The sequence below is a fragment of the Magnetococcus marinus MC-1 genome, from assembly GCF_000014865.1.
Classification (GTDB): Bacteria; Pseudomonadota; Magnetococcia; order Magnetococcales; family Magnetococcaceae; genus Magnetococcus; species Magnetococcus marinus.
Genome location: NC_008576.1, coordinates 1315589 through 1546274, shown reverse-complemented (window position 1 = coordinate 1546274; position 230686 = coordinate 1315589). Strand labels below are relative to the sequence as shown.

Sequence of the window (230686 nt, the reverse complement as noted above, 5' to 3'; positions counted from 1 at the left end):
CGTCCAACTCGGCAAACAGACGGTCCAGTTCCTCGCTGTCAAAGCCTGTAATCTGAAGGTCAAAATCCTCTTCCTTCAGCGCAGCCAACTCAACCCGTAGCATCTCCTCATCCCAGCCAGCATTGAGGGCCAGTTGGTTATCACTAATGACGAGGGCACGTCGCTGGGTTTCGTTCAGATGAGAGAGCACAATCACGGGGACCGCTTCCAGCCCCAGTTTGCGGGCTGCCATCACACGACCATGCCCGGCTACCATCACCCCATCATCACCCACAAGAACCGGGTTTACAAACCCAAACTCAACAATGGAGGCTGCGATCTGGGCAACCTGTGCATCCGAGTGCGTCCTGGCATTGCGGGCATAGGGGATCAACCGGTCGACGGGCCAATCCGCCACCTGAAGGTTCAAGTTCATACACTATGTATCCTTGGGGATGTCAACCGGTTTACAGGTTGACAAAAGAGGTTGGTTGACCACATCAGGTTAACGCTCAAAACGTGTCGCTATGTGAGTTTGGGCCGTTCTGTCAACCTGTGTGTCAACCTAGATTTCAGCCCTGTCGCTAGGCAACTCTTGCGCTCTCGCGGAACCCATTGATTTTACAGCGTTCCAGGTCCCGTGCGATTTTGTCAACCATTTACTTTTCAAACACTTACAAACCATGAAAAAGTTCGTTCCCAGGTCCTTTCGCCTACCAAAATAATTCAGCAAACCGCTTTCAATTGCGGCTTTGAACCAACAAGAGTAATCTGAAACCGTACCCTGCGGTGCTCGTGAGACACTGTTCCCTTGGCCCACTCTTTTGGTTCTTGGAACTGGGACTTGTTGGATGCTCTCACGCCCAGGCTGGGGAGTCTTCCCCACTAAGGGTGTGTGACCTCCACACCGGATCCACCTTGTATTCAGGGTGCCATGTGGTTCCATGTCCACGGCATACGCGGGGGAGTTATGAATCCATCTCCTGCCCGGAGCTATGTATGTCAGTTGATCAAAAACGTCGCCAGAAAAAATTAGCTCGAAAAAAAGACAAAAGAAAAAAAATCGGTAGTAACAGTAATCTTTCGGGAATGTTCTCAGTTGCTCAACGTTTAGCCGCTTCTACCGAGTTGCCCGTTTTCGATAGTTTTGTAGCTGATACACTTTTTGACAGAGGGATAGGAAATTTAATCCTGAGTCGAAAAGTTGCTACAGGAGAATTCGCTTTTGGGTGCTATTTAATTGATATCTGGTGTCTTGGTGTAAAGAACTGTTTTTGCAATATTATTCCAGCTTTTCAATATGATGAATTCATTAAACAGGCCCGTGACCGTGAAAACATCATTCCCATCCACCCGACATGTCTTAGCAAGATTGTTAACTCATCTGTCGAATACGCCCATTCTCTTGGTTTTAAACCGCATCCAGACTTTAAGCTTGCAAAAATAGTATTAAACGGTATCGATCCACTGCTCTGTCCTTCGGAGTATGAGCTTGGTAGAGATGGCAAACCATTTTATATGTCAGGCCCGAATGATTCTGAGGCTTTCTCAAAAAAGGTTGTGAAGCAACTTGATAAGGTGTGTGGTGAAGGAAATTACGATTTTATGGTGGATCTAAATTTCTTTAAAAGTAATTGATGTCAGAGGGTTGAAGTAGAGAAGGCCTCTTCCATTGCCCTCCCAAAGTTCTCTTGAAAGCGCGCTTCTACCACTGCCTTTACCGTATCCATGAACCCAAAGCGCGGCTTGATCTCTACCCGGTCGGCAAAGAGGTACATCATCTTCAGTTTGCGCCCCTTACGACCACTACGACGCCACACAGCGTAGGTAGAAGGATCATCATGCAAGGGCGCGATGAAGTGATTGGGCTTCTTCAGCAGAGCACCGGGAAACTTCCCTGGCCGGGTCACCGACTTGGGGTTGGGGCGGGCTCCCACAGGAACGCCCAAGGCATCCCCGGTTTGGGAGCGCTTGGACCCACCGGTCTCCTGCATAGCCATGAATGGGTCTAGAACCCGAACAGAAGCCTGCAGATCACTCTTCTTGGCCGGTTTGATCCGGATACCTTTGGCTACCCACCCTGTGCGGATGGTGAAGCGCTCTGGAAGGCGACGACGCACCTCAGCTTGAGCATCTTGCGCTGTGCGGGTCAAAGCGACTGCGGTGGCGTATCTGACCTGCTTGGCAAGGTTGTCTGCAGCTTGTGCAATCTGTCGTCTGTTGGCCTCGACACGGATCATTTTTGGCAGGCCTCTTCAACCAGGTCCACCCGCCCCTCCAGCGCCTTGATAGCTTGGTCACGCAGAGCAAAGTCGCGGTGAGCATCAGTGGCCCGATAGCGCTCATAGGACGCCTCGTCCACCCGAGCAGCCAGGGCATCCACCCGACCACTGAGGATGGCGAGTTCAACACGCATCTGCTCTATGGTCGTGAGTTGCCACGCCATCAACGCTGCGACCCCCATGGTCAACACGGTCTGGACATGCCGTTCCAGGCCACGACGGCGTTCAACCATCACTTCTTGTGGGCTCACGAACGATCCCCTTTTTCCGCGATGAATACCGAAGCCAGAGCCGCCCCAGCCGCCAGTAACTCGGTAATGGCTCCCGTTTGCTCATGGCTCAGTCCAAACATGGCCAGGAGGACCGCCACGCCGCTCCAGGACGAGGGCTCTTTCACTCGACCAAGAACGGTTTTTACCAGCAGGGAAATGGGCATCTCTTCTACCTCCAACACAGAAATTATTGCAAACCAACGGATGCTTCGATATACATCTGAAGACACTGTATTCGTTAATCAATCCAATAAACTGGATCAATCATGACTAAATCTGAACTCATTCTCACTATTGCCGCGCAAAAAGGCTTAACCAAGCAATACGCAGCTATGGTCGTCGACCTCGTTTTTAGTGAACTCGGCAAGGCTTTAGCCAAAGGGGAAAGAGTTGAGCTTCGAGGCTTTGGCGTATTTGAGCCGAGAGCCAGGAAGCCGCGTGCTGCGCGCAATCCCAAAACTGGTGAAAAAGTAGCTGTTGAGTCCAAAACGGCTGTGCACTTCAAGCCTGGGCTGGATATGCGCAAGCGCGTAGACTACTGAGGTCAGTACGACCAAATCGTTGGCCGAGGCTGACCAAGTGCTGCATCCAAGGTGTCCAGGTGGATGAAACGGGACTTGTGCTGGCCTCGCTGGCTAACCCCGATGCCGGTGAACCCATGGTGCATGGCCAACGCCATCAGGGCATGGGCATCTTCACCGGAGACCTGTACGTCTACAGCCCTGCCGGTGGTGTGAGGTCCATTGGATCCGGTTGTGGATACGGATGCGTTGTGGTTGGGGCAGCGGTATGCGCTGTTGACGATAATGGGTTTGCCATAGGCCATGCGGAGTTCTTCAAGCCGAGCCATGAAACGCTCGTCCATCACCGACCGGCCACAGCCACAATGGCATTGCAGTTCAGCATGGGAGAAATGTGGCCAATGCTGTTCAGACATGCTCTTCACCCCCTCCGAGCAGGATGCGTAACAGCACGCCCATCATGGCCACGGCAAAAAGCCCGATGATCAGCGACCCAGCCACCGTAGCCACCATCAGCAGTGAAGTTCCCATCTCTACCCCCATAAACGGCGAAACCCACCGCCAGGTTGCACTGGGGTGGGTTTCTCGTGTTTCGTGCGATGCGGGTCTTCTGCCCGACTATAGCGCTAATACTACCAAAATCTGCCGATCGTGTCCGGAACTAAAACGTCCGGACACGTTTTCCTTGGTTAAGCACAGCCACGACTTGGAAAATGGCAGACTTCCAATGTGCCGCAAGCGTTGATCTGGCTCGACCAAATCGCCGCATGAGCAATTTCCAAGGCACCCTTTCGGCACGGTACCAAACCAAGCGCCGATGATCCGGCTCAAGCCATTCCAACCACCCCATCACCTCATCAAGGCGGTCGATGGCAGCTGGGGAAGGTGGTCCCAGCCTAGCCTCTGCCGTACCCCAGCCGTAGGCATCGTAAAATTCATGGATCACCTCCGGCCAAGCAGAACGAACCTCCTCAGGCTTGAGTCCCTTCACAGGCAACCGCTTCATCGTGAACGCTGCCTCTTCTAGCCGTTTTGCTACAGCTGGAGCATCCCATTTCTGCTCACGCATGACACACCCCCTTGCGGCGTTTTTGGCCATAAAGCCGATCCCCCAGTTGCTTGACCAACTCCCGCTCTGGCCAGCTGAGGCGATTGTCATCGTGCGACACCACCAGGATGCCGTGGCGATTCCAACCATATCGCTTCTGCTCATCCACATCCACCTGGCTGCTCTGAAACCGGGCCAAGGGGCTGCGGGGCATATTGGGGCCGCCGTTCATCGCGCACCTCCCTGGTCGATCTGCCAATGCAGCAGGGCCAAAGCGTCGGCCTCGTTGTCATCCTCCGGGGTGTATCCCAGGCGCTTCATGGCGTGAGTCACCTGCTCCTTGCTGGCGTTGCCTTTGCCCGTAGCTGATTTTTTGATGCTGCCCACGGGCACCCCCATGTAGGGCACCTCATGGTGCTCTGCCCAGGCTGTGAGGTGGGCCAGGAATCCGCCATACACATGGGCCGCTGTCGTTCCGATATGCCTGCGCACCTCCTCAAACAGGATCTGTCCTACATCGCTGGTGAAGTGCATCTCATCCAGCCAGGCCTTGAACCTGACCCACTGCATACCGCCCCCTTCAAACCTGCCCAGCTTGAACGACACCGTGCCGCTGGTGATGGTCCCATCGGGGTGGTGCAGCGCCCACCCCAACTGGGTACCAAGATCCAGGGCCAACACTGTCCTGTTTTCATCTGTGCCCCGATGGGGCAAACTCTGAGTAGCCATATCTTCCTCCATTGGCTGATGTGGTCAGGACGGTGGTGCAGGTCTTGGCGGAGCTCACCACCGTCCGATTTGAATCCGCTCCCTTTGCCGGGCTGCGGAATTGTTGAACAGTCATTCATGATGGGGGGTGGGTTTCCATACCACCCCCATCTATATATTTATATATAGGGAAAGCCGGGAACCGGGAACGAGCTGATTTCTCCTTAAGTAATCAATAAGTTAAACATCTTCCCGGAATGGCCGGGAACGTTCCCGGCGGGAACGGTGCACCCTATACAATTCAATATGTTAACGTTCCCGGTTCCCGGATTTTTCCGGGAATGGGTAGGTTCCGGGAACGCATTTTTCCTCATCATTCAGCTCCAGATCCCAGCTGAAATTCACCGACGCCAAGTGCAAACTCACCCCCCGGAACATCGAGCCATTTTTTGATATGACTACCCGGTGCTACGCACTGCACTAGCCGTCCTGTTCGCAATAAGGAGTCAATCAACTCTGCTATCTTATGCTTGGAAAACGCCTGTAAGTCGCCTGGAAGCTCTGATCTACGTTCAAAGACACCATTACCGCCAGTTTTCGTGAATGGTTGGCCATTGGATGCTGCTTTACCCAGAGCCATGACAAGACTTTTACTTAAATCTTCATTGCCACTGATGCGCATAGCGAGGTCAACTGAACGATCTTGTAGTAACCCTGTCGATGACTCGCGAACATAGACCCTAACTGCTTTATCAACTGGCCAGTTGCTTTTGACCACCGCACCATTGAACACAGAGTCACGTTCATAACTGCGTTGCAGTTGGGTACAGATTTTGATGGATTCATCCTGTGAGGCTTCCCATAGGGCGTAAGACCAGCGCCCACCGTCAACTAGGGCAGTGGTGCCACGGATGGCTTCTCTGGCTTCACTGGCGCTGTGAATGGGTTTGCTACCCACTTTCTTGAAATGGTGCGCTACTAATGTGGTTGCCCCTGTTTCAGCAGCAATGCGGCCCAACCCAGCAAAGAACATGGACCCTGCGGCGGGGTCACTATTGACATCTCCACCTGCAAAGCTTTGGAGTGGATCGATGACCACTAATCGCAGGTCTGGGATTTCCAATAGCTCCTGACGCATCTCCTCGTAGGCATCAGTGAGTACAGGGCCTTCACGACCCATGGCGACAAGGGGCATAGCACCACCTGCATTGGGCAGTGGAATCACAATCAGCCTTCTGGGATCTGGAAGATCTCCAACAAGCAGATTGAGTCGTCTGTGGATCTCATCTTGATCGTCCTCAGCGGTGAGCATGACCGCTGTACCTTCAATAGGGACCAAAGGACCTCCCAGCGCCTCTGTGGGAATGGGATTCCCTGTATGTATCTGAGCCACCTTGATGCAAAGGTCCAACAACAGCATGCTTTTTCCTGCTCCACCGATGGCGGCGACCATGCCGGGCACTCCGAGGGGAAGAACACCCTCAACCAACCACTCCCGTGGCGGGGGTGGGCCGTCATAACGGTCGAAGGTCCAATCCATCAGTCGGATGCGGCGTTTCCGGGTCTGTGGTTCCTGACGTGGTGTTCCATGGATGAAAGCACGCACATCCATCCCTTCAGCCATGGCATCAGCGGCATCCCATTTTTCAGGTTTCTCCTCCGGTGGAGTGAGAATGGATACTTCCCGAACACCCGCGTTTCTGGCGGCCTGTGAAGCCAATTGGGCGTACTCCCATCCTGCCTTGTCCCGGTCGGGCCAGATGATTACCCGCTTTCCCTGGAGAACACTCCAATCGGCACGGTTGATCTGTCCCTTGGAGCCCATGGAGGTGGTGGCCGGGATTCCCGCATCGATGAGCGCCTGGGCGCTCTTTTCCCCTTCGACCAGCACCACCTCAGCGGCGTGAATGATGCCGGGGAGGTTGTAGAGGGGCGTCACCGCTGGCGACTGCCACTTGCCGGTGCGCACATCCAGAGGGCGGAACTGCTTTCGGCGGCCCGGAGGATCGTAACGGTAGACACAGACCAGTAGTTGGCCATTGGTATCGAAATAGTCCCACTTACCGGTATGGGGCCCCAGCTCATCCATGGGGGGTTCACGCCGTTGAGTTGGTTGCATCGAAACAGGTGGTAATCTCACGGACTCTCCCAGCCAGCCGCGCACATCATCCATGACGTCACGGAACTGGGTGCGGGTGTCCATGCCTCGTGACCGGGCCCACAGGTCCAGGATGTCGCCACCCGAACCTGCGGCATGGTCGTACCAGACCCCAGCCTTTTCGCCGGTCAGTTCTACCTTCATACTTTCACCGGGGTTGCCCTCCACATCGCCGATGAAGAACTGCCCATGACGAACCTTCCCGGCAGGCAGAAGGTGATACAGCACCGACTCAATCTGGCTCTGCAGACGTGCCTTGATCTCCTCCTTTTCATGATGCTGTTCTGCAACAGAGGAAAACTCCTGCTGCCCACCGGCATCATTGAAATCGAGATATGGAGCCCCATTATTCATGCTGATAGACTCCAGCAGCGATCTGCCCAGCTACACATACGGCACTGGAAGTGTGTCGACTCCCGGCTGATCCGGGGTAGTAGCTCATGGGCCTCTGTGGCTTTGATGATGCGCACAGCGCGATCGGACATCTTCTGCGCAAGTGGGGCATCAAAAGGCACCAGTTCGTGATGGATTTCGGACGTATCCTTGTTGATGGCGGTGAACAGCGCCGGGTTGGCCGAGATGCCCCCTACCTGGGGCTCCATATATGCCTGATAGATGGCGACCTGGGCTGCGTATACCGGCTTGGAGAGGGCCACCCCGCGCTTTACAGTGTCATTCCAGGATTTATTGTTGAGGGACTTGCACTCCCATAGACAGGGGTAACCCATGCTGATGCTGTTTGGGCCAGACACGATGATCCCGTCTACGTGGCCCTGAATCCGACCGCCAGCGGCTTCGAAGCCGAACTGCTCGCCATTAGGGCGATTACCCTTGGTGGTGAAGAGCTCGAATCCAGCCATGCGCAGCCAGCGAATCGCCATATCCTCAAACAGGTGTCCAGCGGCGAAAATGCGCAGGAGCTGCCCATCAAAATCCTTCCCCGTATCCTTGGGAGCATGGGCGTACTCAAACTGCAGCGCCCGTTCACAAGCCACTCCTAAACGGGATGCGCCCAGATAGGTGCGAGGGGTCTGTTGGCGGTTTTCCACCTCCAAAGCCTCATCAATCAGATGATTGATGGCGGGGGCGATGCCCCCACCGTTGTGATTATAATCCAACATGGTCATGCCCCTTTCATATCCTGGTGGCATTCACGGAGGATCTCTATGGGATAACTATTGACCGACCCCCAGCGCTCATCAGGGACCTGTCCCATACGAATGGCGAGGTTCCGACACATCTCAGATGCCTTTATGCCCAGTTGCTTGGCATAAGCGAGGGGTGCAGGGATACCCTCTTTGCGGCAATACGCCAGGGCAGTCATGTATCCGGTGTTGCCATCCATGTCTGATTGGCGTTGGGCAATGGCATCCAACTGCTGTTGTTGGTTGTGCTGCAGTTCCGCAATCTGGCTCAGTCTCTGCTCCTGTTCCCAGTTGGCCTTGGCCATCAGATAGAGCTGGTGGGCCGTGGAGGTGGGTGCGGTTCGGAAGTAGCGATTGACCAGCTCTCTCTGAACCTTCCAGGCCAGATCGTCGGTGAAGGATTTCACCAACATGAGATAGCCAGACTCGGTCAAGAGGGTCAGCCCTCTTGTGGGGATCTCAATATCAAAGGAACGAAATTCGTCTTTTTTAGAGAAATCAATAAGGTAGAAGTCTTCTCTGTCCAGGAAGCGTTCTCGATTTGCGCCGAAGTTTCTAGACGCGGTCCCCACTGGGCGCTGGTGAATCTGATCTACCATAGCTAGGGTGATGACCCGCCTTCCTTGATACTCAACGATGGGAAACTCACTATTTCCGATGCTGATCATCGCGTTGTGGTTATGCGTGTTCATTAGGGCTCTCCTAAAACGGAATCTCATCCGGCTTGGCGCTGGCCATGTACTCCTGATAGGCAGTGATAACCACCTCCACCATCGTGAGCACTTCCTCTTTGCTGTACTCCGCCAAAGGGCGTTGCATACCAATGCTGGCCACATACTCCCCAAGAGAGGGGAGTGCGGCGGCCATGGCTGCTTTTTCCAACTCAGTGGCATCCACCATGTTGTGAACCTCCAAAATCAGATCCTCCGGCACAGCTCTAACCTTGCGTAACAGCCAGATCAGAACGTGTGAGGAGTGACGTTTTAAATGACGCTGAAAGAGTGACCGCTCCTTACGGTTCAAGGCTGCCAGCCCAACCCGGCGGGTGCGCAAACCAGGCGGCAACTTGATCCACCCCCAATCCGGGTCGTGCCAGGTGCTCTTTCGGCGTGTCCATGCCATGGCCATCACGCCACCTCCGCCAGTGCCTGTCGGTCCGCTTCAAAGATCAAACTGCGAATGGCAGCCTTATTGAAGCGGAAGGTCAGCAGCGCTGATGCGTGGTAACGGGTCAGCCCCATATCCATGCGCATGGCTGGTGGCAGATATTGAAGCTGCTTATCCGTTGGGGGTTGGTTGAGCCAGGATTTGGTTTTATGTGCCGACTCATCGGTTTCGCTCTCATTGAGCCAGTCATCGGCTGCAGCAAGACAGATGGTACGTTCACCTATGGAGAGCAGCTTAGTCGGCTGGCCCTTGGCTCCACCCACAGCGTGCCAGTTGCCATTGAGGAAGAAGATCCCACCCCAGGCGTGGAAGCCGTTGGCCACCATAGCGGCATCATCTCCGAACAGGTCAACCCAGCGGAAACTGGAGCGTTTGAGCAGGTCCACCTCGGACATGATGAAGTCGGTGATGGATTCCGGCCCTTCTCCAGTAACTTCCGATTCCCACACATACCCACAAAGGGAGCACTCCCTGACTGCCAAAGGCACGATAGCCTGACATTCGGGACACTCCTTAGTAGGAGCCGCTCCCTGGATCTCCTTTCCATCCAGGTTGACATCCTGCTCCAGAGATCCATGGAGAATGGATGAAGTGCCGAAATCCAGAACAATACAGTCGGTTTTGACCAGTCCTGGGAACAGGGCGGGATCCACGGTGCGCAGCCCGCGTCCCACCATCTGGATCATGGTGGATTTGTACGAACTTGGCCGAAGCAGAACTACGCAGGATGTGGGTGGATGATCGTAGCCTTCTGTGAGAACCGCCACGTTCACAACCACCATGGCCGAGCCCTTTTCAAATCGAGCCAAGGCAGCTTTGCGCTCTGCGGTGGTAAGCTCTCCGTGGACCATCACAGCTTCCACATCCGCATTGTTGAAAGCATCTGTAACGTTCTGGGCATGATCCACGGTGGAGCAGAATACGATGGTCTTTCGGGTGCCGGCTTTTTCCTTCCAATGCTTGATAACGGCCTCGGTAACCGGGGCCTTGTTCATGATTTGGGACACCTCGGCCATATCAAAGTCGTCTGCTGTCTTCCGTACGCTTTTCAACGCATCCTGAGTGCCTACATCGACAACGAATGTACGGGGTTTGACTAGATTGCCTGCAGTGATCAACTCACCCAGGCGAACTTGGTCCGCGACATTGCTGAAGATGGGGCGTAGCGCCTTTTTATCACCACGATTGGGGGTGGCAGTTAGACCGTAAATGCAGCAATCCGGATTACGATCCAGAGCGGTATCAATGATCCGCCGGTAGCTGTTGGCGGCGGCGTGGTGCGCCTCGTCAATGACCAACAAGCCAAGTTCAGGCATGGTATCCAGGTTCTTCTGCCTGGCAAGAGTGGGCACCATGGCAAAGGTGGCGCGACCGCGCCACGATTTGCCACGGGCATCCACCACGGAGGTAGAGAACCCAGGGTTGACCTTGGTGAACTTCATCACATTCTGGCGGGTCAGCTCATCCCGGTGAGCAAGGACGCAAGCTTTACCACCATCATTTCTGAGCATATTGCCAATAACCGCAGAGAGCATTACCGTCTTGCCTGCACCGGTAGGAGCAACCCCCAGAGTGTTCCCATGTTCGTGGAGAGCGGCCACTGACCGCTCCACGAACTGTTTCTGCCTTGGTCGTAAACGCATGGTTTACCCCCTTACTGTGCCCAACTGGGCGTTTGAGCAGGGGGTGTGGAAGTAGCTTGCTGCTGTGGCTGTTGAGGTGCTTGTTGTTGAGCAGGTTGTTGCCACCCCTGGTTAGCTGGGGGTGCTGCTGGTGCTGGAGTACCACCACCACTGTAGCCCTGATACTCCTTTTGGTCCGGGGTGATGGCAAACTTGATGGTATTCTTATCCGAATCGTCCCTCTGATCCTTTTCCACGTCGATTTTGGCCAAGAACTCAATCCCATCTAAATCTGCCAGTCCATTGATACGCCGAGCCTGTTGGGCTTGAGGGGTGTTGTCCTTATCCTTGAGGCCACGGGAAGAGTTGAGGATCCCGCGTATAAAAGAGCGCCCCATGTTGCCCCATTCCGGACCCTTCTGACTGAATAAGCCGATGTTGCTCCACACCTTCCGTTTAGCGTGTTTGCCCTCGGTGATGACAAACTCACACTGTATGTACACAGCACCGGTATCGGGGTTGCGTTTGGCATAACCTCCGGCCCAGCCACGGTTTGGATCATCATAACCACCGGGTTTGATGGTCATGCGCACCGGCGCAATGGTCCCTTTGGGGATGAGATCGAAGCTTTGCTGAGATTCAGCATCGTTGAAGTCATTCCAATTGCCGTTCATGATGGTCATGCTCCTGTGGTCATTTCTGTGGTGACGGGGGTATCGGCGGCGGGGGCGGCTTCGGTCACTTTCTCAGGGCGGGCGAAGCGCAGCCTTTCCGCTGCCGATTTTACTGGTTGGTGAATCTTCTCCATGAGTCGGCCCAGGTGGGGCTCCTCCACCATGGCCAGGCGACCGCTCCGGTCCTTGGCGGGATAGTTCCAAGGGTTGATAGTCTGGCAAACGAAGGCACGATAGGACGGGCCTTCCTCGGGTTTGATCTCCACCATGCTGATGACCTGGTCAACAATGCCGGGCAACTCCAGGCCGGTTTTAGAACCCTCGATCTGAGCGGTGTAGTAGTGCCGGTTGAAGTCGTCGGTCTTCTCATCGAGGATACCGACGAACCAAACGTTCTTGCCCCGGGTGTGCTGGAGATGGGTGATCCAGGCGATCATCTCCTGACCATGTAGACCGTAAGCGCCCCGCAGATCTGGTTTGCCGGTCTTCTCCGAAAAAGCTTGAGGCTGTCCCTTGCACCATTGGAAGCAGAGCCGTCCAGCCACGGTGATGCTGTCCACAAAGATGCTCTGATACTTGGCCATGACCCCGGGGTCGCCATACTTCTGTAAAACAGCGTCGTAGTGCGCTTGGCTGTAGTGCTGATCATCCCTCAGCGCGGGGTTGGGGCCGCCAATGAACACCGCGATGTCGCGGCACTCGTCCCAGGTGCGTGGGCGGATGGTATCCCCGGGCCACCCCTCCACGGCCAGGTCTCCGGCCTCTAGGTCAAAAAACAGGGTGGAACTTGGATCGACGGACCATAGCAGCGAGGTCTTGCCGATGCCGCTGGGGCCCAGAATTACCCCCTTGATGCCCCGTTGCTCCGCCATGCGCTGGTCGGCGCTAATGATGGGGAGCCCGCTCATGCCGCGATCTCCTGCTCATCCTTCACCGACAGTTTGAAGGTGGGCTTGCCAGCCTTGACGGTGCGTGCCCCTTCAAAAGCGCTGCGAATCTGGGAAGGCCAGGCTTTGAACTTGGATTCCGGTACTTTATAATCAACATCCATGTATTCTTGAGGGTCTTCACCCGCCTTGCGGATCCGGTCAAACAAATCTGAAAGGCGCTTCTGATCCCAGTGAGGGCGTTTGGGTAGGTCGGCAACCACCTGCACGTCGCCATCGCTGAAGCGTACGGTGCCGAAATCCTTCCCGGCTTCCGTGCGCATCAGGGCTGCCTTGTCGGCGTATTTGCGGCTGAGCACGCCGTCCAGAAGTTCCTTGACCAACTTGGCCCTGTTCATGGACTCGGCGGCTTCATACTGCAGTCGGGCAAGGGTGGGCGCATCAAGAGCAGCCACATCACCCATGGCCATCTGCCGCAGGTCTTCTAGGTTGATGACGGATTCTGTATTCATGGTCATTTCTCCTCTTCAGTGATGCCGTAATCTGCGTTGAGCATCGCGTTTTCAACCGTTTGAAGGATGCTGCGCAGGCTGGTCTGGATCGGTTTCAGATCGTTAATGTGGAAAACGGAATGTTTAGCTGTCAGGGCTAATTCCATCTCACCCAACAAGGCCATGAGGGTTGCCTTGGGCAGGACCGGGACATGCTCCAGTTGATGGGCCGGCTTCAGCTCCACGTAGATGTCCTCAGGTCCCTTGCGGTCACTTTCTTGTTTCAGTTGTTCCAGGTCGTTGTGCAGGGTGTCCCGCTCTTTACGGGCCGATTGAAGCTCTTTGGTCAACTCGGCATTTCTGGTTGAGCGGTTCTTCAGGTCGAGCTCCAAGGTGGCCACTTGGGTTTTGAAATCCGCTTGTTTTTCCTGGTGCTTCTGTTTGAGTTGGCGAATTTCATCCTTCCAATTCTTCACGTCCTCGGCGGTTACAAGCTCACCGGAATCGGCAGCCTCAACAGCCATGCCTACGACCTCATCTGGGGTGGAGGGGGCAGCGAGTTGGTAGAGGACCGTGGGGTTGAAATCCGACATAATGTCGGATTTGCCATGGAATCGTTCGGCCACTTGAATGAACCGCAGGGCGGTCCTCTCGGTCATTTCAAACTCCGCCTGGATCCAGGGACCAAAGCTCCCGTGAGGAATCGCTCTCTTTACCCGGGCCAGGTCTTGACCTATGGCAATGATGTCTTCGGCAGTGCGGCGCATCCTGAGACGGATCCGCTCAGCTGCAGGTTTGGCCACCTCGATCATGGGTTTGATCAGGGTGTCGTAATTGAATGGGGTGACGGCGTTCATTATTCGGCCTCCTCAGCCAGTCCATGGATCTTGGGGAAGGGTTCTTCGGTCGGGTCCCAATGAATGCGACCGCGTCTACGGTTCTGGGAGAAGAGATTCCATGCCTTGATGGTCATGGCGCGGGTCTGGACCGAATTCAGCTTCTTGCTGGTCTGGTTGAGCAAGAGAGCTTCTCGCAGGCGGTAAACTGGATCCTGCTTGGTGATGTTTTCGCCGCTGGCGAGCTTTTCAAAAAAGTGGTCGGCTGCGAGGGATCTGTCCCCATTCATCACGATCTTGGTCTGGCGAAAGAGAAAGTGCAGAGCTGCTCCATTAGTCACGTTGATGAAGCGGCCGCTCTTTTTCGCGATGGGGACGCTATCTCTGACCGATGGGTGCTGGGTAAGCAGATTCTCCAGGGTCTCCTGGTCGGGCGTGAATTTAGGCCCTTCCTTATGGAACTGGTGGGTTTTCCACATGAACAGCAGCCGAAGGGTGGCTCCGAGGGAGACGTAGTTCTTTTCCCCGTTGATGTTCAGGTGGTCGGCGGTGGTGCGCTTGGAGCCCTGGTCGTAGGTGCGCATGACCTCGTTGTCGACGCCGAAAACCACGATGGCGGCGGCAGCCACACCGCTTTTCGCGATGGCATGAAGGCGGTGCTGGCCGTCGAGCAATTCGCCATGCCTGGAGAAGCAGATGGATTCACCATTGAGCCGCCAGTGACCATTCTCCAGAACGGAGACCAGCTCCTGGATATGGCGTCTTTTGAGGCTGCGATTCTTGATGTTTCTCTCGAGCCACTGGTGGGCCAGAGACGGGGTGATGTTCATGACACAGGCCGAGATATCATCGGGCCAGAAATCGATGCCGGGTGCCTGGTCGAGTTGGTCGGATGCGGGATCGACGCACTCCAGTTTGTAGTAAGCGTTGTAGAACGACTGCTCGTCGTTGCTGGTCAGGGTCGTGCTGCGATTCTCGATGCTCATGGTTCTCTTCCTCCTGATGAAGAGTCCTGGGAAAGACCGCACGTCAGGCCCGCCAGGAATCGGGCTTTTCGGGCCATGCACCCTAGACGTGCGGATCGGTGCCCACTTCAGCTGGCCAGTGCCTCGTAGCGTGAAGTGGTGCGTTGCTGAACCGGCTGAAGATGCCGGAGATAATGCTGTTCAATCTGCTGGGCGGCCTGTTCGTGGTTCATGCCCAGAAGGTCACAGATGAAAATGAAGCTGCCTGGGCCTGTAGCTTTGCTACGGAAGTACCGCGTCATGTGGCGTACGTCGGCCCGGAAGAGCGGGCTTTCCCTCAGGCTAGGCTCTTGCTGGACCTTCTTGATCAGGGCCTTGGCGTCTTTCATCGCCTGGTTCAGGACGGCGGCCCAAAGCCCCATCTCAGGGGCAGCATTTTCTCGGTTGCTGTTCGTATTCAGAGTCATTTCCGTTCCTACTCATGCTGTGTTCTTAATGCCCGAATAGTTTGTGATCGTGTGCCGGGTTTGAAAGCCTATAGCGCAACCGTAATGCCAAACATATTTTATCGTTTAAAAACATGCTTTAGAGATCCTTTTCTCTGCTCTGTTACGGGGGGTGAGAAGAGGCGTTACATGGTTTGTCTTTGGATCGATCAAAACGGAACGCAAAATCGGAGAAGTGAAACGCAAAACGGGGAAATGGAACGCAGATTGAGCAGAATGGAACGCAAAACGTGCAAAATGGAACGATATGGCACGCAAGGTGGAACGCTATGGCCCGCAACTGGGAGACCGGTCAGAGCGCCTATCTGTATGAGAACAAATGATAAATCATGGATTTCATAGGGTGTTTGCGTGCCACGGGAATAGGGTTCCAGTTGGTGGCACGCAACGCCATGGGATGGCACGCAAGGATGTCTGTCTTTGCAACCTTATGTTTCATTTTAGTTTATCTGTCCAGCTATGCGTGCCATCGGCTTTGGATCTGAGAGGAACGGCGTGGCACGCAAGGGCGGATTTGAGCGATTTGGCGCGGATGAGAGCCTGAAATCGTCGCCTGAGGGCCGAAAATCAAGACAACTGCGCTGGCCCGGTTTTTGAGATGTAGGAGGGTGTGATCGTGAGCCACTGATTTCCCTTTAATCAGAGGTCACACCCTATGCTCAATTCCAAGCGACGCAGAAAAACTCCTCGTCCCTTGTCGCCAACTCTGATGAGTGCCGAGGATCGGTTGAGGGAGGTCGCCAGTATCCTGGCCACCGGAATTACCCGTTTCAAAGAAAAGAAAAAATCCGAGAAGATTCCACTGGATAACTCGGCAACCATACGCCTTCATGGTCGGAAAACACCATAGGAGACGACCATGAAACACTTTGAATTGATGAAAAAAGTTGCTGTATTGCCGGAGCTCAGCACGCCGAAGTTGAGGGCAATGTGGATCGAGTACCACGACAGCGAACCACCACCGTTCAACAGATCATTCCTGGTCAAACGACTGGCCTACAGGCTTCAGGAACTGGCGTACGGTGGCATGTCACAGGAGACCAAGAAGCGCCTTGAGGCGTTGGATGCCGAGGCCGAGCAAGAGAGGAAGCCGACCAAGGAGCAGGTATTGCCCGGAACACGCCTCATCAGGGAGTGGAAGGGAGAGGATCACGTCTGCACCGTATTGGAGGATGGATTTGAATACGGCGGTCGCCGATTCAAAAGCCTTACGGCAGTGGCCAACTTCATCACCGGATCCCGATGGAATGGCCATGTGTTTTGGGGGCTCCGCAAGCAGAAACGGGGGACGACGCAATGAGCACTCAGAGGAAGATCACGCCAAAAGTGCGTTGCGCCATCTACACCCGCAAAAGCACCGATGAAGGGCTTGAGATGGATTTCAACAGCCTCGACGCCCAACGTGAAGCTTGTGAATCCTTTATCACCAGCCAAAAGGCGGAAGGCTGGCACTTGGTCCCGGATCGCTACGACGATGGTGGATTTTCGGGTGGCAACCTGGAGCGGCCTGGCCTAAAGCGCCTGCTGACAGATATCGAGGCTGGCAAGATCGACATGGTGGTGATTTATAAAATCGACCGACTGACACGGTCACTTCTGGACTTTTCAAAGCTGGTGGAACGCTTCGACAACTATGAAGTGACCTTCACCAGCGTGACCCAGTCCTTCAACACGGCCACCTCCATGGGAAGATTGACCCTCAATATGTTGCTCTCCTTCGCCCAGTTCGAGCGGGAGGTCACGGCGGAGAGGATCCGGGATAAATTCGCTGCCTCCAAGCGCAAAGGATTATGGATGGGTGGCCGTGTCCCGCTGGGGTACCGGGTCAAGGACCGCAAACTTGTCGTGGTTCAAAAGGATGCCAAGACGGTCCAGTTCATTTTTGAGCGGTACCTTGAGATTGGCTCAGTGACCCAGTTAGTTGATGAATTGGCGCATGCGGGGGCGGTAAGCACCTACGGTAACCCCATGGACAAGGGGTACCTCTACCGCCTACTGAAAAATCGCCACTATCTGGGAGAGATCCCCTCTGGGGACAAAAGCTATCCAGGTGAGCATGATGCAATCATCGAGCGGGAAATTTGGGATAAGGCACAGGCACTGCTGGCCTCCAATAAACGAAAACAGCCCCCACGTCGGCGCAGGCAGAGCGTAGCTCTTCTTTCTGGCCTGATCCGCTGTGCCCATTGTGACCGATCCATGAGTCCCAGTCACTCTCGAAAGAAAGGAAAGCTATACCGTTACTACATCTGCCAAACAGCGACAAAAACGGGTTACAAAAACTGCCCGATCTGCGCAGTTCCGGCTGGAGACATTGAAGTCCTGGTTGTCCAGCAGGTCCGACAGATTCTGCACCGACCAGAAATGGTGGTAAAAATCTGGCGGGAAGGGAAAGAGATTGGCTCCGACCTTCAGGAATCAGAGATCATTAAGGCGTTGCAACGCCTGGATCCTGTTTGGGAGGAGCTGTTCCCGGCAGAACAGCAGCGACTGATCAATCTACTGGTCGATCGGGTCGAGCTCGCGCCGGAGGAGCTTAAGGTACGTCTTCGTGCTGAAGGCCTCGACATCCTGGCAAAAGAGCTGAGCCATATTAGCAACAAAAAGGGGAAAGCGGCATGAATGCGGAATTGAGCCATGACGGGAAATTTATCACCATCACCATTCCTGGGGACTTCCGGAAACGTGGGGGCAGGAAACGTATCGAGGCACCGAGTGAAATGAATACCGCTCCTAAGGTGCTTCAGCGTGATGAGACCCTGGCAAAGTTGGTCGCCAAGGCATATCGATGGATGAGGGAACTGGAGGCGGGAAAGGTCGATTCGATACGGATGCTGGCGGAACGGGAAAAATTGGACAACTCCTATGTCACCAAGGTGCTCCGCCTGACCCTTTTGGCACCGGATATCGTGGAGACCATTCTCAACGGGAAGCAGCCTGATGAGATGACGTGGAAGAGCCTTGCCCGGCCTTTCCCGGTTGAGTGGGAAGGCCAGCGGGAACAATGGAAAATGAAGTAACCTCTTGCGGTTAAAGAGGAGTACTGAATAAGGAAACCTGGAAGCAGTTATTTATTGAATCCAATTCATCTGGGTTGTAGTCTGTTCATTCTGATTAGATATAAACATTTGACCGAAAGACAGTTTTTTTGCCACCTACCGTAACCGTTCAGAGACCCCTCGTTCAGTGAGGATGTTCACCGTCTGAGAAGGAATTAACTGCTGGGGCTGGCACCAATTTTGTTTGATCTTGGCAAAGAATATCCTTGACACGATTTTCGTCGAAAACGTGGAATTTCAAAAGGAGAGTGCGATCCGATCTATTTTGCCTATCAAAGCCTTGAGGGGGAATTGTGGCGGGTTTTCAGCTGTGGGCCCACCCCGGAGACGAGCGTATTTTTACACTGGCTCCAATGGGGCGCAGAAGCTCAATAATCTCTTCCTGGAAACTCGTGTTATCATGTTCATGTTGATTCATTCACCGGCGATGATATGGCGCACGAACTATGAAGCTTTCGGATCACGACCTGCTCCAGATTGATGAGGAATATCTCTCCTCGCTATCGTCTGCAGAATTGCTGGCCGTCAGCCGGAAAATGTTGGAGGATCTTAAGGAATCTCGTGAGCGTTTGAACCGGACACCTGATAACAGCTCCCAGCCGCCCAGCAGTCGTCCGGCGTACCTTGGAATTCCAGTTGAGGAGGATGAAGCGCATCTGGATGAGGATGAAGATGACGCTTCGCCGGATAAAAAGAAGGGGGCCGATGATGAGGGTGGAGATGATTCCCCAGGGCCTTCCGGTAATTCTACTCCCCCTGCTCCAGGAAAGGGCAAGCCGGATTCTTCAAGCGAGAAGCCGAAAGGTAGGGCTGGGAAGCCGATCGGCGCCAAAGGCTTCGGCCGTACCCAAACAATTCCGATTCGGAGTACCGTGGTTCATCGAGCGGAAACGTGTGCTGCCTGCGATGCTGCCCTTCCCTTGGATGCTCGATTTATAGCTCGAATCGGCTATGTGACCATCGATCTGATAAGGGGTGGCCCGGATCAGCCTGGATTGAGGATGGAGGGAACCAAGCACCTTTTTGGGGAAATTGCCTGTAGATGCGGCCATATTTCATGTACCGGTCCCGGCACAGGGGATCGACTTGAGATTGCAGGACGCAAAACCGCAACCAGTTTGAGTGAATGGCGTATTGTCGGCCCCATGTTGGCAGCTTTCATTGTTGCGCTCGCAAAACGGATGCGGTTGTCTCGCTCCAAGGTCCAGGAGTTTTTAATCGATTGGTTCGGCCTGGAGTTGAGTGTCGGGACCATCGACAATTGCATACGTGAAGTCGGGCTGGCTGCCAACCCTGTTCAGGATGAACTGATTGCTGAACTTCGTGCTTCTGCTCTGGCTCATGTAGACGAAACGCCTTGGAAGCAAAAAGGTCAAGCTTTGTGGCTTTGGGTTTTCGCGACGGCCAATACAGTCTTGTTTTGTGTGGGACCTCGGACACGGCAAATGGTCATGGATATCCTGACCGAGGAATTCGCGGGCTGGCTGATGAGCGACGGACTCATGAACTACCGGACTTTTTCAAAGCGGCTGCGTTGCTGGGCACATCTGATCCGGAAGGCCAAAGGGTTGTCGGTAAGCCTGGATAAAGAGACCAAGCGATTCGGCTCCAGGGTATTGGAAGTCCTGGAATACATGGTCGAAGAGGTCAAAGACGGATCGGATCCGCCTGCTGCCGCGTCGATTTTGGAAGATTTCCAGGGATACTGCAAAATGTACAGAGATTATCCCCCGTCCGAAAAGGTTCGCAGCCTTGCCGTTGAGCTTCTCAATGACTGGGATGTCATCTGGCTACCCTTGAGATCTCCGGGGTTGCCACTGACAAACAATGATGCTGAACGTGCGCTGCGCCACTGGGTCATCGCGCGTTTGATCAGCCATGGAACTCGTACGGCAGAAGGGAGCCAAGTATTGGGTGTGCTGGCTAGCGTCATCGAAACTTGCCGATTGCGGAACGTGTCCCCCTGGGACTATCTTGCTAAGGTAATTGCTGAACGGAGAAATGGAAACCCCGTACCACCGTTACCGGCTCCAGTAGCCGCTTGATATCGGGGTCTCTGAACGGTTACCACCTACCCCCCTCTAGAACGATCCCATTAATTGCATCCCTTAAACTTAGCATTCGGATTACAGCTCACGATGGAAAATGACCAACAATATCTTTGCACGCTCAAGTTGGTGTTTGGAGAATAACGATGGATATCCTTGAATCAATTCAGATACAAGACCCTGCCTGGATTGCAGTTGCTTTCTTTTTTGGCCTCATATTTAAAAAACTCCATCTTGCTCCAATGCTGGGATTTTTGGCCGCTGGTTTTGCGCTCAATATCCTGGGGGTATCTAACGACTCTTTTCTGAATGAACTTGCAGATCTCGGTGTGACCTTGCTGCTGTTTACCATTGGGCTGAAGTTGCAGTTAAAATCACTTGCCCGCACTGAAATTTGGGGCACTGCAACAGCCCACATGGGCATCATTGTTATTGCAACCACATTGATTTTGCTTCTTCTCAGCCTAACGGCTATTCAAACATTCGCCGATTTGGGTTGGGAAGAGGCTCTCATTGTTGCCTTTGCTCTCTCATTTTCCAGCACTGTATTTGCCATCAAAACCCTAGAAGGGCGCGGGGCGATGAGCGCTCAGTATGCCCATGTTTCCATTGGAATTTTGGTTATTCAAGATATCGCAGCCGTAATTTTTCTAGCTGCATCATCAGGCAAGGTACCATCCATTTGGGCTGTGCTACTGCTGGCACTCATACCTGGCCGTCATCTGCTGGGCTATATTCTTTCTCAATCGGGTCATCGTGAACTACTGGCTCTTTTTGGATTTGTCACTGCTTTGGGAGGAGCAGCGGTCTTTGAACTTGTGGGTATGAAGGGAGATCTTGGCGCTTTGGTTTTTGGCGTGTTGTTGGCAAACCATCCCCAAGCAGGAGAGCTTTCCAAGAATCTCCTTGGATTCAAAGAGATTTTCTTAGTCGGCTTTTTCCTCACTATAGGTCTTTCAGGCTTGCCCACATGGGAAACTGCCATAGCAGCTCTCATACTCCTGCTTATTATGCCTATCAAAGGGGCTCTATTCTACCTACTCCTCACCCGCTTAAAATTACGAGCAAGATCAGCAACACAGAGTAGCGCAATTTTAACCAATTACTCTGAGTTTGGCTTAATCGTCGCTGCCATTGCTCTGAATGTGGGATGGTTGCCCGCTGAGTGGGTGACCATACTTGCCTTAGCACTCTCTTTTTCGTTTCTTATCGCCTCCCCTTTAAACAGCCATGCAGATGACTTATACGAAAAAATCCGTGGATGGTTGGTGCGTTGGGAAAGAGATGAACGTTTACCAGAGGATAGAGAGATCTTTATCACAGGAAATGATCTCTTGATCTTAGGGATGGGGAAGGTGGGGCAGGCTGCTTATGATGAGATGAGTAAACAAGAGCAGAGTAAGATAATGGGCATCGATGTTGACCATAGCGTGGTGATGCGCAATAAAGCTGCTGGACGAAACGTTGTCGTCGGGGACGCATCCCATCCCGAATTCTGGTCACTTTTCACTGATGGCCACCAAGGTGTGAAAACGGTTTTATTATCCATGCCTAATCAGCAATCAAATATAATCGTAGCGGATAATCTACGCAAACACGGCTATCAGGGCTCTTTGGTTGCTATTGCGCTCTACCCTGATCAGGAAGCAAGATTGAAAGAACATGGCATTACCCAAGTCTATAACGTCTACAATGAAGTTGGCTTAGGTGTTGCCACTCATTTGCTTGAAACGAAGCAATAAGGACACGGATAGATCTTTCCTCTGTCACATGTCAGCTTGGCTATATTCCTCGGACTGGCAGCCAATGATTTGAGCCGTTACAAGAAGAATCCCAATTGGAGTAATCATGGTTTTTCGTCAACTGTTTGAACCTCTTTCGAGTACGTATACCTATATTCTTGGCTGTGAAGAAAGTGGCAAGGCGTTGCTGATCGATGGGGTAATGCCCACATGGCAGCGCGACCTTGGCGTCATCAAGCAGTTGGGGCTGAAGTTGACCCACACTCTGGATACCCACATCCATGCTGATCACATCACTTCGGCAAGAACGCTGAAGCAGGAAGTCGGAAGTCGGATTGCTCATCCACGGATTGATGGATTGAATTGCACGGATGACCCGTTGGAGGAAGGGACTGCATTGGCAGTTGGGTCAATAAAATTGCATCCGCTTTTCACGCCAGGACATACAGAAGGTCATCACGCCTATCATGTGAACGACCGTGTTTTTACCGGTGATGCTTTGCTCATAGATGGTTGCGGGCGAACCGATTTTCAAGGAGGAGATGCGGCGCTGCTATATCGCTCTATCCACAAAAAGCTGTTCAGCTTGCCTGATGAAACACTGGTTTACCCAGGGCATGATTACAACGGCCGATGGTGTTCTTGTGTTGGCCAGGAAAAAGCCAGGAACCCACGGCTTGGGAACGGCAAGTCAGAATCTGATTTTATCAAAATCATGAATGAGTTGAACCTTCCCTATCCAAAATTTATTGATTTTGCAGTCCCTGGAAACCAAGCCTGTGGGGTATGCCCCGAATCACTTCCAGAAGAGCTCAAAGCATACTGTCAGCCGATGAAATAGAGATGCTTTACAGACCTCTTTCTGTGTTGTAATTGCTGGCGGGCAACCAGATATTTAGGCGGAACCGTCTTTTATTAGAAATTTCTTCTAAATATTGATTTAATACGGCTTTTACGGGTCCAGAATTTTTGGACCTCGAAGCCCGAGGTCCAGTTTTGACAGAGAACATGGCCAGAGAGAGAACCATTTTGGGAACCGTTCCGAGAATGCGCCCAGAGGAGAGCAATTCCCCCATTACGGCACGCATAGCGCAAACCATTTGATTTATTGAAGAATTCAGACATGAAAAAACCGCCTCAAAGGGCGGTTTTTCACCAGGGCTATTCCCCCCTGGAGGGATGATTGGTGGAGGTGCGGGGAGTCGAACCCCGGTCCGAAATATGTATTAAGCTAGAAGGAATCACGACCATTTTGCCAACCCTACTGCTTTGTGGCGTCTCAGGCTGGCTGACCACATAGCCCCCGTTACCTCGGAGAACTGGGTGTCCCTGGATTTACACCGGCCTACACAGTTCCGGCTTAACCCCGCTAAAAGCTTCTGTTGCCGGGCCCGGGTTCAGACCCCGCTTTGTACAACTACTTTATGCAGCTGCAAAAGCCGGAGCGTAGTGCTCGTCATTGGCAATTGTAAAGTTTGGTCCTGTACGTAGGTACCATTCCGAGTCGCCTTGCTAACCGTTCCACACCCCGTCGAAGCCAGTTCACCCCCACAAAGGCCTGAAAACACGCTATCAGGATATTTTAGAGTATCACCAACACCCTATACTGACAATCAAAAATTTAACGCCCTCCCCCAACCTCCCCCAAAAATTACAAAATAATCACCCTCCCCCTTTTTTTTAACCCCTCAACCCACACGCGCCCTTGCCCACCAACCCAACTTGCGCCAACATGCGCCACTATGGATAAAATTCTCGTTCGCGGTGGCAACACCCTCAAAGGCACCATCCCCATCAGCGGCGCTAAAAACGCCTGCCTGCCAGAGCTGGCGGCTACCCTGCTGACAGAGGATACCGTTACCCTGCGTAATGTCCCCCATCTGCGCGATGTCACCACCATGCTCGAACTACTCGGGCAACATGGTGCCGCCATCACCATTGATGAAAAACTTGGGGTTTCCATCGACTGCAAATCCATCCAAAACACCATGGCCCCATATGACTTGGTGCGTACCATGCGCGCCTCCGTCCTGGTCATGGGTCCCTTGGTCGCCCGCTGCGGTCATGCCGAAATCTCCCTGCCCGGCGGCTGCGCCATCGGCTCGCGCCCCATCAATCTACACCTACGCGGCCTCGAAATGATGGGTGCCCATGTCACCCTCGAAGATGGCTATGTGCGCATTAAAGCAGGCCGCCTAAAAGGGGCACACATCGTTTTTGATCTGGTCACCGTCACCGGCACCGAAAACCTGCTCATGGCCGCGACCCTGGCCGATGGCATCACCATTCTCGACAACGCCGCCGCCGAACCCGAAGTGGTGGACCTGGCCAACCTGCTCATGGCGATGGGGGCCAAAATAGACGGTGCCGGTACCCGTACCATCACCATCGAAGGGGTCAAAAACCTACACGGAACGTCCCACGATATCCTGCCCGACCGTATCGAAACCGGCACCTTTATGGTCGCCGCAGCGGTCACCGGTGGCGACATCACCATGACCGGCACCTACCCCGCCCTGCTGGAAGCCCATATCGCCAAAATGCGCGAAGCTGGCTGCCAAATTGACGAGATGGATCGAGCCATCCGCGTTCGTGCCGAAGCCGGAACCCTGCGTGCGGTGGATATTACCACCCTGCCCCATCCCGGTTTTCCCACCGATCTGCAAGCGCAAATGATGGTGCTGCTCACCGTTGCTAAAGGGGCCGCACAGATCAAAGAGACCATCTTTGAAAATCGCTTTATGCATGTCTCCGAACTGCAACGCATGGGGGCCGATATCACGGTTCAAGGCAATACCGCCATCGTGCGTGGCGTGCCCCAACTGCGGGGTGCTCCGGTTATGGCAACCGATCTTCGGGCCTCTGCATCGCTGGTTTTGGCGGGCCTCTGTGCCGAGGGCGAAACCCTTATCTCACGGGTCTACCATATTGATCGTGGTTATGAACGCATCGAAGAAAAGCTTAAAGCTTTGGGGGCAGATATTCAGCGCCTGGGTCGGTAACGTTTGCACATAAAAATCGTTCAAACCCCCAAAAGCTAAAGCCCGGATCCAACGATCCGGGCTTCCTCGCCCCACGGCACTACCGCACCCCCAAGCCTGCCATTTTGCACCCTTTAATCATCCTGTTTACAGCGGCTACGCCCCTGCTTTGATGGGGATTACCCATTTTTCTTTTGTGTATCCCCCCGCCCCTCCGTACAATATAAGCCAATCTACGTTCCAACTGTTTGCGACAAAAAGGCTTGCCCCCCATGACTGAGCTCTCCATCACCACCCTGCACACCAGCGATGCCGACTTTGAGCGCCGTTTCATGGATTTGATTACATGGAATGCAGGCGACATGGCCGACATTGAACGCCGCGTCGCCCAGATTATCGCCGATGTGCGCCAGCATGGAGATCGCGCTGTTATTGATTATACCCAGCGTTTTGACCGCATCACCCTCACCCCTGAAGGCATGGCCTTCTCTGAAGCTGAGTTAGAGGATGCCTTAGCCACGGTGCCCCATGACGTTTATCAAGCGTTGGAGTTGGCGGCTCAGCGGATTTACCAATTCCATAGCTGGCAGCTCCCCCAAATGGGTATCCAAGAGTTCATGGATGCCTCGGGCACCCTGCTGGGGCAGCGGGTACAGGCGGTTAAAAAGGCGGGGCTCTATGTGCCAGGTGGTTTGGCCAGCTACCCCTCCTCGGTTTTAATGAATGCCATACCTGCCAAGGTGGCGGGCGTCGAAACGTTAATTATGGTGGTCCCCACCCCGGACAACCAAGTAAACCCGGCGATCTTGGCTGCGGCCCGCTTGGCGGGTGTGGATAAAATCTTTCGCATTGGTGGTGCCCAAGCCGTAGCTGCCATGGCCTATGGCACCCAGCAGGTACCCGCCGTGGATATGATTGTAGGGCCTGGGAACATCTACGTTGCCACCGCCAAGCGACAGGTATATGGACAGGTGGGCATTGATATGATCGCCGGTCCTTCTGAAATTTTGGTCATTGCGGATAACCAAAACGACCCCAAATGGATCGCGGCAGACCTGCTCTCGCAAGCCGAACATGATCGCGATGCCCAGTCGATTTTGGTCACGGATGACGCCACTTTTGCTGAGCAGGTGCGGCTGGCCATTGCAGAGCAGCTTAGCCATCTTTCTCGCAGCCAAATCGCCCGTCAATCCATCATGGAACGCGGTGGAATTATTGTGGTCAAAGATCTTGATGAGGGTGCCAAAATCGCCTCTCGCGTGGCACCAGAGCACCTGGAGCTGGCGGTGGCAGATCCCCGTACTTTGATGCACAAAATTGATCATGCGGGGGCAATTTTTATGGGGCGGCACACCCCAGAGCCTATTGGGGATTATGTAGCAGGTCCCAACCATGTGCTGCCCACCAATGGTACGGCCCGTTTTTCGAGCCCCTTGGGGGTGCATAATTTTATCAAGCGCAGCAGCCTCATTGGCTGTACGGCAAGGTCGTTCGCCAGCATCGGTCCGGCCGCCTCGGCGCTGGCGGGTTCCGAGGGCTTAACCGCCCATAAGTTGAGCGTTGATCTACGCCTAGCAAAAGAGTAGCCCGTCACCAAAAAGAGGGGAAGGCTCTGTGATCAGAGCGGTTGGCCTCTCGCCTTTTTGGCTGGCGCGCTGGGGGATCTTCCCCGTACCACCCGGCTTCAACCAAAAGGAGTGGCCATGTACCCCACAAGCCCCATTGAGGCGATTCTACCCGAGGGCCAGCATGTCATTTGTCGTTGTGGCCGTAGCAAGCTGCAACCCCATTGTGATGGCAGTCATAAAGGCAGCGGCATGATGCCGGTCGTCATTGAGTTAAGCCAAGAGCACCAAGTCTCCGTATGCCGATGCGGTAAAAGCAGAAGTTTCCCCTATTGCGACAGCACCCACAAAGATCTGCTTTAGCGCCTAAAGCCACAGCTCAGCGGTGCTCTCCCCGATTCGGTTGACCCTTAAGTTAAGCCCCCCTCAAAAAGAAGGGGGGGGCCGCCCACACCTAGGCTGAGCAGCCCCCACACCACGGGCCTTTTCCTAATAACACCCATTTGTTTAGCGGAATTTACGAGTCAATCTGACCACTGGGCAACCCTTTACGAAGGGCAAGCAGTTGGGTTCCTTGCCACCCCATACGCTGATAAAAGCCCAAGGCTGCTACGTTGTTGCGATCTGCCAAAAGTTGCAAACGTACCATAGCCCGCGCTTGAGCCTCTTGTTCCAAGGCCATGAGTAAACGGGCACCGATGCCCTTCCCCTGATGGCCCGAGGCCACCACCACATCCTCTACCAAACCAACCAAACCACCCTCAGCAGTGGAGTAGAGACTTTGTAAGCTGCACATCCCGACTACTTGCCCCTGCTGCTCGGCAACCCATAGCGAGGCACCGGGACTCTCCAATAGCAGGGCCAACCCCTGTCGCTGCCGTGCGGGCTCAGCTTGAAAATCTGCCTCAATCGCGAACAGAACCTGTAGCAGTGCCACCATTGCCGGTAAATCCTCAGGGGTGGCTAAACGAATGACAAGGGACATGCCATCATCCTTTCCATGTTCGTGAAGGTGCAGAGATCGTACGGGCTGTTTCGCCGCGTTAGTCTAGGTTTCCATGTGAATTTAGTATCTTAGCATTTCGCTTAGCCCACACCACACACACGAACAAAAAAACCACGGCCAAAGCTGCATTTTGGCCACTACCCCCACTAGCCCGGCCCTGTGCGCCTATCTATTTCCTTGAAAAAAACCCGCCTAACTTCTATGCAGAGGGCGTTCCATTTGCTATGCTATGATCCATATAAATATGATTATTAAGAGAGGTAGTGATCATGCATGAGCCATACAATCGCACCGTGCCCGATCATGGTTTCAGCAGCCTTGTGCAGTACGGCTCCCATGGGTCTCTTACACGATGGGTGCGTCCCGCTTTGTGCAGGCCATCAACCCAACAGGGGCCATCCCAAGGCAACCCTCTATGAGAGCAACGCACCCTAAGCCAAAAATATTAATCGTAGACGACAAACCTGCGAATTTAATGGCGCTGCGCCGATTACTAAAAAACACCCACGCCGAATTGATTGAAGCCGAATCGGGTAATGAAGCCTTGGGGCTTATGCTGGAACATGAGTTGGCGTTGATGCTGTTGGATGTGGATATGCCCGGTATGGATGGTTTTGAGGTCAGCCGCATGGCCAGTGGCTTGGACCGCACCAGCAATGTGCCGATCATTTTGATTACGGCAGCTTATAAGGACTATTCACACCGTATTAAAGGGTATCAAGCGGGGGCTATCGACTATATTGAAAAGCCTATTGATGACCGCATATTAAATGCCAAAGTTGCCATTTTTCTTAATCTTTACAATGCTCACAGAGAATCTGAACAGCTTCGTCAGGATTTAACCCTTAATCAAGAACGTTTGGAGTTGGCTTTAGAAGGTGCCAATGAAGGATTGTGGGATTGGAATATACTCAGCAACCAGGTCTACTATAGCCCCCGTTGGATCACCATGCTCGGCTATGCCACAAATGAGGTCAATCAAGATTTTAGCACATGGAAGACGCTTATTCATCCAGATGATTTTGAATCGGCATTGGCCTGTTTAGAGCGCCATTTTACCACGCCAGAGGAGCCCTATCGAGCCGAGTTTCGCATGCGCACCAAGCAGGGCGGTTGGTGCTGGATTCTGGCACGGGGCAAAGTGGTGGCGCGCACCGCCGATGGTCAACCCCACCGCATGGTGGGCGCCCATCAAGATATTAGCCAGCGCAAACAGTTAGAGGCTGACCTATTGGCCGCTAAAACGGAAGCCGAACAGGCCAACCAAGCCAAAAGCCGTTTTTTGGCCAATATGAGCCATGAGATCCGCACCCCCATGAATACCATTTTAGGTATGGGTGAGATATTGCTCAACGCACCCAATTTAACCCCTAAGCAGCACCGTTATTTGAGTATCTCTCAGCGAGCTGGGGATACTTTATTGGGGTTGATCAATGATATTTTGGATTTATCCAAAATTGAAGCGGGGGAACTTCACCTTGAACATACCCTTTTTGCGCTACATGATGAACTTAAGAGCCTCATTACCATGCTCCGCCCCATGGCACGGGATAAAGGGTTATCCATGCAGTGTGTCATTGATCCGCAACTCCCCACCCATGTGCATGGAGACCCGCAACGATTTCGCCAGATTGTGCTCAACCTATTGAGCAATGCCCTTAAGTTTACGGATCAAGGCAGTATTACCCTGCACGCCAAACCCATAGAGACCGGGCGCCTACAGTTTACGGTAAGCGACACCGGCATCGGCATGCCGGAACAGGTCATCACCAAAATTTTCCGCCCCTTTGTACAAGCCGAGGCCAACACCACCCGCCGCTTTGGTGGCACAGGCTTGGGGCTAAGTATCTGCCGTCAACTGGTCACAATGATGCACGGTGAGATCTATGCCAACAGCCAAGTTGGCGAGGGCAGCCAATTTATTTTTGAAATTGAGCTCCCTGCGGCCAATTCCGAGACGGTTAAACAAGAGCGGCTCTCTCCACCAACAAAACAAAATATCCCTATGCGGTTGCTTTTGGTGGATGATATGGAGGACAACCGGCTATTGGTTAAAGCCTTTTTAGAAGGCACCCCCCACCAAATTGTTGAGGCGGAGGATGGTCTGGACGCATTGGAAAAATCTCAACAAAGCCAATTTGACCTTATCCTCATGGATGGCATGATGCCCAAAATGGATGGTTTGGAAGCCACCCGCCGCATTCGCGCCAGGGAGAGCGAACATAACCTTACTCCTGTTACCATTGTCGCTTTAACCGCTAATGCCATGCCTCAGGATGTCGCCGACAGCCTCGCAGCGGGTAGCGACTACCATATGGCCAAACCCATACGTCGCGCCAAACTGTTGCAGTTACTGGCGAGCATTGCCAACGAACGGCGTCTCTTCTCCCATGAGGAAGTAAAACAGACCACCACCCTCACCTCTGTCGAGACCATTGCTGCGGACATTCTCGATGCATTAGCCAATGATGTCGGTTCAGGCTATCGGCAATCCATTTTGCGTTTCTACAGCACACTACCTGCTCGCGTGGCGCAGCTTACCGCGCACATAGGATCTGAAGCGGATAGCGTGCTTATCGAGGCACAAGGTCTCCAGCAGGATGCCTCCTATTTTGGTGCCCATAAACTTGCCCATTTATGTACGCAGATTGCCCAGATGGCCCGTACCAAGCAGCCAAGAGAGATGATCGCCAGCCTCTGCCCACTGTTGCAGCAGGCTTTGCAAACCATCGAACGCCGATTGACCAACGAGGGCTATTTTTAGGATGCTCACACCTTACCTGGATGGATAGCCCCTTCTATTTAAAATTTTGGTTAGGAAGCCACCGATGCCTGAGTTACCCACACCCCAACAAAGCCCCAGCGATCTTAGCCGCCGACGTTTTCTGCAAGGAACCGCCGCTACAGCGGCCAGCGGGGTGTTGGGTGCCCCCTATGTACAGGCGGCCAAACCTGTATTACGGGTTTTGGGCACCCATGTCACCTTGCGTGAACCCATACGCAAGCAGGCCGAGGCTGACCTGGGCTTTGCCATTGAGTTTCACCCAGGCGGTAGTGCGCGGGTCCAACAGCGTGCGGCATCGCGCCCGGAAAGTTTTGACATCTATGAGCAATGGTCCAACAGCATGAACATTCTTTGGCGGACCCAAGCCATACAGCCTCTTGATATACGACGCATAAATTATTGGCATGAGATCAACGACCTTAGCAAAACGGGACGCCTTACCGCCGAGGCCAATTTGGGGCTTGGGGATGCGCCGTATACCCTGTTATATGTCCAAGCCGATGGTACTTTAGGGGCCAAACCCACCGCTCAAATCAGTTTTCTCCCTTATGTCCACAATGTGGATGCCTTTGGCTATGACACCCGTACCATCCCCAAAGGTCGAGCCTATGAAACCGAAAGCTGGGGTTGGCTGTTGGATGAACGTTGGCGGGGCCGAGTTGCCATTGTCAACGAACCCACCATTGGTCTGTTTGATCTGGCTCTGGCGGTCCAAGCCAAAGGGATGATGCAGTTTGCCGATATAGGCAATATGACCGAGCAGGAGGTGGATCAACTGTTTAATATTTTGATCACCTATAAGCGGAATGGTCACTTTAGTGGTTTTTGGAATTCGGTACCCGAATCAGCCGAGATGATTGCCTCAGGGCAAGCGGTGATTGCCAGTATGTTTTCACCGGCAGTCGCCGACCTCAATGAACAGGGCATTCCCGCAGCCTATGCCGCGCCCAAAGAGGGCTACCGCGCTTGGCATGGTGTGATGTGCCTTTCGTCACAAACCCGTGGGCGTGTTGAGGATATGGCTTACGCTTACATGAATTGGTGGTTGTCGGGCTGGCCGGGTGCGTTTGTGGCCCGCCAGGGTTACTACATCTCCAACCCCCAACGCTCCCGCCCTCTACTTAGCCCCGCTGAGTGGAACTATTGGTATGAGGGCAAACCAGCCTCTGAGGATCTGCTTGGGCCAGAGGGCCATGTTGCGGTTCGCAAGGGTAGCGTTCGCAATGGCGGCTCATACTGGCACCGTTTTAGTCATGTCGCGGTATGGAACACGGTGATGAACACCTATGAATATAGCTTGCCGCGTTGGCATGAGTTTTTATTGTCTTAAAGCGATAACAAGTGACCTACGACGTTGGTTTACACTCTCTTGTGAGCGGAGCACACCCTATGTTCAGCATGCCTCGATCCTTTAGGCGCTCCATTGGCATCCGTATTTTATTGGGCTTTTCCCTGATCCTTGCACTTATTGTGGCCCAATCCATGGTCACCAATCTAAGCCTTGATCGGGCGATCTATCATTTCAAACAGTATGGACAAACCAACAGCCATCTTCGCGAAATCCTCACCCTAGAACGCAATGTACTGGATCTACACCGGGGTGTATTGGCTTACACCTATTCTGGTTATGAAGGTTTAGCCCATCGGGTTAAGGAGATGCAACAGACCATCTCCCGGCAAATGGACGAAGCCCGCAGCCGAGTTAAAGACCCTCAACGCGCCGCCCTATTGGCCCAGATGGATGCCCATTTTAAGCTCTATGCTGAAAATTTTGATACGGCGATTGAAGAGCGCTTATTGCGTGACAAAATGGCTTTTGAGCAGTTAGAGGATGGCGGCGATCAGGTATTACTGCGACTCAATGCCCTACACAGCCAATTGCTCAACAACCAAGATAGGCAAGGGGCCGAACGGGTTGATCATGCCCTTGTGCAACTGGCTTTGGTGCAGCGCAATGCCATGCGTTTTTTAATTAAACCCAATGCCCGTTTGGTGGCGAATACCAATCAACATCTCAAACAACTTAATCAAGAATTACTTGAACTTAGCAACCACAATAGCCCATTGATAGCCTCGACTCAATCTCAAGAACTTACCGAGTTAACCCAATCTTTTCAAAGAAACTTTAATAAAATGGTGCAAGCTTCGCGGGCTTACCTGCACCTGATTTATGTGGTAATGGGGGGCGAGGCTTCTCAGATCGCATATCTGGCCAATCGCTTAAAACAGCTCTCTGAACAGCAACAAGGGGTCGTGGAACAGCAGATGGACATTGCGGTTCACGAAACGCTGCAAATCACCCGTGGGGTATCGCTGTTAGGCATTATGTTAGGCATTTTTTTAGCGTGGCGCATTGGGCGCAACATCTCTCAGCCCATTCACGCCATGACTGTTGCCCTTACGGGGTTGGCCCGTGGCAAGCAAGATATTGAGATCCCTGGACGTGGCCGCAGTGATGAGATCGGTGCCATGGCCATGGCGGCGGACGTCTTTAAGGTCAAAGCCCATGAACTTGCCAATGCCAGCCGCTATAAGTCGGAATTTTTGGCCAACATGTCCCACGAGTTACGCACCCCGCTGAACAGTTTGCTGATCCTCGCTAAAATGCTCAGTAACAATGAAGAGGGCAATTTATCGGAAGACCAAGTGGAATCGGCCCAGGTTATCTATGAAAGTGGGCGCGATTTATTGCACTTAATTAATGATATTCTGGATCTATCCAAGGTGGAAGCCGGGCGCATGGATCTCTATGTCGAGAGCCGTCCTTTACAGGCATTGCCACAGATGCTTGAGCGCACCTTTAAACCCGTTGCCCAGCAAAAATCCCTGGCGTTTCATTGGAGCATCGCCGACGACCTGCCCAAAGAGTTGGCCACCGACTGGCCCAAAGCGGAACAGGTGGTGCGCAACTTTCTGTCTAACGCCTTTAAATTTACCGAGAGTGGTCATGTGACGGTCGCCATCCACAAGCCCCAAGCCCATCGTATCTTTATGAACAGTGATTTAACCCATAAAAACGCGCTTATGATCTCTGTAACCGATAGCGGCATCGGTATCGCAGAAGATAAACGCGAGCTTATTTTTGAAGCCTTTCGCCAAGCGGACGGCACCACCAGCCGCGCCTATGGTGGCACGGGGCTAGGGTTGACCATCTCCCGTAAATTTGCGGCGCTTCTGGGGGGCGAAATCCAGGTAGAGAGCGCTCCTGGCAAAGGCTCTTGTTTTACGCTTATCCTTCCTCTGGAGAGCCCAAACCTGGAACACCAAGCAGGGAGGGGGGAGCAGATGGAACCAGAAAACCCCCTAAGCCCCAGTGAACAGGTGGAGGCCATCACTCACTTTAGATCCCACACCACCACCCTGTTGGTAGTGGATGATGACCGGCGCAATGTGTTTGCGCTTAAAAAAATGTTGGAAGATCGGGTGGGGTTGGTGCTCAGCGCTTATAATGGCAAACAGGCGTTGGATGTACTGAGCCAACACCCCGAAGTCGACCTAGTGTTTATGGATATTATGATGCCGGAGATGGACGGATATGCGGCCATTGAGGCCATTCGCCGGCAGCCCCACCTTCAACACCTGCCCATACTGGCGCTTACCGCACGCGCGATGCCTGGGGACCGGGAGCTCTGCCTTAGCCACGGTGCCAATGGTTATCTCTCCAAACCGGTAGAGAGCGATGCTCTGTTCCAAGCGCTTATCACTTGGCTTGCCCCCAACCCAGAGCAAGCCAAACCTGACACCAAACCCATAAAATCGTTCACTAACACACTCTCACATAGGCAACGCCCTGACGAAAACGAACCTGAAAGTACCGAACAGGTTGCACCGTTAGGTACCCCCCCCATTCAGATTTTGATTGTCGATGATGATATGCGGAATACCTTCTCTTTGGCGCATAGCTTACAAAAGCGGGCCGATAAGGTGTTTATTGCCCGGGATGGGGAGAAGGCGATTGCGGAACTGGAGAAGCACCCTCAAATCAACTGCGTGCTTATGGATATCATGATGCCCCATATGGATGGTTATGAGGCGATGCGGCGCATACGGCAGGATCAACGTTTTGCCCAACTCCCCATCATCGCCCTGACCGCCAAGGCTATGGAGGAAGATCGACAACAATGTCTAGCTGCTGGGGCGAGTGACTATTTATGCAAACCCGTTGCCCTAGATAAGCTTATGGATAGCATGCGCACCCTCATTGCTAACCAGCAGCAAGAATAATGGCGGAAGGAAAGATCACCCCATCGACACGGGCAACATGGGCGACAAGTGCCCCCGTGGTTAGAGGGCTGTTGCCAACACCTGGGCACACTCGGCATAACCATGCTGGTGCAGATGGGCGATTTTTTCGGACATGGGCAGGGCTAAAAAGCCATCCCAATCCATACCCACGGCTTGGCAAAGGTTAAAAGCCTCTTCATAACCAATGATCATCATGGGTACCGTAAAATCCCCCTCAAAGTCCCAATCTTTGGCCAATTCATGCAGGGCCACCAGCTGGGGTGTGGTGGGGTTCAATGCATGCAAAGAGCCATCCAGATTAAACGCCACCACGGGTTCATAGCACCACCCCTGCTGCTGTAAAGTCGCCCGCGCCTCGGCCACCACTGTCGCGGCAGGGGCTTGACCACCCGCGATTATCTTTAGCTCATCGTAGGGCAGATCGACACGTTCCATGACACGCCTCCTAAACAGCCTTGAACAAAAACGGGGGTCCATACAGACCCCCGCTCTTTGAAGAGACCCTTATCTTAGATCGCCCCACCTGCTTCGGCAATTTCACAAATGTGGCTTTTTACTTCGGTAAAGGGCATAAGATTGGCTTTTGGCTTATAATCTTTTGCACCATCGTACATGGTGATCATTTTATCTTCGGCGGAGAGACCTTTAAAATCGCCCTTCTCAAGATAGAACAGGTCCATCAATTCGTTCCACACCATGGCCCGCTCTTGGCCTAACAGCACATATTTTTTGCCTTCCAGCTCGACCATGTACTCGCCACGCAGGTTGAGTACAAAGAAGATGGGGGTGCACTCCGCGCCCAAATCTTTGCCATATTTTTCAACAAAGATCGGTAGCTGCTCCACCATACGCAGACAACCACTGACCAATTTAATTTTGGTGGCATCGGCCAGCATAACCGCTTGACCCAAAACAGCTTTTGCAGCCAATTTTTTACCAGACAGCTCGTGGTACTCACCTTCAATTAGCACCAAGTCCCCGCGAAAGGCCATGTTCTCGCCATCCGCCGTTTTACCATAGACATTGGTGGTCATCAGCAGTTCATTCTTCTCGTACGTTTCCAGCAGCATAGCCGCACCTCCTCGTAATTAAGTTAGTTCTCCTGCCCCCCATAAAGCATGGCCTGTGCCAGCCTGGAAGAATAACATAACATATTGATATTTTTATTATATTACACACATACACAGGATCACACTGTTTGTCGCAAACCCAACAAACAGGGGTTGCATGTCGAAGGCAGAACACGCCATCAACCGCACAGTTGCTCGATCAAGGTTGTCAAATGCGGCCCGATCTGCACAGGATAAGGGGTGCTGGCCTGCGTTAGACCCAACAGCTCATCGGGGAGTTGCCGCAGCTGTTCGGCGCAGCGCTCACGCGCCTCGGCGAGGGGATTGGCAGGGCGGTTGACACGCTTGCCATCCACCATAACCCGCTGTAACAGGGGGGTTCCGCTGGCTTGGGCATCGCGCAACTCAATACAGTCGTGGCTAAAACGTCCATCCTGTTGATGTCGATAGAGCTGTTTAAAGCCGGGCAGAGAACGCTTACCGGTGGCTTTTTTCATAACCGGGCGCCCCCCGTAGACGGCGCATTTATAGACACAGGAGGTTGCCGGAAGATCTTCGGAGACCCACAGTGAGGTACCCACCGCATAGGCATCAATGGGCGCGCCACTGGCCTCTAGTTGAGCCACTGAGTGTTCATCCAACCCACCGGAAACATAGATTTTCATCTGTAACAAACCCGCTTCGTCCAACATCTGGCGGGCGCTTTTGGCCAGAGCCACCAGATCGCCCGAATCCAGTCGGATGGCGCGAATGCGAAACGCTGTCCCCAGCTCCTTCGCTAAGGCGATCACGTGACGCACCCCTTGTAGGGTATCGTAGGTATCCACCAACAAGGCCCCCTCCGGATAGAGCGCGGCATAGGCTCGAAAAGCGCTCAATTCATCCCCATGGGCCTGCACAAAGGCGTGGGCCATGGTGCCAGAGACCGGAATCTGCCAACGCCGCCCCGCTTCCACATTGGAGGTTAAAGAGGCCCCCGCCAAATAGGCGCTGCGGCTGGCCTTTAAGCCGGCATCCATACCGTGGGTGCGGCGCAAGGCGAACTCCATAAAGGGCTTGCCCTGACAGGCTTGGGTCACACGGGCGGCCTTACTGGCCACCAATGTCTGGAAATGCAGCTGGTTCATCACCGCCGTTTCCACCAACTGAGCCTGGGGTAACGGGGCCTCAATCAGCAGCATCGGGGCAGGAGGGAAAAACAGCGTACCCTCGGCCAAGGCGTGTACGGTACCGGTAAAACGAAAATCCTGTAACCAGCTTAGAAAATCATCGCCAAACAGCCCAAGGGTGCTTAAATAGGCCAAATCCTGCGCCGTAAAATGCAGACTTTCCAGCAGCTCCAGCACACTTTCCAACCCGGCCATAACCAGATAGTTACGGCATCCGGGCAGGCTGCGCATGCCAAAATCATAGATGGCGCTCTGCGCCATCCCCTCTTTCCAATAACTCTGTAACATGGTTAGCTGGTAGAGATCGGTCAGCAGGGCCGGGGTCTGTTCCACCGCCGTCGAATGGTTCATGGATTGGCCTCAACCATCAACACCCCAGCCTGTTTTAAGGCATGTAGGGCGCGGTGACCATCCTCAGGGTGCAGATTGACCGCACGGGTAGCCGCGGTAATCAGATTCACCGTGTAACCCGCCGCCACCCCATCCAACGCCGTGGCTTTAACACAATAGTCCAAGGCCAAGCCACACACCCATAACCGCTGAATGCCGCGCTGTTGCAGCAGCTCAGCCAACCCCTCCGCCCCAAAGGCCGAGTAGCTGTCTTGATTCTGCTCCGTGCCTTTGCTTACCACCACCGCCGACTCGGGCAGCCGAAGATCCCCATGCAGCGCCGCCCCTGGCTGCTGCTGCACGCAGTGTACTGGCCACAGCGACGCAAAACTCACATGGTCTGCTGGATGCCAATCCCGGGAGGCAATAATGCTACCCCCCGCCGCCGCTATGGCCTCAATCCACTGGTTGATCACCGGCACCACCTGCTCCCCATCCGGTACCGCCAACGCCCCACCAGGGCAAAAATCGTTTTGTACATCCACGATCAACAGCGCATCGGCCTCGTTAAAGGCAGTCATGGTCAACCCCCCTGGTTTACGGTCACACAGATCATCAGCCTTAGACAACTCACCCATCGCCCCTTACCAGAGCCCTGCCAAGGGGCGCTTAGCACTGCCTTAAGGGCCCCCCTTACGCGACCTTAGCCTGAAGCACCGTGTTGGTCCGGATCAATGCCACAGCCTGCGCCTCACAGGCACGCACCACCTCAGCATCCAACGCCTTAAACCAAGCTTTGGGCAAGCCGGGTAGACCATACAACGCCCCTGCCACCATACCCGCAATGGCACCAGTGGTATCGGCGTCACCCCCACGGTTCACCACATCAATCAGGCAACTTTCAAAGCTATCGGTGCTAAACAGCGAGAAAAAGACGGCCCTCAGTGTATCCACAATAAAACCATCGGGATTACTGGGCTCACGCTTGCGACGGTAGGTGAAGGTTTTATGTTCATTGATCAAGCGCTGCACTGGACCAGTGCTCATATCTGCCAAGCTACCGCCGTGTAGCGCAATATGCAGCATGCGGTTAATACACTCGGTACCGGCATCGGCCAACGGGTGGTTGTGGGTAATGTGCGACTGCATGCGTGATGCCTGCACCATCTCTTCATCGGCCATGCCTAGGGTAGCCAACGCCAAGGGTAGCGTACGCATACAAGTACCATTCCCCCCATCAAACTCACCCTCCGGCACCATGACCTGACCGCTCTGACGATGTTGCCGAAAATGGACAATGCCCCGGCGTACCGTATTGCCACAATCCACCGGCTTGCTCTGCATCCAGCGATCAAAGGCATCGCCAATGGCAATGGGATCAAATTTCCCGGACCGTTCTAAAATCGCTTCACCCAAGGCCAAGGCCATGGTGGTATCATCCGTTACCTGCCCCTTTTTAAGATGCAGCCAACCACCGCCGATTATTTGGTCATGCCTGCCATATTTAGCCTTAATCTCAGCAGGCATCATAAACTCAACCGTTGCGCCGAGGGCATCACCCATCGCCATGCCCCAATAGGCCGCCACGGCGCGGGCCTCAATCTCCGTTGCGGCCAGTCGGGATGTTACATTTCTGGACCAAAGCATAAGGCATAATCTCCACACACCGCGCAGGACGGGGCACGGCAGGTGTAGACCCCCTCTTGCTCGCATAACTGCTTATAGAAAAAGCGTTTCCACTTCATATTCCGGTCATTTTTGGCCGACAACCGTGGAAAATTGGTCAAAATCAACGACGACAGCCGCTGCCGGGACCATAATCCCAAATCTTCCCATAGATGGTTGTGACCCAAACAACCCGCCGCCAAGATGTGCGCCATAGCATCCCCTTGCCCCCCCGGCAAACTGTGGTCGGCATGGCTTCCCAGCAACTCCAACAGCTCGTCAATCTCATCTTGACGGCTACGATCCACCGGCGTCTGCCAACCCAGTGCATCGCACAAATGCCCTTCCAGCCCCGGAAAATGGGCCGCCATCAATGCTTCAAAATCCGCTTGATTCAACCCCAGATAGCGCGGCATCGCACCACTGTTGGCCGAGGCACTGCTGAGCATCTCCAACAAATACCCCCCATTGGGCAGGCCCGCGTGGTGCAATTTAAGGCGGCTTAACAGCGGTGACATCCCCATACCAAAGGGTGCGGTGCCTTCCATGGTTTGCTGCATTGCGATGTAAGCCATCGTTCCCCCCTACAACGCCTCGACACGACATGCTTCGGCGGCATGCCCTTTGGGACAACTTTCCAAATCTAACGGTTTACCCGTGGGTTGCGGCCCCTTTTTTAAACCGATCCAGTGATCCACCTCTTCGGGCTCAAAGCCACTCATATAACCGCCGCCACTCTTCATCAAAGGACGACGAATTAACAGTGGATCGCTCAACATCGCTTGCAAGGCGCTCTTTTCGGTAAAGCTGTAGGGCACCACCTCGCCACTCTTAATTTTAGGGGCGCTACGATTGAACCACTCTTTGACCGGCTTTTTACCAAAATAGGGGCGCAGCGTGGCGGCCTGCCAAGTTTCTGTAAGCAGATTACGCACCTCCAGCGTATGACCAGAGGCCTCTAACATCGCCTTTTGTAGACGACCGTTTAAACAGCCGGGCTTTTCGTAAAAGATGATGTGCGCCATGCTTATCTCCCCACACTCAAAGGTGTAACCCAGCCCCTTGCTCAAACGCCAACCGCACCTCGGCGGGAACACCTGTGAGGCTACCCACCGGGTTAATAGGGGCACCAAAGCTGTTTAAAATCGCCTCTTCCACCGGGCAAATGGCCGCACATTGATAATCGGCATAATGACCGTCACACTCGCTACACGCATCGGCTTTAATCAAAAAGTGGGGGCTTGCCGCCACAATCGCATCGCTGGGGCAAACCGTTTCACACGCCCAGCAGTTGACACACTTCTCGGTAATGCTCAGGGCCATTTTGCCTCTCCTTAACGGACACAAGCCACGCCGCTGGCGCTCGCTTCGGGCTGTTCAGCACAGTAGCTCATCAGCGCATTTTCAATCGCTTCACCCGCAAAACGGTTGATCGGTTGAATCCCCTGCTGCTCCAACGATTGCCAGGGCATAAAACCGATGCGCTCACACAAGATTGCCTCACAATCGGTCAACGTTTTAAGCGCTAATGAGAGTGCGCTCTCTTTATCCCCACAATGATCATCGCCAAAGCAATATTGCTGGGCGTTGCGCTCTTCCACAAAAGTCACCCCATGCGGGCTGGCGTCGTAGACCAAAAAACGCTCGGCATGGCCAAAATGCTGATCCAGATGGGTCCCACTCTTAGAGGTCACCGCCAGACGCCGTGTAACCGCCCCTTTAACCCTGCGTGGCTCATGGGTGGCCTCTTCATTGGCCGCAGGGGTGCGCTCGCTCACCGAACTGCTGGAAAGCTGAATGGGAATGATATTTTTCGCCGCTGGGGCAAAAAAAGGCGCAGATGGTGCAATTTTATCCATGGTGAATTCCGCATTGCGATCTTCACCCAACATACCCACCGCATCGGCCCGGCACTGGCGGCAATGGGTCATGAGCTCCACATCTCCAGCGCAACGCGCCCGCAATGCCTCAAGCTCACCATCTTCAGGATTGCGCTGCCCCATCAAACCAAAGTAGGTGCCATGCTCCGGCGCGGAGATCAACGGCATGATGTTGTGTAAGAAGGCACCCTTCTCACTCACCACTTTATTGACCTCCAGCAGATGATCCTCATTCATGCCGGGGATCATCACCGAATTAACCTTAACCAACACACCACGCTCCACCAGCATCTCCAGCCCTTTGAACTGGTTTCTAATCAGAATCGCGGCTGCTTTTTTACCCCGGATACGCCGGTTATTGTGGAAAATCCAAGGATAAACCTTAGCCCCCACCTCAGGATCCAGCGCATTGATGGTAATGGTAACGTGGTGCACGTTTAACGCTTTAATCCGCTCCACATGCTGTGGCAAGGTCAAGCCGTTGGTAGAGAGACAGAGCTGAAGCTCAGGAAACTCTGCCGCAATCCGCTCACAGGTCTCAAAGGTGCGCGCAGGATTGGCCAAGGGGTCACCAGGACCCGCAATACCCACCACCGTAAGTTGGGGAATTTTGGCTTTAACCGCCCTCACCTTTTCCACCGCCTGTTGCGGAGTGAGCAGCTCAGAAACCACACCAGGGCGTGATTCATTGGCGCAGTCATACTTACGGTTGCAATAGTTGCATTGGATATTGCAGGCGGGGGCCACCGCCAAGTGCATACGCGCATATTTGTGGTGGGCATCCTTGGAGAAACAAGGATGAGTATCCACCGATGGTCCGCTTTGGCCCGATGAGCAGGATGCAGACATATTCAGCCTCCCGGTTGGTGTTCGGTACAATCACTCTACCCCTCTCTATGGCAAGCAACGGACCAACCGGAAAACATTTTTATCTAATTGTATTTATTAATTTTTCTTAATCATTTCCATTGTATCATGCCTGACAATGAAAAAGGCTTTTGTCGCCTCTACGACAAAGTATGTCGCATGGAGAGCAGACAATCCGTACTCTTTTGCTCCTCCCTGCAAGCCCTACCAAGGGGGGCACCTAGCCACCCGTGTTAGATCCCACCCCCCACGAAGGGGGATGGGATCTGCACCTGTGCAAAGTGCCCCTAGGGATTGGCTTACTTCGTTTTAAACTGCTCGGCCCCATTCCAATCCTCGGGCGGAGGATTCTCTTTAAAGTGCTGACAACGGGCCTGGAACAGCGTAACCAATTTATCGTCGTTGCGTTGGGCCGTCATCGCCTCCATGAGCATTAAGGCCTCATCCCAGCGGCGTGCGCGATAGTGGGCGTAGACCTGCTCCCACTGCGCACACCACGCAATTTGCGTCGCGTCCACCATTAGATTGGCGGGGCCCTCTAACATCCCCAACAGTTCATACACGGGAGTGGTCTGGATGGCCCCCTTGGGCACCACCACATCCACAGAGCGGAACAGAAACCCTTGCCCAGCCCCCCGTTTGACATCCTCACTCACCAAAATTTGGGTGCCATAATATTTGTTCAACCCCTCCAAGCGGGCCGCCAGGTTGACCGAGGCCCCAATGGCGGTATAGTTCATCCGGTCCGACGAACCCACATTGCCAACCACCACCGTGCCGGTGTGCATGCCAAAGCGGGTGTACATCTCCACCTGCCCCGCCTCGCGCCACACTTTATTCTGTTGGTTGCTCTTATAGCGCCCTTCCAGCGCGGCCATACAGCCCAGCCGAACATGATCGGGCTGGTCTAGCGGGGCATTCCAAAAGGCCATGACGGCATCACCAATATATTTATCAATGGTGCCTTTATAGTCCAAAATGGTGCTACCAAGGGATTGAAAATAGGCGGTTAGAGCGGTGATCAGCTCTTGTGCTTCAACCTTTTCTGATATGGTTGTAAAGTCTGCAACATCGGTAAACAGTAGTGTGACCTCTTTGCTCTCCCCACCCAATTGAATCTGCTGCTGGGATTGAATCAACTGTTTGACCAAACTCTTGGGTACATATTGACCAAAGATGCGCAAGGCTGTTTTCATGGTCTCCATCGACTCGCCCAAGCGACTCAACTCGGTAATATGGGAGGAGAATTTAAAGGGCAGATCCAATTGAAACTGACGAATATGGTCGGTCTCCTGGGCCAACAACTGAATCGCTTCCGAAAAACGTCGGGAGATCAGAAAGACCAACAGCAAGGCGATGGTGGTACCAAACAGCGAGAGAATCAGGCTATAGGTCCTTACCTCAAGCACCGCCCCCAGCAGCTCATCCACCGGTGCCACATGGGCTAAAAACTCCGTTTCACTATATTTACTGGGTATCCGTGTCACCATGCGCACATAGTCACGCCCACCCAGCGTGAAAAAGGCGTGCCCAAAGGTGCCCCCTTGATGGATGGCCTCCACCACAGCCCCCACCTCGGGAAACGGCAGCTCCTGTACATTGGTAAACCGCACCCTATCTTTACCGCCAACAGGATCTTTTTCTGTTACGGTGCCATAACGATCATCGGGAAACACGGTAATCTGTTTTTTATCGTTAAAGAAGAAAGACTTGCTTGACAAACTGAAGCGGTTCATCCGTAAGAAACGCGCCAGCTCGGCCATGGGCAGATCCAAGCCAATGACACTTTTTTTATCACCCGATAACTGCCGCGAGATGGTTAAACCCGCCACATGGGGATGGGCATATAGGTATAACCCCGAGTTGACCGCACGATCCTGCTGCATCGCCTTACCATACCAAGGGCGCAACCGTGGATCATAGTTGGTTTGGATCGCCTCAGCCTTAGCCACCGGTTCATACTGCTTGTCGAGAAAGAGCCATTGCTCGGTAACGGCAGCCCCAACTTTGTCACGTGCTGGAAGAATCAACAAGCCATACGCCGCATTGTCTGGCGCACCCAGAAATTGGCGAAATTCTGGTTCGTTATAGAGCCGTGTGACTTGGTGAAACGAGCCATCCTCAAACCCCTGATAGGCCAGCAAAAAACGGGGATAGGCATCCAACGTCTTGAGCAAGGTGCGCGTGGCCGGGTGCTCCAGTGTGCGCGGAGCCCCATCCATCAGTTCGGCGCTGCCGGTCATGGCCTCGGCCAACACATAAGCCGGATCCATAATTTGGCGATATTGACCAAAAATAATATCGTTGTTTTTGGTAATGATATTCTCCGCCGTATCCAAGGCTTGCTGAGAACTCCTACTGTAGTTAAACCAGGTTAACCAACCCGATAGTCCCAGCGTAATGGCCAACAACAGGCTCATCATGGTTACGCGAATGGGAAAAGTTAGCGGCTTTTTCTTTTTGGTATCCTGCACGACACCCTCCTCTAGACATGGATGACTGAACGGCACGCGCCCCAGGGGGATTGTAGCATCTCCAATACACCACAAACCCCAATCGCCCAACGCTCCTTTATACGCCCTTTGCTTATAAAGTTGGACAACCCCCCTCAATAAACGCGCCCCAGTATGCCACAGCAACCCAGCCAAAACCTCACCTAAATACGCCCTACAGACGCAAACAGGCGGCCCCGAAGGACCGCCTGTGTTTTAACCCAACCCAATCGCGTGTGAGCGTTATAATGTGCGCATGGGGATGTTCAGTATCTTAATGCGGTAGGCCACCTGACGGGGGGTCATGCCCAAGAGACGGGCCGCTTTTGCCTGCACCCAGCCTGACTGCTCCAAGGCCCCCATCACCCGCTCACGCTCCTCCAAGGTAGGATCGCTTAAATCGGCACTGCTGGGCAGGGCGCAACTGCTGGCATTGTGGATACGGTGGTTGGTCAATGCAGGCATCGGCTCCCGATTGGCCCCGCTAGAGAAGATAATGTGCGAGGCGTCAATGTGCCCCTCATCACTCAGCACGGCGGCACGCTCCAGGCAATTTTCCAGTTCGCGCACATTACCGGCCCACTCATACATCATCAAACGGCGCAGAGCCTCTTTGGTGATGCTCAAGGGGCGGTGCTGCTTGGTGGAGATGCGCTCTAGCAGCGCTTCGGTCAGCAAGGGCAAATCTTCCATACGCTCCCGCAGGGCAGGTATCTCAATGGGCAGCACATGCAGACGGTAGAAGAGGTCCGCGCGGAAGTTACCCTTTTGCACCTCGGCGCTGAGGTCACGGTTGGTGGCCGCTACCACCCGCACATTGACCTTGATGGTGCGCGCACCCCCTACCCGTTCAAACTCACCCTCTTGCAACACCCGCAGCAACTTGGCTTGGAACGAGGGGGAAATTTCACCAATCTCATCCAGAAACAGGGTGCCGCCATCGGCCATTTCAAAACGCCCTTTACGGGTTGCAATGGCACCGGTAAATGCCCCTTTTTCATGGCCAAACAGTTCAGACTCTAGCAAGTTATCCGATAACGAAGCACAGTTGACTTTAACAAAGGGCCGACTGGCCCGAGCACTATTATAGTGTACCGTATTGGCCACCAACTCTTTACCTGTACCCGACTCCCCTAGCACCAACACGGTGCTATCAAATTGAGCCGCTTTAAGGGCCATGTTCACAACCTGTTTCATGGAGGCCGCTTTGCCCAACAACACCGGCTGCATGCCAGAGCGCTCGTTCTCAATACGGATCGCCGTGCTCATTGCGGTGGTTGAGCGCCCCACAGCCTGGCTGCTTAACAGGGCTTGCAACTGCTCATAACGCTGGTTGGAACGCACTTTTTGCGATACCAAATTGGCCACCATCTCCAAAAAGTGCGCCTGTTCCCGCAAAAAGGCACGGTTGCCGAACACAGGCTGGGCCGCCAAAACACCAATGGGTTTGGCGTCCAAAAACAGGGGCACACCAATAAAAGGCAACGTAGGGTCCAGCAATCCCAAACGATGCAGAAAGCGCTGCTCATTGGCAGGCAGTTCGCAAATAAAGGTATTGCCGTTCTGCATGATGGAGCCCATCACCCCTTCGCCGGGACGGTAGACGATATCGTCCCCACCCAGGGGGGCAAACCCCTCATTGCTGTCGTGTACTGCGCGTACCAATAGACGGCCCGTTTCCGGGTCCGACAGGGTGATGATGCTTTTGCTCATCCCACCCATTTTCTCCACGGCCTCCAACACGCCATCCAACACAGCGGTTAGGTTGCCCTCTTCAGCCAAAATACGCCCCACTTGGTAAAGTGCCTCTAACTGAGAAGCAATCAACGCTGAACGCGTCAGTTGCATGATGGCACTGGGGTTGGCACGGAAAGGACTGTAGAGATCTGCACTCATGTTTGTGACTCCCAGCAAGAGCGATGACACACCGCGGTGTGAAGTGACACCTTACCTACATTTGTACGAAAGGTGACATCCGGGCCCTATTGACGCGTGGCCTCTTTTTAGAGCATGTGATCTATGTCAAGAATGCCACAAGCCTCTACATCACAAGATATCAGGAATCATGCCATGTTTTTTGTATCAATATTTCCTACACTTACATGTTTTGTCGTATTTTGTCCAGCTTGCGACATGCTCATTAAAATTGCATGTATTGTCGTGCAGTGATTAAAAAAATGTCACATTGCACGGTTTAAGACAAATCCGACAATCCCGACAACAGCCTACAAACCGACCCTGGGGGAGCAGCCAGCCCCTGTTCTTTAAACCGTACAGATGCGTACATCGTAGAGCCCGCCCACCACCATCACCTCTTCTTCCCCTTTAAGCAGGCCAGGGAACAGAGCGTTGTAGCAAAATACCTTATAGAAAGGGATCTCCATCTCCATAATATAGTCCCCAAACTCATCGGCCCGGTCGCGATCTTCGGTAAACGAGTTTAGGTTATTGAGCAGCACCACATGCCTACCCTTAGGTCCTTTGGCCAAAATTTCATATTGATCTACGGTATTTACACCACGGTAGAGCATCCAGTGTATCTGACCAGGAAAGCGCTTTTTCAACTCGTACTGGCAATAGGCATAGACCATATCTAGCTGCGACTCTAGGGCATTGGTGTTGTAGAGCCCGTTGGCCTGCATCTGTAGATATTTCTGATAGGCCGGGCTGTGACAATCGTCTAACACGCCATCGTGCCAGCGGGGTAACAACCCAAAGCGGGAGAGCACCCAACCCTTGATCACCGCCGCTTCACGTCCATCGGGATTAAACAGCCAGCCCCGCAGAATACGCCGATAGTCGGTCTTAATGCGTTGGTAGCGACTGCCTGGGGTATAACCGGCCTCTTCTGGTGCTTCCAGGGTAAAATGGACCGTCATATAGTCTTGAAAATATTCAGCCCTTAACCGTTTCTTTTTAATGGTATCCAAATGTTTGAACAGCCGATGATGCAGGTCTGCGGTACCCACAATCTGTAAAGGTACCGGGTGTTTTTGGTAGGCTAATGAGCCCAAAATATCAGCCGTCAGGTTGCAACGGTTAAAGCGCTGCTGCACATGACTGGGGAGTTCAATCTCCAATCCCTCCCAATTGTCCAGAACCTTACAATCCAGCTTGGTTTGTCGCATTTGAAACCCTCCTCTGCACCGCATGATCAGGTTATTTTTTATTTATTATTCTTGGCCTTACATAACTTTTTCAAGTTTGGCACGGCGCTTGAGGTATAGAGAGCCAGAAGGCAACGCAGCCAGACAATAAGATCCACCACAACAGGATGTCTGCTGCTGAATCAAACATAGTAATCTATTCCTCTACTAGGAGACTTAATCATGGCACTGCGTCAATGCGCAATTTACGGCAAAGGTGGTATCGGCAAATCCACCACTACCCAGAACCTCGTTGCGGGTCTGGCCGAAGCTGGTAACAAAATCATGATCGTTGGCTGTGACCCCAAAGCGGACTCCACCCGCCTTATTCTGCACGCCAAAGCGCAAAATACCATCATGGAAATGGCTGCTCAAGCGGGTTCTGTGGAAGACCTGGAATTGGAAGATGTGCTGAAGGCTGGTTTTGGCGGCATCAAGTGTGTTGAGTCCGGCGGTCCTGAGCCTGGTGTGGGTTGTGCAGGCCGTGGTGTTATCACCGCCATCAACTTCCTGGAAGAAGAAGGCGCTTACGAAGAAGATCTGGACTTTGTGTTCTATGATGTGTTGGGTGACGTGGTGTGCGGTGGTTTCGCCATGCCCATTCGTCAAAACAAAGCTCAAGAGATCTACATTGTGGTCTCCGGCGAGATGATGGCCATGTACGCCGCCAACAACATCGCCAAAGGTATTGTGAAGTATGCAAGCTCCGGCAACGTGCGTCTGGCTGGTCTGATCTGCAACTCCCGTAACGTGGACCGTGAAGACGAGCTGATCGAAGCGCTGGCCGCTGCCCTTGGCACCCAGATGATCCACTTCGTGCCCCGCGACAACGTGGTGCAACGCGCTGAGATCCGTCGTATGACTGTGATCGAGTATGATCCCAAGTCCAAGCAAGCCGACGAGTATCGCACCCTCTCCAACAAGATCTACAACAACAAAAACTTTGTTGTGCCCACGCCCTTGACCATGGATGAGTTGGAAGATCTGCTCATGAAGTACGGCATGATGGAAGAAGAGGACGAAACCATCGTCGGTAAGACGGCTGAAGAAGAAGCCGCTGCCGCCACTGCCTAAGCACGTTTTGGCCTATTGGCCAAGGGGCGGCACCTTGTTGGTAGCCAGGGGTGCCGCCCACCCTATTCAAAATTCCATGGAGAACGCCCATGTCCGTACTGACTCGCGAAGAGGCACAAAGCCTCATCGAAGAGGTGCTGGAAGTCTACCCTGAGGAGTCTAAAAAAGATCGCCTCAAGCACCTGACAGTAAATGATCCCAGCATCACCCAGTCTAAAAAGTGCATCACCTCCAACCGTAAATCCTTGCCTGGTGTCATGACCATCCGTGGTTGCGCCTATGCGGGTTCCAAGGGTGTGGTATGGGGTCCCATCAAAGATATGATCCACATCTCCCACGGTCCTGTGGGTTGTGGTCAATACTCCCGCGCGGGTCGTCGTAACTACTATGTGGGTTACACCGGCGTCAATGCCTTCGGCACCATGAACTTCACCTCGGACTTCCAAGAGCGTGACGTCGTGTTCGGTGGCGACAAAAAGCTGGAGAAGATCGTTCACGAGTGCGAAGCGCTGTTCCCCCTGATGAAGGGTATGTCCGTCCAGTCCGAGTGCCCCATTGGTCTGATCGGTGACGACATTGAAGCGGTGGCCCGCAAGACCTCGGCGGCCATCAACAAGCCTGTTATCCCTGTACGTTGCGAAGGTTTCCGTGGGGTTTCTCAGTCCTTGGGTCACCACATTGCCAACGACGCAATCCGTGACTGGGTGCTGGAGAACCGTAAAGACAAAATGCGTGAAACCGGGCCTTACGATGTGGCCGTCATCGGCGACTATAACATCGGTGGTGACGCTTGGGCCTCGCGTATTTTGTTGGAAGAGATGGGTCTGAACGTGGTTGCTCAGTGGTCTGGCGACGGCACCCTGGCGGAGATGGAGAACACCCCTGCCGTTAAGCTGAACCTGATCCACTGCTACCGTTCCATGAACTACATCTCCCGTCACATGGAAGCCAAGTATGGTATTCCCTGGATGGAGTATAATTTCTTTGGTCCCACCAAGATTGCTGAGTCCCTACGCAAGATTGCTGAGCAGTTCGACGACAAGATCAAAGAGGGCGCTGAGAAGGTTATTGCCAAATATACCCCCATCATGGAGGGCATCATTGGTAAGTACCGTCCCCGTCTGGAAGGCAAAAAAGTGATGTTGTATGTGGGCGGTCTGCGTCCCCGTCACGTGATCGGTGCTTACGAAGATCTGGGCATGGAAGTGGTTGGTACCGGCTACGAATTTGGCCACAACGACGACTATGACCGCACCATCAAAGAGATGGGTGACTCCACCCTGATCTATGATGACGTCACCGGTTACGAGTTTGAAAAGTTTGTGGAGAAGGTACAGCCCGATCTGGTTGGTTCTGGCATCAAAGAAAAATACATCTTCCAGAAGATGGGTATTCCCTTCCGTCAGATGCACTCCTGGGACTACTCAGGCCCCTACCATGGGTATGACGGTTTTGCCATTTTCGCCCGCGATATGGACATGACCATCAACAACCCTTGCTGGGACTCCTTTAAGGCGCCCTGGAAGTAATAAAGAACCCAGCCAGTCGCAGGTGCGGCGGCTGCTTTTGAACGGTGATTATCCCACGCGTGCCGGGCACCCCACAGCCCCCGCTGGTGATAGACAATCGTAAACCCTGTATCTTACCTGATGTCCACGGATTAGTGGCTCAGGAAGTGAGGTTTGACATGGCTAACAATAGCGTCGACGATATCAAGCCCTGCTTTCCGCTCTTCGGTGAACCGGAATACCGGGAAAACATGAAGAACAAGCAGGATAAATATGAAGAGCGTGAGAGCATGGAGAAACTGGAAGAGACCTTCCAGTGGACCACCAGCGCTGAGTACAAAGAGCTGAACTTCCAACGTGAAGCGGTCACCATTAACCCCGCCAAAGCGTGTCAGCCCCTGGGCGCTGTGCTTTGCTCGCTGGGTTTTAAGGGCACCCTGCCCTACGTGCACGGTTCCCAAGGCTGCGTGGCTTACTTCCGCACCTATTTCAACCGTCACTTCAAAGAGCCAGTCGCCTGTGTCTCCGACTCCATGACGGAAGATGCTGCGGTGTTTGGTGGTCACAAGAATATGGATGCCGGCCTGAAGAACGCCCTGGCCCTCTACAAGCCTGAGATGATTGCGGTCTCCACCACCTGTATGGCCGAAGTCATCGGTGATGACCTGCACTCTTTTATCACCAACGCCAAGGTAAAAGGGCATGTTCCTCAGGATCTGCCTGTTCCTTCCGCCCACACCCCCAGCTTTGTCGGCTCCCACACCACCGGTTGGGATGGCATGTTGGAAGGCATTATCCGCTACTTCACGCTGGATAAGCATGAGAGCGCTGTGGTCGGTTCCAACGGCAAGATTAATCTGGTGCCTGGTTTTGAAACCTACTTGGGTAACTACCGCATTCTCAAGCGCTACATGGAAGAGATGGATGTACCCTACACTCTGCTCTCCGATCCTTCTGAAGTGTTGGATACCCCTGCGGATGGTGAGTACCGCATGTATGTTGGTGGTACCGAGCTTGAGGATGTCAAAGACACCCCCAACGCCATTGATACCCTGTTGCTGCAACCCTGGAGCTTGACCAAGACCAAGAAGTATCTAAAAGATACCTGGCAGCAGCCCATCAGTGAGATCAACCCGCCCATGGGGCTTAAGTGGACCGATGAGTACCTGATGAAGGTCAGTCAGCTCAGCGGCAAGCCAATCCCAGCCTCCATCGAGCTTGAGCGTGGACGTTTGGTTGACATGATGACCGACTCGCACTCCTGGTTGCATGGTAAGCGCTTCAGCCTCTACGGCGATCCTGACTTTGTTATGGGTCTGACCAACTTCTTGTTGGAGCTGGGTGCTGAACCTGTGCACGTCATGAGCAACAACGCCAACAAGCGTTGGGGCAAAGCCATGAGCAAGATTCTCAAGAGCTCCCCTTACGGTCAAGAGACCGAAGTACACGTGGGCACCGACCTGTGGCACTTCCGCTCGTTAGTATTTGATCGTAAGCCTGACTTTATGATTGGTAACAGCTACGGTAAGTTTATCCAGCGCGATACCAAGCACAAAGGGCTGGAGCATGAGGTGAAGCTGATCCGTTTGGGCTTCCCCATCTTCGACCGTCACCACCTGCACCGCATGACCACTTTGGGTTATGAAGGGGCGATGTACATCCTCACTACCCTGGTGAACGCAGTACTGGAGGATCTGGATTCCAAGACCACCGGTTATGGCGAAACCGACTACAACTATGACTTGGTGCGCTAATTTTTTGCACCATGTCCCATGTGCGCCCCGGTCTTTGACCGGGGCCGCATCCCTCCCATGTATACAGTTGACTGGAGCAGCTCCATGCCCAAGGTGATGATGCGTAAGGATGGTGAAGGTGTTTTGACCTGCTACATCCCCAAAAAAGACCTGGAGGCCAAGGTGCTCTCCATTGAGTTTGATACACCGGAAAAGTGGGGTGGTACCTTCACCATTGATGATGGTGAAGATACCGAGCTCTTTATTGAGCCCATGGAACCGGCCCCCACGCTGCCCATTGAGCTCCGCGCCAATAAAGCGTAATGACCTTTTGAGATAATGGGGGGAAGGCAATTTGCCCTCCCCCTTTTCCCCTCCCCCCTTTACCTGGAGGGGTGGCCCCCATCCCCCACAGGAGCTTTCGCCATGGCCAAGAATACCGAACTTGCCCTGCGTATGGGTGTTGCTGCCAAGCAGATTACCGGCTTGGAGCCCAAGGCGCTGGTTGCCATTTTGCAAGAGTTGGTGGAGCTGCCCTTCACCCCCTTAAAATTTTCCCAGCTTCGTTTGGCCGACTTGAGCCAAGCCCTTGGTGATTCTGCGGATCCAGCACAGGTTCAAGCTGCCCACAAAATTTTGGTGGAGGGTTTGGATCCACAGATTGTGGAGACCCTGAGCGCTCAGGACGCCAAGATCCCTCGCGAACCCAACGCGGTACGGGTGGCTTGTGCCAGTTCTACACCGGGGCAGACCGATGGCCACTTTGGCGGATGTAAGGCGTTTGAAATTTACGACGTCTCCCCCGGTGCCGTCACCCTGGTGGAGAGCCGTTCAACCCTACATTTAATCGCCGAAAAGATCACCGATGATCCTGCTTACAAGAGTGACCCACGGGTTGCCTTGATCAATGATTGTGATCTGGTCTTTGTGGTGAGCATTGGGGGTCCTGCCGCCGCCAAGGTGGTCCGGGCGGGCATGCATCCCATGAAATTTGCCGAAGGTGGATCGAGTGAAGCGCTGTTGGCCGATCTGCAACAGACCCTCACCAACAACCCCCCACCTTGGTTGGCGAAGGTGATGGCGGGGAGTGTGACCCAACAACAGGCGTAATGAGCGTATGAATACTCCAGCAGCACGACCTGATCGCTACCAGAGTTTTGCCCATATCCCCTGTGATGCCATGGCGCTCAAGTTGCTGACACACCTTGAGCAGCTTTTGCAAGCAGAGGATACATTGGAGCCGTTTTGGCAACTTTTTTTACAAAAAGCCGCCATTGCCAAGCAGCCTCAGCCGGGGCAGGCCGATGCTTTAAAGCTCATCTGCTCCAACAGTTATTATATTTTTGACCTCTTCGCGGCGCAACAGGACCAAGCAGGAGAGGCGATGATGGACGAGTTGGAGTACCAGTGCTGCTAAGAGGTTTGAATAGGGTCAACCTGGATGGCACTTAGAAAAAAAAGGGGGGGGAATCTTTTCAGATTTCCCCCCCCTTTTTATGTTTCGCGGGCCTTGCCGCGCCCTTTGCGGGCTGGTTGGCTTAGAACGTCACCGCCAAGCGCAAGGTCAGGGAGTCCGCATCGTTGCCGCTACCGCCATCGGCGACGCTATAATCCACATCGCGTTTCCACTCAAGATTAAGATTGGCATTTTCATAGACGCTAATCCCGGCCAGCGCCATGTAGCGGCTACGCATCATATCCACCACCTGGGCACCATCGGAGCCGTTGTAGGCCACCGCCACCATGGCCTCTTGCCCCAAAGCGGGAAAGCTGTAGGCCAGTTCGGTTTGCCAAGCCGAAGCTTTTTTACCGCCGTTGCGGTCGCCAGCGGTGGTCTGCTGAATATGGTCGGTCAGGCCAATATATTCACCGATCAAGGTCAAACCACCCATGCTAAGCTTACCATTAGCCCCCCAGGCCGAGGTGTAACCAGCCATATCGGTTGGGGTGCTTAGATCGTCGTACAGGCCGGTGGCGTTCTCGACACTGTTGACGTAGCGCAAAGCCACAGCAGCGGTTACACCCTCAAACTCGCCCTCGTAACCAATATCCCCACCAAACTGGTCAATGCTATTGTTTTTACCAGTTTTTTGCGAACCCCCGTTAAAGGCGTAAACATCGGCGGTAAACCCTTTCAAAGCATAGCTCACCACCACCGCGCTATCTTTAATCTCCGCCATCTCTTTGGTGATGGGATCGCTGACCATATTGGACTCAAACACCCCAAAGGGCAGTGCCATTGCCCCCACGGTCACACTGACCGGAAATTTTTCACGATTGCCCACCGTAATGGTCGCGGCATCCACATTGAGCGGGTTGGTATCATTTTCATACAGCAGCGTCACATTGGCCGACACCCAGGGGTTGACCTGCCCATCAATGGAAAGCTCCGCCTTTTTCAAATTGATGTCGCTACCGTTGGCCAAGGCCGCCATATTGCCTGCCTTATTTTGGGTTGAGGAGACCGTACCCTCAATCAAACCACTTACGGTCACTTTATCGGACCAGTGGGAACCAGCACCTCGGCTAGATTTAACCTCTTCAGCCACCTTTTCTACTTGGGCAACCTGCTGGTTGGTTTGTCCCAACTGCTGTTGCAGGGCCTGAATCTGTTGTTGTTGCTGTTGAATAATCGCCCACATCTGTTCCGCGCTGGGCATGGGTTGGGCCGCAGCCAGCGACACAGAAAAGCCACCCGCCAAGGCAGCAAGACCAAGCAGAGTTTTCGTTTTTAGCTGTAACACAATGCAATCTCCATCTCTGTTGCATCACGCCACCACACCCAAGGGGCATCGCGGCAAAAAAATTCACCCATTTTACCCGACAAAGCATCTGAATAAGGCATGTTTTGCCGATTAAAGCTCTTTAAATTATGGATTTTTAAGATCTATTCCAAAAATCCATAAGGGGCCTTGCAGTTTTTAAACCAGATGAACTCTGCCATCAAATTGAAGTTGAATAATAGTGATTATCATTTCCATGTCAACCAAAAAAACAGGCAACTTGCCGCATTTGTATACCGCTAACCATCGCCTATTGGCGCTTGCTGCCAGCCTTTTGATGGCTACCACACTGCCCCGCTATCCCTCCTAAGCGGGATTGTCGCAAAGCCTACAAAACCACCCTTTTTGGCACGGATACGACAACATACAAACAGAATGTTATATTTAATTTCAATGCGTTAAAACTGGCACTCCCCTTGATATAGAGCATAGTGAGGGAAGTAACCATGGACACGCCACATAACAGCGTTGGCGTGGAGGAGTGTACATGAAACAGGCAGAGATCGCAGAGCTGCTCAACGAGCCAGCCTGTGAACATAACGATAAATCCAAATCAGGCTGTGCCAAACCCAAACCCGGCGCCACGGCGGGTGGCTGTAGTTTCGACGGCAGCATGATTGCCCTTTTTCCCATCGCCGATGTTGCCCACATTGTGCACGGCTCCATTGCCTGTGCCGGCAGCTCTTGGGATGGTCGGGGCTCTCGCACCACCGGTCCGGCGCTGTTTCGGCTGGGCATGACCACCGATCTTACCGAACAAGACATCATCATGGGGCGTGGCGAAAAGCGCTTGCTGCACGGTATTAAGCAGGCCATTACCCGCTACAACCCTGCGGCGGTGTTTGTCTATCAAACCTGCATCCCTGCCCTGATTGGGGATGATCTGGAAGCGATCTGCGCAGCGGCCCAAAACAAATATGGCGTACCGGTGGTGCCGGTGGATTCTGCGGGTTTTTACGGCACCAAAAACCTGGGCAACCGCATTGCTGGTGAAGCGCTGCTTAAATATGTGATCGGCACCGCCGAACCCACCCCCATCCCGGTCCAAGCCCAGCGTGCAGGCATGACGGTGCACAATGTCAATTTGATTGGCGAGTTCAATATCGCCGGTGAGTTTTGGCATGTTCACCCCCTGCTGGATGAGCTGGGGTTGCGGGTGCTCTCCACCGTTTCTGGGGATACCCGTTTCCGCGAGGTGCAGGTGATGCATCGGGGCGAGGCCAACATGCTGGTCTGTTCCAAAGCCCTGATTAACATGGCGCGTAAGCTGGAAGAGCGTTACCAGATTCCCTGGTTTGAGGGGAGCTTTTACGGCGTGCGGGATATGTCCCACGCCCTACGCAGTTTTGCCCAACTCATCAACGATGACGATCTAAGCCAACGCACCGAGGCCCTGATTGCCCGTGAAGAGGCACGCATTGACATTGCGCTGAAGCCTTGGCGGGAAAAATTAAAGGGCAAACGCGCTCTGCTCTATACCGGCGGGGTTAAATCGTGGTCGGTGGTTTCGGCCTTACAAGATCTCGGCATGCAGGTGGTGGCAACCGGCACCCGCAAATCCACTGAGCAAGATAAAGCACGCATCAAAGAGCTGATGGGGGAAGAGGCCATTATGCTGGACGAGGGCAAGCCCCGCCTCTTGCTGGATACCATGGCCCAGCAAAAGGCCGATGTGCTCATTGCGGGGGGGCGCAACATGTACACCGCGCTCAAGGGTCGGGTGCCCTTTCTGGACATCAACCAGGAGCGTGAATATGCCTATGCGGGTTACGAGGGCATGATTGAACTGGCCCGTCAGCTTACCATTACCATGGAGAGCCCCATCTGGAGCCATGTTAAGAGCAGCGCCCCTTGGGAGGTGACCCATGGCTAAGCTGATTAAGCGCAACAAGGCACTCACCGTAGAGCCCGCCAAAGCCAGCCAGCCGGTTGGGGCGGCCTTGGCCTTTATGGGTATCCGGGATGCCATTCCCATGCTGCATGGCTCCCAGGGTTGCACGGCCTTTGCCAAGGTGTTTTTTGTGCGCCATTTCCGCGAGCCCATCCCCCTACAGACCACCGCCATGGATCAGGTAAGCACGGTGATGGGGGGAGATGAGAGCATCACCGAAGGGCTGGATGTTTTAAGCGGTGGGGCCAAAACCCGGGTGGTGGGATTGATCAGCACCGGCTTGACCGAGTGCCAGGGTGCGGATATTCACCGGGTTGTGCGGCAGTTTCGCGACAGCCACCCCCAGCATGCCAACAAGGAAGTGATTGCGGTTAATGCGGCGGACTTTAAAGGGTGTCTGGAGAGCGGCTATGCCCATGCGGTGGGCAGCTTTATCAAGGCATGGCTGCCCGAGCGGCCCGCCACCAAGGGCGACGCCAAACGGATCAACCTATTGGTGGGGCCGCACCTGACCCCGGGTGATCTGGAACGGCTGCTGGATACGGTGGAGCGCTTTGGTCTTAAAGCGGTTTTGCTCCCCGACCTCTCCCGTTCACTGGATGGGCACTTGGCCCCGGACGATTTTTCACCCATCACCACGGGTGGTGCCACGGTAGAAGATTTTCAAACCATCGGTGATGCCTGCGCCACCCTGGTGGTGGGCGATATTATGAATATCTGTGCCGACCTCATCCAAGAGCGCTGTGGATTGGCAGATTATCGCTTTTCTAGCCTTATGGGCATTGAAGCGTGGGATCGGCTGTTGATGGTATTAATGAACCTTTCGGGTCAACCGGTACCCGAGCGTTTTGGGCATCAACGCCGCCAGTTGCAGGATGCCATGCTGGACACTCACTTTTTCCTAAACCAGCGCAAGCTCGCTTTGGCGGGAGACCCTGACTTTTTGAGCAACTGGTTGCCGCTCTTTCAAGAGAATGGCTTGCAACCGGTGGCGGTGGTGAGCCCGGTGGGCACCGACTACCTGCAGAAGAGCCTCTACGAGACCATTAAGATTGGGGATCTTGAGGATTTGCAGGACTTGGCGCGTGAAGCGGACGCAGAGCTGTTTATTGGCAACAGCCATGTTGCCGCTCTGGCGCAACGTTTGGGGCGTCCCATCTTACGGGCGGGTTATCCCTTATATGACCAGATCGGCAGCCAATCCCGCTGCTGGATTGGCTATACAGGCAGCCGTCAGGCGCTGTTTGATCTGGCTAACCGGATGATGCATCAAGAGGCGCATGGGCTTAAGCCCTACATCTCTCGCTATGCCCCAGCCAACGACCAACCTCAGGAGAAGGACCATCATGGCTGCGCTGCGGACACGTCGGTTGCGGGTGGTTGATACCATGGACCAGCAAAATCATGAAGGGCTAAGTGTCGCCTTTGCCACGGCGGATTTAAACCGGGTCGATCAGCATTTTGGTACCGCCCTGAAGTTGGCCCTCTACCGCATCACGCCAGAGACGGCCAAATTGATGGAGGTGGTGGCCTTTGCTTCGGAAGAGATGGATGGTAACGAAGCCAAGCTGCCCGCCCGCCTTAATGCGTTGAGCGGCATTCAAGCGGTTTACTGCATGGCGGTGGGGGGTTCAGCGGCGCGGCAGTTGATTGCAGGGGGTACCACCCCAATCCGCTTGGATGAGAGCATGCGCATCGAGACGCTGATTAGCGAAATACAGCACAAAATGACCCATGATCCAGCCCCCTGGATGAACTGGGTCAAACGTAAACAGGATAAAGAAGCCTGTGATTTTGAAGAAGTGTTGAACGAGAGCTGGGAAGAGTAATCCCCGCGCCCCTGAATGCCTTTGCCACGAGGAACGAAAACCATGAGTGAAGAAGAGCTGTATCAGTCGGACTTTTTTCTAGAGATGGTTAAGCAAATGCGCGCCCTAGACACCTATGGGGTGCAAGACAAACAGACACCGCAAAAGTTGATGGCTCCTTTTATCATCAGCAAAGAAGCCCGCAAGCTTATTCCTGTGATTGGGGATCCTGATCCTTCCACCATCTCCCGCGTGGCGGCTTTTTATAATGCCATCGCGATGTTGATTGAAAAAGAGTGCGGTTTGATGGCACGTCCCTCCATCAACATCACCCATGAGGGTTTTGGCACAGTCCATATCATTGTAGGCAAATTGGTGGCACTGGAACGGGTGGTGCGGGATATTCACCGCTTTGGCTTTGAGACCCCCTCTAAAATGAAGGATGAAGGGGACAAGTTACTCAGTGTTGCACTAGCCCTAATTGGCAAACACCCAGAGGTAGCGGGGCTGTAAGCCCCCACCCTGTTGCTTAGATTTTGAAAAGAAGGAGCAAATCAATGGCTGTTTTCACCGGCACCACCCGTGGGGGGAGTGAGTGGACCCCGGAGTTTATTGAATCCATCAACCATAAAAACTGCATCGGTTGTGGGCGCTGCTACAAAGTGTGCCCCCGCGATGTGTTTGAACTGGTTGAGCGGGATGAGATTGAAGATCTGGAAGAGGGTGGTGAAGATTGGGAGGAGGATGGCTTTGACGATGATGTGGTCTATGTCATGTCCATCGCCGACAAAGAGGATTGCATCGGTTGCGCCGCCTGTTCGCGGGTCTGCCCCAAGGATTGCCACAGCCATGCTACGTTGGAGATCGCTGCTTAATATGATGTTCCTATAAGGAGAGGTCTAACCTGGGGAGGGAAGACTATGGATCAATCGACCGTCATTTTAGACGACACCACCCTGCGGGATGGTGAACAATCGGCGGGGGTGGCCTTTAGCTTGGAAGAAAAGCTAAAGATCGCCACCCTGCTGGATCGTGCTGGTGTACCCGAGTTGGAGGTGGGTATACCCGCTATGGGCGAAGAGGAGCGGCAGGATATCCGCGCCATCGCGCAACTGGGTTTGCGGGCGCGACTGTTGGTATGGCTGCGCATGCATGATGCCGACATCAGCCACCTACCGGGTTTGGGGGTGGCGATGGCGGATCTCTCCACCTCGGCTTCGGATCAACAGATCCGGCATAAACTGGGTCGCAATCGGCGTTGGGTACTCAACACCATCCAACACCAAGTCACCCGGGTTAGCCAAGAGATGGGGATTGAGGTGTGTGTGGGGTGTGAAGATGCCTCGCGGGCGGAGATCGACTTTTTGCTGCGCATGGGCGAAACCGCACAAAAGGCGGGGGCAAAACGGCTACGCTTTGCCGACACCTTGGGTATTTTGGACCCCTTTACCACCTATGAGCGGTTTAAAACATTGCGGGCTAATTTGGATCTGGAGTTAGAGATCCATGCCCACGATGATCTGGGGCTGGCGACGGCCAACACCCTAGCGGCCATTCGCGGTGGGGCCAGCCACGCCAACACCACGGTCAACGGCCTGGGTGAGCGGGCGGGCAATGCCCCCCTCGAAGAGGTGGCGGTGGCGTTACAGACCCTACACGGCGGTTATACCGGTATTCAGTGTGACCAGCTACAGGTGCTTTCGCAGTTTGTGGAGAGCGCATCGGGCCGGCCACTCTCGTGTCAAAAGAGTGTGGTGGGCAGTGCGGTATTTCGCCATGAGTCAGGCATCCATGTGGATGGCCTGCTTAAAGATCGCCGCAACTACCAGGGGGTCGATCCCGACATTTTGGGTCGGCACCATGAGTTGGTGTTGGGCAAGCATTCGGGACGCCAAGGGGTGATTGACGCCTATGGACGCATGGGGATTGCCATAAGCCAGGAGCTGGCTGGGCAACTCTTGCAGAGCGTCAAAGGCTTTGCCACCCGTTATAAGCGCTCCCCGGAGCAAGCGGAACTGCAAAGTTTTTACCGCTTCTTAACCGAGCCTGCCCCCCTAACCCCCGCCAACCACGGAGGATTGCTCCATGCAACACCAAGAGTATGAAGAGATTGCCGGTAACTACCGGTTTGAAAATGCCAGCGCGGTACGGTTGATTAAGTCCATCCGCAACGATGGCACCTTTCCTGGCAAACGCAGTGGCGAGGTGCTGGTGCGCAAGGGAACCGTGGGTTTTGTGCGTCAGGCTGGGGTTTTTTTGCAGGAGCACAATATCTACGAAATTCACTTTATCGACGATGACTTGATTGTCGGTTGCCGTGAAAAAGAGCTACAAGACGCCGAACTGCCCTGGGTAGAGAGCCTGTTTGAGACCCGTGATCGGGTTATGCTGGCAGTGCCGTTGGAGATCAAAGGGGAGACCCTGGTTGACACCGATCAGGTTGGGGAGGTGGTGGAGGTCAATAGCAGCAACCCCGACAAAATTGTCTGTCAGGTCCACTTTGGCGAGCGCTATTTTAATATCCCAGAGAAGCTGCTGGTCATGGCGCCGGAGTTGGACAACCAACCCGATTATGAGTTTAACCAGACCCAGAAAATGATGATGGGCCTGCTACCAACCGCCCAATCTTGAGCATCTAACGTTTGACAAACGTCAAAATAGAAAAGGAAAACACATGGCTAACATTACCTTCACCTCTCCTTCCATGTCCCGCGACAAGACGGTTTATGCGGTGGCTGGCCATAACGGCACCCTGCTGGCGGTGGCGCAAAAAGAGGGGATTAAAATTCCTTTTGATTGTCAGGATGGTGAGTGTGGATCCTGCGTGTGTGAGGTCAAATTGTTAGAGCCCGGCAAACAGCAAAAGGCCCATCACCTGACGGACAAAGAGAAGGAAATTTTGGTCTCTCTGGGTAAAATCAGCAAAGCCGAGATCGAAGCGGCTGAAGTGGGTGATATTCCCCCCAAATACCGGTTGGCTTGCCAGTTTATCGTGCGCGATGAAGATATTCTGGTAAGCTTTTCCGGAGAATCTGGCGTAACCCTATGAACGGCCTAGGCATTATTCCCATCAAACCGGCCGCGCCGGATCCCCAGCAAGCGGTACGGGCAGATATGCCCGAGCTCTCATTGCACTTGGGGTTTCGCAATGGTCGGTTTGTGGGCTATCTACGCCGGATAGAGACCACGGCACCCGCCAATGCCTACCACCGTTTTACCACCTCCATGTCCGGCTGCCTGGAGTTCACCTATGAGCCTGAAAAGGCGCTGGGGTGGAGTAAAGTTCACCAGGTTGACGACAAGACCCTGGCACGCCTGAGTTGGGTTGGGCAGACCCCCGCCGATGTTGGCTTGCCCGCCTATTTTTGGGTGTTGCGTGTGGATGAAGAGGGCCACTTTGAGGAGATTGGTGGCAAGCCTTGGCCCGGTGCCAACGAAAAGGAGGCCATGGCCTCCTTTGCGTTGCACGATCTGGAGGGGCAAACCTTTACCACGGGGATGGATGCCGACGCCATTTTGGAGCGCTATCGCCTAAAGCTCTATCAGGACTATCTGGATGATCTTATGCCCGGTGAAGTGGCGCTGGATGAAGATCAGTTTGAGATGGGCTTGGCCACCCGCGAGGCCGACCCCACCAGTATGGAAGTTGAGGAGTAGACCCTATGTCTGACGATGAAAAAGCCTTAAAAAAGCAGTTGGCCAAACTCAAGCGTGTTGCCAGTGAAACCGCCGGTGAGATCCACGACATTGTGGAAGATACGCTGTGGAGCCAATACGACCGCCTGCCAGAACTGGGCACCCTCTTGGCCGCCCAGTGTAAAGAGGCCCTTGAATTTGAAAAAGCCAACGGGCTTTGAGTGGGACAGGGATCATGGATCGTCCAGCCATCAACGATTATTACGAGCTACTGAGCCAACACGGCGAAAACCTGCTTACAGAGGGGGCCGATGGGTTGGAGGTAAAGGTACTGTTTGAAGCCGCCGTGCGGCTGCTTACGCAACCCTCGACCTTTAACCGTCAGCTCTCCATGATTTTGCGGGCCTCGGCACGCTCTTATAAAAAGGGTGAAGCTTTGGCGGTGGAGCACTTTGAAAATGCCGAGCATTGCCAAATGTTTCTGCTTGATCTGTTTGCCAATCTAAAAAAGAAGGGGGCGCAAGCCTAGCCTGCGGCCCCCCTTTATGCCGGAAATTTCATACGCGCCAGCTTCCCTCCCTCACTCCGTCCAGGCGCGTATGGAAGGGGGCGGTCTCAGGAGAGACCGCCCCCACTTAAAACCCATGCTATGGTTTATATTTTCCGCTATAATCCGACCTTTTCGCACCGGCTCCGACGCCCCATTTACCCATTCAGCACCCTTAACGGCCGCAGCGGGCGATGGTGGCACCCAATGCCACTTGGTTCTCGTCTGCCTTGCCACCCTCAAGGGTGCTGGGTTGGGCGTTACGGGCTTAAACCTCTGTTGGGAATCATGCCATGTGGGATGCCATCTCACTGACCCTTAAACTGGCTTTTATCACCACCCTCATTTTAATGTTGGTGGGCACCCCTATTGCGTGGTGGCTCTCTCAAAGCAAAGCACGTTGGAAAGAGCTGGTGGGCACAGTGATCGCCCTGCCCCTGGTGCTCCCCCCCACCGTGTTAGGTTTTTACCTGCTGCTATTGATGAGCCCGGATAGTCTGTTGGGGCAACTGGTTAAACATCTGTTTGGCACCACCCTACCCTTTACCTTTGCCGGTCTGGTGGTGGGCTCCACGCTCTACTCGCTGCCCTTTGTGGTCCAACCCATCCGCAATGCCATGGAGGCCATGGGCGAACGCCCGCTGGAGGCCGCCGCCACCCTACGCGCCTCACCCTGGGACTGTTTTATCCATGTGGTATTGCCCTTGGCACGTCCCGGCTTTTTAACCGGGGCTGTCTTGGGCTTTGCCCACACGGTGGGGGAGTTTGGGGTAGTGTTGATGATTGGCGGCAATATTCCCGGCGAGACCAAGGTGCTGTCGGTGGCCATTTATGATTATGTGGAGACCCTGGAGTGGGACAAAGCCCATCTGCTGGCTGGGGGGATGTTGCTGTTTGCCTTTGTGGTGATCTGGAGCATGACCAGCTTTGAAAAACGGTTGGGGAGAAGCCTGCGATGAGGGAGATTCAAGCCCGTTTTCAAGATGATTTGGGTGCATTTAAGCTCAACGTTGCGCTCACTGCACCGGGACGCGGGGTAACGGCGCTGTTTGGTCACTCGGGCAGTGGTAAAACCACCGTGCTGCGCTGTGTGGCGGGGCTGCACCGTAGCCGTGTGGGTGCGTTGCACTTTTTGGGGGAGTGTTGGCAAAACGACAACACCTTTTTACCCACCCACAAGCGGCCCATTGGTTATGTGTTTCAAGAGGCTAGCCTGTTTCCCCATATGACGGTGCGGGGCAACCTGGATTTTGCGGTCAAACGGGCCAAGGGGGCTCATGCGTGGATTGCCTTTGATGAGGTGGTGGCGCTGTTGGGGGTAGAACCTCTGCTGGAACGCGCCCCCATTCGCCTATCGGGGGGCGAGCGGCAGCGGGTGGGCATGGCGCGGGCACTGTTGACCCAGCCGCGTCTGTTGCTGATGGATGAGCCCTTGGCGGCGCTGGACCGCCTGAGCAAACAGGAGATTTTACCCTATCTGGAGTCCCTGCATGACCGCTTGGAGATCCCTACCCTCTATGTCAGTCATGACCTGGACGAGGTGGAGCGGCTGGCCGATCACATGTGTTATCTGGAACATGGCGAGGTTAAGCTGGCAGGCCCCATAGAGAGCCTGTTGACCCACCCCGACCTGCCCTTTGCCAAAGATCCTGTGGCAGGGGTGGTGCTGCGCGGCAAGCCGCTGCACTATGAGGCGCAAGATCACCTAACCCGCATCGAGATTTTTCCGGGGTTTGAGGTCTATGTGCCCGGCGCTCTACAGGATCGCGAGGCGTGTCGTCTGCGTATTTTAGCGGCCCATGTCAGCCTCTCACTGCACCCCTTGCAGGGGTCAAGCATTCTCAACCATTTTCCGGTTCGCATCACCGACGCCCAAGCCATGGATGAGGCCCGTATGAACGTGCGCATTACGTTGGGGCATGACGGGCCGGCAGGCCCCGCCATTTTGGCCCGTATTACCAAAAAATCGTGGCGGGAGATGGCCCTAGCCCCGGGTAAAACCCTCTTTGCCCACGTTAAGAGTGTCTCGCTGGTGGATGACTAAGATGGCGGGCATCCCACTGCCGTTTGTAGCGCCGATCCAGCTCGGAGAGCTCGCTATCCATCTGCTGCAAAGCCTGCCATTGGGGAAAACGCCCCTTGGGACCAGGGCCAGCGTACCACTGCTCCATCGCCTGTTTTAACTGGTCTCGATGCTGATAGCGCTGGGCGATCTCCTCTTTGAGGGTGGCCATAGCGCCCTGCCCCACATCCACCAAGTGGTAACGAGCCCCCTTTTCAAAAATACGCACGCCGCCCCCTTCCGCCGCCGTGTGGCGCACCGATTTATCATCGGCAATGCGCACCCCGGCCAAAAAATCCACCCCGTAGTGGCACCAATCTCGCCACCACGGCAGGGTCGGCCCCATAAGCACCGTCACCGCATGACGGCTAAGGGTCAACAGACGTGGCAACGATTTATTCACCAAGGCCGACGCGGTTAAAAAGACCCAATCGGCCTGGGGTAGCACATATTCACAGGCGGTGTCGGGCAGATCGGCGGCGTTGGGCTCCCGCTCCAACACGTGCCAGTTGTGATTTTCGGTAAAGCGCTCCAAACCGGGATAACGCCCCACCACCACCACCTTTTTATCCACCAGATGGTGGCGAAAGTGGTCAAATACCGCCAGATTGGCCGAACCAGGGGTCATCAACGGGGTTGCCTCCCTGGCCCAATCCATGGGGATACCCAACGCGGCATTGAGGGCTGCCATACCCACCGCAGCTTCATGAAAATTCCAGGATTTCACCCACTCAATCAGCTCAACGATGGGGCGCCCGCGCAGCGTACCCGACCAAGGCAGGGTACGGGTGGCGGTGGCGGGGCTCATGGCCAGCCCCATACCCCCATCATCGGTACGCACCACCGTCCATACCGGCCCCATAATCACCTCGGCCACCAACGCCTCACCCGCCGCCAAACGCGCCTGTTCCAGCAGTTGATCGTACAGCTCCCATGGGTTTACCATGTTTCAAACTCCTGTCGGCCATGCAACAATGGTGGTCGGTTTTCAGACAAAATGTCGGGCCACATTGAGACACTGCCAAATGATTCATAATTTAACAATCACTTAACGCATGGCATGAAATGTGTTTCCCGTTTTCTGTTGCTCTGTTTTGCAAACCCTATTCCCATACCACTGGATCCTACCATGGTTGCCTTGCTGCCCCCCATTTGGTATAGCTGCTTTTCCAACTTTTCCGACCACCCTTTCGAGTTGGACGGTAAATTATGGTTCACCGTGGAGCACTATTTTCAAGCCGCCAAGTTTGCAGATCCCCAGCAGCGGGCGCGTATTTATGCGTGCCCCAGCCCCATGACAGCCGCCCTTATGGGCAAGGATCGCTCCATCCCCATCCGGGCAGATTGGGATGCGATCAAGCTGGATGTCATGCGTCAGGCCCTGAATGCTAAATTTGATACCCACCAACAGATTCATGATTTTTTACAAGCCACCCACCCCTATCCGCTGCTCAACTATACCGCCTTTGACCCATTCTGGGGACAGGATAAACGGGGCCACGGGCAAAACCAACTGGGCAAGCTTTTGATGGAGAGACGGAGCCGTATGTTATGAGCGTCGTACGCAGCATTATGATGGTCGCGGGGGACAAACCCCGCCATTTGGAGAAGATCCCCCAGTTGGTGGCGGATTGGGCCATGGTCAACCTAGAAGATGGGGTGGGCGATAAGCAGGCCGCGCGACAGTTGGTCGCCGAGACCCTCGGGGCGATGGATCCCGCCGTGGTGGCAGAACGGGTGGTGATTCGCATCAACCCCATGGAGCGGGGCGGCATGAAAGATCTCCGTGCCCTTAGCCATCTGCGGCCCCGCGCCTTCCGTCTGCCCAAGGTGGAGGATCAAGAGACCCTGCACATGGCCCTGGGTATGATGGATGAAGCGGTCGAGCTACATTTTACGGTGGAAACCCGCGCAGCGTGGAACATGCTGGAGCGCTTTAAGATCGACAACCGCGTCACCACCGCCTACCTGGGCATTCTGGATCTTATGGCCGACTTGGGCATTCCCCAATCGCTGCTTAAACCCGACAACCCCACCATTGACTATATTCTGGCCCATTTTCTCATTCAGTGCCGCAGCATTGACCTCTTGCCGGTCTCCTTTGTCTATCAGGATCACCGCAATTTGGCCGAGTTGGAGCGCTGGTGCGAAAAGGTTAAAGCCATGGGCTACACCGCCAAGGGGTGCATCGCCCCGGCCCAGGCTGAGGTGATTAACCGCTGTTTTGCCCCAGACCCTGCCGCCTTAGCCCGTGCCCAAGCGATTATCAGCCGCTTTGCCGCCCAGCGTGAGCAAGGCGTTACCGGCTTTGTGGACCCCGACTATGGTTTTATTGATGAACCCATTGTGCGCGACGCCCAACGTCTGCTCCAGATGAGCCCCAGGGAGCCCAGCCATGCGGATGATTGAGCTTGGGGTTGATTTTATGGATGCCCAGCACCAAAGTTTTGTGACCGAGCTTAGCCAACTGGCCCCCCAGCCCGATAGTGCCCTATTGCTTGCCTTTCCCGGCTTGGTGGAGGCTTTGACCGACCACTTTAGCCAGGAGGAGCTCCTTATGCAGCGCTGCGGTTTTGGGGCCAGCCAGGAACACCGGGGCGAGCACCAACGGCTGTTGGGGCAGTGCGCCATGCTGGCCCGCTTTGCCAAACGGGGCGGTGCGCCCGATATTTTGGCCTTTATGCGCAGCGATCTGCCCAAGTGGTTTGAGACCCACCTGCTCACCATGGATGCCGCGCTAGCCCGTCACGCCCTGGATCACCCGGCATGAACGCCCAGCCTGTTACCCGGCTGCTGCCCGATTATGACCCCATGTGGCAATATAAATGGAATGCCGCCCGCGACCAGTACAAAAAGTTGATTGAGACCGAACGCCCCCTCACCCCAGATGAGCGGGAGGCCCTGCTTGATGCCATGCAGGCGATGGAGGTGTGCGCCAAGCGCCGTTTTCGCACCACGGCGGAGTATCGGGATTTTCATTTTGAGATGATTCAAGCCCAGTTGGATGACCATGGGGTGGTGTTTGAACTGCCGGAACTGCCCGACCATGCCACCCTGGCCGAGATTGACCATTGGCTTGACCGCGCCCACCGCGCCATTGAGATCACCATGACAGAAAATTTCTAATCCACCCGCTACTGCCCGTTGGAGAAATCGTGTTATCCTAACCCCAGTGAGAAGCATGAAATCCTGGCATGGGGGGTAGGAGCAGGCAATGGAGGCAGCATCCAACAGCAGAGCCGCCGCCCGCACAACACCGTTGCGGGGGATTGTCCATGCCCACTCCAACCACTCTTTTGATGGCACCCTGAGTTATGCCCAGCTGCGCACCCTGCTGCTGGGTGAAGGGTTACACTTCGCCTGCATGACCGAACATATCGAGGGGTTGGATCAAGCCAAGGTGGAGGCCATTATCCAGCAGTGTCACGACCACTCCGACGCCGCGTTTCTGTTTATTCCCGGCATTGAGATGGACTGTTTTACCATTGCCTTTTTGGGGATCAGCCCCTGCGCCATTGATTTTACCAGCAATGCGCAGATCGCCCAATCGCTGCACCCCCATGCGGCCATGCTCATACTCACCCACCCCATCAAGGCCCGTTTTAACCCTGCCCCACCGTGGCAACAGTGGTGTGATGGGGTGGAGATTCTGAATAGCCGCCACGATGGCCGCCATGGTGTGCGTCCACAAAGTTTGCAGTTATGGCAAACCATCCAGGCCCAGCGCCCCAACGTGGTCCCCCTGGCCGCGTTGGATCTGCACCGGGTGGGGGATCTGCAACCGGTCATCATGCAGCTCCCCCCAGGCCCGTTAACCCCTGCGTGGGTGCTCAGCCAACTTAAACAGGGGGCTGGAGTGCCCATGTTGAACGGGCAAGCGCTGCTCAAGCGCCCGCCTATGGCGCAACATCTCGCCAGGCTCCGCATTGGGGTGATGGATCTGGCCCACCACTGCCACCACTGGTTGACAGAACGGGGCGTGCGGCTGCCCAAGGGGCTAAAACGCATGCTGCGCCGCTGGCTGGAGGGCAAAGCGTGAGCCCCCCGACCACACCCCACCGGGTGCTGCTGTTAGGGGTGGATACCCCCATCGGCTTAACCCTGGTGCGGGAGCTGGCCAAGGCTGGTATCCAGGTCTACGCCATTGCCCGTCAACGTCACGGGGTGGGGCTGCACAGTCGCTATCTGCATTTGGGGGTCTACCATGATAGCCAGCAGATCACGCAACTAGATTTAATCAACCAGCTGGCCCAAACGCACCAAATCCCCTATCTGATGACCGTTTCAGAACCGGATATTCTCTGGTTACAGGCGCATGGTGAGCAATTACAGGGCATTCGCCCCCTCATCCCCGCCCCCCACCCCTTTAGTCAGGTGCTGGATAAGCAGCAAACCCTGCTGGTGGCACGCAAGCTGGGCATACAGACCCCCCAGAGCTGGCAGATCAGCCACCCCCATGAGATTGCCGACTTGGTGGCGCAGGTGCCCGGTTATCCGGTTATTCTTAAATGGGCGGACCCCCAAGCGGCGCTGCCACGGCTACGTGCGCACAAGCTTACTTTAGAAAAATATCGCTATGTTGACACGCCACAGGCACTGGTTGAGCAGTTAGCACGCTACACCCCTACGGGCCATTATCCCCAGGTCTCCTGTTACTGCCCTGGTGTGGGTTTGGGGCAGATGATCTACATGCACCAGGGGCAGGCCACCCTGACTTTTCAACACCAGCGGCTGCATGAGTGGCCGCCGGAGGGGGGTGTTTCCACCCTCTGCGAGAGTCTACCCCAGCAGGCGCACCCGGCCTTACTGGCGCAATCCATCGCCCTATTACAAGCCCTTGAGTGGCAGGGGGCGGCCATGGTGGAGTATCGTTTTGACCCAAAAACCGGCCAAACGTGGTTGATGGAGGTCAATGGCCGTTTTTGGGGCAGTCAGCCGTTGGCTTATTATGCGGGGGCCCATTTTGCGGTTGCCACCTACTGGTGGCAGGGGTTGCGGCAGCCTCCGCCGCCCAGCCGACAGCGGGCGGGGCTGCGTTGTCAATACACCATTCCCGCGCTACACCGGCTGCAACGCATTGTGGGAGATCCAGAGCTTATACAGAACCGCAGCTTGCGTTTTTCGGTATTGGCTGAACTCATGGGCTTTGTGCTGGGGGTGTTGGACCCTCGTTTGCGTTACTATATTTTTGCCTGGGATGATCCCAAGCCCTTTTGGGTGGATACCCGCCAGGCCCTGAATAAATTGTGGAGGCAAATGCGCAAGCGTTTTTGTTGGCGAGGCTGCACATGATTGATCTTAATCTCTCCGTTGATGTGGAGTTTACCATCAATGGCTGTTTTACCCAGCCCCAGCACTACCGCCCTTTGGGGGTGGCGTCGTTGCAGCGTGTGGATGAAGGGGTATCCCACGGGTTGGGTTTTATTCTGGATACCTTGGAGCGTTACCAGCTCAAGGGGACCTTTTTTTGTGAGATGTTCCAGAGCCACTATTTTGGCGATGCCCCCATGCAGGGGGTGATGCAGGAGATTGTGGCGCGGGGTCATGATGTGCAGTTGCATCTACACCCGGCATGGCGGATTTTTCGCCATAGCGATTGGTTGCAACGGCTCACGGCTGGGGGCACCCCCTCGGACGCCATGCATGGTTTGGGCGAGGTTCAGGCCATCCAGTTGCTGGAAGAAGGCATGGCCTGTTTTAAGCGTGTGATGGGTTATGCGCCGCTGGCGTTTCGTGGGGGCAGCCTGCATGTGGATGAGACGCTTTATCGGGTAGTTGCGCAACTGGGCATCCCCATGGCTTCGTGCCAGGGTTATGGTTTTTTTGCCCCTGGGGATGTTGCTTTGCGGCGTCTGCATGGTTTGCATGATATGTTTGGGCTGCGGGAGGTCCCGGTCACCACCTATACGGTGCATGGTTTGGGTGGGCGGCGTTGGTATAAGGCGTTGACGGTAACGGGCACGCCGGCTTTTTTATTTTGGAAGTTGTTGCGGCAGGGGGTGATGCAGCAGAGCGGCCCGTTGGTGGTTTTGACCCATGCCAGCGAGTTTTCCACCATGCAGCGTGATCCTGAGCGACCCCGTTTTGTGCCCCATAGGGGCAACCAGAGCCGTTTTGAGCGGCTGTGTCGCTTTTTGGACCGCAACCGGGCGCATATTCGCACCAGCACCTTTAGCCAGGGGTTAGAGCTATGGTCGGCGCAGCCCTCCCCCCCACTTAGGGTGGGCATGAGCGACCTACTGTTACGCCACCTTTTCAACCATTTTCAGCGCCCTTGAGGCGAGGCCGGCACAGATGCGCCACCCCGGCACCAACACCCGCGCCATAACCTTACCCCTTAATTAGGCACCCGTCCCCGGAACTCCCGCGAGAGGCACAGCAGAGAAAACTATGGAAAAAAACTAAAGCTTAACTTTCACTTACAAACCTAGCACGGTGGAAACAACATCCTTTCAGCGAGACCATAGTTTGAAGCATACTCCATTTTTACCGAATCAAAGTCATCTTTAAGCTCTGGATGCAAAATCCCTCCCCTTACATCAGATGCATAGTCCTTTGTATTTGATGAAATAAACACTATCCTATTACTGTAACCAATACTTCTCAAGTGTTGCGCAAGAAAAAGATATAACTCAATCACAATACAATCTTTCAACTCCTGCTTTCCCTTTTTTGCTGGCGCTTTACAAAATCTACTTCTATCGAAAGCTTTATTCTTTGCAACATCATCTTCTTCTTTATATGTGATAGATTTTCCTATAAAGCTATCATAAATATTTTTTCCATATTGTGAAAAATCATTTTTAGAAAAGGACAAGTTTTGACTTACTGTAGCTCCAATTGAAACATACACTCTCTGGAGAAAAGCTATTTTTTTGTTTAGTTTATCAAGTTTATTCTCTGAATCCTCACAAACAGATGAAAAATTATCATTTAGCTCATGATGAACTTGACTATTTACCACAACATGTAAATAACCTTCCTCACCATCAACCTTCCGTAAAAGTCTTATAGCAGTTTCATACTGGTCACTACTAAAGCACTCTCTGGTCGGGTCTCTAACCAAATCCAATAAGCTACAGGTATCAAAAAACAAAACAGGTGCATTTTTTGACAAGATACATTGAGAAACTGAGGCTGTATCAGTCATCAGATCCACTCTGGTCATATAAGCTTAACAGACCTCGCGCAAATTCATACTCAATAGCTAGAGACGTAGCAGCATCTATTCCCCAGCCTTCCTCTTGCACAAACCACCGTTCTAGAGTTGTACTATCAAGGTTTGACTTCTCACGATGGGCTGCAATAATAAAGCTGTTCCATCTTTGTAAATCTAGTGGATGAGAAGATCCCGTTGATTTATTTGCCGTCTTAGAAAACCTATCTAGCAAGGCAGCTGTGTCTTGACTAAGCCAATGAGTTATCGGTAACTCCCCCTTTGTAACTGTCATTAGGACATCAAAAAATGCGATATTTTCAGAAACAACACTCTTGACAAAATCGTCAATTATTTCATTATACTGAGCTTTAGTCAACTCACCTTCTTCAGGAACTATATTAGTTACTACTAGTCGTTCTTTTAGATAAGTCAGGAACAAAGAAACATCCGGAATGCCTTTATGTGAGGTTCGCTTAAATACAATAAAGCGATCATCATCTGACAAGGCCATGCTTTCTATTCTTTTTTCGCCTTCATACCACCTTTCCCATTTGGCAACTTTCACCGCTGAAATAGAGTCAATAAAGCCATCTAAAACTTTCTTATTACCTGTGAAATCAAGATCTTTAAAAACGCTCAGCATGAACACCACCTAATAGTTAAGATTCTATGGGAAATTCCGGGGACATACACTTTATTCATGATCAACACTCTTTTTGGAATTCCGGGGACATACACTTTATTCATGATCAACACTCTTTTTTGACTTTGGTCCCGGTTTCTGCTTACCAAGCTTCCGTCCCGTCTGCTGTTCTAATCGCTTTGTAAATTCCGGGAACACACACCTCATTTTTGGGTTAGGCGTGCCCCAAAACTTCCCCAGAAACATGACGAGACCATTCTACGGCTGAAATCCCTCTATTTCATGAGGGATTACCCACCCAAAACGGTGACCTTTTGCGGGGCACACAGCCAGCGCATACCTTAAAATCGTGTTGTTTTCTCTCGTACAGATGACCGTTGCGCTCATGCTAGCCTTTTTTATCGCACTATAATAGATATTATTTTCATCTCTATTATTTTTTACCACCAACCACAACCTCAACCAACAGGATAAAGCTTTTCAAGCCACTGGTGCAGAGAGGCGGTTTTCATGGGCTCTCACAGCCCGGCTTGCCCGCGTCCTGCCCTGGGCAGAGGGGCGGGAAAAACAGCAAAAAAACGGCCACCCAAAAAAACAGCAAAAACCTGAAAAAAATCACACCGAGCCTCAGATTTTAACGCCGAATATGCTACACTCTGCGCTTTGGTGACAGCACCCCCCCGCAAAGAGTGGCCCCCACAAGCTCCCCCAACACGGAAGCTTGCGGCGGTATCTGGGCGAACCCGTGCTCCACCCATGCCGAACCCAAAAGGATTATGACGGCTATGGAGCCCGAACCTGTGGAAAAAACTTTACATGCCGCCATGCAACTGATTCTGGATTTTCTACAGGAAAACCAAAACAGTACCCTTCGAATTGTGGATTTTCTCCCACCCCAACAACTGGCCGAGCAGTTCGATCTGACCATCCAGCAGCAGGGTCTGGCCAATCATCAGGCGCTCATCCCCCTGCTGCACGCCTATCTCCAACACAGCGTCAAAACCGGCCACCCCCAGTTTTGTAACCAACTCTTCGCCGGCTTTAACTTTCCGGCCTTTCTGGGCGAGGTCTTTACCGCCCTCACCAACACCTCCATGTACACCTACGAGGTCGCCCCCCTGGCTACCTTGATGGAACGCTTTCTCATCGAAAAAATGGGCAAATTGGCTGGCTTTACTAACCATGATGGCATCTTCTCCTCCGGGGGCAGTAACTCCAACCTAATCGCCATGCTCTGCGCCCGCCAACAGCGCTTCCCCCATATCAAACAGCTGGGCAACAGCAACGCGCCACCCTTGGTCTGTCTGGTCTCGGATCAAGCCCACTACTCCTTTCAACGCGGGGCGATGGTGCTGGGCATGGGCTTGGATAATCTGGTCAAAGTCGCCAGCGACCCCCAAGGCCGCATGCAACCCGCCGCCCTAGAGGCCGCCATTCTCCACGCCAAAGCCGCCGGTAAACAGCCCTTTATGGTGGCCGCCACCGCCGGCACCACCGTGCTGGGTGCCTTTGACCCCCTCCCCCAGCTCCACGCCATTGCCCGTCAACACGGCCTCTGGTTCCATGTGGATGGCGCCTTCGGGGCCTCGGTGCTGCTCAGCCAACGCTGGCGCCACCACCTCGATGGCTGCCACTTGGCCGACTCCTTGACCTGGGATGCCCATAAAATGATGAACATCCCCCTCATCAGCTCGGTCATTCTGGTGCGCGAACCCGGCCTGCTGCGCGAAGCCTGCGGCTCTGAAGGGGGCCACTACCTCTTCCACGAACACGATTATGATGTGGATCAGTTTGAACTGGGACGCAAATCCCTCGCCTGCGGTCGCCGGGTCGATGCCATGAAACTGTGGCTGGCGTGGCGCTACTATGGAGACCTGGGCTATGCCGCCCGCATAGATCACCTGTTCGAACTAACCGCCTACGCCAAAGATTGCATTCTCGCCCACCCCAAATTAACGTTGATGGTCGAACCCCAATCGGTGACACTCTGCTTTCGCTACCAGCCCGACAAAACCGTGGATCTGGACGCCTTTACCGTCCGTTTGCGGGATCGTTTGGTGCGCAGTGGTGATTCGCTGGTCAACTACTCCCTGTTACAGCAGGGGGTGGCCATTCGCATGGTCTTTGTCAATGGTGACATGCAAACTTCAGATTTTGACCACTTTCTGGAACGCCTGCTCATCCATGCCCAGGCACTGGAAGCGGAACTGTAACCACCCACCAACGCGACCTCACAAACCACCCCGGCGCAAGCAAAAAGAGCCCCCACAGTTGAACACCTTGGGGGCTCTTTTAATACAAACAATTATGGAGGCAACCTCTCTGCGGGACATCACCTGGGGGGACAGGGATGTGCACCTCTCAGCAAGGCTGCCCCCATAAGGGGGTTGGCACCGCGAGGGTTAGCGTGCCTTTAACCAGTTTGCTATGGACGGGGGCACTTCACGCTGCGCCCGACCGGATACATAAATACCAATATGCCCCCCCTTAAAAGGGAGCTCGGTGTAGTCCGTCGACCCCACCAGACCCTTTAACACCTTGGAGGCCGCCGGGGGCACCAAATGGTCAAGGGTGGCGTAAATATTAAGGATCGGCATGGTAATGTTTTCCAGCTTAACCTCCTTACCACCAATCTGCGCCGTACCGTTGACCAAGCCGTTCTCCTGATAAAACATCTTGATAAACTGACGGAACGCCTCCCCCGCTTGATCCGGGCTATCAAAGATCCACTTCTCCATGCGCATAAAATTACACAGCTTGGTTTTGTCCTGCATAATCTCAACCAGATCCAGATACTTTTGACCGGTTAAAGAGAATGGCTTCATGGAGAGAAAGGTAAAGTTAAGCAGTTCACCGGGCACATTGCCCATGGTTTCCACCAGCAGATCTACATCCAGATGGCGCGCCCACAGGGACAACATGTTGTCTGGGGTTTGAAAATCCACCGGGGTCACCATCGTGACCAAATTTTTCACCTTCTCCGGGTAGAGCGCCGCAAAGCAGAGGCTAAACGCCCCACCCTGACAAATGCCCAACAGGTTGATGGCATCCAGATCATGGCTGCGGCAGATATGGTTGACCGAACGTTTTATGTACCCATCGACATAATCTTCCAACCCCAGATAGCGGTCAGCCGCATCGGGGTAGCCCCAATCAATCAGGTAGACATCCATGCCCTCTTCCAGCAAACCCCGGATGGTGGAGCGATCCTCTTGCAGATCGGTCATATAGGGGCGGTTCACCAGCGCATAGACAATCAACATGGGCACCGCATGGGGCTTTTTTACCTGGGGGGTAAAGCGGTAAAGCACCATCTTATCTTCGCGGTAGACCACCTCTTTATCGCTGGTACCAACCTCAATGGGGCCTAACTCGGCCAAATTTTTGTAGCCCTCGGCCAAGTTCTTATTAAAATCGGCCAACTCCTGGGCAATGGATTGGGGGGTAAGTTGAAGGGGAAACATGGCTTACGACTCTCCCTGTTGGCTGCTGCTACGCTTGGTCGTCGCTTTTTTTACCACCGCCGCTGGCTTGGGCTTGGCCCCAGGCGCGGCTGTTGCTGCCACAGCCCCAGCGGATGCCGCCTTGAGGGCCGCCAACTCAAGGGCCATGGCGTCCATTTGATCACGCAACGTCGAAAGCTCCGACAGCTGCTGTTGCATACGCTGATTCTCTTTTTGCAGATCAGCCAACTGGTCGGCCAGCTCAAAACTTTTGCGTTTGAGCTGCTGCACCCCCATGTGGGCACGCTCCAGCTCTTGCCGGTCGGGCAGGTTAAGGCTCTTATAAAGCCCTGCACTGACCTGTTGCTGGTGCTGCTTGAGCTGCATCATGGCATTGATAAGCTTGGCATGGATGAGCGCATGTTCTTCACTGGCCGTTACTTCACCATAGGCCTCTTCCGCACACTTAACCCATAGATCATAAAGAGCCTTGAGGGTGCTCACATTTAGCTTTTCAGGCTCATCCAACAGTAGGTTGCGCAACTCATCCAGGGATTTGCTGCCCACCTGAGACATCAACACCAGATAGTCGAAAAACGCCTGCTGATACTCCATCCAATAACGCACGCCCTGTTGCTGCTGCTCTTGGGCTTCGCGATGATACCCAAGGGCTGGCATGCTAAGAAATTTCTCGATCTGGCTACGCATGGCCTGCTGCGGCGTGCCCATGGCTTGCGCATTAAAGCCACCCAAACCACCCGCGGGATTAAGATTCAAGGCGCTGAAAAACTGCTGAAACCCCTCCATCGGCATGCCCCACATGGCGGCTGCCGATGGGGTGTCCCCCAGAAAGGCTTGGGGATCAAACATTTTTTTAAGATTGGCAATGGCCTGCTCAACCTGGGCCGCCCAACCTTGCGTGGGGCCACTCGTAGCGCCCGCCTGGTTGGAAAAGGCTTGCGTAAACTGCTCAGAAAATTTCATAAAAGCGTCGGATTGACCACTCAGCGCTTGCACCAACCAGGGCATCTGCTGCACAGGCTCACCACCCATCATCGACATCCAGGGTTTCATGCTCTCCTGCCAAAAGCGCATGGGGTTGGCCGCCTGTTGGGGGGTGCCTCCCTTGCTCAGCATATCCCAGGCCGTCTTGGACCAGGTGTCCCAAGTTTGCTTCTGCATCTCAGACCAGCCATGCATCCAACCATTGAAAGCTTGCGCGTTATCCGACATCACTCTCTCCCACTTAAAATCTGCTCGCGTGGGGGGGAAATTCGGTATTCTGCACACCCCGCAGAACACCGAACAACATGTTTCCCCACCGCAGAGGCTAACTTAGGCGTTGTTACGCCTGTGCCCCTCTAACCCGATGATTGCATCAGCGGATTTAAGCAAGCAAAGGCTTACGCATCCGCTTTTTTAGCCGCGTTTACCACAGCTTCCAAATTTTTCTCCACCAGGGAGACCACTTCACCACGGGTCTCGTTCATCAAACTTACCGTGGCATTGGCGTGTTTGACCATCTCATCACCAAAGGCTTTGGCCAGCTCGGCCTGACGGTTGATCACTTCACGGGCATCTTTCACTTCACCCAGCAGTTTCACCTGCGAAACGCTGTTGTTGATGTAAAGATTGGCCAACGAGATCTGCTGTTGGGCCAGCTTTTGAAAAGCATTCTCGTTGATTTTCTGAAAGCTGCTCATATTTTCCATAAAGGATTGGGTCGCTTCGTTCCACTGTTGAGCGAAATCGTTATTCATGGTCTGTTCTCCTTGAGGGGGCGGATGCAACGTATTTTGCGCTGCAACATGTTGCAATGCAGAATACGCAGATTTAGGGGGGTCGTCAAGGCTTTTTTTGCAGTGCAAAATAAAACCCGCCAAGCCCCTGCCAGAGGCTTAAACCGTGTGGCGCAAAACAGGTGCGGTGATTAGCATAGGTGCGGCGCATAGCCCTTGCCGGTGTCGGGATTCACATATTCCGCCACTCCGAACCATAAACGGCCATAAGCGCCCCATGGGTGCAAAGCAGAAGTCCCTCCATAGGTGGCAACCGAGTCTATTTATCCTCCTTTTTTTTACCCCCAGAGAGGGTGGACTGCCACTGGTTCCAAAACTGCATATTCTGTTCGGCGGCTTTATTAAACATCGCCATAAAGCCGTAGGGGTCTTGTTTCGATTGGGGTTTGCCGCCAGCGATTTGGTCGAGAAAACTCTTTTGGTTATCCAGGTAAAAGGTAATGCTCTGTTTCAGAAAATCCCCGGTAAAGGATTGCATAGCCCCGCCATATAGACGGATAATCATGGTCAAAAAATCGGTACTGAAGACGGGATCGCCCTTCTCTTCTTCATCGGCGATCACCTGTAGCAGGATGGTACGGGTGACATCGGCCCCGCTTTTGGAGTCAATCACCTTAAACTCAATCCCCTCCACCACCAATTTATGAATCCCCTCCAGGGTTACAAATTCTGAAGTTTCCGTATCATACAAGCGACGATTGGGATATTTTTTAATAATGCGCGGTTGATCCATAGTACCACCTAAATGAAGAGCCAGGATGCCATAGAGCCCACATCCACCCCATGACCTTGAGCCTCATTGTGGGCTAGCCGCCCTTAAAAACTCAACCGCTTTATGCATATCCCCAAGCGGTTATCGATTCCCAGCGGGTAAAAAAACGGACCCCATGCGCAGCTTGGCGGCCAACCATAAGAAAAATCCCGCAACCCAAAACCGCTGCGGGATCTCCCTTAAAGCCCTCATCAGCCTCGACCATGGGCTGAGCCGCAAGCGCCCCCCTTTGGGCTTTTGCAGACCACATCCCTTTGCGGGGCATCTCTTAGTGGGTGTACATGCCCCCATTGATGGAAAAATCGGCCCCGGTCATAAAGCCCGACTCTTCTGCCGCCAAAAATGTCACAAGGCGGGCAATCTCTTCGGGCTTACCCAAACGGCCTACCGGGATGGTGGCAATGATTTTGTTACGAATCTCCTCATCAATGGCCATCACCATATCGGTGCCAATATAGCCAGGGGAGACGGTGTTCACGGTGATCCCCTTACGAGCCACCTCTTGGGCCAATGACATGGTAATGCCATGCATGCCAGCCTTGGCCGCCGCATAGTTAACCTGCCCAAACTGCCCCTTTTGACCATTGACCGATGAGATGTTGATAATCCGCCCATACTGGCGCTCCAACATACCATCCAACACCGCTTTGGTCATGTTCCAGGTACCGGTCAGGTTGACATCAATCACGCTCTGCCACTGCTCGGGACTCATCTTTTTCATCACCCCATCTTTGGTGATGCCCGCATTGTTGACCAATACGTCGATGGGTCCAAGGCGGCTCTCAACCTCTTCAACCCCTTTGAGGCAGGATTCATAATTGCGTACATCCACTTCTACCATCACCACTTCCACATGCTCAAGCTCACGCTCTTTTTTCCACTGTTGTACGCGGGCGCACTCCATCACCGTACAGGTGGAGGCCACCTTGTAACCCTGGGCATGCAAGCTGCGCACAATCTCGGTACCAATGCCACCGGCACCACCAGACACCATCGCGACGCGATCTTTCATAAAAAAACTCCTTCACACTTCACTTTATCTGCTTGTGTTGGTTCAACCCAACCCCCCGATACACGCGCGACGAGGCACTTCACGGGGTGGTTGGGTGGGCAAGTGGGCACAACCGCATTAAAGGCTTTCAACCGCCAAGGCAACACCCATACCACCACCAATACAAAGGGTTGCCAAACCTTTTTGGGCACCTCTACGCTTCATTTCATGCAGCAGTGTCACCAGCACCCGCGCCCCAGAAGCACCAATGGGGTGGCCAAGGGCAATGGCCCCACCATTGACATTGACCTTGCTCAGGTCAAAACCTAGATCCTTATTAACCGACATGGCCTGAGCGGCAAACGCTTCGTTCGCCTCAATCAAATCCAGATCACTCACCTTCCAACCCGCCTTCTCCAGACACTTGCTCACAGCGGGTATGGGTCCCGTGCCCATCACTTTGGGGTCAACCCCCGCGCTGGCATAGGCCACCACTTTAGCCATGGGGCTCAGGCCCAACGCTTTGGCCTTGCTGGCGGACATCACCAACACCGCCGCCGCACCATCATTGATGCCTGACGCATTGCCCGCTGTAACCGTACCATCCTTTTTAAAGGCGGGGCGCAAGCCAGCCAACGATTCGGCTGTGGTGCCATGCCGGGGGAACTCATCGGTATCAAAAATGATGGGCTCTTTTTTGCGCTGTGGGATCGAGATGGGGATAATCTCTTCGGCAAAGCGGTTATCCTTTTGTGCTGCTTCGGTCTTTTGCTGCGAAGCGGCGGCAAAGGCGTCCTGCGCTTCACGGCTAAACCCATACTGTTCGGCGATATTTTCGGCGGTGTTGCCCATATGATAATCGTTAAAGGCGTCCCACAAACCATCCTTGATCATGGTATCCACCGCTTTCCAATCCCCCATGCTCTGACCATGGCGGGAGTTGGGTAACACGTGGGTGGAGGCACTCATATTCTCTTGCCCACCGGCCAATATTACTTGGGCATCACCACACTTGATCGCTTGGGCGGCCAAAGCAACCGCCTTTAGACCCGAACCACACACCTTGTTAATGGTCATAGCGGGTGTCTCTATAGAAAGACCAGCACCCAGAGCAGCCTGACGTGCAGGGTTTTGCCCCACACCCGCTGTTAATACCTGCCCTAAAATCACTTCATCCACCAACTCAGCCGCCACCCCTGCCCGAGCCAGCACCCCTTTGATCACCGCGCTACCCAATACGGTAGCCTCTTGCCCGCTGAGGCTACCCAAAAATTTACCAATGGCCGTACGACCGGCTGCAACAATCACCACATCTTCCATTTTTCCCACTCCTATCACGCTGACACAAGCAAAGCTCCGTCACCCGCAAATGGGTTGGGCTTTGTTCGCCAGAAAAGTCTACCTTTTTTAATCAGGAACCTTCATAGAAGCATGTTCAGAAAAATTGTGCAATGCAAAATAATCATTCCCCTACAAATGGCTCCCCTTTGCGACTTCCTCTATTTATGCATAGCATTTCATATATTTATAAAGGCGGCATCATCATTATAAAAGCTGGTATACATTCAATAATCAAATGATTGCAGCTCAGGTAAAGGGGGCTTATGATGGGCAGAGTGGGGGATTTGTGGGACGCCTAATGTCAGCTTATTGCCCCCATAAGAGAGCTTCACCCAAACCCGTATGGTCTCTGTGGTTGCCATTGTCCCACGGCAACCCGCAGGCCAACCGATGATCGGCAACCCGCAGGGTGTTCAACATGCAAGAGGGACCCAAATGGTGCGCTGGGGTTAAAAACCTCAATGCCGCCCTAGCCGAGCCGGTATCGGGCGAGGTGCTCTCTGTCCACCATGGGCAGGTGGATGTGGAGACCAGCTATGGTGTTGTCACCGTGCGCGGCCACGACCTAAAACCGTGTGATGAAGTGATCATACGCAATGGTTGGGCGACCCTGGAAAAACCCCGCCATCACCTTGGATTTTGTGTGTAGGAGACACACGTCCCCGCTAAAATTCTGCAACGCAAAAAAACCACTTGCACCTAAGCATCACCTTACGGCATGGTATCTCGACAGGATAACCCCCACGTCTTTGTCATAAGAGGGTCATAACCCATGCCAGACACCCCGAACCACCCCTGGTTTAGCCTGTTCAACCCCTGGTTTTCGCCCTTGCATGAGGCCATGCACGACACCCTAAAAGCCTACTGGGGGGAGCGCCATGTTACCACCCTCTGCCCCTGTTGTGAGGGTGACGGCATGCTCAATGCTGATCTCCCCCTTATGGACCCCATGCTCAACCCGGTCGCGCTCTACGCTTGTGACTATTGCGAGGGATCGGGACAGATGGAGAGGGTGGTCGACAAAGTTTACCAACTGGGTGAAGCGGGCCAAGCGATGTTTGAAACCGGCCTACAGATGCAGCGTCTGTGGGTCAAAATGGTCAACCAAGTAACGGCACAGCAGATAGGCACCGCCCACGTGATGACCGAGGGTGCTCTTGCGGTGTTTCAAGCAGGGCATGGGGAGAGCGACCCCTTACAGATTCTGCGTCACCGTGCCCGTGCGGTGCAGCAGACTTCGGAACGTTTGTCTGAAATAGCCACCATCCATGTGCAGCAGAGCAGCGTCAACCGCCGCCGTGCCATGCAGACCGTTAAAAAACAGAGCCAAATCGCCATTGATGCCATAACCGACATGGCCGCCACCAAGCCGCCACACGCACCCCAAGAGCGCTAAACGGTTTTCCGCGATTTTATATCTGCCCAAGAGATCCCTACGCCCCCGCCCGGGAACAGCTGCCAGCAAGGGGGCATTGACCGTTTCACCCCAGCTATCACCTCGCTATAAGTGCGTTGCACGGGTTGCGGCCTGCGGGTTGCAACCCGTGCGGCAAGCGGCGTTGCGGCACCCCGGCAAGGGGGCTGAAAACAAATTCTTAGGCAATTTTTGTGCGATCGGGGTATTCTGTAAACTCTGTGGGCGAGGCCCATTCACCAGCATGAGGGATTGGCTTTGGAGCGTCACGTTGAAGAACATCTTCTGTTTCATTGTGGGCGCTTAACGGAGCGTGCCCAGTTGGTTATCGTGTGCGATCACGACACCCACGCGATCGGTGAGCGCCTATTGGCCGCTGCCCAGGGCAGGTGCGCTCAAGCCACCCTGCACACCCTAGCCCCCTTTCGCATGGCTGGGCAAGAACCCCCCGCAGAGGTCGCTGCGCAGATGGCCCAAGCCGACCTGTGCGTGGGCTTGACCCGCCGTTCCATGGCCCACACCGAGGCCCGCAAAGCCTGCACCAACGCTGGAGGCCGTTATCTTAGCCTGCCCGATTACCATGAGGCGCTGTTGAGCCACCCTGCCCTACTGGTCGATTTTGTCGCCATGGCCCCCAAGGTCGCCTATGTTGCCCAGCAGTTAAGCAAGGGGCACCACGTTCATTTAAGCAGCGCGGCGGGGAGCGACTTAACCTTTTCCATCTCAGGCCGGGTAGGCAATGCCTGTCCTGGGGCACTGCTCAATCCCGGTGATCTGGGCTCCCCCCCGGATATTGAAGCCAACATCCCCCCCCTGGAGCAGAGCGCCTATGGGGTGGTGGTGGTGGATGCCTCTATCCCCTGTCCAGAGATCGGCCTCTTGACCGAGCCCATCACCCTGACCTTAGAGGCGGGTTTAATCACCCATATCGAAGGACCCGCTCCCTTGGTGGCCGCGCTAGAGGCTCTGCTGGCTGGCCCAGGGGATGAAAACGCCAGACGCCTTGCCGAGCTGGGCATTGGCATGAATCCAGCTGCCTCGGTGATGGGTAATATGCTCATGGATGAAGGGGCCCATGGCTCGATTCATTTAGGTTTTGGATCCAATAGCACCATTGGCGGTCTAACCACCATACCGTTTCACCAAGATTTTGTCCTGCATAGCCCCACTTTGACCATCGACGGCGTGCCGTTGGTGGTGGCTGGAGAGGTTGTTTATGGTCACGAATGTTAGCAGCGGCGGCGTTTTTGGCGCCGATCTTAATCAACTGGTGGCACACTACCCCCAGCGGCATGCCCTGATTGACGCGGTACACGAACAGCGCCACAGCTACCAGGGTTTGGCCATACTGATCCAGCGCCTACAGGCCACCTTAGAGAGCTGGCAGATCGGCGCGGGCGAGGTGGTGGTGAGCCTACTACCCAACAGTGTGGAGCAGTTGAGCCTGTTTTTAGCCGCCCTCTACAGTGGCCGTCATTTTGCCCCTCTCTCCCCCCAATGCACCGCCATTGAGCTGGCCCACTGGTTAAAGGTGACGCAAGCCAAGGTGTGCTTATTAACCACACTCTCCAGCCCGGCTCAGCAACAGGCGGTGCGCGAGGCTGGGGTAACGCTGCAACTTGTGGCGCTGGATGGTCAGTTTGAGTGGGCACAAACCGAGCAGCGCTCTGTTAAGGCGGAGCCACAAGGGGGGAGCCGTCTCTATTTGCACACCAGTGGCACCAAAGGGGAGCCCAAAGCGCTGGTGATTGATGCCAACACCCTATGGCAGGCGGGCCAAGCGTTTGTTGCCCTACATCCGGCCCTACATGGGGGGATGCGCTTTTTTAATATTATGCCCATGTCCTACCTAGGGGGGCTTTTTAATCTGGGCTTAATCCCCTTGGTCCATGGCGGTTCTATTGTGGTGGCGCCCCCCTTTAGTGGCCGCACCTTAATGACCTTTTGGCACGATGTAAAACGCTTTGGGGTCGAAGCTTTGTGGCTGGTCCCCACCGTGGCCCGTGGTCTGCTGGCCCTCTACCGACCCGGTAAGGATGAGCGCACCACCCCCCGCCAAACGGGCATCCAATATGCCTTTGTGGGCACCGCCGCCATTACGCCAGAGGAAAAACAGCGTTTTGAGGCCTGTTTTGGCATCCCACTATTAGAAAATTATGGTCTCTCAGAGACCACCTTCTTAACCTCGGAGCAGCCGGGCCAAGCGCAACTCCGTTCGCTGGGCAGCGTGGGCAGCGTGCTGCCCTATGTGACCCTAAAATTGGACCATGGCCCCGCCGAGCAGCCCCGACCTATCCGGGTGCGCACCCCTTACGCCTTTGTGGGATACCTGGGCCAAGATGGCGAAATTCGCTCCCCCCTCGATGATGAAGGTTATCTGCACACCGACGACCTGGGCCTGTTGGATGCCAACGGCCAATTGGTTTTAAGGGGGCGCACCGGTGATTTCATCAAAAAAGGGGGTTACTTTGTCAGCTTGGTGGAGATAGAAGCCTTGGCTACCACCTGCCCAGGGGTGCTTGAAGCGGTGGCGGTTGCCACCGTGTCTGAACTCTATGGCGATGACTATAACCTGTTTATCCGCTGCGATGGCAGCATGACAGAAGCACCCGAGGCCCACTTTAGGCAGTGGATGGCCGAGCGTCTGGTTCGCTACAAGTGGCCCTGTCGCATTCAAGTGGTGGAAGCGTTTCCCCGCACCGAAAGCGGCAAAATTCAGAAGCGCAAACTCTCGGTATCTGAGTATTAGGCGCGGCTGTTTTTTTAATAACATCGGCCAAAAACTCCCACTGGCCGGATAGAGCGGGGTTTACCGGCGACCAACCCTGACCCCCTCGCTCATGAAGAGATAGAGCACCATGCAAATAAGCCAAACGGTACAAAACGCGCATCAAGCACTCTCCATCTTTATCAACCAGATGATCTATGATCTCAAACATCTGGGTGAGGATGTGACGGTGCTCTCCCTTGGGGAGTCCTTTTTTGAAATGGAGATGGATGATTTTTCTCAGTTGGATCTGGAGAAGATTAACCACTACTCGGACTCGCAAGGCATTCCAGCGCTGCGTAAAAAGTTGGCCCACTACTACCAGAGCCGCTACCGGGTGACGGTGAACCCTGACCAGGAGTTAATCATCTCCGTTGGTGCCAAATCGCTTATCTATATGGCGATGCTGGCCACCCTTGAGCCCGGTGATGATGTGCTCATCTGGGAACCCGCTTGGCTGAGCTATCCTGAACAGGCCAAGCTGGTACATGCCAAGCCCCGGTTTATTCCCTATGATCTGCCGGTTGAGCAATTGGACACGCTGTTTACCGACAAAACCCGCATGGTGGTACTGTGCAACCCCAACAATCCCTCGGGGCGGGTTTACAACCGCGCTGAGCTGCAACGGATCCACACCACCTGCGCCCAAGCGGGTGCGTGGCTGTTGGTGGATGAGGTCTATAGTGATTTTGTGCTGGACGAACCCTTTGTCTCATTGGGTGAGCTGGTACCGGACTTTAACCACTTGATCATCATTAATTCGCTCTCCAAAAATCTGGGCATTTCTGGCTGGCGCATTGGTTATGCCATTGGTCCAGAGCCCCTGATTGCCGCGCTGCTGCGCATTAACCAACATGTGATCACCTGTACGGGCACCCCGCTGTTGCACTACTGCAACCATTATTTTGATAAATTGGTCAATCGCGCCCTGCCCCAGGTCGAGGCGGTGATGCACCGGCGCAAGCGCATTAAGGGCATGTTACAAGAGTTGGGCTTGGATGAGATGGCGGGCAGCGCCACCTTTTACCATTTTGTTCACCTTGGCGACTATCCAGGCAACGCCTTTGCGTTTGCCGCCCAACTGCTGTTGGATCACCACATCTCGGTGGTCCCGGGCTACGCCTATGGTGAGAATGTGGATCGCTTTATCCGCATCTCTATTGGTTGGGAGTCAGAAGAGCGGATTTGGCTGGCGCTGCAATCCATCAAAAATGTCATAACCGGCCCCGCCCCCGACCCGCGACAGTTGCGTCAACGTCTGCTGGCGCTGCCATCGGTGCTGAGCAATGTTGGCTTTAAAGAGGTGGTGGATGAGGGCCTGCAACGATGATTTTGGGGGCAGACCACATCAGCATGAACGGTGGTCAGGCCGAGGATGTGGCGCCGGCTTTGGAGCAACAAGGCTGGTCTGTAGCGTTTCGTTGTCAAGACACCCTACCCGTTGCCGCCACCTGGACCCGTACCCAAAACGGTCTCTTTGACCTGCATTTTGCCCGCTATACCGCCAGCGGCCCCGCCCTTGAGCATACCGGTTACACCCCGGCCTCGCAGGCAGCAACGGCCCATAAGCAGGGTTATTTACCCCTATTTGGACATATCCCCCCCTTGTGGCAAGCCCTCCCTCGGCAACCCGAAGCGCGTCTTTCAACAGCCCTGCAACAGGCCTTGGGGGGCACCCCCCAATTAGGCCTATGGGCCCCCTTTCAACACCCCTTATGGGTGCTGCCACAAGGGGAAGCGGCGGGAGTGTTGGCCGTCGCCCTCACCACCCCAGAGCGACAGAGGGAGCAACACTTTTGGCAAACGGGATTGGGCTTTCGCCTGGAGCAGAGCGGTGACGGCTGGTCGCTGCTGCAAAAAGCCCCCCCCATTCCCGCATGGCGGGTGCGGCTGTTACTGGTGGATGGCCCAACCCGGGGGGGTGGTTTTTTGGATGATCATGGTTTCCCCTGTCTGGCCCTGTTGAGCAACCGCCTGAGTGCGGATCTGCAAACGGCAGAAAAGCATGGGGGCACAGGGGCCAGCCCGATCATTACATTGAGCGTAAACCAGCAGCGTGTTAACGTGGCCTTTTTACGATCACCAGCGGGCTACCCGGTGGAGTTGATTGAGGCTCAAAAATAGCTTGGGAATGATGCGCATGAACCCTTACCAAACGTGGCTGATCCACTGGTTTTGCCAACGCAACCCCGCCTTACAACAGCGTGATGCCGCAGCCCTGCTGGAACTGGACTATTTTCAAAACAACCTGTTGGACTCCATGGGCATTATCGAACTCATTGCCGAGATGGAGGGCCATTTTGATGTTCAGTTTACCGATGAGCACTTTAACCATACCGCTTTTTATAGCATGAACGGTTTGGCCGATCTTATTCAAACCCTGCAAGGTGAGGGTGCCTAGTCCCCATGTTTGCCCCCCGTTTGCTGCTGCTCTATCTGCCGCAACCCCTGGAACGCCGCCTGCTGCTCCCTTTTAGGGCCATCCGTGCTGTTGCCCGCAAAGCCCGTGGTTACCAAGCCACCATGAGTGTGCCGCGCTTTGCAGCAGCCTTGGACGAATTGGGCATCACGGCGGGTAAAACCATCCTGCTGCATAGCTCCATGGACCAATTGGTGGCCCATGTCCCAGAGCTCAAACCCTTTACCCTCATCCAACTGCTCAAGGATAAACTGGGGCCACAGGGCACCCTGCTTATGCCGGCGTATCCCTTCCGGGGTGCCCAGGCCGACTATGCGCGACAGGCGGCCCCCTTTAACCCCGCCCGTACCCCCTCACGCTCGGGACTGCTGACGGAGATGCTGCGCCGGGATCGCACCGCCATACGCTCTTGGCACCCCACCCATGCCATGGTTGGTTGGGGGCAACACGCCGAGGCCCTGCTGGCGGATCACCATAAGGGCCACCCCTTTGGCCCCACCTCACCCTTTCAAAAACTGGCCCAGCAGCAAGGCGAGGTGATGGGGCTTGGGGTAGGACTGGAGAGCTACTCCCTTTTACATGTGCCAGAAACCATGGTGCCCGAGCTCCAGCGGGCAGTCTACTATGACCAACCCTACCCCATGCAGATCGTTGTCCAAGCGGAGCAGAACATCACCTGCATGGTGCCCTTACTGCGCATGGGGGGGGCCTATCGTCGGGTTGAGCGGGTGGCCCGCATCCTGCGCCGCGAGCAGATTTTATGGGAACAGCATGTGCACGGTCTGCGCTTGAGCCGCATGTCAGCAGCCCCCTTTATCCAACGGGCCTTGACCCTACAGCAGCAAGGGCGTTTTTTATTTGATCCCGCCGAGGTTGAGGCGATGCTGGCCAGCGCACCGCGGCCACCCTTTTAACCCGACCGCCCCACCTTTGCCCAAACATCCTTATAACAGTCCAGATAGGCTTGGCTCATATGTGCCACTTGACACTGTTGCCGGATTTTTATACCCAGACGTTGCCCCATGGCTTGGCTCTGTTGGGGATGGCTCAAGAGCTGCCGCATGCCCGCCACAAAGCTGGCCTCATCCTCTACCCCATGAAAAACCGCCTCCTGCCCCTCCTCCAACAGCCGTTCGAAAGCTGGGATGCGACTGAGCAGCACTGGACGATCCAGCATGGCGGCCTCCAGCAGGGCATAGGGCAACCCTTCGTTATGGGAAGGCATGCAAAACAGGGTGGCCCGCGCATAGATCTGCGCCAATAGATGGCTGGGCATAGGCCCTAAAAAATGAATATGGTCAGGGGCTAAGCGCTCTGCGCTATGGCGAATGGCGGCATCAAAGGGGAGATCCCGCTGACCCGAGCCCACATGCACCAAATGAAAATCGGGATCTATGGTTAAGATCTCCGGCCAGCAGCGCACCGCCAGATCCAACCCCTTAGACGCGGTAATCCACCCCACCATTAGGGCAAAGCGCTTGGGCAGTGGCGGCAGTAACGGGGCCTGCTGCTCTGCCTCTGGTGCCACGATGGGCGGCGCACAGCCATTGAGGATGGCCCGCAAGGGCAACTGCCGCCCCAAGGCTTGCCGTGCGGGTTCCAGCATGGCGGGGCTCACGGTCACGAGCTGTTCCGCGCCACGTAACAACCGCTTTATAATCCACAATTTCAAACCTTTATACCGTTCAAAATGGGCCACATCGGTGCCATGCAGAGTGATTATGTAGGGAGGCCCGCCGATTTTACGCAAGAGGTAAAGGTAAAAGCCATAGGTTTGCAGGGTGTGCAGATGGATCAAATCGACCCGTTCCGTGCGGCAGTGTTGACGCAGATCCCACAGGATAAAGGGCATGCGCAGCAAGCCATGCAACCAACCTTTAAGGGTGCCGAGCGACCACCCCTTGCCCAAGGGTGGCATGAGCAAAAAATAGTGGATGAGGGTAATCCCCTCGGCCTCACGCACCCGTTTACGTTGCTCCTGCCAATCTGCGGTACTCCACAAGGAGACCCGTACCTGCGCCTGCAAACCTTGGATCAGGGCGTAGAGCATGGCATCAATCCCCCCCTGAATCTGCGGATAACAGGCGTGGTAGAGTTGCAGCACATGACGGGGTGGTTGGGTATTCATGGCACCTCATGACAGAACAGACGCAGCACACACCAGCCACTCAAACGCGCCCGTGACCGCTGGCCGACCTTATCCAGCTTGGCGTAACTGTTTGGCCAAGGTCGCAAAGGTGGGAAAATCAATATCCGCACCATAGGTCGCTTTAAGCTGCCGCACAAACCTTTGCAGCGCGGCCCGGTGCGGGGCATGCATGCCCTTGGGGTGGCTGTTGATGGAGAGATAGTGACACCCCTCATAGGGGGCCTCTCGCGCCAGATGCCCTTTGAGCACGGCCTGCATACGTTGCGGGTAACGCTGCATCTCCAACTTGGCAAAGCGGCTGTTACGCACCGCATTAAAATCCCACCAAGCCTGTTTGGGCCGTTGTAAAAAGGCCACCGGCGGCTTACTCACCCACCCCACCGGCTCCCCCCGCAGGGGCTCTGCCGGGCCACCGTAACGCAGCATGCTCCAGACCCGCTGTAGGGACTCTGGCCAAGGGTTCCAATCCGCCACCTGAGCAAGATCAGCGCTGCCAATGGGCACCTCAAACAGCCCCTGCCCCGCCCCACAGGGGGCCGACAACCCCAATGCCGCACCGTACCACTGATTACTCCGCCCCACCAACTTGGTAAAGTCCACTTGGTGAACCTGAGTGTGCAGTCGATAACCCGGCACCACGCTGGAATCTACCACCAAGCCACAGCGCTGCAATGCCCCTAAAATCTCCTCGCTGTGGGGTTGCAAACCATAACCACCGCCCCGAAAGGCGAGGCATTCATAGTGGGCATTCACCGGTTTTAAGAGGGATTCCAAATAGGCTTTGCCTTGGCTAATCATCGCTAGGATGCTGGCAAAGCGTTGGCTGGCATCACTTTCATAACGGCCCAGCAGATAATCTTTTGGGGCAAAATGCAGGCGACCATCCACACCCCGCTGGGTACGAAACCAGTGGGGGTGCAGGTGCAGTTGCACATCATGGCCCCGCTGCACCGCTCCCCGTAGCTGTGCCTCGACCCCTTGCACAAAGGCCTCTTCACCCCACTGGCGATAGGTGTGCAGCATCGCCACATCACAAAACAGGGTAAGGGGTGCCGCCACCGCTTCGCAGGCTTGCAGCAGCGCCTGGGTGGGGCCAACCAAGACCTCATGCTCGGGCAGCAGATTGCGCGAAAAATAGAGTTCGTAATCCGCCGATAAAAAAAGCGCAATGGACATGCTGTTCCCACCTTGTCAGGCGATTAACCCACGCCCTAACCAGCATAGGCACGGGGCAAACCCGTGCTGGCCGTCGGGGTACATGCAGCGGGCCAGCTTATGGGGTGATCCAGCCTATCACAACCCGCCACCGCACCACCACGCCGCCCGGAGAGGGTGCCACGCCAAACCTACATCGCCCCCGCGCAGCTTTGCGCCGCTTTAAAAGCCCAACAGTTGCCGAAAGTAAGAGAGCGGACGGCGAAAAATATAGTAGAACAGCGTAACCCGCTGTCCATACACCTTGGCCGTGCCTTTTAAACCAATACGCGGCGGGGATTGGCTAGGGGTAAAGTCGGCATAACTGAGGTAAGAGAGCACCTCTTCGGGCGAGAGCACTGCTTCATAACTGGCACGCTGCAAATGGGCCGTTAGGGGATGGATAGGGTCGACGTTTAAAAACAGACGCACCTGTGCCCCCGGTTCTAAATTGATGGCGTCTGAAACGGAAATCCAGCTCTTTAGAGCCACATCTTGAGCATCAGCCAGCTGCATCACCCGCTCCCCCACCTGCACCGGCTTACCCACCCAATCATGGATATTGGAAAAAATGGCAATACCCCCCCGTTGAGCGCGTACCTGAATGCGCTGCAACAGTTCCGCATTATACTCCATCTCTTCACGCTTTTTTTCCACTTGTGCGGTCAACCACTCTAACTGCGCTTTGCTCTCCGCATCCCAAAAGGCTTGTTGCGCGGCCTTGCTATGCTCGGCGCGGGCAACCTCCAAACCCTGCCGGGCGACCTCATAGTTATTGCGAATGGTGGTGTCATCCAGGGTAAACAGGGGGGTGCCCGGCTCCACCAACTGGTTGGGTTGCACCAAAATCTCTTTAACCACCCCATCTATAGGCGCATTAACCATAAACGGTGTTTTAGCAACCACCTCAGAAGGGGCCAAAACCGACAGGCGCACCGGCAGCAGCATGAGCCCCACCGCCCCCACCAGCGCCAATTTTTTATAGAGGCTTAAATCACCCAAAAAGGTAAGGAGCGGGTTTTTTCGATGCTGTTTTTGTAACTGCAAATGGTTAAGACTGTAATAAAAGGTCGCCCCTATGCGCTTGAGCAGCTCCACCTCTTCCTGCCGCCACCCCTCGTGACGGTCAAAATAGAACCCCGCCACAATCGCCCCCTGTTTATCCAACCAGGGAATCCACAACCCCGTACCACAGTTCCACGCCGCCCACTCCTGCGCCAGATTGGCGGGTAACTGATCTTGCGTCACCAGCACCGCCCCCTCCAACACCGCCGGGTTGGTGGCACCCTCCTTAGGAACCTCATCACCACGGCGCTTTGGTGGAGTGTAGCCCCGCAACACCGTTTGCAACACCCGCCCATGCCACAAGATAATTGGCGCGTGACGATCAAGCTTAGAGACCCCCGAAGCCGCCACCACCCGCACACTCTTTTTACCCGCTTTTTGCCAAACAAAGCCTCTTTGGTACGGTATAATCTGCTTGGTTACATTGACCGCCACCATCAATAGTTCACGAATGCTCTGGGCATCCCGCGCCTGCTGCTCCACCAACAACAGTTGGGAGAGCCGGTTGGTTTGATTTTTTAACAGCTGCAACTGCCGATCTTGGGCCGGTGTGGCCATGGTCGGCGGCAGTGGCGGTAGCTCCTTAGTCACCTGACGATCCCCAGCAGCAGCGCTCACCTTATCTTACCGACGGCAAAGCCGCCGCCTGCAATCGACTGACCACCACGGGATCCAAGGGATCATCCAGGGTGTGATTGCTGGCTCGGGGCTCCATCACCGCAGCAGGCAAAGGCTCATAAAAGGGGTTGCTACGGCTTGGAACCGCCGTTTGTCCAGATGGGTTTAACCGCTCAGGTTGCAAAATTTTATCCATGGTGGCGGGGGTGGGAAAGGCCAACTCGGTGCGCTCCGTCTGTGCTTGGGGAGGGAGCCCAGACGTGGCTACGGGGCTGGCAGGCTGCGCAACCGATGGATTGGTGGATAAGCGATCAAGGGCTGCCTGGGGTTGCGGTGCCATGGCTGGGGCAGCGCGGGTGACAGGTACCGCCGTAGAACGGCCAACTTGAGGATAAAGCTGGTTTACCATGGTTGACATGGGCGATGGCATGAGGGAAGCACTGGGCTGCACCTGCGCCGTCTGAGTATAAACCGGCACCCCCGAAAGCGCACTCTGCTGTTGGGGCGTTCCATACGCCACCACCGGTTGTGGCTGGGCAAACATCTGTTTGGTCAAAAAACTGGAAAGTGGCTGATTGTAGGCCACAGAGGGCAACCCATTGTCCAAACTCGCCCCGGGCTGAGCATAACCCGGCATCACCGGTTGCAGATAACCCGGCATCACCCCCGGCTGACTATATTGGGGTTCCATCATCGGCTGGCCATAGGGAGAGGCCCCCATCGGTTGACCATAGGCCCCCATCGGTTGTGCCTGGGGCACCGCCATCACCGGTTGCCCATAGGCATCCACCGCCATCACCGGTTGCCCATAGGCATCCACCGCCATCACCGGTTGCCCATAGGCATCCACCGCCATCACCGGCTGCCCATAAGAGCCCCCGGCATACGGCGCATAAGCCCCAGGGGCACTATTTTGATAACCTTGCATGGGATAATCATAGACAGGCGCGGGTGACCAGCCCGCCATACTGTTTAAACCATCACCCTGGCAACCAGAGAGCAGCAGCACCAATCCACACAGTGACAGAGCACTCAGGCGGCTTGGCATGCGGGCCGTTTTGGGTTGCTTAAACATAACACTCTCCATGGCAGGGGGAATAACGCAACTTTCCTTTCGTATCGGCACAATGGTGATGGACATTAAGCCGGATATTTCACAAATCCCTTCAATGATCGCGTAGAGATTTGTATTTTAAAGGATTTTTTAGCGCGCACAAGATACTTATTGATATCTTCAAGCGCAAAAAAAATTCTTTAAAATCCAAAGATCAAGCGAGAGCGTCTGGGATTCATGAGATATCCAGGTTAAGCTTTCTGTGGGTGTCACCCCGTTACAGGCAGTACCCCCTAAAACAGACAAGCCCGTGAGGTCTCCCCCACAGGCTTGTCTGTTTTACGTATCAACCCACGCAGTTCGTTTGTTAACCGATCTGCTGATCTAGGCTACCCAACAGGGCTAACAGGTTGTTTTGTGGCGCATCCTGCGGCTGCTCCACCAACTCGGCCATCTCCAGTTGCTCATTCAGATTGCCCTTGCGGCTGCTCTGTTCCACAGCAGCCGACTCGCCCTTAACCGCCAGCGGTTTGGCCGCCTCTTGGCTTGGCAAATTGGCCCATGCCATCAGCACTTGCTTGGCACTCTGGGCCAACTCTTCACGGGGTTGAGCCTCGGCACGCTGGCTTTCTGCCGGGGCCGCGCGCTCATCACCCGGCTGGCTCAGTTGCGCCACCATGGTATTGGGCGTGGCATTTTCCAACTCAGCCTGATAATCCTTCAATACCTCCGCATCCTCGGGGATATTTTCGTTCAGCTCATCATCGGTGATGTAGATAATGGCATCACTAAAACCACCCTTGCCATCACTGAGTTTGTAGGTAAACCAGTCAAACCCGCTAAAGGTGCTGTCGGGAATAAACTGGAAGCTGCCATTACCCAGGTAACGCACCTCGCCACTGCCATTGACCGGTTGTGTAAAGCCCGCCACAAACAGGCTATCGCCGTTGGGGTCTGTATCATTGCTGCGCACATCCGGAATGGTATAGCCATTATCCGTATCCAAACCACCATCGGCTGGGGGCACCACAACCACATCCCCAGTACCAACGGGGTCTTGATTCACCTCATTGACCGTCACCTGCAAGGTGGCCGTGGTGCTGCCCACCGTGCTCCCCGTATTGCCCTGGTCTGAAACCGCGACCGTAAGGGTGTCGGTACCGGCAGTCTGCCCCGCCGTATAGCTAATGCTACCAATGGCATACTGTACATCCGACAGCGATCCGGTCAATTGCAGCGACTTGCTGCCACTACCTGTGACCAGCAGCGAGGCCGGCGCATTGGCAACCTTGAGCTGACCATCGGTCGCCGAGGTGCTAATGGTGACCAACAGTTTGCCACCCGCTGTCTCACCCACATCAATATCGTTCAAGGAGAGCCCAGCAATACCGGTGGTTGCACCCGCATTAACCGATAGCGTCGGTACATTGGTAATATCCAGGGTCGGCGCATCGTTGACCGCATTGACCGTAAGGATAACTGACCCAGTACTGGCCCCACCCGCACCATTGTCAATGGTGTAAGAGAAGCTATCCACCCCATTAAAATTGGCCGCCGGGGTGTAGGTGTAGCTGCCATCATTGTTGTTCACCAAAGCCCCATTGGCAGGGCTAAACACACCCGTAATGCTCAGGCTTACCGAGGGATCTTCAATATTGACATCGTTGGCCAGCATCTGCGCCTGGGTGATCGTAATCGAACCATCTTCATTCAAGCTAAAGCTGTCGGCACCCGCCGCTGGAGCGTTGGCCACAGGGGTAATATTAATGGTGACACTACCGTTGACCGTCAACGCTTCACCACCACCATTCGCCCCATCATTGACCGATACGGTTAGGGTGTCCGCACCATTATAGTAGCTCTCCCCTTGGTAACGCAGGCCAGCCAACACGGTGTTGACATTGGTGGTGGTACCCACCACCGTGATGGTATCACTACCGCTGCCGCTCACCGTAACACCCGCCAGCGGGTTCAGGGTCAAGGCGCCGTTTTCAACCTGCACCGTCACCGTCACATTGCCACCATCCACATCGGCCACCGCAATACCGGTAATGGAAACCGGGCTATCTTCTGCCGTGGTGACGGTGTTGGGCAAGCTCAGGGTTGGGGCATCATTGGCGGCGGCCACTTGCAGGGTAAAGGTCGCGGCTTCATCGGACCACGTGGGGGCCGGACCCGTTTCGTGGGTACCGTTCCAGTCAAAAGCGACAGAACCGTTCCAGTTCGCCATGGGCTTAAATTTAAGCTGTCCAGCCTCTAACTGGGAAATGGTCACCACATCGCCAACCGCCACGTTGGCATCACCCAACATCAGCGTGCCCGCCATCGCGGAAGGCAACGCTGTAATCTTAATCTGCGCCAGACCAGCGGTGCCCTCCACATTGAGGAAACCACCCGAGAACATTTGATCGGTCAACACCACCGAGGAGATATCCTCAACCCCAGAGTTTACCGCAACGTCTGAGACAATCGGCGCATCCACCACCGAGGCCACATTGACATAAAAGCTCTTGCTCACACTCTGGGCGCTGGAACCATAGTTGCCCAAATCGTTTACCGTTACGGTGATGGTATCCTGACCATTATAGTGGGCATTGCCCAAATAGGTCATGGTACCAATGGCACTGTTCAGGTTGGTGCGGGTGCCCTGAATGGTCATACTGCCACTACCATCTGCCCCACTGATAAAGGTCAAACCCTCGGTGGAGAGCATGGTCAAGGTACCATTGCCTACCGTTAGGGTCGCCTGCATCATACCGTTCCCTTCGGCCACATCCACATCCGCAACCGAGATGCCGGTAATGGTGATGGGGGTATCTTCGTCACCACTGGGGTTTGCACCGGGCAGGGTCACGGTGGGGGCGTCGTTTCTGGCGGTTACGGTAATGGTCACGGTACCGTTCGCGGTCAAACCACCGCTGCCCTTGACCGTGTAGGCAAAGTTGGTGGTGCCATGCCAATCCCCCATGGGGGTAAAGGTCAAGGTACCATCGCCATTGTCAATCAGCGTGCCGGTGCTGGCGGGAGGGTTGGTAAAGCTTACCAAAGCGAGGGTATTTTTGCCCCCATCACTGTCCTTATCATTGGCAAACAACTGCGATGCCACGTTGATGCGCAAGGGCACATCCTCTGCGGTGGTCAAAGCGTCATTACCCACCACGGGAATATCCGGGGCCGCCGCCACATTAACCGTAACCATCGCCGTGCTCATGCCCCCAAAGCCATCCATGACGGTATAGCTAAAGGTGTCTGTACCCGACCAGTTGCTCTGGGGAATATACTTGAGCACCCCATTGCTCATGTAAACCACTTGACCATGACTACCCTGGGTAAAATCGGGCACAAACAGGGTATCGTTATTCTCGACATCATAGTCGTTGGCCAACACATTGATGGTAACCTGGGTATCTTCAACGGTGTTCACCATATCATCGCGAGCCACCGGATTATCCCCAACCGGTGCCACGTTGATGGTGACCGTCGCCATGGCGGTCTTACCACCACTATCCACCACGGTATAGACAAAGCTGTCTTCACCGTTGTAGTCGGCATCGGGGGTATAGGTAAAGCGGCCAAAAGAATCATAGCTGACGGTGCCATGCTCAGGCTGCACCACCGAGGCAATGGCAAGCCCTTCGCCACCGTAAGCCCCGGTGTCATTAAAGTCATGGTCATTGGAAAGGGCGGCAATCAGGGCCGGGGTATCCTCTGCGGTGGAAATAGCATCGTTCATGGCCACCGGATCGTCGTTCACCGAATTCACCATGACCGTTACCATGCCAACCTTGGACGAAGCACCCAAGCTGTCGGTTACGGTGTATTTAATGGTATCTTCACCCTTAAAATTGGCTTTGGGGGTGTATTTCAGGGTGCCATCTTCCAGCAGCACAACCTTGCCGCCATTGGTGGTGGTTTGGTCAAAGGCACCAATTTTAAGCCCGGTATTGGTGCCGCTATCCAGGTCATAGTCATTGGCCAGCACATCAATCACCAGCGGTGCCCCATCCTCATCCATGCTGACATGATCGCTCGCGGCGATGGGCTCATAGTTGCTACGTGCCCCCACGATCACCCGCACCGTGGTCTCCGTAAGCCCACCGTTGACATCCCCTACCGTAATGCTAAAGGTATCTTCACCAATGGTCATGCCCGCTGGGGGCGTGTACTGAAGTTTACCCTGGGTCGGATGCAGCAGTTTGACCGTGCCACCATTGGTGGTGGTGTTGTCAAACGCCACCACAAACATGGTGTCCCCTTCATAGTCGGTAAACTCGTCACCCTCGCTGCCCGATAGCACGGTAAACGACAGAGTGCCACCAGCATCCACCATCTTAACGATCTCGGGCGCATCTGGGGCCTGGTTGGCCGCCACCAAGCTCAGGGTCACGGTGGTGGAGGTCAGGGATTCCGCCCCACCGCTGTCCACCACATCAAAGGTAAAGTGATCCACGACCCCTTTAACATCCATATCGGGAATGTAGGTAAAGGTACCATCTTTATTGAGGATCAATTCACCATGCTGCGGCTGGGTAAAGTTACCCACTTTAACGCTATCCCCCTCCACACGATCCACATAATCGAGTAAGGGATTAAAGGTCAGCGGGGTGTTTTGTACCACCGTTTTTGCCACATCCTGGGCCGCCGATGGCTCGTCATTGACCGGCGTCACGGTAATATCCACATGACCGCTCGCGGTCAAACGCTGGGCCAATACGGCGCTGCCGTTAGCTTCGCCCGAGCTATTGCCTAGGTCATCCACCATCACCGTCAGCGTGTCGTTGCCAAAGAAGCCCGCTTTGCCTTGATACTGCAAGGTCGCCAAAGCATCGTTGAGTTTGGCAAGGGTTCCATAGAGGGTCAGGCTGCTGCTACTGCCGTTGGCACCTGAGGTAATATTAACCCCCGCACTGTTGAGCGTAAGCATGCCGTTGCTGCTGCTTACCACCACCTTGACGTTACGGGTGGTGCTCTCAGTGGGATCGTCCATATCGGCAATCATCACCTCAGGCACCGCGATGGCGCTATCTTCCATCGCGGTTAGGGCGTACAGAGGCATGGCCACCACGGGGGCATCGTTCACCCCCATCACCTCAACCGTAACCGTCGCTTCGCTGGGCTGCCCAGTGCCCACGCCCACAGCGTTTTTCTCTTGTACTTGGTAACTAAAGGTTACCGTGCCAACAAAGTTCGCCTCGGGCACAAAACTAATGGTGCCATTGGCATTGGCCAGCGCGGTCCCATGCTCAGGCGGGGTGGTTATGGTCACCAAACGACCGTAATCCTCATTGATGTTCATACCATCCAAGCCGGTATCATTGGCCAGCACATCAATGGGTGCAGAAAGGGTATCTTCTGTGACCGTAACCCTATCATCCACGGCTTCCGGCGAGTCATCCACGGTGTTGACCACGTTGACCTGAATGCTCTTCTCCATGGACTCACCACTGCCGGCGTCCACCACATAGTAGCGGATGGTATCGCGGCCACTGAAGCCCTCTTCCGGAGTATAGGTGATCTGGTTGGTCCCATTATCCACAGTAACCGTGCCACCCGCTGCACTCAGACCCGCCGCATCACTCCAATCACCCTCACCTGCATTGGCGGTAGCATCCCACACATAGACCGTGTGGGTATCGCCAGCGTCGGCATCGGTAATGGCGGTATCTTCCAACAAATCCTCAGACTCATTGGCGAGGGTCCGCAGGTCGTCCTGTTTATAGATGGGATTTGTATCCGCATCTGGGTCGGCATCCAGATCCACCGTGACCGAGGTTGGCGCATCGGCGGTAGACTCATCCACAAGGGTGGAGAAGCTGTAGGCCACCGGGGCATCATTCACATTGGTCAAAGTCACGCTGATGCTCTCTGAAGGCAGCGCAAAACCAGCCTCTTTATCCTGCACACCCTCTTCCAGGCTACCGGTCAGATCCTGATCATCGACCTCAATGGTAATGGTATCTGCCGCCACCCCCACCAAATCGGTAGGCCCGGTATAGGTTAAGGTCGCCAAGGCGTTGTTGAGGTCCTCGGCAGAACCCAGCAGTTGCATCGAGTCACTACCAGAACCCCCACTCAAAATGGTCAAACCATCGGCACTGTCCAGCGCAAAGGTGCCCCCATTGGCGGTGCTCAGGGTAACCATCAACTCAGGGGCGTCCTCATCGGCCACCACCAAAATGGGCACACCCGCCGCGGAACCATCGAGACGGTAGGCGGTCTCTTCGGCCACCGTAATGGTGGCAACATCCGCAGCGGTGCTATCATTCTTGGTCAGAGTCGGTGCCCCATTCTCACGCACATTGAGCAGCGCCACAGTCTGGGTGCTCTCCGCCACGCCATCATTGACCACGATGGTCAGGGTGTCATCCAGCGGATTGGTCTCCCCATCATCTGGGGTGTAGATAAGGGCATCGGCTTCATCCAAAGCATCATTAATATCCGCAATGGTACCGGTGAGCACCAGCTCGGTCTCGGTGGCATTAAAATCGTAACCATTGGCCGTAAGGATCACCTTGGACGCATCGTCCAGCGAGAGGGTGCCGGTGGCAACCCTAAAGGTGACGGTCACACTCTCGGCGCTACCATCCACACTTTCCACCGCCAACGGGGCGGTATCACCGCTTAATACAATCGCCCCAGCATCGGTATCTTCGCGACCGGTTAAGCTGCTGCTGGCGGTCAATGCCTCACCATCATAGCTCATAGCGGGGGCATCATTAACCGCTGTAATCGCCTGCGCCAAACCATCGGCCAGCACCGCGCTAAAGGCGGTCGCACCACCGGTTACGGTAAGATCGGCCCGCTCACCAGCATCGCCGCCGTCACTTTGATCCCACGCAGCAATGTTTAGGGTGCCCGCATCGGTCTCGTTGGCCGCCGGGGTAAAGCGCAACATGGCTGTATCACTCAACAACAGCGCACTATCCACCGCCAAATCCGCCGGCAGATCGGTCCAAGTGGTCGCTTGACTGCTCAATTTATAGGACCAACTACCCTCCCCACTGGCACCACCCACACCGGTAATGGCAATCCCCTGCCCGGTGCTTTGGCTATCCACATCCTCAAACTGACCGGTCAACAAGCTTGCCACACTAAAACCAGGATTGTTGCCACTGGTCACATCTTCAAGAATGGCCGCAGGGGCGTTGACCTCCGTAAGTGTGGGGGCGTCGTTGGCCGCCGTGACATCCAGGAGAATGGTGGCACTGCTCACCTTAACCCCACCATTGGTGGTGGTACCGCCATCGTCCACAGTGATGGTCAGGGTATCATCGGTATCCAGATCCGCCTCGGGGGTATAGACCAAGCCATCCAATGCCGCCGTGATGTTGGCGGCGGTGTCGGTGACGGTAAGGGTGTCGGTACCATCACCCACCTCACCCGCAACCGCTGCGGCGTCACCTAGGGTCAGGGTGCCCTTGGTGACACGCAGGGTTACGCTGATTTTGTCCGAACTATCCCCATCATAATCCCCATCCACATCGGCGATGACGAGAAGACCCGCATCCACTCCATCAAAAGTGACCGTGGCATCTTCTGTATAGACAACCGTGTCACTGGTAAAGGCGCCGCCCCCTAAGGAGAAGGTGCTGGCATCGTTCACCGCGGTGATGGACTGGGTAACGGTTTTGGTGGTGGCGCTGTAGGCACTCCCTGCGGTGGTGTCCACCGCCGCATCCCCATTGGCACCCGCTGAGCCATCCCACGCCTTGATGGTCAAGGTCGCACTGCCCGCCTCATCGGCTTCGCCAAGGTAGCGCACGGAGGCATCGGCACTGAGCAGCGTAGCACTATCTTCGGCAACCACACCAAGATCTACCCAAGCATCGCTATCGGAGAGACGATATTGCCATTTACCCGTGGCATCCGCTGTCTGGGTCGAGGCGGTAATGGCAATCCCATCCTCAGCCTGACCGGCCACACTATCCATGTCATAGATGGCACTACCCACCAAAGCAGAGACCTTAATGCCAGCATTATCAGCATCCGCCGTATCCTCTAAAATGGCCGCAGGATCGGTGGTATTACTGACAAAAGAGGGGGCATCATTGGTGCCGGTGGTGGTGGCGGTTATCACCGCCGTAGCCGCTGGCTGGGTACCCGAACCGTAGTTGGAAGAACCGCTTACCACATCGCTGAGCGAAAAGGTAATGGTCGCGGTACCATCAAAATTCTGGGCGGGATACCATGCCAAATAGTTGGTGTTGGCCGCATCAAACAGGCGGTTGATATCCGACTCCGCACCCTCAATAATCAATTTTGAGGAGTGCCCTGTGTTGGCACCCAAGACCAGGGTAACCGCCTCACCACCCCCATCAATATCACTCAGGTCAATGGCGGCACCCGCGACACTGTCGGCAAATTGCAGGGTACCATTGCTGGCGGTGATGGTGAGCTGCATCTGGGTATCTTCATCGCTGCTCTCATCGCTAAAGGCGCTCACGATGGTGCTGTCGATGGCAAGGGCTACGTCAACCGTACCATCCGCGATCACATCCCCGTCGGGAAGGGCGACATCGTTCTCTATATAGCTCTGGCTAGCCTCGCCTTCTACCACGGTAATGGTTGCTAAATCATTGACCGCACTCACACTAAACTGAGCCGTCTCTGCTGCGGTGCTGTAGGCGGTGGTACCACCATTGACCGACACATTTACCGCCGTGGTACCGCTGGCAAAGTTGTCGCTCTGGTCCCAAGCGCGGAAGGTCAAACCGTCAACCGGAACCAAAGCCGTGCTGCTGTCCATATCGTCGGTATTATAATCGGCATCAGGCACAAAGCGGATCAAGGCGCTGCTGTCCAACAGCACCGCGCTGGTATCATCGGCCACCCCCGCCGCAGCCACACCACCATCGGTCGCAAAATCCAGCCATGTCACCCCTGCATCCACCGAATACTCCCAGCTACCATTGGTATTATCCACACTGGTCACGGCAATACCCACCTCGGTGGTGTAGTAGCTGTTGTCATCGGCATCCGTCACCACCGCCGCGAGGCGGCTCAACAGGGTGCTGACGCTGGTACCGGCAGAGGTGGTATTGTCCTCAGCGATGGTATCCACATAGGGGGCGCCGCTATTGTCCATAACAGGCGCCGCAGCATTGCTGGGGGTAAGCACAATGTTTACCGTGCCGGTGGTGGTCAGGCCGGTATCACCATCCTGAATTTGGTAATCAAACGAGGTTGTACCACTCCAGCCCGCTGTGGGGGTAAAGACAAACGCATCCCCTGCACCGTTGAGCGCAACCGTGCCCACCCCACCGGCAGGCTGGTTGACCACCACCCCGGTAATGATCGGTGCGCTGCCCATAAGTTGGGTAACACCATCGGTATAGGGGGTGTCGGCATCGCTCAATAAACCCTCTAAGGAACCGGCAATGCTAATGGTGACGCTGTTTCCCTCTTGGCCACTGGGGGCATCATAGTCGTCGGCCTCGGGCAGATCCGCCACATTGGCCACCACAATGGTCACCGTGGCATACGAGGCACTGGTACCACCCTGGCTATCCATCACCTTATATTGAAAGCTATCCGTCCCATAAAAATCACCCGCTGGCGGGGTATATTCAAACTGACCCTCCCCCACAAAGGTCACTAAACCGCCTTTGCTGGTAAGAATGCCGTCATCACTCTCCGAAGCCCCAATGTACTCTGTGACATAGAGCGTATCCCCATCGGCATCGGAATCATTAAGCCGCACATCGGTGGTCTGTATGGTGGCTCCACCCTCTTGGGCTTGCACCACCATGGTATCATTGTTGGCGATGGGCAGGTTATTGGTGGCCAGCACGGTTGAGAGCTTAAGCCCCTGGAGGGTACGGCTCTCAATGGTGCCACTCTGCACCTCCAAATCCATATCACCGCTGGCGGCATCCGAACTGGTCGCATCATCGGAAGCGGCCACATCGGCCCCGGTCAACTGCCCCATCAGGTTGACAAATTGGAGACCCTCGGCACCCTGGGCGACATCGCAACCATAGAGCAGAATATCGGCGTCGCTGGAGAGCGCATCGGTCCAACCCAACAGTTGATCGGCACGGGCAGCCAACTGTTGGCTATCTATGGTCGTATCCCCCAGCTCCAACTGACCCGGGCCGCCGTGGGAAATAATGTGTACAGAATCGAGATTGCTGTAGGAAGAGAGCACCGAGGAGATCTGGTCCAGACCATCCTGCCCACCCTCAAGCAGGTAGACATCGGCATAGTGAGAAGCCGAATCCACAATGGCCTCATAGCCCTCTACTTGGCTATCCACAAACACCACTTGGCGCTCTGTGGGCAGATCCACCGCCGCACCATCCGCTGTTTCCAGCAGCGCGTCATGGGCATCCATATCTTGGGAGAGATCCATAACCGCAACCAGACCCGCCGCATCGTACATAAGCCTCGGCTCAAGGGCGAGCATCAAGGCGCGCAAGGTTTGCTTGGGATTGGTATGATTTTTCATCTCAGTAGCCATGGATGATCTCCATCGTCAATTTGCTCAAGATCGTGAGTATCAATTAATACAATCGCCCAACTCGTACTCAGCAGGTTTTAGCTGCGCGATTTTAAACCGAACCGGTTCCGCGCCACCACCAAACGCCTGGGTATGTGGGACCGTCAGCAGGGTGTTAGTTTCACCCAAACCACAAATAACGGTCCATTTTTAACAAAACCAACCACCAGGAAAAACAAGCTGCGTCTGCTCAGCACACCACAATGTCGTGTGGCAGAGCACACCACAAACAAAGCACCTCTTTATCAGAATGACGCATATCCCGAATAATTGCAATGAGACAGTCGTTATTATACGAACCGTTCCATGCGCGATATTCTATTGTAACCCTTTAAAAACACGAATTTGATCAAAATTTCACCGTCATTTAATAACACAACCCTGCCCATACACCTGCGCAAAGCTCCCCACACAACGCAAATTAAACCTATAAATAACATAAGGATATCACGATATTCACCAAACAAACCAACACCCCACCCCCATTCACCCAACCGCTTGAGCCACCTTTTTTACCCCCCTCTTAATTAAGAAACCGAAATCTCTCCTTTTTGGAAAATCCACGGATACATTTTACTTTATTACCAAACTCTGTTATGCGGTTATAAGAACATAACACTCCATATTCAGTCCGCTATGGTAACACTCGGTTTACACACCCATCATGACCGCAGACATTCCTGCCAATCGATGGCAGAAAGGCCAAAGCATGCCCCCCCAAAAAAACCGCCGCTTCATTTAGTGTGCTGAAAACTTCACCGAACCCGACATGCCCGGAATAAGCTCCCGAGCAGGACGGTCCAGCACACCACGTAGCTCAACCGTGCGACTGGCGGCATCCACGGTGGCACCGATCACATCAATCTTGCCCCCATAGCTGTTTAAGGTCTCCGTCACATTTAAGGTAAAGGAGTGACGCGGGGTCAACCATTGTAACCACTCTGAAGGCACATACATCATCACCTCCAAACTGCTATCGTTCACCACCTCCATCAAGGGTTCGCCTTCGCGGATAAACTGGTGGGGATCCACATGTAGCTTGACCACGCGACCTGAAAACGGGGCCAGCAGATTGCACCGGCTGACCGCAATCTCTATCTGCTCTTTCTCGGCTTCAAACTTCGCCACATCTGCCGCGCTCAGGCTTATTTCAAGAGAACCTACTGACCCATATTGGCTTTGCAGTTGATTGTTTTGATGCTTCGCTTGCGCCCCGGCCAACTCGGCATTGGCCTTCTTAAGCATGGCATAAGAGGTGTTGCAGTCGTATTGCACAAGGGTTTGGCCCGTCTGAAAACGCCCCCCAAAACGGACATTAACATCGAGGATAATGGCACTTAACCCGCTGGAGAGCACCGCTTTTTGCTTCGCGATCAGCATACCGCGAACCAATTGCGTAGAGTCACCATAGGCACCAACCGGTACCAGACCGATCAGCAGCAGCGCAACATAATGGACAAACTTTAAACCACTCATTATTCCTCGGGGGGGTAGAAAAAAAATAGCGCCCTCTGGTTTTTCCATCGGCACTTGAGCGGCTGAGCATAAGTAAAATGCACACCGCCGCTCAATTTTATGGAGTGAAATGATGGTGCATTATTTGCAAAGACTACCCATTGAATGAGGTATTGGCAGGGTGCTTAGATGTTTCAGTTTGCGTAATTCATTGCTATCCATTTAAACACGCAGACTTTTTTTGGGGAATGTTCCGTGAGCGCACAACAGAGACGACACCGTTCCAGGGCAAAAAAGGCATGGCAAGTTGCGCTTTTATCCATCGCAGCGACCCTTGCGGCGTGCTCAACCCAGTATGAGCCGGTTCGCGATGGCGATGTGGCCAACCGGATGCTCTCGGATTTGGAGATTCTCACCGCCAACCAACAATGGAACAGCACCAACCAACCCATTACCCTCTATGAAGCAATGGCCCGTGCCATTAAGTTAAACCTAGAGAAGCGCGTCGCCCTCATGGAGGAGAGCATCTCCGCTGGTGAAGCAGATTATGCGAAATATGCCTTGTTCCCTCAGGTTAACACAAGCTATGGGCTAACCCATCGCAACAATGAGCCCGGCAGTTATAGCGCCAATCCGATTGATGGAGCCATCAGCAGCCAACCCTCTAGCTCGGACAGCAAAGATAGTGTCACCGCCAACCTACAGGTGGTGTGGAATGTGTTGGACTACGGCGTAAGCTACGCGCGCATTCGCCAAGCCAAGGATCGCCAGCAGATCGCCCAGGAGAGCCGCCGCCGCATTGTGCAACAGATTGTGGAAGAGGTACGCAATGCCTATTGGCAAGCAGTGGCCGCCACTAAGGTAGAAGAACGCCTAAACCAGTTGGATTGGCGCATTAAAAAGGCACTTTCCGCCTCGCAACAGTTGGAACAGCGCCGCTTGCAGAGCCCCGTCAAAGCGTTGGAGTATCAACGTACCCTGATGGAGCTGGAGCGCAAGGTCGCCGGCATGCGCCATATGGTGTGGAACGCCAAATCCCAACTGGCGGCGTTGATGAACCTTAAACCCGGCACCGACTATAAGCTGTTTCTACCCCCAGAGCCCATGCCGGTATTGGACCCGATCCTCTTTTTACAGGGGCGCGACCTGATACGCATGGCCCTGTTTAATCGCCCAGAGCTGCGCCAAGCGGATTATAAATTAAGAATCTCTGCCGAAGATATGCAGATTGCCTATCTGCGCAAGTTCCCCAATATCGAACTGGCTGGTGGCTTTAACTGGAGCAGCAATGAACTGCTGCTCAACGACACCTGGAACACCCTGGCGTCGCAGTTTTCCAGCAACCTGGTGCAGATGTTTAGCGCCGAAGAGGCCATGAAGCTGGCAAAGGACAAAAACCACCTAGAAGAGCTGCGCCGTCTGGCCATGACCGTATCCATCATGACCCAGGTGCATATTGCCCAGCAGCGGGTGCGGCTCTCCATGCAGAACTACGACCTATCGTTGCGCATGAACAATGTCAACACGCGCATTCTTAACCATGTTTCGTTGGAGTCAAAAACCCGCGCCAAAAGTGATTTGGAGCTGGTTATTAGCGAAGCCAACCAAGTATCGGAATATGTTCGCAGTTTAATTTCTTACTCCGAATACCAAAATGTGCTGGGTAAGCTCTACACCGCCATCGGCATTGATCCCGTTGAAAATTTTCAACTCGACGCCCCCTTACCCACCTTAACCCAACAAATTTATTCCAATCTGGCTCAAGCCAATAACAAGCTTTTTTATGAAGTTAATAAGATGCACAGCCATCTTTCCCATCATGCGGCTTTGCGTTATGGTAGCCTACAAATGGGGGGGCAACCCCATTTTACCGCCCAGCACTATCAGGGCGTGGAACTGCCCAAAACAGGTTTGTGGAAGCAAGTAAGCAGCTGGTTAGAGTGGGCTGGCGGTAATGACCAGATGCCCGACAATGCCATTATCTACCCGCAAGCAGCCACCGCCCTACCCCCCCAAGGGACACGCCCCATGCCTGCCCCACAACCACCGCAGCAACAACCGATGGTCCCTATGCAAGGGGGGCTCGCCCAGCGCCCCCAGCCCATTCCACAACAAGCGAGCTACTACACCCTGCACTTAGGGGCTTATCAAAATCCCCAGCAGCTGGAGCAACAGATGCAACAGCTGCGTAAACAGGGCTATCAACCCTACGCCACCGCCTATCAGGATCAGCAAGGCACCCAATGGAACGGGCTCTATCTCTGGCAATTTCCCTCCCTGGCCCAAGCGGAGCCCATGCGCCAAAAATTGGCGCATCAGTTAAACCGGCAGATTGGTATCGCCCAAATGGGAGGCATCGCGCCCCAGGCCGCGCCCCAACAGGCGCCCAGTTTGAGGCGCCAATCCGCGCAACAGACCCAGGCACTACCCTATATTGACCCCCGTGACTATGTGGCCCAGGCCAACAAGCCCTTTTGGACGGATTGGTTTCAATAAGCCGTCTACACAGCCGCTGCATGGGCCAAACAGTGAGATCCGTTGATGAAACTGCCGCTAAAGTCCAAAGAGATTGCGGACGATCTCCCCCCGTTAAGAGCGGATCTCGATCTCTACCCAGGCACTCTACAAGAGAATGGCGATCCCACTTGGACGCTGCACGACCCCCTGCGCAACCGCTTCTTCAGGATTGGTCTGCTGGAGTTTTCCATTCTACGGCGCTGGCATCTGGGTAATTTTGCGGCCATTCTACAGGCCCTCGCCCAAGAAAAGCAGTTGGCCGTCAGCCAGGAACAGTGCGAGGCCCTGCTCAAGTTCCTTAGGGTCAACCAGCTGGTTGAGGTGATTGATGCAGCCAGCGCGCGCCACATTGCCCAAATGGAGGCCGACAAAGAGCGCAAAAACATTTCGTGGTTGGTTCGTAACTATCTGTTTTTTAGAATCCCCTTGCTTCACCCTGATCAACTCATGGCGCAACTGTATCAAGGGTTACGTTTTTTATACCATCCCCTTTTTAACCGCGGAATTTTGCTGGTTGCGCTGCTCTCGCTGTTTTTAGTTTCGCGTCAGTTGGATCAGTTTAGCCACACCTTTTTGCACTTTTTTGATACCGGCGGTTTTATCCTGTTTGTCTTGGCCACCTTTACCAGCAAAGCGATCCATGAGACCGGCCATGCATTGACCGCCAAACATTATGGCTTACAAATCCCCACCATGGGGGTGGCCTTTTTGGTGATGTGGCCGGTGCTCTACACCGATACCTCGGAGAGTTGGAAGCTGCAAAATCGTTTTCACCGTTTACACATCGGCGCCAGTGGCATTTTAGCGGAACTCACCCTGGCGATTTTAGCCACCCTAGCCTGGAGCTTTTTGGCCGATGGCCCCTTAAGAAGTGCCATGTTCTACTTGGCGACCATCTCCTGGATTATTACCCTCTCGATTAATCTTAATCCCTTTATGCGCTTTGATGGTTACTATCTGCTGGCCGATTACCTGGATATTGATAACCTGCAAACACGCGCCTTTGCCTTAGCCAAGTGGAAACTGCGCCAGTTTTTATTGGGCGTTACCCAGGAGGATCCAGAACCCAACATGCGGGCAAAAACCCGCCGCATCATACTTATTTATGCCTATTTTACGTGGATTTATCGTTTTTTTCTGTTTTTGGGTATTGCGCTGGTGGTCTACCACCTGTTTTTTAAACTCTTGGGCATTATCTTAATGATGGTGGAGGTGGTGGTATTCCTTCTCTTACCGATCGTGCATGAGGTAAGGAGTTGGTACACCATGAGAGACAAAATAAAACCTTCAAAAAACATTTTTTTCTTTGTTTCTGTCCTAACCCTGTTGATTCTGCTGCTGGTGATCCCCTGGCAACACGCCATTAAGATTCCTGGGCTCGCCCTACTGGGGCAACAGACGGTCATCTACCCGCCGGTATCGGCCCAAATTGAGCACGTGCATGTCACCTGGGGGCAGCGTGTAACGGCGGGGCAGCCGCTGTATGACCTAAAAAACCCCGATCTTGATTATCGACTGCGCATCGCCCAGTTGGACTATCAGGCCCTGTTAAAAAAACAGAGCACCTTCGACGCCCAACCCAAAACACGGAATAACCGACTGGTGGTCGATCAACAAATTCAAGAGAGTTTGGCCCTGATCCAGGGTTTACGCGAAGAGTTGGGCAAGCTACAGGTCAACGCCCCCCATGCCGGGGTGCTGCTGGATGTACCCGAATGGCTAAGGGCGGGGGCATGGGTCAATCTTAAACAGCCTCTGGGACACTTGGTAGAACCGGCGTCCCTAAGCATCAAGGGCTATCTGCACGAAAATGAGCTACACCGGGTTAACGCCGCTACGCAAGCAACGTTTATTCCCGAACAGCCGGAATTGGCCACCCTACCCGCCACTTTGGTGGAAATTTCCAAGGCCAGAACCCCGGAGTTGGAAGAACCCTATCTGGCCTCGCTCTATGGGGGGGCCATTGCCATACGGGAAGATAATAAGAGCCAGCTTGAGACCCAACAATCCTACTATCGGGTTCAGCTGCAACCCCAGACGATGCCCAAGGGTTGGCCTGCAAGCCGGGTTGTGCGTGGTGTCATACACCTAGAAGGGGGCAAAGAAAGCCTACTTCAGCGCGCCAGCACCTTTATCGCTGCGGTGGTCATTCGCGAGAGTGGTTTTTAAGCAGCCGCAAAACCCATCACACCCTCACCAAAACAGAGGGCCGGTGGTGGTGCGATGGGCACCCGCTTACCCCTTAATACTCTTGCCCCTCCCACATCTCCTTGGTAAAGCGTACCGATTGATTGCGGCCATTTTCTTTGGCTTTATAGAGGGCGACATCCGCATATTTAAGGGTTTTCCAAAAGCCATCTTCATCATCTGGGTAGACGCTAATACCGATACTGATGGTCTTTTTAAGCGGGGGTTTACCCGGCACGGGAAATTCGGTCGCTTCAATTTGCTTACGAATTTTTTCGGCCAGCCCCATCACTTCATCCGATTCAATATCCACCAAGATGATAATAAACTCCTCCCCCCCAAAGCGCACCACCAGGTCAGATTGACGCACGGAGTTTTGCAAAATTTCGGAGGTTATTTTAAGCACACTATCGCCCACATCGTGACCATAGGTATCATTGACCTGTTTAAAGAAGTCTAGATCACACATAAGCAAGCCAATTTTTTTACCCCGCCGCTGACTGCCCGAACAGAGATTATTGGCGCACTCTTGCAGAAAACGACGATTATGCAGCCCGGTCATCGGGTCAACCAGGGTCGAGGCCCGCAGCGTGGCGGTTAACCGTTTGGATTCGATCACCGGTAGCGCCTCTTTAATAAATTGAGACGCCTTATCAACCTGCTTGGCAAGCAGATCACGGTCTAATACTTTGATCCGCTCATCAAAGATAAACTGCACCACACCGATGATTCCCCCTCCCACCGACATGGGTATGCAGACATACTCCATGGCCTCATCCAGGTGCAAAAACTGTTTACAGACCTTGTGAAAGGCCAAGGAGGAGATGGTGTGACCGGTGCGTTTGGCTTTACACAGGCCGCACTGATCCAAAATATCTGGGCTACAGTGCAGATCGCTCGCCTGCAATTGATGCGGGTAGGCCGCTTTCATCAAATTGTGCGACTCATCCACCTCATAGATCACCGCATCCTTTAGACCTATATCGGTGAACACATCCCACAGCCGCGAGTAGACCTCTGAGCAGGTCTCATCCTCCTCAATCAATTTTCTAAAACAGCCGAGATCCTTGATCGAGTCCATCAACACATTAAACTCAAAGGAGAGCGTGCCAATTTCATCGGCTGAGGTTATGGGCATACAGTGGGATTGGTTGATATGGCCACGGCCCTGGGCAACATCTTTCAACCCGGCAATCACGCGGATTAAACGATGGGTAATCCCTTGACCAATCAGGTAAGCCACCAGCATGGTCACAATGGCAAAAAAGGCGGCCATGGCCAGGGTGATAAGACGTAAACCGGTGACCACACGGTCAACTTCGGCAAGGTCAATATCACTGCCGACAATCCACCCCCAAGGCTTAAACCGTTTGACATAAGATTGGGTCATCTTGACCGTGTCATCGTCAGGTTGGGTAAGCTGATGCTCGACAAACCCGCTGGACCGATTAAGGGCAACATGGAGAGACTCTTCATAAAAAAGTCGGTCACTGGCACTCTCTATATCCGCAAGGTGCTTACCTTCCAGATTGGGTTGCAAGGGATGCAGCACCATTTGGCTGCTCTCATCCAGCAACCAAAAATAGTCGCCCTGGCGATAACGGAGCTGTTTAATCAACTGCCTAGCGTGGCTAATCGCCTCGTCCCGGCCATACACCCCATTTAGCTCAAGTTGGTTAAAATGCTCCAAAATACCAAAGACCACATCCACCGTCTGCATGGTGGCTTTTTGCTCGCTTTCTATTACGCGGCTCTCTACATAAGGGAGAAAAAACGCCACTGTGACCACAAGAATGAGCGCCACACCAAGAAATGAAATAAAAGGAATCTTTATCTTAATGGGCCAGTTCTGGATAGACCATAATCCGGTTGTACCCTTGTCAACCTCCATCTTACGGACCGTCACCAGACCGGATGTCTCATCGCCTAATCGAGCGGGTTTACTACAGGTATCTGTCATGTTGAACACTTCCCCCCAACGTTACCTTGGCCCTTGCCCCACCACTACACGCCCCAATCATGGGTTATCAAGCAACCTACATGGTTATATTTTTAGACGCAAAATCAACCCTTTTCAAAACAACAAAAGCCCAGGCTCGTTAAAGGCGCGTGCTCCGACTATATTTAAATGCCCGTATATTTGACAAGAACTTTTGCACCATCCTCCCTTTCAACCTTTCATGAACAAGCAACATGCGCAACAGCCCCACCCCTACCCCGTTCATCCTATCTGCCGAGCGCGGCTGGCATAACTGAGTGCCTCCATTACCCCTGCCCATCTTCAGCGCGGGCCAGCACGCTTGCTTTTTTGCCCAAATCGAGGCATGTTCAAACCACACAATCGCAACCGCCTTTCACCAAGAGCGCTCAATCGCCCTGATATTGCTTACATAAGAGTGTGCACTATGGACCAGGCTGGCAAAGGGTATTGGAACACCCTGCACGATCATAAATCTTTACAGGCTGTTGCAAACCCAAACAAACCCGGTCTTCGCAACCATCAAGTCCGTATGCTGGACCAATTTTTTCGTCCACTGTTTGAAGGGGCAACCCCTGACCAGCAGCTGTTAGAGATTGGTTGCGGCAACTCAGCTTGGTTACCCTATTTTCACCAACGGTTTGGTGTGGCGATTTGCGGCCTGGACTATTCGGAAAGCGGTTGTGAACAAAGCCGCGAAATTTTAAAACGGGAAGGCGTGACGGGAGAGATCTTTTGCCAGGATATGTTCAACCCACCACCTGAATTGCTGGGTCGTTTTGATTATGTTATCACTTTTGGGGTCATTGAACATTTTACCGATACCCCGCATGTGATTGAAAGTTTGAGACGTTATGTCAAGCCCGGCGGCCTGCTGATCTCCATCATTCCCAATATGCAGGGTCTTACGGGCCTGCTGCAAAAATGGGTCAATCCCGAGATTTACGCGGTGCACATCCCCCTCGGAGTTGAGCAGGTCAAGCAGGCCCACCCCCCTGAGCCGTGGCAGTTGCTGTGGTGCGACCACTTTATGGTCATCCACCTAGGTGTGGTCAATTTTGGTGCGGGTGTTTTGAGTTGGCCCTGGCGCTTGGTCAAACGTCTTTGCCAAGCCACCACGGTGTTGGGTTGGGGGGTCGAAAAAATACTCCCCCTCACCAGCAACCGCTGGAGCTCCCCTCACATTATCGCTGTGGCACGACGCAAGCAATAAGCCCCCCACTGCACAGTTAAACCTTCTGCGCTTAAAGCAGACCACCACAAGCGAGCGCCACGGCACTCTATACTCGTAGGCTAGAGCCACCGCAATCATGCTCATTGGACAACTCAACCGCCCCCACATGGAGACAGGTTATGGCCACCATCACCCCATTTCCAACCTAAAATGGGCTCAATCGCTCATCAGTTAGGCGGTTTGGCCGTTGGCCAACAAAAACTTTCCACACGATTGCGGCCCTGATTTTTTGCGCTATAGAGGGCTTCGTCCGCACGTTTGAGCACGCTCATCGCACTCTCCTGGGCATGACGCATAGCCACCCCAAAACTGCTAGTTTTTTTTACCAACCGAGGGGAAATCATGGCACTCAATGGCCACCCTTAATTTTTCTGCCAAAACCATCGCGCCGTGGCGGTCGGTTTCAGGACAGCTCATCAAAAACGCCTCCAAGCATCAAATTTTCAATGCTTGGAACGCCGCTAAAGCTTGCGCCCTCGACGCTGCTAAATCCACCAGCGGCTCAGGATAATCCTGCCCAAGCCGAACCCCTGCTTGGCGCAAGATCGACGCTGGGGCCATCCAGGGTTTAAACAGGTATTGATCCGGCAGGTTGGCAAGCTCGGGCACAAAGCGTCGGGTGTAGGTGCCATTACGATCAAATTTCTCCCCCTGGGTAACGGGGTTAAAAATACGAAAATAGGGTGCCGCATCGGCTCCACATCCCGCAACCCACTGCCAACTGGCACTGTTGATGGCAAGATCATAGTCAACCAGACAATCCTTAAACCAAGCGGCTCCAGCCCGCCAATCCAGCAACAAATTTTTCACTAAAAAAGAGCCAACCAGCATGCGCACTCGGTTGTGCATCACCCCAGTCTGCCACAATTCACGCATACCAGCATCGACGATGGGTATGCCTGTCTGCCCTGTTTGCCAACGCCCCAATGCCACCTCATCCTCCAGCCATGGAAAATGATCAAACTTCGGCTGAAAATTTTTATGGGGAAGCGAGGGAAAATGAAAGAGTTGATAATAGGCAAACTCGCGCCATGCCAGCTCACTGCGAAATTTATCCACAGAGTGCTCATCTGCCTTGGCGTGTTCCAAGCCATACCAAACTTGGTTGGGGGAAAGCAGCCCATATTGTAGTGCGGTAGAGAGTCGGGATGTGCAATCACGCCCGGGAAAATCGCGCCCTTGGTCATAACAAGCAAGGCCATGGCTTAAGAAGTGCTCAAAACGGGTTTGTGCAGCCTCTTCACCCATGGACCAGATCCCATGCCATTTTTTATGCCACGATACATCCCCCAAAAGCAGCGCATCCAGGGCTTGCATAGAGGGTGCAGGCGCGGCAGCAGGCAGGGTCGCCCATGTCACCGTGGGGGGGGCATCCATGGGCTGACGTGGGACATCCTGAACCAGACAACCACGACGATAATAGGGGGTAAATACCTTATAGGGGGTCTTATCGGCTTTTAAAACCTGCCAAGGCTCCCACAGTAAAGAACCATTAAAGCTCCTCACCTGAAGCCCTCTCTCTATGAGGCTCTGTTTGATGGCGCGGTCGCGCTTGATCGCCTGAGGGGTGTAGAGGCGATTCCAATAGACCCCGGTTGCCCCCACAGCATGGGCCACCTCAGGCAGTAAGCGGGCAGGATCGCCCACATAACAGCACAGCTTGCCTTGGAGATCTGCATTCAAAGCGGCCAGCGCTTGCTGCAACCCCCAGCGCCATGCCCCACCGCCCCCCTCTTGCTGGTTATTCTCATGAATATAAACGGGCAGTACCTGCCCCATGGCCGTAGCGGCCAGGAGCGCAGGGTTATCACTCAGACGCAAATCCCGCCGAAACCAGACGATAACCGTAGGGCTATGCTGTACCATGGGTCGACCCCCTCAGGATTTCCAGGCGGTTGCACGGGATCTTGTGAGCAAGAACCGCGCGATGCTTACGCTTTGCACCATAATGACCGCCTTAAAAGTTATCGTTATGAATACCAAATACCCGTTCCCGATCAATCTTGAGATAATCCGGTTTAAAATTGGGCGCGGATTGGGGGATGCATGGCCAGCGCCGAGATTATCCAACGCAACCGACCCGCCGAAAAAAGGCTGACATGTTGGCCAAATGTTCAGGGTTATCCCATTTTTCGGTCTCGATGACCTAAAGACCGTTTATTTCTCCCCTGCGCAAACACGCCTCTGCACATCGAGCAGCCTCAATCCCAATTGAGCAAAGCCAAGCCTGCACCCTGACGCAAGATGCGGCTCTCACGGTAGGACTTAGGGGTTATGCTGAGCTATCGGTAACGAATCTTGGCGGCCAAAAGCTGACTGGGATATTCAACGACCCTAAAGAAGACATATGAAGCCATGATACTAGCCGCCGTTGCAATAAACACGGCCAGCCACTGCTCCCAAACCGAATCCACAAAACGAATAGCAATATTGATCACACGCCCACCAATGGGTACATGTAAGAGATAAAGGGAGTAGGAAATGGTTCCTAAAAAGGCCAACCAGTTAATACGTGGAAAAGGAAGTTGAACAATAATCCAACTGCTGAGGGCAAGAATCGTCAAAGCAATACCTGACGCGCTATAACAATAGATGGTGAGTGGTACCACGAACCATCTATTTTCCACGGTACTCGCCAGCCCACTATAACGACGGAAAGCCAGAAGCCCAAACAGAAAAAAATGCCAGTACTGTGGCAAAAAATGTCCACCCCAATATGACAACACCAATGGCAATAAAAGGGTTACCCATAACCCCAAGCCCCTTCCTTGAATAAAAGGCAAGGTAATCATAATATAAAGATAGTATTGAAATTCGATGGCTAAAGACCAATAAACGGGATTGAGCCAAACTTTATCCATAATTTCTACTAAATAAAGAAAATGAGGGGTAATTTGTGCCCAGTCTAAAACAAAAGGAGAACCTTTAAAAGCTGGATGCATGGAAGAGAGACTATTAAGAATCAGAATAGAGACAATACTTAATAAATAAGGCGGCTCAACTCTTGCCAACCGTTTCCCTATAAATGCCCAAAGGTGGCGCCAATGATATCCAGCCCGATGCATACTCAATGGCACAATGAAGCCAGAGATAACAAAAAAAATCTCAACCCCCGCCCAACCATGGTTCCCAAGAGCGACTAACCAACCGCCATAAGCTGCAAAAATTTCATTACCATGGGTAAAATGAAACCATGCTACGCTCAATGCCGCAACGCCGCGTAGCGCATGCACAGCATGGAGATGATGTTTGGAAGTAGAATCAGGTAGAGACACAAGGAGGCATCCAAAACCAGTTGCACGGTTATGATACGGCATACCTTCCTGAGGGCAGGACGATGCCAGCAAAGTTCTTAGTCTTAAAACTTTTTAGGCACAGATGTGCCCTCATCTCATTGACCTCTGACTTGGAAAAATCAGCGTAACCTATCCGGCATTAAAGCCATGTGGCATCGTTCATTGAGTATGGAGGCTTTTTGGGCAAGAAAAAAACAGAAATGGCGCGCTCTGCTGACTTACCCAGCACCTCTAACCCATGGAGACCATGTGCCAAGGCAATGACCATCCTTAAAACCATGCCACAAGCACGTTGGTGAGCCTTTCTAACCGCCCATCCACATCCTGTTATCGACAATGACATGGCCTATACGATCTTGAAGGGTATGCACCGCTGTAATCTTCAAGGGCTGCGGATATCACACCTTTATCTGTCCAGAACATGCCAAGTTCGGTTGGTGGAATCCTTGGCCACTAGGGGTCGGTTATGACCAACAGATCAATCCATTTCCCGCCGAAATTTTGTTTTATAATCTTGCGAAAACACATGTTTATAAACCCGAACCATATCTCTGATCGTGGCAAGGATATTGGCCCACGTGGTAGCACTCCCGTCACCAAAATTACGGGGAAAGGTCTGGATGCCGACCTCCCCCACAGGGTACCCCATCAACATGCTCTTAATGGCCAATTCAGCCCCGATAAACGGACTGTTGGATGTTAACTCCACATCTTCAAGAATCCTTCGATTGACAATGCGCAAGCCGGTAGAAATATCGCGGAACGGGGTCCGAAACAAAATACGTAAAAGGATATTGTAGACCCAAGAGATAAAAATACGCCACGCGGAGTAAATTTTCTTATAGCGGAAGGTGATGATCAGGTCATAATGATTGATCAATTTCAATAGATGTAAAAACTCAAACACATCGTATTGATCATCCCCATCGACCATGCAGATCCAGTTGTGTTTTGCTGCCTTTAATCCTGTTCGAATAGCCGCACCATAACCCAAATTTTTCGGATGGTGGATAACCCGAATTTGAGGATATTTTATAGCGAGCGCATCGGCCAACTCACCGCAACGGTCGGGTGAGCCATCGTTTACGATAATAATTTCATAGGGTCTTTCCAACTCTCCAAGCATGGCTAATGCTTTATGGGCCATCAGCTCGATGGTCTCTTCATCTTTATAAACGGGGAAAAACAGGCTTATACCTTCATCTTCGCACGGCATGGGCAAGACCCTTCTAGACTGAAAAACTTTAGTCAATGCAGGATGTTTGAAAAGATGGAAGCTCTGGTGTTGAAACGCTCCCTCGCATCTTACATTGATCGCCTAACGATTAATCCACTCTTGGATAACTGAAAACGCCACCATTCTGTTTGGCCGCTCACCACGACAGAATATCTCGGTGGATATGAGTAAACATCAAACACCCTCTCCCTGCGCGGTAGCGCCAGAGGGAGGGTCCTTTATATTGGCTGGGAAGTCGGGCTCTTTTCCTTCCATTCATTCATGACATGCATTACCATGAACTTCCAATCGCTCGAAAAAACAAAAAAGCGCGATCTCCCCCCGTAGGCGCGTTTCTACGGCCTTCCAAACCCGTAATAAGTTGAAACAAGCAAAATTCATGCAAGTTAGATCAACTCCGTTTGTCACGTATACCCAGTGTGACCCCATTGAGGGCCAACATCAGCGACCAGATCGACTTGTGCAGTTGGAAAGCGTTGATCCCCAGAGACAGCGAATCCCCCGTGGTGGCGGATACTCCTATGTCCCGGCCAGTTTTGGATCTAACACGCTTAGCCAGGAGATGGTTCGGTTTGATCGTTTTTTAGCCTTCGACAAACAAAAGGGCACGGTCACTGTCGAAGCAGGCATGCCCTTGGAAAAACTGTTCCACTGGTCCATATCCAAACGGCTATACCTTAAAGTACAACCTGGTTATCCGGGCATTACCATTGGTGGTTGTATAGCCGGTGATGTGCACGGGAAAAACCCTGCAAAAGATGGCACCTTTCGCCAATGCGTACGAGCGCTGACCCTGTGTTTGGCAGATGGTCAAACCGTTTGTACCAGTCCTGAAGAGAACGCTGAGCTGTTCAACGCAACATGCGGTGGCCTAGGGTTGACGGGCCTGATTATAGATGCCACGTTGCAGCTTAGCCCTGTGATCTCGGACAGGGTTGAGATCCAGCCCGTGGTTGTTAGAACCGCTCTCGAATCGCTGGCTCTGCTGCAATCGGCCCAAGAGGTCGACTTTGCCTATGCTTGGCATGATGCATCACACCATCGCAAACCGTGGGGTAGAGGTGTTTTTTATCGCGGTTCTTGGTGCCGTAAGGGAGAAGAGTTACCAATACCCTCTAAATCCGAGGAATTTTTTCAGCCATTAACGGCGCAACAACGCTGTCGGTTGCCCTTTGCTCTTTGGAATCAATGGTCAGCTTCGGTCATCAACGGTCTCTATTATACCCTCCAAACACGCCATCTTGACCTGCGGATCACATCTCTTTATGCAGCCCTCTTTCCATTCGTTGCCAATCCTTGGTATCACCGCTTATATGGAAGGCCCGGCTTTACAGAGATCCAGCTTCTTGTTCCCTGGAACAAGGCAGAATCCTTTCTGACGGCTCTCGAACGGCTTGTTCAATCAACCTCTGCTCCCATCATGCTTATGGCGATGAAAGGGTTTGAAGCACCTGCCTCGTATCTCCGTTTTGCTGAATCTGGCATAGCGGTAACGTTGGATCTTATCCCTTCGTCTTCTAATGGCCTTTTTTTTGAAAGGCTGGATGCCCTTGCCCTGGAACATCTGGCACTACCCAATATTCTTAAAGATAATCGCCTCAGCATGGAAATGGTGCAAAAGGCCTATCCTGGCTACGCCCCTTTCAGGCAGGTTATCCACCACATTGATCCGACCCGGCGTTTTCAGTCCGCCCTGTCGCAGAGGTTGGGACTATGACACAAATGATTGTCGGCGCATCGGCTGGACTTGGTCGCGCCTTGGCTGAACACTATGCGCAAAAGGGTCATCCGCTACTGCTGATTTCATCCGATTCCCGCGATTGTGAACGGATGGTTGCAGATCTGTCGTTACGTTTCGGTGTGCAAGTACGCTATTTTGCCCAAGATCTTTCTAATGGAGATTGGCCTTTTTCCGCCATTGAAGCACGGTTGTCCGAGCTCCCCCCGTTAAAAGGGGTGCTACTACCCGTTGGTTTTACCGACGATGCCGACCTTCTGACGATCGAACCCAAACAGCTTGAAAAAATTCTGCGCGTCAATTTTACTTCAGTTGCTATGTTTATTTCCCATTTTCTACCGCACCTTCGATCAACCCCCGGTTCCAAAATTGTGGCATTTGGCAGTATTTCCTCCATACGGGGACGGGGGCGCAACATCATCTATTCATCCGCCAAACGAGCCTTGATCAGCTATTTTGAAAGTCTTGCCCATGGGTTAAACGATCAAGGCCCCGCTGTGTGGCTGATTAACGTCGGCTATTTAGCAACCAACCAATCTTTCGCGCAACGCACCCTCCTCCCCCCTCAGGATCCTCACCAACTGGCTAAGCTGGTACAAATGTTGCCTTCCAATCGTTCAGGCATACGTTTTTGGCCAGGATATTGGCGTTGGATTGCCCTGATTCTGAGAATGATCCCTTGGTTTATCTATAAAAGATTATCTTTTTAAATCCTTAAAAATCAACATGATCTTACTCAGCAAAAGGGGCCGGTGTAAGGGTCTCCCTGTCATAGAAGGATAAAAACAAGTTGGCAAAGGGCGCCATTTCTGTTTTTTCGCCTGAGCGAGGTTATGTTCATCTCTTTCCGGTAATGCACATCCAGCTATGGGGGCTTTGCTCTGCTGTCAGGCACGCACGCGCAGACAACGCTTGGCATGCCAGTAAGCGATCCTGTTTGATGATTTTAACACCGGGAACGAGGGGAAAAAGATCCGCCCTCTTCCCCGTTCATACAACAACGCCCAATGCGTTCCATAAACTTTCCCGCATCGCCATACAAATGATTTACGCCGTCCGTGAGACCCTAGCCCACACTGGCGCAATCACGCATCACCATTGGAATGAGATTCTTCTTAAAGCGCTTGATTGGAGGCCTTAATCACTATGGATACGACTCGTCATTATTGGCATAAAATCAATTGGATTACCGCTTTTGGCATACCGTTTGTTTTGATCTTATGGTTGCTTCGCTTCGATTCGATTTTGCTCTCTGGAACCCCTTTATTGGGTATGACCACCGGCTTTGAATATGATGCGGTGCTCTCCATTTGGCAGCTCAATCATGGCGACCCTTTGTTTAGAAATCCTTTTGATGCCCCCTTTAACAGGGCACCTTTCAACTGGCTTTTTTTCTATTCGTATGGAAATTTTGTTCATTTTGCCATGGAAGTCTGGGGACTGAACGAGGCATGGTTTTCCACCATAACCCGTTTTTTTACAATGATAGGCTCTTTGGTGGGGCTAGCTAGCCTGACCATCGGACTTCGGCTGATATTACCCCAAGATCAATCGTCAGGAAAATGGTTAAGCTTTTCATTGGCCTGCCTCCTTTTCCTAGGCCCTCTGCACGGTTTTTGGTCCTTCACCACCCGTCCCGATGTTTGGGCTTCGGCGATGGAATGCTTAGCCCTTGTTATGTTTATGAAATATATTGAAAAAAAACCCGTTAAGGCGGTTTTTTTAGCGGCACTATTTTGTTATTTAGCTTGGTCTTTCAAGCAGGTAAGCATAACCATACTGATGACCATCGGACTATATCTTTTGTGGAATCGTCAGTGGCGACTGGCGCTTATGCTAAGTTTGTTGTCTATAAGCATGTGGGCGACCACCTTTATGATTGGTGGCCAGAGCTATATGCACACTGTCTTTTTCAGTGAAGACCAGAGCATTTTACTCTTCCCTTTTCGTCACGGCATTGACGTGCTGATCCTGTATACGGCTAAATATTTCCCGATTGTCGGTATTTTTGGGTTGCTATTGGCACTCGCGGCTATAAATCGCGGGTTTTATGGACGCAAGATAAGCTCCAACATGCCTTTTCCAATGTTGTTAATCACAGGCTCCGTTCTATCCACAGTGCTCTGTTTTATCGCGTCCATGCAATCTGCTTCCAGCGATAATTATTTTTTCCCCTCGGCTCTATTTTTGACCATGACATCCGCAGCCCTGTTTCAAGCTTATGCAACGACGCCACAGTTTCACACGCTCATTATTGGGGGGTATCGTGTTTTTTGGGGAATATTTATTCTCCTGTTGTTGCTCGTATTATTTGGCCTTCGGGGTAAAACCAACATCCAAGAGGAGCATCGTTTTTTAACAAAGACGATGGCCTGCTTACAACCCTATGACGCGCCACGGTATTTGCAAATCCAGAAATGGCTTTCGTTACCCTGGTTGAGTGGTGAAGGTTTTATTCCGTGGTGGGCCTATTATGAGAGTCGGCACCTTAATCCAGACAAATTTGAACATAACGGCATTGGTGGACTGATTGAACAGGGCTATTTCAAGACCCTTCTACTTTCGCCGGAAGTTCGGAACCAGTATGATCTTGGCAGCCTTCACAAGTACCAGAGGACCAACATCACCTGTGGGGGGGATAGCGTATGGGTAAAAAAGCCAGACAGCCCATAGTCGAACCCTTGTTGAACCAATTTGCACCGTTCGAGATTAAAACGCGCTTGGGAGAAATTCGATGGACAATCTTAAGGAACTCTATCAATACCGTTTTTCCCCCCAGCAGTTAAAGGTTAATGAGGGGCTTTGGGCTACGCTGTGTGAAAGTTTTTTTCAGCGTTTTGTCAAACCGACGGATGTGGTGCTGGATCTGGCTTGCGGTTATGGCCATTTTAGCCGCAACATCAAAGCTGGAAAAAAGTATGCTGTTGATCTTAATGCCGATGCTGCACATTACCTTCCACCAGAGATTCAATTTATCCACACGGGTGCCACAGCCCTGCACGAGATACCAGATGATTCTCTCGATGTTGTCTTTACGAGCAATTTTTTTGAGCATCTGCCAGATAAAGCCGCTATGGATAAAGTGCTCCAGGAGGTTTGGCGTGTTTTACGGGTAGATGGTACTTTTATGGCCTTACAGCCAAATTTGCGCTATTCAGGTCCACGCTATTGGGACTATTTTGATCACCAACTGCCGCTAACCCACCTTTCTTGCGCAGAGGGTTTTGCAAAAAATGGCTTCCGCGTCACTACGCTATACCCGAGGTTTCTACCTTGGTCAACACAGACGAGGTTGCCGAAATTCCATTGGATCATTCGCCTCTATCTCCATTTACCATGGATTTGGCCCCTAATAGGCAAGCAGTTTTTTATCCTAGGCACCAAAAAACAGGGCGACCGTTAGGGCATTCCCCCCCTTTATTAGGATGGATGACCATTTCACCGCCTGGCTGCGTTTCTTAACGGTTCTTGCTGAACAATATTTCAGCATAGTTTCAAATGGTTATCCTGATCATGACACCATTAAAGTCACGGCTTCAAAATTAACTCAGGTACTTGTTTTAAAATATAAGCGCCTACTTGGCGGCTGCCATAGATGTTCAGATGATTGGCGTCCCGGTATAAGGTGTATCCCCCTTTTGACATGCTGCATAGGCCTTCTTTACAAAAAATGGGATACAAATCAACGTAGCGGACCCCGTGTTCCTTATTTAACCTGTTTAAAGCATGATGAAAAATGCCACGTTGAGCCTCTATTTCAGCGCGGTTAATTTGACATAAATCGTACCTGTTTTTGGTGTTTTTATTTTGGTAAACACAAATATCTGGCCTCACTTTAAAACGAGGCACATCACCGAGCAGGACAACCTGTTTACCGCTCTTTTCCAAAGCAGAAATAACCGCCAAAAAATTATCGTATAATGATGTATCTACGGTTTTGAGTCTGCCCACAAAATGCATTGTTAAAAGAACGGTTTGGTTGCGATGGTTAAGTAATAGCTCAGAAAAAATGGCTGAAAAATCTTTACTGCTAAGATAGGGCTCCATATTTTGTATATAATAGGCAATATTTCTACCTTTTAAAGCCTCTGCCAACCCCAAAAACAGGTGTTCAGCATGGGAATCCCCTAGCAAGACGATATCCACTTCGCCCTCTTGGGATTGTTTGCACCGCATGTAACCTTTATGGTAGACAGCATGTTGTGCAATCTCATGCTGGGGACAATCAACAAATTGTTGATCCATTAAGGTAAAGAAAGGTTCTTGTCCTAAATCCCCTTCCAACACCTTGTCAAATCGACCCGGAAAGCCCTGATAGGTATGTCCCACAAGACCAGTTCCAATTAAAAACAATGAGAAAAATAGGGCAATATAAAAAAAGTGGCGTCTAATGATCAAGCTTCCGTTACGGGCCGGTAACTCAATATACTTCCATGAAAAAAATGCTAACATAAAGGTGAGGGTTAGCGCCAAACAAACTTCCAAATAATTTAACGATAAATTGTTATTTTTATGCCGTATAAATGCAAGTATAGGCTGATGCCAAAGATAAGTACTGTAGGATACGATGCCAATACCAACAAACAACCGGCTACTCAAAGCGGTTTTTACCCATGTCTGCTCTTGAGCAAACAGAATGACGAGTGCCGCACCAACCGTAGGGATAAGCGTTATTAAGCTCGGCATTGGTGTGGACTTGTCAAACATAAAGAGCGCATAAAGGATTAATACAAGACCAAACAGACTCAAAAATTGATGGTTGTTAAACGTTGGCTTGGTCGGGTTTTTGAGGGGGTAAAAAGCACAGAGTGCGCCGAGCAAAATTTCCCAACCACGTGTCGGTAAAAGAAAAAAGGCCGCTGTTGGCCGATAATCTATTAGCCAATGGGAACCCATTAGGGAAACGATGAATAACACAGCCAAAATGGTAAATAAAACTTTTTGACCAAACCGCCAGGTTAAAATGATAAACAGTGGAAAGAGTATATAATACTGCTCTTCTACGGCTAAACTCCACGTGTGTAAAAACGGTTTAAGCTCTGCTTCTGTATCAAAATAACCACTTTCAAGACCAAAGAGAATATTGGATGAAAAAGTTGAAACAGCAACCAAACTATCAGAAAACTCCTCAAGATATTTTGGCATTAACCATGCCCATGCCAAGGGAACCGAAATAATCATTACAAAAAACAGTGCAGGCAAAATACGTCGAGCCCTGCGTTCATAAAAGCTCAAGAGTGTAAATTTATCGGCCTGTATTTCATTGAAGATAATGGATGTAATGAGGTAGCCACTAATGACAAAAAAAACATCAACGCCCACATAACCGCCGCTAAACGCCTCTAAACCAGCATGAAACAGGAGCACAGGCACCACTGCAACAGCCCTTAAACCATCAATTTCTGGACGATATTTCAAGTTTTTCCCTTATGTTTATAAAATCCGTTCCCCAAAAAAACCAATGCAAACGCTTGGCGGCGATTTCCCATCTAACCACGGGCACACGCATTTTTCTAGTAAAGCGATGAGGTAATCCCCCTTTTTTAGGGGCATTCAAAAGCAAAGTTAAGCAACCATGGTTCATCTCTGGCGAGGCGTTATACCTCCCGTGGCCATATTAGGTCTTTCATGGTTATAACGCCATAATCATAATGGCGCCAGCTCCTGGAGCTCTTCGATAGAGGTGAACAGATACGGGCACAGCCAAGCGTAGCGAACCGTTTGCTTATACCTCTCACTATAAGCATGCTGCCGTGCCTTGCTAGGCTAAAGATACTCATCTGAACACCTCTCCTCTACGCCCATTCAATAAGTGCTACGCGGGTCTCTTCATGACGACTGTCGCAACGTATCACCAAAGGCTTTCCCCGCCATTCGATGATCTGTGCGAATGTCCGAATAAGCCACGCGGCCGGTAGTGATAGATCAACCTCGATACCAAGCCCCTCACGGTTAATATCATCAATAACGTTTAGCAACCTGAAGATAACTCCATCCGACAAGGGGTAAATCACGGCAAGGGTGTCTACATTTTGGTACACCTCAGTGGTGATATGGCTACATTTTAACGGACACTAAAAATGAGGGAAAATGAGGCCTCACACAGAAAGGTGTCCCATGAGCAGAAAAGCCCCTACAGCCTACGTCCAAGAATTTAAAGATCAGGTGCTCAAGAATGGTAGAGCAGTCTGATAAATCCATACCTGAGATTGCAACGGAGTTTGGCATATCCGCTAAGAATATTCATAACTGGCACCGACGGTCTAGTAAGAAACTAACCAGTAGAGATAGCCGTGAAATCTATAGCTGCTAACCTTCTTGATCGTCCGTTCAATATGGAACGCCCTGATAACGCCTATGTTGTTGATATCACGTATATCCCGACCAAGGAAGGCTGGCTCTATCGAGCTGTTTGGATTAATCTTTATTCAAAAGCTGTTGTGGGTTGGTCTATGGCAGACCATAAGAAAGCAGAGTGGGTAACTGACGCTTTACGCATGGCCGTTTTCAAGCGCCGTGCAGAGGCCGGGCGGATTGTTCACAAAGTATGAGTCGTCGTGGCAACTGTTGGCATAACGCGCCAGCAGAAAGCTTTTTCCACACGCTCCACGTTGAGTTGGTTTCTTCCTGTGACTTTAAGACGCGAGATGAGACTAAACAGTTAACCTTTATTAATATATTTGGTCTTTTATAACCTTAATCAAAAACACTCTTCAACCGGCTCTATGAGCCCTTTTCCGTACGAAACTGGGTGGCTCAAGTCCGCAAAAAACTGTCTGTTTGTAACCGTTCAGAGACCCCTCGTTCAGTGAGGATGTTCACCGTTTGAGAAGGAGTCAACTGCCGGGAATAGCGCCAATTTTGTTTGACCATGGCAAAGAATATCCTTGACACGATTTTCGTCGAAAATGTGAAATTTCAGAAGGAGAGTGCGATCCGATCTGTTTTGCCCATCAAAGCCTTGAGGAGAGTTCTGGCGGGTTTTCAGCTGTGGCGCCCACCCCGGGTACGAGCGAATTTTTGCGCTGGATCCAATGGGGCGCAGAAGCGCAAAAATCTCTTCCTGGAAACCCGTGTTATCATGTGTGCGAGGATTCATTCACCGGCGATGATGTGGTGCGCGAACCATGAAGCTTTCAGATCACGACCTGCTCCAGATTGATGAGGAATATCTCTCCTCGCTATCGTCTGCAGAGTTACTGGCCGTCAGCCGGAAAATGTTGGAGGATCTCAAGGAATCTCGTGAGCGTTTGAACCGAACACCCGACAACAGCTCCCAGCCGCCCAGCAGTCGTTCGGCGTACCTTGGGATTCCAGTTGAGCAAGACGAAACGCTTTCGGATGAGGATGAAGAGGACGTTTCGCCGGTGGAGAAGAAGGGAACCGATGATGCGGATGGAGATGATTCACCAGGGCCATCCGGCAGTTCTACTCCCTCTGCTCCAGGAAAGGGTAAGTCGGATTCCTCAGGCAAGAAGCCGAAAGGCAGGGCTGGGAAGCCAGTTGGGGCCAAGGGATTCGGCAGAACGCAGATAATTCCGATTCGGAGTACCGTGGTTCATCGAGCGGAAACGTGTGCTGCCTGCGATGCTGCCCTTCCCTTGGATGCTCGATTTACAGCTCGAATCGGCTATGTGACCATCGATCTGATAAGGGGTGCCCCGGATCAGCCTGGATTGAGGCTAGAGGGGACCAAGCACCTTTTTGGGGAAGTTGCCTGTAGATGCGGCCATATTTCATGTACCGGTCCCGGCACAGGGGATAGACTTGAGATTGCAGGACGCAAAACCGCAACCAGTTTGAGTGAATGGCGTATTGTCGGCCCCATGTTGGCTGCTTTCATTGTTGCGCTCGCAAAACGGATGCGGTTGTCTCGCTCCAAGGTTCAGGAGTTTTTGATCGATTGGTTCGGCCTGGAGTTGAGTGTCGGGACCATCGACAATTGCATACGTGAAGTCGGACTGGCTGCCGCCCCTGTTCAGGATGAACTGATTGCCGAACTTCGTGCATCCGCTCTGGCTCATGTAGACGAAACGCCTTGGAAGCAAAAAGGTCAAGCTTTGTGGCTCTGGGTTTTCGCGACGGCAAATACGGTCTTGTTTTGCGTGGGACGCCGGACTCGACAAATGGTCCTTGATATCCTGACCGAGGAATATGCAGGCTGGCTAATGAGCGATGGACTCATGAACTACCGGATTTTCTCCAGGCGGCTGCGCTGCTGGGCGCACTTGATCCGAAAAGCCAAGGGGTTGTCGACAAGCCTGGATAAAGAGAGCAAACGATTCGGCTCCAGGGTATTGGAGGTCCTGGAATACATGGTCGAAGAGGTCAAAGATGGATCGGATCCGCCAGCTGCCGAGTCGATTTTGGAAGAATTCCAGGGATACTGCGAATTGTACAGAGATTATCCCCCGTCCGAGAAAGTTCGCAGCCTTGCCGTTGAGCTTCTCAATGACTGGGATGTTATCTGGCAACCTGTGAGAGTTCCAGGGCTGCCGCTGACCAACAACGATGCGGAGCGGGCTCTGCGCCACTGGGTCATTGCGCGTCTGATCAGCCACGGAACTCGTACGGCAGAAGGGAGTCGGGTATTGGGTGTGCTGGCTAGCGTCATCGAAACTTGCCGATTGCGGAACGTGTCTCCCTGGGACTATCTTGCTGAGGTGATTGCTGAACGGAGAAAGGGAAACCTCGTACCGCCGTTACCGGCTCCAGTAGCCGCTTGATATCGGGGTCTCTGAACGGTTACGTCTGTTTTGGTGTTGCCGCATCAAGCACCGGAAAGCGGCTTAAAACAACCGTCACAACCGCTCGCCAAAAGGGGTGTCACAGCATGCATTCCAAGCCAAAAGCTATGACACACATTTGGACACCCCTCCATAAACACTAACGGTGCTACTGTGCCGTCCTGGCGAGACGCAGCCCGAGGTTGTTGCTCCTGTCGCCTGGGTCATCACGGTCGCGACTGGCACAACGCACATTCTTGGCACTGTAGTACCAGGAACCACCACGACTCACGCGGTAAGAACCGTTCCCCTCATAGATTGGATTGTGCTGTAAGCCACTGCTGTAGCTGCCGAAAACATCCTGGACCAACTCCAACACATTCCCGCTCATGTCATGCAGACCAAGACCATTGGCAGCCTTACTCCCCACGCGGTGGGTCTCAGCCCCAGAGTTGCTTTTGTACCACGCCACAGAGTCCGCACTGGATGATCCAGAATATTTCTCCTTCTTTCCACCACTCCGACACGCATACTCCCACTCTGCCTCACTGGGCAACCGGAACCCCCCCTGCCCCTTCGAGTTCATTTTAAGGATGAACTGCTGCGCATCGTTCCAAGAAATTTCCTCTACAGGATAATCATCCCCCTTCTTGGAATCGGTCGAGTTTAAACCCATCACAGCACGCCACTGACCATGCGTCACTTCATATTTGCCCAACCAAAATCCATCCAGGGTGACCTGGTGTAGTGGCTTTTCGCTTGAACGGCCATCATCGGAACCCATCTGAAAACGGCCCCCAGGCACCCACACAAACGCCATCCCAACAGCGGGCTCTTTGCACACGGCCCCTTCCACAGGGTGTTTAAAACAATCTGGGGCAGGCATCTTCACGTCCCTCTCAGCCGCCTGAGCACTGACTGCCCATGCAACCCCCATCACCACCATACACATCACCTTCACTCCATACACCACGCTTCCCTCCATTCGTTTTTCGTCCTGATCCATTGCCCACCGCATATCGTGCTATTTCCCTTTGATCTTAATGAAGATTTAATTCAGGCACCAAACAGACATCCCCCCCTACCCTGCTTGGTGGAGATCCGCTTGCTATGCTTCGACAAAATGCAGGCCCCACAGCCAGATCGATGCATAGGTGACTTCAACACCCAAAATTGAGCAGAATCTTTTCACATCTCTGTGACTTAGAGTTAAACGGTGATAGAAATATCAGCGCTTTAAGCACCAGCCAACCGTTACTTCACGCACTAATTCTCACGGAAATCACTCGGACCGTCCAGCGAATTCGACCTCTTTTGGACCAAAAGCGAGGCTGCTGTTGCGCAGTAAGCGTCCAGCAAACCGCAGGGCACCCCTTTTCAGACCGGACTTTCTGTTTAAAAAGCGTGTAAAGAATTGATGTCAAGCTGTAATTGACTTGAACACGGTGCGCGTCACTGGACACATTAAGGCGAGGTGCTGAGTAGCCGGAAGGCCTCCTGCTGTAGGGGGGTGATGTTAGCAAGCATCTCAAAAGGTTTACCAGTCGCGGGCTCCCATTGGGCACGAACAGTGTTACGGGTCAAGGTGGCCAATTGCTCCAGCAGGGTGCTGAAGCTCTGCAAGGCATGGTCTTGTCAATCGGCATTGAAATTTGACCCCCCATCAGCGCACAAAATTGACTGGACCGTACCAACCCTGAAACGAGAATTCTTGGAAATTTTCGTGTGCTTTTTCAATAAGGTTTGGGAGTCGTTCGGTCAGGCGGGGGAAACTCGGAAGGCGGGGCAAATGGCTGTCGTTGCTGTATAATCAGCCGTGGTCGGAAATGCTCTCAAAATAGCCGCCCGGTGAACGGTTTGGTCCGGGGTTCGATCCCAGCGAAAAAGATCGTAAAGCACGATTCTGATCCGACCACGCCTTGAGCGGGGTCATGGGGCTTCCCTTGCGGGTCGCCGATGGTCAGGGGATACCCCGTCCGTGGCGGCCCTCCATGAGAGCCGTTCCAAAATGTAGGCGCTGGCCATTCCCTTGGCTTTGCAGCCATTTTTTCAAAACAGCGCAGCGGTGGTTTCAACGTCGATGGACTCGTTCTTCTCCCTCCTTTGGGTCCTGATGGCCCAAATTTTCAGCCCTCGGCATAACGCCCAGATCCGGTTGCTCAAAGCTCAGATCCGCATCCTCCAGGCTCGGGTGCCGACCCAGAGGATCGCGCCGTCGCCAGAGGAGAAGTCGGAACTCCTCCGCCTTGGCGCGGCCTGCGACCACAACGTCGCCAACCTCATGAAGGTGGTCAAACCGGCAACCTACCGCCGATGGCTCAACCAATCCAACAAGGGCCAGCCCTTCAAGCCCCTTGGCCGCCCCCGCCTGACCCAGGAGTTGAGGGACACCGCCATCCGCATGGCCAAGGAGAACATCTTGTGGGGCTATCGACGCATCGCCGGTGAACTCAAGAAACTGGGCCTTTATGCCGGGGCCACCACGGTCAAACGCATTCTCTCCGAGGCCGGCATTCACCCTACCCCAGAGAAGGAAAAGAAAAAGCCTCCCCTGGATTGGATGACCTTCATAGCGGCACACATAGAAAGTATTGTGGCGACGGACTTTTTCTGCAAGGTGCGACCTTAAGTCGTTGTATAAACAGTTGAACAGGAAAGGACAATTGATTCAACCCGATATTCTGCTATCGGTAACCTACCTGGACATGCATGGTGAGCAATCACATGTGTGAAGCTCCAGGGACAACGGTACTGTCACCTGCCACCAAGCCGTGAGGTATGATGTGGCAACACTAAAACGGACAGTGTTTTACGCGGACTTGAACCACTCTATTTCGTACTGAGAAGGACTCATATAGCCGATGGATGAGTGCTTGCGCTTTCGGTTATAAAAGACCTCTATATATTCAAAGATGATCTGTTTAGCCTCATCGCGTGTCTTAAAGTCACAGGATGAAACCAGTTCAACTTTGAGAGTGTGGAAAAAGCTTTCTGCTGGTGGTCGAGTAGACCGAGGGAATTTCACCCTCAGCCTCTCACAGAACCGTACGTGAACCTCTCAGCTCATACGGCTCTTGTCATCCAGCCCTGATATTTCCAATGCGCAAACAAAGATGGCTCTCTCTGGGCAACCCCTTTGAGCCACTTGTGCGCTCGGGTCTTGTGCCCACGGAGTTTCTTGAACTTACGCATTGCCCAGAAGGCAAGAGCGGTGTTTATCCGGTCCAATACAGAGTGCATCTCCGATCGACAGAATCGGCCATAATAGTTTATCCAACCTGTGATCACTGGATTTAAACGTCTTGCCAGTTCCTCAATAGAGTGCTGGCTCCTCGCTTGGAGCTTCCACTCCCGCCGAATGGTCTGCCGTAGAGATTTCGAAGCTTTCCGACTGATTGCCGGACTAAAGCTTACAAAAAGCTCTCCACGGTGGTTGCGTGATGACCTTGGACGAAAGGTATAGCCCAGAAAATCAAAGCTCTGACACGTCCACTCCCCTGACCTACGAGAATCTTTACAATAGACAACTCGCGTCTTTTTGTCGTTGAGAGACAATTTGCAGAGCTTCAAGCGCTGTTCAATCCTCTTCTTGATCCACTGCAACTGCTTCAAGGAACGGCAATGCACGACAATATCATCGGCATAACGCTCAAAATGAATGTGAGGATAATTCTCCTTCATCCACTGATCGAAACCAAGATGCAGAAAAATGTTTGCAAGCAGAGGGCTGATTACACCGCCCTGGGGGGTTCCCATCTCCCGATGAAGGATGGTCTCATCCTGTAGTTGAACATCTGCTTTTAACCACCTCTCGATGTAGAGCAGAACCCACTTACAATCTGTAAACCGCTTCACCGCACGCATTACCAATGCATGATCCAGTTTATCGAAAAACTTGCTGATATCCAGATCAAGCACCCAGTCATCCCGCCAACAGCGCTGGCGGGCCTGTCTAACGGCATCCAAAGCTGAGCGATTGGGACGATATCCATAGGAGTCTTCATGGAATTTTGGCTCCACCAATGGCTCCAGATATCGTTTCACAACCGCTTGCGCGATACGATCACCAATCGTCGGAATACCCAGCCTGATGGGGCTACACTTTAACGGACACAAAAAATGAGGGAAAATGAGACCTCATTCAGAAAGGTGTCCAATGAGCAGAAGAAGTCCTAAAAATTTTGCCCCAGAGTTCAAAGAGCAGGTGCTCAAAATGGTAGAGAGCTCTGACAAGCCCATACCAGTGATTGCTGAGGAGTTTGGCATATCAGCTAAGAATATCTACAACTGGAGAAAGCGATCTCATGAGAAGCTAACATCCAGAGATAAAGATGAAATATTAGAAGTGAAAGAAGAAAATAAGCGCCTTAAAAAGAAGCTGGCTCAGCTTGAGGAGGAGCAGGCGATATTAAAAAAGGCGTGTGCGTACTTCGCGAGATCCCTTCCGTGAGGTACGCCTTTATTCAAGCTCATAGCAAAAGCTACTCTGTCGAGTCTTTATGCCGTGTTCTGGATGTTTCTCGTAGTGGATTTTATGGCTGGCTTAATCGAACCAGTACGAGTAAGGCTGAAGAGAATCAACTGCTTGAAGAGTGGATAGCAGAGATTTTCAAGGTGAGTCGATCAACCTATGGAACACGGCGTATACGCAAAGCGTTAAATGAGCATGGTGTACGAGTGAGTCGCCGACGCGTCTCCAGAATCAAGAGGAAGCTTGGCTTGGTTTGTAAAGCTCAGAAGCGTTATAAGGTTGTAACGACAGATTCAAATCACGCACTGCCTATAGCGCCTAACCTTCTTGATCGTCAATTCGATACGGAACGCCCTGATAACGCCTATGTTGGTGACATCACATATATTCCGACCAAGGAAGGTTGGCTTTATCTGGCTGTTTGGATTGACCTTTATTCCAGAGCTGTTGTCGGTTGGTCTATGGCAGACCCTATGAAAGCAGAACTGGTAACAGACGCTTTACGCATGGCCTTTTTCAAGCGCCGCCCAGAGGCCGGGCTGATTGTTCATAGTGATCGTGGTAGCCAATATGCATCTGAACTCTTGAGAAAATATCTGGATGAAAGAGGCTATACACAGAGTATGAGTCGCCGTGGTAACTGTTGGGACAACGCACCAGCAGAAAGCTTTTTCCACACTCTCAAAGTTGAACTGGTTTCATCCTGTGACTTTAAGACACGCGATGAGGCTAAACAGATCATCTTTGAATATATAGAGGTCTTTTATAACCGAAAGCGCAAGCACTCATCCATCGGCTATATGAGTCCTTCTCAGTACGAAATAGAGTGGTTCAAGTCCGCGTAAAACACTGTCCGTTTTAGTGTTGCCACATCAGCTGCCACAGATCGCAGGACAGAGAGCAAGCTCTCGCCACCATTCCCTGACCACTCCACCGTCATACCATTTGGGAACTGAATCCGGCAGACCCCTGCTGAAGACTTTGAACTCAATTCCAATCGCTGAAAACGTCGCTTGCCTGATCCTGACTCTTCCAGAAAACCCATTTGCGTCAGCTTGCGCTTCCAAAAATACAACGATGGAAGGCTCAGCTTATGGACTTCAGCGTACTCCTTAATGGTGCCGACCTCAGAACGACAACTGCGTAAATGATCCAGCCAGTACCGCTGCTTCTCACTCAGCACAGACGCCTCAATTGATTTGTCTTCCATGTTCGCCTCCTAAAATTTTGAATTTCAGAAAGCGTGACATACCTTCAGATCAAACTGAACCCTGGGGATAAATGGGCGCTTACATTCCATGGGGCGATTGACCCTCAATATGTTGCTCTCCTTTGCCCAGTATGAACGAGAAGTCACCGCCGAGCGGATTCGGGATAAATACGCTGCATCCCGCAAACGAGGCATCTGGATGGGTGGTCACCCCCCGTTGGGCTATGACGCACAGGATCGTAAGCTGGTCATCAACGCTGAAGAAGCACAGCAGGTCCGCCTTGTTTTTAAACGATTCATCCAGATGGGATCTGCCACGCTGCTGATTAAGGAGTTGACCGAGCAGGGCATCACCTCAAAAACACGCCAACTCGCTGATGGTCGGGTCAAAGGGGGGAAACCCATCGATAAGGGCACCCTCTATAAAATCCTCAATAACTGTGTCTATCTGGGAGAAGTGGCCTTCCGAGGGGAGGTCTACCCTGGTGAACATGCCCCCATTATTGAACAAGATCTGTGGGACAAGGTGCAGAGCATCCTGAAGAGTAACAAGCGCAGTCGCAGCAACAGCAGCCGCAACCAGAGCCCGGCACCACTCAAGGGCATCATTCGTTGTGGTCATTGCAACCGCGCCATGCGGCCTACCCACACCCGCAAGAACGGCATCCAGTACCGCTACTACCTCTGTATGACCGCTTCCAAAAATAGCCATGCCGATTGCCCTCTGGCTTCTGTTTCCGCCCCCCAGGTTGATGAGGGGGTATTCAAGAGGGTTCGCCAGATCATTCAAACACCGGAGATCATCACCCGAGTCTGGCGGCAGGCTGTACATACTGATTCTGACATTCGAGAACAGGATGTCACCATGGCGTTGAAAAAGATCAACCCCATCTGGGATGAGCTTTTCCCCATCGAACAGAACCGCCTGCTCAGCCTGTTGGTGGAAAATGTCATTCTCACTACCACATCCATGGAGGTGAGGGTCCGAGTCGACGGGATAACCAGTTTGGTAGCGGAACTATCCCCAGCAGCCAAGGCAGAGGAGGTCATTCAATGAAGGGCAAACTGAGCCAAGACCGCAAAACCATCATTTTCAAAATCCCCATGCGTTTTCATCGTCAGGGCGGCAAACGCATGGTAATCCTGCCAGAACATGAGCAAGCCCGCCAGGAGATGACCAATCCTTCCGAGGATCCCATGCTCAACGCCCTGAAAAAGGCCCAGAAATGGCAGAAGATGCTGGATAAGAGCGAAACCATGACCATTGCCCAACTTGCTGAACGTGAGGGCGTAGAACGCTCTATGATGGCTCGGGTCCTACGGCTCACCATCCTGGCCCCAGATATAATTGAGGCGATTCTTGATGGTCGTGTACCAGAGACATTCAGCTTGGAGAGTCTGCGGGAAAGCATTCCACTACTCTGGTCGGAACAACGGGAAAAGTGGGGGTTTACACTGCTATACAGTTGACTTATCAATGAAATTGAATTTTATCTTCATCCCAGTCTACGCTTGCATAGAGCTCGTTCAGCATACTGGCTAGCCCATCAAAATAACCCCAGCCAATACCATGCGCATCATTCACAACTTGTTCCAGCCTTGGGATATATTCATCGTGAACATTAGGATCTGCCTGTTTTATCAGTTCTGACGCCTTTTCAAACATGGTCTCAACTGATGTGTAAAAACCTTCATTAATATCACCGAAATCCACTGTGTAGCTGTTTGCCCGCTCGACGAAAAACACCATCAACTCCAGATGCCCCAACAGATCATCAGGGCGGGATTTTTTGTAGTTGCTGATCGCCTTCTTAGCAACTGCAATCTGAATTGGTCGGTTGGAGTAAATATCAGGATATACAGCATCATCTATGATCTGCTTGTATGGCTCCAGCCTACCCGCTGTCTGATCAATCCTAGACTCAAGAAAGTGTTTATTGTCCTTATTTAATGAATAAAGCTCGCCAACTAATTTAATCAGGTCCTCATGGTTTTGCCCCTGCAGAGCAGCCTTGATATCTCTCCAGGTGAATTTCGATTTCTTTGCACCCACAGCACGCCCTCACTTCTCAAGTATTGGGAATCATATACCCAGTATGCTTTCCCCCATGTCCTTTTGCAACGATAGGCCCGAGGCTGGCCAAACAGTGAGGTCGGACACTCCCCCGACCTCACAGCTCTTTTTCTGAAAGCTTCAGAACTCTCTGTTTTTGGATGATTTTTCAGAGGTCGGCTTTTATTCCTACCTACTTTTGGCTACACGAAGGAAACCGCAAACCGCCAAAAATGAGCATTTTTTGTAAGACGCAGTTTCAGATAGAGAAATTGAGAGAGGTCGGGGTGTGAGGTCGGGGTGGCCGCCGACCTCACGTTTTTGAGAGAAGCGGCCATTTGAGAGAGATTCGGCAGAAATTGAGAGGGGCCGACCTTAAGGTAGAGAGGGCACCATTCAGCAAGGCGCACTCCTAACCCTTGGAATCATTGCCAAATTCCTGGCACAAAAAAACCGGCTTAAGAGCCGGTTTTTCGTCAGAGAGTCTTCCCTGAAAGTATCTTGGTGGAGCCAGGCGGGATCGAACCGCCGACCTCTTGAATGCCATTCAAGCGCTCTCCCAGCTGAGCTATGGCCCCATATCGTCCGAGAGCCCGAATATTAGACAGTTTCTAACATGCGGTCAACCGTTTTTTTTGACTCTCGCTAAAATTTTCTACAAATACACATAATCTCTTTGTTTTTTATAAGATTAAACGATCTTCAAACACATTAATCAAACCCCCTTCCCACCCTTTTACCCACCAATCCACCCCTCTCCCGCCCCCTACCCCAAACATCCGCTCAACCCTTGCACTCTACCCTGGATTTTTCTTACAAACATGCTAGCTTATTGCTTGAACTTTGTTACCCTTGCAAAGACCCATTACCGTTTAACTGCATGGCACCAACGCCCATGGAGAATCGAGATTGATTCAGCCCTCATTTGAAGCGTTTCAAACGCTCATGACCCAAGGCAACCTGATCCCCGTCTACCGGGAAATCATGGCCGACCTCGACACCCCCGTCACCGCCTACATGAAAATCGCCGCGCAAAGCCAATACAGCTTTTTGCTGGAATCCGTACAGGGCGGCGAAAAGTGGGGACGCTTTAGCCTTATCGGCACGCAACCCAAAGCTCTGTTCGAAGTCAATGGCAACACAATCTCCTATCACGACCTGCACAACGGTACCGTGACCACCACCCAGAGCGACAACCCTACCTTCGCCCTGCGAGAGATCATGGCAACCTACCAACCCGTACCCACCGACAACCTGCCCAGCTTTGGCGGCGCTGTGGGTTATCTGGGCTACGATACCGTGCGCTACTACGAACACCTGCCCGATGACAACCCCGACACCCTAGGCACCCCAGACGCCCTCTTTATGCTCAGCGACCAGCTGTTGGTGTTTGACAACCTCTATAACAAACTCAAAGTGGTCGTCAACGTCCACCTAACCGACGAGAGCGACCCCCGCGCCTGCTACGATAAAGCCTGCGAACAGATTAATCGGCTCATCGCTCTGCTGCGGGCACCCATGCCGCCCCTGCCGGATACCCGCACCAACACCCCCTTGACCGAGGCCGATTTTACCTCCGAAATGAGCCGAGAAGCCTTTGAAGAGGCCGTGCGCAAAGGTAAAGAGTATATCTTCGCCGGTGATATTATGCAGGTGGTGCTCTCCCAACGGCTCTCCGTACCCTTTAACCACGATCCGCTGGCTCTCTACCGGGCATTGCGCATGAGCAACCCCTCGCCCTATCTGTTTTTACTCAATATGGGACAATTTTCCCTGGTCGGCTCCAGCCCCGAAATTCTGGTGCGTCAAGAAAAAGGCATTGCCACCGTGCGACCCATTGCCGGCACCCGCCCGCGCGGTAAAGACGAAGCCGAAGATCTGGCGCTAGAAACCGAATTGCTGGCCGACCCCAAAGAACGCGCCGAACATATTATGCTGGTAGACCTGGGCCGTAACGACATTGGCCGCATCGCCGAAATCGGCTCCGTCAAGGTCACAGAACAGTTTATTATCGAACGCTACTCCCACGTTATGCACATTGTCTCTAACGTTGAAGGGGTTTTGCGTAAGGATCTGGACGCCTACGATGTGGTGGCCGCCACCTTCCCCGCGGGCACCCTTAGCGGTGCCCCCAAAATTCGCGCAATGGAGATCATTGATGAGCTAGAGGTCTCGCGCCGTGGCCCTTACGGTGGGGCAGTCGGCTATTTTGGCTATAACGGGTATATGGATCTGGCCATTACCATCCGTACCGCGATCCTCAAAGATGGACGCCTCTACATTCAGGCTGGGGCCGGTATTGTCGCCGATTCCGTGCCGAGTAAAGAGTATGAAGAGACCATGAATAAGGGCCGCGCCATGTTTCGCGCGGTGGAACAAGTGCAAAAAGGGTTGGAGTAATACCATGCTGTTAATGATCGACAACTACGACTCCTTCACCTTTAATGTGGTGCAATATTTCGGCGAATTAGGGGCCGAGGTGGTGGTGCACCGCAATGACAAAATTACCGTGTCACAAATCGAGGCCCTCAATCCATCGCGCATCTGCATCTCGCCCGGCCCCTGCACCCCCAGTCAGGCCGGGGTAAGTCTGGAGACCATCCTCTGTTTTGCCGATCGTGTGCCGATTTTGGGCATCTGCCTGGGCCACCAAGCCATGGGACAAGCCTTTGGCGGTAAAGTAATCCGCGCACCCTACGTGATGCACGGTAAAACCTCCCAGGTATTGCATGATAATCGCGGTGTTTTTAAGGGGCTCGCCAACCCGCTGACCACCACCCGCTATCACTCCCTTATCGTCGAACGAGAGAGCCTGCCAGAGTGCCTGGAAATCAGTGCAGAGACCGAGGATGGTTTGATCATGGGGCTACGCCACAAAACCCTGCCCATCGAGGGTGTGCAGTTTCATCCAGAGTCCATTTTAACCCAGCAGGGCCACGATCTGCTGCGCAATTTCTTAGAGATGTAAGGAGTAAGCATGTCCATTCAAGCCGCACTGGCCCGAGTGGTCGATGGCCACGATCTCTCTCAACCAGAGGCCTACGAGGCGATGCTTAGCATCATGTCCGGCCGCTGTACCGATGCCCAGATTGGTGCCTTTATCACCGCCCTACGCATGAAGGGTGAATCCATCGCCGAAATCGCCGGTGCCGCCCAGGCCATGCGCGAAATGGCGCACAAGGTCAAAGCAAGCGGTGCGGTGGTAGATACCTGCGGCACCGGCGGGGATGCCTTGGGCACCTTCAATATCTCCACCACAGTAGCCTTTGTGGTGGCGGCCTGTGGCGTGACGGTGGCCAAGCATGGCAACCGTTCGATTACCTCTAAAAGCGGCTCGGCAGATGTATTAAAGGCCCTTGGCGTCAATATCGAAGCGGACACAGCCGTGGTGGAGACCTGCTTGCAACGCTGCGGAATGGGTTTTCTGTTTGCGGTTAAACATCATGGTGCCATGAAGCACGCCATCGGCCCCCGTAAAGAGTTGGCGATTCGCACCATCTTTAATCTACTCGGCCCCCTAACCAACCCAGCCAGCGCCCCCTATCAACTTATTGGGGTGTTTGATGGACGCTGGACCGAACCGATGGCACAGGTACTGGGCCGTTTGGGCTCGTCACGGGCGATGGTGGTGCATGGCAATGATGGCCTAGATGAGATTACCATCACCACCACAACCCAGGTTTCTGAATTAAAAAGCGATGGGCAGGTTACCAACTACACCCTAGACCCTCAAGATTTTGGCCTGCCCTTAGCCAATATCAGCGAGCTCAAGGGGGGAGAAGCCTCGGAAAATGCCGCCATTACCCGCGCCATTTTGAGTGGTACAGAGCAAGGGGCCAAGCGCCATGTGGTGGTGCTTAATGCGGCTGCTGCCCTCTATATCAGTGGCATGGCCCAAAGCATGACTACGGGCAAAGAGATGGCGGAACAAGCCCTTGATTCTGGACGAGCCCTCAAACGGTTGCAGATGTTGGTAGAAACTTCCAACGTCATACCCGAACCCACCTGACAAATCTTGTTCAGCAAGGCTGCCGCACACGGGTATGGAGCCCCCCCTTGTCAGGCCGACTACGCGCGGGTTTTATACATGCTCTGGCCTGAGCCAATGGGTGTGCCCGCGGTTGGCGGACCGCAAGGTTTTATTCCCGCCCCTTACACCGCCCATAGAGGCATGTTTTAAAAGGGTGTATGTTTGTCTGCTTGCACCCGCCATGCAAAAATGGCTTGCGAGATTGGCACCCCCTCCCCTTTAATGCACCCATACAGCTCATTGAATTTTGGCATAAATACTGATTTTGCAACATTTTCAAGAAAAGGGACTCTAATTCAGCGGAGATGACGCAGGGCTGTTGCCTTGGGTAATCGCTCGACCGAACCCCGCCCGATGAAGCGCGGCGACCAACCGAGTACCGAGGTTTACATGGATATTCTACTCATCAATCCCGATCACAAAAACCGCAAGAATAATACCCCTTGGGGGGTGCTTGCGCTGGGGAGCTACCTGCGCAAGGTAGAGGGGGTGGATGTTCATCTGTTTGATGCCAGTATTGAAGGTGCCGATGCCGCCTATCAAACTTTACCCGATCTTATGGCCCAGGCCAGGGTGATTGGCATTGGTGCATTTTCGTCGGACGCCCCCTTTATTAAAAGAGTGGCGGATATGGCCAAACAGCTTTTCCCGGATAAACCGCTTATCTTGGGTGGCCCCCATGCCAATCTCTATCCAGAACAGAGCGCCTGTTATAAAAATATTGACTATGTTGCCTATGGCGATGGCGAAGCCACCACAGCCGCATTGCTCAAAGCGGCGGCTGCGGGGAGCATTGACCCGGCCAAGATACCCGGCCTCTGCTACCAACAAGCGGATGGCACTGTGGTACGCACGCCGCCCCAGCCCATAGAGCCCTTTTTTGATATTGATTATGATCTATTGGACCCTCGGGTTCGCCACTATTTTGGCAAGTACATCCAGGTATTAGCAGGCCGTGGCTGTCCCTTTCGATGCACCTTTTGCTATGTGTCGCCCAGCGCTAAAAGTTGGCAAGGACGTTCCATTGAATCCCTTTTTGAGCAGTTAGATGCCCTCATTGCCCAGTATGATAGCAAGGTAGTCTATTTTCGCGATGAGCTTTTTTTTCATGATAAACAGAGAATTCGCGATTTTATTCGACTCTACCGCGAGCGCAATTATCACTTTAAATGGCGGGCGAGTTGCCGGGCATCGGATTTTGGCGACAATTTTATCACCCAGGAGATGGTGCAAGATTTGGCCGAGGTTGGCTGTAGCTGCTTGAAAATGGGCTTTGAATCGGGATCGGACACCATTTTAAAAGCCATCAAAAAAGGCATTAAGGTCAAAAACATTCAAACCGCTGTGACCATGCTGGCCAAGCAGCCAGAGATACAGATAAACTGCTCCTTTATTATGGGTTTTCCACAAGAAACCCCAGCAGACTATCGCGCGACCATGCAGTTGATTAACTGGATTCGCAAACAGGCTACAAATTTTTACATGGTTGGCCCCCAATACTACCGAGTTTATCCTGGTGGGGCGCTCTATGAAGAGGTAATTAGCCAATTTGATTACCAAATTCCTCCAACGCTGGATGCTTGGAGCGAACGTTATCTTGATCCGGGCAATAAGGATGCCTTTACAGATCAGTCGGTCGATTATCCCTGGGTACCGGTGGAGATGCGACCCTTGGCTCAACAGGCCTCTTTTTTGGTGGCGCTCGCCTGCATGGAGCAGCAAATTGGCTACATGTCACGCTATAAAAAGAGGTTGCTGGCACCCTTTGTGGCGTTGGCCCGGCTGCGGCTTAATATGGGTTGGTATGGATACCTGGTTGATCTAAAAATGGCACGTGGTGTGGTCGATTTTTCCATTTGGGCGTGGGCAGACCGCTCCCCTCTTCTGAATGGATTAAAAAAACGGGCTTGGTTTAATGCGCTGCGCCAAACCCCACTCTACCGAAAATTTAGCGCCCTGTTTACTTAGTATATGGGAGCTAGGTTTGAGCAGACCCGCGCTGCTTTATGAATAATCCTCCCGGTAGCCCGGGATGCGAAGAAGAGCTTGTGGATTAGAATGAACCTAAGCCCGCTCAAGCTCGGCGAAGGGGTCGACCTCAGCACAATTAAGCCATAGGGGCACTGGAGCATAGGGTAAGAATAGCTGCACACCCAACTTATTGGTGATGTTGAGAAAAAAACCATGGTGAACCAAGTAGATTTTATGCTATGGCAAAGGGTATAAATGGGCCGATGGCTGTGATGCCACCAAAATTTGACAGCCCGCCAGAGCACACCAGCTCTTTTACACCAATGGAAGCAAACGTAGAGTATGCCGTTGTAATCTTGTGATCTAAACACTAAAAAATGCACGATGGAGTGATCAATGAATCTGACTGAAATGAAGAAAACTGTCGCCGATGCAACGGGCCTAAGCCAGGCCGACGCAGACAAAGCCATCAAAGCCAGCTTTGCGGCCATTCAAGATGCCCTAGCAGGTGGTGCCACGGTACAGTTGCCAGGTTTTGGCACATTTTCTGTGGGTGAGCGTGCCGCACGTACCGGTCGCAACCCGCAAACCGGTGCAGAGATCCAAATTGCCGCCTCTAAATCCGTTAAATTTAAAGCGGGCAAAAACCTAAAAGACGCTTTAAACGATTGATTATATACTGTTAAAAGCGTCAGGACCACAACCCGGACGCTTTTTTTCCCTGCACGGGTGCAGCAGCTCTATCAACCCTAAAAGAGATCCGACGTCTTACCCGCCCGACACTCCCCCCTTATCGACGATTGTTTGGGCTATGGCACGTAGGCAATTCAGCGCATCTACCGTGACGATGGTTCCCTTGAGAGTCAACATCTCCAATAATTTAGGAATTGCTGTGATCTCATTAGATTTGGTTTCTACAACTATCTGGGCTAATACAAGCCCCTGCTCATGACCCCACGCACTGACCATGTGCAAAGGCGATTAATTACTTTATTTATTATATAACCGTCGCAAGGTTTTACCATCAACAGCTATCACACCATGGCAGGCTTCAGAAAATTGTGCCATAAATGTTAGAAAACAAGAGTGAAATTGTTCCGGATCAAGCAGGCGAAAAATACGGCTGAATGTATCATGACTTGGAATACCATTTTTAATTGCAGAAAAAAGCGTAAGAACAACTCTTTGGCCATCCCAAACTCAACCATATCTACGGCTGTTTGTCCTACACACAAAGTTACGCAAAGCGCAATAACTAGGATTTCTAGCAAGTTATGACGGCTTGCATTGCCTGTTCTCGGATCTTCTAAATCTTTGAAAAACGAGGCGAACTCTTCCATGAGCTTTCTCCTCAGATGAGAAGATCCCCATCATCAGAGTGCGCCCTGCCCAGCCTTTTAAGCAAGTGACGAGATCACGACTTCAGAAATTCAAATGCGATTTCCCTGTGGGAACCCTTGGGCTCTATTGACAATTTGCAAAAACTTTGGTTAAATTCGGTATTATCGGTGTTTCTTTCTGTTTTTCCTATTTACAACCGGTTGGGGAGTTCTGTATGTCGCAAAAATGCTCAGGTAAATTTTTGTTTGCAGCCGCCCTTCTTGGGATGACGGTGAGTGTCAGCGCCCATGCCAAAAGCACGCTGTCGTCAACCACCACGACCAAGATCATCAATGGCAACTCCATGAATGTGTACACGATCACCAGTGATGGCATTCCCTATTACGGGTCGGGTTACAGTGCCGGCTTCCCCTCCGATGGCACCTATCTGCACACACCGGCAGGCGTATCCTATACTTGGTACGTTCCGTCGCAACCCGTCCTGGCAGGAACGGTCGCTTCTCCCACCTACACCGCTTTGGGGTTGTCAGACAGTCTTGGTTTTGCCCTCGACGGGATCCCCTTCGATCCCCTGACCAGCAACTGCGAGGGCTCCAAGTCCGCCTCCAACACCTGTTCGTTCCGGTTGGAAGGTCGCCTCCAGACCGATCCCAGCAATCCCAGCAGCCCCTACGCCATGAAGCGCTTGGGCTTTGATACGCACAACGGTCATTCCCAATCCAATGGTGCCTATCATTATCACTCGATCACGTGTGGTATTTCGGTGGGTGGAAACGCCTTGATCACCTGCGACCCCATGAAGAAAAACAACCCTTGGACAGGTCTGAGCAGTACGGCTACAGTAGTAGGGTACGCTCGGGATGGGTATCCCGTTGTCGTGCAGAGCGGGGTTTATGCAAACTATTCGGTGATTTCCTCCAGCGATGCCAGCGCCAGTCGACCCGCCTCCAGTCCTTCCGATAGCACCAATGCCTACGGCAACTGGTCTCAGGATATGAGTACTCTGGGTAATGGCAGCACCTTTACCCAGTCGGATCTGCCAGCCAACAAGGTTCTGGCAGACTTCAAGTATACCGGTCCGAGTACGCTGGGAACCTCCTCTTCGAATCTGGGGTTGTGCAATGAGGCACCCAACACTGATGCGTCTATCAAAACGTTGAATAACCAGACGGCAAGCTATGTCTACTACCTCACTCCCAACTTCCCCATGATACCCAGATGCCTGGTCGGCGTCACCGATGGACCGACGGGCACCACTCAGGGGTTTTATCATTTTGGTAGCCTTGACTGATGCTGGGTTAGCAAACGCTTAAGAGGACGGGGGAGCCGTTGTTGACATGGTCTACGACCATCCTCCATGGAGAAGCGGGGCAGACGGTCTCTGGTCGGTCGAAAGTCGTGTTGTTCGTACCGCACCAAGGGGGTGTCTGCCCCGGTTTTCGGTGCCTTGGCTTCCTTGGCAGAGGGCGTAGACGCGCTTCGGTTCGGCTTTCGTAAGGTTCACATTGAGGTGTTAGAAAGGGGCATGCGTGTTGGCATATTGAAGCTTGCCTGTACCGTGCTGGTGTTTGTCACAGCCGGATGTGTTACGCATCTACATCGGGACGGCACGGTAGCCGCAGCCAAAGCCAATACTGTTTCCCCAGCGGTAGGGACGTTTCCAAGGTAGAAGTCATCCGCCATATCCAGATCAAATATGGCTACCCTCACTGTAAGTCTGGCGTAATAACGGCCCCAGCCCCTTGTCGTCCGAGTTCTAAATGACTGGCCACGGCAGCAATGTTGGTACATGTCATCGTCAGCAAGTATGCCGATGGCCTGCCTCTCTATCGACCAAGCTCAATCCTGACCCAAGCAGGTATCGATCTCCCACGTAACACTCTGGTTCAGTGGATGATTCTAGCAAGAGGTGAGATTCAGCGGCTCATCAACTTGATGTGGGACCATCTTTTAGCCTACCTTCCTTTGGCTCGTGAAGTGCAACTGGATGAGAAATGGCGCTTTGTGTGTTAAAAAGCAAGTACACTGTGAGCATAACGAAGAGGATCAGGGGGAGAATGGGGACCACCCGGCGATAGACCCGGAACACCGTCTGCTGCTGAGTTTTCGTTCTGGGAAGCGCACGACACAGAGATGCCAGGAGGTCGTGGATGAGGTCAAACAGAGAACAAAAGGACGCACGGACATTCTGATCACCTCTGAATTCTCATCCCCCTTATGAAACGGCCAACGCAGGGCACCACCGGATTTTTGGGGAAATTTTCCCCGCTCAGGCATAAAGGTAGAATCCATGTTCAAGTATCACCCGCTGCTGGTTTGTGCCCTGCTGAGCCTGTTATTTATGGGGGAACGAGCAGCCCATGCCGCTGACGCCGAGCCCATGCTTACCCAGGCTCGGCAGGCACTCGCAGATGGCCACGCACAGCAGGCACGCATCCTGTTAGAGCCACTGATGGTGCAACAAGCGGGGAATCCTGATTATGACTATCTGTTGGGGCTGGTCTATCAAAAATTGGGCTTAAACAGCGAGGCACAGTTTGCGCTGGAGCGGGTGATCATGGTGGATGCCAATCACCACGGGGCACGCTTGGCTCTGGCGGAGATCTATCAACAGATCGGTGAGTCGGCGTTAGCTCGGGCACAAATTCAGCCCATCCCCCTGGAGCAACTCTCCATTAAAGATCAGCAGCGGGCGGTAAGCTTGATGCAACAGCCTAAACCCTCTCAGAAAATATTTGAGCTAAGCGGATACCTCTCGGCCACGGTTGGTTTGGACAGCAACGTCTCCACAGGGCCAGATGCGACCGACCTCTATTTACCGGCGCTTGGAACCTCTTACACGCTAGGGAATGCTGCTGATTTCCATGATTGGAGCCAGATTTATTCGGCTGGTCTGCAAGGAAGTTGGAAATTAAACGAACAGACTTGGCTGATGGCTCGGGGACAGGTGGCCAAGCAGAATAATCAGCGCCGTGATGATCTAGATAGCGCCTATACCAATGCTCAACTGGGCATCCTCTATAAACAGGGGGATAACCGGTATGCTGGTATGTTGCTCAACCAATTTTATTGGGTGGCCGAAGATCTGTACCGCTATTATTGGGGTGGCCAGCTCAATTGGGAACGAACCCTCGGTAGCAGCGATAAGCTAAACAGCTATGTGCAGTATCTAAACTATACCCTGCCCAATAATGTGGATGAAGAGACCGCCCAAGCCCTAGTGGGTTTGACCTACAGTCACCGTTTCGGTAAAGGCGAGCGGGTTTCCAGTCTGTATGGCGATTTTAATATTGGCAAGGCGTGGTCTTTTGAGGATCAATATGACGATCAAAGTCACCGTATTTTAGGGGCTAGCCTGGGTGGAGAAGTGCCCATAGGTAAGGCCAGCCAACTCTCTGGGCTGTTCAGCATCGAACGCAGTGATTATGATGCGGTGGAGACCATCTATTATCAACGCCGGGAAGATCAATTAGCGACCTTGCAAGTGTGGTTTGAACACCCCCTTGGTCACGGTTTTTCCCTACTACCACTCTTTAGCTACAGCAGCAATCGCTCTAACCTACCGCTTTATACCTATGCACGTTATCAGGGCAACTTTTCGATCCAATGGAGTTTTTAATGAAACCGCAAGTTAAGACTTTTGGATTGAATGTTATGGTGCTGTTGGCTCTGCTGTTGGTGTGGCAACCACCGCTATGGGCAGAACCCCAATCAGCGGCGACAGCCTTGTTGGTTACGGGAGAGGTGCAGGTAAGTCAAACCGATCAGCCCATGCAGCCTTTGAAAAAAGGGGACACCATCTATAGCGGGCAGACCTTGGTCACGGCTAAAGATGGTTATGTGCAACTGCGTTTTCGCGATGGCATGTTACTGTCACTCTATCGCAACAGCCGCTTTGCCATAGATGACTATCACTTTAGCGGACAAGAAAACCCCACTGATCGGGCGAACTTTAGCTTGCTGGGAGGGGCTATCCATACGTTAACAGGTAGCATTGGGAAAAAGGTCAAAAAAAACTATCGCGTCAATACAGCTATGGCCATGCTGGGGGTCCGGGGTACCGACTATATGGCCAGCGTTGGTACCGAGTTGCATGTGTCCGTGCGTGAGGGTGCGGTGGATGTAAGCAATGCGGCGGGTACGCTGCTGGTTCATGCTGGCAGCAACGCCCTCGTGAAAAATTTCAGTACCATGCCCCGCATGACCCCGATGAAACTGAACCTAAACCAGGGACACAACACCATGCAGCGCAGAGGGGATTCTAACCAACAAGGCGCACAAGATGATCATGGCGAGCCAGAGCACGCAGGCCAACCCGGGAGCGCCGGGGCAAACGACAGCACTGCCGGGGCCAATAGCGGTGGCCCGGGCAACGATGGTCCCGGCGGTAGCGGTCCTGGCGCCGAGCCCCCCCCTAAGCTATCGGGGATGATGGGGGCAGGCTCACTTGGCGGTATGAACCTTGGTGGTATGGCCGCTGGCGGTATGGGCGGCGCAGGCGCACCACCACCTCCCCAAGGCATGGGTTTAGACCCCCTGCATAAGATACTACCACCGCCACCGCCACCGCCACCGCCACCCCCTTAACATGCCTATGACCGCGCATTAACTGGCATGATGGTTATTTGACCCAAGCTTGGAGTCCACCATGAAACGTATCAGGGCCATCTTTTTGCAGCCCAAATTTTGGATCTCCTTTCTGTTATTAATGGTATTGATTATTATACAGATTGTTGATCCACCGCTCCGTCAGCGGCTGCGGTTGATGAGCTTTGATCAATTGCAGCAGCTCTCTCCCCGCGTATACCCAGAGCATCTTCCGCTGCGGGTGATCGCCATTGATGATGCCAGTTTGCAAAGCATCGGGCAGTGGCCCTGGCCCCGCACCCGCATTGCGGAGATTGTCGCTCAACTCAATGCCATGGGTGCCCAGGCGATTGCCTTTGACATGCTGTTTGCTGAACCCGACCGTACCTCACCAAAACAGATGATGCAAAACTGGCCTGGACAATCTGCGCTGCAAACGGCCCTTGCAAAGCTACCAGATCATGATGAGATCTTTGCCCAACAGATCGCCCAGAGCTCCGTTGTTACAGGCTTTGTCACCGCTAGCCCAGCTACGCTAGCCAAAGACGTCAGCGGTCAACCTCAGCCCAAAGGGGGGTTGTTTGTCTTTGGTGGCGATATACGCACCATGCTGCCCGACTACCAGGCTGCTACGGTCAATTTACCCCTGCTGGAACAGGCCGCTGAGGGTAATGCGGTTTTGGAATTGCCGGCGGATACCGATGGTATTTTGCGCCATCTACCCCTCTTTTATCGTATAGGAAGCGCCACCTTCCCCACTTTGGGGTTGGAGTCGATTCGCCTATTTTTAGGGCTTAATCAGCTTGCCGTTACCGCCAGTGCGCAGGATGACGCGCTGGGGCCCGCAGGCTTGCGCCGTTTAAAACTGGCCTCAATTGAGCGTCCCATCACAGCGGCGGGTGAGGTGTTTTTGCACTATCGCCCCTTAAATCCATCGCGCTACATCTCTGCCGCTGAGTTGCTCAAGGGAAAGGTCGAACCCGCGCTGATTGCCAACCATTTGGTCTTCATTGCGGCAACCTCCAAAGGGTTAGGAGATACCATTTTCACCCCACTCAAGGAGCTGGTGCCTGGGGTTGAAGTGCATGTGCAGTTGACCGAACAGTTGATCGAAGGCAACTATCTACAACAGCCCCCCTTGCTCGATGATAAAATCGTGACTGGATTTATTCTATTTTGGCTGCTGCTCTATACCCTATTGGCTCGCTTCCGGCCAGTGTGGGCCATTCTTTTTGTGGTGGCCGCCATGGTGGGTTTTGCAAGCTACTGCTGGCACCTGTTTAGCCAGCAACAGATCTTTATTGATCCTCTTTATCCCATTTTATGCATGCTGTTACTGTTTGTCTCCACATTGATCCCGCAATACCTCCAGCTTGCCAAGGATGAACGTTGGGTTAAAGATGCTTTTGTGCGTTATGTCTCGCCCAACCGGGTTAAATATTTGGTCGAGAATAAAGATAGCTTAAAACTGGGTGGCGAAGAGCGCGAGTGCTCCTTTGTTATGACCGATCTAGAAGGCTTTACCAGCCTGATGGAGCAGTATAAGCCCCCCACATTGGTCGCGATGCTGAACGGCTACCTGGATGGCATGGTCTCTATTGCCTTTCAACACGAAGGCACCCTAGACCGTATTGTGGGGGATGCCGTGGCGGTCCTGTTTTCTACCCCGCTACCCCAAGCCGATCATGCGGCACGGGCCATTGCCTGCGCCCGAGATATGGACATCTTTGCTCAACAGTTCCGCCAGCAACAGCAAGCCCAGGGCATTCCCCTGGGCTGCACCCGTATTGGTGTTCATACGGGGCGGGTCATTGTGGGGAATTTTGGAGGATCCAAACTGCTTGACTACCGCGCTTTGGGGGATCCCATCAATACCGCTGCACGCTTGGAGAGTGTTAATAAACATCTGGGTACACGGGTCTGCATCAGCGTGGCGTCGGTCATGCAAGATGCGACCTTTATAGGCCGCCCGGTAGGAGCACTGATTCTAAAAGGCAAGTCACAGCCCTTAGAGGTCTTTGAACCCCTTAGCCAAGAGTCTTATGACTCACCGCAGATGCAGGCCTATCTCGCAGCCTATCAGCAATTACAGCAGGGGGAAAGCCAAGCAGCTAAAACATTTGATGATTTGCTTACCCGTTACCCCACGGACCCGCTGATCCAATGGCATGTTAAGCGGTTGCAGCAGGGGCAGTCGGGGGTAGAGATGACCATGTCGCAAAAATAACAACAGGGCCGCATGCCAATGTGATTAAAGCTAAGCCCTTAGGCTGCCGATCCATCGTCAAGAGCGCTCAACACTAAGAGTGCCTTTACCCAAAGCGTTGCATGCCACCGAGTTAGCCTTGGTTCTGGGCGCCCCACGGTTTTCCCCAGAGCGTTTGGGTTTCGCCACCCTCTTAGGGGGAGAGATCCCCGCATGCCCGGCCCTTGAACTTTAGGCTCTCTGGCAACCACAACATCTACGCACCATACCTGGAAAGATTATTCTGCGAAATGGGGGACAATGCTGCATATTCAGGCTATCGTATTCCTTAAAATATGGCCCGCCAGATGCTACGGGAAAAAACGATCAAGGGTGCTGGCCTTTTTAAAGAACAAGGCTGCTCAGTTTGTCGCTTGTTTCGCACAAGGGAAGATCGTGCCCCATGGGTAGGCGGCGCTAAAGCAGTCTCACCATTTCGTGGTGGGAAAACCATAAAAAAGATACAAAAATCCTGTATATTCCTAAACGTACACTATATTAGGAAAACCTAATGTTTGTAAAGCAATGGTCGAAAAACTTGGTGGTCGGATTTTTTATCGGCTTGCTTAACATCACCTACGGCATCTCTCTAGCAGCCCTCATTTTTCCCAATCAGTTGGAGCAATTCATGCCCACTGCCATTGGGATGGTACTGGTTGCCTTTTTAGTTGGCGGTATTGTTGTCGCCTTGGGCAGTGCGTTAAAGGGGGTGATCGCTGCGCCACAAAGTAATACTGCGGCGATTCTACCCCTCATGACCGGTGCCATCGCGGCAACCCTCTACAGCCGTGGCTTGGATGAGCAGGTTCTGCCAACCGTGATAGCGGCCATTTTAATCACCACCCTGTTAAGCGGTCTCTCGTTGCTGATTATGGGCCATTATGGGCTGGGCAAAGTTATTCGTAACATCCCCCACCCTGTCATGGGCGGCTTTATGGCCAGCACCGGCTGGCTGTTACTCCAGGGCGGTTTTGTGGTGATGACCGGCCACCCTTTAAGCTTCACCTTTTTGCCGAACATGCTGGCCCCAGAGATCTTGACTTTATGGGCACCGGGTCTCGCCTTTGCCCTACTACTCCTTTTGTCTGAACTCTACAGCCGCCACTTTTTGGTCATACCCGCCTTGATGGTGTCGTTGATTGCCCTTGTCCATGGCGTACTCTACTTTGCTGATATCTCCATGACCGAGGCCATGACGATTGGATGGCTACTGGAAGTGCGGGAACCTGATATCCTTTGGCCACCGGTTTCGTTGCACGATTTTTCTTTGGTAAACTGGGGCCTGCTTACCACTGAGATATACCCCATTTTAACCATCTTGGTTATCGGCAGCATCTCCCTGCTTTTTAACGTTTCCAGTTTGGAGTTGGTGGCTCCCAAAGCGGAGCTTGACCTCAACCGCGAACTTAAAGCGGCCAGTTTTGCCAGTTTGGCTGGCTTTGCCGTAGGCGGCTTAGCCTCGGCCCATCAGCCACCCTATACCTTTCTGGCTTGGCGGTTGGGGGCGGCCTCCAAATGGACCGGCGTCATTGCCGCGTTGACCTGCGGTATGGTCTTTTTTGTGGATGCGCGCAACCTATCCTACCTGCCCATCGCCCTGCTTGGCGGCATGCCGGTATATATTGGCATTATTCTGTTGCGTGAGTGGCTGTGGCGCTCTTGGGGCAGGCTACCGATTAGTGACTATCTGCTGGTACTGGTTATTACGGTTGCTGTGGCCTTTGCGGGCTTTTTAGCTGGCGTTGCGGTCGGGCTGGTGATGGCTATTTTTCTCTTTGTTATCAACTATAGCCATGTGGACGTGGTCAAATATGAAATATCCGGCAAGCACTACTGTAGCAACGTGGAGCGGGGGAAAGCGCGTCGCGATTTTTTGCGCCAACATGGTCATGCGATCCATATTTTAACCCTCAACGGCTTTCTCTTTTTTGGCTCCTCACAAAAATTACTTGATAGGATCAATGCCCATGTTGAGGTCCATAATAACCAAACTCAATTTTTGATTCTGGATTTTGCCCATGTCAATCACATTGATACCTCGGGGGCGCTGGGGCTAAAAAATTTCATTTCCCAAGCTAAAGCCACAGGGATAACAATGATATATACAGGGTTAAACGACAATCATGTCTCACTTTTTATAAAAATGGGGCTTGTCGATAAGAATTTTAATGAAGAAAACGGTCGTTTTAATGCCCTTGACCAAGGTGTCGCATGGTGTGAAGAACAACTCTTAAAAGAGTATGACGGCTCCACATATGAGCCCACCGACTGGACAGCGCTGCTAACGCGGATTATGGGCTCCACCGAGATGGCCACACGCATTTTACCCTATTTAAAAGAACTCTCCTTAAAGTCGGGGGATATCCTATTTGAGCAGGGAGAAGTGACAGACGGGCTCTATATCATTGAGTCAGGCAAAATCGCGATCTATTTTTCTCATCCCGACGGGTGGACAAAACAGGTACGGATTTTGGAGCAGGGAACGTTGGTCGGAGAGATGGGATTGTATCACACCCTGCCACGTTCTGCTGCGGCCATCGTTGAGGAGAGCGGCATCGTACACCATTTTTCTCACGCAAACTACCAACGCCTACTCAAGGAAGATCCCCTTGTCGCCGCGCACCTGAGCGCCGCCATATCTCGTTTGCTCACGGAACGCATCCTGTTTGATGAGGCGCGTTACCGGGTGATGTTCTCATAGTTTTAGCGGGGTTAACAGAGCGCTTAAAGCGGGCGAGATAAGCCGGGGTCGCTTCTCTAATCCGCTTTTATGGCAAGAAGAATCTGTTATGAACATCATACGCATCAGCGCTCTCGCCACGCCTTTGTTCGCCATCGTCTAACCGCATGAATGGGTTTTTGTGGACACTTTTGTCTATCTTTCTGTTCCATCCGGTTATAAACCACGCGCTTAAAACCTCTGGTTGAAAGATATTTATGCTCTCTAAACGAACGGTGGATGTTTTTTACAATAAAAATGTCGTACCGTGCACCTTAGGCTCACCGTTTGATGCTGTTAGGATAGATTGAAAGGTGTTAGGCTGGCATGGAACTGAACCGAACCCGGACAAACAGGCAGATGGAGCCCTCTCTACGAGGTAAACAACCTATAAACAGGAAGTGCAAGACGATGTCTTTTCAAATCATATACGAGAAGCTCTCAGGAATTGAACTCTTTAAATTACTGCCCGAATCCGCAAGAATGCAAATTGCAGAATTTTGTGAAATTATTCGAGTGGAACCAGGACAACGATTAATTGAGCAGCACACTGAAACGGATGATCAAAACCGTGACCTTTTAATCGTGCTAAAAGGATCGACGGACGTTGACGCCATGTTATCCAACCATCAAGATGCGCGAAATCTTGATCTGCACCCCATTAACACCGACCTCTACGGCGAAATCAGTTGGTTGTTAAACATCCCACGAACCGCACGTGTCACCTGTACGGAGTTGAGTTTGGTGCTTAAAATTCGTGGGGCAGAGCTGCACACATGGTGTAGCCAAAACCCAGAGGGCGGCATCATTTTGATGCGCGGCATTGCAAAGATCTTAGCCAAGCGTGTGGATAACTTGACCAGACAGATGTCCAACAAAGAAGTGTGGGATTTTAGAAAATAGCCTTGGCCCCTCCTCTATAAAAATAAGATGCCCCCTTTAATCAGACCCTAGCCACTCATTGGCTTTGGAGTGCCATCGCTAGAGCAGCCTATGGCGTGGGTGGTCGTCAGAATCGGCGCCTAAGGGGGAGATTATGCAAGGGCAATCCTCTATCGCCATTAAGATGAATGGATGACCAATCGCACCGATTCCAATCCACCCAAGGGCAAATAAAACCACCTATTCTGTGGTGGTCCAGGCTGGCAATCCACGCGGCTCTTCCAAAAACTCGGATCGCGGCTTAGATCGTTGGGCACGCGCCCTTTGCATCCCCGTTAAGCCAACAAAGGCACGTGGCTGACTGAACGATCTCCCGATTTTTCATGCGCCCGTTTCAGCTTTGTCGCAGCCCCCCTGTCACACCCTTTAGCGTTTGCTCCTGCCCACAGGCGTCGGCTGTAACATCTCCAAAGCTTGATCCAACACTTTGTAATTTTCTTTTAACTTTTCAAAGGTATTTGGGTAGTAGTTATTAATATTTGAGAAAATTTCGGCTGTTTTCTCATCAACGACATGGAACTGCCCTGACTCCAAAACCGGCAACGCCAGCATCATACCCCGGCGAAAGCGCTCTAGTGTGAGTTGGCTTTCTCCACCGTTGATATCCTGAATATGTTTAACGGCCACGGTGCGCCGCAGGTTCTCAAACTCTTTTTCTGAACTGATGACGATGGTACGCTTCCAACCGCCCTTGTCATCAAAGGCTTTTTCGCCAAAGCCATACCGTTGGCGTAACAGCGTTGGCGGTTCAGACACAATTTTGCTATGCACAAATCCCTGAAGAGTGTCCCCTGCTGGTTTTTCAAAGGTTATCTGCAAACTTTTCGCCTGACCATTCGCTTGGTTCCCTTGGTTCGCTTGTTTAAATAGCTCATAAAGCTTGTCTAGGCCATTATCACCATCTGGAGTATGGCGGACAGCAATCAGACTTTTCAATTCGATATTTTTATCAATTTCCCTTTTACGGACAACCTCATAGATCATACGACTGATGATGGGCGCCCCACCAGGAATTTGCTGGTTTAAAAAGGTTGAGAATGGCTCCACTTGTGCCAAACGTGGATGTTCGGCCACGGCACGAGCCGCCTTTTTCTGGTATTTTTTCAGCTCTGCATTTTCTTTAATGAATCTTAAATCAAAGATATCCTCTGAACGCAGACGGTAGTTATCACGGAACAGCGTTCTATCCAGGCTATCAAAAAACTCGCTATCTTTTGGCACATTGGTAGCAACGATAGACTCGTCATCATCATGGAGAATATGTGGGGTCAAAACGATAATCACCTCGCGCTTGGTATATTGGCGCAACGTTGAGCCAACCAAAGCTCCAAGAATTGGAATATCTGCAAGCAGATCACCCACCACCGGTATGCGGTTACTGGTCATCTCTCGGTCGGTCGAAACTAAGCCACCGATAATGAACGGCATGCGATCAGGAATGCGGGCAAAGGTTTGCACCCTGCGGCTTGATGAACCAGGTTTGGTACCTAGAAGTGTGCCGGAGTTGTTGTAGACATCCCCATCATTAGCGGTCACCAAACTCTCCACGGTAACATCAATTTCTAAATTCACCTCATGACCACTCGCCGTCACCCTTGGTCGTAGGTTTAAGGTAATGCCCGGACGCACGGCTTCAAAACTGTAGGATGAAAGAATGGTGTTCCCGACCGCATCTGTGGAGTTTTGCAGCACGGGATATTGCACAACATCCACCACCTGGATGGTGGCTTGACGGTTACTAATGGTGAGAATGCTGGGGCGGGAAAGAATTTGTGCCTCACCTTTACTGACCAGCGCATTAATCTTAATCAGCGCGTTATTGACCGCCGCATTGGTACCGTCACGGGTAAAGGAAAACACATTGCCCCCACCAGCCGAAACGGCAACGGGCGAGAGAACACCTAAAGAAAGAGAGTTAACACCACCCCGCGTTATGCTGGAAAGGCTCGCACCTAACTCTTTGAGCCCCTCATCGCTCACCTCAAGAACCATGCCCTCAACGTAGACCTGTGGGGCTGGATGGTCGATGCTATCCTTAATAATTTTCTGTAAACGATCCACCTCGTGGCGTTGGTCTGGATGATAAAAGACCAAGACACGATCTAGATCACCGGCATTGGGTTGATCAAGATGGTGTAGCGCGGAGCTGCGGTCGCCGTTTAGCGTGGTATTAGAGCCACTACCGTAATCATCCTGGGTAAAGGAGGTGCGAGACTCATCCAGTGTTTTCGGCGAGACGAGGACTGGCAACTTTTTGCAGTCAAACGTGCCGGCAACGACGGATGAACCATCGTTAGCATCATTTTGGTTGATAACCGTATAACCCAACACGCGCAAGGTGCTTAAAACTTGAGATACATCATTGTAACTGATGGTCAAGGGCTCCATATGCAGATTGCGCAAAAGGAACGGGCCTACGTCACAGGAACCAGGGTATCGTTGGGGCGAAGAGAGGTTGGAATGGTCACTGTCGTAGCCCGACAGCCGCTCCTTTAACCTTTCTTTTAGTCTCTCTTTTAGTTGCGCTTTGTCTATATTGTTCATTTCCTTGGTAAAATAATCTTCGGAACGATTTGTATTTACAGTTTTTATCGCATCTTTACTATAAGTAGATGGGCTACATCCCGTTACAAACAACACAACCATGAGAGTCATCGAAACAAATGTGCCCCACGCCATCCTATTTAACGGCATGGTATTGTTTTCATTTATTTCAACCTTATCTGGCGCTTGAGCCTCGTTTAGCCATGGCTTGGAGCGGGATGGCTTATTCATACTCTTGTACCCCTGCTGGAAAATCATTGCAGACATCATAAACCTTCGGTTGTAAAAATGTTCGGACTCAGCAAGATACCTGGCTGTACGCCTGAGATTGACCGCGCTCAGTTGCGATCTACACGTGTGCTTTGATCTTTTTTAAGGGAGATTTAAAAAAACTTATAAATAAAACTTTCGGGTTATTATAACCACCTAGGGATTATTTCGGCATGCAAAAACAGTTAGCCGTGTGGAGCAAAATTCAACATAGAACCGTTCCCCTACCCTACCGCGATGAGCAACACATACCACGCAGGGTGCCCTACTGGGCACTCAAGGAGTATCTACTCTTGCATTGGCAATGGACGGGCGCATTTATAACTTTCATCGCATTTGATCTGTTCTTTGAAGCGCCACAACCCGATCAAGCGGGTCGGCATCGTTTAACCTAATGCGCTAGGAGCCTCATCAAGCTCTTTTTCACGCACCTAGCGGTATAACCATAACACAATCGACCGAAAAAAATACGAATCCCGACTCTACTTGAAAACGTCTTCCAACGTCTCCGCATCAAAAATTTGCTCGCCCCAGGTATCAAGTTCGTCAATGGTCGCATTCGCTACTTTTGACTCAGCCCATGAAGGCATGTCTCCAAAACGACGATGAAGCAAACGCAAAAGAAGTGAAGACTCCCCCTCTTGACGCCCTTTCTGAAGCCCTTTCTGAAGCCCTTTCTGAAGCCCTTTCTGAAGCCCTTTCTGAAGCCCTTTCTGAAGCCCTTTCTGTATACCCTGGGCTTCCCACTCTTTGGTCCACTCCAGCACGGTCTCGGCAAGCATGGCATCTACCTCCTGCAAATCGTTTAACTCCGGGATCACCTGACCTAACGCTTTCCTGGGCAACAACACCCTGCCCAGCATGACGGTGAAGGCTCGCCTCAAACTCAACTGACCGGGTGCTTTCAACCAATCGATCAGACTACTCAAAACAGCGCGGATATCCGTTGGTGACTGGCTCTTCTCCAATCGGAATAAGGCCGCCGCCAGATTCTGCATCTCCAACAGCTTCGCATCCTCATAGCGAACTTCATCTATCAGCAGATAACGCATATGCGGGCGAAAACGCTCAAGCCCTCCAGGAACCGGGCGAATAAGATCGGCCACATCTGTCGCCGCTGACCAGATTGGCTTCCCATTGTAAAGCACCATGGGCAGCACCGGGGGCAACATCTCGCCCTGCTTCACCTGTCCGGATTTTACCAAATCCTGATACAATAGCATCACGTAGGCGTTCATGCGGACCGCCATCATCCAGTCCACCGTCGATTGGAACTCAATCAGCACAAAAATGTAGAGCCACGCTTCGCCCCAGCGCACCCGCCAGATGACATCATCCTCACGATCCCGCAGGTCATCGGTAATATAGCTGCCACTCACCTTCTCAAGGCTGGTAAAATCGAGATGCTCGACCCACGCCTCCTGGACAAACCCCAACAGCAGATCACGCACCATCTCTGCGTGGCTGAAGAGCTGCTTGTAGCTGCTATCGTGATCGCCCAACGGAATAATCCCTTACTCTTCACTAAGACAAGCAATGCTTCGCATCGTAGCCAATTTCATTCATCGCGTCACTGAATGGCTCACTTCCAGGATTACCCTGCAACAGGAGATGGAGATCACGGCGAAAACGTCCTGGTAGGCCTAAGAGCCCTCGCAAACTCCGTGATCTGATCAAAAAAATAAGCCAGGAGAAGCCTTTGTGGGGAACATGCATACCACGGCAAAATGCTCAAGTGGGCATGCTCATTCAGCCAATTCCGTGTGGCCTACCCCTGGGATAGCACGCCACGCTCCCTGCTACACGATCAAGGCCCAACATGGAGAGAGGGGAACATCATCGCGTTTCCAGTGCTTAGAGGCGGTCTGCACCACCGGTACAAACGGATCGCAGCCTGCCCTCTATCCGTTGTCCCGTTCCTAGATTTCCAAAGATTACGCTTCGGCGCTGAACCAATGGCCTGTGCTCGAAGTCGGGGATTCTGCGCTTTAAGCATCAGCCGAAGTCACTACGCACCCCGATTCTCCCGGAATTCTGCCTGATCGTCCAGCGAAATCGGCCTCGCAGGGATCGCAAACGAGGCCCATTGGCGGCTGGATGAAATAAACGACAGGTACGCTCTATGAACCTTTGAAGATTGCGACCTTTGCCCATACGGAACTACTCTTTGAGTTTGCCCTTGAACCGCTTCACACGCCCACGGGCTACCTTCAGCCTTGGGGTCTTGTGAAAGGTCATGCTGTACCCTAAAAACGTCCGCTTCCACGGGCGGTCCACCGCGCTCTTCTCCTGGTTCACCTGGAGCTTGAGTTCCTCCTCAAGGTATCGGCTCACGGTGGCAAGCACCCGTTCCCCCGCCTGCTTCGACCCAACATAGATGTTGCAGTCATCCGCATAACGGCAAAACATGCCCGTCACCCTCAAGTTTCTTGTCCAGATCATCCAACAGTATGTTGGACAGCAGGGGCGATAGCGGGCCACCCTGTGGTGTACCTTGAGTGCGTTGGGATACAACGCCCCCTGCCATCATCCCGGACTCCAGGTATCTCCGTATCAACTTCAATATCCGTTCGTCCCCGATCTTTCGCGCTATCCGCGACATCAGAATGTCGTGGTTGACACGATCAAAGAATTTCTCCAAATCCATATCCATATCCACCGTCCAGCGCTTGCCAGAGGCTACATGATTCCGCGCTTGACGCACCGTATCATGGGCATTGCGGCCTGCCCTGAAACCGTAGCTGGATTCTGAAAAATCCTTATCAAATATCGGCTGCATCACCTGATTCAACGCCTGCTGGATGAGTCGATCCACTACCGTTGGAATGCCCAATAGGCGCACCCCTTTACCACCGGGCTTCGGTATCTCTACCTTGCGCACCGGCTGCGGCTGGTATTAGCCGTCCAGCAGATCCTCTTTGATCTGTGGCCACTCCGTCTTCAGATACCCCGATAGCTCTGCCAGCGTCATGTTGTCCACGCCCGCTGAACCTCGGTTACTCTTCACACGTTGCAGCGCACGCTTCATGTTCTCCCTCTCGACCACTGCTTCCAACAAACAACCGTACTCCTGGCTCGGTTCTGCCCTCGTCGCCGTGGGGTTTGGCGCACCATCCGGGTACACAGTCGGATTCCGTCTGCTGCTCTCCCCGGTGGCTCCGCACATCTCGGTGCGGCCATCTGCACCTGCTTCCTCCATCGAGACTTAGACGCCTCACCACCTTCAACATGTTCGGGCCTTCAGGGTGGTCGATACCCCTACTATGCCCTCGGCTGACTTCTGCACACCCATCCCAGCACCTCTCGATGCCGGTAGCACATGGCTGGTCTACAGATCTCCCCGGGTAATGCACACGCACCTTCACGCTTATATCCGCCGCATATACGTCCATGCTCTCCGTACAGGTTTCGGACTTTAGAGATAGTCGCCTCCTCATCCAGCATGACCGCCTCGTATGCGATTCCTGTTCGTCGGATCAGCGCTTTGCCTTCGGTTTCCTTCAGATTTTACCTCACGGTAAACACCCTTGCCGTTCGGCTAACCATTCCCCCTGTCGGGCCGGTAGAGGCGTTGCACCTCCAAGTTCGTGTGCCCTGCCGGGCACACAACGAAAACAGCCCCGCCCAAGGGGCGGGGCTGAAAAAACTTGGCCCAAACTTACTTCTCGCGGTAGTTGTCGTGACACCCTTTACAGGTTTCACCCAACCCTTTCATGGCCGCCCCCATGCTCCCTTTATCCCCACTTTTAACGGCGTCAACCAGATCCAGTGCTCGCTCTTCCATAATCTGCATGCCCTTTTTATAGCTTGCCCAATCGTCCCAAATTTTGGGACTGGCGGTCGTCTTTACAGAGGCACCCTTCACATTCTCGGCAAAGGTCGCGAGCGAGATGGAAGCGGCAAAGGCCAAGCTTTGGGCCTGTTTCAGGGTCACTTTAGGGCCTGCATCGCACGCACCCTTAAGGGTACAGCCCATAAAGCCCATGTTCGCCCCAATGATACCCATGACCCCTTTACGTTGCTGGATCACCGCATCCACATCCGCCGCTTGGGCCATACCCGCGCTCAGCATGCCTGACACCAACATGGCCACACCCAAAAGCTTAAACTGTTTCATTGATTCGTCTCCTGTTCATATCCCTTGCTTCAGACCAACAATTTTGGCCACCAGCTATCGTGGACACCCAGTTTACCCTCCAGGTTCCCTTAATCCTCAGATTTAGCTGTGCGGGAATAGCGGGCGGGCTCCTATCACCCCCGCTCCAGGGGCCAGTTGCGTCGCTTCCATGCCTGCACGCCACCACGCACCAGGATAACCTTGTCCAACCCAGCCTGCCGCATCTGTTGCACCGCTTTGGTCGATCGTTTGTCGGTATGACAGACCACGGCCAAGGTGTGGCCACTGGCGCGGAGCTCTGGCAAACGCGCCGTCAATTCCGGCAGGGGGATATTAAGTGAGCCAGGGATATGGCCAAACTCGCCGTGAAAATCCTTGGCATCGCGCACATCCAGCAGGGTCATGGCCTGAGCGGTTGTCTGTTGGCGGTAAAGCTCATCGATGGACCAGCGCGGCCCCTGAGCCGCTTTCCAGCGTAGCAGCAGCCCAGGAAGAAGAGCTACCGCCACCAACAACCCCAGGACCAGCAGCCCTTTTTTGATGAGATCCTCACCACCCACCGCCGCTTCTCGGCCCAGATAGCCCAGCCAGGTGTAGGCGGCCGCGCCGGGCAGCATGGCGATCCAGGTGGTGAGCAGATAGGGCAGTAGTGGAATGCGGGTTAGCCCCAGGGCATAATTGAGCACATTGAAAGGAAACAGGGGGACCAGCCGAACTAGGGCGACAAACCGCCACCCTTCCGCCGCCACACCATCCAGGATTGCAGCCAACCGTGATCCGGCCCGGTTGCGCACCCACTCCGCGCCCAAGTGACGCGCTATCAAAAAAGCGAGCACCGCGCCGAGGGTGGCCCCGGTCAGATTGACCAAGGTACCCAATATTGGGCCAAACAGCGCTCCACCTACCAGGGTGAGCAGTGATCCAGGCAGAAACGCCACCGTGGCCACGGCGTAAAGGACGATAAAAGCCAACCAGGCCAAGGGACCAAGGCTGTCGATGCCCTGCATGAGCTGCGGCAGATCGAGGGAATGCCCCTGCCAAACACCGATCCCCACCAAAGCGAGCACCCCCATCAAGCCGATAAACTTCAAACGGAAATGTGGTGTTTCCATCGTCACCACCGCCGATTGATGGCGTACTCACCGATGTGGCGGGCAAAAGGCAGCTTCAACATACCCATCAAGCCGTTGACCTGCTGCGGATCGCGGAAATGATCCAAACCCAACGCCATCTCTATGTGCCCTTCTGGTGGTTGGGCGCAATAGGTGCCAAACAGACGGTCCCACCAGGGCAGATTGAAGCCAAAGTTGGAATTGGTTAAGGGTGCGTGGACCGAATGATGAACCCGGTGCATGTCGGGAGTAACCACGATCCAGCGCAGGAGCCGGTCGATTGTCACAGGGATGCGGATGTTACCGTGGTTGAACATGGCTGTGGCGTTGAGCAACACCTCGAAGATCAGCACCGCTACGGCCGGGGGACCGAGCACCATCACCACCGCCAGCTTGATCAACATGGAGAGGATAATTTCGAGGGGATGAAAACGAGCACCGGTGGTGACGTCATCATCCAGATCGGCGTGATGCATGCGGTGCAACCGCCACAGCACGGGTACGGCATGCACCATGACATGTTGCAGATAAATGGCGAAATCCAGCGCCGCTACAGCGATGATGGTGGCCAACCACGCCGGGGTCTCGAACATGTTAAACAGGCCCCAACCCTTCTCCTCTCCGACCATAGCCAGCCCTACGGCGGCCATAGGAAAGAGCAGGCGCAACAGCAGGGTATTTAAGACCACAATGCCCAAGTTAGCACCCCAGCGTCTAACCTTGGGAACCGTCAACGTGCGCCGTGGGGCCAATAACTCCCACAGTGCAACCAGGACGAATACCCCCAAGAAAAACCCAAGACGGATAAACGTCTCATGCTCCAGCAAAATAGTTTCCAAGGCAGTCTCCTTTAAGATTTATATTCAATTATTCTATTGATTATATGAAATCAGAGGCAGCGTCAACCGCCTTTTCCATATAAGAACATCAGATAAGAAAAAAAAACTTTCTTTACAGTCATATAGCGTTGTTTAGCGTGTCGTTTTGAACAGCGCGTGATGGTGGCGGCGCTAAATTCACAGCGTAAAACCTTATAATAATTGATTTTTTAATTTTTATTTTATTATAGTATAATATTTAGAATTTTTTTAGGGATATATGCAGATTTTATTTATACATACGCCAAACACAACACAAATTTGCCACACCTTCTTCTGGCTTAGCATCGAGCAGCCGATATGATATTTTATTCTATCGTTCTATTGATCTTTTGACTTTTCGGGAGTTTTCACCATGACCATCCTAATCCTCTTCAATCAAGAGCCTTATAATGGATCCGACCTCACCTGGAATGGCTTACGTTTGGCCGCCAGCCTGCTGGATGCAGAGCAAGAGGTACGCATTTTTATCATGAATGACGCTGTGGATATGGCTCGGGATGCCTGCAAACCTGCCGAAGGTTACGATCAGGACGTTGTCGCTCTACTCAAAAAGTTGATTGCCAGAGGCGTAGCGGTTAAAGTGTGCGGGACCTGTATGACGCGCTGTGGCATTCACAAAAATCAACCCTATTTTGATGGCGCGGAGCAGTCAACTATGGCGGCTCTGGCCCAGTGGGTTGTCAGCAGCGACCGGGTCATCACCTTCTAAAGGATTTCCCATGGCGACAGGCAAACCGTTCAAAACACAGATTTTTGACCAACTGGCCCGCCTCGGAAAGGCGCTGGCCAGCGGTCACCGCCTGGAGTTATTGGAGTTCCTGGCCCAGGGCGAGCGCTCCGTGGAAGCCTTGTCCCAGGTCTCTCATCTGTCGATGGCCAACACATCCCAGCACCTTCAGATCCTGCGCCAAGCGGGCCTAGTGGAGACCCGCCGCGAGGGACAGCGTATCCATTACCGGTTGGCCGACGGGCGTGTTGTGGCACTGCTTGCGCTGATGCGGGAGTTGGCCGAAGATCATCTGGCCGATATAGAAAAACTGATTACCCTCTACCTGAGCAGCCGCGACACCATGCATCCCATCCCCGCCCGTGAATTGTTGGAACGGGCTCGGGAGGGTTCGGTCACGGTGCTGGATGTGCGCCCCGAGGAGGAGTATGCCGCAGGACACCTGCCTGGAGCGGTCAACATCCCTTTAAAGGATCTGGAGGCCAACCTAGCCCTCCTGCCCGCCGGTCAGGAGGTGGTGGCCTACTGCCGGGGACCGTGGTGCGTGTTGGCCTTCGATGCCGTGGCTCGGCTTCGTGCCCGGGGCATCAAGGCACGTCGGTTGCAGGATGGCCTGCCAGAGTGGCGGCTGGCCGGCTTGCCGGTGGAGGGAGGCAGCAGGGCTGAAACAAACCCTTAACAAAAGCGGTCACGACGTTTTTTATCACCCAGGAGATTGCCGAAACGGCGCGCTGGCACGGCCTCCACAATGGCGGGGAGAGTCACAGAATTTGGCTCGATCCAAACCCCTACCCCATCCATCCACAAAAATTTGCCGCTTAATCGGCTTGGCCCCCTCTCACGCCACCCCGGCGGCCTCGGCCACCCTTGTCTCATGACGCGGCACCTGGGTTGCCAGCAGCAAAGAGAGCGCGGCCATGGCCGCGCCTATCCAGAACACCATACTAGGGCTCTCCATCCACACCACCCCCAGCAGGGCGGGTAACACCACCGCCGCGATATGGTTGATGGTAAAGGAGATCCCTGCCGTTGGTGCAATATCCGCTGGATCGGCAATTTTTTGAAAATAGCTCTTCAACGCCAACGCCATGGAGAAAAACAGATGGTCCAGCACATAGAGCCCTGCGGCCACCCAATGGCTCTGTACCATGGCATAGGCGGCAAACACCCCAATCAGACCGGCATACTCCAATACAAGCATGGTACGTTCACCGTAGCGGCTTACCCAACGTCCCACCCATGGTGCCAACCAAAGGGTGATGATGCAGTTAACTAAGAACAGCAAGGTGAGTTGGTCCGCACCATAGTGAAAGCGCTCCACCATCAAAAATCCGGCAAACACCACAAAGATTTGCCGCCTTGCCCCTGACATAAAAGTAAGCAGGTAATAAAGCAGGTAGCGTTTGCGCACAATCAGTTTACGGTGTTGTTGAACCCGTTCTGGAAACTGCGGAAACAGCCACCAACCCACTAGGGCCAACGCCATGGTCAACCCACCCCCCAACATATAGGCAGGGGGATAGTCCCAATGCAGCAGAGTAAGCACCACATAGAGCCCGGCAAAGGCCACCAAAGCCCCAAAAGCACGCACCGCCGCCAGCCGCCCCAGTAAAATGGGGGTGCGCTCGCGGTCGATCCATTGCAAGGTTAAGGATTGGCGCATGGTTTCAAAATAGTGAAACCCCATCGACATGACAATGGTGGTAAAATAGAGCCCTTCTGGGGAGTGAAACCAAGGGGTCATGGCGGTTCCCAGCCCGGTCATAGCCAACATCAGCAAGGCCACCCGCTGCTCACGAAAAACCAGCAACAGAAAAATTGCGGTGAAAGAGAACAGCCCTGGCACCTCACGCAAGCTCTGGAGCAGACCAATCTCTACCCCGTCAAAGCCCGCCTGCTCCACCACATAGTTATTAAGCAGCGCCCGCCATGTGCTAAAGGCCAAGGGCAACGCCGCCGAAAACAGCAGTAGCAGCATCTCTGGCGAACGCCACCCACCCCAACTCTGGGCCCAGCGATTGAGTTGTTTTACCATCGACGGTTCACCTTCATAAAAAAACCCCCTTCCATCGTCAAAGGGGGTCCTTCATACATCACTGGCTTCAAGGGATCACAAACCCGGCCCATCTAACCGTTTATGCATTTGGCGAATGGATGAGACCAACTCCTGATTGACCAGATCCTTACGCGCTTGGCGGGTGTTGGATTGGTCCAGACGCAACACCAGCAACCGAATCAGCTCTTGCTGGATGAGAATATGGATATTGCTGTCCATACTCTCCAGGGCCTGGGGGTCAACTTTAAGCACGGTACAGTCTGTGGCCGCCAACACACTGCTAAAACGCTTTTGCCGCGTTATAAAGGACATCTCACCAAAGATCGCCCCTTGGGGCAGGGTTCCTACCTCTTGAGCCTGCCCAAGCTCGTCTAACTTGGTGACGCGCGCCTCACCCCCAATCAACACAAACAGGCAACAATTATTACTGTCACCTTCCCGAATAATAAATTCATCGGTTTGATAGAAAGAAAAAAAACTCTCTTCTGAAAGCAGCTTATCCAACTCATCATCATTAAATTTTTGAAAAAACTCGATCTTACGTAACAACTCGCGTTCTAATTTCACAATCTGCGCTCCATCCATTCTCCTAGAATGACACTCTACCTAGGCCAAAATTATCTTATCCAACATCAATCCACCCTTTATTGCGGTTCTGCATGGTCACCCAGTTTTGCCGCCACATAAGCGCTTAGTTCCTGCATACCGATAGAGAGTTCCGCCCGCGCTTGTAAAATTTCACTCTCTAACCGAACACCATCCGCTTCGACCGTTTGGTGGCTGGCATGACGCATGCGCTCCGCCAACTCGGCCAAGCCAAAGCTTGCCGCAGAACCCGCCAAAGTGTGCAACGCCACATGTACCGCCGTTTCATCCCTGGCTTGCAACCCCTCCGCCGCTTTTTGTAAATAGCCCAGGGCATTTTGCTCAAAACGGCTCGAAAGCTTCTGAAATGCCTCAAGAGACATCTCCGCCAACAGATTATCCAAATGCGCATAATTTAGCTGTTGTGTCATCTCAAGTTCCTGCATAGGGTCGGATATCTCTGGCGCCTGCTCTTTTGTCCCTGTAAAACGCCGGATCAAGGCGGTTAACCGTTCCGTGTTAACGGGCTTTGCCAACACCTCGTCTCCACCGGCCTGATGAGACGCCTCGACCATTTGGCGTGTTACCTCTACCAACATGACCACCACAGGCACCGACTCTGCATCCTGCTCACCCTCTGCTTGGCGCAACTGCTGCACCACTTCCAGCCCGCTCATACCAGCCACGGGATGCGCCACCAACACGAAATCCCATGTTTCAACTTGAGCCAAAGCCAGCCCCTCCGGCCCGGTCTGTGCGAGAAACACGTGGTGCCCACGATCCTCCAATTGCTTACGCATAGAGAGTTGATTGGGCAGATCATCCTCAATCAGCAACAGCTTTAAGGGCCTTTGGTAAAGCCCCCCTCCATGGCCAACCCCAAGATGGCTGATCACCTCTGCATGACCCACCCCAGCGGGCAACTCACCCATTGCGGGATATTCAGGCAAAGCGCTCGCTACGAAGGTGGTGGCAACATTTACAAGGTGCGGCCCATCCACGCTTTCAGGGTAGGAGGCGTGCTCCACGACCGTCAATCGAAACCGCAACCGAAAAGCGGGCAAGCCCTCCCCCTCGTGGGCAATATCCACAGAAACACCCAACCACTCGGCCAACCGCACCACCAACAACAACGCCAGCTCACCCCCCTCAACAACGTGAGGATTGAGCAATAAAGGTCTGTAAAGCATCGACTTTTTGGTTACACCCTGCTGCTCTGGCAAAACCTCCAAATGCACAGTCGTCTCCAACCCCTCCATTTGGGCAATGAGCAACCGTAGCACAATACGCCCGCTAGGATCCCCCAGGGTGTAGATCCGTAACAGAGCACTCAACAACTGAAGATAGCGGCCAGGGTCGCCCATAAAGCGCTGATCGGCGGCGGCATCATCCAAATCCAAAACAACCTGTGCTCCCCTCTCTGCAAGAGCCACCATAGAATCGTAGCCTCGCAACCGCTCGAGCAGCGGCCCAAAACGAAACGGCACACGCTCCAATCCCGCAGCACTTTGTCCCTGTAATTGACTGAGCGCGTGTAGATCCTGAATGCGCGCATTGAGCTGCGCGACCACCCGCTCCATGGCAACCACCCGGTGTCCCTGTTGGTTTAGGAGGGGATCTTCACGAATGACCGACAACAGCTGCACAATCTGTTGCAGTGGCTGCACAAAGGCATGACTAACCGTCTCCAACAACACACCCTTGGCTTGATCGGATGCCTCGGCCAACTCCATCGCTTGGTGGATGGCCCGCTGGGACTCTTTAAGACGACTAATATCGGTGGCAATTTCCAGACGCACCAGCCGTCCATCGCACCACTCAACACCATGAATATGGGCCAGATACCACTTACCATCCAGGGGGTGTTGATATTCGCGGGTAGCATGCTCCCCCAACTTGGGCCAAAGCTGTTGGGGCTGCCAAAATTCAACGGGGGCCGCTTCTCCACCGCGACTAAACAACCGGGTCACACTCTGCCCCACCACATCCCCCACCAGACCCCACATGGCATGGTTAACATAGAGCACCTGCAAGGTGCGACTGTCTGCCACAAAGACCGTGGCTTCCAGCCCGTCCAACACCGTATGTAAACGCCGATTAGCCAGTTCCAGCTCCGTACGACTCCGCTCCAGCTCCTGCTCTGTGCGCCGCCGCTGGGTTACATCATGTACGATTTGGTAAAGAATGGTGCGGCCATCCAGCAATACTGGGCCAGAGTGCACCTCCACCTCACGCTCTTCACCGTTGGCCAACCGGTGGCGAAAGAAAAAATAGTCGCGCCCCTCCCGGCTGGCATTTGCCATTTCATGAACAATTTCCAGCTCTGACAGCACATTGATTTGGCTTATTTTTAAACCGCAGAGCTGCTGCCGACTATACCCGTAAAATTGCTCTGCCGCCCCGTTGGCATCAATGATTCGGTAATCATTTTGAGGGTCCACCAGCAGTTTAATGGCGGTGTGATTGGCAAACAGCCCATGATAGCGCAACTCCCCCCGACCCAACCGCCAACCAACCACTAAAATGGCACAGCAGCCCAATAGCCACAGCCCCCCCCCGACACTCCAGCTCCACAGCATGGCACGGTTGACCACCTGCTGCATCTGGGCACGAGAAAGACCCAACTCGACCATCGCAAAAATATAGCCGCTCTCTTTAATAATGGCGACGGCGTGGGCCATGTCCGCACGCTTTTTATAGTTTTCCTGGGTGATCCCATCACGCCCCTGAAACAGCAAAAAATGTCCATCCGCATCCTGGATGGTAAAGTAACTGACATCCGGCTGTTTAAAAGCCTGTCGTGCGAGATCTTTTAGGGTATTCAGATCCTCCGACAACACCGCACGGTGAGCCGCTATGGATAAGAGTTGCACCGTCGAACCCGCCCGCTGGCTCAACGCATCGCGATTGCTCTGCTCCAGATAGTAATAATGGCTCGCAACCAACAGACTGACCAACACCGTCAGTGCCAAGATGGTTGCCACAACCCATTTCCACGAAAACATCACGGGCTAAGACCCTACTTTCTATGTAAAGCGACCTTCACAAGCATGCCACGACCATAGTATCCCCCTCACCCTGCTGGCCCATTCAGCCAAAAGCAACCAAAACGGGACACTACCCCCTCTACCGGTCACGTTACCTTAATTTCCGCCCGCTTACCAGCAGCAATAGGGCCGATTAAGAATCGTTCCTAATCACCCAAATAAAAGCCCGCTAAAGGCTGCTTTAGCGGGCTTTTATAGAAGATTTATAGCAACGGTTTAACGACGTCGCTCAATCACCATACGACAATCCGCCACCGCCGACCCCAAACCCTCGGCGTGCACGATCATGGGATTGATATCCAACTCCTGAATCTGCGGATTATCCGTGAGCATTTGTGACACTCGCAAAATCGCCTCACGAATAGACTCGACATCCGACGCAGGGTTGCCCCGCACCCCTTGTAAAATTTTATAGGCTTTGACCTCTTGCACCATGCGCTCTGCACTAATCTCCCACATAGGGGCCAGACGGAAGGTCACATCCTTAAACACCTCGACCATCACCCCACCTAAACCGAACATGACCAGCGGGCCAAATTTAGGATCACGGGATGAACCCAAAATCACCTCAACCCCTTTTTTCGCCATCTGCTCAACATAGACCCCGGTGATTCTGGCGTTTGCATCATACGCCTTGGCGTTGGCGACAATGGTGGTAAACGCCTCGCGGGCGGCTTCCCGCGTTTTAAGCTTAATCATCACGCCGCCCGCATCGCTCTTATGCACAATATCCGGCGAACTGATTTTCATGGCAACCGGCAGACCCACCTCATCCAAAACCCGCTCCAGATCTTCCAGGGAGGTTGCCAAACCGTTTTTCAAGACCGGCAAACCATAAGCGGCCATAATCTGCCCCGCTTCCGCTTGGTGCAACAGGCGGCTATCGGCCTCCCCCAGAAAACCCTCGATCAACTGCTGAACTTTGCCCAAGTCCACATCAAACTGCGGGGCTGCGTGCCGACGTTGATAGTGCAACCGCTCACTAAAGCGCGACATGGCCGCCATGGCCCGCACGGCGGCTTCAGGAAACTCATAGTTGGGGATACCATGGTTACGCAGATAGGCCACCCCTTCTTGCACATCCATAACCCCCATAAAGGCGCACAACACCGGCTTACCTCGGCTGCTGGCACGGGGCACAATCTGGGCGGTTTCCAGCACATCGGTCATGGCTTGGGGGGTCAAAATCACCACCACCCCATCCACACCCTCATCGGCCAGCACCAAATCCAGGGCCGCTTCATAGCGATCATGGTGGGCGTCCCCAATGACATCCACCGGATTGTTGATGTTGGCGGTAGGGGGAAGTTTGGCTTTCAAGCGGCTTTTGGTGGCGTCGGAGAGGGTCGCCAACTGCAAGCCGTGCCGCTCCAGTGCATCGGTGGCCATAATGCCCGGACCACCGGCATTGGTAACAATGGCGATGCGGTTACCCTTCGGTAGCGGCTGCTGGCTAAAGCCTTGCGCATATTCAAACAGCTCACTAATGGTCTCGACCCGTTGAATGCCACTCTGCAAGAAAATGGCATCATAGGCCGCTTCAGAGCCAGCCAACGCCCCAGTGTGAGAAGTCGCCGCCTTTTTACCCTCAGCCGAGGTGCCGGATTTAATCGCCAGCATCGGTTTTTTGCTCTCCCAGGCCACACGACGGGCGGTTTCGATAAAGCGCCGACCATCACTCACATCTTCCAGATACATCAAGATGGCATCGGTATCGGGATCATCTTTCAGATACTCCAGCAGGTCGCACTCGGTGACATCGGCTTTGTTGCCAAAGCTGATAAATTTGGAAAAGCCAATGTTGCGCCCCATGGCATAATCCAATACAGCCGTACAGAGCGCCCCCGATTGAGAGATAAAAGCGATGTTGCCTGCACTGGGGCTTTTGGTGGCAAAGCTGGCATTCATGCGCACCGAATTGTGGGCATTAATCACCCCCAGGCAGTTGGGCCCCACCAGGGCCATGCCATGTTTAGCCACCACCGCTTTAAGGTGGTTTTCATGCTCCAGACCTTCGCCGCCCACCTCTTTAAAACCTGCGGTAATCACAATGGCACCGCGTACCCCACGTTGACCGGCCTCATCCACCACCGCAGCAACCTGGGCAGTGGGTACCACCACCACCACCAAATCCACCGTTTCAGGCAGCTCAGCCACTGAAGGGTAGGCCCGTACCCCCAACACCGCCATGTTACGCGGATTGACCGGGTAGATCACCCCTTGAAAGGTACCCAACAGGTTGGAAAAGATAGCGTGCCCCACACTACCGGGACGGTTGCTGGCCCCAACCACTGCAATAGACTGGGGATTAAAAATGGCATCCAAATTGTCATGCATGCTCGGCACACTCCGCATTCAGGTTCAGTAAATTCTTGGGTGTGACCACCACAAAACGGTTGAAACGCAACCGCAGGGCTCAACTTCCCTAGTAAGCCGCACACTATACCCCTTGCTTACGAAAAACTAGGGGCACTGATGTAACGGCTTGGCGACAATTTAACCACGTTTGCGACATAAGGGCGCACCCTCCACGAACCCAGGGCAACCCCTGAAACTTTTTCTATAAAGATTAAAAACATAAGACGCTTTTGGCAGCGGCCAACACGTGGGCTCCGTGCTCATTGCGGTTTCAGCCTAAAAAAATCCCCGCACAGGATCAGGAGCCGCTATGATAAAGTGCAACCTCTATTTTGACAGGAGCTCCCCCATGATGGATCTACGTGCCCTCTTTATTTTATGGCTACTGCTGCTACCCTACCCGCTACAGGCAGCCAGCCAAGCGCAAATGGAGCGTTTTTTTGAAGAGGTGGTGTTTCAGTCGGAATATAAAGAGGTGGCCGCCCCACAGCGTTTAAGCAAATGGCCCAGCGGTCACGCGGTCACCTTGGCCATCCATGGCACCCCCAAAAAAGAGCAGCTTGAGTGGACCAAGGTACACCTAACCCGCATCTCTAATCTAACGGGATTGGCCTTTAAACACCTTAAAGGCCAAGAAAAAGGCTCCGCCGGTCTCCATCTCTTCTATGTGGAGCGCAGCCAGATGGCCAATCTTAAACTGCCGGGGGTCAGCCAGCCACTGCTGCAAACCCTGGTGAAACATGGTGTCTGTTTTTTTATTACGGCCAAAAATAGCCGTTCGGAGATTATACGGGGCTATGTGGTCATTGATCGCAATGGCCCAGATCGTGGTGTGGATAACTGTATTTTAGAAGAGCTCAATCAGGTCATGGGACTACCCAATGATAGCGATGCGGTGCGCCCCTCCATCTTTAATAACCAGTGCAGCATGAGCCAGCCCAGCTTACAGGATAGCTTTCTGCTGCGCGCCCTCTACGATCCCCGCATGCAGGTTGGCCTATCTAAGGATGAGGCCATGACACAGTTTCGCGCCATCCTGAAAAGCGGACCGATTAAACGACCCCTCTGGTAGGACGCACCGCCCCCAACGCAGGGTTAAGCCGCCACCTCGGGCAAAGGTTTACGCATCAACTCATACAACCGCGAGGCCGTACGCTGATAGGTAAAGGAGACTGGCCCTCCGGTACAGAGTTCATCCACCGGGGCGGCCGCGTCAATACGCATCGGGATGCCGTGTTCATACAGCAGGTCGATCAACACCACCATGCGCAAGGCGGGGTCGGAGAGTTCTTCGGTAAGCACAGGGATATCCGACAGCAGTACCACCTGAGCCTTGCTGCACAGATCCAAATATTCGGTGCGCCCAAGGCTACGCTGGCAGAGCTCCGCAAAATCAAACCAGTAACAGCCATTGGCCGCAGCAACCGCCGTCATCTCCTCTTTTTTGAGCCGGATCACCCGTGGGGTGGGCTGCTCGGCGGTGCAGCTCTCAAAAATTTGATCAAACGTCTGGAGCTCGCCCTCGCTGCCATCGGTCAGCGGATTGCGCCGCCAATCCACCCCATGGGCCAAATCCAAAATGGTCACATTCTGCTGTAAAATTTTTAAGAAAGGGATAAAACTTAGCCGGTTATAGCCACCCTGAAAAAGATTTTCCGGCGCCCAATTACTGGTTGCACAGAGGGTTACACCGCACTTGAACAGCGACTCCAGCAAGCGCCCCAGCAGCATGGCATCGCCGATATTGGTGACAAAAAATTCGTCAAAACAGAGCAGACGGGTCTCCTGGGAGAGCTCACTGGCAATATAATCCAGCATATCAATGCCCCGCGGGGGATTGCAGCGGTGCATGCGCTGGTGCAACTCTTCCATAAACGGATGAAAATGCACCCGACGCTTGGCAGAGACCGCTGCGGCGTCGAATAAAAGCTGCATCAACATGGATTTGCCCCGCCCCACCGGACCATGCAGATAGAGCCCCCGTGGACTCTTTTTCCCCTCCAACGGACGCCAGATTTGCAGACCACGTTTTTCAACCCGTTCCACAGGTTGGTTCATACGCTCAGCCAACAGATCCAACTGTGGCAAAACCGCCACCTGATCCACATCATCACGCAGCGTTCCCGCCTGAACCCGGGCACTGAACAGGTCCGTTGGTGTAATGGTTGGCATACGTGACATAGCGACTCTCCAGCGGGTGTTTACACCCTTTTACACCATCCAAGGTGTTGGCAACACGTGCGAGCACACCCCATATTAACGACCCTTCCCAGTCATCAACGTCGCTGCTAAAGCATCTTAGCAGACACAGGTACACCCCTAGATGAACCAAGCATACCCCAAACAGGGCTTTATAGGCCAATCAACATTTCAGATACGTAGCATTCATTTCATTTATTACAGTATTTCTTTGTGTTTTATGTTGTGAATCACATTGGCCAGCGCATTTCTCGCCTCGTTTTACCCGCGACTGCCGCACAAGCGGGCAGCCGCACCAGCGATGCACCTTCAGGATACGGGGCTGTCATCGCCATATTCGTAGCGGGGTTTGCTGGACTCTATCAGTAGATTTACCGCATCGAGGGTCCGCGCCACCTCGGCTGCGGGCTGCTGCTGTCCTAACATCTCTAGCCAGTAGCGCAAACGTCGGCTATCCCAATTAGAGAGCGCCAAACCGTTCAGTGGCGTCTGCACCCCATCGTGCTGCCACTGCAACGCGCCGGGGGGCAATTTCTCCCCCAAGGCCAGCTCAGCCCCCCACACCACCCAGGCTTGTTGGAATTCCCATTGATCCACCAAATAATCGCCATTCAGGTCGTAATGCAGGCAGCGTTCAATAAAAGGGACGCGGGCAAGATCCATACGGGTCAATAGACTCCCCCAACCCACCTTTTCGTAAGCACGCCGCAGAGAGTCTCGATTCTCTTCCAATGAATCAAGCCCCACGCCATCCCCTGGCAACGTTGCCGCAGCAGCCATCACGGGTTTTGGCAATAGATCGCTCAACGGCACGCGCTTGCCACTCTCCAGCACCACCACCAGTTGCTCCATGGGGCGCGGCTCATACTGGGGCAGTGCCGTGCAGCCAACCAATAGAGATAATACGACCCCCAACAAGAAACGCATGTCTAATCTCCACCCCCAAAAAATGTCGAATCCAACCACCCGCTGGGGCATACTGTGCCTCCTTAGCCAAACCCTGACACCCTAAACTGGATTTATATTTACATGCCCGTCTAGCCTTTGATCCTTAGGCGCTACAAGGGTTCCAGGGATATTTTTCATGGTGCATCACCGCGACTTTTACCATCTATTTTCCACTCAGTGTATGGTATTTTATAATCGGGATCGTTGAACCCGGGGTTAGACACACCCAAACAGTGCGCATAACCTTTTGAAAATAAAGTTTTCGCTGTCACGCAGCTTTGCCAGGATCGAGCCAACCATGAGCAAGCATGTCGACGCCACTATGTGGCAACGCAATATTGAAGATACCAACGCATACCCCCAAGCGGCCGCCGCTGCGGTGGATGGCATCATCCAAATTCAGGATGCCTCCCTGCTCTCCCGAGGCGATTTTGCCCGGGAAGGCGCGGACCTGCTGATCACCGGGGTCGATGGTAAACGCCTGCTGGTTGCTGGCTATTTTGACGCCCCACAAACACCGGTGCTGCAAAGCCTTAACGGCGGCACCAGCCTGTTGCCAGAGATGGTGCAGATGCTCTTGCCTAACACCCCCAGTCCCTTGTCGATGGTGGCGGGGCCAGCCATGCTCAGCGACCCTTCGCTAAGCGGCTCTGTGGATTTGGAACTGGTGGCAAACATTGCCCAATTGGCAGGCAAGGTGGTGGTCAAAGGTGCAGATGGCTCTCTGCGTCTGGTTGGCGAAGGCGACCCTATCTATGCGGGGGATGTCATTCGTACCACCACCGGTCAGGTCCAACTCAAGCTCATTGACGGCGGCAGTTTTCAGATCGGTGAACAGGGTCAAGCGGCCATGGAGAGCTTGATCTACCATCCCGAAGCGGGCGAAGGCAAATTTAATGCCACGGTGCTAGGAGGGCTCTTCAGCTACAAATCGGGCGGTGTCGGCAAATTGCACGCGCAAGCCCACACCACCATTCGCACCCCCTCGGCTATGATTGCGGTGCGAGGCTCCGAACTGCAAGGCGAGGTCAATGAATCGGGCCAAACCACCGTGGTCCATCTTGCGGGCATTTTGGAGATTTCAGACCCCTTCGGCAATGGCGTGGTCTCCCTGACCGAACCGGGCCAAGCCACGGCGGTTACCTTGGGCGCACGCCCAGAGCCAGTTTTCCGTGCCCCAACCCAACTGTTGCAACGTTTTCAAGAGAGTCTGCCCGACCAGTTACCCAAAGAGGCGAAAAATGGGCAAAACGAGGGCAAAGAGGGCGACGCGGCCGGTGAAGGCGAAGAGGGGCTTATCCCCACCGAGGGTGAAGAGGGCCTAACCGACGAACAGTTGGCCGACCTGTTGGACATTACCGAGCAACTGGAAGACACGGGCTATTTTGAGCTGGGGGATCTGGATCAAGAGTTGCTGGACTTCTTGCTCGATTTTGGCGAAGACGACGATGGCAACACCATCGAATTTTATGACACCTACACCCCCGCGACCGATACGCCGTTGTGGCTCTATGACGAAGATGGCACGGCGCTTATTCAGTTGGCCATGCCGGAGATCATTGAGGATAGCGGTTATCAATTCAGCTTCTACGCCGGCGACTATATTGATTTGGGCGATGGCAACGATGTCGAGGATCTTGAGATCGAGATGGTGGTGCAGGGTGATGCCGCAGACCGCTTTGAGCTCTACCAAAGCGAAGTGTCAGGCTATTGGATCCTGTCAGGCCAACCCAATGATACCGATGGCAACAACGGCCAAATCAGCTTTGAGTTCTATGTCTCTGGTGTCTCTGGTGTTCAGGATGCCCTGGTCCTCGATTTAAGCGTCACCCCGGTTAACGACGCCCCGCTCATCGCAGAAGGGGCTGCCGTCTTCACCAGCTATGAGGCGGCAGCCGACGATAGCTATGAGACCAAGCTGGATACCCTGACCAATGAAGAGAGCCTTGAGGTAGAGATTGGTGCCAAACAGGTTCAGATCGCCCTCAACAGCGCACTGTTTACCGACGTGGACAGCAACGACACCCTTACCTGGACGGCCACTTTGGAAAACGGCGATCCCCTACCCAGTTGGATTCGCTTTGTGGACCTGGATGGTGTGCAAACTCTAGTCACAGAACCGACCTATGGGGATGGTCTCTCGGGCGCTCAAAGTTTCACGCTTCACCTAACGGCACACGATGCTAGTGGTGCGGTTGCGGTGGACGATGAGGGTACCGCCACCTATAAAACCTTGACCATCACCACCCGCGATCCCAATAACATACCGGTGGTGGATCAAGGGGTAAGCGATGGCAGCGTCGATCAAGGCTCAGCCTTCAGCTACAGCATACCAAGCAACGCTTTCGCGGATCTGGATGCCGACGCTATCCTAACCTACAGCGCCACCTTGAGTGGCGGTGCCGCCCTGCCCGATTGGTTGACACTCAGCAGCGCTGGCACCTTTAGCGGCACCCCGACCAATAGTGATGTGGGCACCATAACCCTGTCTGTCACGGCCACCGACCAATATAACGGATCGGTTTCGACCAACATGCAGTTGGTGGTCAACAACATCAACGATGCCCCTCAGCTCATCACCACTTTGGGGGATCAGGTTGTCACGTTGGATGGCACCCCCACCGAGTTGAATTTGGGCAGCAGCCTGTTCAGTGATGTGGATAACGACACCCTGAGCTATAGCCTGACGATCAATGGCAGCGCAAACCTACCCAGTTGGATGAGCTTTGATAGCGGCACAGGCATCCTCACTGGCACACCCGCCAGCGGGGACGAAGCGGTGCATACCGTTGTTGTTTCGGCATCCGACGGCAGTTTAAGCGCCTCTGCTCAATTTACCATGAGCGTGAAGGCGGCCAATAATGTGCCTGTTGTCGCCTCTGCGATCCCCGACCAAGGGGTAAATGAAGATGCCAGCTTTGTCTACCAGATCCCAACGGGTCTGTTTACCGATGCCGACAATGACGCCCTCACCTACAGCGCCACCCAAAGCGATGGTTCAGCCCTGCCCAGTTGGTTGAGTTTTAACAGCAGCACCCGTACCTTTAGCGGCACACCAGACAACAGTCAGGTGGGCACCCTGTTGGTTAAAGTCACGGTAAGCGACCCAGAGAGCGCCTCGGTAAGTGACACCTTTACCCTGACCATCAGCAATGTCAACGATGCACCGGTACTCATTACCAACCTGGAAGATAAAACGGCGGATGCCGATGGCACCACCGCGTTTGAGTTCACCATTCCCAGCGGCAGCTTTAGTGATGTGGACAGTGGGGATAACATCACCTATACCGCCGCGCTGGCCTCGGGCGCGATTTTGCCGGGCTGGCTCACCTTTACCAGTGCCACACAGACCTTCAGCGGCACACCTGCGCTTAGCGACCAAGGCACCCTAACCATTAAAGTGACCGCCACCGATGGCAGCGGTGCCACCGCCACCGACACCTTTCAAATTGTGGTCGCCCCCCCCAATAACGCCCCCGTTTATGTGGCAGACACCTTGCTTGATCAAACGGGCGTATTGGAAGATAGCGCCTTTAGCTACACCATTGACGCAGCGGCCTTTACCGATGCCGATGGCGATAAATTGACCTACAGTGCCACCCTGTTGGATGGCAGCGCACTGCCCAGCTGGCTGGTTTTTGATAAAGATACCCGTACCTTTAGCGGCACACCGCTCAATGAGGATGTTGGCACCATCAGCGTCAAGGTGACCGCTACTGACCCACGGGGTGACAAGGCCTCGGGCAGCTACACCCTGACGGTGGACAACACCAACGATGCCCCCATTATCAGCAACGGCATCAACAGCCAACAGGTGTTTGTCAACAGCGTGCTGTCGGTGGATGCTTCGCAGGTGTTTAGCGATCCAGATGGCGACACCCTGACCTACAGCGCCAGCTTAATTGGCAACAATCCACTGCCCACATGGTTGGTGTTTGATAGCGTCACGGCGACCTTTGGCGGCACCCCCACCGCCGATTACGCCCGCACAGCGCTGGGTGTACAGATTACCGCCACCGACCCCTCGGGAGCCTCTAAAACGGCCTATTTTTTCATGGTGGTGCAGCCCGAAAACAGCGCACCGGTGGTAAGCACACCCATTGAGGAGAGCTCTGCGGCCTCCCTAGTTGCCACAGAGGACAGCTATTACCTGTTTCAGATCCCCAGCACCGCCTTTAGTGACACCGATGGCTGGGACTATGACCTTAACTATACCGCCACCCTTTTGGATGGCTCGGCCCTACCCAGTTGGCTCAATTTTGATGAGGCAACCCGCACCTTTAGCGGCACCCCCACCAATGACGATTTGTCCAGCGGCATTGGGGTTAAGGTTACGGCCACCGACACCTATGGGCAATCGGTTTCCGACACCTTTACCCTCACCGTCAACAATACCAATGATGCGCCGACCATTGCTCAAGCGATCAGCGACCAGAGCATCAGCAGCCTCAACAGCTACAGTTACACTATTCCAACGGGCAGTTTTACCGATGTGGATGCTGGGGACAGTTTGACTTACACGGCCAAATTGCTAAACGGCGACGCCTTACCCAGTTGGTTAAGCTTTGATGGGGATACCCAAACCTTTAGCGGTTTCCCCACCAGCGGCGATGTGGGTCAGTTAGCGGTGTTGGTCACGGCAACCGACAGTAGCAGCAAATCGGTATCTGATCTGTTTTTCCTGGACATTCTCGCACAAAACGACGCCCCCGTTGTCGCGGCTACCTTAGTGGACCAAACGGTTAATGAGGATGCCTATTTTAGCTACCAGTTTGCGCTGAGCAGCTTTACCGATGCCAACGGCGACACCCTTACCTATACCGCGCAACAGGTCGGCGGCACCACGCTGCCCACTTGGTTGAGTTTTGACGCCACCACGCGCACCTTTACCGGCACACCCACCAATGACTATGTGGGCAATCTTGACCTTAAAGTAATTGCCACCGATAGCCGTGGCGCCAGCGTGAGCAACACTTTTAGCATTACCGTCATTAACACCAACGATGGCCCGGTCCTGAGCAATGCCATTGTCGATCAGACGGCAACCCAGTCCAGTTATTTCAGCTACACCATTCCCGGCACCGCCTTTACCGACGTGGACGGGGACACCCTGACCTACAGTGTTCAGTTGAGCAATGGGCAGACATTAAGCGCAGGGGCTGCGTGGCTCTCCTTTAACAGCGACACCCACACCCTCTATGGCACCGCTACCAGCAATGATCTGGGCAGTTATGCCCTTAAGGTCACCGCCAGCGATGGTATTAAATCGGTTTCCGATGTCTTTACCATCACCGCTGAAGCGCCCAACACCACCCCCACGTTGGCCAATGCACTGGACGACCAGAGCGCGACGGAAGACAAGGTGTTTCTGTTCAGCGTGCCTAGCACCAGCTTTAACGACAGCGATGCAGGCGATACGCTTACCTACTCTGCCCAGCAAGTCGATGGCTCCGCTTTGCCGAGTTGGCTGACTTTTGATGCCGACACACGCACCTTTTTCGGCACTCCGGTAAATAGCGATGTGGGCACGCTTCAGGTCGTGGTTACCGCCACCGATAAAAAGGGCGCCACCGCCTCGGATACTTTTTCTCTGGCGATTGCCAATACCAACGATGCCCCAACCCTGCAAAGTGCCGTGGCCGATGCCAGTGCGGAGCAGAGCGATGCCTTTTTCTTACAGTTAAGCAGCAGCGCTTTTAGCGATGTCGATGCTGGAGATAGCCTGACCTATAGCCTTACTCTGGCCAATGGCAGCAATTTACCCAGTTGGCTCACCTTTGATGCCACGGATCTTACCCTCAGCGGCACCCCTGCGGTGGGCGACGTAGGCACGTTGTCTCTTAAATTGACCGCCACCGATGGTTCTGGGGCCACCGCCTCTGACAGCTTTAATATTGTGGTCTTAACAGCCAACGATGCGCCGATCCTCAATACCGCCATTGCGGATCAAAACGCCACGGAAGAGACCATTTTCAGCTATACCCTAGCCAGCACAACCTTTAGTGACCCCGATGGCGACACCCTAACCTATAGCGCCACCCTGGCGGGGGGCGGAGCACTGCCCAGTTGGCTGATCTTTGATGGGGATACTCGTACCTTTAGCGGCACCCCCAGCAACAGCGACACGGGCAGCCTTAACGTCAAGGTGACGGCTACCGATAGCCGTGGCAACGAGGTTTCAGACGCCTTTACCTTAACGGTGGCCAATGTTAATGACGCGCCGGTGGTCAGTGTTAGCTTGGAGGATCAAACCACCGCTTACGATAGCGCTTTCCAATACACCATGGAGAGCAGCAGCTTTACCGATGTGGATACAGGGGATAGTTTAACCTACAGCGCCTCTTTGGCCAGTGGGGCCGATCTGCCCACATGGCTAACCTTTGACAGTGCCAGTCAATCTTTTTCTGGCACCGCCAGCAGCAGTGATGCAGGCACCATCAATGTGCGTGTTACCGCCACCGACAGCAGTGGTAGCACGGTTTCTGACGCCTTTAGCCTAACGGTCAAAGCCCCTAACAACACCCCTGTAACAGCCGGTACACTGAGTAATCAGAGCGTCAATGAAGACAGCGCATTCAGCTATCAGGTAAACAGCAGCACCTTTACCGATGCCGATGGTGACACTCTAACCTACAGCGCGACCCTACTGGACGGTTCATCGCTACCCAGTTGGGTGAGCTTTGATGGCGCAACCCGCACCTTCGTGGGTACACCCAGCAATGATCATGTGGGCAGCTACCAGTTTAAAGTGACCGCCACAGACCCGGATGGTGCACAAGCCTCCACCTCATTTAGCGTGACGGTGAGCAATACCAACGACGCCCCCACTAAAAACGTCGATATTGCCGACCAGTTGGTGGACTATGGCAGCGCTTACAACCTCACCTTGAGCGCCTCTGGTTTTACCGATGTGGATAGCGGCGATAGCCTGAGCTATTCGGTCAGTGCTTTGGCAGGCGGTTCGCTACCGAGTTGGCTCTCTTTCGATGCCGACACGCGCACCTTTACCGGCTTGGCCAGCAGCAGCGATGTGGGGGTCTTTGGGGTTAAGGTTACGGTAACAGACAGCAGCGGGGCCACGGCCTACGACAGCTTTAATATTACCGTGCAGGCCCCCAACAATGCCCCCGTTGTCGGCAGCACCATCCTGGGCGATCAAGCCGCCACTGAAGACAGCAAATTTTCCACCCAAATTGCCGCCAGCGCCTTTACCGATGCCGATGGCGATAGCTTGGTCTTAACCGCCTCGGGCTTATCTGGGGCGGCCCTACCCAGTTGGCTGACCTTTGATGCCGATACCGGACTGCTCACCGGTACCCCCACCAATGCCTATGTGGGCTCCACCGATATTGTGATTACCGCCACCGACCCTTCGGGGGCCACGGCATCTCAGACCTTTACCATTAGCGTGAGCAACGTCAACGATGCTCCGGTGGTTAATCAGGCAGCAACCAATCAGGAGATTGTGCAAAACACGGTCTTCAGCTACCAGTTGGCCAGCAACCTGTTTACCGATGAGGATGGCGACAGCCTAACCCTGAGCGCCACCAATAGCAGTGGCGGCTCCCTGCCCACATGGCTGAGCTTTGATGCTGATACCGGCACCTTTAGCGGCACCCCAGGCAGTGGTGATATTGGGGCCACCTTTGTCAAGTTAACCGCCAGCGATGGCAATGGCGGCACGGTTTCCAACACCTTCCAAATTTTGGTGTCGGAAACCTATACCGGTGCCTTTGTGGATAGCGAGGTTATCGGCATCAGCTATCAGGTAAGTGGCGATCAAACCCTCTACACCACCGGCAGCAGTGGTGATTTCAACTACAGCGCGGGGGATACGGTCACCTTCTCCATCGGTGACATTATCCTAGGTACGGTCACCGCCAGCAGCATTATTACCCCGTTGGATTTTGTCAGCAATGGCGATCTCGACACCGTGACCAACATGTTGCGCTTTTTGCAAACGTTGGACGAAGACAGCAATGCTGAAAACGGCATTACCATCAGCAGTTCGGCCATTACCGCTGCCAGTGGCGTCACCCTCAATTTTGATCAGAGCGTCAGCGATTTTGCCATCGACACCACCTTGGCGGCCTATCTGACCAACGTCACCGGCAGCAGCAGCCTAAGCGTGAGCAGTGATGCCGCCTGGGAACACTTTTCCGGCACCCTGAGCGGGCTGGACACCGGTAACAACTACGGCATTTTCACCACCACCGAGGGCAACCCGGTGGCGGTTGAAGATCTAAGTTTCTCCTACAGCGTGGCGATGAGTGACATCACCAGCGACAGCAGCGCCACCACCATGAGCGTCACCCAGATTGATGGTAGCGCTTTGCCAAGCTGGATTAATTTTGACACCCAAAGCTTTACCTTCACGGGCACCCCCACCAATGACGATGTGGGCAGTATTGCGCTTAAATTGGTTGCTAAAGATAGCGCAGGCACCACGTTGGGCAGCAAAATTGCCACATTGGAAGTGGTCAACTACAACGATACCCCAGAGCTCTCCATTGCCATTGAGGATCAAATTGTCGCCAGTGGCAGCACCTTTACCTTTGCTTTGGCCAGCGGCACCTTTACCGATGTGGATGCGGGGGATAGCCTCACCCTCTCTGCCACCTTGGCCGATGGCAGCGCGCTCTCTTCCAGTTGGTTGAGTTTTGACGCCGATACCGGCACTTTTACCGGCAATCCTGGCACCAGCAACGTGGGTCTTACCGGGGTTATTCTTACCGCCACAGACTTGGCGGGTGAGACGGTTTCCGAGGTGTTTAACATCACCGTAACCGGCACCAACACGGCCCCTTACATCGCCAACCAAGGGGCTTTTGATAGCATTTCGGCCACCCAGGGCAGCCGTTTTAGTTTCCGTTTTGCCAGCACCACCTTTACCGATGATGAAGGGGGCACCCTCACCTACAGCGCCAGCGCCATTGACGGTTCAGCTCTGCCCAGTTGGCTGACCTTTGATGCTGATACACGCACCTTTAGCGGTCAACCCGGTAGTGGTGATGTGGGTTCGGTTAGTTTAAAAGTCACGGCCACCGACAGCAGCGGTTTGAGCGGCTCGGCAGCCTTTAGCTTTACGGTGGCAGATATTAATGATAGCCCGGTTTCGGCAGAGCTGTTTAGCGCCCAAAGTGCAACAGAAAACAGCCCCTTCTCCTACAGCGTGCCTACCGGTGCGTTTACCGATGCCGATGTCGGAGATACCCTCACCCTGAGTGCCAGCCAGCCCGATGGTTCGGCGCTACCCAGTTGGTTGGTGTTTGATGCCTCAACCGGCACCTTTACCGGCACGCCCAGCAGCACCGACACGGGTCTGTTGATTGTTCGCGTCACAGCCACCGATAGCGGCAACGCCACGTCCAGCAGCAGTTTTGCGCTGACCATTGGCACCACCAATGCCGCCCCGGTTGCCAGTACCACAGCTCTTAGCGACACCACCGTGCTTGAGGATGAAACTTACTCCTTGCTGGTGGGTACGGCCAATATCTTTACCGATGCCGATGCCGATACCCTGAGTTACGCCGTATCCGCACTCAACGCAACCGGTACCTTACCGAGTTGGTTGAGCTTTGATAGCAACAGCGGCCTGCTCAGTGGCACCCCCAGCGATGGGGATGCCGGCGTTACGGGTATTAAAATTACCGCCACCGATACCAGTGGAGCCAGCGCATCGGTTGTCTACAACCTAACCGTTGTGGAGACCAACGACACCCCCACCCTGGATATTGCCCTGCTGGATCAACAGGTGGATACCAATGTACGCTTTGAATACACCTTAGCCAGCGGCAGCTTTAGTGACGCCGACCTTAACGATGTTTTAAGCTACAGCGCCCTACAGGTCACGGCGACCGGCACCAGTGCGCTGCCCAGTTGGCTGCTGTTTGATGCGGATACAGGCACCTTTAGCGGCACCCCAAGCAGCGCAGGCAGCTATACCATTAAGGTAACGGCCAGTGACGGCACCGCATCGGTATCGGATCTGTTTACCCTTGACGTGGCCACCGCCAATCACGCGCCGGTCGTGGCCAACACCATTGAAAGCGCCACCGGCAGCGAACTACGTACGGCCACTGAGGACTCGCCCTTTGAGTTCACGCTGCCCACAACAACCTTTAGCGATGCCGACGGCAACACCCTAACCTATACCGCCACCCTGGTGGATGGCAGCAGCTTACCCAGTTGGATAAGCTTTGATGCCGATTCAAAAACCTTTAGTGGCACCCCCACCAACGAGGATGTTGGCAACCTCAGCATTAAGGTGACGGCTACCGACATCTATGGCGAAAAAGCCAGTGACTTTTTTGGTTTAACGGTTGCCAACAGCAATGACACCCCCTATGTGGTGGGTAGTCTGAGCGATCTGACCACCAATACCAGTGAGAGTTTTCTCTATGCGTTTGATGCGGGGCTGTTTGGGGATCTGGATGTTGGTGACACGCTGACCTACAGCGCCACCCAGGCGGACGGCACCGCTCTGCCCAGTTGGTTGACCTTTGATGCCGACTCCCGCACCTTTTCGGGTACGCCCGGCAGCTCCGATGTGAACCACTTGGTGCTCAAGGTAACCGCGACAGATAGCGTTGGGGCCAAGGTTTCCACCAGTTTTGCAGTGGATGTGACGGAGGTTAACCATGCCCCCACGGTGGCCGCCAATATTGCCGATCAAACCGCTACCGAGGATAGCCGCTTTAGCCAGCAGTTCAGCAGCTCGACCTTTAGCGATGTGGATAGCGACGACACCCTGACCTATACCGCGACCCGTGCCGATGGTACCGCTTTACCCAGTTGGCTCACTTTTGACAGCGCCACCCGCAGCTTTAGCGGCACCCCCACCAACAGCGATGTGGGCACTTTAACCGTTAAGGTCACGGCCACCGATAGCGGCAATCTCACCACCTCTGACATCTTTAAAATTGAGGTGGGCAACGTTAATGATGCACCAACCCTGATTACCGCCATCAGCGATCAGCGGGCCGATGTGGGAACACCGTTCACCTTCCAGTTGGCCAAGGGCTCCTTTACCGATGTAGACCTTGGGGACAGCATCACCTACAGTGCCACCCTCGCCAATGGCGAGACCCTAAACGGTCTATGGATCAGCTTTGATGCCGCCAGTCGTCTCTTCCAAGGCAGCCCGAGCGCCACCGATGTGGGCATCCTCACCGTCAAAGTCACGGCCACCGACCGCAGTGGTGCCACCGCCACCGACTTTTTCCAGTTGGAGGTCATTAGTGCCAACCACGCGCAGGTATTGGCCAGCGAGATTGGCAATCAGACTACCCTGGAAGATAGCGCATTAACACTACTCATTCCCACCGACACCTTTACCGATGCCGATGGGGACGACCTGACCCTGACCGTGACCTTACAAGATGGCACGTCCCTGGCCCAAGGCGCGTCGTGGTTGAACTTTGATAGCGAATCTAACACCCTCTCCGGCACGCCAACCAACAGCAATGTGGGGGTGCTGAGCCTTAAAGTGACCGCCACCGACGCCAGCGGTGCCAGTGCGGTGGAGACCTTTGACCTTACGGTCAGTAATGTCAACGATGCGCCAACCCTGGTAACCGCCTTTGCCGATGTGGCGATCTCCACAGGCAAAGCCTTACAGTTAAATTTGGCAGGCAGCCACTTTACCGATGTCGACAGCGGCGATAGCCTAACCTATAGCATCAGCCGCGCCTCGGGCGCCGCCATGCCCAGTTGGCTGAGTTTTGACAGCCAGACAGGCTTGCTGAGCGGGGTACCTGCCAGCGCCAACGCGGGCACCTATAACCTTGTGATTACCGCCACCGATACGTCGGGGGCGTCGGCGTCGGATCTGTTTGTTCTGACGGTCTCCGATCCCAATGTAGCACCTGTTTTGGTCAACCGTCTGGGTACCCAGACGCTTACCGAAGATAGTGCCTTCAATTATAAAATCGCCAGCACCACCTTTAGCGATGCCAATGCCAGTGATACCCTAACCTATAGCGCCACGGCGGTAGGGGGGGGTGCGCTACCCAGTTGGCTGAGCTTTGATGCGGCAACCCGTACCTTTACGGGCACCCCCACCAACGCCCAGGTAGGCAATGTCTATGTTTCCGTACAGGCCACCGATGCGGCGGGGCTCAAGGCCACCGATATTTTGACCCTTTCGATCACCAATGTGAACGATGCCCCAACCTTGGTTAACGGTCAGTCTGATCGTACGGTTTATGAAGGGGAAACTTTTCAGGTTGTCTATTCAGCCAGCGCGTTTACCGATGTGGATAAGGGCGACCTTCTCACCTATAGCGCGACCTTGAGCACCGGTGAAGCTCTGCCGAGTTGGCTTAGTTTTGATGCCGCTACCCGCACCCTGTACGGCAGCCCCAGCAGCAGCGAGAGCGATACTTCGGTCTCCATCAAGATAACTGCCACCGATAAGAGCGGTGCCACCGCCAGTGATATTTTTGCCATCGCGGTGGAGGCGGTCAACCACGCGCCAGAATTGGCTAACGCCATTGCCGATCAGGTAGCCTCTGAGGATGCCACCTTCAGTTATACTTTGGCCAGTGACACTTTTACCGATAGTGATGTGACCGCCGGTACCGATACACTTACCCTTTCGGCCACCCTATTAAACGGCTCGGCTCTGCCCAGTTGGTTAAGCTTTGATGCCGAGACCGGCACCTTTAGCGGCACCCCCACCAACAGCAATGTGGGGAGTTTTTCGGTCAAAGTAACCGCCACTGATGGCGCGGGCGAAAAAGCGGTAGATACCTTCCGCATGACCGTTAATAACACCAATGATGCACCAGTCACGGCCGGCACGGTTGCCAGCCAGACCATTACCGCTGGCAGCAACTATGCGTTAAAGCTCTCTTCTAGCCTGTTTACCGATGTGGACGCTGGGGATCACTTGACCCTTAGTGCCGCTTTGAGCAATGGGACCTCGTTAGCCAGCGGTGCATCATGGCTTACTTTTGACGCCGACCTGCTGCGCTTTTATGGCACCCCCAGTAACAGCCATGCGGGCAGTTACGCCATTACCATTACCGCCACCGACGACAGCCACGCTACCGCCACAACCACATTTAATTTGGTCGTCAATGCCTTAAACACCAAGCCCTATGTAGCGGCGGCCATTGCGGATCAAACAGCGACGGAAGATCAGCCCTTTTTCTTGCAAGTGAGCAGCAGCGCCTTTATGGATGCCGAGGGCAATACACTGACCTATTCGGCCACCACACAGAGCGGCGCGGCACTGCCCAGTTGGTTAACTTTTGATGCGGATACCCGCACCTTTAGCGGTACCTCCAGCGATGGGGATGAAGGGAGTTTTCAGGTTAAGCTTACCGCGACAGACACAGGCGGTTTAAGTGTTTCCGATCTGTTTACCGTAACCGTTAACAACGTCAACGATGCCCCCACCCTGGTGACCCCCATTGTGGACCAGTTGGCGCAGAAAAATGTAGGTTTCCAATTTGCGCTGCCCAGCGGCAGTTTTACGGATGCGGATCTCTCCGACACCTTAACCTACACGGCCACCCAGGTGGATGGCTCCGCTCTGCCCAGTTGGCTCTCTTTTGATAGCAAAACGGCACTGTTCACCGGTGTTCCTGGAGCGTCCGACCTAGGCGCCATCAACATACGGGTAACCGCCAGCGATGGTCATGGCACTACGGCGTCGGACATTTTTGTCATTACAGCGGTGGACCCCAACACCGCGCCGGTGGTGCTCAATAGCATTATGCTCAATACTGCGGTGACAACAGCGGACCGTACCGCGACCGAAGATAGCAGCTACAGCTTTACCATCCCCAGCAACACTTTTAGTGATGCCGATGGCGATACCCTGACCTACAGCGCCACCCTCAGTAACGGTTCGGCGCTGCCCAGTTGGCTCACCTTTAACAACGGCATCTTCACCGGCACCCCCAGCAACGACCATGTTGGGCAGTTGCTGATCAAGGTGGTTGCCACCGATCCTTCGGGCTCAAGAGCGGCCAACACCTTTGTGTTGATTGTCGCCAATACCAACGATGCCCCAGAAGTCGGGACCACCCTACAGGGGACAACTACGCAGACCAACAGCGTGTTTGAATATGCCATTCCTGCCACGGCCTTTACCGACGTGGATAGTGGGGATACCCTCACTTTGAGCGCTGAGTTGGCGAGTGGCGATCCCTTACCTGATTGGCTCTATTTTGACAGCGCGACCGGCAGTTTTACCGGCTCTCCAGCAACCGGTGACGCCGGTGAATTGACCATTGTCGTTACCGCCACCGATCTTCAAAATGCCACCGCGCAGCAGAGTTTCACCCTTACGGTCAATGCCGCCAATGAGGCCCCGGTTATTGACCAAGGGCTGAGCAGCCAAGTTGCCACGGAAGACAGCAGCTTTAGCTATACCATACCCAGCAACGCCTTTAGCGATGCCAATCAGGATAGCCTAACCTACACCGCGACCCTGTTGGATGGCAGTTCGCTACCAAGTTGGCTACAGTTTGACAGCAATACGGGCGCCTTCACAGGCACCCCACTCAATGAAAACGTGGGCATTGTTGGCATTAAAGTGACAGCCACCGATCCTTCGGGATTAACTGCGGTAGATGCCTTTAGCCTGACCATTACCAACACCAATGACGCCCCAACCCTGGCTCAGGAGATGTCCGATCAGGTTGCCTATACCAACCGTGGTTTTGAGTTCGCGGTACCTGCTAGCACCTTTGCCGATGTGGATTTGGGGGATGTTTTAACCTATAGCGCCACCTTGGCCAATGGCGACCCACTGCCCAGTTGGCTGGCCTTTAATAGCGTGGATGGCACCTTTGGTGGGGTACCTGCACTGGCTGATATTGGTACTTTGTCGGTCACGGTTACCGTCACCGACAGCAGTGGCAGCACGGTAAGCGATACCCTTGCCATTGTGGTACGGGATGCCAATACAGCCCCTCTCTTAACCACCCCACTGGTGGATCAAATCGCAACGGAAGATAGCAGCTTTACTTACAGCATTGCCCAGGGCAGCTTTACCGACAACGATCTTGGGGATTCGCTGACCTATAAAGCGACCCTCTTGGATGGCAGTGCCCTGCCCAGTTGGTTGGTGTTTGACAGCAGCACCTTAAGCTTGAGTGGTACCCCCAGCAACGCTAATGTGGGGCAGATTTCCATCAAGGTCACCGCCACCGATCAGGGGGGCAAAAAGGTCTCTGACATCTTTACCCTAACCACGGAAAATGTGAATGATGCGCCGGTGGTTAATCTCTCCCTGTTGGCGCAGGGGGCGGATGAAACCCTGTTGACCGGCCAAAGCTACAGCAAAGAGTTGAGCAGCAGCACCTTTGTAGATGTGGACTTGGGCGACAGCATCACCTGGAGCGCCGCCCTGACCGATGGGACGGCTCTGCCCAGTTGGCTCAGTTTTGATGCCACCAGTCACACCTTTAGCGGCACCCCTACCTCCAGTGACACGGGCGCCCTCTCCATTCGCGTCACCGCGACCGATACCAACGGGGCATCCACCGATGACACCTTTACCTTAGCCATCGCCCAAGCCAATGTGGCACCCACCTTGGTGAGCACCATCAGTGTGGACGCCGTGACCGAGGATCAAACCGCCACATTCTCGGTCGCCAGCTTCTTTACCGATGCCAATAGCGATACCTTGGTCTATAGCGCAACCCTGTTGGATGGTAGCGCCCTGCCCAGTTGGATAAGCTTTGACACCAACACCGCCACCTTTAGTGGCACCCCACTCAATGCGCATGTGGGCTCGATGGCCCTTAAAGTCACCGCCACCGATCCGCAAGGGTTGAGTGTCTCTGGCAACTTCCAGCTTGCGATTCTCAATAGCAACGACGCGCCTATTGCCTCTGACTACACGTTGCAACTGTTTGAAAACAATTCGTATGCACTCAATGCCGATGATATCACGGCGCTGGTGCATGATGATGATGGTACCACCCCTGTATCCATTCGGTTAGAATCCCTGCCCAGCAACGGCACCATCTCCTATATGGGTATGGCCTTAGACGCCATCACCGGTAATGAAATTGTACCGTTGGCCAATATTGGGGATTTACAATTTACCCCTGCAACTAACTGGTCGGGCACTACCAGCTTCCAGTGGTCGGTTTATGATGGCGAGGCTTACTCCAACGTCGCCACATTGAACATTCAAGTGGTGGGCATTAACGACTATCCCACCGCCATTGACTATACGGGTACGCAGGCAGTCGCCGAAAGCGTTGATACCAGCACCCCCTATGCCTTAGGCGCTTTTACGGTGAGTGATCCAGATATCGCCGATACCCACACCCTGACCCTGTCGGGTAGTGATGCGGCGCTGTTTGAAATCCTGGATGGTGCGCTTTATCTGGCCGCAGGCGCGATGTTGGACTTTGAAACCCAGCCCACTCTCACTATTACGGTGACAGCAACCGATAGTGGCAGCCCAAGTCTGACCTATAGCCAAGCCTTCAGCTTCTCCCTGGTCGATGGCAACGATGCCCCAACAGGGGTCACTTTCTCCAACGCCAGCATCGACGAAAGCGGTGATGCGGGGCCTGTTGCTGCAAGCAGAACCGTTGGTGTGTTCAGCGCCATAGATCAGGATGTTGTGGATAGCCACAGCTTTGTGGTAACAGGCGGCAGCGGTTTTGGTCTGTTTGATTTTGCTGGAGATACCCTCTATCTAAAACCAGATATGGTCTTAGACTATGAGAGCATCAACAGCTATACCCTGGATGTCATGGTTATGGATAGTGCCGGTCAATCCGGCACGCAGAGCGTGACCATCAACGTGATGGATGTTAATGAGTCCCCCATTGTCGCCATGGCGTTGGCCGATGCAGATGCCACCGAAAACCTAGCCTTTAGCTATACCTTTGGCAGCGACCAATTTGCCGATCTAGACAGTGGAGACAGCCTAACCTTTAGCGCCACGCTCTCCGATGGTTCTTCCCTGCCCACGTGGTTGAGTTTTGATGCGCAGACCTTAACCCTAAGCGGCATCACCCCTGAAGGGGCCAATGCCCTCTCCATTGCCATTACGGCAACCGACAGCAGTGGTTTGAGCGTCAGTGATGCGTTTGCTCTGACCATCATCCGCGATGGTGAGTTCTTGGATGCTGCGGTTGGCAACCTGACCTTTAATTCCGGCAGCCAAAGCGGCAATACCGATGCCAATGGTCTGTTCTATTATCGGGATGGCGAAACCGTCACCTTCTCCATCGGCAATCTTGTGCTAGGTACGGCCAACGCCAGTAGCCTGATGACGCCTGATAGCTTGGATGGCCTTTCCACGGATGCCGTCACCAACATGCTGCGCTTTTTGCAGACCATTGATGAAGATGGTGATCCGAGCAATGGTATTACCATTAGTGCGACTGCCCATGATCAAACCGCAGGGGTTAACATCAATTTTGAGCAGAGCCCCGACGCCTTTAGCAACGACATAAATATCAGCACCTTCTTGACCAACATTCAGCCCGGTCAGATGCCGCTGATTTTGCGCAGCGCCGAAGAGGCTCGTGCCCACTTTGAGAGCACCCTGAGCAGCCGTTCGGCCTATACCGGCATAACGCTGGATAACAGCACCCTGCCTGAAAATACCGACACCCAAGCTGAATACTTGGTGGGCAGCCTCTCTGCGACGGGTAGCTCGGCCCTAATCCCCGAATATGCCATTGTGGGTGGCACCCACGCAGATCTCTTCTCCGTGATTGACGGCAAGCTCTACCTGATAAGTGGTACCACGCTGGATCATGAGACCCTGCCGAATTTGAGCGTCACCATCGAGGTGCGTGAACCCGGTTCCAGCGCCCCCTATACGCAAAGCTTTACCATTGGTGTTACCGACGTCAATGAGGCCCCATTGACCCAAGACGACAGCGTCATGGCCTATGAAGACAACAGCATCACTTTTGTTGAATCCACGCTGCTGGTCAATGACACGGACCCCGATGCAAACAGCCTAGACATTACCTCCATCACTCTGGTGGATTCTATGTACGGCACCGTTGCGGAAATCGGCAATGGCGTTTGGAGTTTCACCCCATCGAGCATGCTGCAATTCTTGTCCGAAGGGGAAACCATGCCCCTTGCCTTCACCTATATGGTGGCAGACGGTGCGGGCCTTGAGAGCGTGGGCAACGGCATCTTCACGGTGTATGGCATCAACGACGCGCCAGAGGTTTACACCGCCACACCGGGCACCTATATAGAAGATGGCACCACCACCTACCCCTTTGCAGGGGTAACCATTAGTGACCCTGATGGCGGTGACATCTCCTCCGTGGTCTTGAGCATTCAGGGCTATGTGCAAGGGGCGCAGCGGTTAAGCTTTACCGACAGCAACGGCGTTATATTAGGCAGCTGGGATGATGTTAACGGTACCTTGACCCTAAGCCAAAATGCCACGGGCAATGCCTATACCAACGCGCTGTTGATGGTGGGTTACGAAAACTTGTCCGATAACCCGACCAGCACGGTCGCGGTGGCACTTACCGCCTATGACGCTTATGGTGCTGCAAGCTCCGAGTCCATACAGCAGATCCAGATCACCGCGGTAAACGATGCACCGCAGCTTACACTGCCTGGAGACACCCTCAATCTCGCCAGCTTAGACGGCAGCAACGGTTTTGTACTTAGCGGGACCAACCCCTATGATTTCACAGGGCACAGTGTAAGTGCCGCCGGGGATGTCAACGGTGATGGGGTGGACGATGTCATCATCGGCGCGTTCATTTCCGATTCCGGCAACGGCTTGGATGGTGGGGTCAGTTATGTCCTGTTTGGCAACCAAACCGGCTTTAATGCCAACATAAGCCTCTCCAGCTTGGATGGCAGCAACGGCTTTGCCATCCATGGCATCGAAGCGGGCGATAAAGCGGGACAGGTGGTAAGCCAGGCGGGGGATATCAATGGCGATGGGGTGGATGACCTGATCATTGGTGCCCAGTTTGCGGCGGCCAATGGGCTTGTTGACGCAGGGCAAAGCTATGTCGTGTTTGGCCAAACCAACGGTTTTTCTGCCGATCTCAATCTCTCTGATCTAGACGGCAGCAATGGTTTTATCATCAATGGCCAAGAGATGTACGACTATGCGGGGGTCGCGGTAAGCGCTGCGGGTGACATCAATAACGATGGCATCGATGACCTGCTTATTGGTGCAGACTACGCTTCCGCAAACGGTCAGGACTATGCCGGCGAGAGCTATGTGGTGTTTGGCAAAGATACCGGTTTTGCCAGCAGCTTCAATCTTTCTGACTTAGACGGCAGTAACGGATTTGTCATTAATGGCGTCTCTGTTGGGGATTGCATGGGCGGCACCGTAAGCGGTGCGGGCGATGTGAACGGGGATGGCATTGATGATCTCATCATTGGCTCAATCACGACCGGCACCGGTACGCCCCATGCGAGCCAAAGCTATGTGGTGTTTGGTCACTCGGGTAATTTTGCGAGCAGTTTTGACCTAGCGGAGCTCAACGGTAGCAATGGTTTTGCCATCCATGAAGTTTCTGCCACGGACAACTCCGACTTTACCGTAAGCAGCGCGGGGGATATTAATGGCGATGGGCTGAGCGATCTGCTCATCGGCGCACCCAACGCTGGAACAGCGGGTGAGACCTACGTGGTGTTTGGCAGCACCACCCCCTTCGCTGCCAATTTGGATCTCTCTACCCTGGATGGCAGCAACGGTTTTGTTATCCAAGGCTTAAATAGTGGGGATTCCTCTGGAAAAGCGGTAAGTGCCGCTGGTGACATTAACCACGACGGCATAGATGACCTGATTATTGGGGCCCAGTATGCCAGCCCCAACGGCACCTCATCGGGGCAGAGTTATGTGGTGTTTGGGCAGCAGGGGGGTTTTAGCGCCAGCTTTAGTCTGGCTGATCTGAATGGCTACAACGGTTTTAGCATAAACGGCATCAACGCTTACGACTATTCAGGCTTCTCGGTTGCCGGTGCGGGGGATCTCAACGGCGATGGGGTGGATGATCTGATTATTGGGGCCGACTACGCCTCCCCCAATGGTATGCAAGGCGCAGGAGAAAGCTATGTGGTGTTTGGGCAGGCAGGCTCCCTGCCAGCCTCGGTGACCTACATTGAGGGCAGCGCCCCGCAACAGGTGGCCGCGAACCTCTCCCTGACGGATGTTGACAGCACCCAGATGAACTCTGCCACGGTGCAGATTAGCGGTCATTATCAGGTCGGCGAAGATAGCCTGAATTTTACCGATCAAAACGGCATTGCAGGGGCGTGGAACGCCACCACGGGCACGCTCACACTCAGTGGCACAGCCGATACCGCCCTCTATCAAGAGGCGCTGCGCAGTGTGACCTATGAAAACAGCAGCACCAGCCCCAATGTTGGCAACCGCACGGTTTCTATCGCACTCTTTGATGATCAAGGGACCCAGAGCAACATCGTCACCACCACCCTGTCGGTGGTGGATGTCAACAGTCCGCCGGAGGTTGTGTTTGTCTCTTCGCCGAACTTTACCGAGGATGCCAACGCCACGGCACTGGGAAATCTTGTAACCCTAAGTGATGGCGACAACACCCATATGAGTGGTGCCAGCATCACCGTAAGCAGTGGTTATGCCCCCGGCGAAGCTCTGCTGGCCTTTACCGATACCGGCACCATTAGCAGCTCTTTTGACGCCGCCACAGGCACCCTAACCCTGACGGGCATCGATACCATTGCCAATTATCAAACGGCACTGGCTAACGTCACCTACGCCTTTACAGGTAATGATGTTAGCGGTAGTCACGCCTTTTCCATCCGCATTACCGATGAGCAAGGCGGCACCAGTACCGCGACCGAGGTACCCTTTACCCTCACCGGTACCAATGATGCCCCAACCGTGGACCCAGGCACCCTGCCGACCCTACAAAACAGCCTTGTTTTTGATGGCACCGATGATGCGGCATACTCGACGGTAGGGGGCATGGTTACGGCGGATGCTACCTGGGAGTTCTGGGTTAACCGGGCCAGCGCCGGTAGCGCCCATGATATTTTGCTCATGACCGATGGGAATGGAAATCATCTTAGCATCGGCTACGGAGCCGACCCACACACCTTTGAAATCGCCCTGGGCAGCGATTCATGGATCGTGGATTTTACCGGCCTGGGGCTGGATGAGGTGGGCAGTTGGGTCCACTGGGCCGGCAGCTTTGACAGCACCACCAGTGAAATGGCGCTCTACCTCAATGGCGTTCAACTCACCACACATATTTTTACGGGAGAAAGCCTGCCCGTAGGCAGCAGCCTCGCATTGGGCAGTGCGGTATGGAGCAATGGCACGCCCCTTGATGGCGCTTTGGGGGATATACGCCTGTGGAACGATGTCCGCACGCCAGAAGAGATTGCGGATAACTATTCACGCACGCTCTCGGGCAGCCCTGCTGGGCTGGTCGCCAACTACACCATGGCGGATTACACAGGCAGCAACAGCCTGACAGATGTTTCGGGGAATGGCTTCTACCTCACCCTAGGCGATGGCGGTGCGACCCCGTCCCTTAGCCCCACGGTAAGCGCCAGCACCCTGCTGCTTGAGCAGCCCGCCGACAGCGTCACCTTTACCGAAAATGGCGGCTCTGTTGCGGTTATGCCGGTCATTACCGTGGACGACACGGAAGATAATTGGGATGGTGGCACGCTCAACATCAGCTACACCCCCTACGATAGCCAGTTTGAGACCCTGCTGTTGTCCTCACACGGCTCTGTTTTGGTCGAAGATGGCAACCTCAGCTACGGCGGTACGTTGGTGGGTAGCTACACCTGGACCGGCAGCACTTGGAACATCACCTTTAACAGTGCCGCCAGCGATGCGGCAGTAGAGTCCATTTTGCAGGCTGTCACCTATGAAAACAACGCAGAGGCGCCCTCCACCAGCCCCCGTTCGGTGATGGTCAGCCTAATGGATAGCGAGGGTGCCACCACCAACTTTACCCAGACCATCCAAGTCGTCGCCGTTAATGACGCACCAGAGCTGCTACCGGCCATGGGCTTGAGTGAAGCCCTCACCGATGTCGGTTCTTACAGCCTCTCCTATGGGGCTGAGATGGTGGTGGTGGGCAATACCGCCTACATTGCCACCAGCGACAACCATTTGAAGATCGTGGACGTTTCATCGCCCACCGCACCCACCTTGCTGGGCAGCGTGGATTTCAGCAGCACCATGGGTGCGCCTAACGGCATCGCCGTGTCTGGGCAAACGGCTTACATCAGCCAGGGGGATCTGCTTGCCATTAACATCAGCAATCCCACCGCGCCCTCTGTTATTGGTGTGTATGATGAAGGTAACAACACCTATAGCCGTTCCATTACGGTGGATGGCCATGTGGGCTATTTGGGTGCTGACAACATGGTGTATGTGCTGGATCTAAGCGATCCCGCACAGATCACCGAGATGGCATCTCTACCGCTGTTTGGCACGCCGGAGAAAATTTTCTACAACAACAATACCCTCTATATGGCCACCAGCCATGGCTTGGAAATTGTTGATGTAACCGATCCGCTCTCGCCTTCGGCCATGGATACCTACGCCCTTTCCAACAGCGTGGATCTGTCCCTCGACGGCAGCGACCTCTATCTGGCTGCGGGTGCCAGCGGTGTGACCCATCTGGATGTGAGCGATCCCAACGCCATAACCTATATGAACTCGTTCCCCACCATGGCTTATAGCGTTGACTACCTCAATGAGGTACTCATCGTCAGCAGCGGCAATAGTGTCACCTACCTGAGTGTGTCCAATCCACACAAGATGACCACCGTAGATAGCTGGACCTTAAACGGTGGCAGCAGCGCTGAAGTCGTTGTCACCAATGACCATGCGTATGTATTAGACAGCATGAATGGGGTTTATGTCCTCAACCACCAGATCGGCGTTGCCAATGCCGTTATAGATGACGTACAGGAAGATTCCACGGTACCCCAGAACGGCACCATGGTCTCCAACTTACTAAGCGACATCTACTACGATGTCGATGGCACCCTGTCAGGTATCGCCCTTACCTCTGTGGATGAGAGTCATGGTCAGTGGCAGTATAGCTGGGATTATGGCGCAACCTGGCAAGGGATTGATGGCTTGAGCGAGAGCCAAGCGCTGTTGCTTGAGAGCAGCGACTCTATCCGTTTTATACCCAATGCCGACTATGCGGGCAGCAGCACCTTTACCTTCCGTGGCTGGGATACCAGCGATAATGGTGTGGCAGGTACCAGCGTGGATGCCACACAAAACGGTGGCACAACCGCTTTCAGTGCGGTAAGCCATACGGGGCAGGTCAACGTTATTGAGGTGAACGACCCCAGCCAACTAAGCGCGGTCGCGCCAAGCCAGGTATTGAGCTTTGACGGCGTGGACGATGTGGCTTCTGCGGCCATTAGCTTGCCCCCAAGCAGCTCCTTTACGCTGGAAGCCTGGGTCTACCGCAACAGCGGCAGCAGCGATGACACCATCTTCAGCCAAGGGGTTGAGGGCACGGGAACCTTCTCGGTAGGTTTTGACGCCTCGGGACAGCTCAACTGGAATATCGACAGCGATACCCTGAGCGTCAATACAGCAGATATTGACAGCAACAACGTCGGCATGCTCAACCAGTGGTACCATGTGGCCGCCGTGTATGACGATATGGGCGGCAGCCCTGTTCGCACCCTCTATGTGGATGGGATACAGGTTGCACAGAGCACCACCGGCCCAAGCTACGTTGGTGGTAACACGCTGGTGTTGGGCTCGTATTTGGCTGGTGGTAGCGGTCAAGATTTTGATGGAAAACTGGACGATGTGCGTATCTGGTCGGACGCTCGCACCGCTCAGGAGATCGCAGAGAGTGCCAATGGGGTTATCACAGAGACCACCAATCTGACGACGTACTTTGATTTTGAACAGATTGCCAATGGGGTAAGTTACGGTACCAATGGCCACATGCTGCAAATGGGTGATACCACCCCGACGGGGGATGCTAAAGATCCCCTGGCCGTTGCAGATGGCACACGCACCCAAACGGTCACCACCGCTACCGCCGCTTATGATGAAGCGGTGGGGGCTGTGATTATCGCCCCCAGTGTGGAGCTTGTCGACATTGACAACACGCTGCTTAGCCAAGCGGTTATCCAGATTGCTGGCAACTATCTCATGGACCAGGATCGGTTATCCTTTAACGATACCACCACCATTAGCAGCAGTTGGGACAGTGCGACTGGTCGGTTAACCCTCTCTGGCAGCGATACCGTGGCCAACTATCAAGCGGCGTTGCGTAGTGTAACCTATGACAACAGCACCACCGCACCCAATACCACACCGCGCACCATCACCATGTTGGTGAAGGACGCGGCAGAAAATGCCAGCAACAGCTTTACCTCCACCGTGACCATTAGCACGGTGGACGATGCCCCCGTGATCAGCACCACCGGCACGATGGGCTTCCTTAGCTTCTCCAGCAACACCATCCAGGTCACCAATAATGGCACCTCCACTCTGGCCGCAGGAGACCTAGACAATGATGGGGATATTGACCTAATTGATGGCAGCAGTGGCTTGGTTTGGTTGGGGGATCATAGCGGACACTTTACCCAGGGCAATCAGAGCGTTCTGGCTTTCACCAACATTGGCGACAGCCAAGGTGTTTTGCTCCACGATTTTAATGGCGATGGCTATCTGGACGCCCTGAACTATCAGGATAATGGTGGGGCCAATCAGGTTTGGTTCAACCAACAGGATGGCACCTTTGCCTATAACGCCACGTTAGGCCATGGCAATAGTGTGGATGCCGCCATGGGCGACATCAATCATGATGGCCACATCGACCTCTATGTCGTTAATGACAACACCTCTGACCAGCTTTGGTTGGGGGTCGGGGACGGCAGCTTTACCGATAGCGGCCTTGTGTTTGGCACAGGCATGGCTAAGAGCGTCAGCATGGGCGATGTGAATGGCGATCTGTTGGACGATGTGGTGCTCAGCCGCACCGATGGCAACCTAGAAATTTTGCTCTCCGATGGCACCACTTTTACCGATAACGGGCAAAATCTAGGCTATGCCAACAGCAGCTTTGTCGCCAACGCTTTGGGAGATTTGGATGGAGATGGAGATCTGGATCTGGTCGCTTACGACAGTCAGTTTGGCTACCGCGTCTATCTGAACAATGGTCAGGGTCTGTTTATTGACCAGAACACCACCATGAACAGCAGCACCAATGTGCAAGATATTGCTCTGGCTGACCTGGACCAGGATGGTGATTTGGATCTGGTAGTCGTGAAAAACGGCTACCAATCTGATGCGCTCTACCTCAACGATGGCACAGGGCTTTTCAGCTCTTCGGGCTCATACCTTAACAACGCCAGCAACGATCATGTGGTGCTGGCCGATGTCAATAATGATGGCTCTGTGGATGCCATCTATGGACAGCTTGACCCTCAGTTTTCCGGATCCAACGGGATCTATATCTCCTTGAACAACTCCACGGTGGCGGGCAATACCATCCATGAGGGCATGGGCTGGCAGAACCTGACCATGGGCATGACCTTGATGGATGACGACAACGGCAACCTCACCGGTGCCACCATTACCATCGCTGGCAACTATGAGATGGGGTCAGACACCCTTAGCTTTACGGACACCACCACCATTACCGGAAGTTGGGACAGCGCCACCGGCACCCTCAGCCTGAGCGGCACCGACACCTTAACCAACTACACCAGCGCACTTAACAGCATCACCATGCAGGTTTTGGGTGACAACCCCAGCGAGCGGGTGCGTAGCGTCGATGTACAGGTCACGGAAGAGGGTAATCTGGTCAGTGCCATCCATAGTTTCCAGGTCAATGTGGTTGGCAGCAACGATTATCCAGAGATTACGGTGCAGGGGGGCTCGACAGCCAGCGTTACCTATACCGAACTGGACGGTCCGGTCGCCATCTTGACAGACTTAAATGTGGTGGATGTGGATAGCAGCACCTTGACCAGTGCCACGCTCTCCATCACCGGCTACACGATGGCATCGGGGGATAAGCTCATACTCAATGCCAGCAACCCTTCCATCTATAGTTACTGGGATGATGCCAGTGGCACCCTGCAACTGGGTGGTTCGGCATCCGTGGCAGAGTACCAAGCCCTGTTGCGTTCCGTCACCTATGCCAACAGCCGCATTGACCCTGACGCGACCGATCGCCAAATTTCACTCATGGTTGTGGATGATCAACAAGCGGCCAGTAGCGGCGTGGACATTACCGTCAGCATGGCACTGAACAATGATCCTCCCCTGTTGACCCTGAATGTCAACAGTTACCCGAGTTTTACCCTTAGCAGCAATGCCAGCGATGCCACGCAGAACGCCAAATTGTTGGCCCAGGGGGATTTCGATGGCGATGGAGACCTGGATCTGTTTGTGGGCACCTTAAATGCCAGCGATCTGGTTATGCTCAATGATGGCTATGGCCATTTTAGCGAAACATCACAAACCTTTACCAGTGGCACAACCCACCAAGTACTGGTCGAGGATATGGATGGGGATGGCGTATTGGATGTGGTCACGGTGTCAGACACCGGCACCCTTGTCTTGATGGGGATTGGCGATGGTTACTTTAATGTACAAACGCAGAGCAACCCCATTGGTGTGATTGAACAGGCGCTGCTGGTTGATCTGAACGGCGATGGTTACAAAGATCTCGTCACCTTGGACGCCACCTCTGGCAATGCTGTGCACCTCTATAATAATGCGGGGACAGCGACGGACCACGGGGATGATTATTTCGGTACCGCCCTCAGCTTTGCCGCAGGTCAGAGCTTTAATGGTGCGGTTAATCTGGATGCCGACGGGGATGGTGATCAAGACTTGCTGATCACCACCGATGGCCGTGACCCCGTCTTGTGGCTTAATGACGGCAACGCCAACCTGACGGAGTGGGGTGAGATCAGTGACAAATTGGGCTCATCCATAGACTATGCGCTCACTTTCCAGCAACTGGCGGTAGGCGATCTGAATGGGGATGGGCTGGATGATGTGCTTGCGATCTTCAACAGCACCAGCCTGACGAGCGGCCAACAGAGCGAAAATGCTGTGTATGGGTGGCTGAATGATGGCCATGGTGGCTTTAATTATTATGACTACGCCAGTCGCAGCGCCTCCAACACGGCGGTGCAATCCCTGCGCACCGGGGATCTCAATAACGATGGTTATCTGGATGTTATCGTCAGTGGCAACGATTATGTGGACATCATGTGGGGCGATGGCAGCGGCAGTTATAGCAACAGCAGCCCACTCTATGGGGTAGGTAGCGAAGGGGCGGTCATTGGTGATTTTGACCGTGATGGGGATGTGGATATGGTGGTTGCCAATGACATGGCAGCCAACAACGGTGGCAGCGTCAATCTGCTAAGCAATACGGCCATTAGCGGAAACCTCTATACTGAAAACAGCATGGCCATGCCCGCTGTCGCAGGCATAACCCTGGTTGAAGATAGTAATACCGTAACCGGCATGACGCTCACCATCAGTGATGACTATATGCAGGGTTATGACACCCTGACCTTTACCGATACCGCCAACATCACCGGCAGTTGGGATAGCACCAGCGGCACCATGACCCTGCAAGGCACGGCCACGGTGGCCGAGTATCAAGCGGCGCTCATCACCGTGCAGTTTGCCAGCAGCCATGACAATCCAGGCTATGGCCGTCAAATCACGGTGCAGGCCAGCTCACCAGAGGGGGATAGCAGCAGCGTCACCGTCAACTTAGCCATTGCACCAGTGGATGATGCACCGGCACTTAGCGCCGTTCAGCCCAGTCAAGTGCTCAGTTTTGACGGGGTGGATGATATGGCCTCAGCCACCCTTGCCTTGGCCCCTTCTACCTCCTTTACTTTGGAGGGCTGGGTCTATCGCAACAGCAGTGACAGCAGTGATGCCATCTTCAGCCAAGGGTTTGAGGGCACCGGTACTTTCGTGGTGGGTTTTGATGCCACAGGGCACCTGAGTTGGAATATCGACAGCGATACCCTGAGCGTTAATACCGCAGATATTGACAGCAACAATGTCGGCATGGTCAACCAGTGGTATCATGTGGCCGCCGTGTATGATTACAATGCCGGTGCCCCTGTGCGCACCCTTTATGTGGATGGGGTCCAGGTTGCACAGAGCACCGCCGGTAATAGCTATGCGGGTGGTAGCACACTGGTTATAGGCAACTATTTGGCCAGCAGCAGTGGCCAGGATTTTGATGGCAAACTGGACGATGTGCGCATCTGGTCCGATGTACGCAGTGCCGCTGAGATTCAAAACAGCGCCAATGGTGCGGTGAGTGACACCACCAATCTGATGGCCTACTACACCTTTGAAACGGTAAGTGCGGGCACCACCCTTTCCAGCGATGCCACCCACCCCTTGATCTTGGGGGATGCTACGGTGGGCGATACAGCCGAACCCGCAACCCTTACCGATGGCGTACGCACCACCACCACCACCGGCAGCATAGCCACCTTTACAGGCAGCGGTACCGCCATTGCAGCCAATATCCAGATTGAGGATATGGATAGCACCACCGTTGACAGCGCCTTGGTGCAGTTTTACATGGGCTATGAGAGCGGTGACACACTCAGCTTTACCAGTAATGGCACCATTACCGGAAATTGGGACAGCACGACGGGCATGTTAAGCCTGAGCGGTAGAGATACCCTTGCCAACTATCAGGATCTCTTACGTACCCTGACCTATAATCATGAGGGCACCCCCACCTACACGGTCAAACAGATTGAGATTCGTGTACAAGGTAACGCCGATCAAACGGCCACCAGCAATATTTTCACCAGTGTCGTCACCATACCCACCAACACCGCACCCTTCTCTGCGGATAACACCCTTACGGTCGCCCCAGATGGTGATGTGACCATTACCAGCAGCGCCGTCCTCTTTTATGATGCCGATGGGGATATGCTGGACCATGTTGAGCTGTTGTCGCCGCCCACCCTGGGCACCTTGTGGTTGGACATCAACGCCAATGGTAGCTTGGACGTGGGTACGGAAGAGGCTTTCGCGGGTAGCATCGTCACCAAAGCACAACTGGATGCGGGGCTGCTGCACTACACCCCCAATAGCGGCGAGAGTGGCAGCAACTACACCAGCTTCAGCTACTATGTGAACGATGGCACCACCAACAGCGCCATCGCCAACACCATCACGGTGGATGTAACAACGGGCAGCACCACCACCACGGCACCGGTGATCAGCTTGAGCAACACCATGCCCCAATTGGGTTTTGTTGAACCTCTTACATCTCTTACCCTTGACGCTGCTACCGGTTACTGGATGACCGGTGGTGACATCAATGGCGATGGCCATAATGACCTCATCATCACCTATACCGATGAAATAACGGCCACTAACACCCTGCAAGCGCAGGTTCTGCTCGGGGATGGTCAGGGTGGCTTTACCGATCCTGTCAGCGCTTCTGGGGTGATGATTAATGGTAACTTCAGCGACCCGCAACTGGCGGATCTGGACGGCGATGGTGACGCCGACCTGATCGTGCAAGACTATGCCGACGGCGGCAATGTGGTGACGGTCTATCTCTCCAATGGGGATGGCACCTTTACTGATACCAACCTTAATTTGGTGGGTACCAATCTAGCGCGGCGGGTCGATACGGGGGATGTGAACGGCGATGGTATTGTGGACATCATGGTCTCTCACAAAAACGCCATCAACCAGCTTTGGTTGGGGGATGATGCCGATAGCAATGGTATTTGGGATGGCAGCTACACCAACGCCGGTCAAACCATTGATGGCAGCAATCACACCTATGTCACCATCTTGGCTGATCTGGACAATGACGGCGATCTGGATGCCGTATTTGCTGATGATGTAAACGGCGTACACATCTCCATCAATGAGGCAGGTCTCTTTACCGATACGGGCATTACCCTGTTCAGTGGTGGGGTGGTGCGTGAAGTGGATGTGCGCGATCTCAATGGCGATGGTTTCCAGGATATTGTGGCCACTTCCCTCAACGCTACCGACGATGCCGCACGGGTTTACTTTAATAGCGCCTTACCGGGGTCTGCGGTCATCCCTCTCTTTAGCGACACCGTGTCGAGCGTGCTCGCCCCCAACAGCAGCGGCGACAAGGTGCGTCTCAACGACCTGGATGGCGATGGGGATATGGATGCCACCCTGCGGGTGGATGGCACGCTGCAAATTTGGACCAACGATGGCAGCGGCTTCTTCAGTTATGTTCCCACCACATTGGAGGAGAACACGCTCCCCGCCCGCTTGGATCTCACCGGCGATGGTCTGCGTGATTTTGTGGAGATTAAGGGCGACCAGCTCAGTGTGTTTGAGAACATTTCAAGCCCTGCGCTGGCCTCTTATCTGGAGGATAGCGGCGCTCAGGCTTTGGGGCTGAACTTCAGCCTCAGTGACAGCGACAGCGCCAATCTGAACGCTGTGTCAATCCTCCTCAATGGTTATATGGCCGGATACGAGTCACTGGCGGCCAGCAGCACGGCCAACATCACCGCCACCTGGAATGATACCACCGGAACCCTCACCCTCAGCGGCAGCGATACCTTGGCCAACTATACCAGCCTGCTCAACAGCATCACCTTTGAGAGCAGCTATGAACCAACCCGCCAAGGGCGGGAGCTCTCCTTGAGCATTATTGCCAACGATGGCAGCCAGGATAGCGATGCCTACATGGCGACCTTGCAGATCCTATCCCGCAACGATCTGCCCACCGCGGCGGACAGCACTTTGACCGTGGCCCAGGATGGTGATGTGACCATTACCAGCAGCGCCGTCCTCTTTTATGATGCCGATGGGGATATGCTGGACCATGTTGAGCTGTTGTCGCCGCCCACCCTGGGCACCCTGTGGTTGGACATCAACGCCAATGGTAGCTTGGACGTGGGTACGGAAGAGGCTTTCGCGGGTAGCATCGTCACCAAAGCACAACTGGATGCGGGGCTGCTGCACTACACCCCCAATAGCGGCGAGAGTGGCAGCAACTACACCAGCTTCAGCTACTATGTGAACGATGGCACCACCAACAGCGCCATCGCCAACACCATCACGGTGGATATAACAACGGGCAGCACCGGCACCACCGGCAGTGCGCCTGTAGTCTATACGGCGGCGCATCAAGGAGCCATGCAGTTTTCCACCGGAGAAGCGGACACCCTCACCGTAACCGGGGTCAACATCGCCAACAGCTCCTACACCCTAGAGGCCTGGGTCAATCGCTCGACATCCACTTCACACTGGGACATGTTGTTCACCCAAGGGACGACTACCACGGATGGCCAATATCAGTTCTTTGGCTTTGGTCCCAATAATGATTTGACCATGGGCCATGGGGCGACGGGCCGGATCAGTGCGGATATCAGTAACTTCGAGGGTACCAGCAATCTTGTGGGAGAGTGGTACCACGTCGCCGCCAGTTATGATGTGACCAGTGGGGAGGGTAACATCTATATCAACGGTGTCTTGCAGGCGAGCGGCATTTTGGGCTTTGCCTTCACCAATGCCGCTGACCCAGACATGAGCATCGGTAACAGTACATGGGCTGCTGGCATTGACGGGCTGGATGGCCTATTGGATCAGGTGCGCATATGGAGCGATGTGCGCACCGCCCAAGAGATCGCAGAGAGCTATAACCAAGCATGGGGCAGCAATGAAGAGAACCTGTTGGCCAATTACGATTTTAACATCGTTGCGGACAATACCGTTTTCGATAGCTCCAACAACGGCAACCACGCCCAACTGGGCACCACCGCTGGGGTGGAGAGCAATGATCCGCGCTACGTGGGTCATCTGGGCAGCACCGTCGCCTTGAATGGTACCAACCAGTATTACCAGAGCAACGTGGCCGCCACCACGGCGGTGGATAACTTTACCCTTGAGTCGTGGTTTATGTGGGATGGCACCGACACGGGGAGCAACCAAGTGGTCGTTTACAACGGCGATAGTTCAACCACGGGCTACGGCATGTTGTTAACACCGGATGCTGCCAACAGCTATTCCATCCAAGGGCTTATGGGTGGGGTCGTGGCGTTTAGCAGCGGTGTCACGGTCAAGGCCGACACCTGGTACCATGTCGCCATGGTACGTGATAGCGGCGTAACTCAGTTGTATGTAAACGGCCAAGCGGCGGGCAACAGCACCACCGCTGGTCCGGCCACCCCCAGTGCCGCTATGACCATAGGCGGCGACAATGCCGGTGGCGAACTCTTCTCCGGTCAGATTGATGAAGTGCGGGTATGGGAGAGCGCCTTGGATCAGGCCACCCTTGCGCAATCCATGTCCAACACCCTATCGGGCGAAGAAGCGGGCTTGGTTGGCTATTGGGATATGAGCGTGGCCAATGCGACTGGGGTTATGGATATGGCCGGTGCCAACTCGTTGGCCGCCTTTGGTGCGCCCACCACGATCACCAATGCGCCCATGGTGCATGACACCTACTATGTCACCCAATCCAATACCAGCATAACCAGTGGTATGATGGCCTATGATCCAGACGGTGACACCCTAAGCTCTAGCCTGACCGTCTCTGCGGAGCATGGTGTCGCGGTCTATCTGCCCGATGCCTATACCTGGAAATACACACCCTATACCGACTTTGTCGGCACCGACACCTTTACGGTAACGGTTAACGATACCAACGGCAACGCCGTTGCCACCATGTTCAATGTGTTTGTTACTCCAGAGTTTACTGGTTCCATTCTGGGTGACGCAGATCTGGATGGCACAGCCCTGTACGGGACCACTTTGAACGATCTGCTCAGCAGCGGAGCGGGGGATCAATACCTTACTGGTGGCGCAGGAGATGACTTCCTGGAGGGCGGTGCTGGGATTGATGCACTCTATGGCGATGAGGGCAATGACTGGCTGGTATGGGATGACACCGACAGCACCATTGATGGTGGGGCTGGTACCGATACCCTGGTACTGTTTGAGGAGAACTACAACTTAGACCTCGCCGGTATAAGTGGTGTCACCCTACACAATATTGAAGAGATTGATATAACAGGAGACGGTGCCGTAACCCTGTTATTGACCGAACAAAATGTACTGGATCTCTCATCCAGCAGCGATCAGTTGGTGGTGCACGGCAACAGTGACGACACCCTGCAAGCCGGTGGGACATGGACCCAGGGTGCGGACCAGACCGTCGCGGGTTCCATCTACCATAGCTACACCAGCGGTACGGCGAGCCTGCTGGTCAATCACCAGATCACCTTCAATTCAAGCAGCGGCACCGCCACCGGTAGTGCGCCTGTGGTCTATGCGGCGGCGCACCAAGGGGTCATGCAGTTTGATGGGGATGATCAAATCGTGGCTGAAGGGGTTTCGGTTGCCAACCGCTCTTATACCTTAGAAGCCTGGGTTAACCGTCAATCCGCCGATGGCACCGTTGATGTTGTCATGGCTCAAGGGGCCACACTCGGTGCGGATCAGGTCATGTGGTTTGGCTTTGACAGTGACCAGACCCTCTCTCTGTATCACGACGGCTCCGGGGTATCGTTTGATATTTCCGGCTACAATACCGCATACCCCAACATGGTTGGCGCTTGGAACCACATTGCCGCCAGCTTTGACGATACCACCAACGAAGCAACCCTCTATATCAATGGTACTCAGGTTGGTACATCGGCCATGCTTAGCTCCGACCTTGTTGATAGCGCGGGGTCGAACCTTTTCATTGGCAACGATGAGTGGACGGGCGCGGCGGATGGCTTTAGCGGGATGGTGGACACTGTGCGCGTGTGGGGCGATGTACGCAGCGCCCAGGAGATCGCCGACAGCTATAACCAAGCCTGGGGCAGTAACGACGACAACCTGTTGGCCAGCTACGATTTTAACATCGTTGCGGGCAATACCGTGCTTGAAAACTCCAACAGCGGCAACCATGCCCAACTGGGCACCACCGCTGGGGTAGATAGCAATGATCCGCTCTACCTGGGTCATCTGGGCAGCGCCGTCGCCATGAATGGTTTCGATCAATATTACCAGAGCAACACTGCCGCCACGGCGGTAGTGGATAACTTTACCATCGAATCGTGGTTTATGTGGGATGGTCAGGATACCGACACCAATCAAATCATCACCAGCAATGGCGACGGTGTCGCTTCAGGATTTGGTCTATTCCTCAACTGGGATGCTGCCGGCAGCTATTCACTGCAAGGGGCTCTGGGCAGCGGTGCGGGCACGCTTTACCACAGCGGGCTCACGGTAGAAGCTAACACCTGGTACCATGTGGCGATGGTGCGTGAAACGGGTATCACGCAAATGTATGTAAACGGCCAAACGGTGGGCACAGTCATCACGGCGAGCCCCAACACAGCCAGTGCGACCATGACCATTGGTAGTGACTATCTTGGGGAGGACCTGTTTAGCGGCCAGATTGATGAAGTGCGGGTGTGGGAGAGCGCCTTGGATCAGGCCACCCTTGCGCAATCCATGTCCAACACCTTATCGGGCGAAGAAGCGGGCTTGGTTGGCTATTGGGATATGAGCGTGGCCAATGCGACTGGGGTTATGGATATGGCCGGTGCCAACTCGTTGGCTGCCTTTGGTACGCCCACCACGATCACCAATGCGCCCATGGTACATGACACCTACTTTGTCATCCAATCCAATACCAGCTTAACCAGCGGCATGCTGGCCTATGACCCCGATGGCGATAGCCTGAGTTCCAGCCTGACCGGCCCAGCGGAGCATGGTGTGGCCGCCTATCTGCCCGATGCCTATGCCTGGAAGTACACGCCCCATACCGACTTTGTCGGCACCGACACCTTTACGGTAACGGTTAACGATACCAACGGCAATGCGGTTGCCACCATGTTCAATGTGTTTGTCACTCCAGAGTTTACCGGTTCCATTCTGGGCAACGCAGATCTGGACGGCACAGCCCTGTACGGGAGCACTTTGAACGATCTGCTCAGCAGCGGAGCGGGGGATCAGACCCTTTTTGGTGATGCAGGAGATGACTTCCTGGAAGGCGGTGCCGGGATGGATGCTCTCCATGGCGAGGATGGCAATGACTTCCTGGTATGGGATGACACCGACAGCACCATTGATGGTGGGGCTGGTACCGATACCCTGGTACTGTTTGAAGAGGATTATCTCTTAAATCTCTCGGGTTTGAGTGGAACGGTGCTGACGGATATTGAGGCGATTGACATCACCGGTGATGGGGCTGTGACCATGCAGCTCACTGTACAAGATGTGCTGGATCTCTCCTCCACCACGGACCAATTACTGATCCACGGTAATAGTGATGATGTGGTGCAGACCGCAGCCGCATCTTGGGCACAGGGGGCGGATCAAGTCATTGATCAAACCACCTATCATAGCTACACCAGCGGCACCGCCAGCCTGCTGGTGGAGTCGGACATTACCATGCAGTTGTTACAGGTCTGAGTGACCCCATAAGGGTTGCAAAAAAGGCCACCGGAGTTGTCCGGTGGCCTTTTTTTTTCCCTGCCGCAAGAGGGCCTCTTTACTACATGACAGCCTTGCCATAGCTAGCCTGGATATTTCATGAATCCCTACCCATGCAGCGGTTACTTGGCCCCCTCTATGAGCCCCCTCTTTCGAGTAGGGAGAGTGTCACAGGCTCTTCAGGTAGAGGGCAATGGCCATACGGTCGGCATCGCCAATATTGGGGAAAGCGGGCATCACCATCCCCCCCTCTTTGATGTGTGCGGCCATAGCGGCGGGCTCGGCGTCACTCCCGGCGACTTTGAGCAAAAAGCCCATTTTACCGGCACCTTTATCCCCATGGCAGCCGGCGCAGGCTTCGGCATAGATTTTATCTGGGCTGGTACCCGCTGCGGGTGAATAGTCATTACTGCCACCACAGCCGCTGAGCAGGACACAAGCAGCCAACACACCCATCCACTTCATAGACTTCACGACGATCCACTCCTTTTAGCTTGAACGGTCCCCTCCGCAGTTACGCATGCAACAGAGACATCTATTGAGTCCATGAGTTCCCAACTGAGCAAGAAATAATCACTTTATATGAGGCAAGCTTGCCAAATCAGCCTGCATGGCGTATATCTTTGATCGGTACGGATATTTTACACGCCAACCGCTTCTGTATGGGTAAAGTTTAATAAACCTTGTAATTTTCCATACAGATACCCATTTCACACGGGTTAAGCCATTGTTTATCACCTTTTGGATAGCATTTATTCACTTGAATCGCACCCCATAAGGGTAGAACATTGCGGTGGTAGAGAGTGGGTTTACCGTAAGCAGGCAAGGTGGATTAAAGCTTTGCGTGCATGCCGTTTTTTTGGTTAACAGACCGCTCTATACCTTGTCTCACCGACAGTGGTGCATTGCACCTGCGACTAGCCAGACAGGACATGAGATAACATGAGTATGGAAAGTGACATCTCTACCGCCGTTAAAACCGGTGTACGTGATATTGCCATCACCTTTTTATCCATGGATGTCACAGCAGGTCCCACCCTGGTCCGGGATGTCAATGGTGACTATGCCCCTCCTGAAGCGGAGACTTCGGCGCTGATTTTACTCAATGGGGCCGTTCAAGGTGGATTATTTCTCTCGGCCCCAGAACATGTCGCTATGGCGATGACCTCGGCCCTATTGGGTGAAACCTTGGAAGAGATGGGCGAAGAGGTCTACGACGGTTTTGGCGAGGTCGCCAATATGGTGGCGGGGAGCATCCAGACCGAGTTGGCTGTTGAGCATGGCGAGATCAATCTTAGCCCGCCCTCCATTCTGGGCCAAAACGGAGTGTTTGAGGCCAACTCTAGAGAGTTCAACCACAGTGTACGTCAATTTTTCAAGACCCCTGTTGGGCCTTTTTTTGTGGAAATCTTCTACACCTAAGGGCGATGCTTTCTTCAGCCGTGTACGACCTGCTTAGCCTCGCCGTTAAGGGGTCGCACTCAAGAGGGCAGCAAGCCTAGCGCCGCGAGAAACGCTTTAACCTGCTGTTCTTTATCACGAAACTGACGAATACGCCCCTCGATCTCATCCTGGGACATACCTTCGGTATTGAGCATGAGTTGATGCAGGCTCTCCAACTCCCCTTTAAGTTTCTCCAGCTTAACGATGCTGGCGGGGGTCATGCCCTGTAGATTTTTTAATAATTCTTCGCTCATCTTTGGCCCCTTTTCCATGAGACAATGCACACCGTTACGGTATAAGCCCCGAACAGGAGGCTACTCCTGCAAATGAGGCGGGTAACAGAGGGAGTGTTGCTGCACCCCGCTGCGGGCGGTTTCTTGGGCTTGTTGCATCACCGCGTCGCACTGTTGGGTTGCCCAGACTCGGTTGGCATTGCAGACGCTTTGTTGAAACCGGCTATAGTGAAGATCTTCCAACTCATGGGCAATGGCTTTAAGCACCGCCCCACGACTAACCTGGGCGGTATAGCGATAGGCGCTTGGTTCGTCTTCGTTCAGGGGGTGTTCCTGCACCTTGGCGTCGGGAAAATCCACCTCAATATCACCCGGCAAGCGGGCACGTACCAGTAGCATATCCCCGTGGTTGGGGTCGGCTACCAGTGAAAGAAATCGTCCACCCTCAAGAAAAATCCACATAGATGCCCCTACTCAGCCCCACCAAACCAGAAATCCAACCCCTTGGTCAAAAACTCCTCCCAACCGATATAGTGGGAGCCATCACAAGAAAAATTGAGTGCAACCAAACCATTGCAAATATTTAGGGATGCATTACGCAGATAGATTACCTCATCGGCAAAACGCAGCTCTTTCAACATCTCAAACACCTTAGGGATCGCCGTTTTGGGAACCACCGCCCGCTGGGTGTAGGGTTGGTGAGGATAGGCCAGACAGACATCGGGATCAATAAGATCATCAAAACTTAAAATGCGATAGGAGTAGGGATCATCCACCAACCACAACGAAGCCCGACTGCTGGAAAAGTGCAGTTTGCCATGAAACACCCCATTTTCGCTCATCAATTCGGTCATCAATGCCAGCACATCATCTATACGCCGATCCAGTGCGCTTTCCACCCGATGCTGCTGAAACAGACCACTACGAATAGCCGGATCGCCCTTGATCTGTCGCCAGCTATGATTTTCTTTGTACAGAGATTGGGTTCCTGGTAGCTCGCGCAGATCATAATCGGCACCGAGAAAGCCGATGATCATACCCTCTGGATCACGGATCACCTGCACCGCCGTCAAGGAGGGGCGATTGTTATTGCGGCTGATGTAGGCTTCGGACAATTTAAAGTCGGTGGTACCCACAATGTTTTGCATATAGGGACGGGTGGAACGGTCCCGCGCCATATGCCGAGGATCATGCCCTTCACGGGTAATATTATCAATAATTTGGCGGGCGCGGGCGTCGGTAATAAACAGATGTTTGCAATAGGGGATATTGGGTATTGAGGCGGTTAAACGCTGCTCCAACCGTTGCCGGTCGGGCATATCTTTGGCGCACTGTTTAGCCAGATCATACATGGTGTTCCCCAGCAGTGCAGTGAGATCCTCACGCTGCTTACGAATGCTCTCTTTCAGGCTGCTATACAGCACAATCCGCTCCTTTACCTAACCGAGTAAACGACGCCCCATGGTAGGCTTTTTTTCACCATGCTGAAAGTGTTGCTTTATGGCGTCGCCCTACTTACCCACTGGGCACCCCCGATTCATAAGTGACAAGCCAGACATTTGCACCTATAATTTTTTCGAACCTTTTTGGGACAGGATTGATCCATGAGCAAACAGAATAAACTTGATTTTCATCAAGCAAGAGTGATCCACATCACCTGGGAAAGCCATTTAGATCGCCCGTTTGAGTCCATGATAGGCTCCGTACCAGACTGGCCGAAGTCTCAGCAATGTGAGCTCGGCCATTGGCTTAACCGGGTAAGCGCAAAAAAGCTGCAAGATTTTCCTGTCCTTAGCCGCATTCAAAAACATCATCATCTCTTCCATACCGCTGTAGATGCGTGTTATCTGGCCGCACAGCGTGGCGAACGTGATGAGTTTGAAAAAGAGAAAAAACAGCTCCGCGTAGAAAGCCGTGAAATTTTATATCTCTTAACCTTGCTGGAACTGGAATACCGGCAACAGCAAGTTGAAGCCAAAACGCAAAGATCGGCTTTTCAAGGACTTATGCAAATTTTTTCACCGCCTAGCCATGACAGACTGCATAAAGAGTTGCACCTTAATGTTTCCGACGCCCGCCTCTTCCATGTTCTGTGGATACAAGATGAAATGGAGAACGCTTTTCATGGACATGCCCGGCAAGCCGATTTGGCGCAACTGGACCACTGCGATCTAGGGGTTTGGATCCATGACATTGGGCTTAAAATGCATGCCGACCTCCCTGAAATTCAGCTCTTGAATGAGTCGCACAAGTCGTTTCATGACTATTCACGGGCGGTTATTGGTGCCCTGCGCCATGGCCGCTCCGAGTCAGCGGATAATGCCTATGCCAAGCTGCAAGTTTTGAGCAGAGAGATTATCTATTTGCTTACCCGCATTGAGATGCACCTTGGCCATAGCGCATCCATTACCTCGGAACATACCGCGCTATGATCCTCGGCCTTGCGTCGGCCTCGCAACAGCAAGCGTGTTGCGGTTACACTTGGGGCATGGGTGTTGGGGAAGAGCAGGCACGATCCCCGGCCACCCAAAACAGACCTTAATAAAAATCCACGGCCAAGCCAGCACCCAACCTCCATAAAGAACCGGCATGATCGACACCCACTGCCACCTGGACGACCCCCATTTATACCAGCGTCTAGAGGCCGTGTTAAGCCGCAGCCGCGCCGCTGGTGTTAGCCAGTGGGTGGTGCCCGGTGTGAGCTTGGCGGGTTTTCCTGCATTGCAAAAGTTACAAAGGCCGGGCATAACCCTAGCCCTGGGGCTACACCCCTTTTTTATGGCGCAACACCCGGTGGATGCCATCGACCAACTGCAATACTGGTTAGGCCTGCTGCAACCCCCGTTGATGGGTGAAATTGGCCTGGACTATACCCTACCCGCCACCACCCACGCAGCCCAGCAGCACCTCTTACGGCAACAGTTACGGCTGGCCCAGCAACGGCAAAGCCCGCTGTTGCTGCATGTGCGCAAGGCTCACGAACCCATGTTACAGATGCTTAACCAGCTCAAATTTCCCTGGGGCGGCATTGTGCATGCCTTTAATGGTAGCCTGGATCAGGCCACCCGTTATGGCCGGTTAGGCTTTAAACTCGGCTTTGGCGGCATGCTCACCCGGCCCCACTCACGACGCTTGCAAACCCTTGCACGCAGTGTGGATGACACCGCCCTCGTGTTGGAAACCGATGCCCCAGATCTACCGCCACACCCCCACAAAGGCAAGATTAATGAGCCTGCCCTACTCCCGGTGGTGGCGCAAAAATTGGCAGATCTGCGCGGGGTTTCCCTGGCGCAGATGGTCGCCCTTACCAGCCGCAACGCCCGTGTGGCCCTTAACCTGGAATGCTAAATGGAAACTGGATTTTTTGAACGTACCGCGATCCTTATTCACCAAGAGGGCATGGATAAATTGGCCCAGTTGCATGTGCTGGTGTGTGGCCTGGGCGGCGTTGGCAGCTATGCCGCCGAGGCCCTCTGCCGGGCGGGTGTTGGGCACCTAACCTTGGTGGAACACGATACCATCGCCGCCTCCAACATCAACCGGCAACTGCATGCTACCCACGCTACTGTGGGCCAAAAAAAGATGCAGGTGATGTTGCAGCGCATGCAGCAGATTAATCCCCACGGCCAAATAGACCCCCTGGACCAGTTTCTCACCCGCGAGCAGATCCCTGATTTGTTAGAAACAGCCAAACCCCATGTGGTGCTGGATGCCATCGACTCCCTAAACTGCAAGGTGGGGCTAATTGTCGAGAGCTACCACCGGGGCATCCCCGTCTTTAGCTCCATGGGCGCGGGGGGGCGCTTGGACCCCACCAAAGTACAGGTTAGTGACCTTATGCAGAGCCACACCTGCCCCCTCGCCAGCAAAGTACGCCAGCGCTGTCGGCGCGAAGGGGTGCGCAATGGGGTCATCTGCGCGTGGTCCAGTGAAATCCCCGCCCCGCCGCTGCCGCCCGAACCGGTCACACAAGGACGCCCCAGAGCAGTCAATGGCACCATCAGCTATCTACCAGCCCTGTTTGGGCTATTACTGGCCGGACGAATGATACACCAACAGCTAAATCCGCTCGCCCCGCCAGCGCCATAGTGGAGCACACCAAGCAACCCCCTAACGGATGCGGCGCAAAATGTGCGCCGCAGGTTTCATTCATGTGAGAAATCCCATCGATCACGCCCACCTCACGTTTTAGCTTTTCATCCAGGCGAGACCCTTCTAGAGTAGATAGCATGAAGGTCTGCACGGAACCATTTTGATCCATAGGGTTAGGGGGGCTAAAAAGCCATACCCCAACCCGCAACTTCGAGGCTGATCATGAATGATATTATAGAATTATGGAAAGCAGCGATCCGGCATGAGGCGCTGACCGTAAATTTTTATAGCCGGGCGGCTGAAGTTACCCGTGACGATGCCTCCCGCATGCTTTTTCTCCAACTTGCCGAGATGGAGGGCGGGCATATCCAAGAGCTGCTGGGACAGGCGGCCAAAGCCAGCTGTTTAAAAGAGAGCGATGTGGATTTAGCCGCCTATGCCGCCGGGCTAGAGGATAATGGTCGTTACGCCTTTAACACGGAGGATGAACAGGCTTTTTTAGCCGGAAATATGCGCACCGTGCTACAACTGGCCCTTGGTCATGAGCTTGAGGCGGTCAAGATGTATCAGCAGCTCGCGCTCAAGACCCTGGATGAAGCAACCAAACAGTTTTGCCTAACCCAGCAAGAGAATGAAAAGCGACATGTTCATGAATTAGAGACCCTGCTCAACTCTCTGGAGCTCACCCCCGAAGATCGCCCAGGTCTGTAATCCAGCATGCAACAAGGCGTAAGCTGCCCTGCCTGACGCACAACCGCGGCAGGGCAGTCAAACGCCTTGCTACCGCGCCCTGCCATTTCAATCCCCCCGGGACCCTAGCCAAGCACAGCCCACCTTTGACCTCACCGCTTTTTTTAGCAAGTGAGCCTATTGACCAATAGGCCTTTAAACCCGGTTGGGTTCGGCGGCTCAGTTCTACGCTCCCCCCTGCGCAGCATGCGCCACCACCACCGCTTCTAAAAGCCTTAGTCCCGCAACCACCTCATCCATCTGCACCGCCTCGCTATGGTGGTGGCTAACGCCTTGGGCTTGGCTGGCAATAAACAGCAAGCCTTTGTGGGATAAGGGCGGCACCTGCACATCATGGCCCGCCCCACTCACCATCGGCAGCACGGCAATGCCCAACCGTTGAGCAACCTCTTGCATCTGCATGGCCCAGCTTGAAGAGAGTGCATCGGCAGGGGTCTCCCCCAACTCCACCACCTGCCCCCCCACCCCCTGCACCAGGGGCAGCATCTGCGCCAACGCCTCAGTCATGCGGGCCGCGTCCCCCGCCCGCAGGTCCAGTTGCAGGTGAAAACCCGCTTGCACTTGAAAATCGGGCCATTGCAGCCCCTCGTTCAGACTCGATGCCACCACAGCCCGCGCCGCCACAATGATCTGATCCACCCCCTCCCGCTGGTTCATGGGCTGGCCACCACTATGAAAGGTATGGGGGCCTTGAAAGCGTACGTTTGGCCCACAGACCGTGCCACTGCCCACGGCGGCGAGCAGAGCCGCCTGCTGGGGATCCCGACAGCGCAGCAGGGTGTGATCACGCCCCACGTTGGGCGCACCTTGTACCGGGGTAAAGGTGACTCTTAATGGTTGCTCGGGGCTATCCAGGGTCGCCACCCGCTCATGCACCGCCAGCAGCAGCGCCGCCAGCCGCGCCACCCCGATGTTGGGCAACTGCCAGCGTTGCCGCCGGGAACCCGCAATGGCGCTCACCACCCCCACCACGGGCCGCTGCTGCTGCCGCCCGAGGCGAGCCAGCAGCGGCCCCTGCTCAATATGCAGCTCCAACAGCGCCATGCCCGCCGCCACCGGCGATGGAGCCTGCCCCCGGCACCCCTGCACCGCCTGTCGCAGCGAAACCCCTTGTGCATCCAACCGCTGGGCGGCCATGGGCTCCGTCAACAGGCCACTGGCCCCTTTGCTGCCTAGGCAGGAGCTACGAAAGCGGGCCGACTCCTCCCCCCGCCACGCAATCACCCGCAAGCGGCCCGGCCACCCCTGTTGTTGCAGACGATGCAGCACCACCAAAGCCGCCGCCACCCCCAACACCCCATCGTAGCGGCCACCATTGGGCACCCCATCCAGATGGGAACCAATGGCGATGAGCGGCCCGCACCCCTCATCCCCAGTGCCAACCCAGGTCCCATAACTGTTGCCCCAGGCATCCTGTTGTGGCACCACCCCCAACGCCCGTAATTGGGCACAAAAACGCTCATGGGCCAGATCTTCCTCTGCCGTATAGGCCAGACAGTTTCGCCCATCAGGGCCAGCGCCCACCGCCGCTAAAGGCTCAAAATAGTGGTTAAACAGGGGTTGCATGGATTAACTCCGGGGTTTGGCGCGGGCGGTGGCTTGGGCCTGCCAGGGGTTTTCTGGCCAGTGATGTTTGGGATAGCGTCCACGTAGCTCCTTGCGCACCTGGGGCCAGGTGGTCTGCCAAAATCCGCGCAGATCGCTGGTCACTTGCACCGGACGCTGGGCAGGATTGAGCAGATGCAACGTAACCGGCACCCGCCCCTGGCCAAGACACGGGCTCTCGGCCAAACCAAACAGCTCTTGAATGCGCACCGCCAATACCGGCTGCGCCCCTGCCGTATAATCCAATTTAATGCGGGAACCGCTGGGCACCTCATAGTGCGTCGGTAGCGCCTGTTCCAAGCTCTGCTGCTGGGACCACGTTAATTGACTTTGCAAAATCTCCAACATATTCAGGCGCTCCAACTGTGCCCGCCGATTCACCCCACGTAGAAAAGGGGCCAACCACTGCTCCAACTGTTCCAGCAGCACAGCCTCTTCCAACAACGGCCAGCCCGACTCAAGACGCGCCATCAACTGCACCCTGGCTTGATACTGCATGGCCGCTGGCGTCCAGGGCAACACCGCCAGCCCCATGCGCCGCACCCCCACCAACATGGCCGCCAACACCGCAGCCTCGGGGGCCTCGCCATGCAGGGGTTGCCGCTCCAGTACCAACGCGCCAAAACAGCGCTGGCGCTCTGCCACCACCCGCTGCTGCTGGTCAGACCACACCACCTGCGCCTGCCACGCCGGCGGCTGAAGCGCCATGAAGGCCTCTTGCGCCAAAGAGACCGCCAAATAGGCCCGTCCCTCCGCTTCACCGGCATCCAGCGCGGCCACCACCAGCAGCGGCTCACCACTCAAGGGGTCCATCTCATCCAACCGCACCCCACGCCCGCTCGCCAGCAGATAGCGCCCCCGCTGCCCTGGCCGCAACTGCGCCACCCGGTCGGGGTAGGCCGCCGCCAACAGCAGCCCCAGATCACCATGGGCCACCTGCTGACGGCTCACCCCCAATAGATGGCGTAGCTGGTCCGCCCCCCGCACAATCCGCTGTAGGCTGGCCGCATCCACCCCCGGCCCAGCGCTCCCCTGACGCCGAAACTGCGCCACACTTTGCCAACGCAGGTGCAGATCCACCTGGCGCGCCCCTCCTTTCAGAGGATCTCGTTCACTGAGCAGCGCCGCCACATCACAGGCCATGGCCTGGGCTGCGGGCTCTGGGGCCATACACACCATATGGGCCAAACGCGGATGCAACGGCAGTTGGGCCATCTGTCGCCCTAAGGGGGTGATATGCCGTGCTTCATCCACCGCGCCCAGCGCCACCAACAGCGCCCAACCCTGCGCTACCGCCCCTTCCGGCGGGGGGTCCAGCCAGCTCATTTGCGTCGGATCTGCCACCCCCCATAGGGCCAACTCCAGCAGCAGCGGAGCCAGATCGGCCTCACGTATCTCCGCAGGGGTCGCCGGTTGCAGCATGCGCTGTTGCGATTCTGGCCAAATACGGTAACAGACCCCCGGCTCCAGCCGCCCTGCCCGTCCGGCCCGCTGTTGTGCCGAGGCATCGGAGATGCGCAGCCGCTCTAACCGGGTCAAACCACTGCTGGCATGAAAACGCGGACGTTTACACAACCCCCCATCCACCACCACCCGAATGCCCGGAATGGTCAGACTGGTCTCGGCAATATCCGTTGCCAAGATCACCCGCCGTCCTCCCTCCAACCAGGGGCGCACGGCACGATCTTGGGCCTGCATACCCAACTCGCCATAAAGCGGCAATAGGGTCACATCATCGGGCAAGCCTGACCGCAAAGCGGCCTCCACCCGGCGGATCTCCCCCGCCCCCGGCAAAAAGGCGAGCAGATCCCCCCGCTCCTGGGCCAACGCCTGACGAATGGTCTGCACCACCCCCTCCACCACATGGGCATAGGGTTGGCTGGCATAGCGCACCTGCACCGGGTAACTACGTCCATGCCCTTCTATAATGGGGGCATCCCCCAACAGCTTGGCCAAGCGCTGGCTCTCCAGGGTGGCCGACATCACCAAGAGGCGCAGGTCGTCACGCAGCTGTTGCAGCTCCAACGCCAGCGCCAACCCCAGATCACCCTGCAAGGAGCGTTCGTGAAACTCATCAAACAGAATCGCCCCCACCCCCTGCAAGGCGGGGTCGGACTGTAGGCGGCGGGTGAGCATGCCCTCTGTCACCACCTCGACGCGGGTGTTTGGCCCCACCTTGCGCTCAAAGCGAATCTGATAGCCCACCCGCTCCCCCACCGGCTCCTGCAACAGCTCGGCCATGCGGCTGGCAGCGGCCCGCGCCGCCAGTCGTCGAGGTTCCAACATAAGGATGCGCTCTCCGGCCAACCAGGGGGCATCCAACAGAGCCAAGGGCACCACCGTGGTTTTGCCGGAGCCCGGCGGGGCGCTAAGGATAACATTGGGATGGCGCAGCAAGGCCGCTTGCAGCGGTTGCAAAGTGGCCACAATGGGCAGATCGGGGGGGCTAAACATAGAGGCTCCATAAAGAATCAGGCACCCAGCCGACCCCCCTGTGACGCATTACACACGCTCTCCTGCCCTTGGCACAGCCAGCCGAGCGAGCGGGTGGTGGGGCCACAACCCGGAAGGGCGTGGCGACGAGAGCCGCTTTAGAGGTCACGAATGTGCAGGGTAGGCAGGGCCAAACCATTAAAGGTGGTCATTTTCACCAGGGTGTAGTGGGCCATATCCAGAAACACCAGTTTTTGCCCAATCTGTAGAGGCTCCGGAAAACTGTAGAGCCCAAAATAGTCCCCAGAGAGGCAGGAGTGCCCCCCCAGCCGGTAGGTGTGGGCATACTCCCCCTCACGCCCAGCGCCCCAGATGGTGGGACGCCAGCCCAGATCCAACACATCGGTCACATGGGCGGCGGCGGAGAGATCCAAAATCACATTGGGGGTGGCGGTGTGAATAATATCTTGCACCTGCGCCACCACCACATCGGTATTAAAAACCACCCCAGCCCCAGGCTCCAGCGTTACCGCCAAGCCATGCTTGGCACGAAAATCCTTGATCAACTGGATCAGCCGTTCCCGATCATAGTTGGGGTGGGTAATCAGATGCCCACCGCCAAAGTTGATCCATTTAAGTTTATGGAAAACATGACCAAAGCGAGCCTCCACCGCTTCCAGAGTACGGGCCAGCGCGGCGGGACCCTGCATGCAGAGGGTGTGAAAGTGCAACCCCTCGATCCCCTCCATGGCATCGGCCTCAAACAGCGCCAAGGGTACCCCCATGCGGGAGCCGGGCTGGCAGGGATCGCAGCTATCAAAATCGCCACCACGGGTGGAACGTTCGGGATTGATGCGCATCCCCACCGAGGCTTGACTGCCCTGCAACTGCCCCTTGTAGCGTCGCCATTGGTTAAACGAGTTAAACACAATATGGGTCGCATGCTGGGCGATATAGTCCATCTCATCGGGCAGATAGGCGGGGGCATAGGTGTGCAATTCCCCCCCAAAGTGCTCCTGTCCCAAACGTGCCTCGTGCAGCGAGCTGGCCGCCACCCCATGCAGATGCCCCTTTAAAAATTTAAAGCACTCCGGCTGCGCAAACGCCTTGAGCGCCAACAGCAGCGTGGCGCCGCTGCGGGCGGCGACATCGGCCAAAATCTCGCCGTTTTTAGTCAGGGTCGCACCATCTAAAATATGGCAAGGGGTTTTGACCTGCTCCAGATCAATGGCGCGTATCCAACTATCGGCGGGTACCGTGGTTACGGGATCTTCGATCCAGCTTTCATCATCAAGGGAGTCAACATGGGCCTCAACATGGGTGTTGGTCATCGCCTGGGTCATCCTTATGCAATGGGCAAACAGAGCACTGTTGTGCAGGGGGCAAGCACACCGCATGTATAACACAGCCGTTCACCCTGCCACACCTAGTAGCGCCTATCTTAGGGCTTTCTTCGCTTATTTTCACCCATCTCTCGTAGAAACCGCGACGATAAATCCAAACCGCCATCCAATCATCACATGCAATTCACTTGATCTCACCACCAATCCAGACCATTATTCCAACTGCCCAATCTGCCCATACGGAACCTCTGAGTGGAGTTGTTAATATGAGTCGAATCATGATCATTGGCTGCGGTGGTGTGGCCTCGGTGGTGGTACGCAAGTGCGCCAGCCGTCCAGAAGTGTTTAGCCACATTACCCTAGCCAGTCGCACCGCCAGCCGCTGCCAAGCGATTACGGAAAAGCTACCCCCTAATAGCGCACCCGTGGTGGTGGAACAGGTTGACGCCGATAATGTGCCTGAATTGGTGGCACTGATCCAACGCAGCAAGCCGGTTCTGGTGATCAATGTGGCCCTACCCTACCAGGACCTCACCATTATGGAGGCCTGTTTGCAGACTGGCACCCACTACCTGGATACCGCCAACTATGAGCACCCAGACGCCTTTGGCTTTGAGTATAAAGAGCAGTGGGCCTACCACCAACGCTTTGCCGACGCGGGCCTTATGGCATTGCTCGGCTGCGGTTTTGACCCAGGCGTAACCAATATTTTTTGTGCCCATGCACAAAAAGAGCTGCTGGACACCATCCGCACCGTAGATATTTTTGACTGTAATGCGGGGGACCACCACCAAGCCTTTGCTACCAACTTTAACCCCGAGATCAATATTCGCGAGATCACCCAACCGGGGCGCTATTGGGAAAAAGGCACCTGGAAAACCATCCCTCCCCTCTCTGAATCCAAGATGATCGACTTCCCTGGTGTAGGCGAGCGCCGGGGTTATTTGATCTATCATGAAGAGCAGGAGTCGCTGGTCAAAAATATTGAGGGGCTGGAGCGCATTCGCTTCTGGATGACCTTTTCCGAAGCCTATATCACCCATCTGCGGGTATTGGAAAATGTGGGCATGACCCGCATTGATCCAGTTATGTATGAGGGCCACCCTGTGGTTCCCCTACAGTTTCTTAAAGCGCTGCTGCCTGACCCCGGCTCTTTGGCGGAAAACTACCAAGGCAAGACCTCCATTGGCTGCCATATTCATGGCACCAAGGATGGTCAAGCCAAGACCGTGCGCATTTTCAACATCTGCGACCATGCCGAATGTTATACCGAGGTTGGCGCCCAAGCGGTCTCTTACACCACCGGCGTGCCCGCCATGATTGGTGCGGATCTTATGGTCTCTGGCCTGTGGAAAAAGGCCGGGGTCTACAATGTGGAGCAATTCGACCCCACTCCCTTTATGGAGCGGCTCAACCAATTTGGCCTGCCCTGGGCGGTCGAAGAGCTCAGCAACGACCCGTTCTAAGCAAGGCTCTATGCATCAACGGGGGTACTCCATTGGGTACCCCCGTTTTGTTTTTCTTAACCCCGCACAACAAATACCTCCGTGTAAGGGGTTTAACCGAGCCACACCACACCCCTACCCCCGCTCAAACGAGGTTATGGGAGACCATTTCGCCAAAAAATGGCTTGGGCAAAAATAGAAAACTTGACCTCTGCGACTTACTGGTTAGAATCCAGCCCCTACTCTTACGGTTCCAACCCGCCCCTTTTGGTTCGGCTAAGCACCCTTCGGTTGTTACCTGTGTTGCTCCATCTTGTGCTGACCTTGCTCTACCCCTACCCCTGTGGAAATAGAGCTCTGCCATCTCTGCCTGAACAGAGGCAACGAGGTATTTTGTGATGATCCAATGGTTTAAAAAACACAATGCAGGCACGCAAAAGCGGGTCGGCCAAATTTTGGCGCATGCCGACGCAGAACGGCGCTCACTGCTACGCCGCTTATTGGAAAACGGCAGCGGCAACCGCACCAAAAATGATCTACTCAGCGGCTTAACGGTGGCACTGGCTTTGGTGCCCGAGGCGGTAGCCTTTGCCTTTGTGGCAGGTGTCGCGCCACTGGTGGGGCTCTACTCCGCCTTTATGATCAGCTTGATCACCGCCATTGTAGGGGGCCGCCCCGGCATGATTAGCGGGGCTACCGGTGCCTTGGCGGTGGTGATGGTGGCCTTGGTGCTTGACCATGGTATTGAGTATCTGTTTGCCACCGTGGTGCTTATGGGGATCCTGCAAATCGGGGTGGGTTGGCTACGTCTGGGTAAATTTATTCGCATGGTACCCCATCCGGTGATGCTGGGATTTGTGAATGGTTTGGCGATTGTTATCTTTCTTGCTCAGTTAAAAAGCTTTCAGGTGGCCGACGCAGCTGGTGTCAGTCACTGGCTCAGTGGTCCCCCATTGTGGCGCATGCTGGGGTTGGTGGCCTTGACCATGGGCATCATCTACCTGCTGCCCAAATTGACCAAGGCGATCCCTTCGGCACTGGCCGCGATTCTTATAACCTCCCTGCTGGTCATTCTGCTGGGCATTGAGAGCCGCACCGTGGGCGACATGGCCTCCATTGCTGGGGGTCTACCCCAATTTCATCTGCCCATGGTGCCCCTTAATTTAGAGACCTTGCGCATCATCTTACCCTATTCGGTGATTTTAGCCGCCATTGGTTTGATTGAATCCCTGCTAACCATGAGCCTGATTGATGAGTTAACCCAGACCCGTGGGCGCGGCAATCGTGAGTGTGTCGGCCAGGGCGTCGCCAATGTCGTGACCGGTTTTTTTGGTGGCATGGGTGGCTGTGCCATGGTGGGCCAGAGCATGATCAATGTTAAATCTGGGGGACGTGGCCGACTGTCGGGCATAACGGCGGGCATTATGGTGCTTATGTTTATCCTGTTTGCCGCCCCGCTTATTGAGTTAATCCCCATTGCCGCCCTTACCGGCGTGATGTTTATGGTGGTAATCGGCACCTTTGAGTGGTCCAGTTTTCGCATTATGGGGCGCATTCCCAAGGCCGACGCCTTTGTGCTGGTCCTGGTCAGCGGCATGACCGTGGCCACCGATCTGGCCATAGCCGTCATCACTGGGGTGATTGTCTCGGCGCTGGTGTTTGCCTGGGAACATGCCCGGCAGATCCGCATTCACGCTTATGTCGATGACACGGGCAGTAAGATCTATGAATTGGAAGGCCCCCTTTTCTTCGCCTCCACCAGCACCCTGCTGGAGCGCATCACCCCAGCCCAAGACCCTGAACAGGTGGTCATTGACTTCTACGGCTCACGGGTGATGGACCACAGCGCCATTGAGGCCATTGATACCCTGGCCAGCCGCTATATCAAGGAGGGCAAAAGCCTCAAGCTGCGCCATTTAAGCCCAGAGTGCCAGCAGCTACTGGCAGAAGCCCGAGGCTTGGTTGAAATTGACCTGGAAAAAGACCCGCACTATTGGGTGGCCGCCGACAAATTGGCCTAATACACTCTTGCATATAAGTTACACGCACACCCTGTGAGCATGGGGTGTGCGTTTTTTTTTGCGCTTTGCTCGCACAGCGATCAGACCAATACCAACCCTGCTAAAAGCTTTTAAAAAATAACCACACCCATGTTAACAGAGTTAACAGTTTGTTAACTGTGTAAATTGAATGTTAACAATCTCAAAAAATATCTGTTCAAATTCCGTTATTTAGACAACTAACCTTAACAGAACAAATATTTAATATCCTTTGTCAAACGCAATCTTCCTTGAAACCCCTCGCTTTTCATCGCAAAAAAGCCAAAAACTCTCTAAAATTCTTGTTGCTTACCGGGTCTCGCTAAGATATACATGATAAAATAAAAAAACAGGTAAACCAAAATGACATCTTGTAACTTTCTGTTAACTTGATGTCACCCATTGTAAGATATGCTAAACCTCATTGACTCCATAAATATTGACGCTCTTTATTATGTTATGCATGGTGCCCACTCCAAACCTATCTGACAGGTAAGGAGCTGGCAACAAACCATGCAGATAGGCGATAGACGATCATTCCGCCCATTTGGCGTAACCAAACAGACAGAGCTAAAGAGCGAACACCATGAACAGAAAAAAAGTACACAAGGATGAACGCATCTGCACCATGTGCGGTCTCAAGGTCAAGACCGACAGTCAGAAACTCACTTTTTTGTGTGAACCGTGTCGTGCCAAAGCAGCTTCCATTCAGTTTAAGACCATCGACACCAAACAGTCGATTTTCAATAAAAGCTGAGTGCTGCCAAAGTGAATGTGTGGCTATTCTGACCGAGGGATAAGGCGGAAGGGGGCCGTGCGTGCCACGCATAAAACAAAAGGCGAACAAGCGGAGCCCCCCTGCGGCCACCCTTATAAGATGACAGCGGCACACCCCCGTGGCAAAGCGAGATAGCGCTTACGCGCTTGACCTGTTGTGCGCCCCCCTGACAAGCGAGCGGCCATGGCCAACTCTCTGACCATGGCACGCCCCCCACCTAAGCAAAAGAGCATGCGTATTATGTGCTTTTAGGGTTGTGCGCAGGGGGGGGCCTGCTCCTGTAGGTAGGCCATCACCTGTTGAGCCATAAGCTGCTGGCCTCGAACATTATAGTGACCATCAAAGGGCAGTATAGGTCGCTGGCCCCGCTGCTGATAGTCGGCTTGAAAAGCTGGCAGCAGATCCACCACCGCAATACCCAGCCGCTGGGCCTGAGCCTTTAGAAAAGCTTGGTAAGTCGCTGGGGTAAAGGTGTGGGTTATCTGCACCGCAGCGGGAATAATGACCAGGGTAAAACGAAATCCTTGCTGCTGAGCCAGCTGTTTAAATTGGACCAAATAGCTCACCACCATAGCGCGGCGCTGCTCACTCTCTTTATCCGTAGCCCCGCGCAGAATTTTTTGTTCAAAATGGTTAGGGTCCACCGTCAGCCCCCGCCATAGATCGTGCAACCACATCAACAGTGCACTGTGCCGTAACCCTTGCATCTGTTGCCAACGCTGTAGACGCTCCCCTTCGGGCTTTCCCGAAAGGTCCGGCATATACCAATCCAATCCCTTATAGCGTCGGTAGCGGGCCGCAATGTTCACCTCATCAAAATCGTTCAGGTAGAAAAACAGCAGCACATGATCGGGCTGTAACTGGGGTTGCAACCGCTGTAATAGGGCAAATTCTTGGTTAATGCTGTAGGCTCGCACCCCAGCATTCACCACCTCGGGCTGACAGCGGGGAAAACGCGCCTGTAGCGCCTCTTGCAAGCGGGTGGTAAGCAACGCCTCATCGGCAATGCCTTGCCCGTAAAGGTGCGAATCCCCCAAAGCCAATATCCGATAGCGCCCAGCAGCCGGATCAGCCAGCTCTGGCCCACGCAAACCCAGGCTGTTTAACTGCACCTTATGCTGATAGGTATAGTGCAGATCGCTCGGTTTCATCCGAAAACCGGTTTGTGGATCTGGCAACACCCGGACCAAGGGCATGCGCTCCATCAGGGGCGCCCCCACCAACAGACGCACCCCCAATTCGCCCACCAGCACGGTGAGCAATAGGGTAATTACGCCAATCACTAGGGTTTGTTTGAGCAACCGCCAAATCTGCATCATACCCGCCATATCCACCACGATTCATGCCCCAACACGCGCCCCCAACACTGCGTGCCACAGGGGTGAGATACCACCCATCCGCAGGGGATGAACACTCTGCAAGCCCCCCGCACACCTTTTTTTTCCATCCTTTGTGACTGCGGATTGCCCCGCACCGAGCACACCCCCTGCCCCCAGCGGGACAACCACACAGAAGAGGCTCTGCATCCTGGCCACGCAAAAAACAGCCCATCTACCGCCCTTCCCCCGCTGGTTTATGCCCAGAGTAACGATCACCTACACAAAAAGCAATCTGACCCAACCACCATCGAGATTGACCCACTCCGCGCACTCACGGGAGCTAAGCTCGCCCCATCGCGCCCCAAAAGCTACCGTCCACCGATCCCCCTGCTGATCGCTGCACCCCCAAGCTAACCTACACGACCCTTTACCGCCCACGCAGCGCTGTAAAATAATGCAATCTGCCTAAAATAAGACCATTTCATGACTGTTTTAGAATCAACCATAACCATATAATATTCAAATATGTTTTTATGTTTAAAAAGACTGGATACCCCCGTAAAAAACATGCTAAAAGCGCCTACATGGTATCTGGAGACGGCCCCCACGCCTCGCCAGTGGGGTTGCCGCCCCCTTGCCAGTCACCTCCCCCAGCAGAGACCTTAAACCTTCGGTTTGGAGCCCCCCATGGCTAAGCTTGAGCTCGCCCGCCCCATCGCCACCGCACTGGTTGAAAAGCATCCAGAGCTGCAACGCTACCTGGAGCAGTTAAACATCTCTCATCGCATGGTCATTGCCTATACAGATCTCGCGCCAGCTCACCTGCGCACCTTGATTGCCCTTTATGGGCAAGAGAGCGGCGCGGAGGTGCGGGTGGCGCTGCTTGAGGCCCTACAACAGGCCAGTGCTGGAGAGCGCTATCAAGCCGAACACTTTCCACAGCTTATCCCGGATTTGGTGGCTTATCTTTGCCAGGGCAGCCAGCGGGGCTGGCTGTTTAAATTGGACAACTCCGCGACCCTACGCCCCTATCTGGTCACACGCATTGACTTTACCCCATCGGGTGGCGATGAAAATGCCCGTTTGGTGGTGGAGCTCAAAGCCAACTGTTGCGGCAAGCTTGCCCATCCACAACTGATCTTTAGCGAACGGGACATCCCCGACCGCACCCTACCAGAGCTCTTAGCAGACCGAGGATTTGTAAAAGAGAGCCCCCCATTGGTTGCGCTCTACGACCAACAGAGCCGCCAATATTTCGACTGGCGCAACCGTTTTAACGTACAATTTTCCGGGCGTGGTATTGGCCTCTATGCCGAAGACCCCAGCGCCACCCACCGCAATACGGACTATGCGCGTAAAAATGTGGTGGTGCTCTCCACCACCGACAGACCGGCCCGCTTGGTTAATGACGAATCCATCCTCACCGACCGGGATCTTACCCTGGAGTCCTCTGGGGCGATATTAAGCACCCTACTCAAGCGTATTCAGCGCGAATCTGGCCTACCTCGTGAGATCGACAACCGATTAATAACCCTGGCCGAAGAGATGCCCCCCAGCCTCTTTACCCAGCTGCCAGTGCATGCCTATCTGTTTGTTTTTCATCTTGAGCTTCATCACCATCTTTGGGTTCACATGGATCATCTTAGCCTTTATTGTTACCAACCTGAACTTAAAGAAAAGCTCATTTTACCAGTCGAGCATGTGGATTTAATCGACATTCTCACCGCTGAGATGGATCTCTTAATGGAAGATATTGTAGAGGGTAAATCTGGCGGCACTACGGTGCTCTGCTCGGGTCCTGCGGGGGTGGGCAAGACCTTGACCGCAGAGGTCTACGCCGAGATCATTCGACGCCCCCTTTACCGGGTGCACTCCGGTCAATTGGGGCTCAATGTGGCAGAGATGGAAAAGAGCTTAAAAGAGGTCTTAATTCGTGCCCAACGTTGGGGTGCGGTCATGCTGATTGACGAGGCCGATGTCTACATTAAGCGGCGTGATGATAACCTTACCATGAACGCCGTGGTGGGGGTTTTTCTACGGGTATTGGAATATTTTAATGGTCTGCTGTTTTTAACCACCAACCGAAGCCATGATATTGACGAGGCGATTATCTCGCGCTGTATCGCCATGATCCGCTTTCAGCCCCCTTCACGTCAGGAGCGGGTACAGATTTGGTCGGTCATGGCCGAGCAGTTTGCCCTTCCCCTCTCGGTGCCGATGCAGGAACAGCTGGCGGATTGTTATCCTCAAGCCACCGGGCGAGACATTAAAGGCTTAACCAAACTGGTGGCGAAATATTGTGCCCATCGCAGCACGTCACCCAGCTTGGCGGTCTTTGCCCACTGCGCCATCTTTCGGGGCATGGATCTACCATCGGCACCGGCCTCTTAGGAAAAACAAGCCATGATGCACTTTTATATGACCCCTGGTTCGTGCTCCACCGGCATCCATATTTTATTAGAGGAGTTAGATCTCCTTTTTGCGGCACACATTGTAAACCTACCGGCGGGAGAGCACCAGACAGCGGCCTATCTTGCCCTTAATCCCAAGGGCACCATCCCGGTGCTCGTCACCGCCCACACGCCGCCAGAGCCCCCCCAGGTATTGGCCGATTTTACGGCCATTGCTTGGTGGCTGGCGACCACCCATCCAAAAGCCAAGCTGCTACCGGAAAATCCCTTTCAACAAGCGGCGGTATTGGAGGTGGTGAACCACATTACGGCCACGGTGCATGGTCAAGGTTTTACCCGCATTTTCACCCCAGAGAAGTATCACCATGGAGAGAACAGTGATGCGCAGATTCAGCAAGCCGGGCGTGAGCTGGTGGCTCAGGGTTTTGCGATTCTGGCGCAACGGCTGGCGGCCCAGGGCCCCTATCTCTTTGGTTCTTTTAGCATCGCCGACGCAGCCCTGTTTTACGTCACTTTTTGGGCAGATCGTATTGGGTTGCCCATGCCCACAGCGTGTCGTGCCCACCTAGCGTGCATGCTTCAGCGCCCCAAGGTGCAGCAGGTAGTGCGTGAAGAAGGCTATTCATTAAGCCCCTCCTATGCTGAGCGTGGCTGCGAGAAGTTACCCAACGTGCAACAGAGCAGCCACATAAAGCCAATTCCAACCACTCTATGAAAAGTGTATCATAGGCTCGACGATCAACTAAAAGCGGTATGAACCTCTTTTGGCACCCCTCGGGCCTGTGACAATGCCATTACCCCTCGCAGAGATAACCCAACTGCTGCAACAGAGCCTGCCAGAACTCATGGCACTCTATCTGTTCGGCAGCCACGCCAGTGGTACAGCCAACCCAGAGAGCGATCTGGATTTGGCGCT

At 53.8% G+C, this 230686-nt stretch carries 170 protein-coding genes, 1 tRNA gene, 2 other RNA genes and 5 pseudogenes (2 of these 178 cut by a window edge); 90 read left to right on the top strand and 88 right to left on the bottom strand.

The window, feature by feature from the left end; all coding sequences use genetic code 11:
* Positions 1–415, bottom strand: the 5' portion of a protein-coding gene (locus MMC1_RS06365; protein WP_011712915.1) for a site-specific DNA-methyltransferase. 920 nt of this gene lie to the left of the window's left edge; only the first 415 of its 1335 coding nucleotides appear in the window; the start codon lies at positions 413–415; the stop codon falls past the left edge of the window.
* A 342-nt stretch (positions 416–757) separates the two neighbouring features.
* On the opposite strand from MMC1_RS06365, the gene ssrS reads away from it, so the two are divergent.
* Positions 758–949: non-coding RNA, 6S RNA (gene ssrS / locus MMC1_RS21110), on the top strand.
* Between the two features lie 29 nt (positions 950–978).
* Positions 979–1617, top strand: a complete 639-nt coding sequence (locus tag MMC1_RS19715) for a hypothetical protein (RefSeq protein ID WP_049757629.1) — start codon at positions 979–981, stop codon at positions 1615–1617.
* Between the two features lie 2 nt (positions 1618–1619).
* Here MMC1_RS19715 and MMC1_RS06355 read toward each other — a convergent pair whose 3' ends face one another.
* From MMC1_RS06355 to MMC1_RS06345, 3 genes are read right to left on the bottom strand one after another with little or no spacing between them, the layout of a single operon-like run.
* Positions 1620–2219, bottom strand: coding sequence for a hypothetical protein (locus tag MMC1_RS06355; RefSeq protein WP_011712913.1), 600 nt, complete (start codon positions 2217–2219; stop codon positions 1620–1622).
* Positions 2216–2512 carry a hypothetical protein gene (locus MMC1_RS06350; RefSeq protein WP_011712912.1) on the bottom strand — a complete coding sequence of 99 codons (297 nt, stop codon included), beginning with the start codon at positions 2510–2512 and terminating at the stop codon, positions 2216–2218. The genes MMC1_RS06355 and MMC1_RS06350 overlap by 4 nt, the downstream gene beginning before the upstream one ends.
* A complete protein-coding gene (locus MMC1_RS06345) occupies positions 2509–2697 on the bottom strand; it encodes a hypothetical protein (protein WP_011712911.1) in 189 nt (62 codons plus the stop codon). Before MMC1_RS06345 ends, MMC1_RS06350 begins: the two co-directional genes overlap by 4 nt.
* Positions 2698–2799: 102 nt before the next feature.
* Here MMC1_RS06345 and MMC1_RS06340 point away from each other — a divergent pair, with 102 nt between their 5' ends.
* Complete coding sequence (locus MMC1_RS06340; RefSeq protein ID WP_011712910.1) at positions 2800–3075, top strand: HU family DNA-binding protein; 276 nt, start codon at positions 2800–2802, stop codon at positions 3073–3075.
* Between the two features lie 2 nt (positions 3076–3077).
* On the opposite strand, the gene MMC1_RS06335 is transcribed toward MMC1_RS06340, so the two are convergent.
* The 16 genes from MMC1_RS06335 to MMC1_RS06265 form a co-directional block, all read right to left on the bottom strand.
* Positions 3078–3470, bottom strand: a complete 393-nt coding sequence (locus tag MMC1_RS06335; protein ID WP_011712909.1) for a D-Ala-D-Ala carboxypeptidase family metallohydrolase — start codon at positions 3468–3470, stop codon at positions 3078–3080.
* Positions 3463–3585: a hypothetical protein gene (locus MMC1_RS22350; RefSeq protein ID WP_265101274.1), complete on the bottom strand. Its 123-nt coding sequence runs from the start codon at positions 3583–3585 to the stop codon at positions 3463–3465. Before MMC1_RS22350 ends, MMC1_RS06335 begins: the two co-directional genes overlap by 8 nt.
* A gap of 130 nt (positions 3586–3715) precedes the next feature.
* On the bottom strand, positions 3716–4123 hold the full coding sequence (locus MMC1_RS06330; RefSeq protein ID WP_011712908.1) for a DUF6362 family protein: 408 nt from the start codon (positions 4121–4123) through the stop codon (positions 3716–3718).
* On the bottom strand, positions 4116–4334 hold the full coding sequence (locus MMC1_RS06325; RefSeq protein WP_011712907.1) for a hypothetical protein: 219 nt from the start codon (positions 4332–4334) through the stop codon (positions 4116–4118). The genes MMC1_RS06330 and MMC1_RS06325 overlap by 8 nt, the downstream gene beginning before the upstream one ends.
* Positions 4331–4831, bottom strand: a complete 501-nt coding sequence (locus MMC1_RS06320; RefSeq protein WP_011712906.1) for a crossover junction endodeoxyribonuclease RuvC — start codon at positions 4829–4831, stop codon at positions 4331–4333. Before MMC1_RS06320 ends, MMC1_RS06325 begins: the two co-directional genes overlap by 4 nt.
* 352 nt (positions 4832–5183) lie before the next feature.
* On the bottom strand, positions 5184–7322 hold the full coding sequence (locus tag MMC1_RS06315; RefSeq protein ID WP_011712905.1) for an AAA family ATPase: 2139 nt from the start codon (positions 7320–7322) through the stop codon (positions 5184–5186).
* Positions 7319–8095: a PD-(D/E)XK nuclease family protein gene (locus tag MMC1_RS06310; RefSeq protein ID WP_011712904.1), complete on the bottom strand. Its 777-nt coding sequence runs from the start codon at positions 8093–8095 to the stop codon at positions 7319–7321. Before MMC1_RS06310 ends, MMC1_RS06315 begins: the two co-directional genes overlap by 4 nt.
* Positions 8092–8805 carry an ORF6N domain-containing protein gene (locus tag MMC1_RS06305; protein ID WP_011712903.1) on the bottom strand — a complete coding sequence of 238 codons (714 nt, stop codon included), beginning with the start codon at positions 8803–8805 and terminating at the stop codon, positions 8092–8094. The genes MMC1_RS06310 and MMC1_RS06305 overlap by 4 nt, the downstream gene beginning before the upstream one ends.
* Before the next feature lie 10 nt (positions 8806–8815).
* Positions 8816–9241, bottom strand: coding sequence for a DUF6511 domain-containing protein (locus MMC1_RS06300; RefSeq protein WP_011712902.1), 426 nt, complete (start codon positions 9239–9241; stop codon positions 8816–8818).
* Positions 9241–10923, bottom strand: coding sequence for a DEAD/DEAH box helicase (locus tag MMC1_RS06295; RefSeq protein ID WP_011712901.1), 1683 nt, complete (start codon positions 10921–10923; stop codon positions 9241–9243). The genes MMC1_RS06300 and MMC1_RS06295 overlap by 1 nt, the downstream gene beginning before the upstream one ends.
* An 11-nt stretch (positions 10924–10934) precedes the next feature.
* The gene (locus tag MMC1_RS06290) at positions 10935–11576 is read right to left on the bottom strand and encodes a hypothetical protein (RefSeq protein ID WP_011712900.1); all 642 of its coding nucleotides are present in this window, start codon (positions 11574–11576) and stop codon (positions 10935–10937) included.
* A gap of 5 nt (positions 11577–11581) precedes the next feature.
* Positions 11582–12484, bottom strand: coding sequence for an ATP-binding protein (locus MMC1_RS06285; RefSeq protein WP_011712899.1), 903 nt, complete (start codon positions 12482–12484; stop codon positions 11582–11584).
* Entirely contained in the window at positions 12481–12975 is a 495-nt protein-coding gene (locus tag MMC1_RS06280; protein WP_011712898.1) for a hypothetical protein, read from the bottom strand. The genes MMC1_RS06285 and MMC1_RS06280 overlap by 4 nt, the downstream gene beginning before the upstream one ends.
* Before the next feature lie 2 nt (positions 12976–12977).
* A complete protein-coding gene (locus MMC1_RS06275) occupies positions 12978–13811 on the bottom strand; it encodes a DUF3102 domain-containing protein (RefSeq protein WP_011712897.1) in 834 nt (277 codons plus the stop codon).
* Positions 13811–14776: a hypothetical protein gene (locus MMC1_RS06270; protein ID WP_011712896.1), complete on the bottom strand. Its 966-nt coding sequence runs from the start codon at positions 14774–14776 to the stop codon at positions 13811–13813. Before MMC1_RS06270 ends, MMC1_RS06275 begins: the two co-directional genes overlap by 1 nt.
* 107 nt (positions 14777–14883) lie before the next feature.
* Entirely contained in the window at positions 14884–15222 is a 339-nt protein-coding gene (locus tag MMC1_RS06265; protein WP_011712895.1) for a hypothetical protein, read from the bottom strand.
* Between the two features lie 898 nt (positions 15223–16120).
* On the opposite strand from MMC1_RS06265, the gene MMC1_RS06260 reads away from it, so the two are divergent.
* The 6 genes from MMC1_RS06260 to MMC1_RS06235 all read left to right on the top strand — a co-directional run bounded on the left by MMC1_RS06260 (position 16121) and on the right by MMC1_RS06235 (position 22951).
* Positions 16121–16561, top strand: coding sequence for a DUF2924 domain-containing protein (locus tag MMC1_RS06260; protein ID WP_011712894.1), 441 nt, complete (start codon positions 16121–16123; stop codon positions 16559–16561).
* A complete protein-coding gene (locus MMC1_RS06255; protein WP_011712893.1) occupies positions 16558–17883 on the top strand; it encodes a recombinase family protein in 1326 nt (441 codons plus the stop codon). Before MMC1_RS06260 ends, MMC1_RS06255 begins: the two co-directional genes overlap by 4 nt.
* Positions 17880–18281, top strand: coding sequence for a hypothetical protein (locus MMC1_RS06250; protein WP_011712892.1), 402 nt, complete (start codon positions 17880–17882; stop codon positions 18279–18281). Before MMC1_RS06255 ends, MMC1_RS06250 begins: the two co-directional genes overlap by 4 nt.
* A 485-nt stretch (positions 18282–18766) precedes the next feature.
* Positions 18767–20365: an IS66-like element ISMasp5 family transposase gene (locus MMC1_RS06245; protein WP_041640896.1), complete on the top strand. Its 1599-nt coding sequence runs from the start codon at positions 18767–18769 to the stop codon at positions 20363–20365.
* Between the two features lie 149 nt (positions 20366–20514).
* The gene (locus tag MMC1_RS06240) at positions 20515–22110 is read left to right on the top strand and encodes a cation:proton antiporter family protein (RefSeq protein ID WP_011712889.1); all 1596 of its coding nucleotides are present in this window, start codon (positions 20515–20517) and stop codon (positions 22108–22110) included.
* A 106-nt stretch (positions 22111–22216) separates the two neighbouring features.
* A complete protein-coding gene (locus MMC1_RS06235) occupies positions 22217–22951 on the top strand; it encodes an MBL fold metallo-hydrolase (protein WP_011712888.1) in 735 nt (244 codons plus the stop codon).
* 343 nt (positions 22952–23294) lie between these two features.
* On the opposite strand, the gene ssrA is transcribed toward MMC1_RS06235, so the two are convergent.
* Positions 23295–23660, bottom strand: a transfer-messenger RNA (tmRNA) gene (gene ssrA, locus MMC1_RS21100).
* A 192-nt stretch (positions 23661–23852) separates the two neighbouring features.
* Here ssrA and murA point away from each other — a divergent pair.
* The 3 genes from murA to MMC1_RS06220 all read left to right on the top strand — a co-directional run bounded on the left by murA (position 23853) and on the right by MMC1_RS06220 (position 27019).
* Positions 23853–25112, top strand: coding sequence for a UDP-N-acetylglucosamine 1-carboxyvinyltransferase (gene murA, locus MMC1_RS06230; protein ID WP_011712887.1), 1260 nt, complete (start codon positions 23853–23855; stop codon positions 25110–25112).
* A 251-nt stretch (positions 25113–25363) separates the two neighbouring features.
* Positions 25364–26677: a histidinol dehydrogenase gene (gene hisD / locus MMC1_RS06225; protein ID WP_011712886.1), complete on the top strand. Its 1314-nt coding sequence runs from the start codon at positions 25364–25366 to the stop codon at positions 26675–26677.
* A 117-nt stretch (positions 26678–26794) separates the two neighbouring features.
* On the top strand, positions 26795–27019 hold the full coding sequence (locus MMC1_RS06220; RefSeq protein ID WP_041640894.1) for a CDGSH iron-sulfur domain-containing protein: 225 nt from the start codon (positions 26795–26797) through the stop codon (positions 27017–27019).
* A 154-nt stretch (positions 27020–27173) separates the two neighbouring features.
* On the opposite strand, the gene MMC1_RS06215 is transcribed toward MMC1_RS06220, so the two are convergent.
* Positions 27174–27641 (bottom strand): GNAT family N-acetyltransferase, encoded by a 468-nt coding sequence (locus MMC1_RS06215; protein WP_011712884.1) that lies wholly within the window; start codon positions 27639–27641, stop codon positions 27174–27176.
* A gap of 436 nt (positions 27642–28077) precedes the next feature.
* Here MMC1_RS06215 and MMC1_RS06210 point away from each other — a divergent pair, with 436 nt between their 5' ends.
* The 3 genes from MMC1_RS06210 (at position 28078) to MMC1_RS19710 (ending at position 34671) form a co-directional block, all read left to right on the top strand.
* Positions 28078–30426, top strand: coding sequence for a hybrid sensor histidine kinase/response regulator (locus tag MMC1_RS06210; RefSeq protein ID WP_160162669.1), 2349 nt, complete (start codon positions 28078–28080; stop codon positions 30424–30426).
* A 64-nt stretch (positions 30427–30490) separates the two neighbouring features.
* Entirely contained in the window at positions 30491–31777 is a 1287-nt protein-coding gene (locus tag MMC1_RS06205; protein ID WP_011712882.1) for an ABC transporter substrate-binding protein, read from the top strand.
* A gap of 59 nt (positions 31778–31836) precedes the next feature.
* Positions 31837–34671, top strand: a complete 2835-nt coding sequence (locus MMC1_RS19710) for a response regulator (RefSeq protein ID WP_011712881.1) — start codon at positions 31837–31839, stop codon at positions 34669–34671.
* Positions 34672–34731: 60 nt separating this feature from the next.
* On the opposite strand, the gene MMC1_RS06195 is transcribed toward MMC1_RS19710, so the two are convergent.
* The 12 genes from MMC1_RS06195 to MMC1_RS06140 all read right to left on the bottom strand — a co-directional run bounded on the left by MMC1_RS06195 (position 34732) and on the right by MMC1_RS06140 (position 47293).
* Positions 34732–35127 (bottom strand): hypothetical protein, encoded by a 396-nt coding sequence (locus MMC1_RS06195; protein WP_041640892.1) that lies wholly within the window; start codon positions 35125–35127, stop codon positions 34732–34734.
* Between the two features lie 74 nt (positions 35128–35201).
* Positions 35202–35762, bottom strand: a complete 561-nt coding sequence (locus tag MMC1_RS06190) for a hypothetical protein (protein WP_011712879.1) — start codon at positions 35760–35762, stop codon at positions 35202–35204.
* A 179-nt stretch (positions 35763–35941) separates the two neighbouring features.
* On the bottom strand, positions 35942–37282 hold the full coding sequence (pncB, locus tag MMC1_RS06185) for a nicotinate phosphoribosyltransferase (protein ID WP_011712878.1): 1341 nt from the start codon (positions 37280–37282) through the stop codon (positions 35942–35944).
* Entirely contained in the window at positions 37279–37842 is a 564-nt protein-coding gene (locus MMC1_RS06180) for a nicotinamidase (protein ID WP_041642055.1), read from the bottom strand. The genes pncB and MMC1_RS06180 overlap by 4 nt, the downstream gene beginning before the upstream one ends.
* A 112-nt stretch (positions 37843–37954) precedes the next feature.
* Entirely contained in the window at positions 37955–38908 is a 954-nt protein-coding gene (draG, locus tag MMC1_RS06175) for an ADP-ribosyl-[dinitrogen reductase] hydrolase (protein WP_011712876.1), read from the bottom strand.
* Positions 38887–39501, bottom strand: a complete 615-nt coding sequence (locus MMC1_RS06170) for a nitrogen fixation protein NifQ (protein WP_011712875.1) — start codon at positions 39499–39501, stop codon at positions 38887–38889. The genes draG and MMC1_RS06170 overlap by 22 nt, the downstream gene beginning before the upstream one ends.
* 9 nt (positions 39502–39510) lie before the next feature.
* Positions 39511–39951, bottom strand: coding sequence for an ArsC/Spx/MgsR family protein (locus MMC1_RS06165; protein WP_011712874.1), 441 nt, complete (start codon positions 39949–39951; stop codon positions 39511–39513).
* A gap of 16 nt (positions 39952–39967) precedes the next feature.
* Positions 39968–40249 (bottom strand): 4Fe-4S binding protein, encoded by a 282-nt coding sequence (locus tag MMC1_RS06160; RefSeq protein WP_011712873.1) that lies wholly within the window; start codon positions 40247–40249, stop codon positions 39968–39970.
* Between the two features lie 11 nt (positions 40250–40260).
* Positions 40261–41655 carry a nitrogenase cofactor biosynthesis protein NifB gene (nifB, locus tag MMC1_RS06155; RefSeq protein WP_011712872.1) on the bottom strand — a complete coding sequence of 465 codons (1395 nt, stop codon included), beginning with the start codon at positions 41653–41655 and terminating at the stop codon, positions 40261–40263.
* Positions 41656–41972: 317 nt separating this feature from the next.
* Complete coding sequence (locus MMC1_RS06150) at positions 41973–44147, bottom strand: adenylate/guanylate cyclase domain-containing protein (RefSeq protein ID WP_011712871.1); 2175 nt, start codon at positions 44145–44147, stop codon at positions 41973–41975.
* A gap of 261 nt (positions 44148–44408) precedes the next feature.
* Positions 44409–46061, bottom strand: coding sequence for a nif-specific transcriptional activator NifA (gene nifA, locus MMC1_RS06145; protein WP_011712870.1), 1653 nt, complete (start codon positions 46059–46061; stop codon positions 44409–44411).
* A 368-nt stretch (positions 46062–46429) separates the two neighbouring features.
* Entirely contained in the window at positions 46430–47293 is an 864-nt protein-coding gene (locus tag MMC1_RS06140) for an NAD(+)--dinitrogen-reductase ADP-D-ribosyltransferase (protein WP_011712869.1), read from the bottom strand.
* A 201-nt stretch (positions 47294–47494) separates the two neighbouring features.
* Between MMC1_RS06140 and nifH the strand changes: the two genes are divergently transcribed.
* The 6 genes from nifH to cowN all read left to right on the top strand — a co-directional run bounded on the left by nifH (position 47495) and on the right by cowN (position 53043).
* The gene (gene nifH / locus MMC1_RS06135; RefSeq protein ID WP_011712868.1) at positions 47495–48385 is read left to right on the top strand and encodes a nitrogenase iron protein; all 891 of its coding nucleotides are present in this window, start codon (positions 47495–47497) and stop codon (positions 48383–48385) included.
* Between the two features lie 89 nt (positions 48386–48474).
* Positions 48475–49914 carry a nitrogenase molybdenum-iron protein alpha chain gene (gene nifD, locus MMC1_RS06130; RefSeq protein ID WP_011712867.1) on the top strand — a complete coding sequence of 480 codons (1440 nt, stop codon included), beginning with the start codon at positions 48475–48477 and terminating at the stop codon, positions 49912–49914.
* A gap of 158 nt (positions 49915–50072) precedes the next feature.
* Complete coding sequence (gene nifK, locus MMC1_RS06125; RefSeq protein WP_011712866.1) at positions 50073–51647, top strand: nitrogenase molybdenum-iron protein subunit beta; 1575 nt, start codon at positions 50073–50075, stop codon at positions 51645–51647.
* Positions 51648–51731: 84 nt separating this feature from the next.
* Entirely contained in the window at positions 51732–51950 is a 219-nt protein-coding gene (gene nifT / locus MMC1_RS06120) for a putative nitrogen fixation protein NifT (RefSeq protein WP_011712865.1), read from the top strand.
* 102 nt (positions 51951–52052) lie between these two features.
* Positions 52053–52736, top strand: coding sequence for a NifB/NifX family molybdenum-iron cluster-binding protein (locus tag MMC1_RS06115; RefSeq protein WP_011712864.1), 684 nt, complete (start codon positions 52053–52055; stop codon positions 52734–52736).
* A gap of 7 nt (positions 52737–52743) precedes the next feature.
* Entirely contained in the window at positions 52744–53043 is a 300-nt protein-coding gene (cowN, locus tag MMC1_RS06110) for a N(2)-fixation sustaining protein CowN (protein WP_011712863.1), read from the top strand.
* A gap of 121 nt (positions 53044–53164) precedes the next feature.
* Here cowN and MMC1_RS06105 read toward each other — a convergent pair whose 3' ends face one another.
* Positions 53165–54370, bottom strand: coding sequence for an LbtU family siderophore porin (locus MMC1_RS06105; RefSeq protein WP_011712862.1), 1206 nt, complete (start codon positions 54368–54370; stop codon positions 53165–53167).
* A 526-nt stretch (positions 54371–54896) separates the two neighbouring features.
* On the opposite strand from MMC1_RS06105, the gene nifE reads away from it, so the two are divergent.
* From nifE to modC, 13 genes are all read left to right on the top strand, one after another.
* Positions 54897–56282, top strand: coding sequence for a nitrogenase iron-molybdenum cofactor biosynthesis protein NifE (nifE, locus tag MMC1_RS06100; RefSeq protein ID WP_011712861.1), 1386 nt, complete (start codon positions 54897–54899; stop codon positions 56280–56282).
* Positions 56275–57684, top strand: a complete 1410-nt coding sequence (nifN, locus tag MMC1_RS06095) for a nitrogenase iron-molybdenum cofactor biosynthesis protein NifN (RefSeq protein ID WP_011712860.1) — start codon at positions 56275–56277, stop codon at positions 57682–57684. Before nifE ends, nifN begins: the two co-directional genes overlap by 8 nt.
* On the top strand, positions 57647–58129 hold the full coding sequence (locus MMC1_RS06090) for a NifB/NifX family molybdenum-iron cluster-binding protein (protein WP_041640889.1): 483 nt from the start codon (positions 57647–57649) through the stop codon (positions 58127–58129). The genes nifN and MMC1_RS06090 overlap by 38 nt, the downstream gene beginning before the upstream one ends.
* A 42-nt stretch (positions 58130–58171) precedes the next feature.
* A complete protein-coding gene (locus MMC1_RS06085) occupies positions 58172–58621 on the top strand; it encodes a NifX-associated nitrogen fixation protein (RefSeq protein ID WP_011712858.1) in 450 nt (149 codons plus the stop codon).
* A 44-nt stretch (positions 58622–58665) separates the two neighbouring features.
* Positions 58666–58983, top strand: coding sequence for a ferredoxin III, nif-specific (gene fdxB / locus MMC1_RS06080; protein ID WP_011712857.1), 318 nt, complete (start codon positions 58666–58668; stop codon positions 58981–58983).
* Positions 58984–59028: 45 nt separating this feature from the next.
* Positions 59029–60213 (top strand): homocitrate synthase, encoded by a 1185-nt coding sequence (nifV, locus tag MMC1_RS06075; protein ID WP_011712856.1) that lies wholly within the window; start codon positions 59029–59031, stop codon positions 60211–60213.
* A complete protein-coding gene (locus MMC1_RS06070; protein WP_011712855.1) occupies positions 60194–60739 on the top strand; it encodes a nitrogen fixation protein NifZ in 546 nt (181 codons plus the stop codon). Before nifV ends, MMC1_RS06070 begins: the two co-directional genes overlap by 20 nt.
* Positions 60740–60782: 43 nt before the next feature.
* Positions 60783–61157 (top strand): 2Fe-2S iron-sulfur cluster-binding protein, encoded by a 375-nt coding sequence (locus tag MMC1_RS06065; protein ID WP_011712854.1) that lies wholly within the window; start codon positions 60783–60785, stop codon positions 61155–61157.
* Positions 61154–61765 (top strand): hypothetical protein, encoded by a 612-nt coding sequence (locus MMC1_RS06060; RefSeq protein ID WP_011712853.1) that lies wholly within the window; start codon positions 61154–61156, stop codon positions 61763–61765. The genes MMC1_RS06065 and MMC1_RS06060 overlap by 4 nt, the downstream gene beginning before the upstream one ends.
* Before the next feature lie 5 nt (positions 61766–61770).
* Positions 61771–61965: a CCE_0567 family metalloprotein gene (locus tag MMC1_RS06055; RefSeq protein WP_011712852.1), complete on the top strand. Its 195-nt coding sequence runs from the start codon at positions 61771–61773 to the stop codon at positions 61963–61965.
* 14 nt (positions 61966–61979) lie between these two features.
* Positions 61980–62273: a hypothetical protein gene (locus MMC1_RS06050; protein ID WP_011712851.1), complete on the top strand. Its 294-nt coding sequence runs from the start codon at positions 61980–61982 to the stop codon at positions 62271–62273.
* Between the two features lie 311 nt (positions 62274–62584).
* Complete coding sequence (gene modB, locus MMC1_RS06045; protein ID WP_011712850.1) at positions 62585–63250, top strand: molybdate ABC transporter permease subunit; 666 nt, start codon at positions 62585–62587, stop codon at positions 63248–63250.
* On the top strand, positions 63247–64335 hold the full coding sequence (modC, locus tag MMC1_RS06040) for a molybdenum ABC transporter ATP-binding protein (RefSeq protein WP_011712849.1): 1089 nt from the start codon (positions 63247–63249) through the stop codon (positions 64333–64335). The genes modB and modC overlap by 4 nt, the downstream gene beginning before the upstream one ends.
* Here the strand turns inward: modC and MMC1_RS06035 are convergent.
* On the bottom strand, positions 64307–65299 hold the full coding sequence (locus MMC1_RS06035; RefSeq protein ID WP_011712848.1) for a DUF364 domain-containing protein: 993 nt from the start codon (positions 65297–65299) through the stop codon (positions 64307–64309). The two genes, modC and MMC1_RS06035, sit on opposite strands and share 29 nt — an antisense overlap.
* Positions 65300–65482: 183 nt before the next feature.
* Between MMC1_RS06035 and MMC1_RS06030 the strand changes: the two genes are divergently transcribed.
* The 7 genes from MMC1_RS06030 (at position 65483) to MMC1_RS06000 (ending at position 70631) form a co-directional block, all read left to right on the top strand.
* Positions 65483–65908 (top strand): NADAR family protein, encoded by a 426-nt coding sequence (locus MMC1_RS06030; RefSeq protein WP_049757812.1) that lies wholly within the window; start codon positions 65483–65485, stop codon positions 65906–65908.
* Entirely contained in the window at positions 65905–66762 is an 858-nt protein-coding gene (locus tag MMC1_RS06025) for an HpcH/HpaI aldolase/citrate lyase family protein (protein ID WP_011712846.1), read from the top strand. Before MMC1_RS06030 ends, MMC1_RS06025 begins: the two co-directional genes overlap by 4 nt.
* Positions 66749–67123: a bacteriohemerythrin gene (locus MMC1_RS06020; RefSeq protein WP_011712845.1), complete on the top strand. Its 375-nt coding sequence runs from the start codon at positions 66749–66751 to the stop codon at positions 67121–67123. The genes MMC1_RS06025 and MMC1_RS06020 overlap by 14 nt, the downstream gene beginning before the upstream one ends.
* Positions 67120–67479 carry a hypothetical protein gene (locus tag MMC1_RS06015; protein WP_011712844.1) on the top strand — a complete coding sequence of 120 codons (360 nt, stop codon included), beginning with the start codon at positions 67120–67122 and terminating at the stop codon, positions 67477–67479. Before MMC1_RS06020 ends, MMC1_RS06015 begins: the two co-directional genes overlap by 4 nt.
* Positions 67480–67567: 88 nt before the next feature.
* Positions 67568–68392, top strand: a complete 825-nt coding sequence (locus MMC1_RS06010; protein WP_011712843.1) for a hypothetical protein — start codon at positions 67568–67570, stop codon at positions 68390–68392.
* Positions 68389–69645, top strand: a complete 1257-nt coding sequence (locus MMC1_RS06005) for a carboxylate--amine ligase (protein WP_011712842.1) — start codon at positions 68389–68391, stop codon at positions 69643–69645. The genes MMC1_RS06010 and MMC1_RS06005 overlap by 4 nt, the downstream gene beginning before the upstream one ends.
* Positions 69642–70631, top strand: a complete 990-nt coding sequence (locus tag MMC1_RS06000) for a polysaccharide deacetylase family protein (protein WP_011712841.1) — start codon at positions 69642–69644, stop codon at positions 70629–70631. Before MMC1_RS06005 ends, MMC1_RS06000 begins: the two co-directional genes overlap by 4 nt.
* A gap of 149 nt (positions 70632–70780) precedes the next feature.
* Here MMC1_RS06000 and MMC1_RS05995 read toward each other — a convergent pair whose 3' ends face one another.
* Both MMC1_RS05995 and MMC1_RS19705 read right to left on the bottom strand, forming a co-directional pair.
* On the bottom strand, positions 70781–71503 hold the full coding sequence (locus tag MMC1_RS05995; protein ID WP_011712840.1) for a PIN domain-containing protein: 723 nt from the start codon (positions 71501–71503) through the stop codon (positions 70781–70783).
* Positions 71496–72155, bottom strand: coding sequence for a hypothetical protein (locus tag MMC1_RS19705; protein WP_011712839.1), 660 nt, complete (start codon positions 72153–72155; stop codon positions 71496–71498). Before MMC1_RS19705 ends, MMC1_RS05995 begins: the two co-directional genes overlap by 8 nt.
* Positions 72156–72940: 785 nt before the next feature.
* On the opposite strand from MMC1_RS19705, the gene MMC1_RS05980 reads away from it, so the two are divergent.
* Positions 72941–74368, top strand: coding sequence for a pyridoxal phosphate-dependent decarboxylase family protein (locus MMC1_RS05980; RefSeq protein ID WP_011712837.1), 1428 nt, complete (start codon positions 72941–72943; stop codon positions 74366–74368).
* A 189-nt stretch (positions 74369–74557) separates the two neighbouring features.
* On the opposite strand, the gene MMC1_RS05975 is transcribed toward MMC1_RS05980, so the two are convergent.
* The 6 genes from MMC1_RS05975 to MMC1_RS05945 all read right to left on the bottom strand — a co-directional run bounded on the left by MMC1_RS05975 (position 74558) and on the right by MMC1_RS05945 (position 80480).
* The gene (locus tag MMC1_RS05975) at positions 74558–75619 is read right to left on the bottom strand and encodes a class III poly(R)-hydroxyalkanoic acid synthase subunit PhaC (RefSeq protein ID WP_011712836.1); all 1062 of its coding nucleotides are present in this window, start codon (positions 75617–75619) and stop codon (positions 74558–74560) included.
* A gap of 3 nt (positions 75620–75622) precedes the next feature.
* Positions 75623–76831, bottom strand: a complete 1209-nt coding sequence (gene phaE / locus MMC1_RS05970; protein ID WP_011712835.1) for a class III poly(R)-hydroxyalkanoic acid synthase subunit PhaE — start codon at positions 76829–76831, stop codon at positions 75623–75625.
* Between the two features lie 170 nt (positions 76832–77001).
* Entirely contained in the window at positions 77002–77358 is a 357-nt protein-coding gene (locus tag MMC1_RS05965; RefSeq protein WP_011712834.1) for a phasin family protein, read from the bottom strand.
* A gap of 298 nt (positions 77359–77656) precedes the next feature.
* The gene (phaR, locus tag MMC1_RS05960; protein ID WP_011712833.1) at positions 77657–78130 is read right to left on the bottom strand and encodes a polyhydroxyalkanoate synthesis repressor PhaR; all 474 of its coding nucleotides are present in this window, start codon (positions 78128–78130) and stop codon (positions 77657–77659) included.
* Between the two features lie 307 nt (positions 78131–78437).
* A complete protein-coding gene (phbB, locus tag MMC1_RS05950) occupies positions 78438–79181 on the bottom strand; it encodes an acetoacetyl-CoA reductase (protein WP_011712832.1) in 744 nt (247 codons plus the stop codon).
* A 117-nt stretch (positions 79182–79298) separates the two neighbouring features.
* On the bottom strand, positions 79299–80480 hold the full coding sequence (locus MMC1_RS05945) for an acetyl-CoA C-acetyltransferase (protein WP_011712831.1): 1182 nt from the start codon (positions 80478–80480) through the stop codon (positions 79299–79301).
* Positions 80481–80919: 439 nt separating this feature from the next.
* Here MMC1_RS05945 and MMC1_RS05940 point away from each other — a divergent pair, with 439 nt between their 5' ends.
* From MMC1_RS05940 to MMC1_RS05905, 8 genes are all read left to right on the top strand, one after another.
* A complete protein-coding gene (locus tag MMC1_RS05940) occupies positions 80920–81150 on the top strand; it encodes a hypothetical protein (RefSeq protein ID WP_011712830.1) in 231 nt (76 codons plus the stop codon).
* Between the two features lie 123 nt (positions 81151–81273).
* On the top strand, positions 81274–81897 hold the full coding sequence (locus MMC1_RS05935) for a hypothetical protein (RefSeq protein WP_011712829.1): 624 nt from the start codon (positions 81274–81276) through the stop codon (positions 81895–81897).
* Positions 81898–82173: 276 nt separating this feature from the next.
* The gene (locus MMC1_RS05930; RefSeq protein WP_011712828.1) at positions 82174–83148 is read left to right on the top strand and encodes an aminopeptidase; all 975 of its coding nucleotides are present in this window, start codon (positions 82174–82176) and stop codon (positions 83146–83148) included.
* Positions 83132–84664 (top strand): class I adenylate-forming enzyme family protein, encoded by a 1533-nt coding sequence (locus MMC1_RS05925; RefSeq protein WP_011712827.1) that lies wholly within the window; start codon positions 83132–83134, stop codon positions 84662–84664. Before MMC1_RS05930 ends, MMC1_RS05925 begins: the two co-directional genes overlap by 17 nt.
* A gap of 109 nt (positions 84665–84773) precedes the next feature.
* Entirely contained in the window at positions 84774–86012 is a 1239-nt protein-coding gene (locus tag MMC1_RS05920; protein WP_011712826.1) for a pyridoxal phosphate-dependent aminotransferase, read from the top strand.
* Positions 86009–86806 (top strand): glyoxalase/bleomycin resistance/dioxygenase family protein, encoded by a 798-nt coding sequence (locus MMC1_RS05915; protein WP_011712825.1) that lies wholly within the window; start codon positions 86009–86011, stop codon positions 86804–86806. The genes MMC1_RS05920 and MMC1_RS05915 overlap by 4 nt, the downstream gene beginning before the upstream one ends.
* Before the next feature lie 16 nt (positions 86807–86822).
* Complete coding sequence (locus MMC1_RS05910; RefSeq protein WP_011712824.1) at positions 86823–87083, top strand: acyl carrier protein; 261 nt, start codon at positions 86823–86825, stop codon at positions 87081–87083.
* Positions 87084–87088: 5 nt separating this feature from the next.
* Entirely contained in the window at positions 87089–88015 is a 927-nt protein-coding gene (locus tag MMC1_RS05905; RefSeq protein ID WP_011712823.1) for an AAC(3) family N-acetyltransferase, read from the top strand.
* Here the strand turns inward: MMC1_RS05905 and MMC1_RS05900 are convergent.
* From MMC1_RS05900 to MMC1_RS05875, 6 genes are all read right to left on the bottom strand, one after another.
* Entirely contained in the window at positions 88012–89229 is a 1218-nt protein-coding gene (locus MMC1_RS05900) for a glycosyltransferase family 4 protein (RefSeq protein ID WP_011712822.1), read from the bottom strand. The genes MMC1_RS05905 and MMC1_RS05900 overlap by 4 nt on opposite strands.
* A 69-nt stretch (positions 89230–89298) precedes the next feature.
* On the bottom strand, positions 89299–90426 hold the full coding sequence (locus MMC1_RS05895; RefSeq protein WP_011712821.1) for a polysaccharide deacetylase family protein: 1128 nt from the start codon (positions 90424–90426) through the stop codon (positions 89299–89301).
* 201 nt (positions 90427–90627) lie between these two features.
* A complete protein-coding gene (locus tag MMC1_RS05890) occupies positions 90628–92127 on the bottom strand; it encodes an efflux RND transporter periplasmic adaptor subunit (RefSeq protein ID WP_143711374.1) in 1500 nt (499 codons plus the stop codon).
* Position 92128: 1 nt separating this feature from the next.
* Entirely contained in the window at positions 92129–93202 is a 1074-nt protein-coding gene (locus MMC1_RS05885) for a hypothetical protein (protein WP_011712819.1), read from the bottom strand.
* 346 nt (positions 93203–93548) lie between these two features.
* Entirely contained in the window at positions 93549–103640 is a 10092-nt protein-coding gene (locus tag MMC1_RS05880) for a tandem-95 repeat protein (RefSeq protein ID WP_011712818.1), read from the bottom strand.
* 777 nt (positions 103641–104417) lie between these two features.
* Positions 104418–105155, bottom strand: coding sequence for an efflux RND transporter periplasmic adaptor subunit (locus tag MMC1_RS05875; protein WP_011712817.1), 738 nt, complete (start codon positions 105153–105155; stop codon positions 104418–104420).
* A gap of 234 nt (positions 105156–105389) precedes the next feature.
* Between MMC1_RS05875 and MMC1_RS05870 the strand changes: the two genes are divergently transcribed.
* Positions 105390–107630: a TolC family protein gene (locus MMC1_RS05870; protein WP_011712816.1), complete on the top strand. Its 2241-nt coding sequence runs from the start codon at positions 105390–105392 to the stop codon at positions 107628–107630.
* 45 nt (positions 107631–107675) lie between these two features.
* The gene (locus MMC1_RS05865; RefSeq protein WP_011712815.1) at positions 107676–109820 is read left to right on the top strand and encodes an HlyD family efflux transporter periplasmic adaptor subunit; all 2145 of its coding nucleotides are present in this window, start codon (positions 107676–107678) and stop codon (positions 109818–109820) included.
* Positions 109821–109893: 73 nt separating this feature from the next.
* Here MMC1_RS05865 and MMC1_RS19700 read toward each other — a convergent pair whose 3' ends face one another.
* Entirely contained in the window at positions 109894–111798 is a 1905-nt protein-coding gene (locus tag MMC1_RS19700; protein ID WP_011712814.1) for a diguanylate cyclase, read from the bottom strand.
* A 445-nt stretch (positions 111799–112243) separates the two neighbouring features.
* Between MMC1_RS19700 and MMC1_RS19695 the strand changes: the two genes are divergently transcribed.
* Entirely contained in the window at positions 112244–113029 is a 786-nt protein-coding gene (locus MMC1_RS19695) for an SAM-dependent methyltransferase (RefSeq protein ID WP_049757626.1), read from the top strand.
* A 188-nt stretch (positions 113030–113217) separates the two neighbouring features.
* Here MMC1_RS19695 and MMC1_RS21095 read toward each other — a convergent pair whose 3' ends face one another.
* The 4 genes from MMC1_RS21095 to MMC1_RS05835 form a co-directional block, all read right to left on the bottom strand.
* Complete coding sequence (locus MMC1_RS21095) at positions 113218–113394, bottom strand: diguanylate cyclase domain-containing protein (RefSeq protein ID WP_081436216.1); 177 nt, start codon at positions 113392–113394, stop codon at positions 113218–113220.
* A gap of 91 nt (positions 113395–113485) precedes the next feature.
* Positions 113486–114916, bottom strand: a complete 1431-nt coding sequence (locus MMC1_RS05850; protein WP_011712812.1) for a cryptochrome/photolyase family protein — start codon at positions 114914–114916, stop codon at positions 113486–113488.
* A gap of 416 nt (positions 114917–115332) precedes the next feature.
* Positions 115333–116325, bottom strand: a complete 993-nt coding sequence (locus tag MMC1_RS05840; protein WP_041640871.1) for an acyltransferase family protein — start codon at positions 116323–116325, stop codon at positions 115333–115335.
* A gap of 499 nt (positions 116326–116824) precedes the next feature.
* The gene (locus MMC1_RS05835; RefSeq protein ID WP_011712810.1) at positions 116825–117562 is read right to left on the bottom strand and encodes a glycosyltransferase family 2 protein; all 738 of its coding nucleotides are present in this window, start codon (positions 117560–117562) and stop codon (positions 116825–116827) included.
* Between the two features lie 400 nt (positions 117563–117962).
* Between MMC1_RS05835 and MMC1_RS05830 the strand changes: the two genes are divergently transcribed.
* The 4 genes from MMC1_RS05830 (at position 117963) to MMC1_RS05815 (ending at position 122724) form a co-directional block, all read left to right on the top strand.
* Positions 117963–119300 carry an FAD-binding oxidoreductase gene (locus MMC1_RS05830; RefSeq protein WP_011712809.1) on the top strand — a complete coding sequence of 446 codons (1338 nt, stop codon included), beginning with the start codon at positions 117963–117965 and terminating at the stop codon, positions 119298–119300.
* On the top strand, positions 119297–120031 hold the full coding sequence (locus MMC1_RS05825; RefSeq protein ID WP_011712808.1) for an SDR family NAD(P)-dependent oxidoreductase: 735 nt from the start codon (positions 119297–119299) through the stop codon (positions 120029–120031). The genes MMC1_RS05830 and MMC1_RS05825 overlap by 4 nt, the downstream gene beginning before the upstream one ends.
* A gap of 436 nt (positions 120032–120467) precedes the next feature.
* The gene (locus MMC1_RS05820) at positions 120468–121994 is read left to right on the top strand and encodes a hypothetical protein (protein ID WP_041640867.1); all 1527 of its coding nucleotides are present in this window, start codon (positions 120468–120470) and stop codon (positions 121992–121994) included.
* A 61-nt stretch (positions 121995–122055) separates the two neighbouring features.
* Entirely contained in the window at positions 122056–122724 is a 669-nt protein-coding gene (locus tag MMC1_RS05815; RefSeq protein ID WP_011712806.1) for a class I SAM-dependent methyltransferase, read from the top strand.
* Positions 122725–122849: 125 nt separating this feature from the next.
* Here MMC1_RS05815 and MMC1_RS19690 read toward each other — a convergent pair whose 3' ends face one another.
* The 3 genes and pseudogenes from MMC1_RS19690 to MMC1_RS22520 all read right to left on the bottom strand — a co-directional run.
* Complete coding sequence (locus MMC1_RS19690; protein ID WP_011712805.1) at positions 122850–124739, bottom strand: acyltransferase family protein; 1890 nt, start codon at positions 124737–124739, stop codon at positions 122850–122852.
* Positions 124740–124901: 162 nt separating this feature from the next.
* Positions 124902–125072, bottom strand: a pseudogene (locus tag MMC1_RS22525) (integrase core domain-containing protein); the annotation flags it as partial.
* Positions 125073–125154: 82 nt separating this feature from the next.
* Positions 125155–125323 (bottom strand): annotated as a pseudogene (locus tag MMC1_RS22520) (IS3 family transposase); the annotation flags it as partial.
* 300 nt (positions 125324–125623) lie between these two features.
* On the opposite strand from MMC1_RS22520, the pseudogene MMC1_RS21090 reads away from it, so the two are divergent.
* Positions 125624–126133, top strand: a pseudogene (locus tag MMC1_RS21090) (DDE-type integrase/transposase/recombinase); the annotation flags it as partial.
* A gap of 315 nt (positions 126134–126448) precedes the next feature.
* Positions 126449–128047, top strand: coding sequence for an IS66-like element ISMasp4 family transposase (locus MMC1_RS05800; RefSeq protein WP_011712803.1), 1599 nt, complete (start codon positions 126449–126451; stop codon positions 128045–128047).
* 169 nt (positions 128048–128216) lie between these two features.
* On the opposite strand, the gene MMC1_RS05795 is transcribed toward MMC1_RS05800, so the two are convergent.
* A complete protein-coding gene (locus MMC1_RS05795; protein ID WP_041642032.1) occupies positions 128217–128933 on the bottom strand; it encodes a formylglycine-generating enzyme family protein in 717 nt (238 codons plus the stop codon).
* A gap of 1227 nt (positions 128934–130160) precedes the next feature.
* Between MMC1_RS05795 and MMC1_RS05790 the strand changes: the two genes are divergently transcribed.
* Positions 130161–130676, top strand: coding sequence for a helix-turn-helix domain-containing protein (locus MMC1_RS05790; protein ID WP_011712801.1), 516 nt, complete (start codon positions 130161–130163; stop codon positions 130674–130676).
* Positions 130677–130856: 180 nt separating this feature from the next.
* Here MMC1_RS05790 and MMC1_RS21080 read toward each other — a convergent pair.
* Both MMC1_RS21080 and ltrA read right to left on the bottom strand, forming a co-directional pair.
* A pseudogene (locus tag MMC1_RS21080) lies at positions 130857–131045 on the bottom strand (IS3 family transposase); the annotation flags it as partial.
* 65 nt (positions 131046–131110) lie between these two features.
* Complete coding sequence (ltrA, locus tag MMC1_RS05785; protein ID WP_011712800.1) at positions 131111–132163, bottom strand: group II intron reverse transcriptase/maturase; 1053 nt, start codon at positions 132161–132163, stop codon at positions 131111–131113.
* A 40-nt stretch (positions 132164–132203) separates the two neighbouring features.
* Here ltrA and MMC1_RS05775 point away from each other — a divergent pair.
* A protein-coding gene (locus MMC1_RS05775; protein ID WP_085987171.1) for an IS3-like element ISMasp3 family transposase occupies positions 132204–133363 on the top strand; the annotation gives its coding sequence in 2 pieces (ribosomal slippage) (positions 132204–132456 and positions 132456–133363; 1161 coding nt in all).
* Here MMC1_RS05775 and tnpA read toward each other — a convergent pair.
* Positions 133330–133728 (bottom strand): IS66 family insertion sequence element accessory protein TnpA, encoded by a 399-nt coding sequence (tnpA, locus tag MMC1_RS05770; protein ID WP_011712798.1) that lies wholly within the window; start codon positions 133726–133728, stop codon positions 133330–133332. The two genes, MMC1_RS05775 and tnpA, sit on opposite strands and share 34 nt — an antisense overlap.
* Before the next feature lie 88 nt (positions 133729–133816).
* On the opposite strand from tnpA, the gene MMC1_RS05765 reads away from it, so the two are divergent.
* Both MMC1_RS05765 and MMC1_RS05760 read left to right on the top strand, forming a co-directional pair.
* Positions 133817–134785: a recombinase family protein gene (locus MMC1_RS05765; RefSeq protein ID WP_011712797.1), complete on the top strand. Its 969-nt coding sequence runs from the start codon at positions 133817–133819 to the stop codon at positions 134783–134785.
* Complete coding sequence (locus MMC1_RS05760) at positions 134782–135198, top strand: hypothetical protein (RefSeq protein WP_011712796.1); 417 nt, start codon at positions 134782–134784, stop codon at positions 135196–135198. Before MMC1_RS05765 ends, MMC1_RS05760 begins: the two co-directional genes overlap by 4 nt.
* A gap of 4 nt (positions 135199–135202) precedes the next feature.
* Here the strand turns inward: MMC1_RS05760 and MMC1_RS05755 are convergent, their stop codons facing one another.
* Positions 135203–135781, bottom strand: a complete 579-nt coding sequence (locus MMC1_RS05755; protein WP_011712795.1) for a hypothetical protein — start codon at positions 135779–135781, stop codon at positions 135203–135205.
* Between the two features lie 502 nt (positions 135782–136283).
* Positions 136284–136359: transfer RNA gene (locus MMC1_RS05750), tRNA-Ala, on the bottom strand.
* Positions 136360–136690: 331 nt separating this feature from the next.
* Between MMC1_RS05750 and trpE the strand changes: the two genes are divergently transcribed.
* The 5 genes from trpE to MMC1_RS05725 all read left to right on the top strand — a co-directional run bounded on the left by trpE (position 136691) and on the right by MMC1_RS05725 (position 142454).
* A complete protein-coding gene (gene trpE, locus MMC1_RS05745) occupies positions 136691–138181 on the top strand; it encodes an anthranilate synthase component I (protein WP_011712794.1) in 1491 nt (496 codons plus the stop codon).
* Between the two features lie 4 nt (positions 138182–138185).
* A complete protein-coding gene (locus MMC1_RS05740) occupies positions 138186–138749 on the top strand; it encodes an anthranilate synthase component II (RefSeq protein WP_011712793.1) in 564 nt (187 codons plus the stop codon).
* Positions 138750–138758: 9 nt separating this feature from the next.
* Positions 138759–139790 carry an anthranilate phosphoribosyltransferase gene (trpD, locus tag MMC1_RS05735; protein ID WP_011712792.1) on the top strand — a complete coding sequence of 344 codons (1032 nt, stop codon included), beginning with the start codon at positions 138759–138761 and terminating at the stop codon, positions 139788–139790.
* 411 nt (positions 139791–140201) lie between these two features.
* Positions 140202–141779, top strand: coding sequence for a B12-binding domain-containing radical SAM protein (locus tag MMC1_RS05730; protein ID WP_011712791.1), 1578 nt, complete (start codon positions 140202–140204; stop codon positions 141777–141779).
* A gap of 399 nt (positions 141780–142178) precedes the next feature.
* Complete coding sequence (locus MMC1_RS05725; protein ID WP_011712790.1) at positions 142179–142454, top strand: HU family DNA-binding protein; 276 nt, start codon at positions 142179–142181, stop codon at positions 142452–142454.
* 96 nt (positions 142455–142550) lie between these two features.
* Here the strand turns inward: MMC1_RS05725 and MMC1_RS22510 are convergent, their stop codons facing one another.
* Together MMC1_RS22510 and MMC1_RS22505 are read right to left on the bottom strand one after the other, a co-directional pair.
* Complete coding sequence (locus MMC1_RS22510) at positions 142551–142751, bottom strand: ISAs1 family transposase (protein ID WP_049757622.1); 201 nt, start codon at positions 142749–142751, stop codon at positions 142551–142553.
* 21 nt (positions 142752–142772) lie between these two features.
* Positions 142773–143122: pseudogene (locus tag MMC1_RS22505) on the bottom strand (ISAs1 family transposase).
* Between the two features lie 215 nt (positions 143123–143337).
* Between MMC1_RS22505 and MMC1_RS05715 the strand changes: the two are divergent.
* The 7 genes from MMC1_RS05715 to MMC1_RS05685 all read left to right on the top strand — a co-directional run bounded on the left by MMC1_RS05715 (position 143338) and on the right by MMC1_RS05685 (position 153577).
* Entirely contained in the window at positions 143338–144414 is a 1077-nt protein-coding gene (locus tag MMC1_RS05715; protein ID WP_011712789.1) for a YHYH protein, read from the top strand.
* A 488-nt stretch (positions 144415–144902) separates the two neighbouring features.
* Complete coding sequence (locus tag MMC1_RS22125) at positions 144903–145136, top strand: IS66 family transposase (RefSeq protein WP_081436215.1); 234 nt, start codon at positions 144903–144905, stop codon at positions 145134–145136.
* Positions 145137–145413: 277 nt separating this feature from the next.
* Entirely contained in the window at positions 145414–146742 is a 1329-nt protein-coding gene (locus MMC1_RS05705) for a surface lipoprotein assembly modifier (RefSeq protein WP_011712788.1), read from the top strand.
* Positions 146742–147710 carry a FecR family protein gene (locus tag MMC1_RS05700; RefSeq protein ID WP_011712787.1) on the top strand — a complete coding sequence of 323 codons (969 nt, stop codon included), beginning with the start codon at positions 146742–146744 and terminating at the stop codon, positions 147708–147710. Before MMC1_RS05705 ends, MMC1_RS05700 begins: the two co-directional genes overlap by 1 nt.
* Positions 147711–147771: 61 nt before the next feature.
* On the top strand, positions 147772–149937 hold the full coding sequence (locus tag MMC1_RS05695) for a CHASE2 domain-containing protein (RefSeq protein WP_011712786.1): 2166 nt from the start codon (positions 147772–147774) through the stop codon (positions 149935–149937).
* A gap of 529 nt (positions 149938–150466) precedes the next feature.
* Positions 150467–152656, top strand: a complete 2190-nt coding sequence (locus MMC1_RS05690) for a SulP family inorganic anion transporter (protein ID WP_011712785.1) — start codon at positions 150467–150469, stop codon at positions 152654–152656.
* Positions 152657–153085: 429 nt separating this feature from the next.
* Positions 153086–153577: a Crp/Fnr family transcriptional regulator gene (locus tag MMC1_RS05685; RefSeq protein ID WP_143711370.1), complete on the top strand. Its 492-nt coding sequence runs from the start codon at positions 153086–153088 to the stop codon at positions 153575–153577.
* Positions 153578–153982: 405 nt separating this feature from the next.
* On the opposite strand, the gene MMC1_RS05680 is transcribed toward MMC1_RS05685, so the two are convergent.
* From MMC1_RS05680 to MMC1_RS05650, 8 genes are all read right to left on the bottom strand, one after another.
* On the bottom strand, positions 153983–156391 hold the full coding sequence (locus MMC1_RS05680; RefSeq protein WP_011712783.1) for a type II secretion system protein GspD: 2409 nt from the start codon (positions 156389–156391) through the stop codon (positions 153983–153985).
* 521 nt (positions 156392–156912) lie between these two features.
* Entirely contained in the window at positions 156913–157932 is a 1020-nt protein-coding gene (locus MMC1_RS05670) for an Rpn family recombination-promoting nuclease/putative transposase (RefSeq protein ID WP_011712782.1), read from the bottom strand.
* A 658-nt stretch (positions 157933–158590) separates the two neighbouring features.
* A complete protein-coding gene (locus MMC1_RS22345) occupies positions 158591–158839 on the bottom strand; it encodes a reverse transcriptase domain-containing protein (protein WP_049757620.1) in 249 nt (82 codons plus the stop codon).
* The gene (locus MMC1_RS21070; RefSeq protein WP_049757619.1) at positions 158817–159311 is read right to left on the bottom strand and encodes a reverse transcriptase domain-containing protein; all 495 of its coding nucleotides are present in this window, start codon (positions 159309–159311) and stop codon (positions 158817–158819) included. The genes MMC1_RS22345 and MMC1_RS21070 overlap by 23 nt, the downstream gene beginning before the upstream one ends.
* Positions 159312–159326: 15 nt before the next feature.
* Positions 159327–159458: a hypothetical protein gene (locus MMC1_RS22340; RefSeq protein WP_265101294.1), complete on the bottom strand. Its 132-nt coding sequence runs from the start codon at positions 159456–159458 to the stop codon at positions 159327–159329.
* 630 nt (positions 159459–160088) lie between these two features.
* Positions 160089–160547 carry a c-type cytochrome gene (locus tag MMC1_RS05660; RefSeq protein ID WP_011712781.1) on the bottom strand — a complete coding sequence of 153 codons (459 nt, stop codon included), beginning with the start codon at positions 160545–160547 and terminating at the stop codon, positions 160089–160091.
* A 134-nt stretch (positions 160548–160681) separates the two neighbouring features.
* On the bottom strand, positions 160682–161659 hold the full coding sequence (locus MMC1_RS05655) for a VTT domain-containing protein (RefSeq protein WP_011712780.1): 978 nt from the start codon (positions 161657–161659) through the stop codon (positions 160682–160684).
* Between the two features lie 2 nt (positions 161660–161661).
* Positions 161662–162498: a sterol desaturase family protein gene (locus MMC1_RS05650; protein ID WP_011712779.1), complete on the bottom strand. Its 837-nt coding sequence runs from the start codon at positions 162496–162498 to the stop codon at positions 161662–161664.
* Positions 162499–162892: 394 nt separating this feature from the next.
* On the opposite strand from MMC1_RS05650, the gene MMC1_RS05645 reads away from it, so the two are divergent.
* Complete coding sequence (locus MMC1_RS05645; RefSeq protein ID WP_011712778.1) at positions 162893–163249, top strand: DsrE/DsrF/TusD sulfur relay family protein; 357 nt, start codon at positions 162893–162895, stop codon at positions 163247–163249.
* A 10-nt stretch (positions 163250–163259) separates the two neighbouring features.
* Positions 163260–163946 (top strand): ArsR/SmtB family transcription factor, encoded by a 687-nt coding sequence (locus MMC1_RS05640; protein ID WP_011712777.1) that lies wholly within the window; start codon positions 163260–163262, stop codon positions 163944–163946.
* 159 nt (positions 163947–164105) lie between these two features.
* Here MMC1_RS05640 and MMC1_RS05635 read toward each other — a convergent pair whose 3' ends face one another.
* The 4 genes from MMC1_RS05635 to acs form a co-directional block, all read right to left on the bottom strand.
* Positions 164106–165302: an MFS transporter gene (locus MMC1_RS05635; RefSeq protein WP_011712776.1), complete on the bottom strand. Its 1197-nt coding sequence runs from the start codon at positions 165300–165302 to the stop codon at positions 164106–164108.
* A 75-nt stretch (positions 165303–165377) separates the two neighbouring features.
* Entirely contained in the window at positions 165378–165890 is a 513-nt protein-coding gene (locus tag MMC1_RS05630) for a cyclic nucleotide-binding domain-containing protein (RefSeq protein ID WP_160162667.1), read from the bottom strand.
* Between the two features lie 77 nt (positions 165891–165967).
* Positions 165968–168892: a PAS domain S-box protein gene (locus tag MMC1_RS05625; protein ID WP_160162666.1), complete on the bottom strand. Its 2925-nt coding sequence runs from the start codon at positions 168890–168892 to the stop codon at positions 165968–165970.
* Positions 168893–169171: 279 nt separating this feature from the next.
* Positions 169172–171292, bottom strand: a complete 2121-nt coding sequence (gene acs, locus MMC1_RS05620; RefSeq protein WP_011712773.1) for an acetate--CoA ligase alpha subunit — start codon at positions 171290–171292, stop codon at positions 169172–169174.
* A 370-nt stretch (positions 171293–171662) separates the two neighbouring features.
* Between acs and MMC1_RS05615 the strand changes: the two genes are divergently transcribed.
* Positions 171663–172385, top strand: coding sequence for a DUF2927 domain-containing protein (locus MMC1_RS05615; protein ID WP_041640854.1), 723 nt, complete (start codon positions 171663–171665; stop codon positions 172383–172385).
* Positions 172386–172408: 23 nt separating this feature from the next.
* Here the strand turns inward: MMC1_RS05615 and zapE are convergent, their stop codons facing one another.
* Entirely contained in the window at positions 172409–173494 is a 1086-nt protein-coding gene (zapE, locus tag MMC1_RS05610; protein WP_011712771.1) for a cell division protein ZapE, read from the bottom strand.
* A gap of 327 nt (positions 173495–173821) precedes the next feature.
* Entirely contained in the window at positions 173822–174439 is a 618-nt protein-coding gene (locus tag MMC1_RS05605; RefSeq protein WP_143711368.1) for a hypothetical protein, read from the bottom strand.
* Between the two features lie 319 nt (positions 174440–174758).
* Here MMC1_RS05605 and MMC1_RS21840 point away from each other — a divergent pair, with 319 nt between their 5' ends.
* Positions 174759–209858 carry a putative Ig domain-containing protein gene (locus tag MMC1_RS21840; RefSeq protein ID WP_041640852.1) on the top strand — a complete coding sequence of 11700 codons (35100 nt, stop codon included), beginning with the start codon at positions 174759–174761 and terminating at the stop codon, positions 209856–209858.
* A gap of 189 nt (positions 209859–210047) precedes the next feature.
* Here the strand turns inward: MMC1_RS21840 and MMC1_RS05595 are convergent, their stop codons facing one another.
* Positions 210048–210344 carry a c-type cytochrome gene (locus MMC1_RS05595; RefSeq protein ID WP_011712768.1) on the bottom strand — a complete coding sequence of 99 codons (297 nt, stop codon included), beginning with the start codon at positions 210342–210344 and terminating at the stop codon, positions 210048–210050.
* A 477-nt stretch (positions 210345–210821) separates the two neighbouring features.
* On the opposite strand from MMC1_RS05595, the gene MMC1_RS19660 reads away from it, so the two are divergent.
* On the top strand, positions 210822–211301 hold the full coding sequence (locus MMC1_RS19660; RefSeq protein ID WP_011712767.1) for a chemotaxis protein CheX: 480 nt from the start codon (positions 210822–210824) through the stop codon (positions 211299–211301).
* Between the two features lie 59 nt (positions 211302–211360).
* Here MMC1_RS19660 and MMC1_RS05585 read toward each other — a convergent pair whose 3' ends face one another.
* Genes MMC1_RS05585 through MMC1_RS05575 form a run of 3 tightly spaced genes read right to left on the bottom strand, consistent with a single transcriptional unit; the run spans position 211361 to position 212907 of the window.
* Positions 211361–211576, bottom strand: coding sequence for a hypothetical protein (locus MMC1_RS05585; protein ID WP_011712766.1), 216 nt, complete (start codon positions 211574–211576; stop codon positions 211361–211363).
* A 60-nt stretch (positions 211577–211636) separates the two neighbouring features.
* Complete coding sequence (locus tag MMC1_RS05580; RefSeq protein ID WP_011712765.1) at positions 211637–212017, bottom strand: hypothetical protein; 381 nt, start codon at positions 212015–212017, stop codon at positions 211637–211639.
* 8 nt (positions 212018–212025) lie between these two features.
* Positions 212026–212907 carry a PDC sensor domain-containing protein gene (locus MMC1_RS05575; RefSeq protein WP_407081017.1) on the bottom strand — a complete coding sequence of 294 codons (882 nt, stop codon included), beginning with the start codon at positions 212905–212907 and terminating at the stop codon, positions 212026–212028.
* Positions 212908–213159: 252 nt separating this feature from the next.
* Between MMC1_RS05575 and MMC1_RS05570 the strand changes: the two genes are divergently transcribed.
* The 4 genes from MMC1_RS05570 to MMC1_RS05555 all read left to right on the top strand — a co-directional run bounded on the left by MMC1_RS05570 (position 213160) and on the right by MMC1_RS05555 (position 216358).
* Positions 213160–213987: a CZB domain-containing protein gene (locus MMC1_RS05570; protein ID WP_011712763.1), complete on the top strand. Its 828-nt coding sequence runs from the start codon at positions 213160–213162 to the stop codon at positions 213985–213987.
* A gap of 157 nt (positions 213988–214144) precedes the next feature.
* Positions 214145–214903, top strand: a complete 759-nt coding sequence (locus MMC1_RS05565; protein WP_011712762.1) for a TatD family hydrolase — start codon at positions 214145–214147, stop codon at positions 214901–214903.
* Positions 214904–215644, top strand: coding sequence for a tRNA threonylcarbamoyladenosine dehydratase (locus MMC1_RS05560; RefSeq protein WP_011712761.1), 741 nt, complete (start codon positions 214904–214906; stop codon positions 215642–215644). It abuts the gene before it with no gap.
* Between the two features lie 225 nt (positions 215645–215869).
* Positions 215870–216358: a ferritin family protein gene (locus tag MMC1_RS05555; RefSeq protein ID WP_011712760.1), complete on the top strand. Its 489-nt coding sequence runs from the start codon at positions 215870–215872 to the stop codon at positions 216356–216358.
* 204 nt (positions 216359–216562) lie between these two features.
* Here MMC1_RS05555 and MMC1_RS19655 read toward each other — a convergent pair whose 3' ends face one another.
* The 3 genes from MMC1_RS19655 to MMC1_RS05540 all read right to left on the bottom strand — a co-directional run bounded on the left by MMC1_RS19655 (position 216563) and on the right by MMC1_RS05540 (position 221766).
* Positions 216563–217963: a M20/M25/M40 family metallo-hydrolase gene (locus tag MMC1_RS19655; RefSeq protein ID WP_011712759.1), complete on the bottom strand. Its 1401-nt coding sequence runs from the start codon at positions 217961–217963 to the stop codon at positions 216563–216565.
* Positions 217964–217966: 3 nt separating this feature from the next.
* Positions 217967–220456: an ATP-dependent helicase HrpB gene (hrpB, locus tag MMC1_RS05545; protein ID WP_011712758.1), complete on the bottom strand. Its 2490-nt coding sequence runs from the start codon at positions 220454–220456 to the stop codon at positions 217967–217969.
* 137 nt (positions 220457–220593) lie between these two features.
* A complete protein-coding gene (locus MMC1_RS05540) occupies positions 220594–221766 on the bottom strand; it encodes a carboxynorspermidine decarboxylase (RefSeq protein WP_011712757.1) in 1173 nt (390 codons plus the stop codon).
* Positions 221767–222044: 278 nt separating this feature from the next.
* Between MMC1_RS05540 and MMC1_RS05535 the strand changes: the two genes are divergently transcribed.
* The 3 genes from MMC1_RS05535 (at position 222045) to MMC1_RS21835 (ending at position 226019) form a co-directional block, all read left to right on the top strand.
* A complete protein-coding gene (locus MMC1_RS05535; protein ID WP_011712756.1) occupies positions 222045–223244 on the top strand; it encodes a saccharopine dehydrogenase family protein in 1200 nt (399 codons plus the stop codon).
* 377 nt (positions 223245–223621) lie between these two features.
* A complete protein-coding gene (locus tag MMC1_RS05530) occupies positions 223622–225244 on the top strand; it encodes a SulP family inorganic anion transporter (RefSeq protein ID WP_011712755.1) in 1623 nt (540 codons plus the stop codon).
* A gap of 604 nt (positions 225245–225848) precedes the next feature.
* The gene (locus MMC1_RS21835; RefSeq protein ID WP_160162665.1) at positions 225849–226019 is read left to right on the top strand and encodes a hypothetical protein; all 171 of its coding nucleotides are present in this window, start codon (positions 225849–225851) and stop codon (positions 226017–226019) included.
* Positions 226020–226288: 269 nt separating this feature from the next.
* Here the strand turns inward: MMC1_RS21835 and MMC1_RS05525 are convergent, their stop codons facing one another.
* Positions 226289–227359: an SGNH/GDSL hydrolase family protein gene (locus tag MMC1_RS05525; protein WP_160162664.1), complete on the bottom strand. Its 1071-nt coding sequence runs from the start codon at positions 227357–227359 to the stop codon at positions 226289–226291.
* A gap of 687 nt (positions 227360–228046) precedes the next feature.
* Here MMC1_RS05525 and MMC1_RS05515 point away from each other — a divergent pair.
* The 3 genes from MMC1_RS05515 to mntA all read left to right on the top strand — a co-directional run.
* Entirely contained in the window at positions 228047–229750 is a 1704-nt protein-coding gene (locus tag MMC1_RS05515; RefSeq protein WP_011712752.1) for an AAA family ATPase, read from the top strand.
* A 12-nt stretch (positions 229751–229762) separates the two neighbouring features.
* Positions 229763–230485 carry a glutathione S-transferase family protein gene (locus MMC1_RS05510; RefSeq protein ID WP_011712751.1) on the top strand — a complete coding sequence of 241 codons (723 nt, stop codon included), beginning with the start codon at positions 229763–229765 and terminating at the stop codon, positions 230483–230485.
* Positions 230486–230558: 73 nt separating this feature from the next.
* Positions 230559–230686: the 5' portion of a type VII toxin-antitoxin system MntA family adenylyltransferase antitoxin gene (gene mntA / locus MMC1_RS05505; protein ID WP_011712750.1), read on the top strand. It continues 271 nt past the right edge of the window; 128 of the gene's 399 nt are visible here — the first part of the coding sequence; it begins with the start codon at positions 230559–230561; its stop codon lies beyond the right edge, outside the window.

Coding starts and splice junctions, on each gene's coding strand:
- MMC1_RS19715 (WP_049757629.1), top strand. CDS start 979: ATGTCAGTTGATCAAAAACGTCGCCAGAAAAAATTAGCTCGAAAAAAA.
- MMC1_RS06355 (WP_011712913.1), bottom strand. CDS start 2,219: ATGATCCGTGTCGAGGCCAACAGACGACAGATTGCACAAGCTGCAGAC.
- MMC1_RS06345 (WP_011712911.1), bottom strand. CDS start 2,697: ATGCCCATTTCCCTGCTGGTAAAAACCGTTCTTGGTCGAGTGAAAGAG.
- MMC1_RS06340 (WP_011712910.1), top strand. CDS start 2,800: ATGACTAAATCTGAACTCATTCTCACTATTGCCGCGCAAAAAGGCTTA.
- MMC1_RS06335 (WP_011712909.1), bottom strand. CDS start 3,470: ATGTCTGAACAGCATTGGCCACATTTCTCCCATGCTGAACTGCAATGC.
- MMC1_RS22350 (WP_265101274.1), bottom strand. CDS start 3,585: ATGGGAACTTCACTGCTGATGGTGGCTACGGTGGCTGGGTCGCTGATC.
- MMC1_RS06330 (WP_011712908.1), bottom strand. CDS start 4,123: ATGCGTGAGCAGAAATGGGATGCTCCAGCTGTAGCAAAACGGCTAGAA.
- MMC1_RS06325 (WP_011712907.1), bottom strand. CDS start 4,334: ATGAACGGCGGCCCCAATATGCCCCGCAGCCCCTTGGCCCGGTTTCAG.
- MMC1_RS06320 (WP_011712906.1), bottom strand. CDS start 4,831: ATGGCTACTCAGAGTTTGCCCCATCGGGGCACAGATGAAAACAGGACA.
- MMC1_RS06315 (WP_011712905.1), bottom strand. CDS start 7,322: ATGAATAATGGGGCTCCATATCTCGATTTCAATGATGCCGGTGGGCAG.
- MMC1_RS06310 (WP_011712904.1), bottom strand. CDS start 8,095: ATGACCATGTTGGATTATAATCACAACGGTGGGGGCATCGCCCCCGCC.
- MMC1_RS06305 (WP_011712903.1), bottom strand. CDS start 8,805: ATGAACACGCATAACCACAACGCGATGATCAGCATCGGAAATAGTGAG.
- MMC1_RS06300 (WP_011712902.1), bottom strand. CDS start 9,241: ATGGCCATGGCATGGACACGCCGAAAGAGCACCTGGCACGACCCGGAT.
- MMC1_RS06295 (WP_011712901.1), bottom strand. CDS start 10,923: ATGCGTTTACGACCAAGGCAGAAACAGTTCGTGGAGCGGTCAGTGGCC.
- MMC1_RS06290 (WP_011712900.1), bottom strand. CDS start 11,576: ATGAACGGCAATTGGAATGACTTCAACGATGCTGAATCTCAGCAAAGC.
- MMC1_RS06285 (WP_011712899.1), bottom strand. CDS start 12,484: ATGAGCGGGCTCCCCATCATTAGCGCCGACCAGCGCATGGCGGAGCAA.
- MMC1_RS06280 (WP_011712898.1), bottom strand. CDS start 12,975: ATGAATACAGAATCCGTCATCAACCTAGAAGACCTGCGGCAGATGGCC.
- MMC1_RS06275 (WP_011712897.1), bottom strand. CDS start 13,811: ATGAACGCCGTCACCCCATTCAATTACGACACCCTGATCAAACCCATG.
- MMC1_RS06270 (WP_011712896.1), bottom strand. CDS start 14,776: ATGAGCATCGAGAATCGCAGCACGACCCTGACCAGCAACGACGAGCAG.
- MMC1_RS06265 (WP_011712895.1), bottom strand. CDS start 15,222: ATGACTCTGAATACGAACAGCAACCGAGAAAATGCTGCCCCTGAGATG.
- MMC1_RS06260 (WP_011712894.1), top strand. CDS start 16,121: ATGAAACACTTTGAATTGATGAAAAAAGTTGCTGTATTGCCGGAGCTC.
- MMC1_RS06255 (WP_011712893.1), top strand. CDS start 16,558: ATGAGCACTCAGAGGAAGATCACGCCAAAAGTGCGTTGCGCCATCTAC.
- MMC1_RS06250 (WP_011712892.1), top strand. CDS start 17,880: ATGAATGCGGAATTGAGCCATGACGGGAAATTTATCACCATCACCATT.
- MMC1_RS06245 (WP_041640896.1), top strand. CDS start 18,767: ATGAAGCTTTCGGATCACGACCTGCTCCAGATTGATGAGGAATATCTC.
- MMC1_RS06240 (WP_011712889.1), top strand. CDS start 20,515: ATGGATATCCTTGAATCAATTCAGATACAAGACCCTGCCTGGATTGCA.
- MMC1_RS06235 (WP_011712888.1), top strand. CDS start 22,217: ATGGTTTTTCGTCAACTGTTTGAACCTCTTTCGAGTACGTATACCTAT.
- murA (WP_011712887.1), top strand. CDS start 23,853: ATGGATAAAATTCTCGTTCGCGGTGGCAACACCCTCAAAGGCACCATC.
- hisD (WP_011712886.1), top strand. CDS start 25,364: ATGACTGAGCTCTCCATCACCACCCTGCACACCAGCGATGCCGACTTT.
- MMC1_RS06220 (WP_041640894.1), top strand. CDS start 26,795: ATGTACCCCACAAGCCCCATTGAGGCGATTCTACCCGAGGGCCAGCAT.
- MMC1_RS06215 (WP_011712884.1), bottom strand. CDS start 27,641: ATGTCCCTTGTCATTCGTTTAGCCACCCCTGAGGATTTACCGGCAATG.
- MMC1_RS06210 (WP_160162669.1), top strand. CDS start 28,078: ATGAGAGCAACGCACCCTAAGCCAAAAATATTAATCGTAGACGACAAA.
- MMC1_RS06205 (WP_011712882.1), top strand. CDS start 30,491: ATGCCTGAGTTACCCACACCCCAACAAAGCCCCAGCGATCTTAGCCGC.
- MMC1_RS19710 (WP_011712881.1), top strand. CDS start 31,837: ATGTTCAGCATGCCTCGATCCTTTAGGCGCTCCATTGGCATCCGTATT.
- MMC1_RS06195 (WP_041640892.1), bottom strand. CDS start 35,127: ATGGAACGTGTCGATCTGCCCTACGATGAGCTAAAGATAATCGCGGGT.
- MMC1_RS06190 (WP_011712879.1), bottom strand. CDS start 35,762: ATGCTGCTGGAAACGTACGAGAAGAATGAACTGCTGATGACCACCAAT.
- pncB (WP_011712878.1), bottom strand. CDS start 37,282: ATGAACCATTCGACGGCGGTGGAACAGACCCCGGCCCTGCTGACCGAT.
- MMC1_RS06180 (WP_041642055.1), bottom strand. CDS start 37,842: ATGACTGCCTTTAACGAGGCCGATGCGCTGTTGATCGTGGATGTACAA.
- draG (WP_011712876.1), bottom strand. CDS start 38,908: ATGCTTTGGTCCAGAAATGTAACATCCCGACTGGCCGCAACGGAGATT.
- MMC1_RS06170 (WP_011712875.1), bottom strand. CDS start 39,501: ATGGCTTACATCGCAATGCAGCAAACCATGGAAGGCACCGCACCCTTT.
- MMC1_RS06165 (WP_011712874.1), bottom strand. CDS start 39,951: ATGGCGCACATCATCTTTTACGAAAAGCCCGGCTGTTTAAACGGTCGT.
- MMC1_RS06160 (WP_011712873.1), bottom strand. CDS start 40,249: ATGGCCCTGAGCATTACCGAGAAGTGTGTCAACTGCTGGGCGTGTGAA.
- nifB (WP_011712872.1), bottom strand. CDS start 41,655: ATGTCTGCATCCTGCTCATCGGGCCAAAGCGGACCATCGGTGGATACT.
- nifA (WP_011712870.1), bottom strand. CDS start 46,061: ATGAGTGCAGATCTCTACAGTCCTTTCCGTGCCAACCCCAGTGCCATC.
- MMC1_RS06140 (WP_011712869.1), bottom strand. CDS start 47,293: ATGCGACAAACCAAGCTGGATTGTAAGGTTCTGGACAATTGGGAGGGA.
- nifH (WP_011712868.1), top strand. CDS start 47,495: ATGGCACTGCGTCAATGCGCAATTTACGGCAAAGGTGGTATCGGCAAA.
- nifD (WP_011712867.1), top strand. CDS start 48,475: ATGTCCGTACTGACTCGCGAAGAGGCACAAAGCCTCATCGAAGAGGTG.
- nifK (WP_011712866.1), top strand. CDS start 50,073: ATGGCTAACAATAGCGTCGACGATATCAAGCCCTGCTTTCCGCTCTTC.
- nifT (WP_011712865.1), top strand. CDS start 51,732: ATGCCCAAGGTGATGATGCGTAAGGATGGTGAAGGTGTTTTGACCTGC.
- MMC1_RS06115 (WP_011712864.1), top strand. CDS start 52,053: ATGGCCAAGAATACCGAACTTGCCCTGCGTATGGGTGTTGCTGCCAAG.
- cowN (WP_011712863.1), top strand. CDS start 52,744: ATGAATACTCCAGCAGCACGACCTGATCGCTACCAGAGTTTTGCCCAT.
- nifE (WP_011712861.1), top strand. CDS start 54,897: ATGAAACAGGCAGAGATCGCAGAGCTGCTCAACGAGCCAGCCTGTGAA.
- nifN (WP_011712860.1), top strand. CDS start 56,275: ATGGCTAAGCTGATTAAGCGCAACAAGGCACTCACCGTAGAGCCCGCC.
- MMC1_RS06090 (WP_041640889.1), top strand. CDS start 57,647: ATGGCTGCGCTGCGGACACGTCGGTTGCGGGTGGTTGATACCATGGAC.
- MMC1_RS06085 (WP_011712858.1), top strand. CDS start 58,172: ATGAGTGAAGAAGAGCTGTATCAGTCGGACTTTTTTCTAGAGATGGTT.
- fdxB (WP_011712857.1), top strand. CDS start 58,666: ATGGCTGTTTTCACCGGCACCACCCGTGGGGGGAGTGAGTGGACCCCG.
- nifV (WP_011712856.1), top strand. CDS start 59,029: ATGGATCAATCGACCGTCATTTTAGACGACACCACCCTGCGGGATGGT.
- MMC1_RS06070 (WP_011712855.1), top strand. CDS start 60,194: ATGCAACACCAAGAGTATGAAGAGATTGCCGGTAACTACCGGTTTGAA.
- MMC1_RS06065 (WP_011712854.1), top strand. CDS start 60,783: ATGGCTAACATTACCTTCACCTCTCCTTCCATGTCCCGCGACAAGACG.
- MMC1_RS06060 (WP_011712853.1), top strand. CDS start 61,154: ATGAACGGCCTAGGCATTATTCCCATCAAACCGGCCGCGCCGGATCCC.
- MMC1_RS06055 (WP_011712852.1), top strand. CDS start 61,771: ATGTCTGACGATGAAAAAGCCTTAAAAAAGCAGTTGGCCAAACTCAAG.
- MMC1_RS06050 (WP_011712851.1), top strand. CDS start 61,980: ATGGATCGTCCAGCCATCAACGATTATTACGAGCTACTGAGCCAACAC.
- modB (WP_011712850.1), top strand. CDS start 62,585: ATGTGGGATGCCATCTCACTGACCCTTAAACTGGCTTTTATCACCACC.
- modC (WP_011712849.1), top strand. CDS start 63,247: ATGAGGGAGATTCAAGCCCGTTTTCAAGATGATTTGGGTGCATTTAAG.
- MMC1_RS06035 (WP_011712848.1), bottom strand. CDS start 65,299: ATGGTAAACCCATGGGAGCTGTACGATCAACTGCTGGAACAGGCGCGT.
- MMC1_RS06030 (WP_049757812.1), top strand. CDS start 65,483: ATGGTTGCCTTGCTGCCCCCCATTTGGTATAGCTGCTTTTCCAACTTT.
- MMC1_RS06025 (WP_011712846.1), top strand. CDS start 65,905: ATGAGCGTCGTACGCAGCATTATGATGGTCGCGGGGGACAAACCCCGC.
- MMC1_RS06020 (WP_011712845.1), top strand. CDS start 66,749: ATGCGGATGATTGAGCTTGGGGTTGATTTTATGGATGCCCAGCACCAA.
- MMC1_RS06015 (WP_011712844.1), top strand. CDS start 67,120: ATGAACGCCCAGCCTGTTACCCGGCTGCTGCCCGATTATGACCCCATG.
- MMC1_RS06010 (WP_011712843.1), top strand. CDS start 67,568: ATGGAGGCAGCATCCAACAGCAGAGCCGCCGCCCGCACAACACCGTTG.
- MMC1_RS06000 (WP_011712841.1), top strand. CDS start 69,642: ATGATTGATCTTAATCTCTCCGTTGATGTGGAGTTTACCATCAATGGC.
- MMC1_RS05995 (WP_011712840.1), bottom strand. CDS start 71,503: ATGACTGATACAGCCTCAGTTTCTCAATGTATCTTGTCAAAAAATGCA.
- MMC1_RS19705 (WP_011712839.1), bottom strand. CDS start 72,155: ATGCTGAGCGTTTTTAAAGATCTTGATTTCACAGGTAATAAGAAAGTT.
- MMC1_RS05980 (WP_011712837.1), top strand. CDS start 72,941: ATGGAGCCCGAACCTGTGGAAAAAACTTTACATGCCGCCATGCAACTG.
- MMC1_RS05975 (WP_011712836.1), bottom strand. CDS start 75,619: ATGTTTCCCCTTCAACTTACCCCCCAATCCATTGCCCAGGAGTTGGCC.
- phaE (WP_011712835.1), bottom strand. CDS start 76,831: ATGTCGGATAACGCGCAAGCTTTCAATGGTTGGATGCATGGCTGGTCT.
- MMC1_RS05965 (WP_011712834.1), bottom strand. CDS start 77,358: ATGAATAACGATTTCGCTCAACAGTGGAACGAAGCGACCCAATCCTTT.
- phaR (WP_011712833.1), bottom strand. CDS start 78,130: ATGGATCAACCGCGCATTATTAAAAAATATCCCAATCGTCGCTTGTAT.
- phbB (WP_011712832.1), bottom strand. CDS start 79,181: ATGAAAGATCGCGTCGCGATGGTGTCTGGTGGTGCCGGTGGCATTGGT.
- MMC1_RS05945 (WP_011712831.1), bottom strand. CDS start 80,480: ATGGAAGATGTGGTGATTGTTGCAGCCGGTCGTACGGCCATTGGTAAA.
- MMC1_RS05940 (WP_011712830.1), top strand. CDS start 80,920: ATGCAAGAGGGACCCAAATGGTGCGCTGGGGTTAAAAACCTCAATGCC.
- MMC1_RS05935 (WP_011712829.1), top strand. CDS start 81,274: ATGCCAGACACCCCGAACCACCCCTGGTTTAGCCTGTTCAACCCCTGG.
- MMC1_RS05925 (WP_011712827.1), top strand. CDS start 83,132: ATGGTCACGAATGTTAGCAGCGGCGGCGTTTTTGGCGCCGATCTTAAT.
- MMC1_RS05920 (WP_011712826.1), top strand. CDS start 84,774: ATGCAAATAAGCCAAACGGTACAAAACGCGCATCAAGCACTCTCCATC.
- MMC1_RS05915 (WP_011712825.1), top strand. CDS start 86,009: ATGATTTTGGGGGCAGACCACATCAGCATGAACGGTGGTCAGGCCGAG.
- MMC1_RS05910 (WP_011712824.1), top strand. CDS start 86,823: ATGAACCCTTACCAAACGTGGCTGATCCACTGGTTTTGCCAACGCAAC.
- MMC1_RS05905 (WP_011712823.1), top strand. CDS start 87,089: ATGTTTGCCCCCCGTTTGCTGCTGCTCTATCTGCCGCAACCCCTGGAA.
- MMC1_RS05900 (WP_011712822.1), bottom strand. CDS start 89,229: ATGAATACCCAACCACCCCGTCATGTGCTGCAACTCTACCACGCCTGT.
- MMC1_RS05895 (WP_011712821.1), bottom strand. CDS start 90,426: ATGTCCATTGCGCTTTTTTTATCGGCGGATTACGAACTCTATTTTTCG.
- MMC1_RS05885 (WP_011712819.1), bottom strand. CDS start 93,202: ATGTTTAAGCAACCCAAAACGGCCCGCATGCCAAGCCGCCTGAGTGCT.
- MMC1_RS05880 (WP_011712818.1), bottom strand. CDS start 103,640: ATGGCTACTGAGATGAAAAATCATACCAATCCCAAGCAAACCTTGCGC.
- MMC1_RS05875 (WP_011712817.1), bottom strand. CDS start 105,155: ATGAGTGGTTTAAAGTTTGTCCATTATGTTGCGCTGCTGCTGATCGGT.
- MMC1_RS05865 (WP_011712815.1), top strand. CDS start 107,676: ATGAAACTGCCGCTAAAGTCCAAAGAGATTGCGGACGATCTCCCCCCG.
- MMC1_RS19700 (WP_011712814.1), bottom strand. CDS start 111,798: ATGACAGATACCTGTAGTAAACCCGCTCGATTAGGCGATGAGACATCC.
- MMC1_RS19695 (WP_049757626.1), top strand. CDS start 112,244: ATGGACCAGGCTGGCAAAGGGTATTGGAACACCCTGCACGATCATAAA.
- MMC1_RS21095 (WP_081436216.1), bottom strand. CDS start 113,394: ATGATTTCCCCTCGGTTGGTAAAAAAAACTAGCAGTTTTGGGGTGGCT.
- MMC1_RS05850 (WP_011712812.1), bottom strand. CDS start 114,916: ATGGTACAGCATAGCCCTACGGTTATCGTCTGGTTTCGGCGGGATTTG.
- MMC1_RS05835 (WP_011712810.1), bottom strand. CDS start 117,562: ATGCCGTGCGAAGATGAAGGTATAAGCCTGTTTTTCCCCGTTTATAAA.
- MMC1_RS05830 (WP_011712809.1), top strand. CDS start 117,963: ATGCAAGTTAGATCAACTCCGTTTGTCACGTATACCCAGTGTGACCCC.
- MMC1_RS05825 (WP_011712808.1), top strand. CDS start 119,297: ATGACACAAATGATTGTCGGCGCATCGGCTGGACTTGGTCGCGCCTTG.
- MMC1_RS05820 (WP_041640867.1), top strand. CDS start 120,468: ATGGATACGACTCGTCATTATTGGCATAAAATCAATTGGATTACCGCT.
- MMC1_RS05815 (WP_011712806.1), top strand. CDS start 122,056: ATGGACAATCTTAAGGAACTCTATCAATACCGTTTTTCCCCCCAGCAG.
- MMC1_RS05800 (WP_011712803.1), top strand. CDS start 126,449: ATGAAGCTTTCAGATCACGACCTGCTCCAGATTGATGAGGAATATCTC.
- MMC1_RS05795 (WP_041642032.1), bottom strand. CDS start 128,933: ATGCCTGCCCCAGATTGTTTTAAACACCCTGTGGAAGGGGCCGTGTGC.
- MMC1_RS05790 (WP_011712801.1), top strand. CDS start 130,161: ATGGCCCAAATTTTCAGCCCTCGGCATAACGCCCAGATCCGGTTGCTC.
- tnpA (WP_011712798.1), bottom strand. CDS start 133,728: ATGGAAGACAAATCAATTGAGGCGTCTGTGCTGAGTGAGAAGCAGCGG.
- MMC1_RS05765 (WP_011712797.1), top strand. CDS start 133,817: ATGGGGCGATTGACCCTCAATATGTTGCTCTCCTTTGCCCAGTATGAA.
- MMC1_RS05760 (WP_011712796.1), top strand. CDS start 134,782: ATGAAGGGCAAACTGAGCCAAGACCGCAAAACCATCATTTTCAAAATC.
- MMC1_RS05740 (WP_011712793.1), top strand. CDS start 138,186: ATGCTGTTAATGATCGACAACTACGACTCCTTCACCTTTAATGTGGTG.
- trpD (WP_011712792.1), top strand. CDS start 138,759: ATGTCCATTCAAGCCGCACTGGCCCGAGTGGTCGATGGCCACGATCTC.
- MMC1_RS05730 (WP_011712791.1), top strand. CDS start 140,202: ATGGATATTCTACTCATCAATCCCGATCACAAAAACCGCAAGAATAAT.
- MMC1_RS05725 (WP_011712790.1), top strand. CDS start 142,179: ATGAATCTGACTGAAATGAAGAAAACTGTCGCCGATGCAACGGGCCTA.
- MMC1_RS22510 (WP_049757622.1), bottom strand. CDS start 142,751: ATGGTCAGTGCGTGGGGTCATGAGCAGGGGCTTGTATTAGCCCAGATA.
- MMC1_RS05715 (WP_011712789.1), top strand. CDS start 143,338: ATGTCGCAAAAATGCTCAGGTAAATTTTTGTTTGCAGCCGCCCTTCTT.
- MMC1_RS22125 (WP_081436215.1), top strand. CDS start 144,903: ATGTTGGTACATGTCATCGTCAGCAAGTATGCCGATGGCCTGCCTCTC.
- MMC1_RS05705 (WP_011712788.1), top strand. CDS start 145,414: ATGTTCAAGTATCACCCGCTGCTGGTTTGTGCCCTGCTGAGCCTGTTA.
- MMC1_RS05700 (WP_011712787.1), top strand. CDS start 146,742: ATGAAACCGCAAGTTAAGACTTTTGGATTGAATGTTATGGTGCTGTTG.
- MMC1_RS05695 (WP_011712786.1), top strand. CDS start 147,772: ATGAAACGTATCAGGGCCATCTTTTTGCAGCCCAAATTTTGGATCTCC.
- MMC1_RS05690 (WP_011712785.1), top strand. CDS start 150,467: ATGTTTGTAAAGCAATGGTCGAAAAACTTGGTGGTCGGATTTTTTATC.
- MMC1_RS05685 (WP_143711370.1), top strand. CDS start 153,086: ATGTCTTTTCAAATCATATACGAGAAGCTCTCAGGAATTGAACTCTTT.
- MMC1_RS05680 (WP_011712783.1), bottom strand. CDS start 156,391: ATGAATAAGCCATCCCGCTCCAAGCCATGGCTAAACGAGGCTCAAGCG.
- MMC1_RS22345 (WP_049757620.1), bottom strand. CDS start 158,839: ATGTTTTGCCGTTATGCGGATGACTGCAACATCTATGTTGGGTCGAAG.
- MMC1_RS22340 (WP_265101294.1), bottom strand. CDS start 159,458: ATGAAGCGTGCGCTGCAACGTGTGAAGAGTAACCGAGGTTCAGCGGGC.
- MMC1_RS05660 (WP_011712781.1), bottom strand. CDS start 160,547: ATGAAACAGTTTAAGCTTTTGGGTGTGGCCATGTTGGTGTCAGGCATG.
- MMC1_RS05655 (WP_011712780.1), bottom strand. CDS start 161,659: ATGGAAACACCACATTTCCGTTTGAAGTTTATCGGCTTGATGGGGGTG.
- MMC1_RS05645 (WP_011712778.1), top strand. CDS start 162,893: ATGACCATCCTAATCCTCTTCAATCAAGAGCCTTATAATGGATCCGAC.
- MMC1_RS05640 (WP_011712777.1), top strand. CDS start 163,260: ATGGCGACAGGCAAACCGTTCAAAACACAGATTTTTGACCAACTGGCC.
- MMC1_RS05635 (WP_011712776.1), bottom strand. CDS start 165,302: ATGGTAAAACAACTCAATCGCTGGGCCCAGAGTTGGGGTGGGTGGCGT.
- acs (WP_011712773.1), bottom strand. CDS start 171,292: ATGCATGACAATTTGGATGCCATTTTTAATCCCCAGTCTATTGCAGTG.
- MMC1_RS05615 (WP_041640854.1), top strand. CDS start 171,663: ATGATGGATCTACGTGCCCTCTTTATTTTATGGCTACTGCTGCTACCC.
- zapE (WP_011712771.1), bottom strand. CDS start 173,494: ATGTCACGTATGCCAACCATTACACCAACGGACCTGTTCAGTGCCCGG.
- MMC1_RS05605 (WP_143711368.1), bottom strand. CDS start 174,439: ATGCGTTTCTTGTTGGGGGTCGTATTATCTCTATTGGTTGGCTGCACG.
- MMC1_RS21840 (WP_041640852.1), top strand. CDS start 174,759: ATGAGCAAGCATGTCGACGCCACTATGTGGCAACGCAATATTGAAGAT.
- MMC1_RS05595 (WP_011712768.1), bottom strand. CDS start 210,344: ATGAAGTGGATGGGTGTGTTGGCTGCTTGTGTCCTGCTCAGCGGCTGT.
- MMC1_RS19660 (WP_011712767.1), top strand. CDS start 210,822: ATGAGTATGGAAAGTGACATCTCTACCGCCGTTAAAACCGGTGTACGT.
- MMC1_RS05585 (WP_011712766.1), bottom strand. CDS start 211,576: ATGAGCGAAGAATTATTAAAAAATCTACAGGGCATGACCCCCGCCAGC.
- MMC1_RS05580 (WP_011712765.1), bottom strand. CDS start 212,017: ATGTGGATTTTTCTTGAGGGTGGACGATTTCTTTCACTGGTAGCCGAC.
- MMC1_RS05575 (WP_407081017.1), bottom strand. CDS start 212,907: ATGTATGATCTGGCTAAACAGTGCGCCAAAGATATGCCCGACCGGCAA.
- MMC1_RS05570 (WP_011712763.1), top strand. CDS start 213,160: ATGAGCAAACAGAATAAACTTGATTTTCATCAAGCAAGAGTGATCCAC.
- MMC1_RS05565 (WP_011712762.1), top strand. CDS start 214,145: ATGATCGACACCCACTGCCACCTGGACGACCCCCATTTATACCAGCGT.
- MMC1_RS05560 (WP_011712761.1), top strand. CDS start 214,904: ATGGAAACTGGATTTTTTGAACGTACCGCGATCCTTATTCACCAAGAG.
- MMC1_RS05555 (WP_011712760.1), top strand. CDS start 215,870: ATGAATGATATTATAGAATTATGGAAAGCAGCGATCCGGCATGAGGCG.
- MMC1_RS19655 (WP_011712759.1), bottom strand. CDS start 217,963: ATGCAACCCCTGTTTAACCACTATTTTGAGCCTTTAGCGGCGGTGGGC.
- hrpB (WP_011712758.1), bottom strand. CDS start 220,456: ATGTTTAGCCCCCCCGATCTGCCCATTGTGGCCACTTTGCAACCGCTG.
- MMC1_RS05540 (WP_011712757.1), bottom strand. CDS start 221,766: ATGACCAACACCCATGTTGAGGCCCATGTTGACTCCCTTGATGATGAA.
- MMC1_RS05535 (WP_011712756.1), top strand. CDS start 222,045: ATGAGTCGAATCATGATCATTGGCTGCGGTGGTGTGGCCTCGGTGGTG.
- MMC1_RS05530 (WP_011712755.1), top strand. CDS start 223,622: ATGATCCAATGGTTTAAAAAACACAATGCAGGCACGCAAAAGCGGGTC.
- MMC1_RS21835 (WP_160162665.1), top strand. CDS start 225,849: ATGAACAGAAAAAAAGTACACAAGGATGAACGCATCTGCACCATGTGC.
- MMC1_RS05525 (WP_160162664.1), bottom strand. CDS start 227,359: ATGATGCAGATTTGGCGGTTGCTCAAACAAACCCTAGTGATTGGCGTA.
- MMC1_RS05515 (WP_011712752.1), top strand. CDS start 228,047: ATGGCTAAGCTTGAGCTCGCCCGCCCCATCGCCACCGCACTGGTTGAA.
- MMC1_RS05510 (WP_011712751.1), top strand. CDS start 229,763: ATGATGCACTTTTATATGACCCCTGGTTCGTGCTCCACCGGCATCCAT.